Source organism: Natrialba aegyptia DSM 13077 (genome assembly GCF_000337535.1).
GTDB lineage: Archaea > Halobacteriota > Halobacteria > Halobacteriales > Natrialbaceae > Natrialba > Natrialba aegyptia.
The window spans coordinates 391676-592335 of record NZ_AOIP01000031.1; the positions used below are offsets into that span (position 1 = coordinate 391676).

A 200660-nucleotide genomic window follows, 5' to 3' on the forward strand; every position below is an offset into this window, starting at 1 on the left:
ATCCACGACAACGTCGAGTACACGCTGGCGATGGCGTACATCGGCTACGTGACGAGCCCCGAGGCGCAGTCGATCATCGAGGAGTATACGGCAAACGGCGAGCAGTTGTTCTACCCCGATGCGTTAAGCGAGGACCCGAACTTCCAGCAATACGTCCCCGAGGGGTGGCAAAGCGACGACGAGACGTAATCGACGTGGTGATAACGCGTGACCGAACAATGAGACGACAACCGAGGACGAATTCGGTGATCCGACCGTGAGTATTACCCGGACGAGCGCCGCATCGATGGCCGGCTGTAGCGACTGCCTCGTTCGACTGTCTCACTTCCACTTGGGGACGATCGCCCCGCTCCAGTCCGAGTTCCCCTTCGAGTGGATCTACATCAGGAGCATCATCGAGGTCTCGCTCTACGTCAGTCTCGTCGCCGTCGCCCTGAGTACCCTCCTGAGCATCCCCGTCGCGCTCGTGCTCGGCTTTACCGAGTTCCGCGGCAAGGGCTTTCTGCGGTCGGTCATCACGACCGGAATGGGCTTTCCGAGCGTCGTCGTGGGGCTTTCCGTCCTGTTTCTCGTCTCCAATCAGGGGCCGCTCGGCCCGCTCGATCTGATCTTCACGACCGAGGCGATGATCCTGTCCCAGCTGGTCCTCGCGACGCCGGTCATCATGGGCGTGAGCCTCGCCGCCGTCTCGAGCGTCGACCAGCAGGTCCGTGATGCGGCCTTCGCGATGGGCGGGACGCGCCTCGATGTCGCGCTCGTCACGATCAAAGAGGCCCGGTACGGTCTCGTCACCGCCGTCCTCGCCGGATTCGGCCGGGCGATCAGCGAGATCGGCAGCGTCCTCATCGTGGGCGGCAACATCGTCGGATCGGACGGCGAGTCCTACACGCGGACGCTCACGACGGCGATCCGCGTCGAGGCCCGGAACGGCCAGTTCGATACGGCATTTCTCCTCGGCGCGATTCTCGTGGTCCTCGTCTTGCTCGTCAACGCGCTCGTGATCCGCCTCGGGGGCACCAACGGAGGGTACCGATGACGATGGACGACCCTGCAACGGCCACAAAAGACGCGAGTTCAACTCGGCCGACGGATGCGCCACCGTCCACAACGCCGACGCTCCGGGCCGTCGACATCCAGCACGGCTACGGCTCCGAAACCGTCCTCGAGAGTGTCTCGCTGTCGATCGACGCCGGCGAGGTCGTCGCGATCATCGGCCCGTCCGGCGTCGGCAAGACGACGCTCTTGCGTCTCCTTGCGCTGTTCGAGCAGCCCCGCGACGGGACACTGGAGTACGACGGGACCGACGTCTGGGAAATCACGACCCAACAGCGCCTCGCCTTCCGCCGGCGGATCGGCATGGTGTTCCAGGACGCCAGCCTCTTCGACGCGAGCGTGCGACGCAACGCCGAGTACGGCCTGCACGTCCGCCAGTCCTGGATCGACCGCCTTCGCCGCGAGTTCGCCGACCTCGTCGGGCTGCGCGACGGCACCGGCGAGGCGATCGAGGCGCTCGACGTGGTCGGCCTCTCGGACGAACTCGACCGGCACGCGAGTTCGCTCTCGGGTGGAGAGGCCCAGCGCGTCGCGTTTGCACGGGCGCTGGCGTTCGATCCCGACGTGCTCTTGCTCGACGAACCCACGTCGGATCTCGACCCGCGGAATACGGCGGTCATCGAGGATGCGGTCCGCGAGGCGAGCGAGCGCGGGATCGGCGTGGCGATCGCGACGCACGACATGAACCAGGCTCGGCGCGTCGCCGACCGGGTTGCGGTGTTGCTCGGCGACGGGATCATCGAGGTCGGCGAGACGAAGACGATGTTCGAAGACCCGGAGGACCCGCGGACGCGAAAGTTCATCGACGGGGAGTTGATTTACTGATGGCTCCGTATTGTCTTCGTATGCCACTTACTCCCGTGCGACGGGGGTCACCGTGACCGTCGAAAAGCGGTACCGAACCGAACTCGCCATCGACGGCGTGACGATCGACCGCCGGGACGTCGAGATGCTCGAAGCCATCGACCGTCACGGCTCGATGCACGCCGCCGCCGACGCGCTCGGGCGCTCGTACGCCCGCCTCCAGCGTCGCATCGTCGAACTCGAGGACGCGGTCGGCGCGGTCACAGAGCGCCGCCGCGGCGGTGCGGACGGCGGCGGAACCGAACTCACGCCCGCGGCGGTCGACCTCCTCCAGCAGTTCGAACGCCACCAGACCGAACTCGACGGCGTCGCCCGCGTCACCGAATCCGTGTTTCCGGGGGCCCTGGTCGACCGAACTGGTGAACTCGGGACGGTCGAGACGCCGATCGGTCGGATCGTCGCCCTCGTTCCCGACGACGCGACGACGGTCGAGGTCGGCGTCCGCTCGGACGCGGTCGTGCTGTCCGATCCATCGACAGTCGACGCGACAGCGACCGACGATCCGTTGGCGTCCGACGCGTCGACAGCCGATAGCGATGCCACAGACGGCAGCGACCCACGGCGGACGAGCCTTCGAAATCAGTTTACGGGAACCGTCACGGCGATCGACGCCGCCGACGCCATCGCCAGAGTCACGCTCGACCTCGGCGACGAGGGCGACAAGGGCAACGAGGGCAACGAAGATGACGAGGGCGACGACAGCGGTGATGGCGACAGCGGTGACGAGTTCACCCTCCAAACGGTCATCACGCGGACGAGCCTGCAGCGACTCGAACTCGAACCCGGCGTGGCGGTGCGTGCGTCGTTCAAGGCGACGGCGGCGCGGGCGATACCGGCGGCACAGAACCGGGAGTAACGGAACGCAGTTGCCCGTTGTCAGACGACGTCGCCGCGAACCGTTACGCCGTCCTGTTGCTCGCGCCAGGCGTGGAGGTCGTGGGCGGCCTCGGTCGCCTCCTCCTCGTCCAGTCCGAGCATCCCCAGGGCCGCCGAAAGCGTCGGCAACGCGAGTTCGCTCTCGCGGAGTTTTCGGAAGGCCTCGTCGCTTTTCGTGCCCTCGGCCCAGAGGCAGACGCCGCGGGGGTCGAGCAGTTGCGTGTAGTCGCCACGGCGTTTCGCGCCGCGGAGGCGCTGGGTGACGTTGTCCTCGAAGGAGGCGTTGCAGACTTCGAGGTGGATCGGTTCGTCCTCGTCGCCGAGCAGGTGGGCGGCGAGACACCGTTCGGGAGCGGCGTGGCCGTTCGCGTTCGCTCGCAGGAGGTCGGGATGGTCGTCGGCCCAGTCGGCGCGGACGGATTTGCCGACGCCGGCGATGCCGTGGGAGTCGCGAAATCGGGCGTCCGGGTCGGCTCCGGCGTCGCTGGCGGCCGCGCTGCCGTCGCGCAACAAGATGTCCTTCGTCAGGTAGACATCGAGGCGCTCGACCGGATCGAGGCCGAGCGCGACGTCGCCGAAGGCCCAGACTTCGCGGACGGGCACCGGCAACTGCTCGCGTTCGACGGTGTCGACGAGTTCTTCGAGCCGGGCGACCGCGTCGGCGCGGTCAAATCCACTCATTGTGGGTGAGTGGGGTCTCGAGTCGCAAAACGGTTTCTCGTTTTCAGTGTCGGTTTCGGTGTCGGTTTCGATTTCGGGTTCAGTTTCGATGTCGTTCCCATTCCCGCTCCCGCTCTTACCCCCAGCGGCGCTTCAAACCCGCTTCGACCGATCGGTCGTCACGTACACCGTCTTCCGAACCGTCGCGTGCACCGTCCCGTCCGCGTCGACGAGGTCGACGGTGTAGTGGCGATCGATCGAGTCCGTCTCCGAATCCGCGAGTTCGGCGCGGACCGCGGCCAGTTCCTCGTCGCTGATCGTAAACCGCGCGTACAGCGTCTCCTGTCCCGGCTTCTTGAATCGAATGTCGGCCTCCTTGTCCCAGACGGTGAACTCGTCGCCGAGATTCTTGAGGAGCATCATCATGTAGAACGGGTCGGTCGCGGCGTATATGCTGCCGCCGAAGGTCGTCCCGACGTAGTTTCGCGTCCGCCAGGTGTGCGGGAGTTTGATCCGAACCTCCTGCCAGTCAGGCGCGACGTACGTGACGCGGCCGCCGGTGCGGCGGTAGGCCGGAAAGAGATTGAATCCGATCCGGTAGAGTCGTGCGCGAAGCGAGTCGAACATACGCTCCCTCGGTCGAGTACCCTCAAAGCCGTTGGTAAACCCCGTGTTCGTGTCCGCGCGTTGTCGCTGCCTCCACCCGTCGACACCGTTGGACACCGGCGCGAATCGTGTCATGAGAGCAGGTTTTTATCCGATCATATCGAATGCCAAGATATGCGACACCGCGTCTTCAACGACGACGGCGACACTGAACTCGTGTTCGTCATGGGCTGGGGCAACCGCTGGACCCACGAGAACGTCAGTTGGCTCATCGGGAAGCTGACCGACGCCGGCTATCGAGTTCACGCGTTCGAACTCCCGACGAACATCGAGGACTTCAAAGCGGACTGGCTCGAGCCGATCGCGGAGTACGTCCTCGAGTTCGAGGAGTACCAGCTGTTGGCCCACAGTTCGGGTGCGCTCGTCGCCCAGGCGTTAGACGGCGCGGACGACCACGTCTACCTGAGTCCGTGGTGGGGCTACGGCGCGGACTATCCCGACGCCCTTCTCGATCTGGTCTCGAAAGTCCCGACGACGCTCCCCTGTCTGCCCGTCGGCGACATGGACCGCGATGCCCTCGGCGAGCGGGCAACCGACCACCAGCTCGCGACGACCCCGCAGTGGGTCTCGCCCGCGTTCGTCCGCGAGACGCGCCACGCCCAGCAGGACCTGCTCACGATCGACCACGACGCGGTCGTCTTCTGCTCGCTTCGAGACCCGGTTATCAGCCTCCGCCCGATCGGCGAGCGCGTCCCCGCGGAACACGTCGTCCTCTACGACGGCGGCCACGAACTCTTTTCCTCGGCGACGCGGGAGCGCTACATTGACCTCCTGCTCGACGCCCTCGAAGACGGGGCTGCAGCTATCGAAGCGCGGTCGATCGTGCCGGCCTGAGGGGGTTTCCGCACTGTTCGCTGCTCGAAGACGGTTTCCCGACGAGCGCGACCGAGGCGACGAAAGGCCGAAATTGTGGAGACGAAAGACCGGCCACAACCACGGAGACGAAACCGACATACGCGTTCGACCGCAACCTCTCCGCGATGGACTGCAATCGGTGTGACCAGGAGGCGGTCATGCACGCCGCCTACTCCGGCTCTCACCTCTGTGCCGATCACTTCCGCGAATCCGTCGCCAAACGAGTTCGCCGTCGCATCCGACGCGACGATCTCGTCCCCCAGGACGCAACCCCCGAAAACCCCCAAACCTGGGTTATCGGCCTCTCCGGCGGCAAAGACAGCGTCGTCCTCACACAGCTCCTCCACGACACGTTCGACGACGACCCGCGCATCGAACTCGTCGGCCTGACGATTCACGAAGGCATCGAGGGCTACCGCGACAAGAGCGTCGACGCCTGCGTCGAACTCACCGACGACCTCGGCATTCGCCACGAACTCGTCTCCTACGCGGAGGAGTTCGGCGTCCGGATGGACGATGTCGTCGAGGACGACCCCGAGAACATGGCCGCCTGCGCCTACTGCGGCGTCTTCCGCCGGGACCTCCTCTCGACGTACGCCGATGAACTCGAGGCCGACCTGCTGTTGACGGGGCACAACTTGGACGACGAGGCCCAGACGGCGTTAATGAATTTCCTCGAAGGCGACGTCGAACAGATCGCCAAACACTTCGATGCGAGTCTCGGCCCGCTCTCGAAACGCGAGGACCAGAGCGAGTTCGTTCCGCGAGCCAAACCGCTTCGCGACGTTCCCGAGAAGGAGGTCGCCCTCTACGCCCATCTCGAGGATCTCCCGGCACACATCACGGAGTGTCCGCACGCGAGCGAAGCCTACCGCGGCGAGATCCAGCAGTTACTATACGAGCTAGAGGAGAACCATCCCGGGACGCGACATTCGATCATCTCGGGCTACGAGGAGGTCGCGGAGATTGCGGCGGACGAGTTCAGCGGCGACGATGGTGCGGACCTTCAGGAGTGTGTCGAGTGTGGGTCGACGACGACGCGTGAGGTCTGTCGGAAGTGTTCGTTGCTCGACGCGCTCGTCTGAGACGGTCTACTGTACCGATTTCCCGGCGCACTCGGCGTACACGGAGGACGGTCGTAGGTGCGCCGGGGCTGACGGCAGTCCGTGTGAGCGAATCGGCGTACCGGTGTCGTCGCTGCGTGTACGTTTCACCCGCGTCGCTGTATGCAATGTGTACGACAGTTGCTGCTGTGTCATACATGGCCGACGCTCACTGATGTATTTAAAACCGAAACTGCACTCGATCGCCTGAAAAGCGACGAGTTTACCGGATAACGTCGACGCCGTTCTGTTTCTCGAGTTCGCTTCGGCCGCCGTCGCTCTGCGCGCCGAATCCCTGTTTGCGTCCGGATTCGACGTTGTTGCTCGCGTCGAAGTCGGCATCGTTGAGCCCTTCGATGCTGGCGCGGGACTTGTCGGCCTGCTTTTGCGTCGTCGGACCGAGGACCTGGGCGCTCTGGACGCCGGTCATGATCGCCATGACGCGGACCTTACCCTTGTAGTTCTCCTGAATGCGGGCACCCCAGATGACGTTCGCGGAGGCCTCGAGGCGCTCCGTGATGTTGTCTGCGATCCCTTCTGCCTCTTTGAGTGTGAGGTCCGGACCACCCGTGATGTGGACGAGTCCACCGGATGCACCGCGGTAGTCGACGTCCAGCAGCGGGTGGTTCATCGCGTCCTTGACGACCTCGTCGGTCTTGTTCTTGTCCTGGGTTTCGCCGACGAGCATGACGGCGACGCCGCCCTGGTTCATGATCGTGGACATGTCCGCGTAGTCCAGGTTGATCAGGGACGGCTGTGTGATCGTCTCCGAGATACCCTTGACGGTCTCGGCGATGATCTGGTCCATCACGGAGAACGCCTTGCCGATCGGCAGGTTCGGGACGTAATCGAGCAGCCGGTTGTTGTCCAGCACGATAATGGAGTCGGCCTGCTCGCGGAGTTTCTCGAGACCTTCCTCGGCTTTGACCGTGCGGGCGCGCTCGACGTTAAATGGCGTCGAGACCATCCCGACGACGATCGCACCCTGCTCTTTGGCGATCTTCGAGACGACGGGGGCGGCACCCGTGCCGGTGCCACCGCCCATCCCCGCGGTCACGAAGACGAGGTCTGCGTCACCGAGGACTTCCTTGATCGTACTCTGGGCCATCTCGGTCGCCCGTTCGCCCATCGACGGATCGCCACCGGCACCGAGCCCGTTCGTGAGCGACTTGCCGACGAGGATCTTCGTGTCGGCCTCGATCATCTTCAGGTGCTGTTTGTCCGTGTTGATCGCGACCGTGTCGGCACCGTCGACACCGATGTTATACAGCCGATTGATGGTGTTGTTCCCCGCACCACCGCAGCCGACGATGACGATCCGGGGCTCGCCGAACTCGTCTTCGTCCATCGATGCGTCCATCTCACGGGCTTCCTGTTCCGCGTTGTCGAGGGCGTCCTGAACAATATCCTGCATCGTTACACCTTGGCCCAGTTGTGTTTACCGGCCTGTTCGCCGTGGCCGTCGTACTGTTCGTTGATCATTTCCCGGACCGCCGACCGGATCGCCTCGCTCCGGTTTGGGAACTCGCCCGAGTCGACCAACTGCTCTACTTCGTCGATCTGCTGTTTCGGGATACGCAGTGTCACACGCTCCATTGTTGTATTCCCCGTTGGGTAAGACGGTGGCGCGCCCCTGTCAGACACGACGTGTCTTACACCGGAGACGCCCGACATCGGGCAGTTTCCGCCGTTTTGCATCCGGTGTAAGACGGCCGTCTTACGCGAATAAACGGAATACTGTCTTGCATAATAAAACTACCGACGAGCCGGACGATCACTGTCTTACGACAGTCACTGATCTGGCGTCTACGGCTACCTCGACTCCAGTACGTCCGCTGCTGGCGTCCGTCGTCCACAGCCCGGACAGAACGACCAATCGGATCTGAACTCATCGCCGCACTCACAGAACAATCGCCGTGAGGACTTCTCACCGCAGTTCGGGCAGTAAACGTGCTCGTCGTCAACGGGCTCGCCACACTGTCCACACGTCGTTTGCATCGATTCCGATCGCGCCTGTTCCTGGTCGGCCTGTTGTGGTGCGGGCTGCCCGCCGCCGTTTCGACTCGAGTTCGCTCGTGAACCCTGTACCGAATCGGCCGGTTGATTATTTGGTCGTCTGACATGGTCTTCAGATGACGCCCGTTCGGACTCGCGCGTCTCCGACTGCTCGTCAGCCGACTGGAACGCCTGCCCTGCAAGCGAGACGGTGACATTGATGTCCTGTGTCTCACGGTCGCGGACATGTCTATCGCGTCGTCCGTCGCCGGCGTATGACGGCTCCTGTGGACCCGTCTGGCCGACAGGGTGCTGTCCGACGAGCGACGCAACCTGCTTGGCTACGAGTTCATCGACGCGTTCGCGGACGAGTTCGTCGAGCGTCTGATCGAGTGCTGAACTCGCCGGTGCGGCATCAGTTGTCGCGTTCCGCTCCGCGCGGGTATCGGAGACTGGTCCCTCGTGACCGAGATACGAACGGAGTGCCTGGCGCATTGCCTCGCTCTTCGAAAGATCGAGGGCCTCGAGTTCGTCGACGAGGGCGTCATCGGCGCGGAACGTGATCTTACTCATAGCCCGATATACAGGACTATTGATGAGCTACCTATATCAATCATGCTGTTACGTGCTACCAAACTCATTCCAGCAGCTGAAATAATAACCCTTATGTTCCGTTCGGCGACTACGTGTGAGTGTACCCGCCCTTAGCTCAGACTGGTAGAGCAGTCGACTGTAGATCGACTTGTCCCCCGTTCAAATCGGGGAGGGCGGACTCGGATTCTCGCTGAACTGAATTCGAAACCGGTAGTGGTGTTTACGCCGGTTTTCGGGCATCTACTCCCGTTTCTTGTTCGTAGAAGCGACCGGCAAATCTGGAGTGGAGTTCGTTTCCAGTCGGGGCCACCGCCTGCTGTCGAATTTTGTAGTGGAGATTTGGAGTGATCTGTGTGACGATCGTCCGGCGGGCGGTAGACAACACACAGCGATCCCGTTTCAGAACTCGCAGCAGAACGGGGCTGTATCGCGTTTTCGGTATCGATGAGATCATGCGTCGATGGAGCGGTGGGAGAAGTTGGGAGATCGGCGTCCAGCCGATCCGGCTTGCGTTGGCCGAGCGTATCGGAGAGGGGCCAGCAACCGGCGAAGCCGTGCGGTAGTGGTAGGTGTGGTGTTGGGGCTACCGCAGGCAGTTAGACAACACGCAGTGCGAGGATAAATGGCCGTGTCGATGGCAACCTACGTCGATCGTCCTTCGAGATCGAAGGGGGGCCACGCCCGCCGTCCAGTGACGGCAAGCACGCAAACGCCGGCCGTCGGCTTTTGCGTCGTGTGGTGATACCGCGCGTATGAGCGAGGATCGTTCAGAGCCGGATCGTGATCGCGCCCAGGATCGTGCCGAACAGCGAAAGTCCCAGCGAGCGGACACCACCGAGTCGATTCTCGAAGATGTCAACCGCCATCTCGGCGAGATGGAGTACCCGATTACGGGCGAAGAAATCGCGTCGGAGTACGGCAGCGAACCGATCGATATGCCGAACGAGACGGAGTCGCTCGGGAGCGTCTTCGACCGACTGGCCAACGAAGAGTTCGACAGCCAGGAGGAAGCGCGGGAGGCGATTTACGGAGAGATTACAGGCGAGGCGGGGAGCCCGAACGAAGCGAATCCGGAGCGTGATCTCTCGCGCCTAGACGAGGAAAAACAGGGGTCGCTCGGCGAAAGCGGGAGCGATTCGCTTTAAGGGCTGACCAGCCCGATTCGGGTCCCGGAGCGTGATAGCAGAACCGATTTACGTCAGCGTCGTCTGGTTTCGCGTATGGATTACGAGTCGAGTCTCGACCGAGCAATGGACGATGTCCCCGACATCGGGGGCGACGAGCAGCGGTTACAGATTCCGGATGCGAAAACGCAGAAAGACGGCGCGTTTACGCGGTTTACGAACCTGGGCGAGATCGCCGATGTGCTCTCGCGCGAGGACGAACACCTGCACCGATTCATCCAGCGCGAGATGGGGACAAGCGGCAAACTCGAGGACGGCCGTGGTCGGTACAACGGGACGTTCTCGGAGCAGGACTTTAACGCCGCCGTCGAGGCCTACGTCGACGAATACGTTCTCTGTTCGGAGTGTGGCCTGCCGGACACTCGTCTCGTGCGCGAGGATCGGACGCCGATGTTGCGCTGTGACGCCTGCGGGGCGTTCCGCCCCGTCACCAAGCGCTCGGCGAGCACCCAACAGCAACAACAGCAGGAAGCTGTCGAAGAGGGCAAGACCTACACCGTCGAGATCACTGGCACCGGGCGCAAGGGCGACGGCGTCGCAGAAAAAGGCGAGTACACGATTTTCGTCCCCGGCGCACAGGAAGGCGACGTGGTCGACATCTACATCAAGAACATTTCGGGTAACCTCGCGTTCGCTCGACTCGACTGACGCCCGTCCCTGCTTCCGTTCGATTACCGCCTCGTTCCGTTCAGTTCGTTTTCACCAGTGCTGACTGCCACCAGGACGGCCTCGCCGAAACCGCGACCATAAAGTCAACTTGGGCTAGTCACACGAGCGTGGGAGTCTCGTTCGATCTCTTCGACACGCTCGTCACCGCCGACTATCCGACCGATCCAGCCGCCGCCATCGCAACCGAACTCGAGAGCCGCGGCGTCTCGGTTCCCGACGATTGGGCCGACGCCTATACCGAAGCGCACGTCGATGCACCTGCGGGCGCAGAGATTCCCCTCCCGGCGCACGTTTCTCGCGCGCTCGCGAGCCGCGGCGTCGAGTTCAGCGGCAACGTTCCCAGACGGGCGGTCGTTTCGGCGTTCGATCCCGCTGTCGAGACCAGACCGGGCGCGCGAGAGGCGATCGAGGCCGCTCGCTCCCGGGGCCGGGGTCAGGGCCACGCCGTCGCCCTCTGTTCGAACTGTAGCGTCCCCGAACTCGTCGGGCGGACGCTCGTTCGATCGGAGTTCACACGCGAGGACTTCGACGCGATCGTCACGAGCGTCGGCTGTGGCTGGCGCAAGCCGGCACCCGAAATATTCGAGGTGACGGCGGACGAACTCGGCGTCGAGCCGTCCGAGCTCGTCCACGTCGGCGACGACCCGCGAACGGACGGCGGCGTCGAAGCCGTCGGCGGAACGGCGCTGCTTCTCGACGCCGATGCGGAACCGACCGCCCGAACGCGTCTCCCGAACCTCGGCGCGCTCGCGGATCGGCTCGACGCGCTGGAGGTGAGCTGAACTCGTGTCACGGGTGTCGGCGTGGTCAGCGTGGTGTCCCGTCACGAACACGGAGGACGGCCCATGGAACTGCTGACGGTCGTCGTCCTCGTCGTCGCAGTCGGACTCGACTGGCTCATCGGCGAGCCACCGAACTCGATGCATCCCGTCGCCTGGCTCGGCCGTCTCGTCGGTGCACTCGATCGCGAGTGGAGCGAGAACGAGCGGCGACAGCGTCTCGTCGGGGTCGCAATCGCACTCCTTGTTCCGCTCGTCCCCGCGGGCGTCGCCGGTGGTTTTGTCTTCGGTTCCGCGACGATCTCCCCGTTACTCGGGGTCGCAATCGCCGCACTCGTCCTCTTTATGACGATGAGCCTGCGATCGCTGCTCGCGCTGACCGACGAGGTCGTGGACGCGACCGCAGGGGACGCGACGGATCTCGAGACGGCTCGTAATCGAGTTCGGGGACTCGTCGGACGGGACGTGTCGTCGTTATCGCCGGCCGAGATTCGTAGTGCGGCGGTCGAGAGCGCAGCCGAAAACCTCGCCGACGGCGTCGTGGCGACGGTACTCCCGTTCGCGGTGCTCGCTCCCGTCTCGCTCCCGGGAGCCGCGGCGGTTGCCGCCTGGGTCAAGGGCGTCAACACGCTGGATTCGATGCTCGGGTATCCGTCGAAACCGATCGGCACCGCGAGTGCGCGCCTCGACGACATCGTGATGTGGGTTCCCGCCCGCGTGACGGCGGCGGCGCTCGCACTCGCTACCGCGGACCCGCTCGCGCTCCGCCGCGCCACCGCGTGGGCTCGCGCTCCGCCGTCGCCGAACTCGGGCTGGCCGATGGCGACGCTCGCCTGCGCGCTCTCCGTACGGCTCACGAAACCGGGCGTGTACGACCTCAATCCGCCGGCAGCGCTGCCGACTCCCGAGGACGGTGCGCGAGCGACGACAGTCGTCGGGGCGGCAGCAGCCGTCGCGATCCTGTTCGCGATCGTCGCGTCGGTCGGAGTCGCTTCGCTCGCTGCTGCGTCCGGCGTCGCGGATGGACCGATGGACGGCGCGTTGAACTCGTCACTCGAATTCCTTGCCGTGGGGGTGGGTCAATGGTCGTAAGCGTCAAACGCTGGGGCCGCGCGATTCGCGGCGCGCTCGGCTTCCTGACGCGGCTCCCGGTCGGCCACCACGACGGCGACTGGGACGCGTTCCGCTCGACGCCGGCCGCCTTTCCGCTCGTCGGACTCGCCGCGGGAGCGGTCGCTGCGCTCCCGTTACTCGCGGCCGATGTATTGGCTCCGCCGACCGTCGCGTTCGGCTATCTCCTCGCCGTATACGCGGTGATGGGGATCAACCACCTCGATGGTGTTGCCGATCTCGGCGACGCGCTCGTAGTCCACGGTGATTCCGACCGCCGCCGCGAGGTCCTGAAGGATACGACGACGGGTGTTGGTGCGATTCTCGCGGTGGCGATCACCGTCGCCGGGCTCGCACTCGCGGGGCTCGGTCTCGCCTCACTGCCGGTCCTGACGGCGGTGACGGTCGCAATCGGAGCCGAAGTCGGCGCGAAGTTCGGCATGGCGTCGATGGCCTGCTTCGGCCGCGCACCCTACGAGGGAATGGGCCGGCAGTTCACCGAGGCCGCGAGTTCAGGATCGTGGCTCGTCCCGGCGGCGGTCGTCCTTTCGGCGGCGACGATCGGCTGGCCGCATCCGGCGACGGTCGCCGTCTGCGGCGGAATCGGGGGCGTCAGCCTCCCCTGGTACTGGGCGAACCGTCACCTCGGCGGGATCAACGGCGATATCTTCGGTGCGGCGAACGAGCTGGGGCGCGTCGCCGGCGTGCACGCGGGGGTGATCGCGTGGACGCTCTTGTGATGTGCGGCGGGAAGGGAACGCGCCTCGAGAGCGACCGCGAAAAGCCGCTGTACCCGATCGACGGCGTTGCGATGGTCGACCGCGTCGTGACCGCGCTCGCGCGGAGCCGCATCGACGCGATTTACGCGGCGGTGTCGCCGAACGCGCCGGAGACTCGCGACCATCTCCGTGCTTGCGACGGGCCCGTTACGACGATTAACACCGCCGGCGACGGCTACGTCGCCGACCTCCTGGCGATTCTCGACCGACCGGCCGTAACGACGCCGATACTCACCGTCGCCGCCGACCTCCCGCTTCTGGACGCTGCGGTCGTCGAGCAGGTACTTACGGTCTACGACGACCGCGGCCACGCGGGCTCGCTGACCGTCTGCGTCCCCGAGACCTGTAAACGACGACTCGGCACCAGCATCGATTCCCGGCTCGACACGGCCACCTCGCCCGACGAACTCGTGCCGACCGGTGTCAACGTCGTCGACGCCACAGCGAACGACTCCACCACCGAATCCATGACCTACGTAACCGACGATCCACGACTCGCGATCAACGTGAACCGCCGCGAAGACGCTCGCATTGCGACCGAACGCATCCGTCGTTCGACCGATCGATAACAACCAGTACCAATGACACGCATCATCCTCCCCGCCGGAACGACCGAAACGGCGCTCGTCGACGGCATCAGCGCCGCCGGGGCAGCGCCGGAGCTCATGGCGCACACGCCGTCCGCAGACGTTGAGATCCTCGAGTTCGGCGCGCCTGCGCGCTCGCCCGTAACACCAGTTAGCCCGAGCGGCTGTCCGACGCCCGCCGCCGTCACGCGGGCCGTCCGCGAGGTCGTCGGCTTCGACGTCACGGTTGTCGACGCCGGCCTCGCGAAGCCGACGAGTTCGCCGACGGTGGACCTCGGCGTCGCGCCGGGGACGGACATCCGCGAATCGGCGGCCGTCCCCGACGCGGCCGCGATTTTCGACCGCGCGCACGGCTACGGCGCGAGCCTGCCGGCCGGCGAGAGCGAACTCGTGATCGGCGAGACGATTCCCGGCGGGACGACGACGGCCCTCGGCGTACTCACCGCGCTGGGCGAGCCGACGACCGTCTCGTCGTCGCTACCCGAGAACCCGGTCGAGCGCAAGCGCCGCGTCGTCTCCGAGAGTCTCGCAGCGAGCGACATCGAACCCGGCGACTGCGCGTCGGACCCGTTCGCGGCGATTCGAGCCGTCGGCGACCCGGTCCAGCCGACCGTCGCGGGCGTCGCGGCCGGCGCGCTCGAGTCGGGAGCCGACGTGACGCTCGCGGGCGGCACCCAGATGGTCGCCGTCGCCGCCGTCCTCCGCCACGCCGGCGTCGACGCCGCGCTCGAAATCGCGACGACCTCGTTCGTCGCGGCCGAACAGGGTCCGCGCCTTCGGGAGGCGTGTGCTGAACTCGACTGCGACCTCACGGTCACCGATCCGGGCTTCGACGACCACGAGCGCGCACACGTCGCGATGGAGCGCTACTGCGCCGGCGAAGCGAAGGAAGGCGTCGCAATGGGTGGTGCGCTCTCGCTCGTTCCGCCCGGCGAGATGGCAACGGTCAGAGAGCAGTTTGAACTCGTCTGTGCACGGCTCGGAATCGACGCCGACGGCGACGGGGTCGGAGACCCGAGCCAGATGGAAACGGGGGACGAGGATGGATCCTGAGTCGATCCGCGGTGGGAGCCGTGTCCACCACGGCGGCGACCCCGATCCGGACATTCTCGATTTCTCGGCGAACACCAATCCGTCGACACCCGCAGGGGTCGACGACGTGTACGCCGACGCACTCGAGGCCTCCCGCCGATACCCCGACGACGACTACGCTGACTTCCGGGCTGCCGCAGCCGCGTTCGTCGGCTGCGATCCCGACCGAGTAATCCCGACGCCGGGCGGCCTGGCCGCGATTCGACTGGCGATGGAACTCGAACTCGAGCCCGGCGACGAGGCGCTGGTCCCCTACCCCAGTTTCGGCGAGTACGCCCGCGAGGTCCGATTACAGGGTGCGACGCCGCGGTTCGTCCGGTACGACGACTGCTGTGATCTGCGCCAGGTGGCGCTTGAAAATTGTTCGCTCGCGGTCGTCTGCACGCCGAACAACCCGACCGGCGACGTGGTCGATCCGGACGATCTGGCCGCCTTCGCCGCTCGCTGTGCGGAAGCCGGGACGACCCTCCTCGTCGACGAGGCGTTCCTCGGATTCACCGAGCGTCCGTCGGCGGCCACGCTCGATCGGGAACACGTCATCGTTGCGCGCTCGCTCACCAAACTGTTTGGGCTGCCCGGACTCCGCGCCGGCTTCGCCGTCGCCACCGGCGAGCGCCGTCGCGCACTCGAGACGGCCCGTCGCGCGTGGTCGCTCGGCACGCCGGCCGCACGCGTCGGCGCATACTGCCTGCGTCAGGACGAGTTCATCCGCGCGACTCGTGCGCGCGTCGCCAGCGAGCGCGAGCGGGTTCGCGAGACGCTCGACGCTGAACTCGGATTCGACGTGCGCGATTCCGATGCGCCGTACCTGCTGTGTGACGTCGGTGACCGCGACGTTGGGGACGTGCTCGCGTCGGCGCGAGAGCGCGGCGTCGCCGTCCGCGACGCGCGGACCTTTCGGACCCTCGAGTCGCACGTACGGGTTGCGATCAAGGACCGGGACTCGAACGATCGGTTGCTCGCTGTGCTCGGTGCCAGTGTCGGTGACGCCGACGACGGTGGTGACCCTAGCTGATGTCGGGGCGGGAGTGCGCGTACGAGGCCGTTCGGCGCGACGGGGTACTCAGGGTTCGCCGACCCGGGACGGAGTGGCTTTCGAGCGGCTGGAACGGCGGTCGCTGGACGAGCGACTGCGCGTACAACCTCTCGGTTCCCGACGGGTGGGGGCAACGGGATCTCGGGACGTACATCGTCGGCCGACTCGACCGGGCGGGAGTCGGCGTTCGTGAACGCGATTGCGGCGATGGCCGGTTCGGGGAGAGCGAGGAGAAAGCGAACAGCGACGGCGGGGATGCACGACGACGACGGCTACCCGGACCGGCCCTGCTCACCGGCGTCGACATCGACGACGCCCGCGGCGCGCGCTGTGGTTCCGTCACCGCGTACGCGACCGCCGGCATCTCGAACCCCGCAGCCCTCCCGATGGACCCGAGCGGCGGGTCGCTTCCCGCTCGCGAATCCGCGGCTGAACTCGACTCGACCGTCACCACCGAGGAGAATCCCGATGCTGACGCCAGCACCGACGCCGACAGTTCGGAACCGGGGACCGGTACCGTAAACGTCATCGTCGGGACGACTCGTGAACTCGCACCCGGCGCGTTGACGAACCTCCTCGCGGTTGCGGCGGAAGCCAAAACCGCGACGCTGCTCGCCGAAACCGGGTTTCCGGGGACGACAACCGATGCGGTCGTCGTCGGTCACGATCCGGCCGGCCGTCGCGCCGAGTTCAGCGGCAGCGCGACTGCGGTCGGTGCAGCGACGCGGGCCTGCGTTCGCGAGGCGGTTCGCGCCTCGTTGCGAGCGCACTACCGAGACGCCGAGTTCGGGCTCCCGTCATCGGTCGAGGCGGCGGCCTACGGGGTCTCGACGGAGGTCGAGGCGACGGTTTTTCGACCGGCGACTGGTGCCGGCGTCGATGCCGATCCAGAACGGCCCGCATCGCCGGACGACGGTGCTTAACCGATTGGAGGTCAAAGCACCCGATAATGGGTGCAGAGGACGACCCGACGGCGATCCGATCGATTGCCGTCTCGCCGGCGGACGTTGTCGACGCCTACGCCTATACCCGGGAGAATCCCGGCGAGGCCGTCCTGCGAATCACGCCGCCGTTTCACGGCCGCATGCGGGCCCGGATTCACGTCTACCGGCGCGATGACGCCGAACTGACCGGGGCGGTTCACGTCGATCCCGCTGCCGTTCTCGACAGCGAGGCGCGTGCGGCGTACCCGCAGTTCCGGCCGAAAGACGGCGAACAGCCCGCCGATTCGGGCGATTCGTCACTCACACCGGACCAGCGGCGCAAACGCCACGCTGCGGCCGTCGAGACGTGGCGAGAGCGCGCACGCGAGTCGCTGACCGAGACAGTTTCGATCGAAACCGAACACGGCCGTCGGCAGGTCGATCTCAAGTCGCTCGGCTGACGGCGTCGATACCGCTGTCCGCAGTCGGTTTTGGTTTCAACTGATATCCGGTCCCATCTCCGGCTGAATCTCCCGTAGTGAGGGGCTCCACCGACCACTTTCACTTTCACCCCGGACGGGTCGGATTGACGTACTGTCAGTCTAACTGAGTGGTATGACACTGATCGTCGACCGAAGTGGTGGCTCCATCGGAACCGGAAGCGAGAGCGAAACGGCGACGGCTCCACAGCGTGAACGGATCGAGGTTACTGAACTCGATGCAGCGAGCATCGGCGAGTTCGTCCAGGCCCGGGTGGATGTCGACACGGATCAGGTGTCGCTCGAGCACCGCGGCGCGCGGACGTACCTCGTGCTGGAGTAGCGCCTCGTGTGGTGGCAACTGCGGAATGGCGAACTGTTGTAATGGCGAACTGGCGCGGCGTGGTGACGTGGCGACACGGCGTCGGTAGCCGGTGCCAATCAGTCGCCCTCACCCTTCTCGATCGGCGCGCGGATGAGGTTCCCCCATTCAGTCCAGGACCCGTCGTAGTTGTGCACGTCCTCGTAATCGAGGAGTTCGTGGAGGGTAAACCACGCGATCGCGGAGCGCTCGCCGACGCGACAGTACGTGACGACGGATTCGTCCCCGTCGATTCCCGAGTCGGCGTACATCGCTTCGAGTTCATCCGGCTCCTTGAATCGGCCGTCGTCGCGCAGGTTCGTCTTCACGGGAACGTTCGAGGCCCCGGGGATGTGCCCGCCGCGTTGGGCGGTCTCCTGGAGTCCTTCGGGGGCGATGGTCTCGCCGGAGAACTCCGCGGGTGAGCGAACGTCGACCATCGGGATGCCGGCCTCGCGGGCCTTGTCGACGTCGTCTTTGTAGGCGCGGATACTTTCGAATGGGCCCTTCGCAGCGTACTCGACGGCATCGAAATCGGGTACCTCGTCGGTCAGCGGATAGTCTTCGTTCACCCAGTAGTCCTTCCCGCCGTCGAGGACGCGCGCGTCGTCGTGGCCGTAGTATTTGAACTCCCAGTAGGCGAAGAGGGCGAACCAGTTCGGAATGTGGCCGTCGCCGTAGAAGACGACCGTCGAGTCCTCGCCGATGCCGCGTTCGCCGACCGTCTCCTCGAAGTCCGCCTTTTTCAGAATGTCTCGCTGATCCGGATCGGAGAGGTCGTCGTCCCACTGGAGGCCGATCGCACCGGGAATGTGACCCTCGTCGTACCGCGAGGGAAAGTCACCCTCTTCCGGAGATTCGGGACTGTTGACTTCCACGAGGCGATAGTCCGGATCGTCAGCCTGGAACTCGTCTAAGTGGTCTTCGACCCAGTCCGCCGAAACCAGCACGTCGGTGTCGTATTCGGACATGCACCCGCGACTCCGACGAGCAACGGCAAAAGCGTAACACGGATCGGGCCGACACGTTCGAAATCGAACCGGTAAGGCTACCAAACTCGAGTCACGACCACCTTGTATGCGACTCGCACGGATCGACACTGCATCCGGGCCCGTGACAGGCCGATACGAGAACGGCGTCGTCCACGCCGACGACGACACCCACGAGGTCGGTGTCGACGGCGAACTGCTCCCTCCCTGTGAACCGACGGCGCTGTACTGCGTCGGCCGCAACTACGCCGAGACGCTCGACCAGATGGAATACGAGCGCCCCGAGGAACCCGACTTCTTTATCAAACCGCCGGCGTCGCTGCTGGCCCACGAGGCGCCGATTCCCTACCCCGAGTTCACCGGCGAGTTGACCTACGCCGGCGAACTCGCGGCCGTCATCGACGAGCACTGTCACGACATCGGCGAAGACGAGGTCGCCGACGTCGTCCGTGGCTACACGATCATGAACGACGTGGACGCCCTCGACCAGCAGGGTCGCACCGCGCGGAAGGCCTTCGACGGCTCCGGCCCGCTCGGCCCGTGGCTCGAAACTGAACTCGACGCGACGGCGACGGAGATCGAGATGTACACAGACGTTGCGGGCGAGCGCCGCCAGGAGGCGACGACTGATCTGATGCTGTTTGGAGTCGCCGAGATCGTCTCCTATCTCTCGAACCGGTTCACCCTTCGCCCCGGCGACGTGATCGCGTTCGGCAGTCCGGCCAATCCCGGCCTGGTCGAGCCCGGAGACACCGTTGAAATCACCTACGAGGGCGTCGGGACGCTGCGGAATACGGTCGTCGAACCGACGGAGTGAGTAGAGCGCGACCGACGAGAGATCAGCGAGAGATCGGCGAAAGAGCGGCGGGTGCGGGTGCGGATACGGGTACGATGCGGATACGGGTACCAGTACGAATACGAATGCGGGCGTGGCGCAGGTATGGGTACGGGTAGAAAGGCACTTCAGGCCGAACACCTTCCGCCGACACGTGAGCGCTGACTCCCGCCGCGTCGAGGTTCACCCCGGCCGCGAGGCCGTCGTCGAGTTCGATCCGGAACTCACGTTCGAGTGCGTCGACGACTGCACCTGGTGCTGTCACCACGGCGTCTTGCTGTACGACCGGGACTTACTCGAACTCGCTCAGCGGGCGAACCTCGCGGAGACGACCACCGATTTTCGGGGCGAGAAGTTCGTCACGCGCGAGGAGAAAGCGCGGGACGAACACGTCGCTGAAGACGGTCACGCCTGCGCGTTTCTTCGGGAAGACGGACTCTGCTCGCTGCACTTAGAGGAAGACTGGAAACCGACGCGGTGTTCGGTCTTTCCGCTCGGCGTCTGGCTCGAAGGGGGCGACCTTCACGTCGATATTCGGGAGTCGGCACACGACCACTGTGAAGGGCTGAACGTCAGCGAACGCCGCGTGATCGACAATCTTGAGGCGTTCCTGCCGGAGTTGTTGTGGGATCTCGACGATCCGGACTCGGATCGAGAACTCTAACGCACCTGACTAATAATCCGCGAATGGCCCACTTTTTGCCACCCGCCGAGTGACACGTGATACCACGTCTTTCCGATAGTTTAAACGGCTGCCCCACGTAGGGAAGGTGTGACAGAAGACTCCGGGCGACGGAATCTCCGTATGCCCAACAACGATGAAGTATTCGCCGTCGTCACCGAACACCTCGGCGGTAACCACGTCCAACTCCGCTGTGAAGACGGCGAGGAACGTCTCGGCCGTATTCCCGGTCGGATGAAATACCGGACCTGGATCGAACAGGACGACATCGTCGTCGCCGAACCCTGGGACTGGCAGGACGAGAAGGCCACGATCGAGTGGCGCTACACCAGCCAGGACGCCGACCAGCTCCGCCGCGAAGGCCACATCGACTGATTTTACTCTCGCTCGCGTGCTGACGCCCGCGTAACCGAGCCGCGCTTCTCACGCCGACCCGCCTGCGAACGCCTCGACGATTCCCTCACAGAATGCGTCGAGATCGTCCGGGTTTCGGCTCGTCACGAGCCCCTGGTCAGTGACGAGTTCGGCGTCGATCCACTCGCCGCCCGCGTTACGGATATCCGTCTGCAGACTCGGATAGGAGGTGAGCGTCCGGCCGTCGACGACACCCGCCTCGACGAGCAACCAGGGGCCGTGACAGATTACGCCGGCCCGTTTTCCGGCTTCGACGTGCTCGCGGAGAAGGGATACCGCATCCTCGTCGAGCCGGAGCGTATCCGCGCCGACGGTGCCGCCGGGGACGATGAGTGCATCGTAGTCGTCGGCGCTGACTTCGTCGAACCGTTTGTCGACCTCGTAGGTCTCGCTCTCCTCGAGATCGTTGTTGACGCTCTGGGCCTCGCCGGTCTCGCTCCCGAGCACGTCGACGGTCGCGCCGGCGTCGGCGACCGTCTGCTTCGGCTCGGTGAACTCGATTTCCTCGGTCCCTGCTGGCGCGATGAAGATTCCGACCGTCGTGCCGTCGAGTGACTGCTCGTCGGTACTCATACTCATGCGCTGAACTCGTGGGAGCACGTGGAAAACGATTGCACCTACGCTTGCAACCGGAGCGTTCACGACGGATACTGAGACACGGTTGTGGGACCGTTGCCGTTACTTCCAGCCGAAGAGTCGCTTGAGGAGTGAGCGGCCGCTCGGTCGTTCTGCGAGAACCACCGAGCAGTCGACTTCGTTGACGACATCGAAGTGGAGCGATCCCGTGAGCAGCCGCGAGAGGAGTCCACGCTCCGTTGCGCCGATGAGGAGCATCGAATGCTCTTTCGATTGGCGACAGATCGCGCGTTCGACGTCGCCCGAATCGTCAACCACGAGTTCGGCGTCCTGCAAGTTGTGGTCGACCGCCCAGTCCGAGAGGAACTGTTCCCCGGTCTGGCGCTCGTCGGGGGTATCGACGACGTGCAGGAGCGTCACCTCGGCGTCCGCCGTTTCGCGGAACGTTTGGGCGACTTCGGCACTCAGGTCCGAGTCCGGCCCGCCGGCGGTCGGCAGGAGGATTCTGGACGGGTCCAGTCCGCGGTCTTTCAGGACGAGGAAGTCGCAGGGGAGCTGTCTCGTCAGTTCGCTGAGCGGCCGTTCTGCGCGCGCCGCGCCCCAGAGTTCGTTGACGCCCCAGCCGATCACGACGAGGTCGCTGCGTTTGCTGTCGGCCAGGTTGAAGATTTCCTCGAACGAGCGGTGCGTGACGATCGTCGAGTACTCGAACTCGACGTCGTAGTCGTCGATCTCATCGCCGACATCTCGCAGTAACGCTTCGGATTCGGACACGATCTGATCGCGCTGTCGTCCGCCGCTGGACTGATCCGGGATTTGCACGATGTGGACCACGTGTACGATCGCGGATTCGCGTTGTGCTGCGAGCGTTGCGGCGAGGTCGATGAGCCGCGATTCGGTGCGCGGGTTCGCGATCGGAACGAGGACCCGGTAGCCCTCTTCGTCGTCTTCTGTTCGCTCGGCTGTGTCGATCAGGGGAACGTACGACCGACCGACGAAGCCACCGAACACCCACTCTTTGAACGAGAGCCGGCGTTTGATACCCTCGAAACGGGCCGATTTGAGGCGCTCCTCGCTCGTCTGGAAGTAATTGACGACGGTGACGAGGAGAATCCCGCCGATGGTGTTGCCGAGCAGGACTGGCAGGACGAAGTGGATCAGCCCGACGAAAAAGGAGAGCTCGCCGGCGAAGACCGCGTAGGACATCTCGGTGAACGAGGTGACGACGTGAAACAGGTTCCCGATCGGGATCGCCAGGAACGCCATGTAGACGACGACGAGCCGAGAGATCGTATCGCGGGAGGCGAACGTGACCCAGACGACGCCGGCGACGATCAGCCCCGCGAAGGCTGCCTTGAAGAACAGATCGAACCAGGGCGTTTCGACGCCGTGCGTGCCGAGGTACATCGCGGCGTCGGCCGCGTCGTCCTCGAAGACGCCGCCCCACGCGAGCGCCGCCGCGCCGATGGTGGCCCCGATGAAGTTCCCGATGAGGACGATCGTCCAGTGCCGAAAGAGCGCCGGAATGCTCGCGAGGCGCTCGAGCGTGAGCGCCACCGGCGGAAGCGTGTTTTCGGTGTAGAGCTGGTAGCCGCCGATGATGATGTAGATGAACCCGAGCGGGTACAACAGCGCGCTCAGTATCGGATGGCCGTCCGTCGAGCCGTACAGCGAGGCGTACAACAGGAACGTGATCGTGATCGCGAATCCCGCGGCGATCCCGCTGAAGAGCAGTTCGCGGTTTCCGGACGTGACCTCCTCGTCCGCGGCGGCGACGATTCGCTGGAAGACCTCGTCCGCAGAGAAGCGATCGCGAACGACCGACCCGACTGCAGGCGCGCCGCTTCGAGAGCGTTCGACGGCGTCCCGCACCGCATCCTGACGTTCCGCAGTGGTCACCTCGGGCACCGTGTGATCCGTTTCGCGGTCCGCGTCCGACTCAGTCGACTCGCGGTCGCGCCGGATGTCCTCGTCTCGCGTCCCGTCCTCGTTACCAGGGGGTGGCGTGTGTTCGTGTTCAGAGGTATCCATTACTAGACCGAGTCTCCCAGACGAACTAAGGCATTGGTATTTCGCTCAACGGAACCGGGATGCACATTCTTCACGCTACTTCCGGTACCCATCGTATGCGCTCCCCGGCCGGGTCCACAGCCATCGTCGTCGGAGCCGGTGTGGGCGGTCTCTCGACCGCCTGTTACCTCGCCGATGCCGGCGTGTCAGTTCACGTTGTCGAGCAAAACGACCAACTCGGCGGCCGTGCGAGTCGGCTCGAACGCGACGGGTTCCGATTCGATATGGGGCCGTCCTGGTACCTGATGCCCGACGTCTTCGAACGGTTCTTCGCCGCCTTCGACCGAACGCCCTCCGAGTACTACGACCTCACCCACCTCGATCCGCACTATCGGATCTTCTTCAAAGACGGGGACCAGGTAGACGTGACGCCCGACAGAGAGCGAACGAAACAACTCTTCGAGTCCTACGAAACGGGTGCCGGCGACGCGCTCGAACGCTATCTCGAGACCGCTCGCCACCACTACGAGATCGGCATGGAACACTTCGTCTACGAGGATCGGCCGCGACTTCGGGATTACATCGATCCCGATGTTGCCCAGCACGCGCGTGGTCTCTCACTTCTCGGATCGATGCAGGGCCACGTCGAGGACTATTTCGACCATCCAAAACTGCAGCAACTCATGCAGTACACGCTCGTCTTTCTCGGCGGGTCACCATCGAACACGCCCGCGATCTACAACCTGATGAGCCACGTCGATTTCAACCTCGGCGTCTGGTATCCCGACGGCGGCATCGGTACCGTCATCGACGCACTCGTCGACCTCGCTCGCGAACTCGGCGTCGAGTTCAGTACGGGCCGTCCGGTGACACGGATCAAGGGTCGGGAAGGTGCCTTCCTCGTCGAGACGCCCGACGGGCCGTTGCGGTCGGACCTGGTCGTCAGCAACGCCGATTACGCCCATACCGAGCAGGAGCTGCTCGCACCCGAACAGCGACAGTACGAGTCCGAGTACTGGGAGTCGCGAACCTACGCCCCGTCCGCGTTTCTCCTCTATCTGGGCGTCGAAGGGGACGTTCCCGAACTCGCACATCACTCGCTCGTTCTGCCGCTAGGGTGGGAAGAGCACTTCGAGCAGATTTTTGAGGAGCCGCAGTGGCCCGACGACCCCGCGTATTACGTCTGCGTCCCGTCGCAGACGGACGAGGCGGTCGCACCAGCGGGCCACAGCGCGCTGTTCGTCCTCGTCCCGATCGCACCCGGACTCGAGGACACGCCGGAACTCCGCGAGCAGTATCGCGAGGCGATTCTCGCCGATCTCGCCGCACACACCGGGCTGGACGTTCGCGAACGGATCGTCTTCGAGAAACGCTTTTGCGTTTCCGACTTTGCCGCCCGCTACAACAGCTACGATGGGACTGCCCTCGGACTGGCGCACACGCTCCGACAGACCGCCCTCCTGCGCCCGCCACACCGTTCGAAGGCCGTCGACGGACTCTACTTCACGGGCGCGGACACGACGCCCGGTATCGGCGTCCCGATGTGTCTCATCAGCGGCGAACTAACGGCAGACGCACTGCTCGCGGACTACGGTGACGGCCCTCATCCGCACTGTGACCGATGACCGACTCGAGTTCACCTGGGTGCGGTGATGGCGGGGAGCAAAGCGACGACGGCAGCGATAGCGACGCTGCCGGACCCGCCGTCCGCACCCCTCGGGACGAACGGCCACGCACCGGTGGCAAATCTGAACTCGTCGATTGCCTGTCTCACGTGCTCGTGCTGTCCCGGCCCCGGTTTTGGCTCTACCTCGCGGGGCCGGTTCTGGTGGGCGTCGCCTACGCCGCCGACGCCGTCGGCGAACTGTTCACGCCCGCCGCCGTCGTCCTCTTCGCGTACTTCCTCGTCCCGGCGAACGTCTTTCTCTACGGGATCAACGATATCTACGACCGCGAGATCGACGCTGAAAACCCGAAGAAAGACGCGGACGAGCGCGAGGCCCGCTATCGGGGTCAGCGGTACGTTCCCGTCGTCGTCGGACTCTGTGCAGCACTCCCGCTGCTTTTCGTTCCACTACTCCCGACCGCGGCGTGGCCCTGGCTCGTCGCATTTCTCGTCCTCGGGGCAGCCTACAGTGCCCCACCGATCCGATTCAAGACGACGCCGCCGCTCGATTCGGTTTCGAACGGCCTCTACGTCGCGCCGGGAGCCGCGGCCTACGCCGCCGTCGCCGGAACGCAACCGCCCTTGACCGCCGTCGCCGGCGGCTGGCTGTGGGCGATGGGAATGCACACCTTCTCGGCGATGCCCGATATCGCCCCCGACCGCGAGGCGGGCGTTCGGACGACCGCGACGGTCCTCGGCGAGACGTGGACAGCCGTCTACTGCGGCGCGTGCTGGCTGGCGAGCGCCGCCGCGTTCGGCTCGCTCGACGCTCGTCTCGGTCTCGTCCTGCTCGTCTATCCCGCCCTCATCTCGGTGCTCGCCGCGACCCGAATCGACGTTCGCCGGGCCTACTGGTGGTTCCCCCTGATCAACACGGCCGTCGGTACGGTACTGACGATGGGTGGCCTCTGGAGGCTCCTCCATGGATAGCTCGGAATCCGATCCGAGCGCCGGGAGCGATCGAGACCGGGACCAGGACCGGAATCGAGAGCAAAACCGGGATCGAGATCAGGACCGAAATCGAGGGCAAAACCGGGGTCAAGGGCAAAATCGGGACCGAGGGGATCAGGATGCGAATCGAACCGCACTCGGCCACCGGGGACGACACCGAACGACCGACGACGCCGACGGCACCCGGGCCGCCGTCCAGCGGTGGCTCGAAACCCGCGTCCGCGAGAACCGTTTCACCATCGCGGTCGTCTTCCCCGTCGTCGGCGCGATAACGCTCGTCGCGAGCGATCTCGGGCACCTCCCCGCACCGCTCGCGTACAACCCCCTGCTCTTGCTCGTCGGCACCGCCGTCATGCGCTCGCCGCTGCTCGTCGGCGTGCTCCCGACGCTCGGCCGGCGAGCGCTCGGCTGTCTCGGCGCGCTCACCGCCTTCACCTACGCGATCGAACTCGTCGGCCTGCGGACCGGCTGGCCCTACGGGACGTTCGAGTACGCAATTGAACTCGGGCCGACGCTCGCCGGCGAGGTGCCACTCGCACTGCCGCTGTTCTTCGTTCCGCTGGTGCTCGACGCCTACCTGCTAACGGTGCTGGTACTCGATTCCCGCTCCGAGAATCGGTTCGAGACGCCGCTCGCCAGGCTAGCGGGGGCGATTGCCACGGTACTCGCAATCGATCTCGTCCTCGATCCCGCGGCCGTTGCCATCGGCTTCTGGGAGTTCATCCCGGCGGGTGCGTACTACGGGGTCCCGGTCTCGAATTACGCCGGCTGGCTGCTTTCGGGAGCCGTCGCCGTCGCGCTCGTCGAGTTCGGATTCGATCGCGAGGCCCTCCGCGAGAGGATCCGGTCGTGCGAGTTCATCCTGGACGATCTGGTGAGCTTCGTGCTGTTGTGGGGGTCGATCAACGTGCTCTACGGGAACTGGATCGCCGCGGCCGTCGCCGGCCTCATCTGTCTCGGGTTGGTCGGGACGGATCGGTACGGCGGCGACCTGTTTCGAACGGCGATTCCGCCGACCGATAAGAACTAGCGGTTTCGGGGTTCGCAGCGGCGGGATTCGAAGCGATGGGACGATAGCTGGCACGGGAAGCGGACCTCTTCTACGGGTCGTCTGCTTCGTACCCACCCCAGGGTCCCGCGCGACCGAGCCGAAGCGCGAGCGGCCGCGTCAAACTCGGTGGCGGCAGTCGGCTCAGCGCATCGGCGTTCCTTCGCCGCGACTCGATCCGTGCGAGTCGGTCCCGATCGCAGGGACGGCCGAGACGCGCCGAAAGACCGCTTCCGGATCGCGGTTCCACTGCCAGTGCCACCGCGTCCGCACGAGACACCGGAGCTTACGGGCCGTCGAGAGCGACGGCTCCCTCGAGAGCACGTCGTACCCCTGCGCACGGATACGCGCGTGGTATTCGGCGTAGAGCACCGCCGCCAGCAACACGGGAAACTGGCAATCCGCCGGGAGGTATCGGATACCGGCGACACCCTCCCGATACAACGCCTCCGTTCGCTGGAGTTCGTCCGCAATCACCGCGGCGAACGACTCGTTGAACTCGAGGGCTTCGAGCTGGTCGTTCGAAACGCCGTGTTTCCGGAGGGTCTCCTGCGGGAGATAGATCCGATTGCGTTCGACGATGTCCTCGCGAACGTCTCGCAGAAAGTTGGTTATCTGGAAAGCCTCGCCGAGTTTGACGGCGTGTGGCCGCGCCATCGCTTCCAGTTCCGGTTCCATAATTGCAGTCATCATCACGCCAACCGCTGCCGCCGAACCGCGCATGTACGAGTGGAGTGCGGCGGCGGTCTCGTACCGGGCAGTCGCGACGTCGGTCGCCATCGCGTCGATGAACAGGTCGATTTCCGATTTGGGGATGTCGTACCGTTCCCGAATGTCCTGGAAGGCGGCGAGTACGGGGCCTTCCGGCTCGGTTTCCCCGAGCGCCTGCGCACGGAGCGATTCGAGTTCAGCGCGTTGGGTGGCCGGCGGCACGTCGTCAGCGTCGTCGACGATTTCGTCTCCGAGCCGAAAAAAGGCGTAGAGGACGTAGGTCGCGCGACGAACTCGTCGCGGAAGGAACTTAGTTGCGAGATAGAACGTTTTCCCGGTTCGTCGGTGGAGTTCCTTGCTGGCGGCGATGTGTTTTCGGTGCATTCTTACTCGTGTCGGGTCGGCTGCTCGCCGAAAGGTAGCTGTCGTACTACAGATTCGTATAAAATACCACGCCCTGACTGCGGTCGAGACGAGCGGTGCTTCGGCGGAGAGCTGCTCTGCTTCGAATATTTGGCCGTGCTGACGGTGTGATCGTCCCGGCTAGATGGTCATGCCGAGTGTTGCTGTGATGGGCCGCAGAGTTCGTCCGCGAGCATCGGGATGAACGCGCCGATGTCGGTGACCATGCCGATCGCCTGGGCGCTGCCGCGGTCGAGCAGTTGCGTGACGGTCGCGGGGTTGATGTCGACGCAGACGGTCTTCGTCGTCGAGGGTAGACAGTTGCCGACGGCGACGGAGTGGAGGAGGGTTGCGAGCATGAGCACGATGTCGGCGTCTTGGGCCTGTTCACGGATCGCGTTCTGAGCCTCGATCGAGTCCGTGATCGTATCCGGCAGCGGGCCGTCGTCGCGGATCGACCCGGCGAGCACGTAGGGAACGTCGTTGCTGACGCACTCGTACATCACGCCCTCGTCGACGACGCCGGCGTCGACGGCCTCCGGAATGCTGCCGTGGCGGACGATTTCGCTGATCGTGTAGATGTGGTGCTTGTGCCCCTTTCGCGGGTGTTCGAGGCTCTCGGTGTCGACGCCCAGCGAGGTGCCGTAGAGGTCCCGTTCTAGGTCGTGGACGGCGAACCCGTTGCCGGCGCTGATCGCGTCGACGTACCCCTCTCGAACGAGTTCGGCGAGGGCGTCCCGACCGCCGGAGTGGACGATTGCGGGGCCGCAGACGGCGAGGACAGTGCCGTCGTTCTCGCGGACGTCGCGCATCTCGTCGGCGATCTCCTCGATCAGCGACTCGGAGGGGCGCTCGCTGGAGACGCCGCCTTGCATGAAGCCGAACGAGCCGCCGCCGTTGCGGGGTCGTTCGGGGGGCTCGACCCTGATTCCGGTTTCGCCGGTGACGACGAGGTCGCCTTCTTCGACGGCGTTCAGTACTTTCGTGGTGACGCGAGGGTCGCTCTCGTCGCTCTCGTTCGCGCCGTTTGCGTCGTTTGCGTCGGCTACGCTATCGCCGTCCCGTTCGACGATCAACGCGCAGTCCATCTCGATATCCTCGACCGCCACCCAGTCGCCGTCGACGCGGACGTACGTCGGGTGGTTCGTCGTCGAGTAGAAATCGACCGGGACGACCTGATCGTCCGGCGCGGGTTCTATCGTCGCATCCCGCGGATCGGCGACGGTCGCTCCCTGTTGGTTGAGTTCGTGCAGGATCGCCCGGAGGTCCTCGTGGCTCCCGGCGGTAACCTCCATCCGGCAGTACGTCTCGTCGTGTTTGTGGCGGCCGACCTCGAACTCCTCGACTTCGAACTCGCCGCCCATCTCCATGACGGCACCGAAACAATGGCCCATCGACCCCGAGTCGATAATGTGACCCTCGAGTTCGACGGTCTGGGAAACTGTCATTGGTGTGGGTTGGCGACCGAAGACCGTCAAGGTGTGTGTCTTCGGTCGCCGCTCGCACACCGGGACGGTGCGTCGTCACCGCCTGAAAGCGGGGCGACGGGCGATGGGCGACGGGTCTCGGTTCGTCAGCGTATCCGGTCGGTGAGCCACTCCCGCGGCGGATCCTCGAACGGCCACCGTCCGCATTCCGCCTGCGTGAGCGAGCCGCCCGTCCGCTGTGCGTACTCTCGTTGTTTCTGTCCCAGCCGATAGTGGCAGCTCTCGGGCTGTCGCTTCTCCCAGTAGATCGTCTGCATCGACTCGATTTCGTCCGGCTTCTCCGGAAGCGTTTCGTAATTCGAAACCGACACCGCCTCGTGGGTTTCTTCGACTTCGGTCTTAATCGGCGTCACCGGGCCACCGACCCAGTAGAGGCTCGCGACCGCGAGCAACGCGACGGTGCCGGCGACGATCGATCGTCGTCTCGGGGTCCGTGCCGTTGCGATCACCAGACCAACGCCGATGGAGAGAAAGAGCAACGGGAAGACCAGTTCGATAGCGCCCTGCATCTCGAGGAAGATCTGCAGCGAGTACAGCGAGCCCCCCGCGCCGACCCACCAGTATCGTCGCCAATCGAGAGCGATCCCCCGAACCCACCCGTAAACGCCAATCGGGATCAACAGTGCTCCGTATCCGAGGGATAGTACGAGGTCGAGAAGCCGCCCCGAAACCGTGTACCGTTCGACGCCGTAAATCGGCGCGAGGACCGTTTCTAGGAAGAGCGGGACGGTCGCGTTCGCGGCGACGAACGGGGCGACGACGCCGACCGTCACGAGCGCTCCGCCGGCTATCGTTCGCGCCAGGCCGCGGCTTCTCCCGCGCTGGAACCCGATGGCGAGAACGAGCGCGGCAATCGGCCCGCCGAGCTGCCAGAATCCGGCGCTCGTCGCCGCGGCGGCACCGCTCAGCGCCGGTCGATCCGTCACTGCAAGCAAGAGGCCCGCACCCCCGAACAGCAAGGCGAGGTATTTCGGTCTGAGTCCCGCCGCCGGAAAGCCGTAGAGCGACGGGACGACGAACATCGTCGCACCGGCGACGAAGCTCGCGAACTCGTGCGCCGTTAGCCGGTAGGTGAGCAGGCCGACGAGCGTCACGCCGACGACGACCGAGGCGACGGCGACGCCGATGCTCAACAGGTGTAACACCATCATATTCCCGCCCGACAGGAACGCCAAGACGGTCGTGACGGCGTAGATGAGCGGCGGTTTCAGATCCCAGAAATCGACGTACGGGGTTGCCCCTTGCAGGATGTACCACCCGGCGTGCTGAAACAGCGCCGAGTCGTCGTGTATGCGAAACGGTTCGTGAACGACCTGGACTATCGTAGCAACCGTCACGAGGACGGCCGACCCCGCGAAAAGCAACCCAAGCCAGTGCTGCTCGAACCGATCGGTCCAGCGAGACGGTATACTCGCACGCGATCCGGATCCCATACTCGGTCGGGCTAGTACTATCCGCCTTATCGAATAAGATCGGTGCCGGCACTCTGAGAGCGCCGACGGACGTTTGCGGGCCCGGTGGGAACTCGCGCACTCAGGCGTCACCTCGACACGCGCCAGGAGAGCGCGCTTTCTGCGACGTAGTTACCGGTCATCCAGACGCAGATATCGATCCCGTTTGCGTCCGTTTGCCGGAGATCGATGCCTGCGATCGGGAATTTCACCGAGAGAAGCGGACCAAACCGGACGGAGCGAAAGCCGATCGAAATCCCCGCGACTCTGACGGGTTCGATTGCAGCCACCGGTTCAAGAGCGCGATTCCGCCGACGGTTCCGTTCTCGGCGAAGTCTAGCGGTCGTTGATGACGACCATCGCAGTGATCGAGACTTCCGCTTCGACCGCCTTTGCGGCGAGCGATCCGACGCCCGCGGCGGCTGTCGCTATCGCGACGATGATCGTCTCGCGTACCGCTCCAACGACCCCGACGGAAGCGAACCGGCCGCTTCGCGCTCGATGAGCGAGTTCACCGAACGCGGACGCACATACTCGACCACACTCGGTGCGAAACACAGAACTCGTCAGTGACTCGTCGTTCGGACGGCGCGGTTCGTTGCAATCGCGTCCGTCCGCCGTTTTACGGTGATCAGTGCAGCGAGTAGCTCGAACGATGTCGAGAGCGGGTCAACCGTCGAATCGGACCGATCCGCCCAGACGACGGGCACTTCGACGATGTCGTATCCGAGCACGTCGGCGACCGAAACGAACTCTAAATCCCACGCGAAGCCGCGTTCGTAGCAGTGCCGGCCGATCGATTCCCAGGCGTCCGCACGAACGGCTTTCGCCCCGCACTGGTAATCGCGACACCGCGTCGGGAGGATCCGTCTGGCGACGACCGCGAACAGCGATCCCAGAAACCGGCGACCGACGGCCTGGGGGGCGAGTATCTCCGACGAGGGGTGCCGGCGCGAGCCGATACAGACCTCGGAGTCTCCCGCTCGTATTTCTCGGACGATTTCGTCGAGCGACGAAACGGGGATGGAGCCGTCTGCGTCGGCGAAGACGTAAATGTCGGTGTCGAGAGCGTCGAACCCCGCCGCGATCGCAGCGCCCTTGCCGCGTCGATCCCGCGACGTATTGAGGTCGATCGACGACTCCGAGAGGAGTTCGACGTGCGATTCGGTCGGCTGATCGAGTTCGACCCGAACGGTTTCGGGATTGAGCGCGGTTCGAACGGCCGTGAGATACCGACTCAGCGCGAGCGGATCGGGATCGTATGCCGGGATGACGACGCCGAGAGAGTCAGTCATTTCCTCGAACCCCCTCGCGCCGCCGCTTGCGGGACGCTTCGATCGATCTCGACGCCGAGTTCGCGTGCAGCCACGTCGTACTCTCCTCTCTTTGTCTCTGTTCTCGCTTTCCCTTCGTCAGCCCGTTTCTCGGCGCTCTTACCGTCGAAAATGGATCTGACCTTCGCGGTTGTATCGTTCGCGTCTACTCGATCTCGATTTCGCCGCGCATCGTGTTCGGATGCACTCGGCAGACGTACTCGACGATTTCGTCGGTCGCGTCGAACTCGATGAACTGGTCCTCGCCTCCTTCGGTCGCCTCTTCGGTCTCGTAGTCGTCGACCACTTCGTCGTTCTCGTCGACGAGTTCGATATTGTGGGACGCGCCGTCGCCTTCTTCCCAGCCGATCTCGTACGTTTCGCCGTCCTGGAGGGTGAGCGTCGGATTGTCTTCGTCTGCGATCGCTTCGGGTTCGATTCCGACCCACCCTGAGGTCTGTGCATCGAACTCGATTCGCGTTTCGGGTTCGATGGCTTCGTCGTCTTGTGCGCTTGCAGACGCGGCTCCAAACCCGAGTAGAAGTGCCCCGCCGGTCAGTTGAAGGACTCGCCGCCGTGTCGTGTCTCGTACCATCACCCTCGTCTGGCTACGACGACGTACTTAAACCATTCATCACAATTACTGGACTGAGTCCGTCGTTAGTACTATCGATGAGACGAGACGAAACGCGGCCCGCTACAGCGTGACCGGCGTCCATCGCGAAAGAAAGCACCGACGATGAAACCAACGAAACGGATCGTAGCGTAGCCGCTGCGGGCCGTTCGATAGCCCTACGCGGACGGTAGTAGCCCAGCGCTCCAGTTCGGTCGCGTCTCCGGCACATATCAAATTCCGTTCTGGTACTAACTTATATGGTCGCTTTCATCATAGTCTCTCATATGGCCGGTACATCAACCACTCGCGGACAATCTCGGTGTCGCAACTGCGGCTTCGAAGCGCCCGGTGGTGACGAACAGTGGCTTCGAATCGAGGTTCCGAAGCTCGGTCGAATGACACAGTGCCCGGTCTGTGAGAGCACGGACGTGATCACGAGTCGATAGCGCAAGTCAACGCTTTCTTGCACTCGACGTGGCACGCAACCGGACTGGGGTACTAACCAACGCACTTTTCGGCACGATACAACAGCCGGCATCACAACAGACTCTTTGTCCTCTCTCCCCTTTCTAGATCCATGAGTAACGATTCCAGCCAGGAACAGACATCCGGCTCCGAAACCCGGGCTGACGTCCCCGAAACCGATGCGGAGTGGCGCGCCGAACTCGACGACGAAGAATACCGCGTTCTTCGCGAAGCCGGCACTGAAGCCCCCTTCAGCGGTGAGTACGTTGATCACAAGGCAGACGGCAGCTACGAATGTGCCGGCTGTGGCGCTGCACTCTTCGATGGAGACACGAAGTTTGACTCCGGCTGTGGCTGGCCCAGTTTCTACGATGTTGACGACGATCGAATCGAGACGCGACCGGACAACAGTCACGGAATGCGCCGTACAGAAGTCCTGTGTGCCAACTGCGGGGGCCATCTCGGTCACGTCTTCGAAGACGGACCGGAACCGACCGGCAAGCGATACTGTATCAACTCCGTCGCACTCGACTTCGAAGACGACGATACTGTCGATCACGACTGAGAACGGCGACCACGATCGAAACCGCAACTGAAGGCTGTTCGTAGAACTGATGGAGAGACGGACACAATTCGTCTGCAGACGGTCAGCGCGCACGACGCGAGTGCAGGCAGCATCCTTTTCGAAATTCCTGTCGCACTATCGCCCATGTCCAATGAGCGACCAACCGCGGAAGAACTGCGCCAAGGGCTCACCGTTGAGATCATTCAGGGTGACCAGGATGTCGAATCGGAAGATCGAGAACCGATCATCGGTGAAGTCGGAACCGTCTACGAGGACGATCCCGCCGGTCCGACCGTCGAATTGAAAAGCGGTGTCGTCGGTCACGTGCAGTCGATCGTCCACGACAGGTGAAACGGATAGACGAGAAGAGTAATCAGAACTGGTGACCTCGCTGTTTTAACCTTCCGCTCAGAATACTCCGTAATGACTCCAGACGGCGAGGAGGTCGGCGATCAGATTACCATTTTACTGATCGAACCGAATCCCGGTGATACGCGTCTCTTCACCGAATCCTTCAAAGACGCGAAACTCAAGAACAAACTGTACACCATCAGCGATGGTGACGCTGCCCTTGATTTCATTAATCAACGCGGCGAGTACGCGGCTGAACCACGCCCGGATCTGATCCTCCTCGAGCCGAAGTTACCCGGCAAAAGCGGTATGGACGTGTTGTCTGAACTGAATAACGAGCCTGCGCTCCGGGAGATTCCCGTTGTCGCGCTAATGAGTTCGGAGATCGGCGAAGACATTATCAAGTCACACGGTTTTGATGCGGATCAGTACGTCCAAAAGCCAGTTGAAGCGGAAGACTTCGTCAACTTCGTGCAGGAAATCGAGGACCTGTGGTTTGCAATCGTTCAAGAGCCATCAACGGAGGAGTGAGTCTGCTACTGAAACGCGTTATACGGGTCTCTGAGAGCGATCTGTGATGGTCGAGATCGTTTTACGTGCAGTTAGGGCGGTTCCTGCATCCGGTTCTGTATCCCCTAGGCGGTTTCTACCGATTCCGTTTGATGAGCGCTAGAATCCATCGATTCGTTTGCGAATGACCGCACAGACGACTCCGACAGGAACCGGAATCGAGCACAAGTACAACACGCATCGAACCGCCGAACCCAAACCAGCGTCACGACGTTTTTACGTGCACGGCGGGTATCCCGGTCCATGGTGCGGAACGTCGCCGAATTACTGCCGGAGCTCGAAGAGCAGGATTTCTATCTCCTTTCGGGGGTCGAACAGGGAATGCGCTTCTCCGAGTGGGTACAGCGGGAGAAACTCCCGAAATTCGCCAGCCTGACCGACGAGGAAGTAACGTACCGACTCGAACGGTGTCTCAAACGCGGCCTCGTCGAGAAAAAGACCATCCAGTACGAGGGATATACTCTCCAGTTCGAGGGGTACGACGCCCTCGCACTCCGAGCGCTCGTCGAGCGCGATACGATCTCGGAGTTCGGCTCACCGCTCGGCGTCGGCAAGGAAAGCGACGTGTACGAGGTTCGGTCGTACAAGCCGCTCGCGCTGAAATATCACCGCGAGGGGTATACGAACTTCCGAGAGGTCCACAAGGAACGCGATTACACATCGGACAACGAACACGTCTCCTGGATGTACACCGCTCGAAAGGCCGCCGAACGCGAGCACGACATCCTCGAAGAACTATATCCGGACGTTGCGGTCCCCCAACCAATCGACCAGAATCGCCACGCCATCGTCATGGAAAAGATGGACGGCGTCGAACTCTCGCGAACGAAACTCGAAGCCGACCAGGTTCTGGGCGTCCTCGATCTGCTCATCTCCGAAATCGCTCGCGCGTACGAAACCGGCTACGTCCACGCGGACATGAGCGAGTACAACGTCTTCCTCGACGAGGATGGCGTCACCATCTTCGACTGGCCACAGGCCGTCCCGACCGACCACGAAAACGCCGACGAGTTCCTCCGGCGAGATCTCCGGAACGCCGTGGGGTACTTCCGGCGAAAGTACCCACAGCAGGTTTCGGATGAACTCGACAGCGACGAGGTGGCGGCAGAGATCGCTGCGGGGTCGTTCGAGACGATTCGCGAGTAGTGTCGGCCCTCTCGGCGTTCGGTTCCGGTAGCTGAGACTCGCTTTACTCGATTTGGATAGTGACAGTAGTCACCTGAGTACGGCAATCGGGTCGAAGAGACTGTCGTACGAGTACCGTGTTCGGTCGTTGAAGGGTATGTAGCATCCCGCGCGACGGGATAGCGGGAAGCCGCGTTGAGTTGCATCGCTCGACAGAATACCTGTTGGTGGTCTAGAGGGATGAATGGGATACCGATATGCGAAATCCAGAAACGGGTGAAGGACGGGATGAACGCTGCAGGACAATGCATGTGACTTCCTGGAAACGAAATCGGTGCTACTCGCGACTACCGGGGGCGAGATCGACCTCGTCGAATCCTGCGAGTTCACCCGACTCGGCGCGCTGAACCGCTGTCAATGCGTCGACGTAGCCGGCACCGACGGATTCGGCGGTGTAGGTGTCGTGAACGGTTTCGACCGCCGTCGCTTCGAGCGTCGTAAGCACGTCGATGGGATCGGGCGCTTCCCCGTGAGCCTCGAGAGACGCGTCGACGACGAGCGTCGCACAGCCGGCAGTGACCGGACAGGACATGCTGGTCCCGGACATCGGCCCGTAGTAGCGTTTATCGTCGGGATCGGCGACGTTTAACGGATCCGCGGGGTTGAGCGTGCCCATCACGTCGCCACCCTTGGCGGCGACGCCGGTGCGGTAGATTCCGAGCGGTCCTTCGATCTCGTTTTCGGGGGTGCCATCGTGCAGCGCAGCGAGATTTTCGTAGGCCGCGTGCCGGTCGTAGTTGTCCTGCTCCCAGGAAGCGTCTTGCGGGCGGCCACGTGAGGAAAAGTCCGTCACCGTCTGGTCGGCGTGCGTTGCTCCGACGCCGAGGACGTGCGGGGCCGTGGCGTACTGGTTCAACGTCCCTCGTTCCGGGCCGCTGTTACCGGCTGAGAACACCGGGAGAATGCCGGCCTCGTGGGCGGCCCAGGTAGCGACGTTCGTCGGATCGTCGGGAACGAACGGACGGTCGTCGTCGGCCGGGCCGTACGAGTTCGAGACGACCTGTACGTCGTGTTCCCCCTCGCGCTGACGACGGAGCATGTCGTCGTAGGCGGCGACGATGTAGACGATCAACAGCCCGCCGACGCCACAGGAGTAGACGGTGAGGTCGGCGTCCGGAGCCATGCCGGTGAACTCGCCGTCGCTGGCCGATCCGTCGACGGCGATACTGCCGGCGCAGTGGGTGCCGTGACCGCTGGCTCGCTGTCGAGGAAGCCGACGTCCTACCACCACAGCGGGTCGTCGGTCACGGCGGGGATACCGACGTACTGCAGGTTCGCTCGCAGGGTGTCCTCGAGATCTGGATGCGCACCGTCGATGCCCGAGTCGATGACGACGGTGTGAGCGTTCGACCCGGTGTACGCCGTATCGAGCCCGGTTCCGGCCTGGACCGTTCCGGCCCGCGTATCCGCCCGTGCATCGTCGTTGTGGTACTCGAGTTCGTAGTTCGCGGAAACGTAGCGCACCTCGGACCAACCGGCGACCGTCTCGATTAGCGGTCCGGTGAGTTCGGCGTACGCCATCGGAAGCACGTCGAACTGGCCGACGAGGGCGTCGAGTGAAAGCAACCGGTCTGCGTCGGCGTTGGTTTCGAAGACGACGATCGTCTCCTGTTCGAGGCTACTCTCGAGGTCGAGAGTATCATCGACGAGCGTATCTCCGACGCTAACGAGTCCTCGACGATATTTCCGAGAAACGCGCTTGCGCTCCCGGTGAGTCCGATTTCGCCGACAAAACCGTTGCTCCTACGCCGGTGAGGAATCGCCGTCTCGTTGCGACACTGTCCGTCGATTCGTCCGCGGTCGAGCCTGTCGAGTCTTCTCGTTCCATAAGATACTTCCACTGGAAACAATGACAAATGATATCATGTCTTTTCGGCTAGCTGTTTGGGTTTCATCACGATCACGAGAGCCGACGCGTGCCGGATGGAAAACAGCCAGCAGCGACGACTCTGGCGGCCGATCCTCGACCCGTTTCGTGTATACAACTGTTCGTCTCACACAAACTGCGGTCACACAGTGCTAAAGACGGTCCCAAGAGTGGGAGCGTACGCGTAAGTAACCACAGGATGCAGGTCCTGGTTGATCAGTCGAGTGTGACGTATCTTCCGGCGTTCGTCCCGATTAGCTGGCCGTTATCCAGCGAGCAACGATCCTAGTGCAGTCTATAGCTATCAGGACAAATCTCATGGCAGTAATCAGGATGTCCGAGACAGCACTCGAGTATCAGAAAGATGTGCTCGAAACGATCATCGACGAGGCGGTGTACGTGGGAACGGCCTCCGAAGAAGAGGCCGAACAGCTCCACGATCGGCTGGACGAACTCGAATCGATGCAGTCGATCAACCAACTGTGGTACGATCTCTCTCAAGAGTACGACGTAATCGAGCAAACCTGACGAGGCAACGGGCCTGTTATACTCGAAACGCTTCGAAGCCCTTATACTCGGGAGTTGGATAGAGTATCGTAACTCGCTGGGCCGCGGGCACCAGCGGGCACCTGTCCGGCACGACGCCGCCACAGGACGGAATGTGATCCGCGAGGCAGCGCCCTCGCCGGGTTGAACCATCACCGCCCGCGGTGAATACAATGGCAAAGAGCTTCTATTCCCACATCAAGGACGCGTGGAAGGACCCCGACGACGGTAAACTCGGAGAACTGCAGTGGCAGCGAAAGCAAGAGTGGCGCGACCAGGGCGCAATCGAGCGCATCGAGCGACCGACGCGACTCGACAAGGCTCGTGAACTCGGCTACAAGGCAAAGCAGGGCATCATCATGACCCGCGTGTCGGTTCGCAAAGGGACCGCCCGCAAGCAGCGCTTTACGGCCGGTCGTCGCTCCAAGCGCCAGGGTGTCAACCGCATCGGACGGCGCAAGAACATCCAGCGCATCGGCGAAGAGCGCGTCTCCCGAAAGTATCCCAACATGCGCGTGCTCAACAGCTACTGGGTCGGTGAAGACGGGAGCCAGAAGTGGTTCGAAGTGATCCTCGTCGATCCGAACCACCCCGCGATCGAGAACGACGACGATCTCAACTGGATCTGTGACGACGCTCACACGAACCGTGCTTTCCGCGGCCTCACCAACGCGGGCAAGGACAACCGCGGTCTCAACAACCGCGGCAAGGGTGCCGAGAAGGTCCGTCCGTCGAACACCGGCGGGCAGGGCCGCGCAAAGTAACCGGCACGCACAGACCGCCGCATTCGGCGGCTTCGATTCAGTGCCTGTTGTACCGGTTCTCGATCAGCTCACGCTCTCTCGATCTATTCGGCTACCGGACACAGCCAGACGGAAAGATCGACGCGACGGCCCCAGTATGACGGGCTGAAACTTAACTCGATGCTCGTCGTAGCGGGAAGCATGCCACGCCACGTCCTCGTTCCGGTCGACGACTCGGACCGTTCGACTGACGCGCTCGAGTTCACCTGTCGGGAGTATCCGGATGCGACGATCACGGCGTTACACGTCATCGATCCCGGCGACTTCTACGCGGCGACGGGAATCGAGGGCGGCGCGGTGGCCAATTACGAGGAGATTCAGACCCAGCACGAACAGCGAGCCGATGCGCTCCTCGAGCAGACGCGCGAGGAGGCGGCCGAGTTCGGCTGCGAGATCGAGACGGACCGCGTTGTCGGCGGCATCTCGCGATCGATCGTCACCTACGCGGACGAACACGATGTCGATCACATCACGATCGGGAGCCACGGCCGCACGGGTGCGAGTCGAATCCTGCTGGGAAGCGTCGCGGAGAACGTCGCCCGGCGGTCTTCGGTTCCGGTGACGATCGTTCGATAGCGATCCGGATCACCGATGCACCATGCTGGCTGCACTATCGCCGCTGGTAGCGGCTTCGTCGGGAATACAGGATCGGTGACACGGACGAACGGAGAGACAGATCAACGACAGCACCGCGATCGGAGTCCCGGAGCACCTAGACCGAGGTTAGCGAGCCAACCGGTGCATCCGTCCGACTGCGAGCGCGGCGAATTCCATCCTCGCCGGCGGCAATGAGCGCGAAAACGCCGGCGACCTCCGCTTCGGATGTCTCGACGATATCGAGCAGGAGTTCCTGCGTCTCACCCGAGCGGATGAGGTCGTCGACGACCAGCACCGACTCGCCGGCGTCGATAGCCGCGGCGGGCAGGTAGTAGGTGAGTTCGATGCCCGACTGCAGGCGCTGGCGCGCCTCGATGAACTCCTCGACTGCGGTCTCTTTGCTCTTTTTCGCGTAGGCACACCGCGTGCCGTAGTAACTCGCGAGCGACGCCGCGAGCGTGATTCCGTCCGTCGCAGCGGTCAGGACGACATCCGGCCGATCGAACTCGAAGGCGTTCGCGACGACGGGCGCGACGAGGTCCAGAAACGACTGATCGAAGACGGTGCCGGAGTTGTCGACGTATCCCTCGTCATCGACGCGGATGCGCGCATCGAGTTCGGCGGCGAGGGCCTCGCGGCCGATATCTTCGACGACTTCGCGAGCGCGTTCGGTGCCGGGGAGGACGTGGCCGTTGACGTAGCGATTGAGGTCGCCGGCCGGAAGCCCGGTCGTCTCGGCGAGTTCGTCGTAGGTCCGCGTTTCCTTCAGCATCCGCAGTACGTCGACGGCCCGCAACTGGAGGGCAGCCTTTTCTGCTCTGTTCATACTGGTATGCACGATTCCGTAAGTATGACTATTTCGATAGCAGGCTTGATTCTGATAACCACAAACGTGAATGAGGGGTCACCAGTGACTAAATGGCTACAAGACTCGCTCAGTCGACGGCGATACAACTTCTTGAAGATGTCCGTGCTGGCCGAGTGGGATTGGCGATACCGGTAGGTGTCATAGTGGTCGCTGAATTGTACCTGCTAGAGTTGCTCAAGGGGGCCTGTGTTAAGACGCTATATTTATGTCCCGGTGATAAAACACTATGGAGGCCCAATAATTGTAGAGATTTTAGAGTAAAATAGACTATTGTCAGTAGATAACGCTTAAAAAATATTTTCTTAAGTATTATATTTACATATATTGGGTACCAGAACTATTATTATTGTTGAAACCACATGTTAGCATGGATGAGAAAGAATACGAGTAGACGAGCGATACTTCGGACAACTGGTGTAACACTTACTGCCCTCTCAGCCACGGGACAGGTAGTCGCGAGTGATGATGAGAACCCGCGGAAACAATTTGTGCGAAAAATGGACGAAGCAAGACGAATCGGGAAAGAGGAAGGATTAGATGCGCGGGACAAATATCTCGATAGCTTCGGATTTCCACATACTGAAGGCAAGGTAGAACTACCAAATGACGGCGAGATAGAGGGGATACAGAGTGAAACAACCCGAAGTGACTCGGAAGGAATAGCACAGAATATCGAGGCAAGCAATCAAGAAAAACAACCAGGTTACTGTGTTGATCCGCGTGACTGTGGCGAGGACGCCAATATCGACGTTGAATTCCAGTTGACGTATAATCCAATGGGGGAAGTATTTGATTTTACGTTTTATATGAAATATAGATATGGATGGGAGAGTTCAACTACTAACCACCCAGATGACCCAGATGATTATCCTTTATTGTGGGTGTCCTCGCCCGGATTCGATCAGTACATTGGACCCAGACGGCCGACAGATGTCCTCTCGTTAGCCTGGAACGATCCAGACCGACTGGAACCGTACATGCCACCATGGAAAGGATGCGAATCGATCCCATGTGCGATCGTCGAAGAGGAACCGTACACCAAGTTCGTTAGTGGTAGTTACTCAGGCGAAGGTGTAGGTATCGAGATCGATGGGTACCACATGGCCTACGATAATGGTCCAACTGGTAGTGAGGAAACAGATTGGACACCACCAGCGACGACTGGGATTATGCTTGAAAAAGGACCCGAGTTCGTTGACCATACCCGACTTTCCGCCATATTCACATACGCATGGAAAGGGACACACACAAGTCCAGATATCTCTATCGGATTCCCGCCATCGTTCAACATCTCAGATGATTCGGAGCGCTTCGAATCGTATAACCGCTTCCAGCATACTCGAGGTGAAGATGACACCGAACGGGATACGTTCGAGGTTCGTGTCGACGAAGTACTCTAATTGATCACCGCCACCAGAAGACATATATTTAACAGCCATTTCACCACGCTTATCTATTGTTGCAAAACAACACTAGCAATGAAACGTTCTGTATGCTGTGTAAGACAATCAACTGACCAGCCATGACTGACGATCAAACCTTCTGCCGACGGAAATTTCTCGGGACAGCAATGGCGGCTACGGTTACTGTGACCGCTGGTTGTCTAGACTGGCTCAGCGACGAGGAGTATAAATACGAGAATAAAGCGCGAATCACGATCATCAACTCCCACTACGATACCGAGACGACCACGTTCGAATTCGCGGCTAAAGCGGAGAACGGGACTACAATATACGAAGATACGTGGGAAGTGACGAAGAGCCATTCGTTCACCTCAGATCCCATTCCGGATGAGGTACGCACAATCAACTACTGGACCGATAACGGAGCAGACGGGAACGTGTCGATTCCGGCCGAACCGGAGTGTCCGCCACATCCGAGTGTGTCACGCAAGATCAATCTCTATTATGGAGATCGAAAAAAGATGACTTATCGAGAAGACGTCCCTAGCTGCGACTGATCACTTGAAAACGGACTGCGGACACTGAGACGGATCGGTGACTCTGTCTTTACGCCGTCAAACATCAACTGCAGATTCGGGCCAACAACCCACGGCTCAATCCGAATGATTGGGTTGCTACTCGTCTTGCAGGAAGTCCGGCTCCGTCCGCTTTTCGTCGCGTTCGGCGTCCAGGTGCTCGCGGAACGCGTCGATCTCGACGTTGTACTCCTGATCCTCGAAGCGGTCCCGAACCGAGATGGTCCCGTCTTCCTCCTCGTTGTCGCCGACGATGATCTGGTAGGGGACCCGGTCGTCGTGGGCCGCACGGATCTTCCGCTCGAGCGTCGAATCCCGGTCGTCGACCTCGACGCGGAACTCGTCGAACTCGTTTGCGACCCGGTGGGCGTAGCCGAGGTTGTCGTCCGAGATCGGCAGCACGCGAACCTGCTCGGGCGCGAGCCAGAGCGGGAACTTGCCCTCGTAGTGCTCGATGAGCACCATGAAGAACCGTTCGTAGCTGCCGTAGATACCGCGGTGGATCATCACCGGGCGATGCTCCTCGTTGTCCTCGCCGACGTAGGAGAGATCGAACCGCTCTGGCATGTTGAAGTCCAACTGGACCGTCGGGCCGTCCCAGACGCGCCCGATCGCGTCCTCGAACCCGAAGTCGATCTTCGGCCCGTAGAACGCGCCGTCGCCCGCCTCGATCTCGTAGTCCATCTTCGACTCCTCGAGAACGGACTCGAGCGTCGATTCGGCTCGCTCCCAGATCTCGTCGCTCCCGACGCTCTTCTCGGGCCGCGTCGCCAGCGATACCTCGTAGTCGAGATCGAACGTCTCGAGGACGGTAAATATCATCTCGATGATCCGCTCGACCTCCTCCTCGATCTGATCCGGTCGGACGAACAGGTGGCCGTCGTCGATCGTGAACGCCCAGACCCGCGAAAGCCCCGAGAGTTCACCGCGCTGTTCCTTGCGGTAGACCTTCCCGTTTTCGGCGTACCGGATCGGCAGGTCGCGGTAGCTCCAGGACTGGTCCTGGAAGATGGCGGCGTGGCCGGGACAGTTCATCGGCTTGAGGCCGAACTCGTCGTCGCCGACGTCGAAGACGAACATGTCGTCCTGGTAGTTCTCGTAGTGGCCCGAGCGGTGCCAGAGATCGGTCTTGAAGACGTGTGGCGTCTCGACGTAGTCGTAGCCGGCGTCCTGATTGAGGGTTTCGACGAAGTCCTCGAGTTCTTTCAGGATCGTCTTCCCCGGCGGGTGATACAGGGGGAGGCCGGGACCGGTCACGTCCTGGATCGAGAACAGGTTCATTTCGTTGCCGATCTTGCGGTGGTCCCGCTCTTCGGCTTCTTCCTTTCGCTCGAGGAACGCTTCGAGGTCGCTCTCGTCCTCGAAGGCCGTGCCGTAGATGCGCGTTTGCATCGTGTTTTCCTCGTCGCCGCGCCAGTAGGCACCCGCGATTTCGAGCAGTTTCACCGCACCGATCTCGCCCGTCGAGTCGACGTGCGGGCCGGCACAGAGGTCCTCCCACTCGCCCTGACTGTAGAACGTCACGGTGTCTGCCTCCTCGGCCAACTCCTCGAGCAGTTCGAGTTTGTACGGTTCGTCGGCGAGTCGCTCTTCGGCGTCTTCGATCGAAACCTCCTCGCGTTCGATCTCGTAGTCGTCGTCGATGATGGCCTCCATCTCCGCCTCGAGTTCGGGGAGGTCGTCCTCGTCGATATCGAGGTTGTCGAAGTCGTAGTAAAAGCCCTCGTCCGTCGGTGGGCCGATGGCGAGGTCCACGTCGTCGTAGTGGCGTTCGACCGCCTGGGCGAGACAGTGGGCCGCGGAGTGGCGCATGACGCGGATGAACTCGTCGGACTGGTCCGTGATGATCTCGAGTTCAGCGCCGTCGTAGGCGGGTTCTTCCTTGGCGACGAGGTCGCCGTCGAGTTTGCCGGCGACGGTGTCGCGGCCGAGGCCGGGGCCGATTTCGTAGGCGCAGTCTTCGACGGTTGCGTCGGCGTCGACTGCGAGTTCTGAGCCGTCGGGGAGGACGACTACGATACCTTCTGCGTCGGAGTCTGCTTCTGATTCTGGTTCTGATTCTGACATGGGTGTCGGTGTGGCTACTGTTGGTGCGAGCGCTGTGAAAACGCCGGTGGCGTGTCCGTCGCCGGGTGAACTATCGTCACCGTTTGCTGGCCGAACGACGCCGACACAGCGAACGGTAGGTGAGAGTTAGAAGCGGGCGCGAGCCCGGCGTGTAAAGCGGACACCTACCATCGTGGCTACGGATAGCCCGTACCTGAATAAAAGAATTGTGATGGGGCGTGCACCGATACCAAACGAACTCGTGGTGTGGATGCTCGCTTTCAGGTCAGCCCGGATAGCGGAAGATCAGGCGTCGTCGGGCTGATCCGCGAGTAGCTCGCTCGCGGTCACGAGCGACTCCATTTCGACGTTTGCATCTTCGACGGTCTCCCGACCGCCTTCCTCGCGGTCGACCACGACCAGCGCGCGGTCGACCGTCGCCCCGGCGTCCCGAAGCGCCTCGATAGCGTCGACCAGGCTGGTCCCCGTCGTCACGATATCCTCGAGCACGACGACCTCCTCGCCCTCGTCGAGTTCACCCTCGATCAGGTTCGCCGTACCGTACTCCTTGCGCTGCTTGCGGGCGATGACGTAGGGGACGGAGGCGGCGACGCTCGTCGCGGCCGCGAGCGGGACGGCCCCGAGCGCGACGCCGGCGAGTTTGTCGTCCGGCGTGATCCGGTCGGCGAAGGCGTCGGCGACGGCCGAGAGACAGTCGGGGTCGGTCTCGAAGCGATACTTGTCGACGTAATATTCGCTGGTACCGCCGTGGGCGAGCTCGAACTCGCCGAACTGGACGGCATCGGCCGCGCGGAGTGCATTGATAAGGTCCTGCGTCCCCTGTGCATCCTGCGTGTCCTCCCGCTCGGTAGTCATTGCTCGTAGTGGCGAGACGAACCGAAATAAGCGGTGTGGAACGCGACGGCTCTGTCCCGACCTGGCCGATCCTGCTCTTCCGACTAAATTCCGTTCTGTCCGGCTAAATCCCGTTCTACCCGCTATTTTTGCTCTTTGCATCTTCTCATCCCGTCTACCCGAGCCTCTCCTGTGCGCGCAAACACCGACGGTGCTACAGTAGCCACTGCGAGTCACTGCACAGCCGGTGCTACAGTAGCCGCTGCACGTTACTGCACAGCCGATCGCACGACGGCTATGGATCGGTATGGAACTCGGTGCAGTTGTCACTATACCTTTTTCGTGCCGCGGAGAATATGTCAATCGATGACAGCAGATAGGGCTGCCGAGCCCCACCCCGACGTACAGCGGTTCCTCGAACTGTACGACTCCCTCGAGACACCCTCGTTCGACGAGGTACCGGTCGAACGGGCCCGCGCGATGCTCGAAGAGCTCCAAGCGGGCGAGCCGGCTATCGAACTCGAATCGGTGACCGATCGAACGATCGACGGACCGAACGGAGAAATCCCGATCCGGATCTACGAGCCGGGGGCGGGTGAGGACAACCAGCGAGGGCGGGAACGGGACGAAGAACAAGAGCAAGAGCACGAGCACGAGCACCAACGACCCCTCATCCTCTACTTCCACGGCGGCGGCTGGGTCGTCGGCAGCATCGACAGCCACGACAACACCTGCCGCAAACTCGCGGCCGACTCCGGCTACCCCGTCGTCAGCGTCGACTACCGGCTCGCACCCGAACACCCGTTTCCCGCCGGGCTACAGGACTGCTACGCTGCACTCGAGTGGGCCGCCGAGAGCGCACCTGAACTCGGCGCGGACCCGGATCAGATCGTTCTCGCGGGCGACAGCGCCGGCGGCAACCTGGCGGCGGGGACGGCCCTACTCGCGCGCGACCAGGATGGACCGGCCGTCGCGTACCAACTCCTGATCTACCCGGCGACGGGCGATGCCACTGAGACCGATTCGTACGAGGAAAACGGCGAGGGATACTTCCTGACCGCCGACGAGATGGCCTGGTTCCGCGGTCACTACTTCGATCGACCCCTCGACCAGGGCAACGTCTACGCCATGCCGCGGCGAGCGACCGACCTCTCCGGGCTCCCGCCCGCGACGATTATCACCGCCGGGTTCGACCCCCTTCGTGACGACGGCGAAGCGTATGCAACCCGGCTCGAGGATGCTGGCGTCCCCGTCACCCGCTACAACTACGACGATCTGATCCACGGCTTCTTCGGCATGATCACCGAACCAGTGGCTATCGAACGCGCTCACGAAGCCTACGACGACGCCGTGGGCGATCTTCAATCAGCACTGGACACGGACGGCACCGTGTGAGAAGAGGTGTGAACAAGACGCATACCAAGTATATTGGTACGCAAATTTATCCGGCTACCGCACGTCACTTCCGCTGTCTACTACTGTGTCCCACCAAACCTCCCGTGAACCGATCGATATCCTGCTCGTCGAGGATAATCCCGGCGACGTGCGGCTCGCACAGGAGGCGTTCCGGACGGTCGATATCGAGACAACGTTCCACACAGTCACCGACGGTGAAGAAGCCTTGACCGTCCTCCAAGAGCGGTTCGCGTCGGAAGCGTCAGTCCACGTCGACCTCGTTCTCCTCGATTTGAACCTCCCGCGGGTGAGCGGCTTCGAAGTGCTCGAGACCATACAGAACGATCCTGAACTCGCGTCACTGCCGATCCTCGTCCTGACGAGTTCAAAGGCGAGCGAGGACGTGGCACGAAGCTACGATCTGTGTGCCAATGCGTACCTTACCAAGCCGAGCGGACCGGACGAGTTCGCCTCGTTGGGGGCGGCCGTCGAGGCGTTCTGGATGGACGAGGCGATGTTACCGCCTGCCCCATCGGGAGCATCATCGTAAACTGGCGAAAAGCGGAGCGAGCAACAACGGGCAGTGCGGCGGGTTTCGCGAGGAGTTCCGGCACGCGACGAGAGTTCAGGGTCGTTCGGAACTACCAGGGTTCGTTTTTCAGGCCGAGTTTGTACGCGATCATATTCGTCGTGACGTGGAGGACCGGGGTCAGAACGACGATGACGAGGATGACCGCCGGGGAGAACCACTCGCGGAACCAGTCGGGGGCGAGGAGTGCCGTCAGCGGGAGCGAGACGACGACGAAGTCGAGTTGGTCGAGTCCGGGGAACATCGCACCGCGCTGGCGGCCGGTTCGACGCTTGAGGAAGGAGGCGAGGATGTCACCGAGCATTGCTCCGGCAGCGAGTCCGACCGCAGCGAGAGGAGCGAATTCCGGGACCGCAAAGCCGAGGATATCGCTTACGTCTCCAGCCAGAACCGTCAGAACGCCGGCGAGAACGAGTCCGGCGGCGATTCCGGCGGCCGTTCCACGCCAGGTCTTTCCGTCGCCGAGCAGGCGGGAGTCACCCATCGTTCGCCCTCCATCGATCGGCCGACCGCCACCGCCGAGCACCGCTGCATTGTTCGGCACGTACGCCGGTATCATCGCCCAGAACGCGATTATGACTGTCTCGAGTACTGCCATATTCGCCGAGAAGTGTCCGGACGCCTTAACCGGCAGTGATTCGGGTCGCTACTCCCTGTGAAGCAATCTCACAGAAGTTGCTCTCTCGTCTGAGCACCTACGAATGGGCGTTAACTGGCGAGACTGGCCGTCTCTACCGTCTATGCGGTGACCGACCGAAACCACGATCGACGCGAAGTCATATCGGATTTCGAACAGTAACGTCTTATGACAGGCTATCGACTGCTACCGTATGATCCCGCCAATTGCACGCCGGTTCGTCGCGGGGGAGTCTCCTGCCGAGGCGCTCGATCACGTCCGCAAGGCCAATCGACGAAACGTCAAGGTCATCGTCAATCTTCTCGGCGAACACTACGACGACCGTGGCCCGGTACGCGACGACGCCGCAGCGTACCGCTCGCTCGTCACCGATATCGCCGACTCGGACCTCGAAGCCTGTATCTCGGTCAAACCCTCACAGCTCGGTCTCGACCTCGGCGAGGATGTCTTCCGCGAAGAACTCGAGACCATCGTCGGAACCGCAGCCGACCGCGGCGTCTTCGTCTGGATCGACATGGAAGACCACACGACGACCGACGCCACCCTGGATGCATACGAGGAGTTCGCACGGAAATACGGCGGCGAGCGATCCGCATCGGATCGCGACGCCGGCGGCACCGGTGGCGTCGGCGTCTGCGTCCAGGCCAATCTCAAGCGAACACGGGACGATATCGAGCGGCTTGCGGACGTACCCGGCAAAGTCCGCTTCGTCAAGGGAGCCTACGACGAACCCACCGATATCGCCTACACCGACAGCGACCGAGTCAACACGGAGTACGAGGCCCTCCTCGAGTTCGCCTTCGAGCACTTCGACGGCGGCATCGCGGTCGGGAGCCACGATCCGGCGATGATCGAGCGCGCGATCGACCTCCACGAGGAGTACGGCACCGACTTCGAGTTCCAGATGCTCATGGGCGTTCGCGAGGACGCGCAGTACGAACTCGCACGGGAGTACGACATGTGGCAGTACGCTCCCTACGGCAACCGCTGGAAGTCCTACTTCTATCGACGCGTGATGGAACGAAAGGAAAACCTCTGGTTCGCGCTCCGGGCGATCGCCGGCCGATAAAGGGAAGGGCTCATTAGCCCCTAGTGAGACTGTCACGATATGGCTTCGTGGAAGCGGGACTTTGCGAGCGGGCTGATCGTCCTCGGCCCCATCCTCATTACGCTCTACGTCATCTACTGGCTCTACGGCCTCGTCGCCGGGGTCACGCCGACGATCATCCTCGGAGAAGAGGCCCTCATACCGCTGATCCCGGGTGGCGGCAATCAGGCCGCTCGCGAACAGCTCGCACAGTTCCTTCGCGTCGTCGTCACGCTGACCGTCTTCATCGTTCTCACCTTCTCGGTCGGCTACCTCATGCGGACGACAATCGGCGGCCTCGTCGAACGCCTCGTCGACAACGTCGCCAATCGCGTCCCCGTCATGCGCGTCGTCTACAACGCCTCGAAGATGGCCGCCGAAACCGCCTTCGGCGAACAGGAATCGCTGCAAAAACCGGTCAAAATCGAGGTCTGGGAAGGGCTCCGCATGACCGCCTTCAAAACCGGCAAGGTAACCGAAGACGGCAGAGAGATCCTCTTTCTCCCGACATCACCGAACATCACGACCGGCTACGTCGTCGAAGTCCATCCCGAACGCATCACCGAACTCAACGAAGACGTCGAAGACGCACTCACCCGCGTGCTGAGCGCCGGATTTGGCGACGCAGACCGAACCCACGGGATGGACGCCGGCGTCCCGATCGATGTCGTCGACGAGAGCGACGCGAATCCGACGCGACCGAGTGACGACGACGATTGATCGACTGGTTCCCTCGTCCCCTGACCACCAGATCACCACTGACCTGCATACTCACTCTCCGGCACCGACTCGATTCGGTCCGAACTCGGTTTCTCGGCAGCGAAACCGTCCCCTGAACTCGTTCTAATGGCGAGAAGAAGACCTCGTTTCGAGACTGCAACGACGACCGGACGGCCTCAGACGTACTCGAACCAGTCGTCGTACTCGTCCGTCCGTCGTTCGACGACCTCGAAGAATCGGGACTGAATGTCTTCGGTGACGGGGCCGCGGGAGCCGTCGCCGATCGTGACGTTATCGACCTTCCGGATCGGCGTGACCTCGGCCGCAGAGCCGGTGAAGAAGAGTTCATCCGCCGTGTTGAGTTCACCGCGCGAGATCGAGACGTTGTCGTGGACCGTATAGCCCAGATCTTCGGCGAGCGTAATGACCGTATCGCGGGTGATGCCGTCGAGGATCGACTCCGAGAGGCCGGGCGTGTAGAGTTCGCCGTCGCGCACGAGGAAGACGTTCTCGCCGGGGCCTTCGGCGACGTTGCCCTCCTTGTTCAGGACGAGCGCCTCCGCGTAGCCGTTCCGCCGGGCTTCCTCGCCGGCGAGGAGGCTGTTGACGTACAGGCCTGTCGTCTTGGCGTTCGTCGGCACCTGACTCGAGGCGTGTTTGCGCCACGAGGAGATCATCACGTCGATGCCGTTCTGCAGGGCGTCCTCGCCGAGGTACGCGCCCCACGGCCAGGCGGCGATCGCCGTTCGCGTCGGGCAGTCCTCGGGACTCACGCCGAGGGAGTTGTAGCCGTAGAAGGCGACCGGCCGGATGTAACACGAGGAGAGATCCTGGCGCTGGATGAGTTCGAGCGTGGCCTCGGTGAGTTCAGCGGCCGAGTAGTCGATCTCCATCTCGTAGGGCTGTGCCGAGTTGTAAAACCGCTCCAGGTGTTCCTCCCAGCGAAAGAGCGCGGGGCCCTGTTCGGTCTCGTAACAGCGTGCGCCCTCGAAGATCCCGCTCCCGTAGTGGAGGCCGTGCGTGAGTACGTGGACCTGCGCGTCGTCCCAGTCGACGAACTCGCCGTCCATCCATATCGTGTCGACGTCCATCTCGTCGAATGCCATAGTGGTGTGTGTTGCAAGCCACCGTACTAAGTGTTCGCGATTTTCGGAGCGGGATCAGTGACGCGAGACGATGCCGGCGAGCCGAATCCGCGGTGCTCCGCGGAGCAGTTAGGTTCGCTCCCGGAACCGAGTCGCTTCGACGGCGACGGCAACGGAGCCGACGACCGCAATCGCCACAGCACCGAACTGGAGGAGCAACGACAACGGCGAACCGGCGGCTCCGCCGTCGTGGTCGGCGTGCGCGTCGCCCGTCTCGGCAGTCTCGACGCGCGCGTCGTACGTCTCGCTGACGAACTCGTCGTTCGGACTTCCCGTGATACGAACCTCCCAATCGCCCTCGACCGGAAGCGTCTGCACCGTCGCGTAGGTCCCGTCCGCGGTTTCCTCGAGTTCAACGTTGACCGTCCGGTCCCCCTCCGTCGCAGTCGCGAGCAGGCGCACCGGGCCGTCCGAGTCGATCCGTGTGTCGTCAGCCGCCGCTGAACTCGCGAAGGCAACGTCGAAGACGATGGGGTCGCCGGGCCGGACGAGCAGTTGCTGTGAACTGCCCGAATTACCGGTTTCGTTGGCGGTCGCAGTAGCGCCGTCAGCCGTCGGCCCTGCCTGCAGTTCGAGAGCGACACCGTCCGTCACCTCGCGTTCGATCGTCACCAGTTCCGAGCCGCCGGCCCCGTCACTGACGACCGCAGCAGTCGGGGCCGATGTCAACAGCCCGGAGATGAGGAGGACCGCCACGAGAACGGCAACCTCGAAGCGAACGGCGTGGACGAACGTGGCGACGGTAGCGGTATCAGTATCAGTATCAGTATCGGTATCGGCGTCAGTAGCTGCTGCACTGAACTCTCGGCCCGAGTTCTCCGCGAGCCGGGAGAGGAGGACGAATCGGGTGAGACCGCCGAGTCCGAGCGCGAGCAGGATCAGGAGGGACTTCGCGGAGAGCGAGAGTCCGTAGAGGGAATCCGTGAGTGCGGCGAGCGACGGGACGTGCCAACTCGCCAGGACGAGTCCGGTCGCGCCGGCGAGGGTCACGCCGGCGAGTGCGAGCAGGGAGTAACGCCGGATCGCCCCGGCGGCGAGGTCGTTTCTGTCGACCGGCTTCGCCTCGCGAAGCGCGGCCGGGACGACGAGTGCAAGGACGACGAGTCCGCCGACCCAGAGGCCGGCACCGCCGAGGTGGGCGATATCGATGGCGGCGCCCTGTAACCGGTCGATGGCGGTGGCCGAGTGGCTCGTCCAGCCGACGGTCGCACCGACGAAGGCGGCCCCGACTGCGGTGCCGGCGAGCCACCCTCGACGGGGGAGCCGTCCGGTTAGTCCACCGACAAGAACCAGCCCGAGAAGTGCGGTCAATCCGACCTGAACGAGCCACTCACGGCCGAGCGGTGTGGCCAGGAACTGGACCATCGTCTCGAAAGAGAGCGACCCGATCGAAGTCGCCCGTACCAGTCCAAGCGCGAGTACAGAACCGAACAGAACAGCGCCCGCTGTGGCGAGAATTCGGCCGAGTCTGCGGTCGACTGTTCGGAACGACCGAGACGACGACTGGACTCGTGAAACGGCTGGATAGACGGCGACGACGGCCGTAATCGGGGCACCGATGAGACCGACGAGTGCGATCAGCAACAGCCCTTTCGCGCCGGCAGCGATCGGCGAAACATCCTCATCCGGTCCCTCGTCCTCGTGGGCCTCGAGTACCGTATCCCGGTCGAGCGGTTCGTCGCCGACGCTGAAGACGAACGAGCCGCTGACCGTGTGGCCGTCGTCAGCGAGGATCTCCCACTCGACGCTGTACAGCCCCTCGGCGTCGTTCTCGTCGGCCGAACGCTCGATCGGAACGCGGACGAGTTGGGAGTCGTCGGCGTCGATTTCGGCCGCGCCGCTTACGTCCGCGCCGTCGGGGCCGGTGACGGTCGCGTCGGCGACTTGCACGCCGTCGCCCGAGAAGGAGAGGGTTATCTCGTCGGGAACGGCATCGATCCGTTCACCGTTGGCCGGATCGGAATCGCTCAAGTACGCGTGCGCCGCAACTGGCGTCGCAAGGCTCGTGAGTACGAGGGCTGCAACGGCGAGCGCGACGAGTCCCCGCGCCGGTCGCAAACGGGACCACCGGTTGTACTCGAACGATCCGTCGGCGCTCATTCTGACTCGGGAACGTACTGGACGGTGTCGACACCCTCCTCAACGGGGACGTGTTCGATCAGTTCGCGGTTCGCCATATCGATCACCGCAACGGTTCCGTCGGCATCCGCGGGCGTAAAGAAGTAGCCGTCGCCCGAGACGGCCGATCGGTGGAGATGGTGGGCGTCCTCGGGTCGTTCGATGCTCCCGGCGTCAATATGGTCGACGACTGAGAGGTCGTCAAGATCGATGACGGCCGCCTCGGGCGTCATCGTGTTCGCGGTAAAGCCGTACAGCGTGTCGTCGGCCTCGTAGTACTCCAGGGCGTCCGGGCCGCCCTCGACCGTGACGGATCCGATTTCGTCGGTAGTCTCGCTCGTCGCATCGAGAAGGCGAATCTCGTTTTCGCCGATGTTGCCCAGTCGCTCCTCGTCCGGCGTGAGATACAGGCCGCCGCTGAACTCGAGTTCGTCGACGACCTCGTTCGTCTCGGTGTCGACCACGGCGGTCGTCCCGACGCCGCCGGAGCGTTCGAAGTAGGCAAGCCCGGTTTGCGGACTGTACGCCTTGTAGTGGGTGCCGCCCTCGTCGCCGAGTTCGATGGAGTCGACGCGCTCGTAGGCGTCCATGTCGATGACGTGTGCCGCCGCGTCGTTGACGTTCGTCGCGTAGCCCGTCGAACCGAAGTCCTCGTGATAGAGGAGTTTCCCGTGGCCTTCACCGTCGAGGCCGGCCTCGACGGTTTCGACGACCTCGTGGGACGACGTATCGATGACGTAGAACGTTCCCTCGTCGTCGGAGTGGGCCCACATCTCCTCGTCGTTCGGGTGGTACATGTGGGTGCCGCCGGGACCCATCGCGACCTCGGCGACTATTTCGCGGGATGCGGTGTCGATAACCAGGACCTGCGAGAGGGAGTCTTCGATAACGTAGAGGTAGCTCCCGTCGTTCGTCAGCACGGCATCGCCGTAGGTGTAGCCGTCGACCCCGTCCGTAATCTCGTCGACGACCTCGCCCTCGGACGGGTCGATGAGTGCGATCGTTTCCGAGCCGAAGGCGTACGCGAGTCCGGCGCTGCCGTCCTCGGCCGAACCGTTCTCGTCAGTGTCGCCGTTTTCCGCCGGATCGTCCTCGTCCTCGTCACCGCCGAGACAGCCGGCGAGTCCGACGACGAAACTCCCACTTAGTCCCTGTACGAGTCGCCGTCGATCGATGGATGCGTCCATATACTCTCACCTGGGACACGCTATATTATTCGTAGTTATGGTACGTATATCGAAATTGTGGTACATTCCTCGAAAACGAGCGACAGTGCGACCCGGACTGCGCGACGACGCGAACGCAGTTAGCGCGATTCGGGAGACTCCTCGAGCAACCCGTCGACGAGCCGCGTGAACCGATCGACGAAGCGGTCCGGAACCGACGGTTCGACCGCCGACAGGAGTCTGCCCGTCGACTCCGGGTTCGCAAGCACGAGCGTCACGCGATTGCGTTCGTCGTAGGATTTCTCGACGATTGCGTGTTCGACGAGGCGGTCGAGATGGTACTCGAGCGTGCTTCTGGCGATACCGAGCGAGTCGGCAACGGCAACTGGGGAAGCCGGTTCGTGTTCGATCAGATAGACGACGATTTCGCGAGCCGTTTCCCGACGGAACAGCGCCAGCATCGCCCGCTCACGCTCGTCGTACTCCGGCGGATAGTAGTGGGTCCGACCGTAGAACTCGCACCGAACGAGTTCATCTTGGTCCAGGAGTCGCCGGACGTGGTACTGGATCTGTCCCGGCGCGAAGTCGGACGTTCTGACGAGTTCGTTGAAGTGGATACCGGCGTTGTCCTGCACGTGCGTTCTGATTCGGCGTCGCGTATCACTCATAGTGGCTAATGGCTGTGGCGGTCCTGCGTGTACGTCTCTGCTAGCGATCGTGATAACGGGTTGCGGTCGTTCCCGACGGACGGGAACGGGCCGAGTTGCGAGTTGCGAGTTGCAAGTTGCGAGCGGTGAACGGTGAGTTCCGAGTCGACGATCGCACCGAAGCACATACGTGACTCACCATCCGACATAGAGCCGCGCCGATGGACTACACGACCCCGTTCGATATCGGGTGGGTAGATCCCGAGTTCGCACCCGTGTTGCTCGCCATGATCTGCCTTGCGGTCGTCGGAACGACGGCGTTGCTCGGTGTCGGACTCGTCGCCTATCTGCAGCGCCGATCGAGTCGGTATCTGTTGATTACGGTCGTCCTCGGATTGCTCGTCGCGCGGTCGATCATCGGACTCGGGACGGTGTTCGGGCTGGTACCGATGACGATCCACCACCTCGTCGGACACGGGGTTGATTTCTCTATTGCAGCCCTCGTTCTGTATATCGTGTACCGAAGCAGAAGTGCGTCGAGAAATAGATACGCCGGGCCCGGAAGCAGTGATGACGGTATCGAGGGCGAGCACGTGAAGGAGTGAGCGCGTGGTCGACCACGAACGGTCACTCGGGGCCAACGCGGACGAGACGACCGCTACGCGAACCGATCGAGAACCGTCCGCCCCTCGATATACGTAACGTCGTGGTTATCAGCGTAGACGCGGGCGTCGGCCGGCGTGCGCGCCCGCCCGGTCTCGTCGTCTAACATCTCACAGACGACGACAGCGGGCGGCAGGTCGGCCGCCGCCGCGAGCGCGAGGCCGAGTTCAGTGTGGCCCTCGCGCTGTGCCAGCAGCTCCGGGGCACCCTTGAGCAGGTGGACGTGGCCCGGGACGCGGAACTCCGACGCAAAGTCGGTTGTCGCGGGGGTGCCAGCGGCCTCACCGAGTGCGCGGATGGTCCGCGAGCGGTCCGCATCGGTGATGCCGGTGTAGGTGTCGCGGTGGTTGACGGTCAGCGAAAACGACGACCGCTCGTCGTAGCCGAGGTCGTGGTCCCCGGTCGCGGGGTGGTCGACGGCCTCACCGTAGAACGGGAGATCGAACGCCTCGGCAACGTCGTGGCCGAGCGCGACGCAGACGAGGCCCCCGGCGTCGTTGCGCATCCGAGCGACGGCATCCGGTGTGACGGCGTCCGCGTGATAGATAAGATCCGTCTCGCCCTCGCGGTCGGCCGCGTCGTGGACGAGGATCGGCTCGCCCGCGCGGAGCGCCTGCAGCGCGTGGTCGATCGACCCTCGTTCTGAACTCGATCCGGGTGCCGCCTCCGTGCTGGTTTCCGTTCCCTCGTCCGTATTCGGGTCCGTGTTCGGGTGTGCGCCGGCTTGCCGACCCGTCATTGGCGATCACCCACGATGACCGTCACGCGGTCGGCGTCCTCCAGCTCGAGTTCTTCGCGGAGTTTGTCGGGAGCGATGACCTCGAGTTGGTCCTCGTCGTGGTGGGTTCGCTCGGGGGCGATGGTGTGGGCGGTCTCGTACCGTCGACCGTCCGCCGTTTCGATCGTCGCCGAGTAACAGACCGCGGGGCCGTAGGTGCGGTCGTCGTCCTCCCAGCCGTCGATGTGGACGGGCTCGAGCGAGGAGAGTGCGCTGCGGCGGCGGACGCTGTCGTCCCGGAGGTCGACGTTTAGCGTGCCCGGGAACGGCTCGTAGCCGAGGCGGTCCTCGAACTGACGGTTGTAGCCGGGTAGAGAGATGTAGTGCCGGCCCTCGCCCATGCCGCTCGTGACGGTCCCCTCGAGTTCGACTTCCGAGTCGGTCTCGAAGATCCGTCGGTAGTCCTCGTATTCGGCGTGGAGCGCGTGTTCACCGGCGTCGGTGATCCCGACCCATTGTCCGTCACTGACGGTGTCGCGTTGGAGGAGGGCGGCGCTCTCGAGGCGCTGGAGGCGGCGCGAGGCGGTCTGGTTCGACGCGTCGAGCCGGTCGGCGAGATGAGAACAGGAAATTTTGACGTCGCCTTCGAGCCCGCCCTCGAGGGCGAGCAATTTGAGGACGGCGAGTTCGTCGTGGCCGACGGCGGACTCCGCTGTCGTTGACATAGCCGACGCTTTGTCGTCACCAGTCAAAAGCGTATCGAATGTGGAATGCGTAACAGAACTGCTATGGCGTTGTCGAGCGTTTATCGAGCCGGTTAGTCGCCCGTTCCGGTCACCGGATCGCGCGCCCAGAACTCGCTTCCTTTCTTCAATTTCGGCACCCACGTATCGCTCGTCTTCGAGAGCAGCGCGACGCGCGAGGAGGGCACGCCCTTGCACTCGCTGAACTCGGGCAGGTGCGATTTGACGGCGTCGGCGAACTCGAGAACCTCCTCGTGGTCGGGCATCGACGAGCGGTCCAGTCGCCCCTGGGAGTGGCCGACGTGCATGTACGCCTTGAGTTCGATGAAATCGGGGTCGGCCTGCTGGTAGAAGCCGGCGTACCAGTCCGGGTGGTGCATGTTCTCGCCCTTGACGAGCGTCGTCCGGAGGACCGTACGGGTCTCGTCTTTTTCTCGAAGGACGGCCATCGTCTCGAGGAGGCGGTCCCAGGCGTCGTCGTCGACGGCTTTGACGACCTGATCAAACGTGTGGCGCTCGGGAGCGTCGACGCTGACGTACAGTTGCGTGGGATCGCACTCCCGGAGGACCTCGGGCCGGGTGCCGTTCGAGACGAGGAAGGTGGTGATGTCCCGGTCGTGGAAGGCTTCGAGCAGTTCCGGCAGGTACGGATAGAGGGTGGGCTCGCCGTCGAGCGAGATGGCGACGTGGCGGGGTTCCATCGCTTCGTCGAACACCTCGCGCGGCACCTCGTCGTTGCCGCCGAATCCGGACAGGAGCTTTTTTTGCAACTCGATCGAGGCGTCGACGACGGCCTCGGGATCGTCCCACTCGACCTCGTCCATCTCGTAGGCGTGACCCTGGTGGTCCCGCCAGCAGAAGACGCAGCGCTCGTTGCACTTGACCACCGGCGTCATCTGGATGCAGCGGTGGGACTCGATGCCGTAGTAGATGTTCTTGTAGCACCGACCGTCCCCGCGCAGGGCGTTCGCCGTCCAGCCGCAGGTCTGGGCGGCGGTGTGGTTCTCGCTGTGATAGTTCGGGCTCGAGACCTGTGCCGGCCCGCCGGCGGGGTCGCCGTCGTCCCGGTCTCGGTCCCGACCCTGGTCCGGATCGGCGTCGGCTCCCACCTCGACGCCGGCGTCGGCGGAATCGCTCATATTGCAATCGCTTGGACAGGGGCCACCAAAAGACGTGTGGTGTCGTCCGTTACTTCGTCTGCGAATCGACGGATTCCTCCGAACTCGTCGTGGGCGCGTGTGGAAGCTGCCCCGGCTCGGCCGGTTCGTCGTCCTCGTTCGCGATTCCGCGTTCGAAGGTGTACAACACGATGCCGGTGTTTGCCGTCATGATCACGCCGGGCATGGGAGCCGGCGCGAACAGGTACAGCCACACGCCGACGGCGAACGGTGCCGCCGCGATCACCCCCCAGAGCCGCGACCGCGGAACCTCGTTGCGAGCCGCATCCCGGGAGACGTACGCGAAGAGCGCGAGCGTCCCGACGACCCCACCGAGCGCGATCACCACCTCGGCTGCGTCCATACGTGAGTCTTCGACGGCGCACGCAAAAGCGTTCTGCGTAGCGCCCGCCGGCGATCGCCGCCGTTACCGAACTCGTTCGAGCACTGAAAGGGTCCCGTCGGCGTGGGCCGCATCGAGCACCTCGTCGGCCGCCGCCCGCGCCTCCTCGTCCGCGTTCGAAACCGCGAAGCTCCGTCCGACGACCTCGAACGTCGAGACGTCGTTGATCGAATCGCCGACCGCGACGCAGTCGGCGAGGTCGATGCCGACGTGCTCGGCGATCACCTCGACGCCGTCGCCCTTGTTCGGCGCGGCGTCCTTGACGTGGTAGGCGTACCCCGTATCGATCACCTCGAGTTCGGCGTCGGCGGCGAACGCTTCGAGCGGGTCGAGGGGTTGGTCGCGGCTGACGGCGATTTCGGTTTCGCGCCAGCGGTTGATCGTGTCGCCGTCGCCCCACCCGAGGTCGTAGCCGGCGGCGCGATACTGTTCGGCGACGGTCTGGGGGGCGTCGCGGTCGGCGGTAAAGAGCGCGTCCTCGCCGGTGTAGACGACGCCGCCGTTTTCGGCGACGACGAGTTCGGGAACGCCGATGAAGTGACAGAGCGCGATGGGGTAGGGAAAGGCCTTCCCGGTGGCGAGGATGACGGGGGCGTCCCACTCGCGGAGGGGATCGAAGATGCGGGGGTCGATGCCCCAGCCCTCGGGGCGCGTGAGGGTGCCGTCGATGTCTAAGACGAGCGGTGGTGGGGAGGGTGAAGACGGCGATGATGAGGGGGATGCGGATGGCGATGGAGGCATACACGCAGATGGCAGCGCGGGGCCTAAAAACGTCGGGGCAAGCGGGGATAGCCGCCGGATTTCGAGGGCCAGGACGACGAATCGAGTGTGGCGGAGAGCGGCAAACGAAACCTATAGCCCGGCCAGGAAACGAAGTCAACAGGCATGTCGTGGTATATCCTGTTCGTTGCCGGCATATTCGAGATCGCGTGGGCGATCGGACTCCAGTACTCCGACGGATTCTTGAAGCCGCTCCCCACGGCGGGTACCGTCGTCGCACTCGCCATCAGTATGATCCTCCTCGCACGGGCGGTAACGGAACTCCCGATCGGGACGGCCTACGCCGTCTGGACGGGGATCGGAGCCGTCGGGACCGCCACGCTCGGGATCGTTCTCTTCGACGAACCGATGACGCTCGCTCGGGTCGGGTTCATCAGCGTTATCGTCGTCGGAATCGTCGGCCTCCACCTCGTTTCCGGCGGTCACTGACCGGCGAAGAGACGCGCAGTGGCCGTCGATCGGCAATCGCCGTTACTGCTGGGGGACTGGTCGGGATCCCTCAACTGATCGGAACTCGTTGTTGCCAGCAAGAACGGACCGATTCGTTCGACTGAGTTCAATATATGCCGAAATATTGGATGTCCTTCACAATGTTGCCGGCAACCATATTCATCCAGACAGTTTACTCGTTATACTATTCAAAATTGACTTGTCTGGCAATAAGAACTAAGAACGCTGCTCGGCGTTAGCAGCTATGGTGTGGAAGGGACGGCAACTGGTACCGTCAATCATCAGACGAAAGTATGCGTTGAAGTTCGGCGTCGTCTTTCTCGTTCTCGGGCTCTCGATCGGCGGGCTCGGCTTCGCTGCGACGACGTTACTCACGGATAACGTGGAAGCATCTGCGCTCGAAGAGCGACAGAACGCGGCCTACCAGGAAGGGACGGCCATGGAATCCTGGCTCGAACAGAACCGAAACGTCGTTCAGGCCGCTTCCGACGCCCCGGTCGTCGACACGAACGATCCGGAGGCGATTCAATCCTATCTCGAAGAAACGTACTACGACATGCCCGAATCGCGGATGAACGGCCTCTACGTCAATACGACGACCGGCGAGGTCGTCACCGGCGTCGGCGGCGACGCCGATTCCGTAGAGACGCTCGCCTTCCCGGACGCCGACGAACTCGATTCGGGTCTCTCGACGGATACGGTCGCGCAGACGGACCCGTACTCGATGCCGGATCAACTCGGCCGCTCGGCCGATACGTATCCAGTGATTTCCTACTATATCGGCGTCAACGACGGCGAGCACGCGCTCGTGTTCACGTTCGGATTAGCGGACCGATCGACCGGGATGATCACCACTGCGGACTCGGATACCGTCATGACGATCCTCGACGAACAGGGCCGGATCGTCAACGACGACGCCTACATGGGCAATGACGACGGCGAGAACGCGACGTTCCTCACGACCTACGAGGACCAAAGTGGCGTTCTCGAAACGGTCCAGTCGGAAAACCGCGGGTCGCTCCTGGTCAACGAGCCCCCCGGGGAAACGCTTCGGAGCGCCCCCTACAACTTCAACCCTGACGGCTACGTCGTCGGCTACTACACGACCGCCAGCGACTGGACCGTCCTCGTCCACACGACCGAAGCTGAGGCGCTCGGCTTCGCCCACAGCGCGACCCAGTTCGGCCTGTTGATCACCTTCGTCGGCGTCGCACTGATCGGCGTCTTCGGCGTCGTGCTCGGACGCACCACCGCTCGATCGCTCAGCGACCTGTCCGACCGCGCGGCCGCGATCAGGGACGGCGAGTTCGATACGACCGTCGAATCGGATCGCATCGACGAGATCGGCACCCTCTACGAGTCGATCGACGACATGCGCCTCTCGCTCGTCGACCAGATCGAGGAGTCAGATCAGGCCCGCGCAGAGGCAGAGCAGGCCCGCGAAGACTCGGAGCAAGCCAGAGCGCAGGCAGACACGGCGCGAAAAGAAGCCGAGGAAGCAAAAGAGCGCGCCGAACGCGCCCGTCGGGACGCCCAGGCGATGACCGACCACCTGGAACGAACGGCGACCGAGTACTGCGACGTCATGCGCGCCTGTGCCGGCGGCGATCTGACGCGGCGACTCGACCCCGATACCGAGAGCGACCCGATGGCCGAAATCGCCACGACGTTCAACGAGATGTTAGACGACATCGAGCGCACCGTCGCCACCGTCTCCGCGTTCGCCACCGACGTCTCCGACGCGAGCGACGACGTGCAAGCCCGCGCGGCCGAACTCGAGGCGACAAGTGAGACCGTCAGCGACTCCGTCCAGCAGATCACCGGCTACGCGGATCGACAGAACGAGCGCATGGAAACCATCTCCGGCGAAGTCCAGGGCATCTCCGCGAACATCGAAGAGATCGCCGCCACCGCCGACAGCCTCGCAGAAACCTCCCAACACGCGGCCGAGCGCGCAAACGACGGCCGCGAGGCGGCGGCCGACGTGGTCGACGAAATGGAGGACATCGAGCAGCGAACCGAATCCACGCTCCGGGCGATTCGCGAACTCGACGACTCGATGGCTGAAATCGACGAGATTATCGACGTCATCACCGATATCGCCGACCAGACCAACATCCTCGCGCTCAACGCCTCGATCGAGGCGGCCCACGCCAACAACGGCGACGGCGGCCGAAACGCTAACGGCAACGGGTTCGCCGTCGTCGCAAACGAAGTCAAACAACTCGCGGAGGAAACCAAAGACTCCGCCGCCGAGATCAACCAGCTCATCGACACCGTTCAGTCCCAGACCACCGACACCGTCGCGGAGATGGAAGCCATGCGCGAACACGTCGCCGACGGCACCGAAACCGTCGAACAATCCGCCGCCGCTTTCAGCGAAATCGAAGCCGAAGTAACCGAGGCCGACCACGGCGTCCAGGAGATCAGCGACGCCACCGACGGCATCGCCAACTCGACGCAAGAACTCGTCACGATGGTCGACGACGTGACCGAGATCAGCACCGAAACGGCGAGCGAAGCCAGCGCCGTCGCCGGAGCCGTCGAAGAGCAAACCACAGCCATTACGACGGTAAGTCAGAACGCCGACGCCCTCTCGGAGCAATCCGTGAGCCTGCAGGAATCGGTTGCAGCGTTCACGACCGATCGAGAGGCGATCCGCGCGGCGAACGCGGACGACCACGAAACGATCGAGGCGACCGAACCGACGGAACTCCAATACCTTGACGACGAACGCGAGGCAGACGACGCGAGTTCAGCGCCGAAGGCGGATTCGGAGACCGGCGACGAAAGTGGCGAAACTGACGCGCCGAGCGCCACGCCGCGTGATGGCGTCGAAACGGCGGGTGAAACCCCGCCTGCGATAGCGGACCCCGACGATACGTCCGACGACTCCGCTGACGAGGACGGGGCTGCGGACGATGACGAAGAGACCGCAGACGAAACCGGGACGGACCGCTGAGGTGACCGCTCCGGGCCAGTTCTGAACTCGAATCGACTGTTCCGGGTCGAAGAGTCATTCGAAGCCCAGAACGGCAAAAGACAGCGGCGTAGCGGGGCTTGCAATCGAACAGCGTCGCGGAATCGAGCCCGCCGTTGGGTAGACGCGGTGGCGTGACGCGCCTCTGGGTCGCTCCCGACACGCCCGTTGTATTCTGTATCAAACTCTGATACGGTCGTTGTATTCTGTAGCAGAGTACGATCAGGACGGTCCGCAGACGACCGGCGTAGCAGACGTTCCTGAGGAGCGTGGCGCTGACAGCGGCAACTGGACGGGGCGCAGCTGTGGCGGCGGAGAAACGGACGCCATCGGTGTCGACGGCCGAAAATCGTCAGTTCGAGGGAAAAGAAAGGAGAGTTCCGGTCAGAGGTAGCCTGCGTTCGGCAGGAGGCCGGCCAGATAGAGCACACCGATCACGAGCATGAACGCGGCGATGGCCATCGCCGGCGGGTCGACGTGCGTGCCGGAGTGGGAGTAGAACACCCGCTGGGACAGTTCGCCGATGAGGGCGCTGATCACGCCGAACGCGCCGGCGACGAGCAGCACGATCGGGTCGCTTCCGACGGCCGACGCCGCGATTACCGCACCCGTCGATCCTAACAGCGTGATGTGGTGCGTGACGGGAATCTTCTCGACGCCGAGGTTGAGAAACAGCAGGCTCATCGCCGAGATCCCATAGCCCATGAAGATACTCCCCGTCTCGAGCCAGATGAATCCGCCGAGGATACCGCCGACGAGGCCGATGGTGGTGACGCCGGACCACTTGTACTGGTGGGCCAGCCAGGGTTCGGTCGCCAGCCGGCTGGTCGTGGTCCCGCCGTCGGCCGCCATCCGCTTCTCCTCGCGCTCGAACGGCGACATGTCGAGGATGTTCGAGCCGCCGACCTTACCGACTAGCGGATAGCCGAACGCGAGCCGTGCGAGGAAGGCCGTCGCCACGACCGAAAGTGCGATATTGTCGGTGGGGAAGCCGATTCCGTCCATCACCTGGGTGATGAGCATTCCGAGCGCACCGAAGATCGCGCCGACCGCGAGGATGTCGGGTTTGGTTCCGAACGCGTACAGGATGTCCTTGCCGAAGTGGTAGTCCCAGCCGGCGGGTTTCATCTCGGGGTACTTCCGGCCGGCGTAGGCCGTCGCGGCGACGCCGCCAGCGAAGGCGATATGAGGGCCGGTGACCGCGCCGAAGCCGATCACGTCGGTGATCCCGGTCGCGATATCACCCGCTGCGATTCCCTCGAGACCGCCGACTTCCCCTTCGAGGGTGGCGATCCCCTCGCCCAGGAAGACGACGAAGCCCGTGAAGACGAACGAGGGCAGCGCGCCGAGTGCCGCGCCGAACGCGCCGCCGGCGAGGGCGGCGATCAGCAGGACGGCGAACGCCTCGGCTTCCATGCCGATGACCGGAATCTGAAGCACCGTTTCGTACATGGATTACTCCTCACCGTCCCGCGCCCAGTCGCGCGAGCGTTCGACCGCGTCGAGCCAGCGATTGTATCGCGCGTCCGCCGTCTCGGCGTCCATCGTCGTCTCGAAGGTTCGATCGACCTGCCAGTTGTCGCGCAGGCTGTCGGTGTCGTCCCAGTAATCGACGGCGAGGCCGGCCGCGTAGGCCGATCCAAGGGCCGTCGTCTCGTCGACGACCGGGCGGACGATTTCCGAGCCGATGATGTCGGACTGGAGTTGGCAGAGGTAGTTGTTCTTGACCGCGCCGCCGTCGACTTTGAGGCTCGTCATCTCGATGCCCGAGTCGGCCTCCATCGCCTCCGCGACGTCGCGGGTCTGGTAGGCGATCGATTCGAGGGTCGCGCGGACGACGTGTTCCTTGCGGGTGCCGCGGGTCATCCCGACGATGGTCCCGCGTGCGCGTTGGTCCCAGTGAGGCGCACCGAGGCCCGTAAAGGCCGGGACGACGTAGACGCCGTCCGTCGAGTCGACGCTGCGGGCGAGTTCGGCCGTCTCGGAGGGATCGTCGATCAGCGACAGATCCTCGAGCCACTCGATGGCCGCGCCGGTGACGAAGATCGAGCCTTCCAGCGCGTACTGGACGGGTTCGCCGGAGCGCTGGAAGCCGATCGTCGTCAGGAGGCCCTGGTCGGAGGCGACGGCCTCGTTGCCGGTGTTCATCAGGAAGAACGAACCCGTCCCGTAGGTGTTCTTGGCGTCGCCGGCGTCGAAACAGGTCTGTCCGAACAGGGCTGCCTGCTGGTCGCCGAGTGCGCCCGCAATGGGAATCTCGGCTTCGAGGAAGCCGTCGGGATCGGTGGTCCCGTAGGTTTCGTCGTCGCTGGAGGGACGGACCTCGGGCAGCATCGCTTCGGGGATCGAGAACTCTTCTAAGAGGTCGTCGTCCCACTCGAGGTCGTGAATGTTGTACAGCATCGTCCGCGAGGCGTTCGTGACCTCGGTAATGTGATTGCCGGTGAGGTTGTAGATCAGCCAGCTATCGATGGTTCCGAAGAGCACGTCGCCCGCTTGCGCGCGGTCGCGGATGTCTGCAGGGCGGGCGCGCTCCATCTTGATCGGATCGGCCTCGTCGAGGAGCCACTCGGCTTTGGTCGCCGAGAAGTAGGCGTCCGGCTCGAGGCCGGTCTTCCCGCGGATGGTTTCGACCGCACCGTTCTCCTCGAGTTCTTCGACGCGTTCGGTGGTGCGGCGGTCCTGCCAGACGATGGCGTTGTGAACGGGCCGGCCGGAGTCGGCGTCCCAGAGCACGGTGGTTTCGCGCTGGTTGGTGACGCCGATGGCCTCTAACTGTTCGGGCGCGATGCCCGCCTGGCCGAGCGCCTGCGTAATGACGGTTTTCGTGTTTTCCCAGATCTCGATCGGGTCGTGTTCGACCCAGCCGGGTTCCGGATAGATCTGTTCGTGCGTTTCGTATGCATTTGCGACGACCTGGCCACCGTGATCGAAGACGATAAAGCGGGTCCCGGTCGTTCCCTGGTCGACTGCGCCGACGTACGTAGTATCTGTCACTGTAGTCACCCCGATGTTTCACGCGCCGAATTTACTGTCGGTCACGCGTTACTGGTAAACAGTCTCGACGATCATTATAAATGTTACCGAATTCGCGGTCGGACGACTATCAGAAAGGCAGAGCGAATAATCAGAATCTGAGATAATACCGATTGAGATTACGTTTCAACTGCTATAGGACCATATAAGCGACTGTGAGGTGTATTAGTTGTCAACAATCCACACGGACACTGTTTCTTATGGGTGGTCGGTGAGCGTCGATAAAATAAAGGTCGCGGCGACCGAGGTACTCGAACGAAGGGATGGCACACGATACGACGGTCCTCGTCCTCGGGGGTGGCTCGACCGGCTGTGGCATCGCCCGCGATCTGGCGATACGCGGCGTCGACGTGACTCTCGTCGAACGAGGCAATCTGACCGGCGGCACGACCGGCCGCATGCACGGCCTCTTACACAGCGGCGGGCGCTACGCCGTCTCCGATCAGGCGAGCGCGACGGAGTGTATCGAAGAGAACGAAATACTCCGGAATATCGCGAGCCACTGCGTCGAAGAGACCGGCGGCCTGTTCGTCCAGCGACCCGAGGATTCGGACGAGTACTTCCGGGAGAAACTCGCGGGCTGTCGCGACTGCGGAATCCCCGCGACGGTCCTCTCGGGGCGCGAAGCCCGCGAGATCGAACCGTACCTCGCCGAGGACGTGGCGCGCGCGATTCAAGTACCCGACGGCGCGGTCGATCCGTTCCGCCTCTGCGTCGCGAACGCCCTCGACGCCGAGCGCCACGGCGCGCGCGTCGAAACCCACGCCGAAGTCATCGACCTCCTGCGCGAGGGCGACGACATCTACGGCGTCGAGGTCCGCCACGACTCCGGACCGGGCAAGCGAACGCACGCGACGCCCGGCACGACCGAGGAAATCACCGCCGAGTACGTCGTCAACGCGACGGGCGCGTGGGCCGGCCGGATCGGCGCGATGGCTGACCTCGATATCGCGGTCCGGCCCTCCAAGGGCGTCATGACCATCATGAACGTCCGCCAGGTCGACACCGTCATCAACCGCTGCCGGCCGAAAGGCGACGCCGACATCATCGTCCCCCACGAGACGACCGCCATTCTCGGCACGACCGACGAGGAGGTCGACGACCCCGACGACTACCCCGAAGAACAGTGGGAAGTCGATCAGATGATAGACACCCTCGCCGAACTCGTTCCCATCATCGAGGACGCGCGGACGATCCGCTCGTTCTGGGGCGTCCGCCCGCTGTACGAACCGCCCGGAACCGGCACCCAGGACCCGACCGACATCACGCGGGACTTCTTCCTGCTCGATCACGACGAGCGCGACGGCGTGGGCGGCATGTCGAGCATCGTCGGCGGCAAGTTTACCACCTACCGCGCGATGGCCGAGGAAATCGCCGATCACGTCTGCGCGAAACTCGGCGTCGACGCCCGGTGTGTCACCGCCGAGGAACCGCTGCCCGGCAGCGAAGATATCGCGGTGCTCGAGGAAGGAATGGACTCGTTCGGCCTGCGCTCGCCGATCGCCCGCCGGAGCAAACAGCGCCTCGGCAGTCGCGCGCCGGACGTACTCGAGACGAACGAAAACGAGGCCAATCCCGTCATCTGCCAGTGCGAGGGCGTCACGCGCGCCGAGATTCAGGACGCGGTCGAGCAGTCCGGCTCCGACCTGAACGCGGTCCGCATCCGAACCCGCGCCTCCATGGGCAACTGCCAGGGCGGCTTTTGCTGTCAGAACATGGCGAACGAACTCCACCCCCGGTACGACGAGCAGACGGTCCGCGACGCGCTCGACGAACTCTTTCAGGAGCGCTGGAAGGGCCAACGCCACGCGCTGTGGGGCGAACAGCTCTCACAGGCAATGTTGAACTACGCGCTCCACGCGACGACGATGAACCGAGACAACGATCCCGCAAACGCACCGGCACAGGTCGACTACGCGCAGTTCGACGGGGGCGCGTAAATGGCGATCACCGACGACGTACTGGTGATCGGCGGCGGACTCGCGGGCGCAACTGCCGCGCTCGCAGCCGCCGAGACGGCACCCGACGCCCGCGTCCGACTCGTCACCGCCAAACAGAGCACGCTCCGTCACGCGAGCGGGTTGATCGACGTGCTCGGCTATGCTCCGGGTAGCGAGGGGCAAGAGCAGGGACAGGGACAAAAACAGAAACCCATCGTCGACCCCTTCGCCGAACTCGACACCCTCCCCACCGGCCATCCCTACGAACGCGTCGGCGGCGAGGCCGTCCGCGACGCGCTCGAGTTCTTCGACGACATCGCCGGCGATGCCTACGCCGGCGGGCACACCGACAAAAACGCGCTCGTCCCGACCCACGGCGGCACGGTCAAACCGACCGCGCGCTATCCGGCCGCGACGGCCGACGGACTGGCGAGCGACGACCGCGACGCGCTCCTCGTCGGCTTCGAGACGCTGCCCGATTTCGAGGCGCCCCTTGCGGCAGCGCACATCGAATCCGCGGGCGCCCCCTTCGACGCGCGCGGGGTGACGCTCTCGTTCCCCGGCATCGTTCGCGACGACGCCAAGGTGACGCGGTACGCACACCTGCTGGATCGGGACGAACGGGTGCAGTCGCCTGGTGGCAGCGTCAACGGTGAAATCGGCGCACGCGAAGCCCTCGCCGCAGCCGTCGAGTCGCATCTCGAGGGCGAACCGCGCGTCGGATTCCCCGCAATTTTAGGCGACGACCGGCCAGCCGCGGTTCGAGAATCGCTCGCCGACGCGCTCGGCGTCGATGTCTTCGAAATCCCGATGGGACCGCCGAGCCTCCCCGGCCTCCGACTGGAGGATCTACTCTACGCTGAACTCGAGGATGCGGGCGTCCGCGTGACCTCGGGCGTGCCGGTCGTCGATTACGAAGCGGCCGACGGTCGGATCGATCACGTCGTCGTCGACCGCAACGGGGCCGAAATCCCCCACGAGGCCGCCCAGTACGTTCTCGCGACGGGCGGCCTGGTCGGGAAGGGAATCGAATCCGGTCGCGAGCGAGTATCCGAACCGCTCTTCGACTGCCACGTTCCCCACGCAAGCGACCGCTACAACTGGTTCGTCGACGACGTCTTCGGCGAACAGCCCTACGCGCGCTTCGGCCTGGCTCCCGATCGCGAACTCCGGCCGCTCGATTCGACCGACGACCCCGAGTTCAGGAATCTGCGCGCGGCGGGTGCCGTGTTGGGCGGCTACGACTACGCGGCCGAGAAATCCGGTGCCGGCGTCTCGCTGGCGACAGGCTACGTCGCCGGGACGCGCGCGGGGGAGGAGAGCGTATGAGAATGAAAGTGATCGCAACAAGCGTTTCGACCGGCGTCGGGACAACCCGGCACACGAGTACGAGTTCAACGGGAGACCGCGGCGATTCTAATTCAGTGAGCTACCGATATGAGTGAAGCAGAGCAACCGATCGACGACGGGGTACCGAGCGACCAATCGAGCGACGATGCGGACGACGAGTTCGAGCCGGTCCAGGTCTTTCCCGAATCCGAGGAGATGGACCTCCGGCCGGGCGCGGACAACTGTTACAAGTGCTCGACCTGCGACACGAACTGTCCCGTCGCCGAGGTCGACGACGAGTTCCCCGGGCCGAAGTTCCAGGGGCCGGAGCAGTGGCGGCTCAAGCGCCAGGACGACCACGACATCGACGAGTCGGTGATGAAGTGCTCGAACTGCATGCGCTGTGACAGTTCCTGCCCCTCGGACGTGCCGCTGTCGCAGATGCACAACACCGCTCGGGGCGAGTACGTCGAGGAGAACATGAGCAAGTTCTCCCGCGAGTACATCCGCAACCGAATGCTCGCGAACTACAGGCGACTCGCCCCGCTGGCGTCGATGTTCCCCCGCACGGCGAACTTCGTGATGGGGCTCTCGGTCACGAAGTGGCTCGGCGAGAAGACACTCGGCGTCACGAGCGAACGCGACTTCCCCGAGTTCGCGACGGAGACGTTCCGAGAGTGGTGGACAAAGCGAGGTGGCGCGCACGTAGAAAGCGAGGACAAGCGCATCGCGTACTTCCACGGCTGCTACTCGAACTACAACACGCCGGAAGTCGCGAAGGCGCTCGTGCGCGTCTACGAACACTTCGGCTACGAGATCATGGTCCCCGACCAGTCCTGTTCGGGCACCCCGATGTTCGCAAACGGCATGCTCGACGACGCCCGCCGCGCCGCCGAAACCAACGTCCGCGAACTCGCGGCGGCCATCGAGGACGGCGCTGACATCATCGCCTCGTGTAGCTCCTGCTCGATGTCCATCCGCCAGGAGTACCCCGAACTGTTCGACTTCGAGGACACCGACACCGTCGCCGAACACACCTGGGACGCCGTCGAGTACCTGCGCGTCCACGAGGATCTAGAAGCCGAACTCGAAGGCACCTCGGTCGGCGACGAGTTCGACGACTTCGCGTATCACGCACCGTGTCATTCACGTAACCAGGGGCTCGATGGACAGACGATCGAAGTGATGGACGCGATTGATGGTATCGAAGCGCACGATGTTGGGGACTCCTGTTCCGGAATCTCCGGGACCTACGGCTGGAAGGAAGAGAACTACGAGACGTCGATGAAGATCGGCGAAGACATGTTCGAGCACATGGCGGCCGCCGAGGCCGAAACCGGGCTGACGGAGTGTCCGACCTGCTCGATGCAGATGGAACACGGGACCGGCTACGAGATCAGACACACGCTCGAAGTACTTGAGGCGGCGCTCGTCGGGAGCTCCGCGCAGTCAGCACCAGCAACGGAGCCGAACTGATGAACTTACAAGAGCGCATCGCTCGCCGACGATCAGCACGCCAGGATCGTTCGATCATCGTCGATCGCGACCACCTGAGCCCCGTCGTTCATCGGCAAGAGCCGGTCGGTCGGGGCCCCGTTCTCGAGCAGTTACTCGACACCCTCGAACCGGCTTTCGACGGCGAACTCCCCTCGCCGGTCGCAGTCGTCGGGCCGGCCGGCGCCGGCACGTCGGCGATCATCACCGCGCTCTTCGATGCGCTCAACGACCGCCTCGGCGAATCGAGCCGCTCGATCGCCACCACCACGCGCGCCGGGAGTACCGGTCCCGTCACCTGGTTCGTCTACGTCGACGGCCGCCGCGTCGAAAGCGCCTTCGCGTTCTACCAGGCCGTCCTCTCGGTCATCTCCGCCGAACCCGTCCCCGAGAGCGGTATCGGAACCGACGACCTCGGGGAGCGTCTGACCTCCCAACTCACACGCCACGACCGGCGCGCCGTCGTCGCCATCGACCACCACGACGAACCCGAAACCCTGTGCTACGACCGCGTCCGCGAACTGCTCGCCCCCGTCAACGATAGCGTCTCGACCATCGCCGTCGGCCAGACCGAACCCGACGGCTGGGACGCCGACGCCGGTTCCACCATCACCATCCCCGCCTATCGCCACCACGAACTCGTCGACGTCATCACCGACCGCGCCTCAACCGGCCTCGCCCCGGGCGTCCTCGATCACGAATCCGTTCGTGAACTCGCCGTTTGGGCCGACGGCAACGCCCACGACGCACTCGCCGCCCTATTCAGTGCTGCAGTCCTTGCCAGTAGCACGGACGCAGACCACATCGAATCCGGTCATCTCGAGCAGGCACAGACAGCCGTCCCCTCCCACGGCGTCCACGTCGACCGTACCCTCGCACTCTCCGAAACCCGCCAACAGGTCCTCGCCCACCTTGTTGATGTCGACCGCGACGGCCGCCCCATCCGCGAAATCGCGGGTGATATCGCCGATCGATCGACGCTCACCGACGGCACCGTCAAACGTTTCCTCTACGAACTCGCCGACCGCGGTGTCATCGAACGCGTCCCCCTCCCAACGACCGGCAGCGGTCGCCGCCCGAGTTCAGTCGAACCGCGATTTCCAACGCTCGTGTTTCGAACGCTCAGTTCGGCTTCGACCGACAGCGACTTAGATACGGACGGGATGAGTGGAGAGAACTCGTAGAACGGAAAAGAGAGCCAGCGACTCGTAGCGAGGTATTCGAATCGAGTTCCCCGTTCCGAGAGAGACAACTGATGGCAGATACCAGATATCCGACAGTGCCCTTTTTTGGCGATGGCCATGAATGTGATTTATACTCGAGGTAGATATGACGATCGAGTTCACGGAAGTAACTACCCCACCGGGGCTGGAAATTCACGATTCGATCGAACAGCGCCACCTCCAGATCGAAACACCAGAGCCAGTATCGATCGAATCGCCGGTTTCCCATACGATCGCAGCCACAGCCCCTGTCTCGCCATCGAATATTGATGCGAATTCGGCTTCTGCTCGTTACGAACCAGCATCCACAGATGATCCTCAGAATTTCTATTTCCCGGTCAACAAGACCTGTACGATCGAAACCGACGAACTCCGGTTCGACCAACCCCATTCAGTAACCATTCACGATGGGGCTGGAAGGACCGAGGAGAATTTCGCCGCCGGAGAGCGAGGGCAACTCGACGACCGAACGCAATACATCGGCCTCAGCGGCCCGATCAAACTCTACTGCCGCATCGAGTCCCCTGGCACAATCGACGTTGGTCTAACTGCCGTCCGCGTCAATCTCGAACGCACAACCGAAATCGAACTCGGAGCCAGATCGTTACACGACAGACCTGCCGGCACGATCACGACGCCGCCCGATATCGACTCGATGGCAACGTCGATTTCCGTGCTCTCGTCGGCGCTCAAAACCACCTCACCAGAACGAACGTGGCCGACGCTCCGCGGACATCCGCCGCTCATCGAACTCGGTGATACTCTTGAAATTCCGGACTCCATCCCGAAATCGACGATTCGCGACGACCTAAGTGGATCGTATTGGGAAACGCTCAGCGCGAGTGAGACGGCCCTTGGATCGATGGATGGGTGTGTGAACGAAAACGAGAGTAGAACGCGGAAGGGCAGTGGTACTACCGAGCCGTCCGGGACACTCACAAACCTCACTACGCCCGAAACGGCTATCACGATTACAACACCACCAACGTATCTCTCCCTCTTTCAGGCCGCACCACTCGCGTTCTTCCTTGGTGCAACGGTCCTGCCGACAACCCATACGAATTCGCCACCGACGCTCCACACGCCACAGTTCGAGTATTCGCTCCCGACGGGCGAGGAATTCGGCGACGAAATCGCTGCTCTTCTCAAGCGATTCTTCTTCCTCGACTGTCTTACCAGAACCGAAGGTATCTTTCAGTACGATCTCCTTGAACGATCATTTTTGGAAGGCGATCTTCCGTTTGATCTCGTATCGGCCTATGAGAAACCGCTCCCTGAGCGGCTCGAATTGTATCTCGAGCCACCAACCGAGCTTATCGAGGAGTACAGTCCACGGTGGCCGCTGACCGCTCACATCCCGCCAGAACCGGAAAGCGTCGAGCTGCTTCCATTTATCGTTAACGAACTCGGAATCGTTCGCCCATCTCGTGGCCGAACTCCCGAAACAGTCCCGTCCCAGCCGTCGGCGGACACCCGTCTCATCCGGTCGGCGAGCAAACCGGATGCGCGACGGCCGTCATCACCATCGTCACCAACATCATCGGTACGGGATGCCTCAGAGTTCGTCGTGCCGACTGTCACCGACGAATCGATCGAGCACGCCTGGTTCGGCAACAACGTTCCCCAAAATGCCTCTAAGGCGACCATTGAAGCGTATCGGAACCAACTGGATCGCGATGCTCGAAACGACTCCATCGAAATCTTGCTCGTCTGCAACGACGCTCGCATGCTCGACGAACACGATTTACTCGATGCGACCTACGGCACTCGCGAGGAACTCCCGTTCGAGATCCACTCCGAGTTCGGCGTCGACACGGAGAAACTCGCCGACCTCTTGACCGACGGTGGGTACGACTTCGTCCATTATATCGGGCATGCGACCGAGGACGGACTGCGGTGTCCCGACGGCGACCTCGACGTTCGAACGCTCGAGTCGGTCGACGTGGGTGTGTTCTTCTTGAACGCCTGCCAGTCCTATCACCAGGCGCTGGCGCTAACTCGCCGTGGTGCGTTCGGCGGTGTGAGCACGTACAGCGACGTTGCAAACGACGACGCGGTCACTGCGGGAGAAACGATGGCGCGCCTGCTCAACCGCGGCTTCCCGCTCCGTGGCGCACTCGAAATCGCTCGGCAGAATACGGGGTTAGGTGACCAGTATCTCATCGTCGGTGATGGCTCAGCCGATATCGCCCAGTCCGAGGGTGGTGCTCCGGCCGTCGTTCAACTCACTAATCGTGAAGATGGGACGGTTGACTTCGCTCTACAGTCGTACTCAACGAAGGAGTATAGATTAGGAACTGCAACGGAATCTAGTCTCCCGACAGTTGCAGACTGGCACCTAAGCCCGGGGTATACACCGTTCTTATCCGTCGATGAGGGCTCGCTCCAGGAATACCTCTCTTGGAATGAGCTCCCTGTGGTCCACGAAAAGGAACTGTTCTGGAACGACGGTGTTGGCGCATTCCATTTCCCGTGACGATATACGAGCCAATACAGCGGTATCTACTCTTCTATATTGGTGTAGTTCTGGCCCTTATCCCGCACTTGCCGAGAATACTTCCCGTTAAAAAGTGAACTCGTCCCGAGTATGTCCCGTTTGACCGGTTAGGGGCCAACCTGCGAGCAAGTCCCCGCAGCTACCGTTCCCGCCTGACTAAGCAACAGCAACAGCGTGAACATCGCGCCGATCATTCGCGGGTGCTGTGCCAGGTAGTCTTTCATTCCGTCTGTGTTCGACATTGCATTCCAATAGATGTAACCAATGGTAATAAAATTATCTTATGATTACATACTCATGATTACAAGAAAATATTACATGACGAAGATAGAGTCAGACAGTACCCATCAGAGGCGGTACGCTAATGAGATACTACTGCCTCTTCGAGGCTACTATGACAGTTATTTAATCATCTCCAGCATTTCTGTTCTCCTCCGTGCGTATTTCACTCCGTATGGTAGCGATCGGAAATTGGAGCTATCAGCCGATTACGCGGGCGTAACGATTTCTCGGTCACACTACAACATCACTGACAGTAAAACGAGTTCAGCAGGCAGCCGCTACGCCATCCGAAAATCGGCTGGTCTATACTACTATGGCGCCGTTTTAGCGCTCACTGCGGCAGTCGTCTCGGTATCGTTGTCCGATGAACCGTCGCCGGTACTTTCGTCATCGGTGGAATCGCCTTCCTCACCGGTCTCGTTTCCGGTCCCGGCGTCGCTTTCGTTACCCGCGTCCGTCTCGTTTCCGTCAGCACCGTCGTCGAACTCGACTTCTTCGAACTCGGTCGTGATCGTGTCGCCGTCGATGACCGCCGTCTCCGGAACGGCCGTGGTCGCTTCGTACGCGCTCGTCTCGTTGCCGTCGGACGTTACGAGCGAGAGCGTGTAATTCTCGTCAAGTGCCTCGACATCGCTGTTCGTGTACCCGTCGTCAACACCGAGTTCATCGTTCGTCGCGTACGGGACGGTCAGTTCGAACGAGCCGCTCTCGTCGACGGTCCCGCGTTGGGTGTAGTTGAACGTGGTGCCGGTGTTAGTCTCGAGTTCGAGCGTCGCGGTCACGACATCGCCCGCTTCGACGGCGTCTGCGCCGACGGTACCGGTGAGCGTTGCGCCTTCGACACGCTCGTAGGTTTTAACGGATGCCGTCTGGCGCTGCCCGATGAGTTCGTACTCCAGGTTCGGCCTCTGTTGGATAACGCTGAGTTCGACCTGCGTCTGCCGACTGTTCAACTGCTGGTTGATCCGGACCTGTGGCGTTCCGTCGTCGCTCATGAGCACCTGATCGGTGTTCGTGTTGATGATCGCGTAACTGATGAACGCGGATTGGTCGTCCGCGTCTTCGTGAACGAGCCGGTAGTGGTCCATTCCGACGGCGTTGTTGAAGTACAGCGACGAGGTCATCGTATCGTCGTAGGGCAGATCTCCGAACCGTTCGGAAACCTCATCTCGATCGATTTGTTCGTTCGCACCGAGATCATCCGGCGTGATGTAGTGGGAGTAGTCGGGCCCGGACCAGGCGGAAATCGCGGAGAACTTTCCAGCGGCCATCCCGTCGTCGATCATGATGTACCGGATTTCCTCGTTGGTCTCGTCTGCGTCGGCGACGATCTGTTCGAGTTCCTCGTTGGACTGGTTACTGACGGATGCACCGGCTGCAATCGCGTCCAGAACCAGCTCGCCGCGCGTTTCGGATTCTGCGGTCAGGAACGCGGCCGAGGACTCGGCGTTTTGCTGGAACGGGTTCGAGTGGGGGATCCGTTCGGCCTGTGTGGTGATCAGGTGGCCGTAGTCCCACCAGGACAGGACGCCATACGATCCGACGGGATAGTCGTAATCACCGTCTCCGGGCGAGTAGCTGCCGTAGTAATCGAGTTCACTGGCGTTGTCCGCGCCGCCCCAGTTGCCGGGGGCCGGCGTGTTTTCGGCGAGCCACTCGTTCGAACTCTCCCAGGTCTGGGCATCGCCGTGTGGCTGTACTCCCTCGGCCTGTTGCCACGCGGTCGACCCTTGTGCCATCGGCGGAAGCAACGGCGCAAACAGCAACAGGACGATCATGACGAGGACGATGACCTGGTAGGTCTCGACCTGACGCAGCGAGTCGATGCTGCCCCGAACATCGAAATTGAATAGACGGGCGATGTCGGCCACGAAGACAGCGTTCACAACGACGACAGCGAGCGTGAGGTAGTACGAGAAGCGAATCTGGGTCGCCGCCATACTGATCAGGAACAGCGACCAGACGACGATCAGCGTATACTCCGCGCGGAACTTGCGGCCGAGGAACGGCCGCGCGATCAGCAAGCCGAGACCGACGAGCATCGTGTAGAACGCCGCGCCGAACTCGTCTCCGACGAATTGGGTGAAGTTATCCGGCGGTTGGGCCTCTTGAATCGTCAGGTCGGTCGCCGTTCCACCGAACGGAATCGCACGACGGGCCGCGTTGGAGACGATATTGTCGAACAGGTTTGGCAGTGCCAGCCACATCACAGCGAAGGTAAGGGCGATGAGAGCCCCAATCGCGGCCGGGTAGTAACGGCGGTCGATGTCGGTGCTGTTCCACTGTCGAGCGAACCAGGCCATGAAGAGACAGCCCCCAGCGACGAGTGCTGCACTCAGGGGCTGCAAGAGCCCAAAGCTCGTCGCGCTCGTACTGAACTGCTCTATCAACAGCGCCGTGATGATTGCGGTGAGACCGAGACTCACGGCGCCGACGAACGCGACGTGATCCGGCGAGATATTCCGAACGTAGTCCAGACAGAGCTGGATCGTAAAGAAGATGGCGAGAATGCCGACGAGGACGACACCGGACGGCCAGACCCAGATATACAGCGAAAGAGCGATCCCGGCAAGGACGCTGTAGATCGTCGGTTGACGCAGCGTTTCCCAGTCACCATCGACGAGCAATTCGTAGATCGGCTGTTCGCGTTCAGCCGAGCGCAACGCTGCCATCAGCGCCAGGATTGCGATCGCCATGAACAGGACTTCCCCGATGTGGTGGTCGAGTTGTCCGACCGTCGACCGCGAGAGGAACTGGCCCGGGATGAGCGCGAGGAGGACAATCGACGTGATGCCGCCGAGTGTGCCACCGAGCCGGCGGCCGATGTAGAACACCGGAATCGCGATGAGCCCGGCCATCACCGGAACCGCGAGCAGAGAGACCGTGTATAGCGTCTCCGGCGACGGGTCGCCGAGGCCAACGATCATCGCCACGGTGACGATCAGTTGATCGAACAGCGTCCCGAACTGCCCGACGTAGCGACCGGTCGGAAACCCAGTCCAGACATCGAACGGCATCGTATTCGGGAAGTTCTCCGACGTCCACTGGATCGTTCGCCAGTGATACCACGAGTCAACTCCAGCGAGGGCGGGCGTCCCGTCCTCGGTGATGAATTCACCGTAGGCCTGGGTGCGTACCCAGATCATGAACAGTATCACGGCCCCGAGGACGGGCACGTGATACCATTCGGACCACGTCTCGAGAACGGATGAGTCCGTCTCGTCCTCGACGTGTTCAGTGTTGGTACTCATTAGGTTCCACCAGACCCAAACAAAGAATAAGTCTTGTTATATACTTGTCTCCGATTGACCAATCCGACCACCCGTCAGTTGGCTTTGATAGGGACTGCTGTCCGTCAGTTCCGGCGCAACCGCAGGACGATCCCGGTTGTCGGGAAATCGGTACAGCAGTCCGTCTGAATCCACAGGAGAAACTGCAACGCAGCAGCGTCCGCGATTCAACCACGATGACCACGTCCGGACTCTCCAGACCAAGAGAAGGAAAAGGCTTATTCGCTATTCAGGGCAATTCTGTGGACAATGAAGGTTTCCGTCGTCATCTGCACGTACGCGATGGAACGTTACGACGTCTTCTCCGAGTGCGTCGACAGCGTTCTCGAACAAACGTACGACCCCCTCGAAATCGTCATCGTCGTCGACGGAAACGACGCCGTCTTCGACCGCGTCGTCGACGAATACGGGGCCCACGACGACATCGTCCTCCACTGTAACGACGACAACCAGGGTATCTCCTACAGTCGCACCCGCGGCGCTGAACTCGCGACCGGCGAGGTCGTCGCGTTCATCGACGACGACGCCGTCGCCGAACCCGACTGGATCGAAGAACTCGCCCGCGTCTACGAGGAAACCGACGCCATCGCCGTCGGCGGCCACGCGAAACCCGACTGGGTGACCGAGAAACCCGAGTTCTTCCCCGAAGAGTTCTACTGGCTCGTCGGCTGTGACGAGCGCGGCATGGGCGAGCACATGGAGGAACTGCGAAACACCTACGGCTCGAACATCTCCTACCGGCGAGACGTCTTCCTGAACGTCGGCGGGTACGACGAAAACACCGGCCGGAAGGGTGACCGGCACATCCAGGCGCACGAAGCGCCGGTCTGCATCCGCATGGCCAACGCGTACGGGAAGGGCGTTATCTACAACACCGACGCCGTCGTCAACCACAAACTGTTCGACTACCGGGGAGACTTTCGCTGGCTGGTGTTCCGATCGTTCTGGCAGGGTTACTCCAAGCGAATCATGGACCTGCTGTTACCCGAAGCCGCGGGGGACAAAAACGACTATCTAAAACAACTTATGCTCGAGTTCGTCCCCTCGCGGCTCCGGGAATTGGGGCGCGAGCCGACGGCCCCGAAGGGCAAGCAACTCGCGACGATTTTCGTGTTCACGGCGGCGGTCGGCTTCGGCTACCTCTACGGCCTCTTGCACTCGGCGGATGAACTCGTGAGCGCAGACGGCACATAGATCCGGCCGACCGGAGGATTCTTTTGTACGCTTACGGGCGTGGTTCGAGTTCAGGCGGCCCGGCACTGTCGCCGGCACCGCCTTCATCTCGTGCGTCCCCGCCGCGGAGTGACGCCAGGTATTCGTGATAGTACCCGAGTCCGCGGACGCCAGTGAGGGTTTGTGAAAATGCACTAAACGCGAGCCGGTCTCGGAGGGGCAAGTCCGAGTCCGGCGATTTGATCCCCGACGGGCGCGGCGGCACGCCGGGCGTGCCGTACCGTTCCGGATAATAGCGCTGTAGTTGACACAGCCCGCGGCCGACGCGACGATCCTTCGAGATCAGCGCGCGAAGCGAGTTCCGGGTGGGATGGAACATCGTCACGTCCGCCGCGACGTGCATCTCGTAACCGGCCTCGTGAACGCGATTGCCGAACTCCTTGTCGCCGCCGGACACGAGTCGGTGGTCGAACAGTCCCACGTCCTCGAAGACCTCGCGCCGAACGAACAGGCAACACGTCGGAACGAACTGCTGGTGTTGGAGATACTGCTCGATGGGAAAACCGGTGTGGTGATCGTAACGAGCCGCGAGCGTCGGGTTCTCGGGCAGCGTGAGGTCGACGGAACAACCCATGTAGTCCGCACCGGTAGCTTTGAACTCCTCGAGCGCCGACTCGAGCCAATCTTCGGGGACCGTCATATCCGCGTCGACGAAGGCGAGGATGTCGCTGTCGGTAGCGCGAACGCCGGTATTCCGGGCGGCGTAGGAGGACTGGATCTCCGCCTCGGTCCCGTGACGGATCGACTCCCCGTCGGCGTAGGCGTCGATCGCCGCCGGCGTCCGATCCGTCGAACCGTTGTCGACGACGACCGCCGTCGCGTCGGTCGCCGCGAGCTGCGGGCGAAGCGATTCGAGCGTCGCCCGAACGCCCTCGGGATCGTTGTAGACGGGGACGATTATCGAAACCATCCTAGGAACGCCCCCGGGTGAGCGCGACGGTTTCACGGAGTGAACTCGTCGTTTGAATCAGCTTGAGTCCGTACTCGAGTATGTAGTAGCTAAGCATTTCGGGGGCGGACACGGCTGTCCCCGAATACCGTCGGTAGAGACGCAGCGGGCTCGGCGGCAGGAATCGAACCGGATGCAAGGGATGAACGTAGTCGCTGAACGCCGGATGATAGTGTCGCAGTTGCGCTCGGCCACGACCGATCCGGCGTGCCTTCGACCGAAGCGCCGCAAACGAGTCGCGGGCCGGATGAGAGACGGTTATCGAACCCGCGTACCCCTGTTTGAAACCAGCCCGGTGGACCCGCTGGCCGAACTCTTTGTCCCCGCCGGAAACGAGTTGCTCGTCGAAGGGACCGATTTCGTCGAAAACCGCGCGACGAACGGCGAGTGCACAGGTTGGCGCAAAGTGCTTTCGCTCGAGATACGTCTCGACGGGAAACGAGAGCGCCCGTTCGTATCGTTCCCAGAGCGATGCCGAGTCCGAATTGGGGACGATTTCGACGTTACACCCGAGATAGTCACAGTCGCGGGACTCCAGTGCGGAGACCATCTCGCTGATCCAGGTCTCTTCGACCCAGATATCCGCATCGATGAAGAGTAGAATCTCACCGGATGCGCGTTCAATTCCCGTGTTCCGGGCGGCATAGGAACTCTGAACGGCAGTTTCCTCGGCGGGAACCACGCGGTCCGGATACGCTGATTCCCATCTGCGAATTACGTCTGGTGTCCTGTCCGTTGAATTATTGTCTACGGGGATAATCTCGTAATTCTCGTACGTCTGCTCGGTAAGCGAATCGAGCGTCGTCTCGATCCCACCGGGGTCATTGTAGACGGGAACGACAGTAGAGACGCGTGGCGCAGGCATGGCTGAGATAGCCCTAGGTTACTACCAGAGGACAATAGTAATTCTGAAGCGTCGGTTCCGTACGGACAGTGCTGTTACTCGTGACTCGGTGGTGAGAGCAGTTAGAGGTATCCGAGATCCTGAAGGTGATCCTCGATATCGGTCGACTCCTCACTCCGATACGCACCGTCCGGAACGAACGTCTCTTCGTCGGTAGCCGTCGTCGACACCCACGGCACTTGCTTGACACAGGGGAGCAAGAATCCCTCCGGATGACCGTACACGGAATACTCGCCGAACGCATTGCCGTGGTCAGCCGTGATAATAACCCTCTCCGCATCGGCGTTCTCGAGCAACACCTCGACCTCGTCGAGGACGAGACGGAGGTTCTTCTCGTACTGCGCCCAGACCTCGTCGTGGTCGGCCTCGTCCGACTCGAGAGACTTCCATCCGTTTGCTTCGGTATCGGTCGGCATCCGTTCCTCCGAGAGCGCATCGGCGATATAGGGGATATGCGGTTGCATGTAGTGGGCGATCACCCGATCGTAGTCGTCCTGCCGAGCGAGTTCAACAGTTCGATCGGTAACGGCACGCGGTGGGACGCCGAGTTCATCCTGGTGGGCGGACTCCCAGAGCAAGTCGAGGTGGCCAAACGCCTCGCGATCGACGGTGTCCCAGTCCGGCCAGCAGAACGGGACGGTTTCGTCCGGCGGATAGTCAGCGGTGACGAAGGTTTCGTGGGTGTGTCCGTTCCCGCTGATGTACGCGGTCTCGGCGATTTCAGCCGCGCGGTCCGCGGTGAACGTCTTCGTAAGCCACTCGTGAGAATGACTTCCGATGGACCAGCGGGAATCGACGGTGTCGATGAACTCGTAGTCCTCGGCGACGGCCTCGAGTACGTCGACGCGACAGGCGTCGAGGATAACCAGCATATCCCAGTCTTCGTCGTACACGTGCGTTCCGAGTTGCCACCGCGACGTAATCGTATACCAGAGCCCCAGATAGAACGTAAAGGCCGCGTGCATACTTCCGCGCAGCGGGTCGGACAGGATCTGTGTTCGATGATCGCGCAACCACGTCGTAAACGAGCTGTCCATCTCTCGTTGAGGGGTTCTTACAGACGACCAAAACGATGCCGGTTCGGGAGAGTGGGACCGAGTGCGGGCCAGCACGGGCGATATCCGCCGACTACCGGTATCCCAGGTCCTTCAAGTGCTCCTCGATATCGACGCGCTCGCCGCGTTCGGTATCCGACTCCACCTGCGGCTCTCGCGTCCCACGGTCCTGTGCGGTGGTTTCTATCCACGGGACCTTCCTTACGATCGGGTGCGGGAACCCCTCCGGATGTCCGTACGCGCTCACTTCGCCGAACTCTTCGCCGTGATCTGCAGTGATCGCGACCCGATCGGCATCGATGTTGGCGATCAACTCCTCGACTTCGTCCAAGACGAGCCGCAGCGTCTCCTTGTACGCAGTATAAACCGCTGGGCGGTCCGCCTCGCCGGACTGTAGTTTTTCGTACCCCTGCCGTTCGAGTTCAGTCGGCTCTCGCCCCTCCGCAAGCGCGGGGCCGAGGTACGGGAGGTGTGGCTGCATGTAGTGAACGATGAGTCGGTCCGGATCGTGCGTTCGGCTGGCGTGGATCGCGTGATCGGTCATCGTCTCGGGAAGGGTCACCCGATACGTATCGTCGAGGTGGTCCTCCCAGACCATCTCGAGCGCTTCGAACGAGTCGGGATCGGCGATATCCCACCGGGTGAAATCGACCGGTGTGGTGTTGTTTACCGGCGGTTCCATGCGTTGCTCGAGTACTCGCCGAGCGTGCGGATTCGACGTGATATACCGCGTGCGTTCGATCTCCGACCGGTAGTCCGTCGAGAACGTCTGTGCAAGCCACTCGGCGGAGTGGCTCCCGACCGACCACTGTTCGTCGACGGCAGTGATGAACTCGTACTCGTCCGCGACTTCGCGGAGCGTATCGGTCCGACAGGCGTCGAGGACGACGAGGACGTCCCACTCGCGATCGTAGACGTTCGTTCCAACCTGTCGCCGGGACGTAATACCGAACCAGAGCAGCAGATACCACGAATAGAGGACATACAGCGGGGCGCGGGTCGGGCTTTCGCGGAAATGGGCTGCCATCTCTCGCGCCCACGCTCGGAGGTTCGTTCGCATTGAGGGACTGTACGGTGGACGCGAGTGATGAACCAACCGATCTATTCCGAGACGAGCGACGGGAGCGCGAACGGGAGGTTGTCCCGAACGGTGGTCCGGAACTCCTCGGAGAGGCCGAGCAGAACGAGGAAGTAAACCGTCGCGCCGAGGCCGACCAGACCGATGACGATCGGGAGCGAGTTTCCGATCACCAACCGGCCCAGGAGGACGACTGCAGCCATCACGACGGCGGCGAAACACTGTTTACTGATTTCTGCAACGGGGACAGTTACGTCGACGACCTGGGTGGCGTAGTAGTACCCGAGTACCAGCCCCAGTCCGGAAGAGAGCGTCGTCGCCGCTGCCGCACCGTACCAGCCGAACTGCCAGGTGAGGACGACGTTGAGGACGAGGTTCGTGACGACGAAGACGGCGTTAACGGCGAACGTGAGGTCGGGGCGATCGATCGCATCGATCGTGTTCAGGAACTGCCGCATGTAGCCGTACAGCAGTCGAGCGAACGTGAGAACGAGCAGGATGTAATAGCCCGTTTCAAAGCCGGGACCGTAGATCGTCAGAATAACGTCTCCGACCAGGGCGCTTCCGACGAGACCGGGGATAATGAACAATCCCGAATACGCGAGGCTGACGCGCAAGAGGCCGGCGATCTCCCCCCGAGAACCCTCTTCGGAGGAGATCTTACTTATCTCGGGAAAGAGCGTCTGCGAGATCGAGACCCCGAAGATGGCGAACAGCGATGCAAGATTCCACGCGACTTCGTAGACGGCGATCAGACTGTTCGAAACGAAAACGGCGAGGATGATCGTATCCATCGACATAAACGTTCGATTCTTGATCGAACTGAGCCAGGAGAACTGCGCGTAGGACTTGAGCCGAACGAACTCCCGCCGCGTCGGCCTCGTTCGCGGAATCGTCATAAAGTAGGTCCCGAGCGCCGCCGCAACGAGCGCCCCGATGACGTATCCGACAAACGCGCCGACGATCCGGAATCCGGAGAGAACCAGAAGCACCTGAATGAGACTCCGGCAGGTCCACTCGACGGGGGACAGCAGACTGGAAACGTGAACGAGATGTTGCCCATCTAGTACCTTCTGCACAAACGACAGCGCGAGTTGCGAACCGAGCATCGCGACGAGGAACCACGTCGCATCGATGCCGATGAACTCGTTCAGATACGGCCGACAGAGCAAGAGCGCGACGACGATGATCACGTAGAGTCCGAACTGGACGATCGCACCGGAGAGGACGAAGTTCCCCGTCGTGTTTTCGCTGACTCGTTTTTGAATCGCCCTGGGAAGCCCGAGCTTTCCGGCCATGGCGACCCACGCCAGTATTGAGAGCGCAACGACGTACGTCCCGTATTGCTCCTGGCCGAGCGTGCGCGTCAGGACGACCGTCGCAACGTACCCAGAAACGGACATGACGAACCGGGAGATGAAATTCACCATCGACGTCTGTCCGAATCTCATGGGTAGTCTCGTGGCCTCCTCTCTGCTGGCGAGTTTTCGCTATCGCGCTATTAATATCACGTGTTCTATCGAGACAGACCGGTGCCCGATATCAGCCCGGAACGTCTCACGGCAGAATATAACACAATAGCAGCCCGGCTATTCCACTGTCACGCTCTTTGCGAGATTCCGAGGTTTATCGATCGACCGCCCCTGCTGATTCGCGATAGCGTACGCGAACAACTGGAAGTAGACGTTTGCGACGAGCGGCGTTACCGGTCCGAGGGAGGGAACGGAAAACGCCGTATCGAGCGAGTTCGTCTCGACGGAGCCGTCGACGATCCCGATCGCGGGCGCGCCGCGGGTCTGGGCTTCGGCCACGTTGTTCAGCGTCTCCTCGGGGCGCGTTCCCTCGGTCAAGACGGCGAGGATGGGCGTGTCTTCGGTAACGAGTGCGAGCGGACCGTGTTTCAACTCGCCGGCGGCGAATCCCTCGGCGTGATCGTACGCGATTTCTTTCAGTTTCAGGGCCCCTTCCAGCGCGACGGGATAGCCGTGTGCGCGGCTGACAAAGAAGTACGCGCTGGCGTCGACGAACGCCGTGGCGGCTTCCCGAACGTCGCCTGCGTCGTCTAAGACCTGCTGAACTGCGCCCGGAAGCCCGCGGAGATCCGTCAGTACGTCCCGAGCGTCGGCGGCAGACAGCGCGTTTCGCTCCTGGGCGACGAAAACCGAGAGCAGGGCCATCGTCGTTACCTGCGAGGCGAACGTCTTCGTCGCGGCGACGCCGATCTCCGGGCCGGCCCGGATGAAGAGGCTGTCGTCGGCATCCCGCGTGACCGTACTCCCGAGCGTATTCGTGACGGCGAGCGTCCGGATTCCGGTGCCGTTCGCCCGGCGGAGTGCACCGAGGGTGTCGGCCGTCTCGCCGCTCTGGGTGACGGCGACTGTGAGCGTTCGCCGGGGGTCGCCGCCGCCGTCGACGGTGTACTCGCTCGCGAGTTCAGCCGTCGCCCGAACGTCGGCGAACGATTCGGTGAGGTGGGCGGCGTAGTGGGCGGCGTAGAACGACGTGCCGCAGGCGACGAACTGAATTTCGTCGAGCGAGTCGAGGAAGCCGGCCGGGAACGTCAGATCGAGGTCGGCCGTGCCGCGTTCGAGGTCGATTCTCCCCGAGAGCGCCTGTCGGAGAGCAGTTGGTTGTTCGTGAATCTCCTTTAGCATGTAGTGGTCGTAGCCGCCTTTTTCGGCGGCGGCGGCGTCCCACTCGACGGTATCGATCGGTCGGTCGACGACTTCGCCGTCCCGGTACACGGTCGCGTCGCCGTCCGCGAGCACCACGGTGTCCCCGTCCTCGAGATAGGTCACGTCCCGAGTGTGCTCGACGAACGCCGTCACGTCGCTGGCGAGAAACGCCGCGCCGTCGCCGTGGCCGACGACCAGCGGGCTCTCGTGGCGCGTCGCGACGATTCGATCCGAACCGGTACAGACGGCCGCAATCGCGTAGCTTCCCTCCAGTTTCGCGACCGCGGACTCGAGTGCAGCGCGGAGATCACGACCGTCGGCCAGTTCCCGCTCCAGCAGGTGAGGGACGACTTCGGTGTCGGTCTCGCTCGTGAACTCGTGGCCGTCCGCAACGAGCGTCGCCCGCAGCTCCGCGTAGTTCTCGATGATTCCGTTGTGAACGACGGCGATATCGTCGCTCATTCCGGTGTGTGGATGGGCGTTCGTATCGGTCGGCGGGCCGTGAGTCGACCAGCGGGTGTGACCGATGCCGCATGTCGCACCGGCGACGGCCGGCACGCCGAGGTTGCTCACCTCCCCCTCGCGTTTGGTGATGGTCAACCCGTCGTCCCCGAGAAGGGCCATGCCGGCGGAGTCGTAGCCGCGATAGTCGAGGTTTTCGAGCCCGCCGTGGACGATCGGTCCCGCCGGCTCGTCGCCGACGTATCCGACGATTCCACACATGTTATCCCCTCCTAACGACGGCGTCGGGTTCGATGCGACCGCCGACGTGCGCGCCGGCGTCGACGGTAGCGCCGTCGCCGATCACCGTTCCCGGATCCACGGTGACACCGCCCCCGAGGGTCGCATTATCGCCGATGACGCCGCCGAACTCGACGTTTTCGTGCGCCTCGCCGTCGACGACGATCGTACTGTCCCCGCCGGCGATGGTCGAGTTCGCGCCGACGCGTGCGTTCCCCGCGACGACCGCGTCGCGAACGACCGATCCCGCCTCGATGACCGCGTCCGGGAACACGACGGCGTTCGAGACGACCGCGTTCGCCTCGATCGTCACGTTGTCGCCGATCGCCGCGCTCCCCTCGATCGTCGCGTTCGGCCCCAGCGTCACGTCGTCTCCGATGACCGTATCCGGCGCGATCTCGCCGTCGCTTCCGCCCGCTTTCGTCGACGAGTCCGCGGCGCTGAACTCGGTGCCGCCGAGGACGGCGGCGTTGACATCGAGGAGGTCCCAGAGGTAGGACACGTCGAGCCAGGTGTCGTGTTCGCGGATCGCCCGCACGGGCCGGTTCGCGATGATCGTCTCGAGGGTCGTCGTGATCGCGAGTTCACCCTCCTCCGTCGGCGTCTCTCGAACGGCGTCGAAAATCGCGTTCGAAAAGCCGTAGACGCCGGCATTAATGAGCTGGGAGCGGGTCGGTGCGGCGGGCTTTTCGGTGATTTCGACCACCCGATCGCCCTCCAACGAGACGACGCCGTAGTCGCTCGCATGCGCGGATTGCGTTACCGAGAGGACCGGGCGGTCGGCGTCGCGTTCGAGTTCGTCTCGAACGTGTGCGACGAGCGAGGGGTCGACGATCCGGTCGCCGTTGAGAACGAGGAACGGGCCGTCGATCGCCGCATCGGCCTGGAGTACGGCGTGGGCGGTGCCGAGTTGGGTTTCCTGGGCGACGTATTCGATGTCGACATCCCACCGGTCGCCGTCGCCGAAGTAGTTCCTGATCCGTTCCTGGCGGTACCCGACGACCAGCACGATTCGGTCGATACCCGCATCCGCGAGGGCCGACACGACGTAGGCCAGTATCGGCCGGTTCGCCACCGGAACCATGGGCTTCGGTCGCCGGTTCGTCAGCGGATCGAGCCGGCGACCCTCGCCGGCCGCGAGGACGACGGCCGGCACCGTGGCATTGCTCATGCACTCCGTCGTGCGAGAATCCTTGAATAACTGCTGATGGCTCACCGTCATCGGTGAACGATTCGGCGTGCGAGGAGGAGCGCGCAGAGGACGAGTGCGACGGACGTGGTGCACGCGAGCAACGTCCACGCGGTATCGTAGCCGCGAGCGTCGACGAGATACCCGAACGTCGGCGGGGCGACGAGCGCGCCCGAATTGAGCGCGAGTTGGCCGCCCGCCGTGGCGCTTCCGATCCCGTCTCTCGGAACGATCGATCCGATACACGAGTAGTATATGCCGGTAAACCCGAGGATAAACGCGCCGAGAAGGGCGAACAGTAGCAGGGCAGCGAGCGGCGTTTCGGCGAGCGGGATCGCCGCGAAGAGGATCGCCGAGAGGCCCGCCTGTATCGCGAGCAGAGACAGCGTTGCGGTCGTCACCGTGCCGAAGACGTTGTCGGCGATCCACCCGAAGCCGATGCGGCCGACGCTACCGGTCGCCTGCGCGGCGGCGAGGGTGACGCCGGCGAAGACTGAACTCGCCCCGATCCCGTCGGCCACGTAGAGGATCGTGTAGCCGACCGTGGTGAACAGCCCCGCGCCGAGGAAAAATCCCGCGGCGACGAGCACGACGTACTCGGAGTCCCCGAGGTGTGTCCGAAGGGACGTGTCCGAGTCGTCGGTGTTCGATCCGGCGGTATCGTAGCAAACCCGGAAGCCGACGGTGACCGCCGCCGCGACGACACCTGCCCCCAGAAATGCAATCTCCCATCCGACGCGACTCGCACTCAGGGGGACCAACAGCGAGCTGAGACCGCTTCCGGCGGTCACCCCCATCTGTTTGACTCCCATCGAAACGTTGAGCCGCTCCTCCGGAATCGTGTTGAAGACTGCTTTGTTCGTGCCGGGAATGGCCGTCGCGTAGAACGCTCCGAGAACGGCCACGACAGCGAGCAGAACGGGATAAGTGGGGGCGACGATGACGAGGACGGTCGTCGTCCCGAGGCCGATCAAGCCGACGACCAGCACTCGACCCTCTCCGTACCGGTCGATAAGACGCCCGACGGGGACGACGCACGCCGTGTATCCGAGCATCAGTGCGGTCAACACGAATCCGACGGCGGTCGTCGAAAGGCCGAACTGCGTTCGAATAAACGGCGTAACCGCGTAAATAGCGTAGAAACAGACGCTCGCGGCGACCTGCCACGCGAGGATGAGAGCGGTATAGCCTTTCCAATCGCGCGGACGCAACTCGCGGGCGAAGTCCGACCCGAGTTCAGTCGGGACGGTCATCATTCGCCTCGTCGCGGCGAATACGTCGCCGGTCCGTGCGTCCATCGTGGTGTCTCCCATGCCGACCAGAGCCGTTCGGCTACCGGCGAGTGATCGATCTCGGTGCTGGCACAGCGCCGTTTCGTCCGGCTTCGATCGCGAAGACGACGGCGGAGACCGATACCGTGCGTGATCCGCCGGAAGACGGCCGATCGATCGGGGTTCGTGTCAGGGACCAAGACCAAGATGAAGGCCAGGGCCAGGCTCGAGACCATCGAATCTATCACCACAACACGTGCGGCCAGACGAAGGTAAACAACAGCCAGATGATCGCCGTCAGGACCGCGGTCATAATGGCGTTCAAGATGAGTCCCGTCCGCAACATGTGGCGCTGTTTGAGATACCCGCTCCCGAACACGATGGCGTTCGGCGGCGTCGCAACCGGCAGCGCGAACGCGAAACTGGCGGCGATCGTGCCGGCCACCGCGAGAAACAGCGCCGTCGAAAAGTCCGTGAGGCCGAGCGTCGCCGAAAAGACGCTTCCGAGACTGATCAGGATGGGAACGATGATGCTCGTCGTCGCGGCGTTCGACGTCATCTCGGTCAGGAAGACGACGAGCAGGATGACCGCGCCGATAACGAGGACGATCGGTGCCCCGACGAGCGCGCCGAAGAACGTCTCCGCGATCCACCCGGTCGCGCCCGTGTCAGCAAGGCCGTTGGCCAGCGAAATACCGCCGCCGAACAACAGCAGCGTTCCCCAGTCGATATCGACCAGTTCGTCCCACTCCATCGTGTCCGCCAGCACGAGTGCTGGAACCGCGGCGACGCCGACCATCACGTAGTACAACAACCCCTGGTGGCCTTCGACGCCGAAGACGGTCATTCCGTCCCCGCCGAAGAGCGTCGTCAGCCAGGCGGCCGAAAGATACGGCTCGAAGAAATCCCCGAGCCCGCCGAGCACCCACAGCCCGGCCGTCGCGGCGAAGATCGCCGCAACCCGCTTCCCGCGCGGACTGAGCGCTCCTTCCGCGTCGAGTTGCTCCCGAGCGGCCACTCGCGCCTCCGCCACGTCCGATATCTCGGGCGGATAGAGGACGTACGTGAGAAGAGCCCACACGAGCGGCAACGTAACGACGACGACCGGAAGCCCGATGAGGAGCCACTCCGCGAATCCGACTTCGTAGTCGAGGACGGCGTTTAGCTGCCCGACGAGGATCGCGTTCGGCGGCGTCCCGATGATCGTCCCGACGCCGCCGATGCTCGCGGCGTAGGCGGTCCCCAGGAGCATCCCGATCTGAATGTTCGTGAACTCGTCGACCGCCTCCGCCGTCCCGCCGTCCGAGGCCGTTGTGGTCGCGGTGTCGTCCGCGGCCGCCTGCTGAGCTGACGCGAGTTCATCGCGATCGAGGACCTGCGCGAGGACGCCGACTGCGATCGGGGTCATCATCGCGGTCGTTGCGGTGTTCGATACCCACATCGACAGGCCGGCGGTGACGAGCATGACGGCGAGGATGAGCCGGCGGGGCGAACTGCCCATGGTGGCCATCGCGTAGAGCGCGATTCGCCGATCGATGTTGTATTTCTGAATCGCGTTCGCGAGCATGAAGCCCGCCAGGAACAGGAAAATCAGGTGGTCGGCGAATCCCGAGAGTGCGACGTCCATATCGTCGTAGACGCCGGTTCCGGTTAGCAGAACCGGGATCGTCAGTGCGGTAACGGCGAGCGGAAGCGCGCCGGGGACCCAGAGAAAGCCCGCAAAGAACATGGTTGCGATCGCGTACTGGCCCGTCGCCGACAATCCTGCCGGGGATGGCCCAGCGGCGATCAGTACCGTTCCGAGAATCGCGACGAGGAACTGCGCGATCCGGCGTTGAGATCGACTCATGTGGCTGTGTATCATTGATACACACGATGATTAACATTATTGTTCTTAGTTCTTGTTATCCCGCCACATTCTGTGAGGGAATGTTAAAAGTGGGTGACAATAACACGGACCTGCTCGTCGGTAAGGTCCGCGCTGTAGAGTTCGAACAGCGTCCGTCGGCGCGATTGGGAGAGCGAACGATTTCCGCTCTCGAGCATCGAGATGTGGGCTTGCATGAGACCGTCGACCTCCCGTTCGACCGCCCGTTGTTCGTATCCGGCCGCGACTCGAAGCAATCGCCAGGCGAGCGGAGATATTTGATCCGGGTTCAGGCCGTCGGAACCGTTCATACGTGGTGGGATACAAGAAACCCAAAAGGTTCTGTTGGAATACGCCGCCATCAACCGCTGTCTTCCGCTTAAATCCGACCGGTACATTCGAAATGAGAACCGGAGTCGGTGACAGGAGGTTTCCGTCTGGGCACCAGCCGGTCGTGAGATGTTCGAAGCGCTGGCCGGAGAGGTCTCTCAGACAATCACGCTCCGATGCGTCGCTGTTTCTCGAAGACAGGTCGAAGCGATTTGTGGTCTGGCCGTCCCAACGGGCGACCGCGGTCGCTGGGACGACTAACTGCTCCTAGTTTGGTATCTTCAAGAGAGCGTCATAGAACGATTTGCATGGAATTCTTTTCACCCAATCTGGAGCGAACTATCCGTTCACTACACTTGCGAATAGCCCGCTTGAGTTACAATCAGATATAGATGATGTTCGTTGAGTCGTGCTGAATAGAGCGCACAAATTCAGCAGAGCCGGCTGATGCGAGTGATCGGTCGGCTACGTATTCGATGAACCCCCGTCACTCGGGAGCCGTCGGGCCATCGACATTCACTACGAGCGGGCCCGAGCCGACAAAGTTGATGATACTCACCTGCTCTGTCTCGGCGGGATTGAAATCACGGTGGACGATTCCAGGCGGAATCTGCGCGAATAGAGGAGCGGTTCCTTCAAGTCGCTGGTCACCGTCGGGACCGTACTCAAGGACCACGCTCCCTTCGACCAAATAGATGTAGACGTGACGGTCTCCATGGTGGTGCCAGTCGGTTGCTGTGTTTCCGGCGACGCGCGATTGTACCATCACGTTATTCCTGGTCTCGAAGGCCAGTCTTCTGTCAACACCCGGCGTCTCGGCAGCAGATTGGAGATCGTCCGGCGTGACGAACTCGGGACTCGCCGACCCCCCATCAGGGACAAGGCTCCCATCTCTGATCACTGGCGAATTATCGACTATATGTGCCATATGTTAACAAATCAAGTGGCAGCCTGAAAAATCTACCTCTCGGGTAGCTACTGACGCGACATACGGCAGCGAGTTTCCACCTTGTACACTGCTGATGGCTCGTCCTGATGAATACACATTCTCTATTTTGCATGCCGTTCTTGACAGAGATTGAGTAGATGGATGCTCGGTGTGTTACTTGAGTCCCCTGGACTTACCGTTTGTCGGGGAGTCATAGGATGAGTATGCGAACCGTTCTATGACACCCTCATCTTCACATCAATCGTGGCAGTTTCTCACTCGTCATAGATAAGGGAAAAATACATCAAGAAGGTAACGCATATATAGTGTGCTGATGGCGCCCTCCAGAACTGCTTCGAACGACCGTGTTCGCGCCGCATACGAACAGCTCAGAGATTTACTCGCGCAGGGTGACGGCACATTCATCGAAGAGGGGCCGGCTATTCTTCGAGACGCGATTGAAACCGACGGGTTCTTCGACGGCGTTGAGACCGAGCATGCGGAGGACTCCTACACTCGACGGCTGGTCCACCGCGAATCGGACGGACCCGTCATTCGATTCATGGAATGGCCACCGGAATACGCACTTCTGCCTCACGAACACCACGGCCGCCCTTGCTTCGAGGTGCTCGTCGACGGACAGCTCTTCGTCGCCGACATGGAAGCAGAGAAAATTGCCGGTAACGAGTACGACCTGAACGTCGTCGAGAGCACCGTTTGCAATCCGGGCGACGCGGGCATCGTCGACCCGCGGACCGGTTCGGACATTCACGCGGTCTACAGTCCGGTCCGGACGCGGTCGCTGCACGTGTACCCGGACGACAACCACTACGGAATCGGGTACGTGCCGTCGGACGAAGCGAACGACCTGTACAGAAAAGAGCGATTCCAGCTGCGTGAATAGCCGTTTCCGGCCCAGATCCGCGGCTTCCAGTTTTCCCTACGGAGGGGAGGTCACAACAACACCACTACGGGCCTACGACGGGCTGCCCGACTCTCGAATGTCCTCGATTCGACAGCGCTCGCGGCGAAGGTGCATCCCGAAGACATATAGTACTAGGTTCGGACCATTACCCATATGCAAGCAGTCGTACTGGCCGCGGGCAAGGGGACTCGCCTTCGGCCGTTGACCGAGGACAAACCAAAAGTCCTCGTCGAAGTCGACGGGACGCCGCTCATCGAGGACGTCTTCGACAATCTCCTCGACATCGGCGCGACCGAGTTCATCGTCGTCGTCGGCTACCAGAAAGAGCAGATCATCGAACGCTACGGCGACGAGTACGAGGGCGTACCGATCACGTACGCCCACCAGCGCGAGCAGCTCGGACTCGCACACGCCATCCTCCAGGCGGAACCGCACGTCGAGAACGAGTTCATGTTGATGCTCGGCGACAACGTCTTCCGCGGGAACCTCGGCGATGTCGTCAATCGCCAGCAGGAGGATCGTGCTGACGCGGCGTTTCTCGTCGAAGAGGTGCCCTACGAGGAGGCCTCGCGCTACGGCGTGCTCGATACGAACGAGTACGGCGAAATCGTCGAAGTCGTCGAAAAGCCCGACGAGCCGCCGTCGAACCTCGTGATGACCGGCTTCTATACGTTCACACCGGCGATCTTCCACGCCTGCCATCTCGTCCAACCCAGCGACCGCGGCGAGTACGAACTCCCGGACGCCATCGATCTGCTGATCCAGTCCGGGCGGACGATCGACGCGATCCGGATGGACGGCTGGCGGATCGATGTCGGCTATCCCGAGGACCGTGAAATGGCGGAGGAGCGGATACAGGGCAAAGCGCCGTCGGTCACGGATTCTGAGTCGACCTGAATCCGTATCTCGAGTGCAGTATCTCAAGCGCAAAACGACCACGCAGATGTAGCGCCGACTTTCCGCGCTCCTGATCGGTTCGAAACGCACTAACGACACCGCGTAATGAAAGCCGATATGAACGTCCTCGTCACCGGCGGTGCGGGCTTTATCGGCTCTCACATCGGCGAACGACTGTTAGAAACGGGCCACACTGTCACCGCTCTCGACGTGCTCGATCCGTACTACGATCTCGGACTCAAAGAACGGAACATCGAACGATGCCGCGACGCGGGCGGCGACCGCTACGAGTTCATCGAGGGTTCGATCACGAACGACGAACTCGTCCGCGATGTCGTCTCGAGCCAGGACATCGAGTTCATCTACCACCAGGCCGCCCAGGCCGGCGTGCGGACCAGCGTCGAGAATCCGAAAAAACCCCACGAGATCAACACGACGGGGTTGCTCAACCTGTTGCTCGCAGCCGACGAGTACGGCGTCGAACGGGTCGTCAACGCCTCGTCCTCGTCGGTGTACGGCGAGGTCGAGTATCTGCCGTACGACGAGGACCACCAGAACGTGCCCCAGAGCCCCTACGGCGTGACCAAACTCACGGCCGAGCACTACTGTCGCGTCTGGAACGAGGTCTACGACGTCCCGACCGTGAGCCTCCGCTATTTCACCGTGTACGGCCCGCGGATGCGACCGAACATGGCGATCACGAACTTCACCTCCCGCTGTCTCAACGGCGAGCCGCCGGTGATCTACGGAGATGGGAAACAGACCCGCGATTTCACCTACATCGACGATATCGTCGACGCAAATCTCTCCCTTCTCGAGACGAACGCTGCCGACGGCGAGGTCATAAACGTCGGCTCGACCGGGACCATCACGATCGAGGCGCTGGCAACTCACATCGTCGACGAGACCGGCGCGCCCGTCGATCTCGAATACGACGACGCCAAGGAAGCCGACGCGCGCCACACCCACGCGGATGTCTCGAAGGCAACCGATCTGCTCGGTTACGAGCCCACGGTCGACATTAGAGAGGGCGTCTCGCAGTTCGTCGAGTGGTACCGGGCGAACCGCGATTGGTACGAACCGCTCGTCCTGAACTCGTAGCGCAGACTCGATTCCCTTCCCGCCTGCCGAGAACTCGACCTGAGCGCGAATATCCGTTCCCGCGGCCAGTTCTCGCTCCCCCACACCGGATTTCAAATGAATCCGGCGGCCAACGGCCGGGGTGGGGCGTTCAGCCGACCGAGAGGGTGGGCGTCGATACCGACAAGAAACAGCGGTAGCGAGACTGCAGAGCCGCATTCTTGCGGTGGGTCCGCGGAGACCCATCGAATATAACATAACTATTTCTATAGAGGTAATCTAGTAGTAGTACGAACGGTAGAGAAATAGGATAGGTAGCTTACAACGGCAATTTTCGTGAACGTCGATCGGTACCAGCAGTGCGGTTATAATGGATAGATTCACACGAGACTCCCGATCGCGTTCCGGAACCGACCACACGCGAGTTCAAGATTTTGCGAAGCGGATACCGCACACCGGATTTCAGATGATTCGGTCTCAAAATCCGTCCAACGCGGTCAGTCAGTTCGGGACGGATCGATCGCCGCTGTCGTGCACCGTTTCGGTGAACTCTCGGGACGCGGTTGTTCGAGGGGGCAGTTCCGCTTGATCGACCGGGAAACCGAACCGGTCGCGTGACTTCAATACGAAGACGAAGCTATCGCTGCGCGGACAGGTATACTATCACTGCGCAGGGTAACATACCGAGAGTCAAACGACCGGATCCTGATTTTGCGAGCGAACCCATCCCGACTCTCGACCGTTCAATTCATTTGAAATCCGGTGTGGGTGTGTCGTCGAACGGATCACGACAACTGTCATCCGTGATTTCATTTGAAATCCGGTGTCGGTTCGTACTGCACAACTGGCGAAATCACGTTCCGGAGTCAATCATCGAAACGGAATTCATTTGATACGTGGTGTATCACACCCTACGGAGAGCCAAAACGAGGGACGAGTAGCTGAATACGGAAACCGTGGCCGAGATAGGGGGAGCAGGCCGATCTCCGTACAGTGGAAACGAGAAGAAAGAACTAAACGGAAATCATCTGAAAGACGGTGTATGACGCTGTTCGTGGAGGAGGGTGAAACGCTCGGCGAGTTCGCCGCCGAGCACGGTGCCGTAGCTCACTCTCGCTCCGAATCTCGCGACGATCCGCTGTCGGTCCTCGACGAGGAGGACCGGATTTTTGCGAACGAGGATCTCCTTCGCATCGATCACGTGCCCGACCAGAACAAGATCGTCGGGCGAAACAACCAGATCGAGACCGTCGCTCGGCGACTTAAGCCGACGATTTCCGGGGGGACGGGAAAGGGAACGCTCCTGCTCGGCAAATCCGGCTCGGGAAAGACACTGGTCACCCGGTACGTCAGCCGCGAGGTCGTCGGACGGGGCGAGGAAAACGGCGTTCGAATCGGACGGGCCGTCATCGATTGCGCGCAGCGCCGCTCGGAGGTCCAGACCGTGATCCACCTCGCAAAGCGGCTCAACGAGCCCGACGAAACGGGAGTGACGATTCCGCACTCCGGGATCGCGACGGGCGCGTACTACGATCGGCTGTGGCAGGTTATCGACGCGCTGTACGACGCGATAATCGTCGTGTTAGACGAGATCGATCGTCTCGCACCGCCCGACGACGTCCAGAACGTGCCGCCCGAAGAGGCCGACGACAGCAAACTCCTCATGCAACTCTCGCGGGCGGGCGAGGAGAACGACGTCGACGCGAGCATCACGGTCATCGGAATCAGCAACGACCTCAAGTACGGCGACCGCCTCGATACCCGTGTCGAGAGTTCGTTTTCGCCGGACGAAATCGTCTTTCCGGCCTACGATGCGAACCAGCTCGGGGATATTTTGACCAGGCGGCGAGACGCGTACCGCGAGGACGTGTTGACCGACGACGTGATTCCCCTCTGTTCTGCGTTTTCGGCACAGGAACACGGCGACGCGCGGCGGGCGATCGACCTCTTTCGGCTCGCGGGCGAGGTCGCCCGAGACAACGACGCAGCGCGCGTTCGCGAGGAGCACGTTCGGGTGGCGAACGACGACGCCGAGGTGACGCGGATTCAGGACCTCATTCGCGGCTGCCCGACGCAGGCGAAGATCGCGATCGGGGCGCTCGCGACGATGGACGAGTTCAGCGAGCGATCGGCGTTCAAGGCGACGGAGATGTACCGCGTCTACCGGGCGTTCGCGGAGGCGATCGATACGAACGTCCTCGGGAAAAAGCGGATCACGGATCAGCTTCGGGAGTACGAGACCCTGAAGATCATCGATATGACGCGGACGAGCGACGGCTATCGCGAGGGGACTTATCTGCAGCTCTCCTTGCTCGACGATTCGAGTCTCATTTTGCAGACGATCGGGCTCGACGAGCGCTGTGCGCGGATTCCCATCGATTCGCGGATGCGCCGGCGGATCGGCAAAATCATCGAGAGCTAACCGCCGATTGCGCGACGAACTCGGCCGGCGTTCCCCGCCGACCGGCTGAACCGCGCCCGGATCAAAAACGACTAACGCCAGCCCGACATCGCCTAGCGTAGGACTATGCACGTCTCCATCGTCGGCAGCGGGTACGTCGGGACGACGGTCGCCGCTTGCCTCGCGGACCTCGGTCACGAGGTCGTCAACGTCGAAATCGACGAGGGTATCGTCGAGACCATCAACGCCGGCGAAGCCCCGATCCACGAGTCGGGGCTCGCAGAGCGCATCGCGGAGCACGCCGGAACGAACCTGCGCGCGACGACGGACTACGCCGAGGTTCGCGAGACCGACGTGACCTTCCTCTGCCTGCCGACGCCGCAGGCCGACGACGGCAGTCTCGACCTCGCACCGATGCGCGCCGGCGCGGAGTCGCTCGGGCGCGCACTCGCGGGGAAGCCGACCGCCGGCGACGACGAGGACGACCACCTCGTCGTCGTCAAGAGCACCGTCCTCCCCGGCACCACCGAAGACGTCGTCGGACCCGTTCTCGAACGCGAATCCGGTACCGCGATCGGCGACGGAATCGACCTCGCGATGAACCCCGAGTTCTTGCGGATGGGAACGGCCGTTCGAGACTTCCTCGAACCGGACAAAGTCGTCGTCGGCGCGACGAGCGACGCTGCCGCCGCCGCGCTGCGTGAACTCTACGCCCCGATCCTCGAACGCGAGGACACCGACCTCGTCGAAACCGACGTGCGCGAAGCCGAGCTCATCAAGTACGCCAACAACGCCTTCCTCGCGTCGAAAGTCTCGCTGGTCAACGAACTCGGGAACATCGCGAAGGAGTACGGGGCGGACGCCTACGACGTACTGGCCGCCGTCGGTCTCGACGACCGCATCTCGGAACGGTTCATGCGCTCCGGACTCGGCTGGGGCGGCTCGTGCTTCCCGAAGGACGTCGCCGCGCTCCGCGCCGGCGCTCGCGAGCAGGGGTACGATCCGGACCTGCTCGACGCCGTCGTCTCGATCAACGACGAGCAACCGCGGCGACTCGTCTCCCTCCTCGAAGACCACGTCTCGCTCGCGGACGCCCGCGTCGCCGTCCTCGGCCTCTCGTTCAAACCCGGCACCGACGACATCCGAAAATCCCGCGCACTGGACGTGATCGAGACGCTCCGAAACCGCGGCGCAACCGTCGTCGCGTACGATCCGGTCGCGATCGAAAACGTCCGTACGCACCATCCTGAACTCGATACCGATCCCGCCGTCGAGTTCGCCGACTCGCCTCAGGACGCGCTCGCGGACGCCGACGGAGCCGTCGTCGCCACCGACTGGCCCGCGTTCGACGACCTCGAGTTCGACGGGATGGCCCGGAAAATCGTCGTCGACGGCCGGCGGATCGAGGTCGATCCGGATGAACTCGCGGTCTACGAGGGGCTGACCTGGTAGGGCATCGCAGGTGTGAGTACGGGACGGCGACGGTCACTCCGCGGGATGTCCGCTCCGCGAAGTGTGCATATCAGTATCCTTTTGCATACCGGCCAACGAGTGGGTATCGATGGCGGATGACGGATAACGACTCTCGCGTGCACGCAGCCGAGCCCAAGACCATCGACGGGGAGACCCACGGCGAACGCGCCAGCACGACTGTCTCTACCGACGCCGAAGCGCGAGAAATTTCGACGCACGAGGTCTGTGTCCTCGTTCCAACGCTCAATGAAGGAGCGACAATCGGGGACGTAATCGACGACTTCCGTACCCGCGGGTATCCGAACGTCCTCGTCGTCGACGGCGGCTCGACCGACGACACGAAAGCGGTCGCCCGCGACCACGGCGCACGAGTGCTCGTTCAATCCGGCGAGGGGAAGGGGCAGGCCGTCCGCGAGGCCGTCCCCCACATCGACGCACCGTACGTCCTGATGCTCGACGGAGACGGAACCTACGACCCGGCGGACGCCGAGACCATGCTCGAACCCCTCGCTCGAGGGTACGACCACGTCATCGGCAACCGGTTTGCGGACATGGACGACGACGCGATGCGGGCGCTCAACGGCGTCGGCAACCGACTGATCAACCGCTCCTTCCGCGTCATCCACGGCGCGGACTACGACGACATCCTCTCGGGCTACCGGGCGTTTACGACCGACTCGTTCGAACGCCTCTCGCTCGACTCGGACGGCTTTACCATCGAAACTGAACTCGCCGTCGAGTGCGTGAAACACGGCGTCGACACGGCGGTCGTCCCGGTGAGTTACAGTGCCCGCCCGGCCGAATCCGAGACGAATCTGCACCCGATCGCTGACGGCGGGACGATCATCTTGGCGCTGTACTCGCTCGCCAAGACTAACAACCCGCTGTTTTACTTCGGCAGCCTCGGAACTGCCGGCATCGCTGCCGGCGGCGCGATCGCGTCGTACGTCCTCTGGCGGTGGTTCCAGTACGGAGTCGGCCACGAAATCCTCGCGCTCGTCTCCGCGGCGGCGATCCTACTCGGCGTTCAGTTGCTCATGTTCGGCGTCCTCTCGGACATGCTCGTGACGCTTCATCGCGAGCAACGCCGGCGTCTCGAACAAATTACGCGAAACGCGGACGTTCAGGGAGTGGAGTCTGCCCACAGATCAGGACACAGCCACGAGTTCGGAACCGAGACCGAATCGGACGGTGTGACCGACTCGGAGACCGCGGCCGAAACCGGATCCGCAGCGGAGCCCGAGTCCGAGCCCAAACCGGATCCCTCAACCGATCCGACTGACGCCACTGACCACACCGTCACCTCCGAAACGGACCGCCGCGGCGAGTAGGGTGGTCGTCCGCTCGGTGGTTGTGTCCTGCCGCACCGTCGGAGAGAGTACGGGAGTAAGAGGGTGAGAAGGTGAGAACGTGAGAGCGGTGTCCACGGGACTGCCGTCAGAGACACGTCTTGTCGATCCGGATCGACCCAGTCGCTTACACCGCCGCTCTCGGGCGCTCAAAACGGCAACATCGACCGTACTTGCTGGAAGACACCGCCCGAGTGTTCCCGCCGGTACGCCTCGAACGGCTGATGGAGTTCGTTCAGCAACTCCTGTCGCGTGTCGAACGTTCGCGTCTGGACCTCGGCAAGCATCTCGCCCAGGCTCACGTCGTTCCCGTGGGCATCGTAGGGAATTCGTTCGTGACCGAGTGCGGCTTCGACATCGTCTTTCGTGGCCGGAAAGGTGAGATCGGCGGATCTGAGGGCGGCGTCGACGGCGGCGATCCCGAACTCGATGCTTTCCGGTTCGTCGTCGTCTCCGTTCGATGGTGGCCGGACTCCCATACCTCTCAGTAGACTGGCGAAATATAAAAACCGCTACGGACTCCGGATCCGCGCTGGCCGCTAGTATACAGTTCATATTTCCCGTGGCGACACGCATTTGGGTTCCGCGACGGAGTATTGACTGTGACCGAGTATACCACAGTTTCGATCCCGAAGGATCTCGCCGACCGCGTCGACGAGACGATCGAGGGGACGAGCTTTCAGAGTACGAGCGACCTGGTTCGGTTCCTGTTGCGCAGTATCGTTATTCAACACCAGAAACAGGGGAAGCTGACGGAAGCCGAGTTCGAGGAAATCACCGAACAACTTCGGGGGTTGGGGTATCTCGAGTAGCGAGCGATGAGTAAGGGCTGCGAGTGTCGAGTACCGAGTAGTGATAACGTGTAACGGGTTTGCGTTCAGTGCGGCCAATAGGTTTACTGACCTTTGCAGGCCCGAAACCACCAGTGGGACTTTCCGCATCGAGTCGCTAGTTCGAGATGGAGGGTAGATAGATGCCACACGTTCCGAACTTCCCAACGCCGACGGACGGCGACGATGATGAGAACGACAGTGGATCTTCGCCGAATCGACGGGGTATCATCGATCGAATTATCGATGATGGCAACTGGCCGTCACCGACTGGCGACTAAGACTGACGCCACCGATCAATTTTCTTTGATTCGCGTTCCGTGCCGTCTCGTGATACAGCTCGGCCACACGCGGAGACGAATCTTCCATCTTCCGTCAGTAGTGTGTCTCAATCAGTCAACGTCTGTTCCGGCGGACTGGCATCGAGGATCTCGAGGGGTTGGCGCGTGCCGCTTCGATCGAACACGCCGAAGGAGTCTTCGGCGTCCGTCCACGGTGGCACGGCGACGAAGACGACCTGTGCGAGATCATCCCGCCTCGTTACTTCGAGTTCACGAAGCGGATGGGAAACGAATTGGCCCTGGGCCTGTCCGGCCGGCGTGGATAGATCGACGCCGAAGACGGCGTTGATGGCGTTGCCCGGATCTGGAAGGTAGAAGTCCGTAAAGACCGGCGTATCGGGTGGGAGTGTGTCCGCATCGTCACCGGCGAGTTCGCTTGCGGGAGTGACCGAGACGCCGGTGGCCACGCGGTCGGGATCGGCGTCGCTGGCGAGGTCGAGCAACACGTCGACGAGTGCACGCGTGATGTAAACCACAGTCGAGATACGACGAGCGGATAGTTAGATGTATCCCTGGCACGGGCGCGAGGCCGAACCTGTCGGTGAACTCGGAGACGAACGCTGCGAGCGAAACGGGGCACCGCAGTCGATCGGCGGTGGCTGAACCGAGCGCGTCTACAGCGGAAGGAATCGTCGAGCCATCCCGGCGTACAGCCGCGGCGTGCCTCGCCGCGAGTTCAGGAGCGCATTTTCGAGGGCGACTGCTGCAGCGGTGGTCACGCCGGAGCCGTGGCCGACGAGGACGCGCTCGGGTGCGAACCCGCTGAGGGCATCCGTCGGCGGGGAGAGCCGCAACACTGGATGGACGCCGAGGCGTTCGTCGCCGGCGAGGAAGTAGCTGCTCGTCCCGACGGCTTCGGGGACCAGCAGGGTGCCGTTGTCCGGATTGTAGACCGCAACTTCCTGCCAGAATCGGTTGTCCACGACGGTGTGTGCTTCGAGCCCGGTATCGGAGATGTCGTCGGAAAAGCGAGCGACCGGTGCGTCGAGCTCGTCCGTGACGCCGTCGAAGAACTCCGGGAGATAGACCGGCACGTCGTGTCGGTTCGCGAGTTCGGCGGCGTCGCGCGTGTGACGGTCGAGGCAGACGACGACGCCGGCGACCTCGCCGAGGTCGGCGAGCAGCCGATCGACACCCTCGACGTCGACCGGATCGAACACCCAGACATCGTCACCCGAGGGCGTGCGGTCGCCGTCGACGACGAGGGCGTGGCTCGCGCGTTGCATCCGCTCGTCGGGATGGGCGATCCAGCCGACGCCACCGTCGAAGCGGTCGATTTCAACGAACTCGGTTGCGCGCTCGTCGACGCGAAAGGACATGCGAGTTGCTACGTGGGGTCCTCCCATAAACGTGACAGTGGCTGGTGCCGATATGCGACCATCGGCGCCGTCGCACAGCCTGCGTGCCGGCAACGCATCTATGTGCCACTCCTGCGTAGACGGGCGTAGAGACAGATGCTCACCGGACTCTCCTGGCTCGCCCTCGAGGTCAAGGATCTCGACGCAGCGCGCGAGTTCTACACCGACCTGCTCGAGTTGCCGGTGCGGACGGATCGCGAGACGGGCGCGGCGGCATCGGACCCGAAGCCGGACTCGGAATCGAACGCAGAACTCGCCGTTACCGCCGGCGACACGTCCCTCATCCTCCGTCGGCCCGAAAGCGTTCCGCGCGGCGGACTCCACACCCATTATGCGTTCTCGATTCCGGCCGCGGAGTACGACGACTGGTGGACCCGACTGACGGACGCCGGCTACGAACTCGAGGAAGCCCAGTTCGGCCCCGCAACGTCGCTCTACCTCTACGATCCCGACGGAAACTGCGTCGAACTCGGCCAACAGGACGTTGCCGGCCCGGGAATCGACGGCATCTTCGAAGTCGTCCTCGAAGTCGAATCCCTCGACCGCGCTCGGTCGTTCTACACTGCGCTTGGCTTCGAGACGGCCGACACCGGCGAGAACAGAACCCGCGTTCGCCTGGACGGTCCGGTGGCACTCGAGTTGTGGGAACCCCATCTCGGCATCGCAAACGCGAGAGGAGGCGTCCACGTCGATCTCGGATTCGAAACCGAGACACCGCTGGCCGAACTCGAGGCGGTCGCCGATCGGGTGCGGCAGGTCGACCGGAAGACGGACGACGAAGTCGTCGTTCGCGATCCGGACGGTCACGTCGTGACGTTCGTGTCGCCGTAGTTCGCAACCGCAACGCTACTCGGTAAGCGGAAGCACGATGCCGAAGACCCAGGGGGAGAAGAATCCGATCAAGAGGCCGAGTACCTCGGCGTAGAAAAAGAGGGTGTGTTCCCAGCCGGGCAGGCCACCGTAGAAGGCGTTTCCGGCGAGTTCACCGCCGGCACCGAGGGCGAACACGCCGAGGCCGAGCAGGAAGCCGGTTTTGGTCAGACGGGCGTAATCGAGTGAACCGTAACGTCCCATACGCAGTCGTCTCGCTCCAGTACCCTAATCGTTATGAGATGTTGCCGCCAGTGGCTACAATCTGTCAGTACTCACGTCGACGCCGGGCGGCGTGACAAGCAAGAATCCGCGGAAGTGGACCAGGTTGCCGCCGGATTCTCTGACGTCGCGGGCGAATCCGGACGCGAGGTCATTGACGTCGCCCTCGACGCAGAGGACGAGGACGTTTCCCTTCGAAATCGCCTCTAACCACTCGTTCGGCGGCGTCTCTCCGTCGAGGACGCCGAGTACGATGCTTCCTTCGATGTCGAGTTCCTCGTCGATGTGTTCCTCGACCGCCCGGAGATCGAGGTCGAAGTCGCTCATGTGGGCTTCCTGGGAGCGCGATGAGAAAAACGTTCCTCTGCTAGAGAGTGTTCGGATCTCGATCAGTCGCTCGGGAACTCCTTTTGAAACCCGCGGAACTCCGTCCGATGGGCCTCCTCGTCGGATAGAATCGTCACGGCGACGTCTTCTGTCACCGGGTCGTTCGCCTCGGTAGCGGCCTCGTGAAGCGACTGGTAGGTTTCGATCGCGTCCTCTTCGGCCTCGAGTACGCCCTCGATGACTGATTGGACGTCGGTCGTGTCTTCGGGCGGCTGCAGGCCCGACTGGCTCGCCTCGAAGGCCGCCGAGCCGGGCGGTGACTGCTCGAGTTGTTTCAGCCGATTCCCGAGCATTCGGGCGTGTTCGAGTTCTTCTTGGACGTCGGCTTCGAGACTCTCTTTGACCTCTTCGGCGTGGACGCCGTCGAGAACGATCGCGTTGGTCAGGTAGTTCATCACGGTCTCCAATTCGTCGACGTAGGCCTCGGTCAGCAGTTCGGTGATCTCGTCGGTCGTCATACGGATGACCGTTCACCGACGGAGAGTAAAGTAGTGATACCTGCATACGAGACACACGCGAGGCCGGCAGTGATTTATTCGGAAGGAGATATTGCTGTCACCGCTCGCGGTCGAACACCGTCAGGACCGATCGCTGAACTCGACAGCAACGTTCGACATCATTGCCCATTCGTCCTCGATACCGGGTCGAAATTGATGTATGTTACTGGAAAGTAACTCGTTCCTGGGACTAGTGACCAAACGTCCACTGTATGGCGCGCGCCAGCGTTCGGTGCTCCCGTTCGGCACCAGTTGCGGGTCTCCATGCGCCGGTTTGGCAAAACGAGCCGGTTTTGCAAAGTATGGTATTAGGGGCATTATATTGATTAGTGCCGTTGGTTGCTTGCGATTTCTCACTGGCAGATTCCATCATGATCGATCAGCACATCAGGAGACCGGTATCTAGGCACCAGATTTATATAGAACATCCACCCTCGGATTCGGATACAATGTCTCACCAAGACAGCCCATCCTCTGACACCAGTCAGGGGGGTCGAGTTCTTCCAGGGCACGTTAGATTCCACTGACGAAATCGAGTCAGCACGTGTCTTCGATACCACCCTCCGGGATGGTGAACAATCGCCCGGAACATCGTTCTCGTACGACGATAAACGGCAGATCGCCGCGATTCTGGACGACATGGGGACCCACGTCATCGAGGCGGGATTCCCTGTCAACTCCGACGCGGAGTTCGAGGCCGTTCGTGATATTGCTTCTTCGACGTCGACGACCACCTGCGGGTTAGCCCGCGTCGTCGACGACGACATCGACGCGGCGCTCGATTCCGGCGTCGAGATGGTACACACCTTCGTGAGTACCAGCGATGTCCAGATCGAGGATTCGATGCACGCGACGCGAGACGAAGTTGTACAGCGCGCAGTCGAGTCGGTCGAACGCATCACAGACGCAGGTGTCACCTGTATGTTCTCGCCGATGGACGCGACGCGAACCGACGAGACGTTCCTCATCGACGTCGTCGAAGCGGTCACCGAGGCCGGCGTCGACTGGATCAACGTCCCCGACACCTGCGGCGTCGCCACGCCGGGTCGCTTCCGGGACATGATCGCGAAGATCTGCGCCCACACCGACGCCCGGATCGACGTCCACACCCACGACGACTTCGGGCTGGCCACCGCGAACGCGCTGGCCGGCATCGAAGCGGGGGCCGACCAGGCCCAGGTCTCGGTGAACTCGATCGGCGAGCGAGCCGGCAACGCCGCCTACGAGGAGTTCGTCATGAGCGTCGAGTCGCTCTACCAGTCCGATACCGGTATCGACACGACGCGCATCGCCGAACTCTCGCGAGTCGTCGAGGAGAAAAGCGGCATGGCGACGCCCGGCAACAAGCCGGTCGTCGGCGATAACGCCTTCTCCCACGAAAGCGGCATCCACGCCGCCGGCGTGATCGAGAACTCCGATACCTTCGAGCCGGGCGTGATGACCCCCGAGATGGTCGGTGCCGAGCGCCGACTGGTCATGGGCAAGCACACCGGAACGCACTCGGTCCGCGAGCGACTGCAGGAGTGTGGCTACGACCCAACGACAGAGCAGGTACGGGCGGTCACCCGCCGCGTCAAGGACTACGGCGCGGAAAAGCGTCGGGTCACGGTCAGCGATCTGGAACGGTTCGCCGAGGACGCCGATGTCGACCGTCAGCAGGAATCGGACCGGACCGACCAGCAGGATCAGGACCAGGAGCACGAGGAGGTGCGCATCTGAATAATGCCCTCCTCGGTTGCCAGCAGTCGTGAGCACCTGCTGTCGCGTTCGTCCGTGAGAGAGTGCAACGATTACCCCACTCCCAACAGTTATGTCCCTCGGACAGCGTACGTTACCAGCAATGACGTTCCGCGCTGCGCCGTCGTCCCGTCGGTCGGGAGACAGCAGCGCGTTCGCCTCGATTCGTATTGTAGGGGCCTGCTAGCCCCTCACTCAGTACTTCACCACCGTCGACCCCGTTTCGCCGCATCGTTTTCAGAGCGACAAGCCACGCTACAGATGACACCACCGACACCACGGTATCGGTCACAGCGATTCACCCGGTCGAATCGCCGCACGACGGCGGGAGGCAATCGATGAGCGAACGCGCAACATCGGTTACACCACCGGAGGAACAGCACGACGACCAAAACCAAGACCAAAACCCGGACGCACAACAGCCACAGCGCGACACCGAACCCGACGAGTTCAGCGCGCCAGCAGGGGAGACACGAGCGGAACCCGTAACGACGGGTGCCGAATCCGTCGTCCGCGCGCTGGAGAACGCCGGCGTCGAGTACGCCTTCGGCGTCCAGGGCGGGGCGATCATGCCCATCTACGACGCCCTCTACGACTCCGAGATCCGCCACGTGACGATGGCCCACGAGCAGGGTGCGGCCCACGCGGCCGACGCCTACGGCATCGTCTCTGGCGAGCCGGGCGTCTGCCTGGCCACCTCGGGACCGGGCGCGACGAACCTCGTCACCGGCATCGCGGACGCCGACATGGACTCGGATCCGATGCTCGCGCTGACCGGGCAGGTGCCGACCGAACTCGTCGGCAACGATGCCTTCCAGGAGACGGACACGACGGGCGTCACGACGCCGGTCACGAAGGACAACACGTTCGCCGCCGATCCGGACGGCGTCGGCACCGACGTCAGCGAAGCCTTCGCACTCGCCCGCGAGGGACGACCCGGCCCGACGTTGGTCGACCTGCCGAAGGACGTGACGAACGCCGAGACGGACGCCGAGCCAGACGCTCCGGAAACGCCCGATACCTACGAGTTCACCGAGGAGGCCGATCCGGAGATCGTCGCGGCTGCGGCCGAGCAAATCGAGACCGCAAACCGACCCGTCATGCTGCTCGGCGGCGGCGTCATCAAGGGCGAGGCCAGCGAGACCTGCCGCGAGTTCGCGATCGAACACGAGATTCCGGTCGTCACGACGATGCCGGCCATCGGCGCGTTCCCCGAGGATCACGAACTCGCGATGGAGATGGCGGGCATGCACGGCACCGGCTACGCCAACATGGCGATCACCCACTGCGACACGATGATCGCCGTCGGGACGCGCTTCGACGACCGCCTCACGGGCGGTATCGAAACGTTCGCACCGGACGCGGAGATCATCCACGTCGACATCGATCCCGCGGAGATCTCGAAGAACATCCACGCGGACTACCCGCTGGTCGGCGACGCCGACACCGTCGTTTCCCAGCTGGCCCACGCCGTCGAGCGCTCGCCGCAGGCGACGAAGTGGCGCGCCCAGTGCCAGCAGTGGAAGTCCGATTACTCGATGGCCTACGACGCTCCCGAAGACGAGCCGGTTCGCCCCGAGTTCGTCGTCGAAGCCTTGGACGAGGCCACGAGCGATCGCGCGGTCGTCACGACCGGCGTCGGCCAACACCAGATGTGGGCCTGCCAGTACTGGACGTTCACCGAGCCCCGGACGTGGGTCTCGAGTCACGGCCTCGGCGCGATGGGCTACGGGTTGCCCGCCGCCATCGGCGCGCGCCTGGCGGCCGACGACGATCAGGAGGTCGTCTGCATCGACGGCGACGGCTCGTTCCTGATGACCCTACAGGGGCTGTCCGTGGCCGTCCGCGAGAACTTGGACATCACCGTCGCCGTGCTCAACAACGAGTACATCGGCATGGTCCGCCAGTGGCAGGACGCCTTCTTCGAGGGCCGCCACTCGGCCTCGGAATACGGCTGGACGCCCGAGTTCGACACGATCGCCGAGGCCTTCGGCGCGACGGGCTTCCGGATCGACGACTACGACGAGGTCGCGGACACGATCGCCGCGGCGCTATCCGAAGACGGGCCCTCCGTGATCGACGTGCACATCGATCCGCAGGCGAACGTCTATCCGATGGTGCCAAGCGGCGGGGACAACGGTCAGTTCGCGCTGGCGGAGGATCAGCTATGACTGACGGAGACCGACGCCGCGGGCTGGACGGTCCGGCCCCTGACGAACGTCCGACCCCGACGGGTCGGCGCAACGAGCAGGGTATCCGGATCGACCCCGCGGTCGAGGCCACACACGAGCCTCGTCGCACCGTTATCTCGACCCTGGTCGAACACGAACCCGGCGTGCTCTCGGACGTCTCGGGACTGTTCTCGAGACGGCAGTTCAACATCGAGAGCCTGACCGTCGGGCCGACGACCGACGAAGACCGCGCGCGGATCACGCTGGTCGTCGAGGAACCCGACCCCGGCATCGACCAGATCAAGAAGCAACTGCGCAAACTCGTGCCGGTCATCTCCGTGCGCGAACTCGAATCCGACGCGATGCGACGCGAACTCGCGCTCGTGAAGATCGACGCCGACGAGCCGGCCCAGGTGTCGGCCGTCGCGGACATGTACGACGGCAAGACCGTCGACTCCTGTCCCGAAACGGCGACGATCGAGATCACCGGCTCGCGCCAGAAGATCGATGCCGCGATCGAGACCTTCGAGCAGTTCGGTATCCGCGAGATCGACCGCACCGGCACCACGGCGCTCGCCCGCGGCATTCAGAGCACCGCCGCGCCCGCGAGCACGACCGAATCGACCGCCACCGAGGCGAGCCAACCGCAGAACCAATACGCACCAGCAGACGATGACTGACGAATTCACCACCGACATCTACTACGACGACGACGCAGACGTATCGACGCTCGACGACGACACCGTGGCCGTGCTCGGCTACGGCAGCCAGGGCCACGCCCACGCGCTGAACCTCCACGAAAGCGGCGTCGATGTCGTCGTCGGCCTCCGAGAGAACTCGTCTTCGCGCTCCGCCGCCGAAGCGGATGGGCTCACGGTCACGACGCCGGCAGATGCCGTCTCCCAGGCATCCTACGTCTCCGTCCTCGTGCCGGACACCGTCCAGCCGGCGGTCTACGAGAACGCCATCGAACCGAACCTGGAGGAAGGCGATACGCTCCAGTTCGCCCACGGGCTGAACATCCACTACAACCAGATCCAGCCGCCGGAAGGCGTCGACGTGACGATGGTCGCCCCGAAGAGCCCGGGCCACCTCGTCCGCCGGAATTACGAGAACGATGAAGGGACCCCCGGCCTGCTCGCGATTTACCAGAACGAAAGCGGCGACGCCCCAGACCGCGCGCTCGCGTACGCGAAGGGAATCGGCTGTACCCGCGCCGGCGTCATCGAGACGACCTTCCGGGAGGAAGTCGAATCCGACCTCTTCGGCGAACAGGCCGTCCTCTGTGGCGGCGTCACCTCGCTGGTCAAACACGGTTACGAGACGCTCGTCGACGCGGGCTACTCGCCCGAAATCGCCTACTTCGAGTGCCTGAACGAACTCAAGCTGATCGTCGATCTGATGTACGAAGGCGGCCACGCCGAGATGTGGGACTCGGTCTCCGACACCGCCGAGTACGGCGGCCTCTCCCGCGGCGACCGGATCGTCGACGAGACCGTCCGTGAAAACATGGAAGAGACGCTGGAAGAGATCCAGAACGGCGAGTTCACCCGCGAGTGGATTCTCGAGAACCAGTCCGGGCGCCCGAGCTACACGCAGCTTCGCCAGGCCGAGAAGAACCACGAGATCGAGGAGGTCGGCGAACGGCTGCGCGACCTGTTCGCCTGGGCCGAAGAGTCGAACGACAACGAGTCCGCCGAAGCGGCGGAAGCGCCAGCGGACGACTGAGACACGAACGTATTTGCAAACCGATGACCACGACAGAATCCGAGACGACTGCTAACCCGAACCGGAAACGGAACCGAGAGCGGAATCGAGCGGACACCAAAGCGATGGGCGAGGTCAGCCACACGAATCCCTACACCGGGGAGACGGCCGGCCGCCTGTTCAACCGCGGGCCGATCGTCGCGGCCGACGGGGGGCGACCAGCCGCGACCGATCCGGAATCGCGCAGCCGACGCAGCTCCACAGGCGATTCCACGGAGACGATGAGAGATATCTCCCACACGCCGCCGAACGACAGCGACGACGCGAACCGAGTCTTCGAACGCGGTCGAGCAGATGCGGATGCAGACGCGACAGACGCTGACGGGGTCGTAGACGATACATGAGCGATCGCACGCTGTACGACAAGGTCTGGGACCGCCACAAGGTAACGACGCTGCCGACCGGGCAGGACCAACTGTTCGTCGGCCTCCACCTCATCCACGAGGTCACCAGCCCGCAGGCCTTCGGCATGCTCCGCGAGCGCGACCTCGAAGTCGCCTACCCCGACCTCACCCACGCGACCGTCGACCACATCGTCCCCACGGCCGACCAGTCCCGACCCTACGAGGAGGACGCGGCCGAGGAGATGATGAGCGAACTCGAGGCGAACGTCCGCGAAGCCGGCATCGACTTTTCGGATCCGACGACGGGCGACCAGGGCATCGTCCACGTCATCGGACCGGAGCAGGGACTCACCCAGCCCGGCAAGACCATCGTTTGTGGTGACTCCCACACCTCCACCCACGGTGCATTCGGCGCGCTGGCGTTCGGTATCGGGACCTCCCAGATCCGCGACGTGCTCGCGACGGGCACCGTCGCCATGGAGAAACAGAAGGTCCGCAAGATCCAGGTCGACGGCGAACTCGGCGACGGCGTCGAGGCCAAGGACGTGATCCTGGAGATCATCAGCCGCCTCGGCACCGAGGGCGGCGTCGGCTACGTCTACGAGTACGCCGGCGAGGCCATCGAGGACCTCGGCATGGAAGGGCGGATGTCCATCTGTAACATGTCCATCGAGGGCGGCGCTCGCGCAGGCTACGTCAACCCCGACGAAACCACTTACGAGTGGCTCGAAGAGACGGACTACTTCCAGGAGAACCCCGACGAGTTCGAGGCACTCAAACCCTACTGGGAGTCGATCCGGTCCGACGAGGACGCCGAATACGATGACATCGTCCGTATCGACGCCGACGAACTCGAGCCGGTCGTCACCTGGGGGACGACGCCGGGCCAGGGAATCGGTATCACCGACCCGATTCCGGAGGCCGAGGCGCTCCCCGCGGACAAGCAGGATACGGCCCGGCGCGCACAGGAACACATGCGCGTCGAGCCCGGCGAGACGATGGACGGCTACGAGATCGACGTGGCCTTCCTCGGCTCCTGTACGAACGCCCGCTTGCCCGACCTCCGCCGCGCGGCACGGATCGTGGAGGGCCACGAGGTCGCAGACGACGTCCGCGCGATGGTCGTCCCCGGCAGCCAGCGCGTCCAGGAGGCCGCCGAGGAAGAAGGGCTGAAAGACACCTTCGAGGACGCCGGCTTCGAGTGGCGAAACGCCGGCTGTTCGATGTGTCTGGGCATGAACGAAGATCAACTCGAGGGCGACGAAGCCTGTGCCTCCTCCTCGAACCGGAACTTCGTCGGCCGCCAGGGTTCGAAGGACGGCCGCACGGTCCTGATGAACCCGCGGATGGTCGCCGCCGCGGCGATCACCGGCGAGGTAACTGACGTCCGCGATCTGAAGGAGGTGACGACGGTATGACCGGCGCTGATGAGGTCGAAATCCCTGAAGTCGATTCCGCATCCGGGTCCGGGCTGCCGATCCGCGGTAACGACATCGACACCGACCAGATCATTCCCGCACGATTCATGAAGGTCGTCACCTTCGACGGCCTCGGCGAGTTCGCGTTCTTCGACAAGCGATTTACCGAGGATGACGACCTCAAAGACCACCCGTTCAACGAGGACCGATTCCAGGACTCGTCCGTGATGGTCGTGAACTCGAACTTCGGGTGTGGTTCCTCGCGCGAGCACGCCCCCCAGGCGCTGATGCGCTGGGGGATCGACGCGATCATCGGCGAGAGCTTCGCCGAGATCTTCGCGGGCAACTGCCTGGCGCTCGGGATTCCAACCGTCACCGCCGACAGCGAGACGATCCAGGACCTGCAGGACTGGGTCGACGAAAACCCCGACGGAGAGATCAACATCGACATCGAGGACGAGAAAGTCACCTACGACGAGCAGACGATCGACGTGACCGTCGACGACGCCCAGCGCAAGGCCCTCGTCGACGGCGTCTGGGACACGACAGCGCTGATGAAGTCGAACGCCGGTGCCGTTGGCGAAACCGCACGGGACCTTCCCTACGTCGGTGACGCGGCCGGGTCCAGCGCCGACTGACGACCCGACGCACCCACTTTCGCTCATTGTCCCATTGTCCAGTCGACTGATTGACCCCTCACGTTTGCGCTCCTGAACTCGAAGCAGCATCGCGTGCGACCGAGTTCAGAACTCGCGGTTGCAGTGTCTCGTTGAAGACAAGACACTTATAGGATTGATTAAAAGTCGGAATCGCTTACTAATCGATCTCCATGCCCTCTCGATCTGACGCAGGTCCCCATTCCAGAAGGCGGTACCGTCCTCGTCGCCTGTTTCCTTGTCTCATCACTGCTTTGGCAGATTGCCGCCCTCGGCGTGGGAATCCCCCTTACCGACTCGCTCGATCAGAACGGTGAGACCGACGGGGAGATCGGGAGTTGGTCGTTCTTTGCGCCGAACCCGCCGGACGCGTACAGCTGGTATACCGTCGAAGCGACGCTCGAGTCGGGCGAGACTATCGGTGTATTCCCCCGGAGGCACGACGGCGTTCGCCTGGATCGACCGCCCGACGGTACGACGGCCTACCCCTCGACGCTCTGGATGCGATACGGCACGGACGTTCGATACGCCGACGACACGTACTACGAACCCGCGGCCGAGTTCAGCTGCGCGCACGTCGATCGGGCCGTCGACAGGGTGACGATTTCACACGTCGAGCAACCCGTCGGCCCGTCCGGGCCGACGGGCGAACCGGATCGACAGGAGCGGATCGAGTACGCGTGTTGACGCCGTGGTGACTCGCGATGTGTGACGGTATCGATACCCTCTTTTCGTCGCTCCAGAGAGATGTCGACATGACTCACGAGATCGCCGTCATCCCCGGCGACGGAATCGGACAGGAAGTCACCCCCGCCGCGGTCGAGGTGTTGGAGTCGCTCGACCTCGAGTTCAGTTTCACTGAAGCCGAGGCCGGCGACGCGGTCGCAGAAAAGACAGGCGAGGCGCTGCCCGAGGAAACGTACGAACTCGCGGCGTCGGCGGATGCGACGTTGTTCGGTGCGGCCGGCGAGACGGCGGCGGACGTGATCCTTCCGCTGCGCGAGGCGGTCGACTCGTTCGTTAACGTTCGTCCCGCGAAGGCCTATCCGGGAGTCGATGCGGTTCGTCCCGAGACGGATCTGGTCTTTCTGCGGGAGAACACGGAGGGCGTCTACGCGGGTCACGAGGATCGACTGACCGAGGACGTGGCGACGCTGACCCGCGTGACGACGCAGTCGGCCTCGCGGAAACTCGCGGAGTTCGCCTGCGAGTACGTCGACGCCGACGGCTTCACCATCGCGCACAAGGCGAACGTCATGCGCGAGACGGACGGTCTCTTTCGAGATACCGTCGCTACGGTCGCCAAGGAGCACGGCGTTGCAACCGACGAGGTATTGATGGACGCCTTCGCGACGCGGGTCTGTCTCGATCCGACGCAGTTCGATGTCGTCGCGTGTCCGAACCTCGCGGGCGACGTACTCTCGGATCTCGCCGCCGGACTCGTCGGCGGTCTCGGACTTCTTCCGAGCGCGAACATCGGCGAACAGCGCGCGCTGTTCGAACCGGTCCACGGAACCGCGCCCGACATCGCCGGCGAAGGGGTTGCGAACCCGGCTGCGACGATCATCTCAGCTGCGATGCTTCTCGAATACCTCGACTACGACGAGGAAGCCGACGCGGTCCACGCGGCAGTCGAGGCGACGCTCGCGGAGGGGCCGCGAACGCCCGACCTGGGCGGCGACGCCTCGACTGAGGACGTGACGAACGCGATTATCGAGCGATTGTAGGCCGGCAGACCGCATTGTGGTCGTCCGGTTCGATTTGCGGCCGCGGAAGACTATCGAGTGTCTACGTCGACCGTTGTCTGGATATCCCGCGACGATCGGCCGACGTGGACGGTGTTCGATCCATCAGGAACGGTCCACCCGCGATCCTCGTCGTAGTACGCGAAGTCCTCGCGAGCGAGCGAGACGGGTACCGTCGCCGAGTCGCCCGCCCCGAGTTCAACTGACTCGAATCCGGCCAGTTCGCGCTCGGGCGTCGGAACCGGCGCGGCCGATTTGCTGACGTATACCTGGACGACCGCTTTTCCGGCGCGGGTGCCGACGTTTCGGAGGTCGACGGTCACGTCACATCCGTCATCGGTTTCGCTGACGGTCACGTCATCGTATTCGAACGTCGCGTACGATTGGCCGTGGCCGAACGGGAACAGCGGCTCGATGTCGCGGTCGTCGAAGTACCGGTAGCCGACGAAGACGCCCTCCTCGTACTGAGCGACGTCGTCCGTTCCCGGGAACGCCGTCTGGTCGGCCGTCGGATAGTCCGCAGCCGAACGGCCGAACGTCACGGGGAGGCGGCCGCCAGGATCGGCGTCACCGAAGAGGACCGCTGCGAGCGCCTCGCCGTCCGCCTGGCCCGGATACCACGTCTCGAGGACGGCGTCGACCGCGTCGAGCCACGGGAGTTCAACGGGCCCGCTGGTCCGGAGGACGACGACCGTCCGCTCGGCGGCTGCGGCGACGGCGTCGATTAACTCGTTCTGTCGGCCGGGGAGTTCGATCGAGTCTCGATCCGTAAACTCCGTCGCGTCGTCCTGTGCGACGACGATCGCACAGTCGGCGTTCGCGGCGGCTGATACCGCCTTGTCGATGCTCGTCCCCGCTGTACTTGCACTTCCATTCGCGTCCGCCGACTCGGAATCGGCGAAGAACGACGACTCTGCAATCGGGTTGACGCCGCGTTCGAACGATGCGTCGGCGGCCCGCGACTCGATCCCCGCGAGCGGACCGGTTTCCGTGAACGGCGAGACCTCCGAGGAGCCCCCGCCGCCGAGTTTGGCAGCGTCGGCGTTCGGTCCGATCACGGCGACCGAGTCGGATTCCGAGAGGGGAAGCACGCCGTCGTTCGTCAGCAGTACGGTTCCCTCGATCGCGATATCCCGGGCTAGCTCGCGGTGTGCCGGCGTATCGAGTTCACCTGTGCTGTCATCGGAGGGGGAACCGGTCTCGAACTCGGCGACATTCTGGCGGCCGGTCGATTCCAGCACCGAGAGCAATCGCGAGACCTTCTCGTCGAGGATCGATTCGTCGATCTCACCGGACTCGATCGCCTCGCGAAGCGGCTCGCCGAAGTAGGCCGGAACGTCGGGAATCGGCGGGAAGTCACTACTGGTCCCGTTTGGAGGGCTGGGATCATCGTCGAAGCCGTCCGCATCCAGTTCCGGTAGATACTCCGTCAATTCGACGCCCGGCATCTCGAGGTCGAGTCCGGCCCGCGCTGCGTCGACCGTGCTTCGCGTTCCCCACCAGTCCGAGACGACCAGCCCGTCGAAGCCCCATTCGCCTTTCAGCACGTCGGAGAGCAGGCGTTCGTGGTCGCTCATATGAATACCGTTGACGCGGTTGTACGCCGTCATTACCGCATCAACGTCACCCTCCTCGACCGCCGCGCGGAACGCGGGCAGATACAGCTCTCGCAACGCGCGCTCGCTGACGTCGGCGCTGACCTCGTACCGATTCGTCTCCTGGTTGTTCGCCACGTAGTGTTTGACCGTGGCCGAAACGCCCGCAGACTGGATCCCCTCGATGGTTCCGACGCCCATCCGGGCGCTGAGGTGCGGATCTTCGCTGTAGTACTCGAAATTCCGCCCGCCGGCCGGCGTCCGAATAATGTTGACACCCGGACCGAGCAACACGTCCTGGTCGTGCGCTGCGGTCTCGCGTCCGACCGCCGTTCCGAACTCGCGGGCGAGTTCGGGATCCCACGACGCGGCGAGTGCGATCGAGGCCGGAAACGCGGTCGCGCGCTCACCCATCGCGCGCACTCCAAGCGGACCATCGACCAATGTTACCGGCGGTATCCCGAGTCGGTCGTTCCCGGGAACGTAGCCGGTTGCGGTCCCATCCGGGTCAGCCGTGCCGTGGACGAGCCGGATTTTCTCTGCAAGCGTCAGCTCCTCGAGCAGCGCCGTTACATCGGAGCCCATTTCGATCCGCTCTTGGAGCGGCTGACTGAATAGTCATTCGATCGCCTCTCGGTCGGAGACACAAGAGACACTGTACGCACCTGTTCGGGTCCGAACGGCTTCCCTCGGACGTTACACAACGTCGAGAGCGTTCCGCTCAGCACCTGCAAGCTCGACGAGCGCATCGGCTTCGAGTAAATGACACTCGCCGGGGATCACGAGCAGATGCAACGGCTCGCCGAACTCGCGGTCGGCCAACTCGGACATCGTCCCGGCCTCGACGAGCGGGTCCGGACTCCCCGCGCGGGCGATGACGACGCCGACGAGTTCGGGATACGCCGCCGCGAGCAGGTCAGCGCCGACGTCGGCAGTCATGAATTCCTCGTCTTCGTCGTCTCGATTTGCTTTGTCGTCAGAACCTACAGGATTCTGACTGCTGGGTGAACTGTTCCCAACCTTGATATCGAGATAGACGACCGTATGAAGCCCGTCCGCGCGATTCTCGTCGATCGTCTCCGTCACGCTCGCCGGCAAGCCGTCGGCTCCGTGGGCGTAGGGAAACGGCAGCGTCGTCGCCGGTCCGAACCGGTAGTTCTGGAGTCCCGTCAGTGAACTCGTGGCCGTCTGTGCCGTTACGCCGTGGATGACTCGGGTTTCGATTCCGCGGTCGTGTGCCCGCAAGCGGAGATCGACGTGCGTCGTCGAGATCATCGTATCGCCGGCCGTCAGAAAGGCTACGTCCTCGCTCTCAGCCGTCTCGAGGATGTCTTCGGGGTGTTGTTCGACGCCGGCGCGGTCGCGGACCTCGATGTCGATGTCGTGGGCCGCTTCGAGTGACGGGACAGTCGTCCCGAGTAACTTGCTCGTGTAGAACTCGGCGTAGACGCGGTCCGCATCCCGCAAGGCGCCCCGTCCCTCGACGGTGATCGACCGCTCGTCGTAGAGTCCGAGTCCGATGAAGGTGAGCATACCAGCTACTGGGCCGTCGCGGTACTTCAGGTGCCGGATTTGTCGCGCCTCTCGCGTCGCGTTGCCGGCGGCTCGCGTGCGCTCACAGCGACAGGTGTGAGGTGGACGAGGGACCACCATCCCCGTCGTCCCCCTCGTCGATCCCACCCTGATGGAGAAACGTCACCTCATCGTCAGTCAAGTACACGTCGCCGCCGTCGACGGCCACCTCGACCGACGGCAACGTCGTGTCGGCGGCCTCCCCGTTATCACAGTACCCGGAGCACGCATCGAACATCGAGCCGTGTTTCGGGCAGATGATCTGCCCGTCGCGCATCGCCGCCCCCATCCCCCGATCGAGTCGCTGGAACTCGTGGGTACACTGATTGACCCAGGCTTCGACGGCAGTGCCATTGCCAGCGCCAGCAGCAGTCCCGCCTCCGTCGCCCTCGGAACTCGTCGTCTCGCCAGCACTTCCAGTCCCAGTACTTCCAACATCCTCACTTCCTCCTCCATCACCCCCAGCATCATCACGGCTACCAGCTACAGCATCAGTACAAGGCACGAGAATTACCTCCTCTTTCTCTCCATGTTGGTCACGAACCGTAAACAACCACGACCGCTCTTCGTAGACCGTGTCGACAGTCGTCAACCGCATTCGAACGCCCATACGCGACTCTCGTGGACCGGAAACGTCAGCGTTACGGCGACCCGTCGGCGACTATACCCATGGAAGTGCCGTGCGTCCGCGTCCCGCTCGAAGACGGCGAAACCACGCGCCGTGAACTCGCGGATGCGGACCTGATCGCCGACGACTACGAGCTCACCGTCGATGACGGCTCACTCTACGTTCCCGTCACTGATCCTGCCGCCGTCTCCGACGAGTTCGAACTCGTCACCCGCGCAGTCGACGAACGCGAGACGCAGACGACACCCGCCGACTTGCTGGGATTCGATCCTACCTACGAACGACTCGGTGAGGCAGTCCTCCTTGACGAGGATGACGGCGACCGTGCACGGGAAATCTCCGATGCGCTTTTTCAGTCCGACCTTCCCGTCGAAACGGTGCTGAACAAGGCCTCGAAGGTCAAAGGCGAAACCCGCGTTCGCGACTGGGACCTCCTCGCCGGCGAGGACACCGAAGTGGTCCACCGCGAATACGGGTCGGAGTTCCGCCTGGATCTCGCCGAGGTCTACTTTTCGCCGCGGCTCGCGACGGAACGCCACCGCGTCGCCGAACAGGTCACAGCAGACGAGCGGACGTTCGACATGTTCGCCGGTGTCGGCCCGTTTGTCGTCCCGTTTGCGAAACGCGGTGCGGAGTGTGTCGGCGTCGACATCAATCCCGACGCAATCGAATACTTGCAGGAGAACGCACGCCGAAACGGGGTGGGGGATCGCGTGACAGCACTCTGTGACGATGTCCGCGCTACTGCAAGCGACTACGAAAACTGGGCCGACCGCATCGTGATGAACCTCCCGCACAGCGCCGACGAGTTCATCGACGCCGCAGTTACGATCGCTGGTGACGAGTGCGTGCTCCACTATTACGATATCCAGCACGAGGACGATCCGTTCGGACCCGGAGAACGCGTTATTCGGCGTGCTGCTGAGCCAGCATACGAAGTCACTGTCGAGACGCGCCACGTCGTCCGGTCCTATGCGCCACACGAACTCAACGTCTGTCTGGACGTGCGACTCGACCGATCGACTGCGCTACGTAACTGATTCGCACGACCGTAACGATTCGCAATCCTTATGGCTGCTTTCGTTCCTACGAATAAACAGACCTTGCGTCGTGACACGGGGCAAGGGATGAATATGCACGCGCCGGTGTAGCTCAGACTGGCAGAGCGAATCCTTCGTAAGGATTAGGTCGAGGGTTCAAATCCCTCCACCGGCTTCTACCGCAGTACTCACAAACCTATCGCAGGGGACGTTGATTCCGTCACCCGGGTGGGTGCTCTACTACACTCGATACTGCAACGAGTTGCAATACTCTGCTTCCCAGAGCCAATACTAATAAGCTGACTACACACCCCTCAACGCATCAGAAAACGAGTTCGGCGGGCAGACGAAGATGTTCGGCCAAGCCACTGTTCCAGGAGAACGGGCAGATATCCTGACCAACTCGCTGACTAACTTGAGGTCGAAGAACCACGCAACCGGTGGCAGGTAGCGGATCTCATTGAACTCGATAGAGACTCTCTACAGTGTCCCTTCTACACTCACAGATAGCCGAGCGCTTCGAGTTGCTCATCGGTATTAGAACCCTCATTTCGGTCCATTAGTGCATCTAAGTCACTCACAGAATATGACTGTCCCTGTCCCACGGCAGTCACCCACGGAACTCGTTTGACAGCGGGGACCGGAGAATAGCCGGGGTGCCCATAGACGCCGAGTTCGCCGAGTCCATTCGCGTGATCAGCGGTGATCGCGATCGTTCCGGATAGATGCGTGAGGAGTGTGTCTACTTCATCAAGGACGGTTAAGAGATTCTGTCCATAGTCGTTCCAGACTTCCGCTCTATCAAATTCGCCGGATTGGAGACCCAACCAAACCTGGTGCGAGTCACCTCTCCAAACGGGGTTCTCTAGTTCGTATTTCCCTTCGCAATGTAAGAACGGAGCGTGCGGGGGGATATAGTGGATGACTAACCGTTCTGCATCGCTTTCTCGGTTCGCTCGAAGGGCCTCAGCGGTCACTTCCGCCGGGTCGCAGTGTTTCTCGTCTTCCTCGACGAAACGCCAGAGTTCGGTCATCTCGTGAAAGCGATTCGGATCAACGCAATCGGAAAATAAGTTTGCAGAGAGATAGTGGATCTTGCTCAGTTCCTGATCGCTGGCGCTCCCGAAGGCCTTTCTAAACCATTCTGAACTCGTACTTGCACAGGAATAAATCGACGTTGTCGTTTCGAACTCGTCATAAACCGGATGCTGTGGGGCAAATTCCGCGAAGAGATCGGCCCGGCACGCATCAAGGATAATCAGTACATCCCACTCCTTCTCAATGGGGCGTTCACCGTAGTTTATCCGCTTTCCAAGTTGGACTAGCGCGCGTTCTACCGCTTTTTCCGCGGTCAATCGACTTCCCGAGAGAGCCCCATGTTTGTCCACGGCATGTTGGTATTGAGAAAGAAAATCCGATAGGGCCATGGTTAGTGACTAGTATTCAAAATACGATCTTTTCAATGTTCTGCCCCACACATAATATATTTGATGGGTGTGGCCAGGAGTACCGCGATTGCGACTCGGCGATCAGAGTCGCGTGAAGACGCAATATCGCAGATTCGATGCCAGGGCTCGCCGGTTGCTGGTTAGGTTGAACTCTGCTATTCGATTCGTCTGCTACAGCTGTCGCTGGGTCGTGTAGCGTTCGAAAGAAAAATCGAAGTGCGGCAAAGGCCGGACTGCGTCCGGTAGTTAGCTACTGCTTAGTTCTGCTTGCGCAGAGCCAGCATGGCAGCGCCGAGGAGTGCGGCGAGAGCGACAGCGACACCGAAGCCGGGCGTTCCGTCACCGTCGCCGTCGGAGCCGTCGTCGCCATCGTCCGAGCCGGAGTCACCGTCATCCGAGCCGGAGTCGCTACCGGAGTCAGATCCGTCGTCCGAGCCGGAGTCGCTACCGGAATCGGATTCGTTACCGTCGTCCGAGCCTTCCTCAGCGAAGGTTGTGGTGCCAGTTTCTTCGTTGTCACCGGCAGTAACACTCCACTCAACGTCACCGGCTTCTTCGGCGGTGAAGTCGAAGCTGTTGCTCCACTCTTCACCAGCGTCGAGCGTGATGTTATCGTTGAACGTGTTTTCGCCGCCGATCACAACGCCGACCTCGATCTCGTCAGAGGCCGAGCCGCCAGTGTTGCTGACGGTCACGTCGAGCGTCCCGTTTTCACCGACAGTAACCTCACTCGGAGCGTCGGTGTCCAGTTCGATGTTTGGTTCCTCAGCATCGACGAGTTCGGAGTCGATTTCGTGTTCAGCGTCGCTGGCAGGGTCCATGACGCGGAGCGTGAACTCAGTTCCTGGTTCGTAGTCACCGAAGTTGTAGGTTGCCGTGAAGGTGCCGTCCTCTTCGACAACAGCCTCTGGCGACTGCGTGAAGTTACCAACCGAGCGAGCCTGGGTGTTCAGTTCGGTACCAGGTGCGACGTTGGTCTCACCGCTCAGTTCAGCGCCGTCGATTGCGGGTGCACTCTCTGCGGAGTCGTCCCACTCGACCGAGCGCTCGCTGATCGAAATCGTGTGTTCGAGGTCGATTTCTTCGTCCTCTTCAAGGAAGAACGCGCTGTCGTCAGCCTCGACGGTCACGTCGAAGCCAGCATCGAGGTCGCTCTCATCGTAGAGGTCCGAGTTTGCGAGGTCGAGTGCGAAGTACAGTGTGCCGTCGTACTCAGCATCGTCTCCACTGTTGAGGAACTCACCGTACTCGGTGAGGTCTGTCGGGTTGGGTTCCTGGTTCGGAACGTCCTCTTCTTCGATCTGGATACTGATGCTGTCTGCCAGCTCGCCATCATCGAGCGCGCCAGAGAGACCGTAGTCCTCAATGGCGACGATGACGCCGTCCTGGTGTGCGAACTCGTTGGTCTCGGTGACCGTCGTTTCGTTGAGGTCGTCAAGATCGCTCAGGCTACCAAGGTCGTCTTCAGGCACGGTGTGGGTCGTGACATCAGACGGACCATCGTACTCTCCAACGTTGAGGAACGCAGTGTCCGTTTCACCCTGGATATCGTCTCCGTCGCTGTTGATGCCCGTACCGATCGAGAGTTCGTATTCGGTAGCTGCAAGCGGTTCGCTGAGTTCGCCCTCAACGTTTTCAGACGTGACCTCAACGTCATCTTCTTCAGCAGACCAGGCGGCGTCTTCGTCGCCCTGGCCGGCGGTGAAGGTGTTGTAGTTGAGGGTAATCTGATCGAGACCGTCGTCAGACGTGTCCTCGATGTGGACGAGCGACTCGAATCCGCTGCTGTCCACGTCGCCAACTTTCAGATACGCTTCGTTGGTGTTTTCGAGCTCAACAGGGATTTCAGCGAGATCGCCCTGTTCGACATTAATGTCAGACTCGACAAGGTCTGCAGCGATCTCTTCGTCAGTGATAGTGATGTTCGCCGTATCTTCGGCGGTCGTGTCACTGGTTTCGATCGAGAACTCGTAGTCGCCAGCCTCGATGTTGCTAAAGTTAGCCTCGAACGCCTCACGGCCGTCGAGAACAATCTCGTCATCGTCAGTGTCGATGTAGACGATGTTGTTGTCAGGATTCGCGTCCTCCAGTTCGGACGCGGAGTCGTAGTCAGAGAAGATGCTTGCGAGGTCGTCAGCATCGAGACCACTTGCACTCACGTTCGTCTGAACGTCACCACGGTCCGAGTCAATCTCGAGTTCCGTCATGGCACTCGAGGACCCTTCGACGTTAGTCACCGTCGAGTCAGCGAACTCGCCAGTGACACCGTGCGTACGAAGTTCGAACGTGACGATGTAGTCATCGCCAGCCGTTCCGGCGTTATTGACAGTGACGTTGTACGTGCCCGTTTCGAGGTTGTCCGTGTTGACCTCAACCTCTCCATCTTCAACGTCGAGGTCACGAAGCCAGTCACCATCATCGTCTTCAAGTTCGACAGTGGCATCGTCGAAAGAAACTGCGCCACTATCGTCCGATTCGGACGATTCCGTGATGATTGCAGTCTGTCCTTGCCAAACAGCGTCTCCGCTGTTAATTTCCGCTTCTCCGCTGTTAACGTCGGAGGAGTCTCCAACGTTGTACGCCGCTGCCGCACCCGCGAAGGATGCAGTCATGGCGACGACAGAGAGAACCATAAGCGCGGCCAGGAACACTGCGCGTCCCTTTTCGCGAACTGAAATTTCGTTTTGTGTCATGTGTTGTCTGTTTTTATTGTTTGTATGTCGATTCGGGGGCGGACCACCACAGCGGCCACACGCGGTCGATACGACCACGCGTTGGAGGCCTGAGATGGACTCCCGGTGTAGGGGTATCTGGTCGATTTTAGACACTGTGTAATAAGTCTTCTAGTGTAATAGGGGGTTCCAGAAAGCAATAGATTCATTTTGGAATAGAATCTCAATAGCTCTCACTACCACGCGGCGCAACATATTAGTAAATCTGTAGCTGAAGACACTCTGCGGGATTACCCACATCACAGGCTGCATATCTACGCAGAATGTGACCGTTGTCCTGTAGAAGCCGCGAGGTAGGGAGGACAGCACCCGGGTAGGGATTGAGTGCTGTTCCTCTTCTCGCCCGCGCTTTCATATCGATCAATAGTCACTCATCTTGACGGGTACCATCACTGGTACCGTCTTTGTGGAGTGCCATCTCACCATCAATCGTGGCAGGACGACACTCAAAGCTGCCAGAACCACGGAAATACTCAAGAATATAGCGTGTATCGCCCATGACCGCGCTATGGTTTGTGAACGCCGATTGAACAATCTCATCTTCAAACTCGTCGTACAATTCCGCGAGAGATAGAGTTATTTACGCGCGCTATGCTGTTCCCGTACTGTGTAGCACCGGTTCGAAAACTTGTCGTGCTTCTGGCGATAGATCACCCACCGTGTTCCTTCCGGCGTTCCTCCGGGACAACCGTCTCGTATTTCTCCAGCTCACGCTTCCCAAGTGCGTGGAGAATCCAATCATATACCGCTCGGGGCATGCTCGTCTGGAGAATGTTCTTTTTCGAGAAGTCAACATCTGCTAAGAGTTTGCGGTTTTCATCAACGAAAACCGCTGCTGCCTGATGTTCGTCACCGTCAAGATAGTAGATCGTAGAAAAGTCGCCGGACTCACCGATGTTTGTAACATCGCTTGTGCGAGTGACCGCGATACGGCAGAGCTCTTGGCGCTCCTCGAAATTGAGTCGGCTAACGTCGACCTATGTTTGAGGTCCAGTTGTGAGAAGATCGTAGACTTCGGTCATAGCAACACCTAGTGCTAGCGATGGTCTACTCCTCCGAACACAACACAGCCAAACACTACCTCTGAAATCCAGTGAAGGTCCATTGACGACATAGAGCTATCTAAAGAGCAGAATAGTAGGGAACTTCCCATAGGTGTCCATGGTTGACAATAACGGATATTCTTTCTCTGAGCCGCCACCATTTGTGAAATACTGCTTGAGTATTGCAGATTATTTAACAGGGATCGTACGTCACGGAACGAGGAAAAGTCTAACTCTCTTTTCAGTTCTGTTCGCGAGCGCGACAGCTGTCGCTGGGTGGTGTAGCGGTTGAAAGAAAAATCGAAGTGCGACAAGGGCCGGACTGAGTCCGGTAGTTAGCTACTGCTTAATTCTGCTTGCGCAGAGCCAGCATGGCAGCGCCGAGGAGTGCGGCGAGTGCGACAGCGACACCGAAGCCGGGCGTTCCGTCATCGTCGCCGTCGGAGTCGTCACCGCCACTATCGTCGGAGCCGGAGTCGCTACCGGAGTCGCTACCGGAGTCGGACTCGTCGTCCGAGCCGGTGTCGCTACCGGAATCGGATTCGTTGCCGCCATCTTCGACGAAGGAGGTGGTGCCAGTTTCTTCGTTGTCACCGGCCACAACGCTCCACTCAACGTCACCAGTCTCTTCGGAGGTGAAGTCGAAGCTGTTGCTCCACTCTTCACCAGCGTCGAGCGTGATGTTCTCGTTGAGCGTGTTTTCGCCGCCGATCACGACGCCGACCTCGATCTCGTCAGAGGCCGAGCCGCCAGTGTTGCTGACGGTCACATCGAGCGTTGCGTCTTCACCGACAGTAACCTCACTCGGTGCGTCGGTGTCGAGTTCGATGTTTGGCAGTTCAGCGTCGTAGAGTTCGGACGTGATCTCGTGTTCAGCGTCGCTGGCTGGGTCCATGACGCGGAGCGTGAACTCCGTCTCAGGTTCGTAGTCGCCGAAGTCGTAGGTTGCCGTGAAGGTACCGTCTTCTTCGACAACAGCGTCGGGCGAGTGCGTGAAGTTACCAACCGAGCGAGCCTGGGTCCGCAGTTCGGTACCAGGTGCAACGTTGGTTTCACCAGTCAGTTCAGCGCCGTCGACTGCGGGTGCACTCTCTGCGGAGTCGTCCCACTCAACCGAGCGCTCGTCGATCGAGATCGTGTGCTCGAGGTCGATTTCTTCGTCCTCTTCGAGGAAGAACGCACTGTCGTTTGCCTGTGCAGTGACATCGAAGCCAGTGCTGAGGTCGTCCTCATCGTAGAGGTCCGTACCTGCGAGGTCGAGCGCGAAGTAGAGCGTACCGTTGTACTCGTTATCCTCTCCGCTGTTGAGGAACTCACCGTACTCAGAGAGATCCCGTGGGTTGGGTTCCTGGTTCGGGATGTCTTCTTCTTCGATCTGGAGACTGATGCTGTCTGCCAGTTCGCCGTCATCGAGCGCGCCAGAGAGGCCGTAGCCTTCGATGGCGACGATGACGCCGTCCTGGTGTGCGAACTCGTTGGTCTCGGTGACAACCGTCTCGTTGAGGTCGTCAAGGTCGTTCAGGCTACCAAGGTCGTCTTCAGGCACGGTGTAGGTCGTGATATCGGATGGGCCCTCGTAGTCCTGGACGTTGAGGAAGGCCGTACCCGTTTCACTCTGGATATCGTCTTCGTCGCTGTTGACGTCCGTACCGAGCGAGAGTTCGTACTCAGTTCCTGCGAGCGGTTCACTGAGGTTGCCCTCGACGTTCAGTGGCGTGACCTCAACGTCCTCTTCTTCAGCGGACCAGGCTTCGCCTTCGTCGCCCTGGCCGGTGATGAAGGTGTTGTAGTTGAGAGTGATCTGGTCGTAGCCGTCGTCGGAGTTGTCTTCTATGTGGACGAGCGACTCGAAGCCGCTGTTGTCCACGTCACCAACCTTCAGGTACGCATCGTTGGTGTTCTCGAGTTCGATCGGGATCTCAGCGAGGTCGCCCTGGCCGACGTTAACGTCGGAGTTGACGAACTCTGCGGAGATTTCCTCGTCAGTGACAGTGATGTTCGCCGTATCTTCGGCGGTCGTGTCACTGGCATCGATCGAGAACTCGTAGTCGCCAGCATCGATACCGCCGAAGTCAGCGGTGAACTCGTCACGGCCATCGAGGACGATCTCGTCATCGTCAGTGTCGATGTAGACGATGCTGTTGTCAGGGTTCGCGTCCTCCAGTTCGGACGCGGAGTCGTACTGCGTGAAGATACTTACGAGGTCGTCAGCGTCGAGACCGCTCGCGCTCACGTTCGTCTGCAAGTCACCACGGTCTGAATCGATCTCGAGCGACGTGTTCGAACTCGAGGAGTTTGCAACGTTGGTCACCGTCGCGTCGTCGAACTCGCCGGTGACACCGTGCGTGCGGAGGTCGAACTCGACACGATAATCAACGCTGGAGGATCCATCGTTATTGACAGTGACGTTGTACGTGCCCGTTTCGAGGTTGTCCGTGTCGACCTCAACCTGGCCGTCTTCAACGTCGAGGTCACGGAGCCAGTCGCCATCGTCGTCTTCAAGTTCGACAGTTGAGTCGTTAAATACAACTGAGTCACTCTCGGCCGACTGAGACGATTCCGTGATGATTGCGGTCTGTCCTTGCCAAACAGCGTCTCCGCTGTTAATTTCCATTTCTCCGCTGTTAACGTCGGAGGAGTCTCCAACGTTGTACGCCGCCGCTGCACCCGCGAAGGATGCAGTCATGGCGACAACGGAGAGTACCATCATTGCGGTCAGGAACAGCGCACGTCCCTTCTCGCTGAAAGTGGTTTCCTTTGTCATGTTATTGTGTTCGTTGTGTGACCAGGCAGCCATCCCAGCGGCCCGATCGCCACGACCAACGTGATCGTGTCGATTGGAGATCTGGAATATGCTCCCGGATAGGGGTAACAGGTGGATTTTGGATAATACGTAATAAGTCTTCTAGTTCTTACTTTCACCAATCGAAATATATTTGAGTTGCCAGTTAGAAATATAGATGCGGGCGATCGACGCCCATGCGCACATCCATCTCGGAATGTGTTGTCTTGGCGCGCGGAGGCCGGGGCACCCGGGTAGGGACTGAGTGTTTTCAGCCTCCCGCGCTTTTCAATTACTTATCGAGCAGCGGCTCATCAATTTCAAGCTGGCCAAGGAGTTATCCACAAGTTGAGATAGAGATCGAAAACCGAACGGGCGACCGTCACGAGCGACACACCAGACAGCGTCGAAGAGATAAACTTCCCCGGAATGATTGAACTCCGGGATTGGTTCATCAACGAGGTAGGAGACCATGACTGAAAGCACACTCAAAATCACGTTCCGACAGGCCGACGAGCACCGGACTGCCGCTCGCGAGCGCCTAGAGGAAGCCGAAGCCGGCGGCAGTAGTGACGAAATCGAGCAGGATGTTTGCCACATCGTCAACTTCGAAGAGTTCGACGACATCGACTGGCTCATGCGCCGGTCGAACCTCGAGCTGATTGAGGCGACCGTCACGCAGCACCTAGAGAGTATCCGCCAAGCAGTTGCGGTCGTCGATCGAGATGATCGGGAAGTGCATCGGAATCTGAAAGAACTTGAGGCACTGGGCGTCGTCGAGTTCGACGAAGGCGGCCAGAGCAAGACGCCGAAGCTACGAGGAGGAGTCGACAACATCGACTTCTCGATCCGGTTCCCGATGGACGGCGACTCGAATGGGACGACTGCTGCAGTGTGAAAAAAGGTTACACTTTGGAGATTTCTAAATTTAGCCGAATTAGATGACGTCGCGATGACGAAGCACGTCAGTCACAACACGGCGAGTCCAGGTGACTCGACGATCGAGCGGTACTTCGTAGCGTGTTGATTCAACGGTGAAGCCAGGTTTCTCAAGATCGACCGCAACCTTACCGGTGAATGTCGGGATATCTCCTGCGGAGAAGGGCCCCCGTTGGAAGTTATATTCGTCCCGATAATTATCTGGAATGAAGTTACGATTGATATACGTCGCGGCGGCGGAGGCTAACCGCGGTGCGTAATCGTGCGGCGTCGGATGGACAGCTTGTCCAACGCCATCAGGGCCCCAATCAGAGCCATAGATGCCGAACGAACTGTGGAGATCAAAGAAAACGTCGGGATCGTGCTCTTCGACGACATCCCAAATTTCTCGGGCAAGCAGTCTGGTCGGATCGGATCCGATTGTCCACGCACGGTTGAGATTTCCGTTATCGCCGGTGTATGTCCGATCCCGGATTGCAGTCTGGTCGGCCTCAGGGATAACAACGAGTTTTCCGGTATCAGGTTGCCACTGAGCGATTTCGTTAGCTGCCATCCAGCCGCTCGGTTCGTCGCCGTGTTGGCCACCAATGACGAACACCGTCGGACCAGATCTGTTCTCTTCAGTTACATATACCGTCGTTTGTTCTGGCGTTCCGTCTCTGATTGTATACTGTTCAATCTCATGAGCCGCAGCACTTTCCGACCCAATAACACTAGTTGAGAAAGCGACAGCACTGGTCTTTATGAGAAACCCTCGCCGAGTCGAGTGATGGGGATTTGCTCCCGATTGCTGTTGTTCCGTATCTTCCATATTTATAGTTCCCTCAAGATACGTTTTAGCACCCCACAGTACGCATTATAACAGTTTCTATCTATGGATCATTATTTAGTAGCTATACTAATATTATAAAAAATAATAACATTTATAGGATACTATTGGATCTAAGGAACTGTTCCTAGAAACGTCCGTGGTCGGTAACGGGGACGTGAACTCCCACATATCTCCTGATCATCCAATATTATGTAAAAATATTAATTAAATATACCATTCTCATATTGAAGATATTATTTAGGAGATACACTAAATACCTATTTAATTTTCTGCATATAAACCAAATCGCTCTTCTGTAGGAGATCGTTGATACTGCTCAACTGTCGCTGTAGAATCGAAGAGAGCAAGGACACCGCGTCAGCGGTGTCCGTTAGGCATGATTCCACTAGATGTGTTTGGGTCGGAATCGGTCGTAGCGGACCTGTTGGCGCAGGTTCGCTGGCGTAACGGTGTTACTTGCCCTCTCTGCCGTTCTGACCTGACGGTCAAGAACGGCAGCTATGGGCACTTTCAGCGCTATCTCTGTAAGAATTGCGACCGCACGTTCAAGGATAAGACCGGCACGATCTTTGCCCATTCAAAGGTTGCGCTCAGGAAGTGGCTGTTCTCGATTTACGCGTTTCTCCGGTTTAGCACGAGTCTTCGCCAACTTCAGCTAGAGATCGATGTTCAGTACAAAACGATCTCCCAGCGCGTCGAGCGCTTCACAAAGGCGCTCGACGCACCGTCACTTGACCTCGTCGGGCCGGTCGAAATCGACGAGGTCTACGTTTCTGCAGGGTTGAAAGGCCGCGAACGCGACCAAGAGTCGCGCTCGCGTGGCCTGTCCACGCGTGGGCGAGGATCAGTATGACCAAGACAAACCGCCAGTGTTCACGATCGTCGATCGTGGTACCGACGATCGGTACGTGATCCCAGCGAAATCCGTCGATGAATCGACGATTCGGCTCCTTCTCGCAAACCGCGAGAAGGAGCCACTAACCATCTACACGGACGGATTTCGTGCCTACGATCCGCTGGCTGAGGACGACGTATTCGCGGTCGAATGCGTCGTCCACGGCGACGGCAAATACGCCGACGAAGACGTTCACGTCAACACCTGCGAGAGCCACGGATCGCTGCTGCGACTGTGGCTCTCGCCTCATCGAGGCATCTCAAAAGACAAGCTCACACAGTATCTCCGAGCGTTCCAACTTCGACGAAAGTTACTCCGGAAACCAAGGTGAGAACCTCTCAAACACGCTGTCAAAGCTACGCTGTGAAATCAACAAAGTGCTACACAAGAGCGTCTCCAAGTAAATCCGCAGGCAATGCAGCGAAACAACGGCGTAGTCGGCGAATCCGCCGCCACCCTGCGGGGCGGCGGATTCGCCTCGACCACCAATAGCACTTTTAGCCAACGTCACTACCTACCCAGTGAAGCGGGAAATTTTGGACATAGAGTATCCGCCGTTTCCCGCTTCAACTCCCTAGTTGTAACGGATCAGCTCGATACTGTCTGGCGATTCACCAGAGCCCACTGAAGGGAGATTTCGGTCGTTCTGGATCTGACAGGAGTTCTGTAGAGATGATTGGTATACTGAAATTGTCTACGGAGAGTATAATTAACCTTGATTGCTCTTTCTGGGAGGGTATGGATGAACACGACAGTAATCCACTCGAAGAGCAATCGTTCCAATCAACTCGTCGTCGCGGGTTCCTGCGCGGTGCTGCGGGTGCGTGCCTCCTTTCGGGGATCGGTACCGGGATAGCCGCTAGTGGGGAAAGTGACGAGGGCGCGGAATCGAGTGCAGGCGAAGAACTGTGGCGAGTCGATTTCGCTAATTCGGAACACCTTCGTGGTCCTTCCTTGTCATCCGTAACGGATGGATCCCTCTTCGTGAGTAACCCCGATGCCGTTCATGCACTGTCCGCATCGACGGGCGACGAAGAGTGGCAATTCGGCGTCGACGACACGAGGTTTCACGATCCGCCGATCGTGGTCGATGGCACCGTCTTTGCTACGACTAACGATCCCTCCGGTCAGGAAGGAGGGGACGGAAAGGGTACCTCGGTGTACGCGCTGGACGCGGACACGGGCGAACAGAAGTGGCAGTTCGACGAGTACGAGGATACAGTTGCACCGATACACGTTGCGGAGAACACCGTCTTCATTCCATCACAATTTTGCGTCTACGCGGTGGACGCGACCACCGGAGAACAACGATGGCAGTTCGAGGTGGGCTACGGCGTAGAAACCAATCCCAGAACGGACTTCTTCGCCGAGACCGCCACCGGCACACTCTACGTCGCTGATGGTGACGGGAACGTGTTCGCCGTGGACGTGGCTACCGGCGAGGAAGAGTGGCGCGCCGACGCAGGCACTCGGGTAACGACCGAGTTGTCGGTGGTCGATGGCACGCTGTTCCTCGGTGCATTCGGCAGCGACATGGAACAGCCGACTAACTCCGAACTCCAGTACTACGTTTCTGCGCTGGACGCAGCCACCGGCGACGAACGTTGGCGATTCACGCTGAATCCGGAGCCCGGTCTCGAAAGCCCGACGCTCGAGTTCGTAACCGTGATCGATGACACGCTCTTTGCCGGGTCGGACGCGTGTGCTGACTATCCCACGTGCGCCAGTCTGTACGCCGTTGACGCGGCTTCAGGCGAAGAAAAGTGGCAATTCGAGGCCGATAATTCGGTCGATACGGTGACCGAGGCGGATGGCACGCTCTTCGTCGGAACTGCGGTTGGGAATGGCGACGACGGCGTCGTTCACGCGGTGGATCCGGAGACGGGTACGGAACTGTGGTGTTTCCTCGCCGGCAATCTGTTGCTCTCACCGATAACCGTCATCGAGGATACCCTCTTCGTCGTCAGCAGAACTGATACGGACTTCGAGGACGCTTATCGGTTGAACGCGCTGGATACGGCCACCGGCGACGAAAAGTGGAACTTCATCGCCGATACCGACGTTGGCGGGCCGAGGTTCGCGGACGGTACCGTCTTCGTTTCAGCCGACCGCGCAACGGTGCACGCGCTGGATGCAGGCGTAGAGCGCTCGAACGAAGACGGTGGAACGGACGACGACTCGAGCGAGGATAGCAGAACGGACGAGAACTCGGGCGGGGACACCGAAGACGAAACGAACTGCTAGGACGGACGTCCGTATCGGAGATCCCGGTTCCCAGTGTACACTCGGCGTCCTCCGGGCCGATATCCGAGCGCGATAGCCAGTCGACTTCGAAATCGCTGTCGCGGCTGTTTTTGGCGTGAGAGGAACTCTCAGCCGGGGAACACAATCGACTGAGGTATCACTACAACCACGATCGGCCGACTCGAGCGCCCAATGGCCGAATACCAGCCAAGGAGGGGCTGAACTAGACGGTGCCCGGCTAGCATAATACTACAAACCAAACACGATCCCAAACACGATCCGAGTGAACTGACGAAACGGCGGTGACGGGATTCGTTACCTGACCGTTCCGTCCCGGATATAAATGAGTTCGTTCGTGAAGAATTGAATCTTTGCTCGCGTACGCCGATCGTTTGCTTGCGATATGGCAGGAAACAACAGCCACACTGCGAGCGGAGACGCATCGACACCGGCGACCCGCGATCGGCGGGCGACGGCGGAAACGGACTCGACGGCGACGACACGGCGATCGCTCCTCGCGGCGACCGGCGCGACGGTCGCGGGGGCGGCGGGACTGTCCGCAACGACGACGACAGCAACGGCAGCGCCCTGGGATATCGACGTCATCGAAATCGACGAGGGACTGTTCGGGTGGAGCGCCGACGGCAGCCTCCCCGTCGCGGACGAACTGTTCGTCTTCATCCACGGCTGGTTCGGTGATTCGACCGCCCGCAGCCAGGCCGACGACGTGCTCCAGTCGATCCAGTCCGGTGGCTTCTCGCCCGACGAAAGCGTCGTCCTCGAGTGGCCCGCGAGCACGGCCAACTACTTCGGCGCGGAGGCGGATACCGAAGACGTGGGCGAAGTCGCCGCCGAACTCGCCGAAGAGTTCTACGACGACGGCGGTGGGAACATCCGTCTCGTCGGCCACTCCCTCGGCGGCCGGTGCGTACTCTGGACGGCGGACAAGCTCAGCGCCGGCTACGAACTCGAAACGGTCGCTCCGCTGGGTGCCGCCGCCGACGGCTCCGAGGTTTGCGGTTCGCCGTGGAACGACGGCCTCGACAACGCCTGCGAGGTCCGCAACTACCACTCCGAAAACGACTCGACGGTCGGCGGTGCCTACGGCGGCATCGGCGATACGGCGCTCGGAACCGAAGGCGCGGGCTGCTCGCCGGCCGCGAACTACACGGATATCGACGTCACCGCAAGCGTCGGCAGCCACCTCGCGTACCTCGGCGACTCGACCGTCGGGTCCGATCTCGCCGATGCAATCTTGAGCGGGAGCTGCGACGGTGCCGACGACGATGACGATAGCGACGATGACGACGGCGGTTGGTGGTGATCGCTATAGACTAGCCACTGTCGTCGGTCGCGGTCGATACTGACCGCGACCAGCGACACACAAGCAGTTACGGGTGCCGCTACGGATCGATTGGGCCGCGCCTACGGTGACAGACGCTGCCGATCTCGCGGGAAGAGGACCGCTTCCCGGATGTTATCGAGTCCGAGAACCGTCATGATCAGGCGCTCGCCACCCAGGCCGAATCCGGCGTGGGGCGGCATGCCGTATTTGAACATCTTCGTGTAGTACTCGAACTGGTCGGGGTCGAGGCCCTGCTGTTCGAACCCTTCGATCAGGTGTTCGTGACGGTGCTCGCGCTGCCCGCCCGAGACGAGTTCCATGCGCGGGTGCATCAGGTCGAAGCCGGTCGAGAGTTCTTCGTCGTCGCCGTGGTCCATGATGTAGAACGGCTTGATCTCGCTCGGCCAGTCGGTGATGAAGTAGTGGCCGCCGACGTCGTCGCCGAGGGCCTTCTCGCCCTCGGTTGGCAGGTCGTCGCCCCAGACGAGCTGTTCGTCGAGTTCGCCCGTGGCGTTGATGCGCTCGATGGCCTCCTCGTAGCTGAGTCGGGGGAAGTCGGCCTCGGGGACCTCGAAGTCGTCGGCGAGACCGAGCGCCTCGAGTTCGTCGCCGCAGTTCTCGGCGACGGCCTCGTAGGCGGCCGTGACGACGCCCTCGGCGACGTCCATGGCGTCGTTCTGGTCGCAGAACGCGCCCTCGAAGTCGATCGACGTAGCCTCGTTTAAGTGCCGCGGCGTGTTGTGCTCTTCGGCGCGGAAGATGGGGCCGATTTCGAAGACGCGCTCGATGTTCGAGCCGGCGATCAGCTGCTTGAACAGCTGTGGCGACTGGTTCATGAACGCCTCCTCGCCGAAGTAGGTGATCGGGAAGAGTTCGGTGCCGCCCTCGGTCCCGGTGGCGACGATCTTCGGCGTGTTGATCTCGGTGCAGTGGAACTCGCGGAACCGCTCGCGGGCGGCGCGCAGGATCTCGGCGCGGATCTCGAAGACGGCCTGAACCTCGTCCTTGCGCAGGTCGAGCGTGCGGTTGTCGAGTCGCGTCGAGAGGTCGGCGTCGACCTTGCCCGAGGGGTCGAGCGGCAGTTCGGGGTCGGCGGCGGAGATGACGTCGACCGATTCGGGAACGACTTCGACGCCCGTCGGGGCGCGCGGTTCCTCCTCGACGGCTCCGGAGACGCTCACGACGCTCTCGCGGGAGACGCCCAGCCCGGTTTCGACGAGGTCGTCGTCCATCTCGTCTTTCTCGAATTTGATCTGGATCTTTCCGGTGGCGTCTCGGAGGATCAGGAAGGCGATTCCGCCGAGGTCACGGATTTCGTGCACCCAGCCGGCGACCGTCGCGTCGTCGCCCGGCTCGGCGTCGGCAGTGTAGGTTCTGTCCTGCATACCACCCGATTCCCGTCGCCGCAACTTAAGCGCAATCGTTCCGACCCGCCGTTCGGCGTGTGGCGGTCGGTGGCGAGAGGTCGCGTCCCCGGTCTCGCCGACGGTTCACGCTCCCGCAGTTACCGTTCGCGGACCGTCATCGGAATTTCGTCCTTCGGGCGCGCGGTGATCGTCGCCATCAGATCGAGTTCGGTGCCCGGAACGAGTTCGAGGTGGTAGTCCTGGTAGATCGTCGCGAGCAGTAGTCGGGCTTCGAGCATCGCGAAGCGATCGCCGATACACCGGCGGGGACCGGCCGCGAACGGGAAGTACGCGAGTTTGGGAAGTGACTGCTTCAGATCGTCGGTCCAGCGCGCCGGCCGGAAGGCGAGCGGATCGTCGTACCACCGCGGATCGCGATGGACGACCCACTGGTGCATGCGGACCGTCGCGCCGGGCTCGATCTCGTAGCCGCCGATGATGTCCGGCTTGGCCGGTTCGCGGACGATGCCCGGCACCGGCGGGTACAGCCGCATCGATTCCTCGACGACCTGTTCCGTGTACGTGAGGTCGTCCAGATCCGCCATCGTCGGCGTGTCGCCGCCGAGCACGTCGTCGAGTTCGTCGACGAGACGCGCCTCGGCCGCCGGGTTCGTCGCGAGGAGGTACGCCGTAAACGTCAGCGAGAGCGCCGTCGTCTCGTGGCCGGCGAGCAGCAGCGTCACGACCTCGTCGCGGATCTGCTCGTCCGAGAGTTTGGTCCCGTCCTCGTCGGTCACCTCGAGTAACTTCGAGATCACGTCCCGGTCGGTCGGGTTCGCCCGCCGCTCCTCGATCATCCGATAGACGACGGCGTCGAGAGACTCCCGTGCGCGCTGAATGCGCCGGCGCGATGGCGTCGGCACCTGCGACGGGAGCATCATGTGCGAAAGACTCTCGGTCGCCAGCATGAACTCGTCGAGCGCCGAGCCGACGGTCTCGACATCGTCGTCGATATCGACGCCGAACAGGGCCCGGGCGACGATCTTCAGCGTGACCTCCATCATGTCCTCGTGGAACGGGCGGGTCTCGCCCTCGTCCCACGTCTCGAGTTTCTCCTCGGTGAACTCGGTCATCATCGAGGCGTACTCCTCGATGCGATCGGGCCTGAACGCGGGCTGGATGAGGTGGCGATTGCGACGCCAGACCGCCCCCTCGCTGTTCAAAATCCCGTTGCCCGTCGCCGGCCCCAGCACGTTCTGGAACCGGTCGCCCTTGACGTAGTGCTGGTTGTTCTGCACGAGCACCTGCTCGATGTAGTCGGGGTGGTTGAGTTGGTAGACGGGGCCGGTCGGGTCCTCCCAGTAGGCGATATCTCCGTACTCGCGAGCCGTCTCCGTCATGAACTCGTAGGGATGGCGGAGAAAGGCGAGTTGATTGCCGACGAGCGGGAGGCCGTCGGGGCCTGGAGGGTGTTCGTCCGTGGCCGCGGATGGTTCGCTGCTCATCTGTATCGTATACAACGGGCTCAACGCGCCTATGCCTGTGGCCGAGCATGCTCGGTGTACTTATGCGTGGGCTGCGATGAGTCACGTATGCGTGGCCACCGACGGACGAGCACGATTCGACGCGATATCCGAGCGGCGGGGACTGACCGCATCCGATACGATCCCGTCTCAGAACCCGTCTTGGAAGCCGGCATCCGATCATATCGGAGGAACTGTCCATGAGATACGCGACAGTGACGCTCTTCTGGAACGACGGTCACCCCAGCCCCAGTGATCGCCCCTTCGGTCGCACCGAGGCGATCTCGATCGAGGCCATTCGGTACCTCAATCCCGTCTCCGAAGACGACGACCGATACGTCGAACTGCTCGAACTCCGGGGCGACCTCGAGCGCGCCCGAACGCTGCTCGAGGCGTCACCGGACGCCATCGAGTTCGACATCGCCGGCGACGGCACGCGCGGCGTCGCCTACGTCCAACGTCGGACCGTCGGCCCCGTCGGCGACCTCCTATCGATCCTGCAGACTCACGAACTCGTCGTCGACTGGCCGCTGTCCGCCGTCGATTCGGGGGATGGGCGCGCCCTCGAACTCACGATCATCGGCACGGATCGGGCGATCCAGCGCGCGGCCGCGGATCTCCCCGACGGCGTCGTCCTCGATGTCCGGCGGCTCGGTGACTACGACCCGAACCCGAATCACGACACCCGATCACGCGGGGCACCCGGTGGATCACCCGTACTCACCGACCGCCAGCGAGAACTCTTCGAACTGGCGTGGAGCGAGGGCTACTACGAGGTCCCCCGACGGACGACACAGCGCGACCTCGCCGACGAACTCGACCTTGCCACGGGAACCGTCGGCGAACACATTCAGCGGATCGAATCGAAGTTAGCTGCTGCGTATGCCCGGCCGAGACGACAGTAAGCCCCATCCCGTCACGTTCAATCAGCCCACTCCGATCCCGTTTTTGCCGTTCGAACCCAACCGTCCCAGTATGTCTGGGATGGCTGAACTCGAGCGACTCGCAGCCGACCTTCGAACCGCGGAAACCGCGGTCGCGTTCACTGGTGCGGGGATCTCAGCGCCTTCGGGCGTGCCGACCTTCCGCGGCGACGACGGCGTCTGGGAGGCGTTCGACGAGGGGCAGTTCACCTACGATCGGTTCCAGCGCGACCCTGCCGGATTTTGGGCGGACCGAGTTGAACTCCACCGTACGATGTTCGACGCGGAGTACGAGCCGAACACGGCCCACGACGCCCTCGCCGAACTGAACCGCGACGGGCATCTCGAGGCGATCGTCACGCAGAATACCGACGGGTTACACGCGAAAGCGGCGACTACCGCTAGGGGAGACGGCAGTGACAGCGACAATAACAGTGACGGCGACGAGCGCACCACCGCCGCCGAGTTCAGCGCGCGCGAGACGATCCTCGAACTCCACGGCAACGCACGACGGGTTCGGTGTTCCGATTGCGGGCGTCGGGAGCCAATGGAGCCGATCGTCGAGCGGGCCGAAGACGGTGAACTCCCGCCGACGTGCGACTGTGGCGGCACCTACAAGCCGGACGTGGTGCTTTTCGGCGAACGACTGCCGGAGACGGTCCTCCAGCGGGCGCGCTCGCTCGCCCGCGAGAGCGACGTGTTTCTGGCCATCGGCTCATCGCTGGTCGTCGAACCGGCGGCGTCGCTGCCGCGGATCGCGGCTTCGAACGAGGCGACGGTGGGGATCATCAATCTCGAGTCGACGCCGGTCGACAGCGTGGCGGACGGCTGTTTGCAGGAGGGCGTGACGACGGCGTTGCCACGGTTGCAGGAGCTGGTCGAGTCGTCGGGGTCTGCACAGGAGTCAGCGTAAGCGACGAAACCGAGGACCGAGTAGCAGTAGTCGGTAATACGGCTTCGTCCTAGACCAGTGAGATCACGATAACGACACTACCGCCACTACCAGCAAGAATACCGACCCCACGTGCTAGTCGCTCACCCCACGAAACGGTCCGTTCGAGCGAGAGCACAACCGCGATGAGCGCCATCCAAACGATATTCATCGAGCCCACGATCACCATGAATGCGAACAGCGCCCAGCAACACCCAACACAGAAGACGCTGAACTGCCAGCTCATCCGGACGGCACCACGGACCCCAGGCCGGTGATGGCCCAGGAGGAACCCGATCGGTGACCGACAATACCGCAGACACCGGTATTTGTATGGTGAAAGCTGGTACCCAGATAAGAGTAGCAACGATCCACCCATCAGGAGCCCGCCGTAGGCGTTCGCGAGGCTGGCAATCGGTACCAGCGCATTGACCACAAGCGGGACGATACCTGTCAACGTCCAAGCGAGTGCGTACGTCCCGATAAACGCCCCGACTCGTGTTGCTTTCCCCGCGGCCGTCGTCCCCTCGAGCGTCTCGGCGTATAGCCGGAAGAGCGGGACCGACGACGGGTACATCATGGCGACCATCATCACCCCCCACATGAGCAGGTACAGGCTGATACCAGTCGCGCCGTTCGAGAGCGCCATCGCCTCCGGTGCTCCCGGGTCGGACATGTGCATTTGCATATCCATCTGTCCGCCAGGCATCGGGAGCCAACGACCGATAACCGCTGCCCACGCGAGCAGCGCGATTAGGTAGGTAACGAGCGCGACAATCGGGATGCGCCGGTAGGTAATTCGATCCCGGAGTGAGTCGCGTGTCCCCATGATTGATCGACTATATCGCTGTCCTACCGCCCTCAGGAGTTCGCCAATTCGAAGTCGCCGAGGTAGGCGTTGTTTCCGGAGACGTCCCACGTGAACTGGTCATCGTAGGAGACGGTGGCCGTGGTTGACTTCCCGGTCTGTACCTCCGTGCTCTTCGTCAGTGGGTGGGGCGAGATCGTACCGACCTCCTCGTTGAATCCGACCGCACCGCTCGCGTCCATTTCGATGGCATCCCCGATCTCGACGGAGAAGTCCGCCCCGTTCCGCGAGAAGCTGATCGGAACGGTTGTAACGTCGGCGGATCGGACGTGCGTGTCAGCGACGGGTGCCCAGATGCCACCGGCGCGGCCGGAGTAGATGTCCTCGAGGGCCTCGCGCTGGTCGTCGGTAGCTGTCTCGTCGACGAATAACACGATGTCCCACTCCGTCTCGGGGGCGAACATGACCCCCTCATCGGTCGAAATGAGCATGCCGACATCTACTCCACTCAGGTCAACATCGCCGTAGTTTCCCTCCTCGATATGCCACGCCAGTGAGACGGTACAGACGTCATCGTCCGGCGGTTCCATCCATACACACTGGCATGCAACATCGCAGTTGCAGGCTTCGACGTAGTCTCCCTTGAGGATCCATTCTCGTGCCATTGACGAACACCGTGTGGTACGCCAGCAAGCACCATGATATAACTATCTAGTGAAACTATACCACCCGGTGAAACCGTTGGATTGACCACCTGTTCGCCTGCAGATGTACCTCGTCAGTAACCATGCGCGTACGGTATCTCGTTATCCCATGCTGACTACGGATTTCGTGACTATCTCTAGATACAGCAATCGTACTACTATCTACATCTACTGTTCGAATTAGGCGTCTGACGCCGCTTCCACCGTCTCGCGAACCGCCTCGACGCCCTCGTCGTGAGCGAGGTCGCCGACGACGATCACGTCCGCGTACTGGGCCATCGAGTGGGCCGACTCGTAGTCGTGGATGCCGCCGCCGTAGAACAGTGTCGCGTCATCGACTGCATCCCCTGCGGCTTCAACGACAGCCTCGTCGCCGAGCATCCCGGAATACTCGACGTAGACGATCTCCTGGCCAAACATCCGTTCCGCGACCTCGGCGTACGCGCCGACATCCTCGGCCGAGAGGTTGCAGTCGGCCTCGGTGTAAGTGGCCACGTCAGCCTCGGGGTTCATCACGATGTACGCCTCGGTTGTCGTCCGGTCCCAGTCGAGGCCGTTGTCGAGGCGAACCCACTCCTTGTGCGCGCCGGTGATCCAGAACGGCGACCCGGCGTTGAAGACGGTCGGGATGAGATACCCCTCGAGCGCCCGATTATCGATGACCACGTCGGGACTCGACGGCTCCTGATAGAGCGGTACGTCGTGTTCGGCACAGGCCTCGACGACGGCTTCCATGTTCTCCTCGGTGATACCCATCGTGCCGCCGACTTCGATCGCGTCGGTGCCGGTCGCACAGAGATCGCCGTAGGTGACACCCTCGGGGAGGTCCTTGTCGGGATCGATCTTGAGAATGTGGTTCCACTCGTCCCAGGGTGGAGCAGTAGTCATACCGCCCCGTTTCCCGAGAGTCGAGAAAAACGCTACGAAACGGTCAAGGCGCGGCGAATGCTGGTACGCGAGACCGTACCGCAGCCGTCCGATACCCGCTATAGTAGTCGCTGCACCCCGACCGACGACTACGGGATCGGCGCGCAACTCGTTGCAGTTGGCCCTATACTCAGATCCCTTGGCTCATCAGGTGACTGCGCAACACGTCCGCCTCCTTGTTCCCCGTCCCCGTATTGAGGATGACGACCGTCTCGTCGCCGCTGAACTCGCCGCGCTCTGCGAGTTCCCACGCGCCACTGGCCGCCGCCGCGGCGGTCGGAATCATCTCGAGCCCTTCGTGCTGGGCGACCTGCGTCGCCGCGTCCAGGATCTCTGTGTCGTCCGTCGCCACTGCGCCGCCGTCGCTCTCGCGGATCGCCTCGAGGACCCACGAACTCGCGCCGGGATCGGGAATTTCGATCCCGCCACAGATCGTATCCGGCGTCTCGACCGGTTCGTGTTCATCCCAATCTTCGTCGTAGGCCTCGACGATCGGCGCACAACCCGCCGACTGAGCCGCGTAGAAGCCGGGGAGTTCATCGGTGAGTCCGAGTTCAGTGAACTCTTGGGCGGCCTTGTACATGGCGACGAGGCCGACGCCCCCGCCGGTGGGGTAACAGATCGCGTCGGGAACCTCCCAGTCCAGCTGTTCGACGAGTTCGTAGTACATCGTCTTCGTGCCCTCGTGGCGGTAGGGGGTGACGAACGTCTGAAGGGGGTACCACTCGTCGTGTTCGGCGAGGCCTTCCTCGAAGGCGGCACCGGCGGCGTCGATCCGGCCGCCCACGACGTTCATGTCGCCGCCGTGGACGTTGACCATCGCCTTGTTCGTAAAGCCGGAGCGCGAGGGCAGATAGATGTGAGAGTCGAGTCCGGCGCGGCCGGCGTAGGCCGAGGCCGACTGGCCGGCGTTGCCCGCGGAGGCCAGAGCCACGTCGGTCGCGCCGTGTCGCAGTGCGGCGGTGACGGCGAGGGTCTGGCCGCGGTCCTTGAACGTCCCCGTCGGATTCCGTCCCTCGTCTTTGATGAGCACGCGTTCGACGCCCATTTCGTCCGCCAGTTTCGGGCAGTCGACGAGCGGCGTCGCGCCCTCGTCCATCGAAACGGCGCCATCGCGGGTGAACGGCAGCAGTTCCTCGTAGCGCCACAGCGACTCGAAGGGACGCGAGGAGAGCGTCTCGCGATCGAGCGCAGCGCCGAGAGCGTCGTAGTCGTAGGTCGGATCGAGGATGCCGTCGCAGTCGGCGTTAGGACACCGGTGGGTCGCCTCGTCGGAGTCGAAACGAGTGCCACAGTCGCGACACTCGAGGCCGGTAAAGGCGGCTGTCGTTTCGATACCGGCGTCCGTCCCCGCGCCGCCGTCCGTGACTGGCTTCCCGTCCGTCCCTGCGTCCGAATCGCGATCGGGGTCCGTCTCAGTCGTCATACCCAAGCGTTCGGCGCGTGAGACTAATGGCTTTCCTGTCCGTCGATGGAAGTGCACAGTGAACTCGCAACCGCTGGATCGGTGTGTAAACGGTGGTGCCGTGTGGTCTACTCGGCAGCCACAAGTACGAAGTACAATGAGAGTAGCGTCAGCGATCGAGTGTCGCGGCGGCGCAACTCAGTTGTCGCCGGTCTTCGACTGCCACTCGTAGTCACGTCGCTTTGCCGACTTGCCGAAGCCACACGAGGAACAAACCTTCTTTTTCGTGTGGTAGGACTTCTCTCCGCAGCGACGACACTTGGTGTGGGTCGTCTTGTTCTTCTTTCCTTGGCTCGGGGTTCCTGCACCAGTCATGGAGTGATCGAAACGACGTTATCGCCGCGTATAATGGTTGTGTCTTCGACCGACTCCGCAGTTGCCGGCTCGGTTTCGTCACTGTCGGCTGCGTTCGTCGCATCCTCGAGGACGAGGTTCATATGCTGATCGTAGCCGCCGAGTTCACCGACGTACTCGTCGCCACTCTTGAGTCGCACCGTAACTCGTTCGCCGAGTGACGCCTCGAGAACGTCAAGCGGTCGTCCACTCATACGAAAGAGCGCAGGTGATGGACACTTAATCGTACCGGTCCGAATCCGTCTCTTTCGCGCTCGAAACACCATTCAGGTAGCGCTGTCGCGGACGATTCTATTTCTGCACCGGTTCGGTCGGAAATATAATGTCGTAGCAACTGAAACGATTTACACACTGATCGTACAGCCGTCGTGCGATCAGGTATTCACTGGCTTTCAGTGGCGACTATAGCAACCGTGTTGTATCTAACTCAAACTGCTATTTCGTATATCGGCGACGAGACTCACCATGAGACGGAGAACGATTTTGCCCGGCGCTGCACCGGAGCATCCATCACGCTCTCCGGTTGCGGGTTGCTGGCGGACTCGTCTCGAGAAGTCGATCGCGGACGACGCCGTCGGCGCGCCCTATCTACCCGATCCAAACCGCTAAGTGGACACTCGTTGAGAGGCCGACTATGGGTGACAAGAAGTTCACGATCCTCGAGTTACACATCGACGGCGATCAGTTCGCACCGGGTGCGGTCAGCAACGCGCTCCCCTTTGGCGAGTCCGAACCAGAGCACGAACCCGGACCCGCGGAGGCAGACGAGGCGAGGGAACGCGAAGAGGCTGCAGCCATCGGAGACGAACCGGACGAGGGCGACGGCGGCTCGAGTTCAGGTGCCGTCGGTGCGCTCGTTGCGCTCGCGTTGCTCGTCGCTGCCGGTGTTGCGGTCAAGAAGTACCGAGGCGACGACGAGGCGGACTCGGAGTACGAGACGGAGACGGAACCCGACATCGTCGTCAACTGAACGCCAACTGAGCGGACCGAGCCGAACGCTTTTGCGCCTGCCACTCGTACCGACTCCCGTGAATCTTTATCGTAGCGCCCGGACCGTCGCCGGCGCATCCGGGACCGGGGACGACGCGATCGACTGGCAGTCCGCGGCCGACGCTGCGAAGGCGGCGACTGACCCCGGTTCGCTTTCGCTGAGTAGCGGCGAGCGCGAGGGCTACGCCCGCGACGTTCGGGAGGCCCGAAGCGCCGTGCAGACGGCCGCCGACGTCGAGTTCGACGTGCCGGAGACCATCGAGATCCAGAACCGCCACCACTGGATCGACGCCAACGTCGCCACCTTCGAGCGCGTGATGGGAACGCTCGAGACCCACACCGAGACGTTCCCCGGCGTCGCCCGCACGATCAACACGGGGACGATGACCGTTCTTCTCGCCTTTCTCGGCCGCAACGTTCTGGGTCAGTACGACCCGCTCTTGCTCGCGGAGACGCCCGCCGACGACCACGCGCTGTACTTCGTTCGGCCGAACATCCTCAACGCCGCCGACGTGCTCGATGTCGATCCGGACCGGTTCCGGCGCTGGATCGCCTTCCACGAGGTGACCCACGCCGCCGAGTTCGGTGCCGCGCCGTGGCTCTCCGACCACCTCGAGGCGCGCATGGAGTCGGGCATCGCCGCCCTCTCGGACGGCTCGTTCGACCGCGACGCGTTCCGCGACCTCGACGCCGCGATGACCGTCGTCGAGGGCTACGCCGAACTCTTGATGGACCACGCCTTCGACGACGAGTACGCGGATCTCCGGCGAAAGCTCGACGCTCGCCGGCAGGGTCGCGGACCGCTGCAGAAACTCTTCCGACGACTCCTCGGTCTCGGCCTCAAACAGCGCCAGTACGAACGCGGCAAGCAGTTCTTCGAGCACGTCATCGCCGTTCGCGACCTCGAGACGGCCAGCCTGGTCTGGGATCGGCCCGAGAACCTGCCGACCCACGATGAACTCGATTCGCCGGGGCTGTGGATCCAGCGGGTCGAACGCTGAGTCGGGCTGTACTCGACTGTCGGGACGCCGGCCGCCGGCTATTGCACGATCCAGTGAAGATACCACAACAGGACGCTTCCGGCTACCAGGCACCCGAGAATCACCGCTCCAGCGGTTAGCAGCGATGCGCCGCCCTGTAACGCCATCGTGCCGCCAGACAGTCCCACTAGCAGGACGAACGCGGCTCCGAGCTGTCTGAGGCGGCGCTGATTCCCCTCGTTCGAATCGGAGCGCGGCCCGCGTCGCCGGCTCATACCTCGTCCGCGGTACTCACGTGCATCGACACGAATTCCCACCCGCGGTCGGTCGTTTCCGTTTCCGTTTCCGTTTCCGTCTCCGCCTCCGCGTCCGTCTCACGCTCGGACGCAGCCTCGCGTTCGGTCCCCGTAGGCGCTCCGTCCGCCTCGGTATCGCCCGTCGCCGAGTTCACGATCAGCGTGCCGCTCCAGCGCGTCTCGAACTGTCGGCGCTTGCCGGTTTCAGTGTCCGTCCACGCCATCGCGACCTCGTCGGCGAACGTCGCACAGGAATCGCGTTCGGTGACGACGAGGTGTGAACTCTCGATCGTCCACTCCGCGGTCGTTTCGGTCTGCTCGCGGAGGGCAGCCCCGATGTCGTCGTGACCGAACAGCGCCTCGCTGATGGCGAACTTGACCGTGGAATCGCTCCGCCGAAAGTACGGCACGAGCGGATCGCCGTCACGAAGCGCGTCGTAGTAGTCTCGGATCGTGGCCTCGGCGCTCGCGGTCATGGTTCGTTTCTCGTTCGTCCTGTCGAAGGCCGGTCTCAAAGGCGCATCGGATGACCGCAGGGTGCCCGCCGCTGGCGCTACCGTCCCGTCGAACTACATAAACCCGCGATCGACCGCGTCCGTTTCGATCAACTCGTCGAGTTCGGCGTGGAGCAACTCGTCGGCTTCTTCGAAGCGGTCTGCGAGGTCGTCGAGTTCGTCCGGGCGGTCGTACTGGTCGTACTCCATCGGACCGAACGCGGGACTCTCCAGGGCGTCCATGACGTCGTCGAAGAGATCCTGGGGTCGCGTCGGCGCGTCCGAGTGCGTCTCGAGAACGGTCTGGAGGCGTTTCGAGACGGTTTCGGCCTGGTCCTCGTCCTCGGGTGGCGACTGGACGGCGAAGCGACCCCCCGACTCTTCTCGGGGCATGAACGAGCCGATTTCGTCGTCGAGATTGCGGGCGACCTGCGTCCCGACGCCGCGGACCTCGTAGGGGTTTTTCGCGTACGTCTTGAGAAAGAAGACGCCGGCGCGGGGATGCGCGAGGTACATGTCTTCGCCGACGCCGCCGGCCCGGTCGCCGGCAACTGCACGCCAGTCTTCGGGGTCGACGTTCCGTTCGGTGACATCCTCGAGTACGTCCTGCCACTCGCGAATCCGCATATCTCACCGTTGGAACGCGAGGCGAATGAACGTATCGGTCCCGGTGAGCGTCGGGGATCAAAAGGAATACAGTGGTTCCGCAGTCAGGGCAGGTAAGATTCGGCATGGACAAGATATCCGCTCGCGGTCGTACGGTCATCGAACTATTTCGCGCGCGGCCGGTCTCGAGTTCACTTCTCTCGGTCGTTCCGCTCGTCCTCGCGGTCGGGCAACTCTGGAATAGTTACGTCAACGACGTGTCTCCGCTCATCGCGGTCGGATTCACGCTCGCGATGCTCGGATTCACCGTCGTCGCACTGGGCCATCACGCAGCCGCGTATCGGCTCTGGCGACTCGAGTCGGGCGTCGAGCGACAGGGGACCGGCTCTCGAGGCCCGTTCTGACGCTGGGTGTTGTGGTTCTGATGGATATCTGGCGACTGAATTGTGACGTGGTGAGTGTGCGGTGAGTGCGGACCCGTCACCGTTCCCGTCCCCGTCCTGAACTCGTACCGTGCCCTCGTTTTCGTCCCCGATCGCGACCGATAGCGTTTTTGATCGTTCGGCCCCTGATAGATAGCCGTGCACGTACGCGGAACTGTCGCGGGTGACGTCGAGGTGCGGACAGTGTCGACGAGCTACGGCGAGAGCGAACTCGCCGAGGTCCCGGTTCGACTCGCCGTCGAAAGCGACCACCTCGACGACGTAACGGCGACCACCTCGCCGTTCGATGCGGCTGAGACGGAGACCGATGGTGGGACGCTCAGCGACGGTGCCGCTCGCGCAGCTGACCCGACCACGATCACCCTCTGGAACAAGTGGACCGAATCCGCCGAACTGCTCGAACCCGGGATGGAACTGCTCGTCACCGACGCCGAGGAAGACGAGTTCAGGGGCGAGCAGCGGTACGCGACGACCGGCGATTCATACGTCGTCGTCGCGCCGAGTTTCCACGTCAACGTGACGGCGATCCGCAGCTGGGTGGAGTGTCCGCGCCTCTACTATCTGAACAAGCTCTCCGGCGTTCCGCTCAACTACCCGGTCGTGAAGGGGACGCTCGTCCACGAGGTCTTCGGTGACCTGCTGCGCGGGCGCGATCTGGAGGAATCCATCGACGCCCGCGTGGAAGAGCGCGGGCTCGAACTCGGGTTGCTCGGCGAGACGGCCGACGCGGTCGCCGAGGACGTTCGAGAGAACGCGACGGCGATCGAGGGCTGGCTCGAGCAGGGTCGCCTGACGGCGGAGAACGAAGAGACGGCTGTGACAGCCGACGACGACTCGGAGGCGGCGTTTACGCCCGCGGAGAGTAGCTGGCGGTCCGAGCAACTGCTCATCAGCGAGACCTTCGGCATCCGCGGGCGCGCCGACGCCGTCCGCCGCGGCGCGCCGGTCGAACTCAAGACCGGCAAGAACCTGAAAAAGGAGCCGCGGTTCAAGGACAAGGTGCAGGCCGCCTGCTACGCGCTCTTGCTCGAGGAACACGGCGGCGACGTCGACACCGGTACCCTCCTCTACACCAAGAATTCGGCACTCGACCGCAACGAGGAGACCGGCGATCTCACCCCCGCAAAGGAGTTCTCGATGGGCGACGGCCTCCTCAAGTTCGTCGTCCGCCTGCGCAACGAACTCGCCGCGATGGAGGTTTCGGGAGACGTACCGACCGGCTACGAGGGCTCGGCCAAGTGCGAGTACTGCTTCGAGCAGGACACCTGCATGGTCGTCTCGGGCCGCCTCGACCAGGAGTCGAAGGCCGGCCAGATCGGCCAGGCGCTCCCCGCCGCGGAACGCGAGTACTTCGAGCGCTTCTACCGCGCCATCGAGGCAGAACGGCGGGCGGTCCACCGCGAGTTCGCCAAACTCTGGGAGCAGGACGCCCAGGAGCGGGCCGACGACGACCGCGCGCTGATCGACCTCGCGTTCCTCGAGAGCACCGAACTCGCGGAAGGCCGCTGGGAACTCCGCGCGCGTCGAACCGGCGGTGCGACATCGAAACTCCGAGAAGGGGACCTGGTGCTCGCGAGCGACGGCCACCCCGTTCGCGGCAGCGCTGAACTCGCCCGCATCGAACGGTTGGACGAGGACGAGATCCTGCTCACGGCGGACGAGCCGGTCGAAGTCACCAGGCTGGACGTCTATCCCTCCGAACTCACGACCGATCGGCTCCTCGCCGCGTTACACGATGCGCTCCTGAAAGGGGACGAGCGCCAGAAGGACGTGCTGTTCGATCGCGCCGAGCCCGAGTTCGAGCCGCTCGAAGAGACGTTCATCCCGAACAACGACGCCCAGGACGAGGCCGTGCGGAAGGCCGTCGGTGCGGACGACTGCGCGCTGATCCACGGGCCGCCCGGCACGGGCAAGACGTACACCATCGCTCGCGCGATCCGCGCGATGGTCGAGCGCGGGGAGCGCGTCCTTCTCTCGGCGTTTACGAACCGCGCGGTCGATAACGCCTTAGAGGCGCTGCTCGACCAGCTTGACGGAGTGATCGAAGAAGAACGGATCGTCCGCGTCGGCTCCGAGAGCGGCGTCCGCGAGGACATGCAACCCTACCGGCTCGATCGAGCGGGTGAACCCGGCGAGCGCGCCGCCACGCTGCAGAACGCACAGGTCGTCGCGGCGACGACTGCGACCTGCGGCTCGCGGGTCATGAAAGAACAGCGTTTCGACGCGGCGCTGGTCGACGAGGCCGCACAGCTCACCGAGCCCGGCACGCACGCGGCGATCAACCTCGCGGATCGGTTCGTTCTGGTCGGCGACCACGAGCAGTTGCCGCCGGTCGTCCAGTCCGAGGGAGGGACACGACGCGTCTCGAGCGGTGCGAACGGCGACGAGCCCCGCGCGGCGGACCTCACCGAATCGCTGTTCGAACGGCTCGTCGATCGCTACCCTGAGGCGGGCGTCATGCTCACCAAGCAGTACCGAATGAACCAGCGCATCCAGGCGTTCGCCTCGCAAGAGTTCTACGACGGCAAGCTCCGCCCTGCGACCGGCGACGTTGCGGGACGGACGCTCGACGATCTCTCGGGCGTCGCCCGCGAAGATCTGCCACCTGAACTCCGGGATGCCGTCACGTTCGTCGATGTCGACGGCGACGGCAGCCGGTACACGGACGGCGAGGAAGCGGCTCGCATCGCGGAGATGGTCGAAGAGTACCGGGCCGCCGGCCTCGACGCTGCGGATATCGGCGTCATTGCGCCGTTTCGCGCGCAGGTCTCGGAGCTGTCGAAGCACGTGCCGGAGGAGGTCGCGGTCGATACGGTCGACCGGTTCCAGGGCTCGAGTCAGGAGGTCATCATCGTCTCCTTCACCGCGACGGATTCGCTCGAGGGACCGATCTTCGAGGACTACCGGCGGATCAACGTCGCGCTGACGCGTCCGAAGCGCGCGCTCGTCCTCGTCGGCGACGCGAACGCGCTCGCGACCGACCCGGTCTACTCGCGGATGCTCGAGTGGGCGCGACGCTGACTGACGTTCCGGCGAAGACGGCCGGTGAACTCAGTCGCAGTCGCAGTGGTCCCGCCCTCGGTTCCCCTCTATCTTTACCGCGGTCGGCAGTGTGGATCTCCTATGCCCGATCGGAGCATCCGGAACCCGGTACCGCGCCAGCGTCGCCCCAGCGCCCGCGCCGTCGTCCAACTCGTCACCGCCATCGCGCTCGTGTCCATCGCGACCGGCGTCCTCGCCATCCTCACGCAGCCAGCGCTTCAGACCGGCGGCCCGCTCGGTGCGCTCCGGTCGGTCGCCGAGTTCAGCGGCACGCTGCTCGGGTTCGCCCTGCTGGTCACCGCCTGGGGGATGCGCCGGGGCTATCGGCTCGCGTACCTGGCCGCGTCGGTCCTCGTCGTCCTCGTGGCCGCCCACGGTATCGTCCAGTCGCGGTTGCTCTCGGTTCCGCTGGTCGTCCTTTCGATCGGCGGGCTCGTCGTCCTGGCCGTCACGAGCGCCCGGTTTACTCGCTCGAGTTCACTGACGCCGACGCAACTCGGCAGCCTCGTCGCGATCGTCGGCGTGTGCTGTTACGGCATCGCCGGCGCGTACACGCTTCGACACGATTTCAGCGAGTTACACACCGTGGTCGATGCGACCTACTTCACCATCGTGACGGTGAGCACGGTCGGCTACGGCGACGTGCACGCGACGAGCGAGGCCGGTCGGCTGTTCGCTATCTCGCTGGTCCTCCTCGGACCGGCGACCGTCGCCGTCGCCGCCGGGAGTCTGTTCGGCCCGATTCTCGAGGCGCACCTTCGGCGGACCGGCCGGCGAGCGGCGGCCCGGGGTCGCTCGACCGCCTCGCGCGAGCGCATCGTCGTTCTCGGGGCCGCCGAACCGGTCGCCGGTGTCGTCGACGAACTCGCGACGCGGGAGTCGTCGGTCCTCGTCGTCACGGCGGATGAGAACGCTGCGCTTCTGGCACGAGAGCGCACGGATGTACAAATCGTCGTCATTACCGACGAGGCGGCGGGCGGGACGCTCGAACGGGCCGGCGCGGATGTCGTTATTTCACCCGAACAGTTGGTGACGAACGCGGCGGTCGACGCGGCGCTCGGAACGGAATCGGACGACGATTACGCCTCGTCGCTCGCGTCGGCGGCTTCCCACAGCGGATAGAGGTCGTCCTGAACCGGTTCCGTGATCGTCTCGTCGCCGAGCTCGAGCGCCGGGCCGGCGTCGGCTGCGGGCTCGCGAACGGTGCCGATCGATTCGGCCTCGATACCCGCCGCCGCGAGTTCGGCGAGGCAGTCCGCGGCCGAGTCCGACGAGACGGTCGCGAGAAGCGCCCCGGAGCCGAAGATGCGGAGCGGGTCGACGCCCGCGGCCGCACACAATTCGGCGGTCTCCTCGCGGACCGGAATCGCGTCCGGATCCACGTCGAGACGGACGCCGGACGCGCGAGCGAGTTCGACGAGCCCGGCGGCGACACCCCCTTCCGTCGGGTCGTGCATCGCCGTCGCGAACTCGCGGACGATACGGGCGTCGGGAACGACGCTGATCTCGTCGAGGAACGACGCGGCGCGGTCGCAAACCGCACCTTCGACGCCGAGTTCAGCGCCGAAGTCCGCCGCGAGAACGGCAGTTCCTTCGACGCCGGCGGCTTTCGTGACGATGACGCGGTCGCCGGGGGACGCGCCGCCGGTCGGGATGAACTCGGCGGCGGCACCCATGGCGGTCAGCGAGACGAGCGGGCGGGTTAACTGATCGACGTACTCGGAGTGGCCGCCGACGATCGATGCGCCGACTTCGCTGGCGGCGGCATCGAGACCGGTCGTGATCGTTTCGATCGGGACGCTCTCGTCGGGAAGCAGGATGACGACGGTGAGCCAGCGCGGGTCCGCGCCCGAGGCGGCGATATCGTTGCAGGCGACGTAGACGCCGAGCGAGCCGACCTGCGACGCCGCGAGGGAGATCGGATCGGAACTGACGACGAGGTCGCCGCCGGGCCAGTCGATGGCGGCGGCGTCCTCGCCGTTTGCGGGGCCCTGCAGGATCGTTTCGTCCGCGTCGGCCCCCGTCCGATCGAAGACGTGTGCGAGCAGCTCGTCCGGAGACACCTTGCCGGGCATGTCACGAACTGGGAGGATCGGGGGTTTGTACCTGTCGCTGTTGACAGTCGAGGGCTGTTGAACGGACGGGGTTCCGACATCCCGGTGAGTGACCGGTGAGTGACCGGTGAGTGACCGGCGACACGGAGCAGGTGCTAGGACGCGTCGTCGGGTGCCAGCACGTCCATCGTCCGCTCGATATCCTCCCGGTCGGCCCCGCGCGGGAAACTGACGGCGACCGAATCGACGCCCTCGACCGCCTCGTACCGGGAAACCTGCTCTCGCACCGTCTCGGGGTTGCCAGCGGCACAGAGGTCGTCCAGAATCGCCTCGTCGACGAGTTCGAGTGCGCGCTCGCGCTCGCCGTTCTGCCAGGCGTCGTGGATGTCGGCGGCTTCGTCGTACCCCTGGCGCTCGAGCGCGTCGCGGTAGAAGGTGCCCATGCCGCCGACGTAGAACGCCGTGTGCTGGCGCGCGAGTTCGCGAGCGCGCTCGGCGTCCTCGAGCGCACAGCACGTGACGCCGGTCGTGACCTGCACGTCGTCGGGGTCGCGGTCACCGAGTTCAGCGCCGCGTTCGATGTCGTCGATACGGTCCGAGATGCCCTCGGGCGTGAGCATGATGCCGTGCCACCCGTCGGCGAACCGACCGGCGAGCTCGACAGCTTTGGGTCCCATACCCGTCACTTCGACGGGCGGAGTGGGGTCCGGCGGCGCAGAGCGCAGTCGAAAGCCCGACAGACTGAACTCGTCGCCGTCGTATTCGACCGGTTCGCCCGCGAGCACTTGCTTGACGATGTCGACGGTTTCTCGCGTTCGCTTGAGCGGGTTGCCGTACGCGACGCCGTGCCAGTTTTCGATCACGACGGGGCCGCTCGGTCCGAGACCGAGACGAAAGCGGCCGTCGGAGACTTCCTGGAGCGTCGCCGCCGTCTGACCGAGTAGTGCGGGTGAGCGCGAGTAGGTGTTGACGATGCTCGTCCCGATGTCGATCGTCTCGGTTCGTTCGGCGATTGCGGTCAGAACCGTCACTGCATCTCGCCCCCAGGTTTCGGGGAGCCAGGCGCAGTCGTACCCACCGGCTTCGGCTGTCTGAGCGTACTCGACGAGCGAATCGACGCTCGGCTGGGCGGCGACCGGCAGGTGAACGTCTCTGTCAGTCATCATTGATCATAGACGAAGGACGGCTTTTTGAGTGTATGGGAACTGCTGACGATAGCGAGCGGGGTTTAGCCAACGCTCGCTCGCAGAACCACGAGCGAAGACACCGCCAGTAGCACCGTCAACCCCTCAGATCTCGCGGTCCTCGCTGATCTGCGGCACGCCTTGGACGGTAATCGTCTCGCCGACGACGTACGACGATGCCGGACTGGCGAGGAACTGGGCGACGTCCGCGATCTCTTCGACGGTACCGATGCGGCGCGCGACCGCCTCGCGGTCGATGTTCTCCGCGGAGACACCCATCTGGCTCTCGACGCCCGGCGTCGCGACAAACCCCGGCGCGATGCAGTTGACGCGCACGTCGTCGTGGGCCCACTCGTAGGAGAGCGTCGTCGTGAGGTTGACGACCGCGGCCTTGGCCGCCCCGTAGGGGCTCATCAGCGGCGAACCGCGCTGGCCGGCCACGCTCGCGAGGTTGATGACCGAGCCACCGCCGTCCTTGAGGTGCTCGGCCGCCGCGTGCGTACAGTTGTACGTGCCGTGGAGGTTGATATCCACGATGGTCTTCCAGCCGTTCGGTGACACGTCGTCGAAGTCGGCCATGAACGACGCGCCGGCGTTGTTCACCAGCACGTCGAGTTCACCGAACTCGTCGACGGTCGCCTCCACGAGTGCCTCGACGGCCTCGCGGTCGGTCACGTCGCATTCGACGGCCAGCGCCTCGCCGGGGCGCTCGCTTTCGGTGATCGCCGCCGCGACCGGGTCGACGTTGCCCTGCTCGCGCGAGCAGAGGACCACGTCGACGCCGTCCGCGGCGAACCGCTCGGCGATCGCCTTCCCGATGCCGGAAGAAGAGCCGGTCACGAGCGCGACGTCGCCGTCGACGCCGAACTGCGTTGTGCTCATACGCGACCACCCGACTGCCGTTGTTTTCCTACCATTGTTAGCAACGATATGTGGTAGGCAGACATTGTTAATAAAAGTAGGCAAACAACCCGCACTGTTAAGTGTTGCCGCCGGGAGTCACGATCACACGGCGGCCCGAGTTCACCGCCGACGGAGCACCTGTGGATGACAGCACCGATTCGCGACACGAGTGCGGACGAGTGGAGAGAGCGACATGAGACGAACCGAGCGACGGGGACGGCACGGGTACGGTCACGGGAGCGGGGAGCACGCCGGGAGATGGGACGATGAGTGACGAAGCCGCCAGTACCGACTCCGGCGTCAACGGACGGCGGGAGAGAACGAACAGGGACTGGCAGGCCGTCTTCTGGGATATCGGCGGCGTCATCCTCGAACTCGAGTCCGTTCGGGCCGCTCACGCGACCGTCATCGAGGAGTTCGTCGAGCGGAATGAACTCGACATGTCGACCGCGGAGGCAGTCGAGACCTGGCGGTCAGCCGTCGGCGAGTTCTTCCGCGAACGCGACGGGACCGAGTTCAGAGCGGCCCGGGACGGCTACGCGAAGGGGTTCGAGGCGGTCGCGGGCGAGTCGCTTGCGACGGGGGAGTGGCGACCGGCATTCGAGGAAACGGTCCGGTCCGCCATCGAACCGGTTCCGGGTGCCGTCGAGGCGATCGAACGACTCGCCGCGCGAGACCTTCACGTCGGCGTCATCAGCGATGTCGACGACGACGCCGGCCGGGAGATGCTCGCCCAGTTCGGCGTCCGCGAGCGGTTCGATTCGATTACGACCTCCGAGGAAGTCGGACGCACCAAACCCGATCCCGAAATCTTCGGGACGGCGCTCGAGAAGGCCGGCGTCGACCCGGATCGGGCGCTGATGATCGGCGACCGGTACGACCACGACGTGAAGGGTGCCGACGAGGCGGGGATGCACGGGGTCGCGTTCGGGGCTGCCGACGGGCCGGCGGTCGCCTACCGGATCGCGTCGCCGCTCGAAGTGCTCGAAATCGTCGCTGAGGAGGCCCCTGGGAAGTGAACATTGTAAGTCTCTTTTCGCGGCGTAACTATTTTCGTTAAGAAGAACGACGGTGGTCGTACCGACAATGTCGAGCGCAACCAGCGATTCGATATCCGCACGCGTACCGGTCGCCGAGAACGACGCTTCGCTTCCCGAAACGACCGCGCGAGCGCCATGAGCGACACCTACTACGAGCGCCTCGTCGACGAGGACGCACTGGTTGCCTACCTCTCCGACCACCTCGAACCCGTCGAGGACTACGAGATCAGCCGCCACCAGGAGGGCCACTCGAACGAAACCCTGTTCGTCACCTGGGGCGATCGCGAACTCGTCATCCGTCGCCCGCCGCCGGGCGAGACCGCGGACACCGCACACGACGTATTGCGCGAGTTCCGCGTGACGGACGCCGTCGCCGACACCGACGTTCCCGTTCCCGAACCCGTGCTCGCCTGCGACGACCACGACGTCATCGGCAGCGACTTCTACGTCATGGAGCACCTCGAGGGGGACGTGCTCCGGGAGGGCGAGCCGACACGATTCGCCGACCCCGAGCACCGCGAGCGGATCGGCGAAGAACTCGTCGACACGCTGGCGTCGATCCACGGCGTCGACTACGAGGCCGTCGGACTCGACGAGTTCGGTCGGCCGGCGGGCTACACCGACCGGCAGGTCGAACGCTGGGGTCAGCAACTCATGTGGGCTTTCGAGGTGACGGCCGACGAGCGCGAGGTGCCCGCCCTCTACGAGGTCGGCTCCTGGCTGCAGGAACACGTACCCGAGTCACACCCCCACACGCTCGTCCACGGCGATTACAAGCTCGATAACGTGGTGTTCGGTCCCGACGAGCCGCCCGAGCTGATCGGCGTCTTCGACTGGGAGATGGCCACGCTCGGCGATCCGCGGGCCGACCTGGGCTGGATGCTCTCTTACTGGCGCGACGCGAAGGACCCCGAGCCGGCGATCCCGGAACTCACCAACCGGTTCATGGAGCGCAAGGGGTACTCGACTCGCCGCGAACTCGTCGCACGCTGGGAGTCACGGACTGGATTCGAGTTCGAACACGAGCGGTTCTACCGCGCGCTGGCGGTCTACAAACTGGCCGGACTCGGCGAGATGTTCTTCCGGCGGTATCTCGAGGGTAACAGCGACGATCCGATGTATCCGCAGATGGAAGACCGCGTTCCGGCGCTCGCCGCGCGCGCACAGCGGATTATCGAGGGCGACGAACCGCTCTAGGGGGTGGCATCGAGCGGTCGCAACGGGGACGACGGCGAATGGCGGCGATCATCCCTGCCACACCATCGTACAACTGTTATCTCGACCATTTTTAGCTTAACGATGGTAACCGCCGTCGGTGGAGTTAAGACGCTCCCAGCCGACGACACAGTCATGTCATTCGACAGCATCGACCGCGTCGCCGTCCTCGGCGCGGGGAACATGGGCCACGGTATCACCGAAGTGACCGCCATGGGCGGCTACGAGGTCACGATGCGCGACATCGAGCAAGAACTCGTCGACGACGGGTACGAGCAGATCGCCTGGAGCCTCGACAAACTCGAGGAGAAAGACCGGCTGGGCGAGTCCGCCGACGCCGTTCTCGACCGGATCGAGACGACCACCGATCTCGAAGCGGCAGTCGCCGACGCCGATCTCGTTATCGAAGCCGCTCCCGAAAACCTCGAGCTGAAACACGACATCTTCAGCGATCTGGAAGCGTTCACGACCGAGGACACGCTGTTGGCGACCAACACCTCGAGCCTGCCGATCACGGACATCGCCGAGGTCCTCGACTCCCCCGAACGGGTCCTCGGCCTGCACTTTTTCAACCCGCCGGTGAAGATGGACCTCGTCGAGGTCATCTACGGGCAGGAGACGACCGACGAGGTCGCGGACGCCGGCTACGAGTGGGTCGAGTCGATCGACAAGACGCCGATCTACGTCCGCAAGGACGTGCGCGGCTTCGTCGTCAACACCATCGTCGGCCCGTTCGGCGGCGAACCCGCGTTCATGGTCTCGGAAGGCGATGCGACCGTTCGCGAGGCCGACGCGACCATGGCCCACGAGCGAGGGTACCCGATGGGGCCGTTCGAACTCGCCGACCTGACCGGCATCGACGTGGGCTATCACGTCCGCAAGGAGGGCGGCAATCCGATCCCACCGATCACCGAAGCGAAGGTCGAGGCCGAAGAACTCGGTCAGAAGACCGGAAAGGGATTCTACGACTACGAAGACGGCGACGGCGCGGACTACCAGCCCGACGACGCGGGCGACTTCGACTGGCTCCGCGTCGAAGCGCGCATGGCAAACCGCGCCGCGTTCCTCGTCGGCGAGGGCATCGCCACGCCCGAGGAGGTCGACACCGGCGTCCAGCTCGGCCTCGGCTTCCCCGAGGGCATCTGCCGCCGCGCCGACAAGCTCGGACTGGACGCCGTCCTCGAGAAACTCGAAACGCTCCACGAAGAGACCGGAGCCGACCGATTCGAACCGCACTCGTATCTCGAAGAACTCGTCTCCGAGGGCAACACCGGCGAGGACGCCGGCGCGGGCTTCTACGAGTACGACGGAGACGACGGCGCGCTCGACTCCTACCACAACATCAACGTCGAACTGGAGGAGGGCGTGCTCGCAATCGAACTCGACCGCCCATCGCGGATGAACGCCATCTCGAACGACCTCCTCGCCGAACTCGACGACCTGCTCTCGACGGTCGACACCGACGACGTGCGCTGTGTCACCGTCGAGGGCGTCGGCGACCGCGCGTTCAGCGCCGGGGCCGACATCACCGGTTTCGGCGGCGCGGACCCGACCGACGTGATGGACGTAACGCCCGCCTTCGAGACGGTCAACGACTTCCCGCGACCCGTCGTGGCCAAGATCGACGGCTACTGTCTCGGTGCCGGCCTCGAACTCGCACTCGCCTGCGACCTGCGACTCGCCACCGAACGGTCCTCCTTCGGCGCTCCCGAGATCGGGCTCGGACTGATCCCCGGCGGCGGCGGCACGCAGCGACTCCTGCGGGTTCTCGGCGAGACTCGCGCGAAAGAACTCGTCTTCCGCGGCAACCACATCGACGCCGAGCGCGCCGAAGAATGGGGGCTGATTAATCGTGCGGTCGACCGCGACGAGTTCAGCGACGCGGTTGCGGACTTCGTCGACGACCTGCGAAACGGCCCGCCGATCGGTCTCAAGGTGGCAAAGAAGGTGATGAACGAGGGCGAGGATGCGAGTCTGGAGGCTGCGCTCGCGATGGAGAGTCAGGGCTTCGGGCTCCTGTTTACGACCGAGGATATGCGCGAGGGGACGGCCGCCTTCGCCGAGGATCGAGAGCCCGAGTTCAGCGGCGAGTAGTGCCCGTCGGCCGTTCGACACTCAGACGGGCTGCTGTACCGATACCGATTTCTCGGCACAACCCAGGACGGGGTCGCAACTTCGCCGGCACTGGCTGACAGCAGTCCGTCTCACTCGGCGCTGTCGTCCTCGCCCAGGTCCTCGTAGATCCGCGGATCGGTTTTGAACTTGAGGACGTTGTGGACCGCCGAGTTTCGGACGTTCGCGATAACGTCGCCGTACTCCGTGTAACAGTCGTGAATCCACCGCGAGACCTGCTCGCGATTGCGGAACATCATCACCGTCTTCCACTGGTACTCGCCGTCGGAAAGGAAGAAAAACAGCGTGTGCTTGTCCCGCTTGATGTGCTCCATCGCATCCCGCCAGCGCTCGGCGAAGTTTTCGGCGTTGAACTTGAACTCGAACAGCGCGAAGATGTAGTACTCCTCGTTGGGGATGATCGCCTCCCGGAAGACGCCTTCGTCGCGCATCCGCCGGATGGACTCGCTGACGGTGACGTGTGACACGTCGATGTCGTACTCCTCCTCGAGTACCGTCGTCAGTTCCCGCGAGGACAGTTGTGGATCGTTCGAGAGTTCACAGAGGATCGCGATGTCGCGGTCTTTGAACTCCCAGTTCGGTGCATCGTCGGGCGTGGATTCGGGTGTCATTTGTAGTCGTCGATCGGTGTCGCCGTAAGTTCGGTTTGCAGTCGTCGGTGAGTACCGGCGCTGAACTCGACTGACCGGCCTACTACCGAGTTCAGTTCGCTGCAACTCGATGCCATCTGCTGTCAGTCGCTGCTCTGCCCCGGTCGTTCGTTCGAGTACTGTGTTTAGTTTCCATTGTAAAGTCAGTTTGGGAATGCACAGCTGACAGTACTGTGGGGTATTAGAGAAGGAATCAGAAATAATATTGGAAATCGATCGATCCTGAATAGGCGGTACTCTGTTCTATAATCCATATAATAGGGATATTTCTGGATGTGTTTATATACACTACATTATTTTGTCCGAATAGCATCAATATAAATATCCTCCTGTCTAGGCCGGATGATAAAGATCAGATAAATTTGTATTACTAGTAAATTATGAACCTGTGAGGCCACCATCAGCGTTCATTATTCTTGTCGGTGCCAACTCGCCGAACCTTCGACGGCGTCGTGCCGGAACGCCCTGATCTATTCTCGTAGCCTCCGCTCCGGAGACCTGCGCGACCACCGCCGCTGAACTCGCCAGCAGTTGTTCGCCGGTGCGACCGTCCGCGGTTCGCAATCGAACGGTTCCCTCGGGCGGAGTTTCGTCGCGTGCGGTCCTCGCTTCGCTGTCGCCACCGGCGCTGAAAGCGTTCTCCTCGTCGGTCGCGACGACGGCGTTCTCGTCGCGGACGCCTCCCGTCCGATTATTCCGCTGTCTCGGTTTTGATGAGGAACTTCATGTCGCCCTCGAAGACGACGGTGTCGTCCTGGTTCGTCATCACCGTATCGAGGACGACGAGACCCGCGTCGTCGCGGCTGCTCACGCCCTTCGTCTCCGTAACCTCGATGTCGAGCGAGAGGGTGTCACCGATGTAGACCGGGTTCGGCAGATCCATGTAATTCATCCCGAGGAAGGCAAATGCCGTGCGCTCGACGATGCCGGTGCGATAGACGAACCCCGTCGCCTGGACGAACGTCATCGGTCCGTGAGCGATACGTCCCTCGAAGGGGCCGTCCTCGGCATAGTCCTTGTTCGTATGCAGTTCCGTCCAGTCACCCGACAGCGCCGAATGCATGACGAAATCGGCTTCCGTGACGGTTCGGCCGACGCTCTCGAACTCCTGGCCCACTTCGAAGTCCTCGAAGTGGTGTGGCTCGTAACTGTATGCCATACGTAGACCTTCTAACCAACCCACAAATAGTTTACCACGTACCTGATTCGGGTGCGACGCGGCGCTAGATTGATCCCGGACCCCTCTGCTGTCGCCGCTCCCGTCTCCGCGCTATCATCGCCACGCAGTGACGCTCGCTCGATTACCGGTGGTCGTAGACCCGTTTGACCTTGCCGACCTCCGTCCGTTCGATGCTCCCGGGGTCGACGAGTTCGAGTTCGTCCGGCGTGAACGAGAGCACGTTTTCGAGCCGCGTGAGTATCCGATCGCGCAACTCGTTTCGGTCGGCCACCGGATCGGTTTCGTGCTCGATCGTGAGCTCCAGTCGATCGAGGTTGTCCTCTCGATAGAGGTCGATCCGGTAGTAGGGGGCGACGGAATCGAACTCGAGGACCACGTCCTCGATCTCGCTCGGATAGAGGTTGACGCCGCGGACGATGAGGAGGTCGTCCGCACGACCGGTGACGTTATCCATGCGAACCATCGTTCGCCCGCAGTCACACTCCTCGGTGGTGAGCGTCGTCAGATCGCCGGTCCGATATCGCAGTACCGGGAGCGCCTCCTTCGAGAGGGTGGTCAGCACGAGTTCACCTTCCTCGCCCTCGGGCAGTGGCTCGCCGGTGGTGGGGTCGACGACTTCGGGGTAGAAGTGGTCTTCCCAGATGTGGAGGCCGTCCTGGGCGTCGTGGCACTCGACCGAGACGCCGGGGCCGATGATCTCCGAGAGGCCGTAGATGTCGATGCCGGTGACGCCGAGCCGGTCTTCGATTTCCTCGCGCATGGGGTCGGTACAGGGTTCGGCACCGAAGATAACGGTCGAGACCGGCAGGTCGGCGACGTCGATTCCCATTTCGGCGGCCGTCTCCGCGAGATACAGCGAGTACGACGGCGTGCAACTGAGCGCGTCGCTCTCTAAGTCTCGCAGGAGTTCGACCTGTCGCTGGGTCTGGCCCCCGCCGATCGGAATGACTGTCGCCTCGAGTTCTTCGATGCCGTAGTGGAGTCCGAGGCCGCCCGTAAAGAGTCCGTAGCCGTAGCCGTTCTGGACGGTATCCCCCGGTTCGACCCCCGCTGCGGCGAGCGATCGGGCGACGACCTCGCTCCAGACGGCCACGTCCTCGTCGGTGTAGGAGACGATTTTCGGCTTCCCGGTCGTCCCGGAGGAAGCGTGAATCCGGCACACGTCCGCGTCGTCGACGGCGAACAGGCCGTCCGGGTACTCCGCCCGAAAGTCTTCTTTCGTCGTGAACGGTAGCTGCTGGATATCATCGACCGTCTGGATATCGTCGGGGGAAACGCCGGCGGCGTCGAGTTCGTCGCGGTAGAACGCCACGTTGTCGTAGGCGTGGCGGACCGTCTCTCGAAGCCGTTCGTTCTGCAGCGCTCGAATCTCCGAACGGGGGGCCGTCTCTGTCTGCGTGTGACTCATCCTCACTCCCCACTCTAGAGTCCCTCGATAAAAATCATGGGGTATGCACACACGGATTGTGGATTGTGGTAACGATCATAGTGCGGGGAGCAAAGTGGGCGAGGGAAGCTGACAGCGGCTCTCTCGCGGGACTAACGAGGACGACCCGGGTCAGCGAGCACGAATCGGGCGCGTATCACCGTCAGGACCTTATAAAACCGCCACAAGCGGGGGTCGATTTTTATAGGGTGGTGAAATCAATTGGTGGTATGTCTCAGGGTGACATATCACAGGGGAGCAGGCGTGACGTTCTTCGAGCACTCACGGCCGGGAGCGTCGTCGGCGTTACCGGACTCGCCGGCTGTATCGGCAGTCCCGACGAGGTCGGCAACGGCGACGACGAAAACTTCGATACCGTCCAGTTCGGCGTCCTCGAGCCGTTCACCGGCGCGTTCACTGATCTCGCCGAAGAACGACACCAGGGAACCGAACTCGCGATCCAGCAGATAAACGAGAGCGACGAGTACGACTTTACGATCGAGTACGACGACTACGACACGCAACTCGACCCGGCGACGGCGACCCAGCGGGCCGATCAGGCGGTCCAATCCGACGGGGCGCAGTTTCTCACCGGCTGCATCTCGAGTTCGTCGGCGCTCGCTATCAACGACTTTGCGCGCGAGAACGAGGTCGTCTACACGCCGGGCGCGGCGGACGTGTCGATCACGGGCGAGGAGTGCAATCAGTACGTGTTCCGGTTCGAGACGAGTACGGCACAGATCGCCGAAGTGATGTCTCAGTGGACCGCCGACGAACTCGGCGATCGGATCGTCTACCACATCGCGGACTACGCGTACGGCGACTCCGTGCTGGAGGAGGTCGAAGCGCGGATGGAGTCGATCAGCGACTCCTACGAGCGCGTCGGCGTGACCCGGTCGGATCAGGGCTCGAACGACTTCGAGGCGTTCATCAGCCAGATTTCGAACGAAAGCGACGAGGCGGACGCGCTCATCGTCGGAATGACAGGATCCGACCTGGCAACCTTCCTCTCGCAGGCGCGCTCGCGCGGCCTCCAGAACGAGATTCCGATCGTCACGACGACCGGCTCGTTCCGGTCGATCCGATCGGGGGCCGGCGACGGGACCTACGACATCTACAGCGGCGTGCGATACGTGCCCGAACTCGAGACGGGAGATAACCAAGAATTCGTCGAGGCCTACGAGAGCGAGTACGACGGCGACGTACCGGATAATTTCTCGCGCGTGGGCTACGAGTCGGTTCGGATGGTCGCAAACGGCATCCGCGAAGCCGGTTCCCGCAATCCGACGACGGTCGCGGAGACGCTGTCCGGCATGGAACACGAAACCATCTTCGGGCCGAACGAGTTCCGCGAGTGCGATCAGCAGGCGTCGAATCCGGTCTGGATGGGCGAGTGCGTCGAACCGGAGTCGGGCGACCTCGCCACGGTCGACCTCCTCGAGGAACTCTCCGGAGCGGACGCAGCGCCCGACTGTGCGGAGACGGGGTGTGACCTGTAGTATGGACCGGCACGATCCATCGACTGTGAGGCCAGATCCAACGCCGCTGTCACGGGTGAACTCGATAACCAATGGCTAGTGAACTCCTGCAACTGCTGGTCGACGGGTTGACGATCGGCGTCGTGTACGTGCTGTTGGCCGCGGGGTTGTCGGTCATCTTCGGCGTGATGAACGTCATCAACTTCGCCCACGGGGAATTGTTCGCGCTGGGTGCGTACTTCGCGTTGGCGCTCATCGCGCCGTTTGGCGGCTCGGCGTTTTTCGTCGCACTGTTCGTCGCACCGCTTCTCGTCGGGATCATCGGGGTCGGAATCGAACGCTTTACTGTGCGGCCGTTGTACGGCCGGAACCCGTTGTATCACATTCTGTTGACGTTCGGCCTCGTGCTGGTCATCAACGATCTGATTTACCTGATCTGGGAACCCGGAAGCGTCACCCTTCCGCTTCCGGAGATGCTCTCGGGGTCGATCGCCGTGCTCGATGTCACCGCCAGCGTGTACAACCTGTTCATCATCGTCCTCGGCGCGCTGATGGCGATCGCCGTCTGGGCGATGTTCGAGTTCACGAAGTACGGGTTGATCGTCCGCGCCGGTGCCCAGGACCGGCAGATGGTCCGGAATCTCGGGATCGATATCGACCGGTACTACTCGCTCGTGTTCGGGATGGGGGCAGCCCTGGCCGCGTTCGCCGGCATCATCCTCGGCGGGTATCAGACGGTCAATCCGACGATGGGGATGTCCGTCATCATCCCGGCGTTCGTCATCGTCGTTCTCGGCGGGCTCGGAAGTTTCAGGGGAGCCGTCGTCGGGGGACTCTTCGTCGGTCTCGTACAGACCGCACTCCGGATGTACGCGCCGATCTTCGAGGGGACGGGTATCTTCCTGCTCATGATCGGCGTGCTCCTCGTTCGGCCACACGGCCTCTTCGGTACCGACGCCGCCGAGGAACACACCGGCGATCTTCTCTCGGGACCGCGCGGCGGCTTTCTCGACTCACAGACCCGCACGCGGCTCGGACTCGCCATGGTCGGCCTGCTGGCACTGGTCCCCCTCGGCGCGGGAACCCTCTACTCCACCTACGCCGTCACGCTCGTGATCGAGATCATCATCTGGGGCCTGTTCGCCCTCAGCCTCGACTTCGTGATGGGGTACACCGGCCTGGTGTCGCTCGGCCACGCCTTATTCTACGGACTCGGTGCCTACACGGTCGCGCTCGGACTGTCCCACGTCAGTCAGTCCGCGTTCGTCGTGATCGGACTCGCGATCGTCCTCTCGGCGGTGATCGCCTGGGGTATCGGCTTCCTCTCGATCCGCGTCTCGGGCGTCTACTTCGCGATGATCACGCTCGGATTCGCCGAATTATTCTACAACATGCTCGGTCAGCTCGATATCACCGGCGGCTCCGACGGCCTGTTCGGCCTCTCCACCTACTACGGTCTCGCCGGCATCGGCGTCGAACTCGACGAGATCGCCGTCTTCCTCGGCCCGGTCGCGATCACCGGCCAGTCACTGTTTTACTACATCGCGCTTTCGGCGCTCGTCGCCTCGTTCCTCCTCACCCGACGGATGCTGAACTCGCCCTTCGGCGCGGTTCTCAAGTCCATCCGCGAGAACGAACAGCGGGCGACGTTCATCGGCTACGAGACGACCGTCTACAAACGGCGGGCGTTCGTCGTCAGCGGCGCGCTGGCCGGGCTCGCCGGCGGACTCTTCACGCTTAACGCGGGCTATGCGACGCCGTCGCTCGTGGATTGGCTCAACTCCGGCGAAGTCATCGTCATGGTCATTCTCGGGGGGATGGGGACACTCTACGGGCCGATCATCGGCTCGGGCATCTTCTTCGGCCTCGAAGAGTTGCTCACCGGCTTTACGGACCGGTGGCGACTGGTCCTCGGGACGATCTTCGTCCTGTTCGTTATCCTCCTCCCGGGCGGGCTGGTCTCGCTTCCGAGCCGGCTCGCGCCGGCCCTGCCCGGGACGCCGGGTCGAGGACCGAACTCGGAGCCGGAGCCAAAGCCGGAATCTAACCCGGATCCGGAACCAGCGACGGACGTCGACGACGCACACACCAGGGGTGACGATTGATGGCACTCGAGTCGAGCGAACCGAGCGAACCGAACGAATCGAACGAATCGACCGATCCAACCGAACCGAGCGACCCGATCGAAACGACCCAGCAACGCACGGACAACCCGCTGCTTCAGACCGAGAATCTGGTCAAGCGATTCGGCCAGTTCACCGCGACGGACCGCATCGACCTGACGATCGAACGCGGCGAGTTCAGGAGCGTCATCGGGCCGAACGGGGCGGGCAAAACGACCCTGTTTAACCTCATCACCGGCGCATTGCCCGTCACCGAAGGCGCGATCTACTTCGACGGCGCGGACATCACGACGCTGTCGCCGTCGGCGCGGGTCCGTCGCGGCATCGGCCGCTCGTTCCAGATCTCGAACGTCTTCGGCGGGCTCACCGTCCGCGAGAACGTCAGGCTGGCAATCCAGTCGGTCGCTCGCGACGAGTATACCGCCGTCGAATCGCTGTTCAAACCGACCGACCGCTACGACGAATTGAACGACCGAACCGAGGCGATCCTCGACCGCATCGGCCTCGCTCACGTCGCCGCCGAACAGGCGAACGCACTCGCCTACGGCGACAAGCGACGGCTCGAAATCGGCGTCGTCCTCGCGACCGATCCCGAACTCGTGCTGTTCGACGAACCGACCGCCGGCATGAGCGTCGAAGAGACCCGGGAGACGATCGACCTGCTCGAAGCGGTCCTCGTCGACCAGACGCTGTTGCTCATCGAACACGATATCGAACTCGTCATGGAACTCTCAGACCGCATCACCGTGTTGAACGGCGGGCAGATACTCGCGGAGGGAACGCCCGCGGAGATCGCCGCGAACCAGGACGTGCAAAACGCCTACCTCGGGGGGATGACCGAATGAGCGCCGACCCGCTCCTGTCGGTCGACTCGGTAGACGCCGGCTACGGCGACACGCAGGTGCTGTGCGACCTCTCGCTCTCGGTCGAGGCGGGCGAAATCGTCTCGCTCGTCGGCCGCAACGGTGCCGGGAAGACGACGACGCTCCGAACGATTATGGGGATTCTCCAGCCGACGAGCGGGCACGTCACGTACGACGGAACCGACATTTCCGCACTCGACGCAACGGAAACCGCTCAGCAGGGTCTCGCACTCGTCCCGGAGGAACGCCGAATCTTCCCCGACCTGACCGTCACGGAAAACCTCGAACTGGCGGCCCACGGCGGCACGGCGGACGGTGACTCACTCTCCGTCGCCGAAGTTCTCGAGATGTTCGAGAACCTGCGAGAGCGTGCCGGAAACGCCGGGTCATCGCTTTCCGGCGGAGAACAACAGATGCTCGCAATCGCCCGTGCGCTCGTCAGCGGCGCGGATGTCGTCCTGCTCGACGAACCGACCGAAGGGCTCGCCCCCTACATCGTTCGGGACGTGATGGACATCGTCGCGGCTCTCAACGACCGCGGAATCACCGTCCTGCTCGTCGAGCAGAACGTCCAGGTTTGTCTCGAACTCGCCGACCGCAACTACCTCGTCGACCAGGGGCAAATCGTCTACGAGGGCACGGCCGCTGAACTCGGGGCCAACGAGGACGTTCTCGACAGATATCTCGGTGTGACCGTCTGAGCCGTCTCTATTTTCCGCCGGGTGGCTGACTGCTGACAGCGACCGACATCACGGTTTGTACACCCGCCCCCGGAACGTTGCAACGCGGTCGTCAGTTTCCTCGGTCGCGTCGGCGACGACGACCTCGTACTCGGCGGTGCGGCCACCGTCGTGAGTCTCCCGAGCCGTTGCGGTGAGAACGGTTCCGACCTCGACGGCCTCCAGGTACGAGACGTTCGTCTCGAGCGCGACCGCGGTCTCGCCGTCGGCGTTCGACGCCGCGGCGAACGCCGCATCGGCGAGCGAGTAGATCGCGCCGCCGTGTGGCGTGCCGTGGAAGTTCGTCAGGTTGTCGGTGATCTCGAGACGCGTTCGTGCGGTGCCCGCCCCGAGTTCGGCGAGTTCGATACCGAGGGTCGCACAGTAGGGGTCGCTCTCGATCTGTCGTCTGATCGCGTTCGCGTTCGCGTCCGCATCCGTCTCTGCGTCTCGCGGTGCCATACGCTGGCACAGCGATGCGGAAACGGAAGTATCTACCGGCGGAGCGCTGATCACCCGAAGAGTTGGCCGAAAAGCGCCGCCTCGCCGCGGCGGAGTCGTTCGAGGAACGCCGACTTGCTAATGTCGAGTTCGTCGGCGACGGCCTCCGAGGACGTTTCGCGCGGAATCGCGAAGTAGCCCATCGCGACCGCGGTGCGGATGCACTCTTCCTGGGCCGGCGTGAGATCCCACCGGTGGCCGGGCGATTCTCTGGCCTCCGCTTCGAGCGGGTAGACCCGTTCGAGGCGGACGCCGACGGTTTCGCCGGCCGCCGCCATGACGCCCTTGAGAACGTCGCGGCCGACGACCGCACCGGTGATCGTCGCCGCGCCGTCGCGGTATCGGAGCGTTTCGATGATGAGGCCGCCGTCGATCAGTTCGTGGACGACGCACGGATGCTTCGACAGGCAGCGGTACCGGTATCGGCCGTCCGTTCGAGAGACGTGCAGGTACAGGAGTCGGTCGTCGGCGTCCAGCGTCTCGACCAGTTCCTCCGACTGTACCGCCGTGAACTGTAGCAGATCGTACCCGTCGCTGCGACGCTGTGGCGGTTTGGCGTCGACCTCGATTCCGGTCGCTCGCGTCGCCGCCGCGAGCGGACAGTCGTCGTTTTGCACGCGGAACTCGACCGCGAGGCACTCGTCAATCATCCCCAGTAGCATGATCTATTATCTGGAATATATTTAAAACCCCCGTATGTGGTGGTCAATTGCTAAGGATATAACCCGCGTCTAGTGTGATACGATGAACATCGACACGGTCAAAGAACGCGCGGGGCCGCGGGAGTTCAGCCCGGCGGACGAACTCCCGAGGGAGTACCGGGAGGCGGCGACCCGGATGATCGAGTTCCACGCCAACAGCGAGATCATGGGGGCGTATCTGGAACGGCCGTTCATCCGGCAAGCGCCGAGTATCGACCGGAAACTGGCCTTTTCCGCGAAGGTGCAAGACGAGATCGGTCACGGACAGTTGCTCTACCGCGCCGCGGAGTCCCTCGGCGTGAAGACGCGCGAGGAGATGCTCGATGACCTCGCCAACGGCGACGGGAAATTCTTGAACTGTTTCCACTATCCGATGGAGAGCTGGGTCGAGACGCCGATGATCGCCTTTTTCGTCGACGGCGCGGCGATGCGCCGGCAGGCGACACTCCGGCGAACGAGCTGGGAGCCGTACGCTCACGCGATGGACAAGGTGTGTTTCGAGGAGGGCTTTCACGTCAAACACGGCGAGGACATCCTCAAGGAACTCATGTCCGGATCGAAGAAAGAACAGCAAATGACCCAGGAGGCCTTCGAGGAGTGGTGGCCCCGCATCATCCAGTTCTTCGGGCCGACCGACGACAAGAGTACCCACCACGATTTCGCCGCCTCGGTGGGGCTAAAACAGCAGTCCAACGACGACCTGCGCAACGCCTTCCTCGATCAGTACATCCCGAAGGCGCGCAAGTACGGGCTCGAGATCCCCGACGAACCCCGGATTCGCGAGCGCGACGACGGCACCTACGCGGTCGAGGAGGACGACCTGAATTGGGACGAGTTCTTCACGATCGCGAAGAACGAGTTCGAGCCCGGACTGGGCCAGATCAACGGGCGAAAGACCGCACAGGAAGCGGTCGACTGGGTCCGCGAAACGATCGAAAACGACGCCTCCGCCGCCGGCGGCCACGCGCCGCAGGCGGCCGACTGAGCATGATCTGGGAAGTCTTTCGCCAGGAGAAGGCGGGCGAGTATCACACCCACTGTGGCAACGTCCACGCGCCGGATCGGGAGATGGCAAAGCAGTTCGCCGCCGTCCAGCACGGCCGGCGCAAACCGACGAACAGCCTCTGGGTCGTGCCCCAGGAGGAAGTCGGCGAGATCGACGGCGAGGACGTGGCCTTCGGCGGCACCACCGACAAGAGCTACCGCTGGGCGACGGCCTACAACACCACCGGAGCCGACGCTCGGGAGGTCGTCGAGTCCGAGGACGAACAGGCGACCGCCGAGAAACAGCGGGGTGACGACTGATGGCGGCCGCACCCGACGAGTTCAGCGGACCGGACGACCTCGAAGAGCGCGAGCGGACGGCGCTCGAAACGCTCTGCAAGCGTCTCGCGGACGACGAGTTCGTCCTGGCAGAGCGCTACACGGAGTGGCAGGTCCGGGCACCGACGCTCGAATCGGATCTCGCGCTCGCGAACAACGCGCAGGACGAACTGGGTCACGCTCGCCTGTGGTACGACGTGCTCGGCGATCTCGGCTTCGGGGAGCGGGAGCTGGTCTACGAGCGCGACCCCGACGACTTCCGGCACAGTACGCTCGTCGAACGCCCCTTCGAGGACGGCAACTGGGCCGATCCCGTTCTCCGGTCGTACCTCTACGACGTCGCCGAGGAACTGCGACTCGAGGCGCTTGCGGACTCCTCGTACCCGAAAATCGCCGACCGCGTCGAGAAGATTCGGAGCGAAGAAAGCTACCACCGCGAACACGCCCAGAACTGGCTCGAGCGCCTCGCCGACGACGAGGAGAGCCGCGAACGCCTGCAGGCGACGCTCGACGAGTTGTTTCCGCATGCACTCACGCTCTTCGAGCCGTGCGCGCCGCCACGCGACGCGAACGAGGCGAGCGGCGACAAGCCGCGAGCAGTCGACCCCGGGATCGAAGCCGATATCGTCGACCTCGGTCTCCGCACCGCGACGCTCGAGGAACTCGGCGAGGAGTGGCTCTCGATCGTCGTTCCGTACCTGGAGTCGCTCGATCTCGCAGTTCCGATCGACGGTGACGACGGCTTCGAAGTGACAGCAGCTGCACTGCCCGACGAGCGCGGCCGCGACGGCACCCACACCGACGCGTGGGCCGAACTCTACGACGAGTTCACCCGCACCTATCGCGAACTCGGTCGCGACGAACCGACCACGATCATGGACGCTCCCGAATGAGAACGAGAACGAGGACGAGAATTCAATGAGTAGCGATATTCAAGACCACGATCCAGCCCCAGACTCGGACTCGGACTCGGACCCAGACCCGGACTTCGACCCCGACGCCGAAACTGGCGCGACGCCCTGTGCGTACACCGACTACCGATCCGGTGAGGCCGACGATAACCTGCCGGCAACCGGCGCGGACGCGGCCGGCCTGGAGGCCGCCGTGTGGGACGCCCTCTACGAAATCGAGGACCCGGAGATGCCGGTTAGTATCGTCGATCTCGGGCTGATCTACGGGGTGTCAGTCGACGACGAGGACGGCGTCGCAACCGTCGACATGACGCTGACGTACTCCGGCTGTCCGGCCCGAGACATGTTGACAGAGGAGGTCGAAGAGGTGGTGGCGGCCGTCGACGGCGTGGAGGAGGCGACGTTGCGTCTCGTCTGGAGCCCGGAGTGGACCGTCGAGTTCGTCACGGAACGGGGCAAAGACGACCTGCGGGAGTTCGGGTTGAGCGTATGAGACGGCTGGATCCGAGCGTCACGACGAGCGGGGACGCGGCGGGTGCGGAGTGTCCCTACTGTGAGTCGACGAACACCGTCCGCGAACATCCCAAGGGCCCGTCGCTGTGCCGGTCGATGCACTACTGCAACGAGTGCGAGCAGCCGTTCGAGAAGTTCGAGTAAGTGGATACAGATAGCGATCCGCCAACCCGTCACGAGTTCCGTCGGCTCAACTATTTTGGTACTTGTTATCGTACCTCTGTCTAAGCCATGGCGACCACCGAAACGCTCGCTCGGGAGGACCTGCGCGCAAAACAACGGCAACGACTCCGCGAAACCGTCGCGTACGCCGCCGAGAACGTCCCGTTCTACCGAAGAAAATTCGACGACGCCGGCGTCTCGCCGTCCGAGATCGACTCGCTCGAGGCTATCGAGAACCTGCCGTTTACGACGAAGGAGGACTTCCGCGCCGAGTATCCCGACGGCCTGTTCGCCGTCGATACTGCCGAGATCCGGCGAATTCACGCCTCTTCCGGAACAACCGGGAAACCCAAGATCGTCGGCTACACCGAGCGGGATCTCGATCGCTGGCACGAGGTCATGGCCCGGTCGCTGGCGGCGGCTGGACTCGACGACACAGATACCGTCCAGAACGCCTACGGCTACGGACTCTTTACGGGCGGTCTCGGCTTTCACGGCGGGGCCGAGGAACTCGGTGCGGCGGTGATTCCGACGAGCAGCGGCAACACCCGACGACAGGTCGAACTCGCGCGCGATTTAGGCAGCGACGCGCTCTGCTGTACGCCCTCCTACGCCCTCTACGTCGCCGAAACGGCCGAAGCGATGGGGATCGATCCGACGAGTCTACCGCTCTCGACGGTGCTCTACGGAGCCGAGCCGTGTACGGAGCCGATGCGCGAGAAAATCGAGGACCGGCTCGGCGTCACCGGCATCGAGAACTACGGCCTCTCGGAGATCATCGGCCCCGGCGTCGCCGCCGAGTGCCGCGCGGCCCAGGACGGCATGCACATCTGGGAGGACCACTTCTACCCCGAAATTATCGATCCCGCGACCGGCGAAGTGCTGCCCGACGGCGAGGACGGTGAACTCGTGTTGACCACCCTCTCGAAGGAGGCGCTCCCGGTACTGCGATATCGAACCGGCGACCTGACCAGTCTCACATACGAGGAGTGTGTCTGCGGCCGGACGATGGCGCGCATGGACGGCGTCACCGGCCGCGCGGACGACCTCCTCATCGTCCGCGGCGTCAATCTCTACCCGAGTCAGATCGAAGCCGTGATCCTCGAGTTCGATGCCGTCGCCCCCTACTACCGGATCGACCTCGATCGGGACGACGGCCTCGACACGCTCGCTCTGACCGTCGAACTCGAGGCGGAGTACGACGGCGACCGCGAGGCGCTCCGCGAGAAGATCCGCGAACGGTTGCACAACGCGCTGTCGTCCACGCCGGACGAACTCGAACTCGTCAAGTACGGCTCGATCGAACGCACAGAGGTCGGCAAGGTCAAACGGGTCTACGACCACCGCTGAGAGCGGCGTGGAACCCGTCGCCGACTGGCACCTTTATTACGGTTCACGTGACAGTGTGGTGCATGGACACCGAAGCCTTCTTCGAGGGGATGCCCTTCGCCTCCCTGCTCGGCATCGACGTCACCGACTGCGCCGACGGCCACGCCGAAGGCGAACTCGAGATGAGCGACGAACTCTCCTGGAACGAGGATCGCTTGATGGCCCACGGCGGCGTCACGTTCACGCTCGCGGACACCGTCGGCGGCGCGGCGCTGGTCTCGCTCGTCGACCAGCCGGTGCCGACGATCGACATTCGGATCGACTACCTCTCGGCCGGCACGGGCGACCTCTACGCCGAAGCGGACGTCGTTCGCTGCGGCAGCGACGTCGGCGTCGTCGACGTCGACGTCTACGCGGCGGACGACGACACGCACATCGCGGACGCACGCGGCGTGTACAAGACGGGATAGCGGAGCGGAGTTTCTCACTCACGAAGCGCCGGCGCGACCTCGTCGCCGAGGCGGCGGACGCAGTCGATCATCGCCTCAGTATCGACGCCCGGGTAGTACGTTCGGAGGATGAAGTGGCTATCGTCGCCGAGCGCGTCCCGGTAGCTCTCGAGTTCAGCGGCGACCTGCTCGGGCGTGCCGAATATCGCCTGTTCTTTCAGCTCCCGCTTGCGCTCCTCGTCGAGTTCGTCGACGGATTCGCCGGAGAAAATCTCCGCGTAGCGCCGCTGCAGGTAGAAGTATCCCTCTCGCATCGCCTCCCAGGCCTCCTCGCGAGAGTCGCCCACCCAGCCGTGCTGGAGCGCGTAGATCGTGAACTCGCCGTCGATGTCTTCCTCGTCGCGAACGCGGCGGATGTCCCGGACGCGCTTGCGGACGCCCTCGATCGAGAGCGACGAGGGGGCACACCAACCGTCGGCGGTGCGGGCGGCCCGGCGAACGGCGGGTTTGGCCGCCCCGCCGAGCATAATCGGGACTGTATCGTCGGCGGGTTTCGGCGTGATCGAGACATCGGCCGGCACGTCGTGAAAGTCCGACTCGTAGTCGAGTTCGCCCGCGCTCCAGGCACCGCGGAGGAAGGGGACGAGGTCGGCGAGTCGCTCGCCGCGCTCCTCGCGCGGGACGCCGAAGATATCGAACTCGTGCGGGTTCGAGCCGATCGCGAGGCCGAGGGTGAGCCGGTCGTCGGCGAGCAGGTCGACCGTGGCCGCGTCTTCGGCTAGCCGGATCGGGTCGTACAGCGGGCCGAGCGCGACGCAGCTGCCGATCTCGAGCCGGTCGGTTTCGGCGGCCATCGCGCCGAGGGTCGGCATCGTTCCGGAGAGGTAGTCGTCCGCGGCGAAGTGGTGTTCGGAGACCCACGCGCTGTCGAGTCCGGCGGCCTCGATCTCGCGGGTCAACGCGAGGATCTCGTCGTAGCGTTCGCTCGCCGTTCGCTCGTCGTCCGGTCGCTGCTGGCCGGTAAACAGTCCGGTTCCGAGTTCCATGCTATCGGTATACAGGTCAGCCGTCTTAATAGTAGTTGAGGCGGTGATTCGTCGGCCTGACGACTGGGGCCCTGGCTCGAAAATCAGACCGGTTCGAGGCCGTGCTCCTCGCGCAGGACGTTGATATACTTCCGGAAGCCGGATTCGAGGTCGTACTCGGGGTCGTAACCGAGGTCCGCCTGGGCCTTGCTCATGTCCAGATTCTGGGTCCAGGGGAGCTCGCCGTCGTCCGAGACGTCGATGTCGGCGTCGGGCATCACCGACTCGACCGCTTCGGCGGCCTCTCGGACGGTGGCGAGGACGCCGCGGACGTTGTAGACGCGCTGGGAGAGTTCGTCCGCGGGCGTGAACGCGGCCTTGCGAAACGCCTGTGCGATGTCTTCGACGTGTTGCCAGTCGACGTACTGATCGCCGTACTCGACGCTGTATGATTCGCCGAGCGCGGGCTTTTCGACGATGTTTGCCAGGAATGCGGAGCCGCCGGTTTCGCGGTAGGGGCCGTAGGCGACGGTCGGCCGGAGCGCGACGTGGTCGAGGCCGTAGTCCTCGTGGTAGACCCGCGCCTGGTGTTCGTTGTACTCCTTGGTCGCGCCGTAGAGCGTGTCGGGATAGACGAGTTCGGTTTCGTCGATCCACTCGGCGTCGTAGTTGTCCGGGGGCGCGTAGGCGGCCGCCGAGGAGGCCCACGCGACGCGTTCGACCTGGTCGTCGAGCGTGCGAGCGGCCTCGAAGACGTTGTTCGTCCCCAAAATGTTGACCTCGCCGGCCGCGCGCGGATTTTCGCGCGCGGTGGTCGTCAGCAGCGCCGCGAGGTGGACGATGTGCGTCGCGCCGGTTTCTTTGACCGCCCGGACGACATCTGTGGGGTCGGCAACGTCGCCGCGCCGCACGGTCACGTCGTCCGCGACGCCGAGTTGTTCGAGGATCGTCGTGTCCGTCGAGAGGTCGTAAGCCACGACATCGTGGCCGTGTTCGAGCAGGTCCCGTGCGACGTAGGACCCGATGAAGCCGGTTCCGCCGGTTACCAGTACGGTCGTTTCGTCTGTCATGTATCGTGGTATGTTGAATGGGTACGTATAGCTTGGTGATTCGTCGGGTAGTGGCCCGTGAGTTGCTATTCGTGGAGTCCCCCGACCGAGTCGTAGAACGAGGAGGACAGGGTCGCGGCCATCTCCGCCTCGCGGTCGATGCGCACGTCGATGACGTGGGGTACGTCGGCCGTCTTCGCTTCCTCGAGGACGCTCTCGAGGGCGGTCGGATCGGTCACGCGCCGACCGACCGCGCCGAAGGCCTCGGCGATTTTCGGAAAGTCCGTGTCGTTGAACTCGACGCCGGCGATGTCACCGTCCTCGCCTTGCATCTGGCGGACCATCCCGAGGCTGGTGTCGTTCAGGATGACGACCGTCGGCGCGACGCCGTACTCGACGGCCGTCTCGACGCTGTTCATCGTCATCGAGAAGCCGCCGTCGCCCGCGACGGCGATAACGTCCGTGTCCTCGCCCGTCGTCAGCGCCGCCGAGACTGCGGCGGGGGTCGCCCAGCCCATGCCGCCGACGCCGCCGCTGCCGAAGTAGGTGCGGACGGCCGGCGTCTGCAGGTAGTTCAGCAGCCAGAATCGGTTGTTTCCGGAGTCGGCGGTGACGATCGTCTCCTCGTCGACGACCGACTGAATCGCCGCGACGGCGCGCTGGGGCGCGATCGGCACCGAGTCGTCGGTGCACGCGGGAGACTCGAACCACTCGCGGGCCGCCGTGGCGCGTTCGATCGCCCACCCTGTGGACGCTTCGCCGGCCTCGGCGACCGCCGCCAGACTCTCGCTCGCGTCGCCGATGAGCCCGACGTCCGCGGGGTAGACCCACCCCGCGTTTCGCGTGTCGATATCGGCGTGAACGATCGTCTGCTCGTCGGGCCGGATGAAAGAGGGTGCCTGCCAGTTGGTGTCCATCGGGTTCAGTCGACAGCCCACGACGAACAGGGTGTCCGCCTCGCTGACGACGCGATTCGCGCCCTCGTGGCCGAACGAGCCGATGACGCCGGCGGCGCGGTCGTTCGTCTCCGGGAACGTCGACTTCCCGAGATAGGACGTCACGACGGCACAGTCGTAGGCGTCGGCGACCGCCGCGAGTTCGTCGTAGGCCTGCGCGGCGTGGACGCCGTTGCCCGCGATGACGACCGGCCGCTCGGCCGCTTCCAGGGCCTCGACGGCCGCGGCCACGTCCGTCGCGGTCGGCGCGGCGTTCCAGGTTCGCGTCTGCGTTCGCGCGTCCCACGTCGCCGGCGTCGGATCGGTCGGAACCTCGTCCGTGATCGCATCGCCGTCGAAGATCACCGCCGTCGGGCCGGGGCGGCCGGCGACGGCGTGTTTGAACGCGAGTTGCGTCGAGCGAACGGTCTCGGTCGGCGTCCGCGGGAACCACCACTCCTTGCTCACGCCGTCGAGGATGTCCGGGAGACTAAACCCGCCGTAATCGCCTCGTGCCTGCTGGTACGGCGCGAGCGTCGAGTACTCGCCGCGCTCGGAGGCCTCGGTGAGGACGACCATCGGCGAGGAAGCCAGCCGCGCCTCCATCTGGCCGATCATCCCGAGGCTCCCGATCCACGGCCCCTGCCCCGTCAGGACGCCGGGACGGCCCGTGAGACGCCCGTACATCTCGGCCATCACGCTCGCCTCCCGCTCGTCGCGCGGCCGCACGAGTTCAACGTCACCGTCGGCGTCCGGGATGTGATCGAGCAGTTCGATGACGCGCCCGCCCGGATAGCCGAAGACGTACTCGACGCCGAGCGAATCGAGCGTGTCGATGAGTTCGGCTGCTGTCGTCGTCATGTGTTTGCGGTGGTTGGAAATGCCGTCTCCGCTGTCTCTGCCGTCTCTGCGGCTCGGCCAGGAGTCCCACGAACGGACGCACTGTCGTCTCGAAGGCGGCTCACGGACCGACCCTGCTCCCGTGCGATCGGATTCTCCAGCGTGTTGCCAGGCGGGATGAACTCGTCCGCGCGGACGAGAAACTCGGCGAGTGTTGGCATGCATGCGCTCTGTCGAGCGCCGGTAACTTTGTTCTACCGGTGCGGTATGTTCACGCAGCTATCGGAGTGTGGTACCATTCCAAATCGTTATGTGATCGGCCGCGCGTGTCCTGCGTATGACGAGTCCGACAATGCCAGCGATACGCGTCGATCACGTCGGAATCGCCGTCGACTCCGTTCCCGACGCCGAAGGGTTGCTCTTCGCGTTCGGCTGCGAGAAAATCCACGAGGAACGAAGCGAGTACGGCGAGTTCACCTGGGCGACGTACGTCCTCGGCGACGCGTCCCGACTCGAACTGATCGCGCCCGACGACGGGACGAACTCGTTTCTGACGGATTTCCTCGAACGGAACGGGCCGGGGCTGCACCACGTCACGCTCGAGGTCGCCGATCTCGAGGCGGCGGTGGAGGCGCTCGATGCGGCCGGCGTGTCGGTCGTCGACCGGCAGACGTTCGAGCACTGGCACGAGGCGTTCGTGACGCCGCAGAATCCGACGGGCGTCCTGTTTCAGTTGATGGAGTACCGGGAGGGGTACGCCGACGATCGCGCGGCCGGAGATCGATTGTTCGTGCACGGTGTGCCGGTACCGGACCGGCGGGACTCGACGCGGTAACGCCGCTACGGGTCGTCGCGGACCGACCGCGGTCCGCCGTGAGCGCACCGCGGGGTGCATTTCACGGGAACAGGTACCATGATTTATTGTACTGTACGAAAAAGGGGCTCGTGATGTACAAGCACGTCGCCCTGCTGGTTCGACAGGAGGGACTGTCTCACGAGGAGTTCGTCGACCACTGGCAGACCACCCACACGCCGATCGCCCGCGAGATCGAGGGCGTCGTCCGGTACCAGCAGGTCCTCCCGACCGACCCCGAGAACGCCGAGTTCGACGGCCTGGCTGAACTCTACTTCGAGGACCTCGAAGACCTCTATGCCGCCCTCGGCAGCGAGGGTTCACGCGACTACGACCCGGACCAGGGCAAAGCCAAGGAGGCCCGCGAGGACGTGAACAACTTCCTCGCCGTCGAAGAGCGACCGCGGTTCATCGGCGAAGAGATCGTCCAGAAAGACGAAGTCGGCGGCGACAGCGTGGAGCGTAGCTCCACGAGCAACCGGACGAAGTCCGGTGACACCGACGGCCTGTACAAACACTCGGCGTTCCTGGTTCGCAAGGAGGGCATGACCCACGACGAGTTCGTCGACTACTGGCAGACCACTCACACGCCGATCGCCCGCGAAATCGAGGGCGTCGTGAAGTACAACACCGTGATCCCGACCGATCCCGAGCACGCCGAGTTCGACGGCGTCGCCGAACTCTACTTCGAGGACCTCGAGAAGCTCTACGACGCGCTCGGCAGCGAGGGATCGCGCGATTACGACCCCGCCCGCGGGAAGGCAAAGGAGGCCCGCGAGGACGTGAACAACTTCCTCGCCGTCGAAGAGCGACCGCGGTTCATCGGCCGGGAACGACTCGTCAAAGCCGACGGGGAACGCGTCGGAACCGGCGGCGGCCGGAGGTGAGCGATGCCCGACTTCGACACCCAGGTCCGCGACGCCCTCCCCGAACTCGAGCACGTCGAGAGCGACGACCTCCGCGAGCGCATCGTCGAGGCGTGGGTCCTGGGCCTCGACCGCGGCGGCTGGCGGGACGTGACGGACATCCCCTACGCCTGGAACATCCACGAGGTCACCAACGTCGAGCACGTCCGCGGCGTCACGCGCATCGCGGTCGATGCCGCCACTCAGCAACGCGAGTTCCACGACGCCGATCCCGATCTCGACACCATCGTCGCGGCCGCCCTCCTGCACGACGTGGGCAAGTGCTACGAGTATCCAGATTTCGTCGACGACGAGTTGCTCGACGACCCGTCCCCCCGCTACGTCAGCGACGAAATCCCGCACTCGATTTCGGGGTACGCCCTCGCCCACGAGGTCGGCTGTCCCCTGTCGGTCCAGCGCGCCATCCCGCACTTCCTGGGCGAAGTACCGACCCGGACGCTCGAAGCTGAACTCGTCAAGAGCGCTAACTCGGCGTCCTCGAACGCGATCACCCAGGCCGCGATGGGGCTCACGCTGCAGGAGTGGGTCGAGGAGTACTCGCAGACGGCCTGAACGCCGACCGGTGACGGATTCGATCGGACAATCGACGGTCGACTAATCGAGTGTTACTGTTCGGTATCCGAACCCCCATCCGCGATGGTTTCCGTCGGCTGTTCCGGGCTCCCGGTGATCCGTCCGAGATCCAGTATCATCCGGATGTCGTCGTCGAGTTCAGCGTACTCGCTCGTCGTCGTCACGAGCGAGACGCCGACGAACACCGCGACGGCGACGATCGTCGCGACCTGTCCGCCGAGGAAGCCGTAGGGGAGCGACAGTCCCAGATACTCAACCCCGTAAGCCAGCAAGATCGTGAGGACGAGTCCCGATCCGCCACCGGCGAGCGCCCCCTCGGCCGTCGCACCGCGCCAGTTGTACGCGATCGCGACGCAGGGGAAGATGACGGCGGCGAAGATCGCCCAGCCGGCGGCCCCGAGCACGAAGATGAGCCCCGGGAACGTGCCGGCGATGACGCCCGCGGCGACGAGCAAGACGCCGGTCGTGACGCGACCCCAGCGCACCTCTTCGGCCTGCGTGAGCTCGGTCCCTCGGTACTCGATGATGTAGTCGTGGACGACGGCGGACGCACCCATGTTGAGGAAGGCGTTGCTCGTCGACATGATCGCGGCCACGACTGCGGTGAGGACGAACGCGACGACGACGTCGGGTGCCCACTCGATCAGCGCGAGCGGTAACGTCGCGTCGGGATTGCCCGGATCGGCGACCGTTCCTTCAAGGACGGCCGCCTGCACGAACGGCGCTGCGACCCAGTAGAGGGTCGTCGCCAGGTACGCCGCGCCGGTGATGAGCGCGCCCCACTTCAGCACCGACACGTTTCGCACCATGTAGAATTTCGTGATCGCGTGGGGCTGGCCCGCGACGGTTGCCTGAATGACGATCACCGAAATGATCAGTCCGATCGCCATTAGCCCGTCACCGCCGAGCAGCGTGAACTCGAAGTACTGCGGGTTGCCGCTTTGAATCGCGTTCGTCATCCCGCTCCAGCCGAGCGTCGAGTTCGTGATCACGTAGTAGGCCGTCAGGATGCCGCCGACGATCATGATCGACCCCTGGACCGCGTCCGACCAGATCGCCGCGAGCATGCCGCCGATGATCGTGTAAAAGCCGACGATCAGCAGGCCAATGACCAGCGCCTGGAAGAAACTGATCGGCAGGATGAGCGCGCCGACGATGCCGAGCGCCGCGTACTGGGCGGCGAGATAGCCCATGCAGCCGAGCAGGACCGCCGCCGCGCCCAAGAGCCGCACCCGCTCGTCCTGAAAGCGGTAGTACATCGCGTCCGGCGCGGTGATCGCGTTACGAACGTCGCCGAGCACGCGCATCTTTCGGCCGAGCAGCCAGTACGAGCCCGTAAAGCCGAAGATGATGAGCCCCCCGACGAGGATGAAGTACTCGAGCCCGACGAGGTAGCCGGTGCCGGTCACGCCGATCATCCCCCACCCGCTCTGAATGGAGGCGAACACGGCCAGGGCGACGACGAGGATGCCCGACCGACGACCGGCGACGAAGTACTCCTCTTCGTTCGTCTGGTATCGCCCGGCCAGGATTCCGATCCCGATCATCAGGGCCGCGAACAGGACGAAAAAGACGACCGCCGTTCGGGAGTAGTAGTCGACACCGAGGTCGCCACCCCACGTCTGGAGCGGCCACCCAAAGACAGTTGCTCCCATCAATCGCTCACCTCTCGAACGTCGCTCTGGGTGAACTCGTCGGCGTCTCGAACGGCCGTCGTCCCCTCCATCCGCATCCCCAGGTACACGGAGACGATGAGGAAGAGCACGATGAGCGTGAGAAACACCTCGACGATCGGCGTCGGAAAGCCGAGCAGGTAACTCATCGCGTCACCCCGTCTTGGTTCTCGCTGTCGCTCCTGCCCTCACTCGCACTCTCACCCGCACTCGCGTGCTCAAACGACCGCCCCTCGAGTTCAATCGGCCGGTCGCTGGTCGTCAACTGACGGACTGGCGGCTGGACGCACTGTCGATCGTGTGCCATACAACACCACACATGGTTTTTCATAATAAACATACCTCAATGTTCCACGGTCGACGACGCGTGACAGAACGCGGATGGTGACTTGATAGTGTACTTATATTTCGCCCGGAGCACGGCTAAACGGTGAAACGCCGACGAACGGGAGTCACCTTGGAGACCCGATCGTTCAAACGGCGACTATCGAAAGCACAGAACGGTTGTCATAAGAGTACTGTTAAGTAATACCACGATAGTCACTACCGTATGTCGACGACCTATAGTCGGCTCTTCGAGCCGATCGAACTCGGTCCGGTGACCGTTCCGAACCGCATCTTCCAGCCGCCACACGGCAACGCGTACGGCCTCGGCCAACAACAGACCGACTTTCGCGCCGAGAAGGCGAGGGGCGGATTCGGCTTGATCGTTCAGGAGTACAGCCAGATCGACGAGACGACCGACGTCACGCCGGTCGATTCGGGATACCTCCACGACGACGAGACGATCCCGCCGCAAAAACGGATGGTCGACGCCGTCCACGCCCACGGCAGCAAACTCTTCGTCGAGTTGTGGCACGGCGGCGCGACCGCCGGCAACTACGGCAGCCGCCAGCCGCCGCTTACGTCGTCACAGCGGCCGACCGGACGAAACTACACGCCGAAAGCGATGGAACGCGAGGACATTCGAACCGTTCTCGACGCGTTCGGCGACGCCGCGGATCGAGCGCGGCGAGCGGGTTACGACGGCATCGAACTCCACGCGGCACACGGCTACCTGATCTCGCAGTTCCTCTCTCCGTTCTACAACGACCGAGACGACGAGTTCGGCGGCTCCCTCGAGAGCCGAATGCGGTTTTTCGAGGACGCCATCGAACGAGTTCGCGACAACGTCAGCGCCGACATGGCCGTCGGCGCTCGCTACACGATCGACGAGCGCGTCGACGGCGGGCTCACCGCCGACGGCGACGGAATCGAGGTGATGCGCCGACTGTCCGACGATCTGGACTTCTGGGACGTGGATATCGGCATCAAGCAGTCGATCGACGACATGATCGGCCCGAGCCGTCGCCACGAGAAAAATTACCAGATGGACTATCTGAAAGCGGCGACTCGAGAACTCGACGTGCCGGTCGGCGGTGCCGGCCGAATCACCGACCCGGACGACGCCGCGGCGCTCCTCGAGGAGAACTACGTCGACATGATCGGAATGGCCCGCCAGTCGATTTCCGATCCCCACTGGCCGCGAAAGGTCAAAGACGGCGATGTCGACCGAATTCGGGAGTGTATCGGCTGCAATATCTGCGTCTCCCAATCGCGACAGGGCATTCCGTTAGTGTGCACGCAGAACCCGACCGTCGGCCGCGAGGGTGACTGGCCGCCCGAAACGTACGAAGACGCCGCCGACCCGAAGGGCGTCCTCGTCGTCGGCGGCGGGCCGGCCGGCATGGAGTTCGCACGCGTCATGGGCGAACGCGGGCACCTGGTCCACCTCAAGGAACGCGACGACCGACTCGGCGGCCGCGTCACCTTCGAAGCCGGACTTCCGGAGCTGGGAGAGTGGAACCGCGTTCGCGACTGGCGGGCGGCGGAACTCGACCGCCTCGAGACCGTCTCGGTCCACACCGGCCCCAGAGCCGAGATGAGCTACGACGACGTGCGGACCTACGGCGCTGAACTCGTCGTCATCGCCACCGGCGCAGAGTGGGACGAAACCGGAACTACGTCGAGTTCACATCAGCCGGTCCCGGGGTGGGAACGCGATCACGTTCTCACCCCCACCGACGCGATCGCGACCGACCTCTCGGGGCAAACGATCGTCATCTTCGACGAAGAGGGGTACAACGTCAGCGCCGGCGTCGCCCAATCGCTCGCCGCCGACAATCGCGTGATATTCGTCACGCCGCGGGCGAGCGCGTTTCAGGAAACGCTTCACACGTTCGAACGGCGGACGATTTTCACCGCGCTGTACGACCTCGGCGTCGAGTTCGTCGCTAACCACACACTCGAGGAAGTGAGGGACGACGAGGTCGTCGCGTCGAACGTCTATTCCGGGGACCGGCGCAGCTACGAGGCCGATGCCGTCGTGTTCACGACGATGCGCGAATCGAACGACGACCTCTATCGATCGCTTAAAGCCGACGCCGAGTCGCTCCGCTCGTCGACCGAAATCGAATCGATTCACGCGGTCGGCGACTGCGTCGCGCCCAGACGGATCGCCGACGCCGTCTACGCCGGCCACGAACTCGCTCGCGAACTCTGATACGGTCTCCTGTAACGATTCACCGGCGCAACCGCGCCCGTCCTGCGGTTGCGGTGGAACTGACTTACAGCAGTCGTATGAACGCTCCCCTCTGTCCAGCCGGCCGACGACGACGGCGCGCGTTCGAATAGCGGGAACAAACCTTTTGACGCTCCCATCTGAGTAGCTACTATGGCACGCCACCCGGATCATCGACCGGTCGAAACCGTCGAGACGGCGTTCGACATTCTCGACGTTCTCAGACACACCACCAGCGCCGGCATCACCGAAATCGCCGACGAACTCGACCTCGCAAAGAGCACCGTCTACCGCCACACGAAAACGCTCGAATCCCGCGGCCTCGTCGTCCGAAACGGCGACACCTACCGCATCAGCACGTGGTTTCTCGACTACGGCATCCACGTCCGAAACCAACACCCGCTGTTCGACGTCGCCACGCCGAAAGTCGATGAACTCGCGGCGGAAACCGACGAGAAGGTCTGGTGCGTCATCGAGGAGAACGGTGTCGGCGTCCACATCTACGGAGCGGAAGGCCGCCACTCAGTCAGAACACACGCGCGGATCGGAAAGCGAACGGCGCTACACCAGTTTGCGGCCGGAAAGGCGATCCTCGCCCACCTTCCTGCGGACCGAGCCGAACGGATCCTCGACGAGTACGACCTCGCCGCACAGACCGCACAGACCATCACCGACCGAGACGAACTTCGCAGCCAGCTCGAAACGATCCGCGAGCGGGGATACGCGCTCAATTACGAGGAATCGGTCTCCGGTGTCCACGCCGTCGGCGCACCGGTGAAAGACGAATCCGGCGACGCCATCGGTGCGATCAGCATCGCCGGGCCGGCGAACCGACTCAGCGGGGAGTTGCTCACCGACGACCTCCCCACGCTCTTGCTCGGCGCGACGAACGAAATCGAGATCAATCTGGCACACTCGTAGTCTAGCCCTCCCGTTCGAGTAGTTCGAACAGCTCTGCGAGGAGGATTACAGTAGTACACTTGTAATTATACGGTGGGAGAACGACCGGTTGCAGAGCGACCGATCAGTCGCGTTTCGATAATCCGGCCGCTGACGAGTTCAGTTTCCGTTATTCGAACACCGAGCCGACGGGGGGTCGAGTGGTAAATCGTTACAGCAGACCGTATCAGAGACCGAGGAACGACTCGGCGTTCTTCCAGAGGAGCTTTCGCTGTAGCTCCTCGTCGAAGTCCAGTTCCGCGAACTGCTCGAGCCACGGTTTCGGTTCGAGCATCGGATAGTCGGTGCCGAACATGACCTTGTCCGAGAGGAGCGTCTTCGCGTAGTGCAGCACCTGGTCGTCGATGTAGCGGGGCATCCACCCCGAGAGATCCATGTAGACGTTGCCCTTCTGCTGGCAGATGGCGAGCTGTTCTTTCTCCCAAGGGTAGGCCGGGTGGGCGATGAGAATCTGCAAGTCGGGGTGGTCGGCCGCCACGTCGTCGATCAGCATCGGGTTCCCGTATTTGATCTTCAGCCCGCGACCGCCCGGCGAACACGCGCCGAGCGTCGAGTTCCCGCCGTGGAAGACGACCGGCGCGCCGAGATCCTCGATCGTCGACCAGAGGTCGTCGTGCTCGGGGGCGGAGGGATCGAACCCCTGGGCGATCTGCTGGAACTTGAACCCCGACAGATCGAGATCCTCGACGCAGCGGATCGCCTCCTCGACGCAGTCGTCCTTGAGCGGATCGACGGAGCCGAAGCCGACGAAGAAATCGCTGAACTCGTCGCGAACGTCGGCGACGTAATCGTTTGGCACGGGCGGGTTGCCGGTATTCGTCTCAGCGTCCCAGCCGAGCAGGATCGCCCTGTCGACGCCGGCTTCGCGGTACTCGGCGCGCATGTTCTCGTAGGTGTCCGTCTCGAGATCCGCACCGAACCGGTCGGCGGCGTCTCGCATCATCTGGCCGCCGGCGTCGTGGAGGAACTCGCTGGTCGGCTGGTGAGCGTGCATATCGATCGCGCGCGGTTCGTCGAGTACCGTCGGTCCGTCCATACGGGTGTCGATGGCACGCTCGTATATGTACGTTCCCACGGGTGACCGCCGAGCGATAGCGACGCGATTGCGCGCCGATTTCGATCGTGAGTATAGTAAGTTTCCAGAGGGGTTTGTGAAATAGTAGCCGATAAAACAGCTATGGGAGAGATTCGTCGGATCGAGTTCACCGAAAACGAACGGAAGTGAAAGAGTGGGATAGATACGCGTTTTCGCGCCTTGAAGGCCGTGTAGCGGCTATCTCGTCTCCCGTCTCAGTGGGGAGAAGTGAGATACCTCACCTTCGATATCCGGTCCGGTTTGTTCACCTTCGCCGGCCGGTATCCGGCGCGAGAAGTACGTCGAGAGCGATATTACAATCAGCGTTCGAAATAGTTTCGTCCCTGATCCGATCAGAACGTGACGGATTCGATTTATACTACTCAACTTGGTATTTTCCCTAACTCCCCGACGAGAGTTCGCGAAGCGACTCGTCGCCGATCTCGTCGATAACGTGTTCGTGAAACGCCTGGAGCGCGGCGCTCTCGTCTTCCGCGAGGACGACGTCGCTCGCCGAGAGCGTCGCCAGTCCGAACGCCCGCGGCGTCGGCGAGTCGAGCAGCGTGCGTTCGACCGCGATATCGCCCGCCTCGAGTTCGGCGACGAACGCCTCGAGTTCGGCGACGTTGAGTTTGTCTTCGAGAATCTCGCGGTAGGTCTCTTCGATGACGGCGAACTCCTCGAGATCCGCGGCGAACCCGAGGAGCATCTCGCTTGAAACCTGCTGTTCGCTGGCGGATTTCTCGTAGCCTTTGTACCGTTTGAGGATCATCAGGGCCCGAGTCGCGTTGATTCGGAAGTACCGCTGGAGGAGGTCGGTGCCGTCGATCGCCGCGCGCAGATTCTCCCGAACCCGGTCGGATTCGAGGTCGTCGATGATCCCCGCCACGTCGACCTTCCGGTTGAGCGGCATCGAGAGCACGAAGCCGTTGTCCGCGACCGCGACGCGGACGTTCGCCGTCGCCTCCTGGGCGCAGTGGTACGCGAGAAGCCGCGAAAAGCCGTCGTTGAACCGGCGGCCGTAGTTCGAGTGCACGTAGTAATGGCGCTCGTACTCCTCGCGGTCGCGTTCGACCTCGACGGCGAGCCGGTCGGGCGTACTCACCGTGTCTGACCCCGCGTACCGGAGCTGGTGATCGAACAGCCGCGCGACGGCCCGCACGCTGTCGTCGTCAAGCGGGAACTCGCGGAGCCACGCCCGGACGCGGGGCGGACCACCCTCCTCGTAGTGGGCGAGCAGTTCGGCCTGGAACGCGAGGATCTCACAGCCGAGATCGTACGAGAGCGGCAATCGTTCCGAGTACCACGAGGGGACCGTCGGCCGGGCGCTGGTCCGATCGACGTAGACTTTCGAGCCGCGCCGGTAGCTGAACTCGAAGTGGTCGCCGCCGAGGACGAACACGTCGCCCTTCTCCAGGGTGTCGAGGTAGTTCTCGTCGAGTTGGCCGACCCACTCGTCGCCGGCGCGGGTGAAGACATCGCAGGTGAACGAATCCGGAATCGTCCCGATGTTGGTCATGTAGATCACCCGTGCCAGGCGACCCCGCTTGCCGATCAGCGGCGTTCCGACGGGGAACTCCTCGTAGTGGTGTTCGCCGTCGGGCGGGTCGTTTTCGTCGCGCCAGACCTTCGCGTAAACGTTTCTGTCCTCCATGCCCGCGTACTCGGCGGTCAGGTAGCGCATGAGCGATTCGAACTCGGCGTCGGAGTAGTTCCGATAGGGGTAGGCTCGCCGGAGGATCTCGGTGATTTCGGCTTCCGGTCGGATCTCGGCGATCGCCATCCCGTAGACGTGCTGGGCCGCCACGTCCTGGGCGTTCTCGGGGATCGACACGGAGTCGACGAACCCCTCCTCGGCCTTCTTCAGCATGACCGCACACTCGAGGAGTTCGTCGCGGTCGAGCGCGATAACGCGGCCCGTAACGGTCTGGCCGACGCGGTGGCCCGCGCGCCCGACGCGCTGGAGGAGCGAGGCGACCGATTTGGGCGAACCGACCTGCACGACGAGGTCGACGTGGGGCATGTCGATCCCCAGTTCGAGGCTCGTCGAGGAAGTCACGACATCGAGTTCACCGCTCTTGAGTCGCCCCTCGATGTCCTGGCGAACGTCCTTCGAGAGGCTGCCGTGGTGACAGCCAGAGTTCGTCTCGTCGTAGGCGTCGAAGGTCTCGCGCAGGTTGTGTAACACGCGCTCCGCGCCGGATCTGGTGTTCGTGAAGACGAGCGTGTTCGTGTGCGCCTGAACGTGTTCGTGGAGCATTCGGTAGAACCGCTCTTGAACGACCTCGCGGGAGGTGTTGATCAGGTCGTCGGTCGGACACTCGAGTTCGATGTCGAACTCGCGGGCGAAGCGGGCGTCGACGATGTCGTAGTTGCGGGGGTCGCTGTCCGGTACCTCGCCCCCCTGGGGGGCGTCCGGCACGTGCGGTTCCTCGCGACCGACCAGAAACTCCGCAACGTCCGAAAGCGGTTCGATGGTCGCGGAGCAGCCGATTCTGGTTAGTTCGCGATCGGTCATCGCCGCGAGTCGTTCGAGGCTGACCGACAGGTGCGTCCCCCGCTTGCCGGCGGCGAGCGAGTGGATCTCGTCGACGATGACGTACTCCACCGTCCGAAGCTTCTCGCGGAACTTCGGCGAGTTCAGCAGGATGGCAAGCGTTTCGGGCGTCGTGTTGAGGATGTGGGGCGTCTCCTCGAGCATCCGCTGGCGCTCGGCCGAGTCGGTGTCGCCGTGGCGGATGGCGTGGCGGATCTCGCCCATCGACTCGCCGTCCCGGTCGGCGACGATCGATTCGATGCCGTCGAGGGGGACCTCGAGATTGCGGTGGATGTCGTTCGCGAGGGACTTGAGCGGCGAGACGTAGAGGCAGTAGACCGAGTTCTCGAGGCCGTCCGCCGTCTCCCGGTCTCGCTTGTACAGCGAGTTCAGTATCGAGAGGAACGACGACATGGTCTTGCCCGACCCCGTCGGCGCGCAGATCAGCGTGTTCGTTCCTTCGTGGACGTTCGGGATCGCGCCCCGCTGTGGCGGCGTGAAGAAGCCACCGTTCTCCGGGACGAACTCGCCGAACTCCTCGAGCCACCACTCCTGGACGGCGGGTTCGAGGAGGTCGAACACCTCGCGGTCTTCGATCGCGGTGGTGTCGGGATCGAACGGAAGAGCGTCGTCGGCGATCGGCAACTCGCGGCGCGCGGTCCCATCCATCACCGTCGTCTGGGGGAGCGGCGTGTAAGAGGGTTTGGTCACCGGGGCGAAAGTGAAGCAGAACGACGATGGACACAACACGTGCGGGATCGGCAGATTGATTGGACTCAGTCGAGAGGGGACAGGCATGCTCGACTCCCTGCTACACACCGGCTCTACGCATCCGAATCTCGTGTGGATTCTGGTCCCGAGTCTGCTCTCGTTCGCGGCCGGACTCGGCCTGGGAGCGCGATCGAACCGGCTGCTCGATCGCGTTCGGTCCGACGATGCGTCTGCATCCGCCGAGTAGTAGCGTCGTCACCGTGTTATAGCGTCGCCACCACGTTATAGCGTCGTCACCACGGTAATTCGCCGCTGCAATCGGTTCCCCGTTTCAGCAGCGCCGTCGTCGCATCGTCCCGCGAACCATCGGCGTCGCCGGAAAGATACCGGTGTCAAGCCGCTCGATCGTCTCGACCGCGAACGCGTCGTGGGAGACGAACCGCTCGACGGTGTCTCGGTTGAGTTGACACCCGCCCGCGAGCCGCTCCCACAGCGGGTTCAACACGTTTTGCCCCGTCGCTCGCCAGCCGTCGGCGCGAACGTGCTCGACGAACCTGAACTCGCCGCCGGGAGCGAGCACGCGTGCGACTTCCTCCAGCGCAACGTCGGGGTCGTGAATCGTACAGAAGACGAGACTGGCGAGGACCGCGTCGAACGCGTCGTCGGAGTAGGGCATCGACTCCGCTCGGGCGTCCCGCAGGTCGACGGCGCAGTCGCTTTCGGCCGCCTGCGCCTCGGCCTGGCGGCGCATGTGCGGGTCCGGTTCGATCGCGTGGAACTCGACCGACTCGTCGGTAGCTGCGACGTACGGGAAGTTCGTCCCCGTCCCAGCGCCGACGTCGAGAACACGACCGTCGAGACCGGCGGTCAGATACCGACGGTGCGGTGCGAAGAGGAGCCGGTCCGGGACGACGTAGTCGTACACTGCGGCGAACAGCGGGCTCGAGATGTCGTTCGACGCGTCAGTAGTCGAAGCGCTCGTGCTGGAAGCCATGGCGTGCGTGAACGACCACGGGACGCCTCATACCAATTGTCCCCGTCAGCGAATCGTGCTCGGAATCCGATCGATAACGTCGGTCGCCACGAGTCCCGGGCCGAACTCGGCCGTCGCGAGTTCGCCGCTCTTGCCGAGGATCCAGGCACCGAGTTCGGCGGCGGTCCGGCGATCCATGCCCTGGCCGAGGAGGGAGGCGGTGATNCCGGCGAGCGTGTCGCCGGTACCGGCGACGGTCAGCGCCGACGTGCCGGTGTCGTTCTCGAGACGTTCGCCGTCGACGACGATCTCGTCGACATCGCCGGTCAGCGTGAGGACGGCACCGGTTTCCTCGGTGAACTGCTCGAGGGACTCGTGACCGTCGTGGATCGGGTCGTCCTCGGCGTCGCTCGGCGTGAGGACGACGTTCGAGAGGTCCGAGTCGAGCGCCGGTTCGATCGCGAGGGCGTCGGCGACGATGGGAACGTCGGTCCGGTCGATAACGTCCCGAATCGCGGCCGTGTCGGCGTCGACGAGCCCGGGACCGATCACCAACGCGTCCGCCCACTCGCAGACGGCGACGGTGTCGTCGACGGCGGTCGAATCGAACCGCTCGCCGTCGTAGGGACTGACGAGCAGGTTCGGGGAGTAGCCGGCGACGATGTCGTAGATCGGCTCGGCGACCAGCGTGCGGACGTGATCGGTACCGGTGCGAAGCGCTGCTTCCCCGACGAGTGCGGGTTGATTCGGATACTCGATGCTCCCGCCGACGACGGCGACGCGACCGTTGTCGGTGTCGTCCGCCTCGGAAACGGTCGAGAGCGTTCGCTGAAGCCGTCCCATACGATCGGTTCAGCGGGCGCGACAGTAGGCATTCGGCAAGCGAGTTCCGGTTGCGACCCGGCGCTATCGGGACCCGCCAGCATCGCGTGGCGCTTATTCGATCGGTGTCTGTCGATTTCGCATATCGGCACCGCAGTCCGGACACGAGCCCGCCGCCGTGGCGGTAACGATGGTTCCGCAGTTGAAACACTCGTACACCGATTCCTCGTCGGGGTTGCGTTCGATATCTTTCATCGTACTGAGTAGTGCTGTGGGCAACGACTGTCCACTAAGGAATATTAGTTATATTAGGATGAGCGTGTCCGTTCACTATCTAGCCCGCCGTGGTGACAAGGGTTCACTATTCAACGGGTGGTGCAGTACTTGCCGGGATTCCGAGTTCGTCGAACAGAACGGTGAGTAGTTTTCGCTGGACGGTTCGGGTGTGTCGATAGAACGCGGATGGAGAGATCGAGAGCATCGTCGCGATCTCCTCGCCGGAGCGTTCGCGCGGCGACTCGAAGTACCCGCTGTAGTAGGCGAACTGGACGACTTCGAGCTGTCTGTCGGACAGCCGATCGAGCAGTTCGGAACGGAGGTCCTGCGGCGTCGTCCGATCGAGCTGGCGTTTCGACCGGAGTTCGACCGACGAGAACGCCGTCGTCACGATATCGACGCTCCCGCCGCCGTCGACGCTGTAGGGAGCGTCGACGACGACGCGGGTGAACTCGGGCGTCGCGGTGACGCTCCTGAGGACGAGGCCGTGATCCGCGAGCTGGACGGCGGCGAACGGTCGCGAGAGTTCGAGCCGGACGGTCCCCTCTCGCTCGTCGCCGTCCGCCCCGGTATCGCCGCCGTCGTCATCGTCGTCATCGGAATCAGCGCCCGCAGGGCGCTCGCTGACGACCTGCGCATCCGCCACCGCGACGAGTTCACTTGCGGCCGTCACGACGGCCGCCGCCGACGCTCCCTCGACGGTGGCAAACACCGTCGCCCCGTTCTCGTGCTGGCGGACGCCGCCGTCGAACGAGATCGTACAATCCGCCCGGCGTGCGAGGCGCGTAAAGACGAAGTTCTCGTCCGCGACCGCGAACTCGAGGCGCGTCGTCGTGTTCGACAGCAGCGCGTGCTTTCGCTCCACGGCCGCGATCGCCGAGGCGATCGTCTCCCCGAGTTCGGCGAGCACCGTCCGCGTCACGTCGTCGAACGCGTCCGGCTGATTCGCGTAGACGGTGACGACGCCGTAGGTGAACTCGTCGTAGGAGAGCGGCACGGCGAGCACCGACTGGTACTCGCGGTCGAGCGCGTCGGTTCGCCACGCCTGGTCGCGCAGGTCGTCGACGACGTTCGAAACGACCGTTTCCTCGCGCGTGACGGCGGTTCTGACGGCCGGTTCGCGGTGGCGGAGGTTCCGTCGGTCGTCCGTGCCGGCCGTCCCGGACGGCTCGTTCGCGTCGGTTGCGTTGGTCACATCGGCCGCGTCGGTCGTGTCGACCGCGTCGGCTACGTCGGCCGCATCGGTCCCATCGGATTCGAGAGCGGGCAACGAAAACGACACGCTATCGAGGTAGTCCCGCCCGCGGTCCGTCCCGCCGTGGGCGCGCGACTCGAGTCGGTCGCCGGCCGAACTCGTCGCGCCGATCCAGGCGAACGAGAACCGATCGGCGGCGGTCAGCCGGTCGCAGACGCCGCGTTCGATCTCCTCGCGGGTCTCGGCCCGGACGAGTTCGTGATCGATCTCCCGGATGAGTTCGTTGAGTCGGTTGAGCCGCGAGAGCTGTTGGTTTCGCCGTTTGAGCTCGCGGTCGCGTTCGCGGAGCGTGCGCTCCCGGTCGACGCGGTCGAACGCGGCTTCGGCCGTCGCCGCCAGCAGGTCGGTCAGTTCGCGACGGATATCGTCGAAGACGCCGACTTCGTCCGAGCCCGCGACGAAGACGCCGTGGTCGCCGAGCGGAACGAACGCGGCGCTTCGGATCTCCGTCGTCGGGTCGGCGAGCAGCGGCGACTCGTGAACGTCCGCCAGGAACCGACTCTCGCCGTCGACGAAGACCTCGCCTGCGATGCTGTCGCCAACCTGCTGGGACGACAGCGGGCCGTGTAACGTTCGCATCGACGCCGACCGGGCGGCGGGGCGGAAGACGTTCGCGTCGGTATCGAACAGGTACACCGCGCTCGCCTCCAGATCGAGGACGTCCGTCGCGTCGTCGACCGCGATATCCGCGATCTCCCGATCCGTCTCGGCGTATAACAGCTCTCGGGCGGTTCGATGGAGCGCCGTCAACGCCTCCTCGCGGCGCTTTCGCATCGTCACGTCGCGACAGCTATAGAGGATCGTCCCGCCCTGAATCGACACCTCGCGGACGTTAACCAGCAGCGTGTGCTCGCGTCCCGCCTTGTCCGTCGCCGTACACTCGATGTTGGTCAGGACGCCCTCCGCGGCGAGTTCGGCGCGGTCGAACAGGTCGGGACCGAGCAGGTCGTCGATCGATCCGAACTCGGAGATCTCCTCGTCCGTGTAGCCGAAGATGAAGTGGACGTTCGGACAGACGTAGGTGAACTCGCCCTCGTCGTCGGTGATGAGGACGGTGTCGGTCATGTTGTTCAACGTGACTCGGTGGAGTTCCTCCGACTCGCGTCGCTCGCGCTCGAGCGCAGCGCGTTCGGTGACGTCCGTCGCCCGGACGAACAGGGACGCGACGGTCCCCGCCTCGTCGGTGACGGGGCGGACCGTCAGCTCGAGCGTCCGCGTCTCGCGGTCCGTCGCCCGCTCGCGCTCGATCGTCACCTCCCGCCGGACGAGCCGTCCGGTCGCCGCCGTCTCGATCGCGCGTCGAATCGCCTCCCGGTCCCCCTCGACGGACTCCCAGAGCGGGAGCGACCAGAACGAACGGCCGCGACTTGCGTCCGCCGTCGCGTTCGGATCCACGCCCGCGGACGCGCCACGGTCGGCGATCGACGTACTGTTCGCCCGGCGAACGGTGCCATCGGGAGCGAGCACCCAGGCGTAGGTCTCCTGGTCGTCGAAAACCGCCTCGAACTGTCGCGCCTTTGCCCGCCGTCGCTCTCGGGTTCGACCGTGTGCGATCGCCCGCTCGATAGCCGTCGTCAGTTTCTCGCGGGTCGTCTCCGCGTCGGTCAGCCGCGGATCGGCGGACTCGGAGCCGGCACCGGTATTAGTATCCGTTTCGGTCCCAGTTCCGGTTTCGGCCTCGGTTTCAGTCCCGGCTTCAGTTCCGGTTTCGGCCCCGGACTCGGAACCCGAGCGCGGAACGTACTCCGTCACACCTGCGGCGATAGCCTCGCTCGCGAGCGCTTCGCTGCCATCCGCCGGCGCGAGAACGACCGGCAGTTCGATATCCGCGTCCGTCTGCCGTTCGCGATGGCGGATCGACGTGAGGAGTTCGAGACCGGTCCCATCCGGTAACTCCCCCGCCGTCACCAGACAGTCGACAGCGACGCTGTCCGATTCGAGTTCGGAACGCGCACCAGCCATCGTCGAGACGCTCCGGCAGTCGTCCACCTCGTCCGGCACGAGAGCGGCCTCGTCGGTACCATCGTCCTCGCTCTCATCGCTGAACTCGGCTTCGCCGTCGAACCCGGCGACGAGGAGTCGCGTCGGTTCGCTATCGTCCATCCGTGCGGAACCCATTCACTGGGAATACGTAACAGGGTCTAGAGAAGGTACCGGTTCCGCCAGTCGCGCCCTCGCAAGACCACGCGCACCCGGACGCATCGCCGTCTCCGAACGAACTCGATACGGGAACCGATACTCGTTCACGGCTCGAGACCGAACGGGGCGTATGTCCACTGCCGTTACCGTCGCGGTCGACGACAGGGAACCGCCCGCGCTCGTCTCGACCGTTCGCGACCACCCCGACGTAACGGGCGTCACGGTCGATCGGCTGTCGGCCGGTGACATCACGATCGGGCCGGTCGGCATCGAGCGCAAGACGCCGCGCGACTACGTCTCAAGCGTCGTGGGACGGTCCGGACCGGATCTGTACGACCAGGTCGAACGGCTCGACGCTGCCGTCACACACGCGTACGTGCTGCTCGAGGGTGACTTCTCGGATTTCGAGTCGCTGCGAACGACCGTCTCTCCGACTGCGATCCGCGGGTCGATGGCGTCTATCACGGCCCGTCACTCGGTCCCGATAATCCCCTGTACCGACCGGCCGCAACTGGTCGACTTTGCCGTTCGACTCGCCCACAAACACACCGACACGGCCTCGACACGGCCGCTCTCTCCGGGCGCCGTTCCAAGCCGACGCGAACCGACGACCAAACGAATGTACGGCTGCATCGACGGCATCGGTCCCGAACTCGCGACCGTGCTCTACGAACGGTATCCGACGGTCGAATCCCTGCTCGAAGCGAGCGTCGAGGATCTGACTCGGATCGACGGTATCGGCGAAACACGAGCGCGAACGGTCGCCGCGGCAGTTCGTGAGTAATCACGTCTCGCGGGACGGCGTGTCCGGTCACGAAATCTCGGTCGGGGCGATGTCGCGCATCGGCTCCCAGCCGTCATCCGGATCGACGCGGCCGTTGAGGGCGGCACCGAGAAGCAGACAGAGTCCGCCGAAGTAGACCCAGGTGAGAACCAGCAGGACGGTCCCGGCGATACCGAACAGTGCGACGCTCTCGGCGGTCGAGACGTAGATGCGAAAGCCGAGCGACAGTACGGTCCAGGAGAGGGCCGCACATAGCGCGCCGGGGAGGATCGCGCGCGGAGACCCCGGCCGGCGGGAAGAGGTAGTACATCGGGAAGAACACGACGAGCAGGAGGAACGCGAGTAGAACGCTGCTTGCGGCCGTTGCTACCGTGCCACCGACGAAAACGGAGAGACTCACATCGACGACGCTATCCAGCGTGACGCCGAGAGCAACCGTCGCCGTGAGCAGCGCGGCGTTGACGGCTGTCACGAGGGGTACCGTCGCCGCGTTGGCGACGGACGACTGGGTTTTTCGTGCGCCGTAGATCTCGGCAAACGCACTGTTTACCGCCCGGAACAGCCGGGCACCGCTCCACAGCAGAATCACGAACGCAAGCGTTCCAGCACGCACGATATTGGTATCAGTGGTCCCCGTAACGAGGAGTGCATCCTGGGTGAGAACGCCCTCGAGTTCAGTTGCCGCCTCGACGGCGCGAAGCAGTGGTTCGAACGTGTCGACGAGACTCATCCCGACGAGCAGCAGGATGAGGAGCGGGATGAGTGCGTTGAACGCGTGATATGCGAGGCGGCGGAGATGACGCTGAGATGGTACTTTCGGGCGACAGCAGCGACGTTTCTGACGAGTGCGAGTGAACTCGCCGTCCGTGTCCGTGTCCGTGAGTCGGCCATACGCTGTCGACAACGAACGATCGGAAGTGAGTACGGTTGTCGGCAGGCGTCCGGTGGACGTTCGTTGACGCGTGAGATCACCGGGAGTCGTCTCGGCCCCGTCGATAAGTGAGATAACAATATTTAACATTTTGTGGCGACTGTGTTATTATATGAGCGTCGTTAGCGTCTCGATGCCCGAAGCGTTACTCGAACGGATCGACCAGTTTTCCGAGGATCACGGCTACTCCGGCCGGAGCGAAGTGCTCCGAGAGGCGAGTCGTAATCTCCTCGGCGAGTTCGAGGACAAGAAACTGGAAGGTCGCGACCTGATGGGCGTCGTGACGGTGGTGTTCGACTACGAGACGACGAGCGTCGAAGAGAAGATGATGCACCTCCGCCACGAACACGAGGATCTCGTCGCTTCGAACTTCCACAGCCACGTCGGTGGCCACCACTGTATGGAACTGTTCGTGCTCGAGGGATCGCTCGATGAGATTTCGACGTTCGTCGGCAAGATTCGAGCGACGAAAGACACGCTCACGATCGATTATTCGGTGCTTCCCGTCGACGATTTCGGGCCGCTGGCCGAGATGAGCTAAGGACGAAACCGCCGTACCGTCTCAGTCACCATTCAGTGGCCGTCTCGGCGGGATCCAGTCTCGTTTTCGAAACCGACCGGCTGAGCCGTCACCGCCGGCGACCGGGCGTTGAACCCCCGTTCCCGAGGCGGGCGAGATCGATCATCGAGACGGATACCTGAACTCGGGTCCACCGATCGAACCCGACGGCACGCCCTCGTTTTTGCGCTGTTTCGTCTTCCCGATGCGATTCTCGACGACGACGGACAGCTGCTTCGCTGACAGTTCGCAGGAGGTGTCGATCGCCCAACTCGACCGCGAACCTCATTGGTGGCATCTATTATTACTCAAACAGCTCTCAGTATTAATAGTTAGTATTTTAGTAGTAGGTATTCATAATCGGAGTATGCAATCGAGCACGATCCGGTTGCCGATCCCAGCGCCTGTTTCGAGTGAGAGCCTTGGTACCGGACACTCACAGCGCGGCGAGAACCTCCTTGAACTCCCGAACGGGTACGACTGCCGTCGATTCCACGGCGACATGCTCGCGGAAATCGGCCGACTGGCCGACGAACGGGACTTGGAGTATCCGGTCGCGAACGAATGATGTGCCACGACCGACCGGTCTCACCTCAGCCGACGACCGTCAATGAGTACGCCGCGACGAAACCCGAAGTTTTACAACCACACTTTCACTACTACAATTCATATTGCATGGGAGGGCGCTCGACGGTGATCGACGGAGAATCGACGACCGCCATCGCGGACTGTACTCTCGGGCGGGGACGAACGACGATCCAGCACTAGCATGCTGCGATCCCTCCTCGCTCGACTCGGCTCGCTGTCGGTGGTGATGGCCGGCGTCTCGCTAATCACGTACGGATTCGTGTTTCTCACGCCGGGTGATCCGGCGCATACGATCCTCAGAGAACAACGCCAGAGTTCACCCTCGGCCGCGGAAGTTGCGGCCTTTCGCGCGGAGCACGGACTCGACGATCCCTTCCTCGTCCAGTACGGTTCGTGGCTCACCGACGCCGTACAGGGCGATTTAGGCACCTCGTATCTGCAGTCCGAACCCGTCACCTCGCTGGTGCTCGCACAGCTTCCGAACACGCTCGAACTCGCGCTGGCGGCGACGGCCGTTTCGGTGCTACTCGCCGTTCCGATGGGCGTGGTAAGCGCCGTCCACCGCGGTACCTGGATCGATCGAACGAGCCAGATCGCCGCGCTGGTCGGTGTCTCGATGCCGAACTTCTGGCTCGGGTACCTGCTCATCCTTGTTTGCTCGCTGTGGCTCGGCCTGACGCCGGTCAGCGGCGCGGGAACGCTCGGCCAGCTCGTCCTCCCGGCGCTCACGCTCGGCACCGGGATGGCGGCGATCGTCACGCGCCTCGTCCGCGCATCGATGCTCGAGGTACTCGACGCCGACTACGTCGATACCGCGCGATCGAAAGGCGTCCGCGAACGGCTCGTGGTGTACAAACACGCGCTCCGGAACGCTCTCGTGCCAGTCGTGACGATCGTGGGACTCCAGTTCGGGACCGTCATCAACGGTGCCGTGGTCGTCGAAGCCGTCTTTCAACGACCGGGTCTCGGCACGCTGCTCGTCGACGCCGTCTTCGCCCGAGATTATCCGATCGTGCAAGGCGTCGTCCTGCTCACGACGTTCGCGTTCGTCGTGACCAATCAACTCGTCGATCTCGCGTACATCGCCCTCGACCCGCGCATCGAACGCAGAGGTGAGCGACCGTGAGTAAATCGACGACTGAACTCGTCCCGTCGAACGTTGGTCTCGGCGGGCTGTACCGGCGGTACCGGCGGTTCGCCTTCCACACGAATACCGCAATCCGCCTCGGAGGCGGGGTCATCGGACTGCTCGTCCTCGTCGCCCTCGTCGGTCCGGTGGTGTCGCCGTACGATCCGACGACGCAGGTGCTCGAGATGCGACTGCGGGGCCCGTCGCTCGCCCATCCGCTCGGTACCGACGCGCTCGGCCGAGACGTGGCGACCCGACTCGCGTACGGGGCCCGCGTCTCGCTCGCACTCGCGCTCGCGGCGACGCTCGTCAGACTCGTCCTCGGGACGACGGTCGGCCTGCTCGCCGCCACGGGTGGCCGACTCGTCGACGTACTGTTGATGCGACTCGTCGACATCCAGCTCGCGTTCCCTGGCCTCGTGCTCGCGCTCGTGATCGCGGGCGTCCTCGGGCCGAGCCTTCGAAACGTCGTCATCGCGCTGTCGATCGTCGGCTGGGCGTCGTACGCACGGGTCGTGAGAGGAACGGTCCTCTCCGTCAAAGAGCGCCCGTTCGTCCAGTCCGCGACGCTCTACGGGACGCCGTGGCACCGACTGGTCAAGCGCCATTTCCTCCCCCACGTCGTGAATCCCGTGATCGTCCTCGCGACGCTCAACCTCGGAACGATCGTCCTCGCGGCTGCCGGGCTTTCCTACCTCGGACTGGGTGCACAGCCCCCGACGGCCGAATGGGGGTCGATGATCGCCGACGGGAGAAACTACATGCGATCGGCCCCGTGGCTCATCACCGCACCCGGCGTCGCGATCATGGCGACCGTCATCGGTTTCAATCTCCTTGGGGACGGATTGCGAGACCGGTTGGACCCCGACCACCTGGACGACCGACAACGGAGGCGAACCTGACGATGGGTGGTCCGCTCGAAATCGACGATCTCCACGTTCGCTTTCGCACCCAGTCCGACACCGTGCACGCCGTCAACGGCGCGTCGTTCGAGATCGGCCCCGGCGAAATCGTCGGTCTGGTCGGCGAAAGCGGCTGCGGCAAGTCGGTCACCGCCCGCTCGATCGTCCGCCTCGAATCTCCCGGTGAGATCGTCGACGGGCGCATTCGCTACGACGGGCAGGACCTGACGACGGCCGACGACCGGACGCTCCGACGGCTCCGCGGCCAAGAACTCGCGATGGTCTTTCAGGACCCGTCGACGACGTTGAACCCGGTTTACCCGATCGGCGAGCAGATCGCCGAGGCCCTTCGAGTTCACCGCGAGCCGGACGCGCAGCCGTTTTTCAAAGAACTCGCGCTCGGGGCGAGTGCCCGACTCCGATCGACGAGCGTGCGCTCGACCGTCCTCGAACTCATGGAGACCGTCGGGATTCCACAGCCCGATCGGCGAGTCGACGACTATCCCCACCAGTTCAGCGGCGGGATGCGTCAACGGGCGATGCTCGCGATCGCGCTCGCTCGGCAGCCGTCCGTCCTGATCGCCGACGAACCGACGACGGCCCTGGATACGACGACGCAGGCGGCGATCCTCGACCGTTTGGCCGAACTCAACGACGAACGCGGGATGGGAATGCTGGTGATCAGCCACGACTTCGATGTCGTCTCGGCGCTGTGTGACCGGATCGTCGTCATGTACGACGGGGTCGTCGTCGAACGGGGGCCGGCCGACGAACTCCGGTCGGATCCTGCACACCCCTACACGAAGGCGTTGCTCGGGTGTCTGCCGCGCCGCACCGAGCCCCGGTCGCGGCTCCCGACGGTCGCGGGGACGCCGCCGGACGGAGCCGCGTCATCGGGGTGTGCGTTCGCCGATCGGTGCCCGTTCGCGACCACCGATTGTCGGACATCGTCACCGTCGACGGTCGCGGTCGGATCGGACCGAACGGTTCGGTGTGACGTGCCGGCTGCCCGCGACGCGCCGATCGAGGCGGTGCGGACCCCCCAGCCGGACACCCGGAGCGACGCGCAACGCGACGCGCCGTCGCTGGCCGTCGACGGCGGCGCGGATACAGCCGCGGCTGCGGCGGCTGCTCCGGACGGCGATTCTGGACGGGACCCGGGCGGCAACTCGGGATCGGGATCGGAGCCGGGACCGGGACCGAGACCGGAACACGCGGCCGAGCCGATCGTCGAACTCGAGGGCGTCACGAAATCCTTCCGACAGTCGGACGCGCTCCTCGATCGACTCCTCGGAACCGACGACCGAGTGCCGGCCGTTACCGGCGTGTCCCTCGACCTTCGACCGGGAGAAACCGTCGGCCTCGTCGGCGAAAGCGGCTGTGGAAAGTCGACGCTCGCCCACCTGGTCGCCGGCCTCGAAACGCCGGACGACGGAACGGTCTGCCTCCGCGGCCAGCGGGTCGGCGGCGTCGACGCGCGGACGAGTTCACAACTGGCCGAGATCGACGTCGTGTTCCAGCACCCGGGCGCGAGTCTCAATCCGAAACGGACGGTGGCACAGTCGATCGGCGAACCGCTCCTCGAAGCGGGGTGGGCGGAGCCGCGGCGGGATGATCGCATCGCGACGGTGCTCTCGCTGGTCGGACTCTCGCCCGCCGTCGCCGATCGGTACCCGCGACAGCTCTCGGGCGGCCAGCGCCAACGCGTCGCGATCGCTCGCGCGCTCGCGCTGGAGCCGTCCGTGCTCGTCCTGGACGAGCCGACGGCCGCACTCGACGTGTCGACGCAGGCGACGATCCTGAATCTGCTCGCCGACCTGCAGGACGACCTCGAACTCGCGTATCTGTTCGTCTCGCACGACCTCGACGTCGTTCGCCACATCGCGGATCGGGTCGCGGTGATGTACTGCGGTGAACTCGTCGAGGTCGGGCCGGCGCGCTCGACGCTCTCGAATCCGGCACATCCATACACGCAAACGCTGCTGGATGCGATCCCGGACGGTCGAACGGGAGCCGACGGCGGGTCGCGATCGGCGACGGGGTCGGGCAGCGATGCGCTCGCAGGAGAACCGCCGAATCTCGCCGCGCCGCCCACGGGCTGTGCCTTCCACCC

The 200660-nt window shown here is 63.0% G+C and carries 192 protein-coding genes, 2 tRNA genes and 3 pseudogenes (1 of these 197 cut by a window edge); 105 read left to right on the top strand and 92 right to left on the bottom strand.

The features are described 5' to 3' along the window. From C480_RS13085 to C480_RS13100, 4 genes are all read left to right on the top strand, one after another. Positions 1–189, top strand: partial view of a substrate-binding domain-containing protein gene (locus tag C480_RS13085; RefSeq protein ID WP_006666089.1) — the 3' end only. 744 nt of this gene lie to the left of the window's left edge; 189 of the gene's 933 nt are visible here — the last part of the coding sequence; its start codon lies off the left edge, out of view; the stop codon is at positions 187–189. A 97-nt stretch (positions 190–286) separates the two neighbouring features. Next, positions 287–1036, top strand: coding sequence for an ABC transporter permease (locus tag C480_RS13090; protein ID WP_006666090.1), 750 nt, complete (start codon positions 287–289; stop codon positions 1034–1036). Then, positions 1033–1878 (top strand): amino acid ABC transporter ATP-binding protein, encoded by an 846-nt coding sequence (locus C480_RS13095; RefSeq protein WP_394296351.1) that lies wholly within the window; start codon positions 1033–1035, stop codon positions 1876–1878. Before C480_RS13090 ends, C480_RS13095 begins: the two co-directional genes overlap by 4 nt. A 52-nt stretch (positions 1879–1930) precedes the next feature. Further along, entirely contained in the window at positions 1931–2773 is an 843-nt protein-coding gene (locus tag C480_RS13100; RefSeq protein ID WP_006666092.1) for a TOBE domain-containing protein, read from the top strand. A 20-nt stretch (positions 2774–2793) separates the two neighbouring features. Here the strand turns inward: C480_RS13100 and C480_RS13105 are convergent, their stop codons facing one another. Then, complete coding sequence (locus C480_RS13105; protein ID WP_006666093.1) at positions 2794–3474, bottom strand: DUF7095 family protein; 681 nt, start codon at positions 3472–3474, stop codon at positions 2794–2796. Positions 3475–3606: 132 nt separating this feature from the next. Continuing rightward, positions 3607–4080 (bottom strand): DUF4442 domain-containing protein, encoded by a 474-nt coding sequence (locus tag C480_RS13110; protein WP_006666094.1) that lies wholly within the window; start codon positions 4078–4080, stop codon positions 3607–3609. Between the two features lie 153 nt (positions 4081–4233). Between C480_RS13110 and C480_RS13115 the strand changes: the two genes are divergently transcribed. Beyond that, the gene (locus C480_RS13115) at positions 4234–4953 is read left to right on the top strand and encodes an alpha/beta fold hydrolase (protein WP_006666095.1); all 720 of its coding nucleotides are present in this window, start codon (positions 4234–4236) and stop codon (positions 4951–4953) included. Positions 4954–5099: 146 nt separating this feature from the next. Further along, positions 5100–6059 (top strand): tRNA 2-thiolation protein NcsA, encoded by a 960-nt coding sequence (gene ncsA / locus C480_RS13120; RefSeq protein WP_006666096.1) that lies wholly within the window; start codon positions 5100–5102, stop codon positions 6057–6059. A gap of 241 nt (positions 6060–6300) precedes the next feature. On the opposite strand, the gene ftsZ is transcribed toward ncsA, so the two are convergent. The 3 genes from ftsZ to C480_RS13135 form a co-directional block, all read right to left on the bottom strand. Next, positions 6301–7491: a cell division protein FtsZ gene (ftsZ, locus tag C480_RS13125; protein WP_006666097.1), complete on the bottom strand. Its 1191-nt coding sequence runs from the start codon at positions 7489–7491 to the stop codon at positions 6301–6303. 2 nt (positions 7492–7493) lie between these two features. Continuing rightward, entirely contained in the window at positions 7494–7673 is a 180-nt protein-coding gene (locus tag C480_RS13130) for a ribbon-helix-helix domain-containing protein (protein WP_006108317.1), read from the bottom strand. A gap of 216 nt (positions 7674–7889) precedes the next feature. After that, positions 7890–8645 carry a double zinc ribbon domain-containing protein gene (locus C480_RS13135; protein WP_006666098.1) on the bottom strand — a complete coding sequence of 252 codons (756 nt, stop codon included), beginning with the start codon at positions 8643–8645 and terminating at the stop codon, positions 7890–7892. A 125-nt stretch (positions 8646–8770) separates the two neighbouring features. On the opposite strand from C480_RS13135, the gene C480_RS13140 reads away from it, so the two are divergent. The 12 genes from C480_RS13140 to C480_RS13195 all read left to right on the top strand — a co-directional run bounded on the left by C480_RS13140 (position 8771) and on the right by C480_RS13195 (position 17647). Next, positions 8771–8844, top strand: a tRNA-Tyr gene (locus C480_RS13140). A gap of 574 nt (positions 8845–9418) precedes the next feature. After that, on the top strand, positions 9419–9811 hold the full coding sequence (locus C480_RS13145; protein WP_006666099.1) for a DUF5789 family protein: 393 nt from the start codon (positions 9419–9421) through the stop codon (positions 9809–9811). 75 nt (positions 9812–9886) lie between these two features. Continuing rightward, positions 9887–10498: a translation initiation factor IF-2 subunit beta gene (locus tag C480_RS13150; protein ID WP_006666100.1), complete on the top strand. Its 612-nt coding sequence runs from the start codon at positions 9887–9889 to the stop codon at positions 10496–10498. 128 nt (positions 10499–10626) lie between these two features. Next, complete coding sequence (locus C480_RS13155) at positions 10627–11301, top strand: HAD family hydrolase (protein WP_006666101.1); 675 nt, start codon at positions 10627–10629, stop codon at positions 11299–11301. A gap of 63 nt (positions 11302–11364) precedes the next feature. Further along, complete coding sequence (gene cbiB / locus C480_RS13160; RefSeq protein WP_006666102.1) at positions 11365–12390, top strand: adenosylcobinamide-phosphate synthase CbiB; 1026 nt, start codon at positions 11365–11367, stop codon at positions 12388–12390. After that, the gene (cobS, locus tag C480_RS13165) at positions 12381–13148 is read left to right on the top strand and encodes an adenosylcobinamide-GDP ribazoletransferase (RefSeq protein WP_006666103.1); all 768 of its coding nucleotides are present in this window, start codon (positions 12381–12383) and stop codon (positions 13146–13148) included. The genes cbiB and cobS overlap by 10 nt, the downstream gene beginning before the upstream one ends. Further along, positions 13148–13756 carry an NTP transferase domain-containing protein gene (locus C480_RS13170; RefSeq protein ID WP_006666104.1) on the top strand — a complete coding sequence of 203 codons (609 nt, stop codon included), beginning with the start codon at positions 13148–13150 and terminating at the stop codon, positions 13754–13756. Before cobS ends, C480_RS13170 begins: the two co-directional genes overlap by 1 nt. A 12-nt stretch (positions 13757–13768) precedes the next feature. Then, positions 13769–14827, top strand: a complete 1059-nt coding sequence (cobT, locus tag C480_RS13175) for a nicotinate mononucleotide-dependent phosphoribosyltransferase CobT (protein WP_006666105.1) — start codon at positions 13769–13771, stop codon at positions 14825–14827. Beyond that, entirely contained in the window at positions 14817–15881 is a 1065-nt protein-coding gene (cobD, locus tag C480_RS13180) for a threonine-phosphate decarboxylase CobD (protein ID WP_006666106.1), read from the top strand. Before cobT ends, cobD begins: the two co-directional genes overlap by 11 nt. Then, a complete protein-coding gene (locus tag C480_RS13185) occupies positions 15881–16825 on the top strand; it encodes an adenosylcobinamide amidohydrolase (RefSeq protein ID WP_006666107.1) in 945 nt (314 codons plus the stop codon). Before cobD ends, C480_RS13185 begins: the two co-directional genes overlap by 1 nt. A 26-nt stretch (positions 16826–16851) precedes the next feature. After that, the gene (locus C480_RS13190) at positions 16852–17286 is read left to right on the top strand and encodes a hypothetical protein (protein ID WP_006666108.1); all 435 of its coding nucleotides are present in this window, start codon (positions 16852–16854) and stop codon (positions 17284–17286) included. 154 nt (positions 17287–17440) lie between these two features. After that, positions 17441–17647: a hypothetical protein gene (locus tag C480_RS13195; protein WP_006666109.1), complete on the top strand. Its 207-nt coding sequence runs from the start codon at positions 17441–17443 to the stop codon at positions 17645–17647. Positions 17648–17745: 98 nt separating this feature from the next. On the opposite strand, the gene C480_RS13200 is transcribed toward C480_RS13195, so the two are convergent. Then, the gene (locus tag C480_RS13200) at positions 17746–18636 is read right to left on the bottom strand and encodes a sulfurtransferase (RefSeq protein WP_006666110.1); all 891 of its coding nucleotides are present in this window, start codon (positions 18634–18636) and stop codon (positions 17746–17748) included. Between the two features lie 106 nt (positions 18637–18742). Here C480_RS13200 and C480_RS13205 point away from each other — a divergent pair, with 106 nt between their 5' ends. The 3 genes from C480_RS13205 to C480_RS13215 all read left to right on the top strand — a co-directional run bounded on the left by C480_RS13205 (position 18743) and on the right by C480_RS13215 (position 20546). After that, a complete protein-coding gene (locus C480_RS13205) occupies positions 18743–19471 on the top strand; it encodes a fumarylacetoacetate hydrolase family protein (RefSeq protein WP_006666111.1) in 729 nt (242 codons plus the stop codon). Between the two features lie 172 nt (positions 19472–19643). Further along, positions 19644–20153, top strand: coding sequence for a YkgJ family cysteine cluster protein (locus tag C480_RS13210; protein ID WP_006666112.1), 510 nt, complete (start codon positions 19644–19646; stop codon positions 20151–20153). Between the two features lie 108 nt (positions 20154–20261). Then, positions 20262–20546: a translation initiation factor eIF-1A gene (locus C480_RS13215; protein ID WP_083867281.1), complete on the top strand. Its 285-nt coding sequence runs from the start codon at positions 20262–20264 to the stop codon at positions 20544–20546. Between the two features lie 48 nt (positions 20547–20594). On the opposite strand, the gene C480_RS13220 is transcribed toward C480_RS13215, so the two are convergent. Together C480_RS13220 and C480_RS13225 are read right to left on the bottom strand one after the other, a co-directional pair. Beyond that, positions 20595–21158, bottom strand: coding sequence for a type 1 glutamine amidotransferase domain-containing protein (locus tag C480_RS13220; RefSeq protein WP_006666114.1), 564 nt, complete (start codon positions 21156–21158; stop codon positions 20595–20597). 105 nt (positions 21159–21263) lie between these two features. Continuing rightward, a complete protein-coding gene (locus tag C480_RS13225; protein ID WP_006666115.1) occupies positions 21264–23192 on the bottom strand; it encodes a formate/nitrite transporter family protein in 1929 nt (642 codons plus the stop codon). A 95-nt stretch (positions 23193–23287) separates the two neighbouring features. On the opposite strand from C480_RS13225, the gene C480_RS13230 reads away from it, so the two are divergent. Genes C480_RS13230 through cruF form a run of 3 tightly spaced genes read left to right on the top strand, consistent with a single transcriptional unit; the run spans position 23288 to position 26818 of the window. After that, complete coding sequence (locus C480_RS13230) at positions 23288–24796, top strand: phytoene desaturase family protein (RefSeq protein WP_006666116.1); 1509 nt, start codon at positions 23288–23290, stop codon at positions 24794–24796. Further along, positions 24793–25767, top strand: coding sequence for a prenyltransferase (locus C480_RS13235; protein ID WP_006666117.1), 975 nt, complete (start codon positions 24793–24795; stop codon positions 25765–25767). The genes C480_RS13230 and C480_RS13235 overlap by 4 nt, the downstream gene beginning before the upstream one ends. After that, a complete protein-coding gene (gene cruF, locus C480_RS13240; RefSeq protein ID WP_006666118.1) occupies positions 25760–26818 on the top strand; it encodes a bisanhydrobacterioruberin hydratase in 1059 nt (352 codons plus the stop codon). Before C480_RS13235 ends, cruF begins: the two co-directional genes overlap by 8 nt. A gap of 162 nt (positions 26819–26980) precedes the next feature. On the opposite strand, the gene C480_RS13245 is transcribed toward cruF, so the two are convergent. From C480_RS13245 to C480_RS13260, 4 genes are all read right to left on the bottom strand, one after another. Next, positions 26981–27931, bottom strand: coding sequence for a phytoene/squalene synthase family protein (locus C480_RS13245; RefSeq protein WP_006666119.1), 951 nt, complete (start codon positions 27929–27931; stop codon positions 26981–26983). A gap of 167 nt (positions 27932–28098) precedes the next feature. After that, positions 28099–29397, bottom strand: a complete 1299-nt coding sequence (locus tag C480_RS13250) for an ornithine cyclodeaminase, nickel-pincer nucleotide-dependent (protein ID WP_006666120.1) — start codon at positions 29395–29397, stop codon at positions 28099–28101. 125 nt (positions 29398–29522) lie between these two features. Beyond that, complete coding sequence (locus C480_RS13255; RefSeq protein ID WP_006666121.1) at positions 29523–30869, bottom strand: DolP-mannose mannosyltransferase; 1347 nt, start codon at positions 30867–30869, stop codon at positions 29523–29525. Positions 30870–30976: 107 nt separating this feature from the next. Beyond that, positions 30977–31177, bottom strand: a complete 201-nt coding sequence (locus C480_RS13260; RefSeq protein ID WP_006666122.1) for a hypothetical protein — start codon at positions 31175–31177, stop codon at positions 30977–30979. Between the two features lie 59 nt (positions 31178–31236). Between C480_RS13260 and C480_RS23490 the strand changes: the two genes are divergently transcribed. Continuing rightward, positions 31237–31392 carry a hypothetical protein gene (locus tag C480_RS23490; protein ID WP_161607007.1) on the top strand — a complete coding sequence of 52 codons (156 nt, stop codon included), beginning with the start codon at positions 31237–31239 and terminating at the stop codon, positions 31390–31392. Positions 31393–31453: 61 nt separating this feature from the next. On the opposite strand, the gene C480_RS13270 is transcribed toward C480_RS23490, so the two are convergent. Beyond that, positions 31454–32182, bottom strand: coding sequence for a glycosyltransferase (locus C480_RS13270; RefSeq protein WP_006666124.1), 729 nt, complete (start codon positions 32180–32182; stop codon positions 31454–31456). A gap of 184 nt (positions 32183–32366) precedes the next feature. After that, positions 32367–32795, bottom strand: a complete 429-nt coding sequence (locus C480_RS13275) for a cupredoxin domain-containing protein (protein ID WP_006666125.1) — start codon at positions 32793–32795, stop codon at positions 32367–32369. Between the two features lie 598 nt (positions 32796–33393). On the opposite strand from C480_RS13275, the gene msrB reads away from it, so the two are divergent. The 4 genes from msrB (at position 33394) to C480_RS13295 (ending at position 35913) form a co-directional block, all read left to right on the top strand. Further along, positions 33394–33846: a peptide-methionine (R)-S-oxide reductase MsrB gene (gene msrB / locus C480_RS13280; protein WP_006666126.1), complete on the top strand. Its 453-nt coding sequence runs from the start codon at positions 33394–33396 to the stop codon at positions 33844–33846. Between the two features lie 144 nt (positions 33847–33990). Beyond that, on the top strand, positions 33991–34197 hold the full coding sequence (locus C480_RS13285; RefSeq protein WP_006666127.1) for a DUF2196 domain-containing protein: 207 nt from the start codon (positions 33991–33993) through the stop codon (positions 34195–34197). 72 nt (positions 34198–34269) lie between these two features. After that, positions 34270–34728: a response regulator gene (locus tag C480_RS13290; protein ID WP_006666128.1), complete on the top strand. Its 459-nt coding sequence runs from the start codon at positions 34270–34272 to the stop codon at positions 34726–34728. Positions 34729–35010: 282 nt separating this feature from the next. Next, on the top strand, positions 35011–35913 hold the full coding sequence (locus tag C480_RS13295) for a serine/threonine-protein kinase RIO2 (RefSeq protein WP_006666129.1): 903 nt from the start codon (positions 35011–35013) through the stop codon (positions 35911–35913). A gap of 316 nt (positions 35914–36229) precedes the next feature. Here the strand turns inward: C480_RS13295 and C480_RS24245 are convergent, their stop codons facing one another. Together C480_RS24245 and C480_RS24250 are read right to left on the bottom strand one after the other, a co-directional pair. Next, positions 36230–37183, bottom strand: coding sequence for a S8 family serine peptidase (locus tag C480_RS24245; protein ID WP_241433824.1), 954 nt, complete (start codon positions 37181–37183; stop codon positions 36230–36232). Then, positions 37174–37518, bottom strand: coding sequence for a S8/S53 family peptidase (locus C480_RS24250; RefSeq protein WP_006666131.1), 345 nt, complete (start codon positions 37516–37518; stop codon positions 37174–37176). Before C480_RS24250 ends, C480_RS24245 begins: the two co-directional genes overlap by 10 nt. Before the next feature lie 634 nt (positions 37519–38152). Between C480_RS24250 and C480_RS13305 the strand changes: the two genes are divergently transcribed. The 3 genes from C480_RS13305 to C480_RS13315 all read left to right on the top strand — a co-directional run bounded on the left by C480_RS13305 (position 38153) and on the right by C480_RS13315 (position 39744). After that, the gene (locus C480_RS13305) at positions 38153–38347 is read left to right on the top strand and encodes a hypothetical protein (RefSeq protein ID WP_006108275.1); all 195 of its coding nucleotides are present in this window, start codon (positions 38153–38155) and stop codon (positions 38345–38347) included. 191 nt (positions 38348–38538) lie between these two features. After that, a complete protein-coding gene (locus tag C480_RS13310) occupies positions 38539–39129 on the top strand; it encodes a 50S ribosomal protein L15e (RefSeq protein WP_006666132.1) in 591 nt (196 codons plus the stop codon). 180 nt (positions 39130–39309) lie between these two features. Continuing rightward, on the top strand, positions 39310–39744 hold the full coding sequence (locus C480_RS13315; protein ID WP_006824808.1) for a universal stress protein: 435 nt from the start codon (positions 39310–39312) through the stop codon (positions 39742–39744). Positions 39745–39880: 136 nt separating this feature from the next. On the opposite strand, the gene C480_RS13320 is transcribed toward C480_RS13315, so the two are convergent. Continuing rightward, a complete protein-coding gene (locus C480_RS13320) occupies positions 39881–40591 on the bottom strand; it encodes a phosphoribosyltransferase family protein (RefSeq protein ID WP_006666134.1) in 711 nt (236 codons plus the stop codon). 413 nt (positions 40592–41004) lie between these two features. Between C480_RS13320 and C480_RS23050 the strand changes: the two genes are divergently transcribed. Then, positions 41005–42033 carry a hypothetical protein gene (locus tag C480_RS23050; RefSeq protein ID WP_152424053.1) on the top strand — a complete coding sequence of 343 codons (1029 nt, stop codon included), beginning with the start codon at positions 41005–41007 and terminating at the stop codon, positions 42031–42033. 122 nt (positions 42034–42155) lie between these two features. Next, complete coding sequence (locus C480_RS13325) at positions 42156–42593, top strand: hypothetical protein (RefSeq protein ID WP_152424054.1); 438 nt, start codon at positions 42156–42158, stop codon at positions 42591–42593. A gap of 117 nt (positions 42594–42710) precedes the next feature. Here C480_RS13325 and thrS read toward each other — a convergent pair whose 3' ends face one another. Both thrS and pyrE read right to left on the bottom strand, forming a co-directional pair. Then, positions 42711–44678: a threonine--tRNA ligase gene (thrS, locus tag C480_RS13330; protein ID WP_006666137.1), complete on the bottom strand. Its 1968-nt coding sequence runs from the start codon at positions 44676–44678 to the stop codon at positions 42711–42713. Positions 44679–44963: 285 nt separating this feature from the next. Further along, positions 44964–45533: an orotate phosphoribosyltransferase gene (gene pyrE / locus C480_RS13335; protein ID WP_006666138.1), complete on the bottom strand. Its 570-nt coding sequence runs from the start codon at positions 45531–45533 to the stop codon at positions 44964–44966. A gap of 345 nt (positions 45534–45878) precedes the next feature. Here pyrE and C480_RS13340 point away from each other — a divergent pair, with 345 nt between their 5' ends. Both C480_RS13340 and C480_RS13345 read left to right on the top strand, forming a co-directional pair. Continuing rightward, positions 45879–46907 (top strand): alpha/beta hydrolase, encoded by a 1029-nt coding sequence (locus C480_RS13340; RefSeq protein ID WP_006666139.1) that lies wholly within the window; start codon positions 45879–45881, stop codon positions 46905–46907. An 85-nt stretch (positions 46908–46992) separates the two neighbouring features. Beyond that, on the top strand, positions 46993–47457 hold the full coding sequence (locus tag C480_RS13345; protein ID WP_006666140.1) for a response regulator: 465 nt from the start codon (positions 46993–46995) through the stop codon (positions 47455–47457). 91 nt (positions 47458–47548) lie between these two features. Here the strand turns inward: C480_RS13345 and C480_RS13350 are convergent, their stop codons facing one another. Beyond that, positions 47549–48094: a CDP-2,3-bis-(O-geranylgeranyl)-sn-glycerol synthase gene (locus C480_RS13350; RefSeq protein WP_006666141.1), complete on the bottom strand. Its 546-nt coding sequence runs from the start codon at positions 48092–48094 to the stop codon at positions 47549–47551. Positions 48095–48326: 232 nt separating this feature from the next. Here C480_RS13350 and C480_RS13355 point away from each other — a divergent pair, with 232 nt between their 5' ends. Further along, positions 48327–49202, top strand: a complete 876-nt coding sequence (locus tag C480_RS13355; RefSeq protein WP_006666142.1) for a proline dehydrogenase family protein — start codon at positions 48327–48329, stop codon at positions 49200–49202. Between the two features lie 39 nt (positions 49203–49241). After that, a complete protein-coding gene (locus C480_RS13360; RefSeq protein ID WP_006666143.1) occupies positions 49242–49940 on the top strand; it encodes a DUF502 domain-containing protein in 699 nt (232 codons plus the stop codon). A gap of 176 nt (positions 49941–50116) precedes the next feature. Here the strand turns inward: C480_RS13360 and C480_RS13365 are convergent, their stop codons facing one another. The 5 genes from C480_RS13365 to C480_RS23495 form a co-directional block, all read right to left on the bottom strand. Then, positions 50117–51046: a branched-chain amino acid transaminase gene (locus tag C480_RS13365; RefSeq protein ID WP_006666144.1), complete on the bottom strand. Its 930-nt coding sequence runs from the start codon at positions 51044–51046 to the stop codon at positions 50117–50119. A 108-nt stretch (positions 51047–51154) separates the two neighbouring features. Then, a complete protein-coding gene (locus C480_RS13370; protein ID WP_006666145.1) occupies positions 51155–53185 on the bottom strand; it encodes a copper resistance CopC/CopD family protein in 2031 nt (676 codons plus the stop codon). Further along, positions 53182–54390 (bottom strand): beta-propeller fold lactonase family protein, encoded by a 1209-nt coding sequence (locus C480_RS13375; protein WP_006666146.1) that lies wholly within the window; start codon positions 54388–54390, stop codon positions 53182–53184. Before C480_RS13375 ends, C480_RS13370 begins: the two co-directional genes overlap by 4 nt. A gap of 119 nt (positions 54391–54509) precedes the next feature. Then, positions 54510–55037: a winged helix-turn-helix transcriptional regulator gene (locus C480_RS13380; RefSeq protein ID WP_006666147.1), complete on the bottom strand. Its 528-nt coding sequence runs from the start codon at positions 55035–55037 to the stop codon at positions 54510–54512. Between the two features lie 5 nt (positions 55038–55042). Continuing rightward, the gene (locus tag C480_RS23495; protein WP_161607008.1) at positions 55043–55204 is read right to left on the bottom strand and encodes a hypothetical protein; all 162 of its coding nucleotides are present in this window, start codon (positions 55202–55204) and stop codon (positions 55043–55045) included. Positions 55205–55237: 33 nt separating this feature from the next. On the opposite strand from C480_RS23495, the gene C480_RS13385 reads away from it, so the two are divergent. Continuing rightward, positions 55238–55621 (top strand): DUF7471 family protein, encoded by a 384-nt coding sequence (locus tag C480_RS13385; RefSeq protein WP_006666148.1) that lies wholly within the window; start codon positions 55238–55240, stop codon positions 55619–55621. Between the two features lie 53 nt (positions 55622–55674). On the opposite strand, the gene ribB is transcribed toward C480_RS13385, so the two are convergent. The 5 genes from ribB to C480_RS13410 form a co-directional block, all read right to left on the bottom strand. Then, the gene (ribB, locus tag C480_RS13390) at positions 55675–56418 is read right to left on the bottom strand and encodes a 3,4-dihydroxy-2-butanone-4-phosphate synthase (protein ID WP_006666149.1); all 744 of its coding nucleotides are present in this window, start codon (positions 56416–56418) and stop codon (positions 55675–55677) included. Beyond that, complete coding sequence (locus tag C480_RS13395; RefSeq protein ID WP_006666150.1) at positions 56415–57122, bottom strand: DUF120 domain-containing protein; 708 nt, start codon at positions 57120–57122, stop codon at positions 56415–56417. Before C480_RS13395 ends, ribB begins: the two co-directional genes overlap by 4 nt. 92 nt (positions 57123–57214) lie before the next feature. Continuing rightward, positions 57215–58279 carry a 4-demethylwyosine synthase TYW1 gene (gene twy1 / locus C480_RS13400; protein ID WP_006666151.1) on the bottom strand — a complete coding sequence of 355 codons (1065 nt, stop codon included), beginning with the start codon at positions 58277–58279 and terminating at the stop codon, positions 57215–57217. 49 nt (positions 58280–58328) lie between these two features. After that, positions 58329–58661 carry a hypothetical protein gene (locus tag C480_RS13405; RefSeq protein WP_006666152.1) on the bottom strand — a complete coding sequence of 111 codons (333 nt, stop codon included), beginning with the start codon at positions 58659–58661 and terminating at the stop codon, positions 58329–58331. Positions 58662–58724: 63 nt separating this feature from the next. Then, positions 58725–59441, bottom strand: a complete 717-nt coding sequence (locus C480_RS13410) for an HAD-IIB family hydrolase (RefSeq protein ID WP_006666153.1) — start codon at positions 59439–59441, stop codon at positions 58725–58727. 144 nt (positions 59442–59585) lie between these two features. Here C480_RS13410 and C480_RS13415 point away from each other — a divergent pair, with 144 nt between their 5' ends. Together C480_RS13415 and C480_RS13420 are read left to right on the top strand one after the other, a co-directional pair. Continuing rightward, positions 59586–59909 carry a DMT family transporter gene (locus C480_RS13415; RefSeq protein WP_006666154.1) on the top strand — a complete coding sequence of 108 codons (324 nt, stop codon included), beginning with the start codon at positions 59586–59588 and terminating at the stop codon, positions 59907–59909. Between the two features lie 319 nt (positions 59910–60228). Further along, positions 60229–62892: a methyl-accepting chemotaxis protein gene (locus C480_RS13420; RefSeq protein WP_006666155.1), complete on the top strand. Its 2664-nt coding sequence runs from the start codon at positions 60229–60231 to the stop codon at positions 62890–62892. A gap of 402 nt (positions 62893–63294) precedes the next feature. Here the strand turns inward: C480_RS13420 and C480_RS13425 are convergent, their stop codons facing one another. Together C480_RS13425 and glpK are read right to left on the bottom strand one after the other, a co-directional pair. Further along, entirely contained in the window at positions 63295–64362 is a 1068-nt protein-coding gene (locus C480_RS13425) for a hypothetical protein (RefSeq protein ID WP_006666156.1), read from the bottom strand. Positions 64363–64365: 3 nt separating this feature from the next. Continuing rightward, entirely contained in the window at positions 64366–65907 is a 1542-nt protein-coding gene (gene glpK / locus C480_RS13430; protein WP_006666157.1) for a glycerol kinase GlpK, read from the bottom strand. Between the two features lie 302 nt (positions 65908–66209). Here glpK and glpA point away from each other — a divergent pair, with 302 nt between their 5' ends. From glpA to C480_RS13455, 5 genes are all read left to right on the top strand, one after another. Further along, positions 66210–67886 carry an anaerobic glycerol-3-phosphate dehydrogenase subunit GlpA gene (gene glpA, locus C480_RS13435; protein ID WP_006666158.1) on the top strand — a complete coding sequence of 559 codons (1677 nt, stop codon included), beginning with the start codon at positions 66210–66212 and terminating at the stop codon, positions 67884–67886. Then, complete coding sequence (glpB, locus tag C480_RS13440) at positions 67887–69215, top strand: glycerol-3-phosphate dehydrogenase subunit GlpB (protein WP_006666159.1); 1329 nt, start codon at positions 67887–67889, stop codon at positions 69213–69215. 108 nt (positions 69216–69323) lie between these two features. Beyond that, positions 69324–70691, top strand: a complete 1368-nt coding sequence (locus C480_RS13445; protein WP_006666160.1) for an anaerobic glycerol-3-phosphate dehydrogenase subunit C — start codon at positions 69324–69326, stop codon at positions 70689–70691. Continuing rightward, positions 70691–71893 carry a Cdc6/Cdc18 family protein gene (locus tag C480_RS13450; protein WP_006666161.1) on the top strand — a complete coding sequence of 401 codons (1203 nt, stop codon included), beginning with the start codon at positions 70691–70693 and terminating at the stop codon, positions 71891–71893. The genes C480_RS13445 and C480_RS13450 overlap by 1 nt, the downstream gene beginning before the upstream one ends. Before the next feature lie 145 nt (positions 71894–72038). Next, the gene (locus C480_RS13455; protein WP_006666162.1) at positions 72039–74408 is read left to right on the top strand and encodes a hypothetical protein; all 2370 of its coding nucleotides are present in this window, start codon (positions 72039–72041) and stop codon (positions 74406–74408) included. Positions 74409–74536: 128 nt separating this feature from the next. Here C480_RS13455 and C480_RS24555 read toward each other — a convergent pair whose 3' ends face one another. Together C480_RS24555 and C480_RS13460 are read right to left on the bottom strand one after the other, a co-directional pair. After that, positions 74537–74671, bottom strand: a complete 135-nt coding sequence (locus C480_RS24555; protein ID WP_275040279.1) for a DUF7503 family protein — start codon at positions 74669–74671, stop codon at positions 74537–74539. Between the two features lie 351 nt (positions 74672–75022). After that, the gene (locus tag C480_RS13460) at positions 75023–77962 is read right to left on the bottom strand and encodes an oligosaccharyl transferase, archaeosortase A system-associated (RefSeq protein WP_006666164.1); all 2940 of its coding nucleotides are present in this window, start codon (positions 77960–77962) and stop codon (positions 75023–75025) included. Between the two features lie 288 nt (positions 77963–78250). Between C480_RS13460 and aglG the strand changes: the two genes are divergently transcribed. Then, positions 78251–79195 (top strand): glucosyl-dolichyl phosphate glucuronosyltransferase, encoded by a 945-nt coding sequence (gene aglG, locus C480_RS13465; protein ID WP_006666165.1) that lies wholly within the window; start codon positions 78251–78253, stop codon positions 79193–79195. 31 nt (positions 79196–79226) lie between these two features. Here aglG and C480_RS13470 read toward each other — a convergent pair whose 3' ends face one another. The 11 genes from C480_RS13470 to C480_RS13520 all read right to left on the bottom strand — a co-directional run bounded on the left by C480_RS13470 (position 79227) and on the right by C480_RS13520 (position 92221). Next, positions 79227–80144: a glycosyltransferase gene (locus C480_RS13470; protein ID WP_006666166.1), complete on the bottom strand. Its 918-nt coding sequence runs from the start codon at positions 80142–80144 to the stop codon at positions 79227–79229. A 1-nt stretch (position 80145) separates the two neighbouring features. Continuing rightward, a complete protein-coding gene (locus tag C480_RS13475; protein WP_006666167.1) occupies positions 80146–81048 on the bottom strand; it encodes a glycosyltransferase in 903 nt (300 codons plus the stop codon). Positions 81049–81149: 101 nt separating this feature from the next. Further along, on the bottom strand, positions 81150–82124 hold the full coding sequence (locus C480_RS13480) for a hypothetical protein (protein ID WP_006666168.1): 975 nt from the start codon (positions 82122–82124) through the stop codon (positions 81150–81152). A gap of 91 nt (positions 82125–82215) precedes the next feature. Beyond that, positions 82216–83169, bottom strand: a complete 954-nt coding sequence (locus C480_RS13485; protein WP_241433827.1) for an alkaline phosphatase family protein — start codon at positions 83167–83169, stop codon at positions 82216–82218. Positions 83170–83243: 74 nt separating this feature from the next. After that, positions 83244–84650 carry an oligosaccharide flippase family protein gene (locus C480_RS13490; RefSeq protein ID WP_006666170.1) on the bottom strand — a complete coding sequence of 469 codons (1407 nt, stop codon included), beginning with the start codon at positions 84648–84650 and terminating at the stop codon, positions 83244–83246. Between the two features lie 159 nt (positions 84651–84809). Further along, positions 84810–86618 (bottom strand): glutamine--fructose-6-phosphate transaminase (isomerizing), encoded by a 1809-nt coding sequence (gene glmS, locus C480_RS13495; protein WP_006666171.1) that lies wholly within the window; start codon positions 86616–86618, stop codon positions 84810–84812. 1 nt (position 86619) lies between these two features. Then, positions 86620–87807 carry a sugar phosphate nucleotidyltransferase gene (locus C480_RS13500; RefSeq protein WP_006666172.1) on the bottom strand — a complete coding sequence of 396 codons (1188 nt, stop codon included), beginning with the start codon at positions 87805–87807 and terminating at the stop codon, positions 86620–86622. Positions 87808–87854: 47 nt separating this feature from the next. Further along, a complete protein-coding gene (locus C480_RS13505) occupies positions 87855–89078 on the bottom strand; it encodes an MFS transporter (RefSeq protein WP_049903713.1) in 1224 nt (407 codons plus the stop codon). 262 nt (positions 89079–89340) lie between these two features. Then, the gene (locus C480_RS13510; protein ID WP_049903663.1) at positions 89341–90960 is read right to left on the bottom strand and encodes an SLC13 family permease; all 1620 of its coding nucleotides are present in this window, start codon (positions 90958–90960) and stop codon (positions 89341–89343) included. Between the two features lie 68 nt (positions 90961–91028). Continuing rightward, positions 91029–91274: a hypothetical protein gene (locus tag C480_RS13515; protein WP_006666175.1), complete on the bottom strand. Its 246-nt coding sequence runs from the start codon at positions 91272–91274 to the stop codon at positions 91029–91031. Positions 91275–91780: 506 nt separating this feature from the next. Beyond that, the gene (locus tag C480_RS13520; protein WP_206537312.1) at positions 91781–92221 is read right to left on the bottom strand and encodes a cupin domain-containing protein; all 441 of its coding nucleotides are present in this window, start codon (positions 92219–92221) and stop codon (positions 91781–91783) included. 334 nt (positions 92222–92555) lie between these two features. Between C480_RS13520 and C480_RS13525 the strand changes: the two genes are divergently transcribed. From C480_RS13525 to aglJ, 6 genes are all read left to right on the top strand, one after another. Next, a complete protein-coding gene (locus C480_RS13525; RefSeq protein ID WP_006666177.1) occupies positions 92556–93125 on the top strand; it encodes a cupin domain-containing protein in 570 nt (189 codons plus the stop codon). A gap of 174 nt (positions 93126–93299) precedes the next feature. Beyond that, positions 93300–94043: a UTP--glucose-1-phosphate uridylyltransferase AglF gene (gene aglF / locus C480_RS13530; protein ID WP_006666178.1), complete on the top strand. Its 744-nt coding sequence runs from the start codon at positions 93300–93302 to the stop codon at positions 94041–94043. 117 nt (positions 94044–94160) lie between these two features. Further along, on the top strand, positions 94161–95144 hold the full coding sequence (locus C480_RS13535) for a GDP-mannose 4,6-dehydratase (protein ID WP_006666179.1): 984 nt from the start codon (positions 94161–94163) through the stop codon (positions 95142–95144). Between the two features lie 1021 nt (positions 95145–96165). Beyond that, positions 96166–97545: a Cdc6/Cdc18 family protein gene (locus C480_RS13540; RefSeq protein ID WP_006666180.1), complete on the top strand. Its 1380-nt coding sequence runs from the start codon at positions 96166–96168 to the stop codon at positions 97543–97545. Positions 97546–97650: 105 nt separating this feature from the next. Beyond that, positions 97651–98976, top strand: a complete 1326-nt coding sequence (gene aglM / locus C480_RS13545; RefSeq protein WP_006666181.1) for a UDP-glucose 6-dehydrogenase AglM — start codon at positions 97651–97653, stop codon at positions 98974–98976. 116 nt (positions 98977–99092) lie between these two features. Further along, a complete protein-coding gene (gene aglJ / locus C480_RS13550) occupies positions 99093–100328 on the top strand; it encodes an S-layer glycoprotein N-glycosyltransferase AglJ (protein WP_006666182.1) in 1236 nt (411 codons plus the stop codon). 167 nt (positions 100329–100495) lie between these two features. On the opposite strand, the gene C480_RS13555 is transcribed toward aglJ, so the two are convergent. After that, positions 100496–100825, bottom strand: a complete 330-nt coding sequence (locus tag C480_RS13555) for a DUF5789 family protein (RefSeq protein ID WP_006666183.1) — start codon at positions 100823–100825, stop codon at positions 100496–100498. 123 nt (positions 100826–100948) lie between these two features. Here C480_RS13555 and C480_RS13560 point away from each other — a divergent pair, with 123 nt between their 5' ends. Both C480_RS13560 and C480_RS23850 read left to right on the top strand, forming a co-directional pair. Continuing rightward, positions 100949–101158, top strand: coding sequence for a ribbon-helix-helix domain-containing protein (locus C480_RS13560; protein ID WP_006666184.1), 210 nt, complete (start codon positions 100949–100951; stop codon positions 101156–101158). A 161-nt stretch (positions 101159–101319) separates the two neighbouring features. Next, a complete protein-coding gene (locus C480_RS23850; RefSeq protein ID WP_162832067.1) occupies positions 101320–101457 on the top strand; it encodes a hypothetical protein in 138 nt (45 codons plus the stop codon). A 107-nt stretch (positions 101458–101564) separates the two neighbouring features. Here C480_RS23850 and C480_RS13565 read toward each other — a convergent pair whose 3' ends face one another. Beyond that, positions 101565–101993 carry a hypothetical protein gene (locus tag C480_RS13565; RefSeq protein WP_006108208.1) on the bottom strand — a complete coding sequence of 143 codons (429 nt, stop codon included), beginning with the start codon at positions 101991–101993 and terminating at the stop codon, positions 101565–101567. A gap of 138 nt (positions 101994–102131) precedes the next feature. Then, positions 102132–102836 (bottom strand): hypothetical protein, encoded by a 705-nt coding sequence (locus tag C480_RS13570; protein ID WP_006666185.1) that lies wholly within the window; start codon positions 102834–102836, stop codon positions 102132–102134. Between the two features lie 135 nt (positions 102837–102971). Here C480_RS13570 and C480_RS13575 point away from each other — a divergent pair, with 135 nt between their 5' ends. Continuing rightward, positions 102972–103706, top strand: coding sequence for a VOC family protein (locus tag C480_RS13575; protein WP_006666186.1), 735 nt, complete (start codon positions 102972–102974; stop codon positions 103704–103706). A 15-nt stretch (positions 103707–103721) separates the two neighbouring features. Here the strand turns inward: C480_RS13575 and C480_RS13580 are convergent, their stop codons facing one another. The 3 genes from C480_RS13580 to C480_RS13590 all read right to left on the bottom strand — a co-directional run bounded on the left by C480_RS13580 (position 103722) and on the right by C480_RS13590 (position 104812). After that, positions 103722–103949, bottom strand: coding sequence for a DUF7860 family protein (locus tag C480_RS13580; RefSeq protein WP_006666187.1), 228 nt, complete (start codon positions 103947–103949; stop codon positions 103722–103724). A gap of 54 nt (positions 103950–104003) precedes the next feature. Beyond that, the gene (locus tag C480_RS13585; protein ID WP_006666188.1) at positions 104004–104294 is read right to left on the bottom strand and encodes a DUF5779 family protein; all 291 of its coding nucleotides are present in this window, start codon (positions 104292–104294) and stop codon (positions 104004–104006) included. 62 nt (positions 104295–104356) lie between these two features. Further along, positions 104357–104812, bottom strand: coding sequence for a ferritin-like domain-containing protein (locus tag C480_RS13590; RefSeq protein WP_006666189.1), 456 nt, complete (start codon positions 104810–104812; stop codon positions 104357–104359). A 513-nt stretch (positions 104813–105325) separates the two neighbouring features. On the opposite strand from C480_RS13590, the gene C480_RS13595 reads away from it, so the two are divergent. From C480_RS13595 to C480_RS13635, 9 genes are all read left to right on the top strand, one after another. Further along, positions 105326–106570: a LeuA family protein gene (locus C480_RS13595; protein WP_241433833.1), complete on the top strand. Its 1245-nt coding sequence runs from the start codon at positions 105326–105328 to the stop codon at positions 106568–106570. 356 nt (positions 106571–106926) lie between these two features. After that, complete coding sequence (gene ilvB, locus C480_RS13600) at positions 106927–108759, top strand: biosynthetic-type acetolactate synthase large subunit (RefSeq protein ID WP_006666191.1); 1833 nt, start codon at positions 106927–106929, stop codon at positions 108757–108759. Continuing rightward, a complete protein-coding gene (gene ilvN / locus C480_RS13605; protein WP_006666192.1) occupies positions 108756–109439 on the top strand; it encodes an acetolactate synthase small subunit in 684 nt (227 codons plus the stop codon). Before ilvB ends, ilvN begins: the two co-directional genes overlap by 4 nt. Next, a complete protein-coding gene (ilvC, locus tag C480_RS13610; RefSeq protein WP_006666193.1) occupies positions 109432–110487 on the top strand; it encodes a ketol-acid reductoisomerase in 1056 nt (351 codons plus the stop codon). The genes ilvN and ilvC overlap by 8 nt, the downstream gene beginning before the upstream one ends. Positions 110488–110510: 23 nt before the next feature. Continuing rightward, positions 110511–110870 (top strand): hypothetical protein, encoded by a 360-nt coding sequence (locus C480_RS13615; RefSeq protein WP_049903666.1) that lies wholly within the window; start codon positions 110511–110513, stop codon positions 110868–110870. After that, positions 110867–112288 carry a 3-isopropylmalate dehydratase large subunit gene (gene leuC, locus C480_RS13620; RefSeq protein WP_006666194.1) on the top strand — a complete coding sequence of 474 codons (1422 nt, stop codon included), beginning with the start codon at positions 110867–110869 and terminating at the stop codon, positions 112286–112288. The genes C480_RS13615 and leuC overlap by 4 nt, the downstream gene beginning before the upstream one ends. Beyond that, positions 112285–112926: a 3-isopropylmalate dehydratase small subunit gene (gene leuD, locus C480_RS13625; RefSeq protein ID WP_006666195.1), complete on the top strand. Its 642-nt coding sequence runs from the start codon at positions 112285–112287 to the stop codon at positions 112924–112926. The genes leuC and leuD overlap by 4 nt, the downstream gene beginning before the upstream one ends. A 294-nt stretch (positions 112927–113220) precedes the next feature. Then, positions 113221–113631, top strand: a complete 411-nt coding sequence (locus C480_RS13630) for a hypothetical protein (RefSeq protein ID WP_006666196.1) — start codon at positions 113221–113223, stop codon at positions 113629–113631. Between the two features lie 68 nt (positions 113632–113699). After that, entirely contained in the window at positions 113700–114671 is a 972-nt protein-coding gene (locus C480_RS13635; RefSeq protein WP_006666197.1) for an isocitrate/isopropylmalate dehydrogenase family protein, read from the top strand. Between the two features lie 50 nt (positions 114672–114721). Here C480_RS13635 and C480_RS13640 read toward each other — a convergent pair whose 3' ends face one another. The 3 genes from C480_RS13640 to C480_RS13650 form a co-directional block, all read right to left on the bottom strand. Beyond that, positions 114722–116869, bottom strand: coding sequence for a beta-glucosidase (locus tag C480_RS13640; RefSeq protein WP_006666198.1), 2148 nt, complete (start codon positions 116867–116869; stop codon positions 114722–114724). A gap of 111 nt (positions 116870–116980) precedes the next feature. Next, positions 116981–117817 (bottom strand): diphthine synthase, encoded by an 837-nt coding sequence (dph5, locus tag C480_RS13645; RefSeq protein ID WP_006666199.1) that lies wholly within the window; start codon positions 117815–117817, stop codon positions 116981–116983. An 82-nt stretch (positions 117818–117899) separates the two neighbouring features. Then, the gene (locus tag C480_RS13650; RefSeq protein ID WP_049903668.1) at positions 117900–118466 is read right to left on the bottom strand and encodes a Rieske (2Fe-2S) protein; all 567 of its coding nucleotides are present in this window, start codon (positions 118464–118466) and stop codon (positions 117900–117902) included. A 59-nt stretch (positions 118467–118525) separates the two neighbouring features. Between C480_RS13650 and C480_RS13655 the strand changes: the two genes are divergently transcribed. Further along, on the top strand, positions 118526–119524 hold the full coding sequence (locus C480_RS13655) for a class I SAM-dependent methyltransferase (protein WP_006666201.1): 999 nt from the start codon (positions 118526–118528) through the stop codon (positions 119522–119524). A gap of 101 nt (positions 119525–119625) precedes the next feature. Next, positions 119626–119699 (top strand) — tRNA-Thr (locus C480_RS13660). A gap of 325 nt (positions 119700–120024) precedes the next feature. Here C480_RS13660 and C480_RS13665 read toward each other — a convergent pair. From C480_RS13665 to C480_RS13680, 3 genes are all read right to left on the bottom strand, one after another. After that, the gene (locus tag C480_RS13665) at positions 120025–120951 is read right to left on the bottom strand and encodes a hypothetical protein (protein ID WP_006666202.1); all 927 of its coding nucleotides are present in this window, start codon (positions 120949–120951) and stop codon (positions 120025–120027) included. A gap of 278 nt (positions 120952–121229) precedes the next feature. Further along, positions 121230–123665: a BGTF surface domain-containing protein gene (locus C480_RS13670; RefSeq protein ID WP_006666203.1), complete on the bottom strand. Its 2436-nt coding sequence runs from the start codon at positions 123663–123665 to the stop codon at positions 121230–121232. 1428 nt (positions 123666–125093) lie between these two features. Then, positions 125094–127511, bottom strand: coding sequence for a BGTF surface domain-containing protein (locus C480_RS13680; protein ID WP_049903669.1), 2418 nt, complete (start codon positions 127509–127511; stop codon positions 125094–125096). 490 nt (positions 127512–128001) lie between these two features. Between C480_RS13680 and C480_RS13685 the strand changes: the two genes are divergently transcribed. Further along, positions 128002–128427, top strand: coding sequence for an HVO_A0114 family putative DNA-binding protein (locus C480_RS13685; protein WP_006666206.1), 426 nt, complete (start codon positions 128002–128004; stop codon positions 128425–128427). 39 nt (positions 128428–128466) lie between these two features. Here C480_RS13685 and C480_RS13690 read toward each other — a convergent pair whose 3' ends face one another. Further along, complete coding sequence (locus C480_RS13690; RefSeq protein WP_241433828.1) at positions 128467–129279, bottom strand: succinylglutamate desuccinylase/aspartoacylase family protein; 813 nt, start codon at positions 129277–129279, stop codon at positions 128467–128469. A gap of 397 nt (positions 129280–129676) precedes the next feature. Here C480_RS13690 and C480_RS13695 point away from each other — a divergent pair. Further along, positions 129677–130526: pseudogene (locus C480_RS13695) on the top strand (IS1595 family transposase). Positions 130527–130589: 63 nt separating this feature from the next. Here C480_RS13695 and C480_RS22255 read toward each other — a convergent pair. Continuing rightward, positions 130590–130706: pseudogene (locus C480_RS22255) on the bottom strand (IS5/IS1182 family transposase); the annotation flags it as partial. A gap of 227 nt (positions 130707–130933) precedes the next feature. Here C480_RS22255 and C480_RS13700 point away from each other — a divergent pair. Both C480_RS13700 and C480_RS13705 read left to right on the top strand, forming a co-directional pair. Continuing rightward, on the top strand, positions 130934–132439 hold the full coding sequence (locus tag C480_RS13700; protein ID WP_241433829.1) for an outer membrane protein assembly factor BamB family protein: 1506 nt from the start codon (positions 130934–130936) through the stop codon (positions 132437–132439). Between the two features lie 403 nt (positions 132440–132842). After that, a complete protein-coding gene (locus C480_RS13705) occupies positions 132843–133763 on the top strand; it encodes an alpha/beta hydrolase family protein (protein ID WP_006666209.1) in 921 nt (306 codons plus the stop codon). Positions 133764–133864: 101 nt separating this feature from the next. On the opposite strand, the gene aspS is transcribed toward C480_RS13705, so the two are convergent. Both aspS and C480_RS13715 read right to left on the bottom strand, forming a co-directional pair. Beyond that, positions 133865–135169, bottom strand: a complete 1305-nt coding sequence (gene aspS / locus C480_RS13710) for an aspartate--tRNA(Asn) ligase (protein ID WP_006666210.1) — start codon at positions 135167–135169, stop codon at positions 133865–133867. Positions 135170–135288: 119 nt separating this feature from the next. Next, positions 135289–136635, bottom strand: coding sequence for a cytochrome P450 (locus tag C480_RS13715; RefSeq protein ID WP_006666211.1), 1347 nt, complete (start codon positions 136633–136635; stop codon positions 135289–135291). A gap of 218 nt (positions 136636–136853) precedes the next feature. On the opposite strand from C480_RS13715, the gene C480_RS13720 reads away from it, so the two are divergent. Both C480_RS13720 and C480_RS13725 read left to right on the top strand, forming a co-directional pair. Then, on the top strand, positions 136854–137558 hold the full coding sequence (locus C480_RS13720) for a helix-turn-helix domain-containing protein (RefSeq protein WP_006666212.1): 705 nt from the start codon (positions 136854–136856) through the stop codon (positions 137556–137558). A 79-nt stretch (positions 137559–137637) separates the two neighbouring features. Then, positions 137638–138489: an SIR2 family NAD-dependent protein deacylase gene (locus C480_RS13725; RefSeq protein WP_006666213.1), complete on the top strand. Its 852-nt coding sequence runs from the start codon at positions 137638–137640 to the stop codon at positions 138487–138489. 49 nt (positions 138490–138538) lie between these two features. On the opposite strand, the gene C480_RS13730 is transcribed toward C480_RS13725, so the two are convergent. From C480_RS13730 to C480_RS13750, 6 genes are all read right to left on the bottom strand, one after another. Further along, positions 138539–139336, bottom strand: a complete 798-nt coding sequence (locus tag C480_RS13730; RefSeq protein ID WP_006666214.1) for a DUF2182 domain-containing protein — start codon at positions 139334–139336, stop codon at positions 138539–138541. A gap of 32 nt (positions 139337–139368) precedes the next feature. Then, positions 139369–139980, bottom strand: a complete 612-nt coding sequence (locus C480_RS13735; protein ID WP_083873381.1) for a DUF1326 domain-containing protein — start codon at positions 139978–139980, stop codon at positions 139369–139371. 219 nt (positions 139981–140199) lie between these two features. Then, on the bottom strand, positions 140200–140907 hold the full coding sequence (locus C480_RS13740) for a phosphoglycerol geranylgeranyltransferase (RefSeq protein WP_006666216.1): 708 nt from the start codon (positions 140905–140907) through the stop codon (positions 140200–140202). A gap of 169 nt (positions 140908–141076) precedes the next feature. Next, positions 141077–142282, bottom strand: coding sequence for a threonine synthase (locus C480_RS13745; protein WP_049903715.1), 1206 nt, complete (start codon positions 142280–142282; stop codon positions 141077–141079). Positions 142283–142549: 267 nt separating this feature from the next. After that, positions 142550–142726: a 50S ribosomal protein L37e gene (locus tag C480_RS22260; RefSeq protein WP_006108486.1), complete on the bottom strand. Its 177-nt coding sequence runs from the start codon at positions 142724–142726 to the stop codon at positions 142550–142552. After that, the gene (locus C480_RS13750) at positions 142723–142959 is read right to left on the bottom strand and encodes an LSM domain-containing protein (protein WP_006666218.1); all 237 of its coding nucleotides are present in this window, start codon (positions 142957–142959) and stop codon (positions 142723–142725) included. The genes C480_RS22260 and C480_RS13750 overlap by 4 nt, the downstream gene beginning before the upstream one ends. A gap of 271 nt (positions 142960–143230) precedes the next feature. Here C480_RS13750 and C480_RS23500 point away from each other — a divergent pair, with 271 nt between their 5' ends. Genes C480_RS23500 through C480_RS13760 form a run of 3 tightly spaced genes read left to right on the top strand, consistent with a single transcriptional unit; the run spans position 143231 to position 144756 of the window. After that, a complete protein-coding gene (locus C480_RS23500) occupies positions 143231–143374 on the top strand; it encodes a hypothetical protein (protein WP_161607009.1) in 144 nt (47 codons plus the stop codon). Positions 143375–143399: 25 nt separating this feature from the next. Beyond that, the gene (locus C480_RS13755) at positions 143400–143735 is read left to right on the top strand and encodes a hypothetical protein (protein WP_006666219.1); all 336 of its coding nucleotides are present in this window, start codon (positions 143400–143402) and stop codon (positions 143733–143735) included. A 58-nt stretch (positions 143736–143793) separates the two neighbouring features. After that, the gene (locus C480_RS13760) at positions 143794–144756 is read left to right on the top strand and encodes a zinc-dependent metalloprotease (RefSeq protein ID WP_006666220.1); all 963 of its coding nucleotides are present in this window, start codon (positions 143794–143796) and stop codon (positions 144754–144756) included. Between the two features lie 38 nt (positions 144757–144794). Here C480_RS13760 and C480_RS13765 read toward each other — a convergent pair whose 3' ends face one another. From C480_RS13765 to C480_RS13775, 3 genes are all read right to left on the bottom strand, one after another. Next, entirely contained in the window at positions 144795–145010 is a 216-nt protein-coding gene (locus tag C480_RS13765; protein ID WP_006666221.1) for a hypothetical protein, read from the bottom strand. After that, positions 145007–145507, bottom strand: coding sequence for a hypothetical protein (locus C480_RS13770; RefSeq protein ID WP_006666222.1), 501 nt, complete (start codon positions 145505–145507; stop codon positions 145007–145009). The genes C480_RS13765 and C480_RS13770 overlap by 4 nt, the downstream gene beginning before the upstream one ends. 93 nt (positions 145508–145600) lie before the next feature. After that, entirely contained in the window at positions 145601–146152 is a 552-nt protein-coding gene (locus C480_RS13775; protein ID WP_006666223.1) for a hypothetical protein, read from the bottom strand. A gap of 104 nt (positions 146153–146256) precedes the next feature. On the opposite strand from C480_RS13775, the gene C480_RS13780 reads away from it, so the two are divergent. From C480_RS13780 to C480_RS13790, 3 genes are all read left to right on the top strand, one after another. Further along, the gene (locus C480_RS13780) at positions 146257–146535 is read left to right on the top strand and encodes a hypothetical protein (RefSeq protein WP_006666224.1); all 279 of its coding nucleotides are present in this window, start codon (positions 146257–146259) and stop codon (positions 146533–146535) included. A 177-nt stretch (positions 146536–146712) separates the two neighbouring features. Continuing rightward, positions 146713–149595: an AAA domain-containing protein gene (locus C480_RS13785; protein ID WP_006666225.1), complete on the top strand. Its 2883-nt coding sequence runs from the start codon at positions 146713–146715 to the stop codon at positions 149593–149595. 102 nt (positions 149596–149697) lie between these two features. Beyond that, positions 149698–150738, top strand: coding sequence for an ion channel (locus tag C480_RS13790; protein WP_006666226.1), 1041 nt, complete (start codon positions 149698–149700; stop codon positions 150736–150738). Here C480_RS13790 and C480_RS13795 read toward each other — a convergent pair. The 3 genes from C480_RS13795 to C480_RS13805 all read right to left on the bottom strand — a co-directional run bounded on the left by C480_RS13795 (position 150696) and on the right by C480_RS13805 (position 153736). Then, positions 150696–151691 (bottom strand): AIR synthase family protein, encoded by a 996-nt coding sequence (locus C480_RS13795; RefSeq protein ID WP_006666227.1) that lies wholly within the window; start codon positions 151689–151691, stop codon positions 150696–150698. The genes C480_RS13790 and C480_RS13795 overlap by 43 nt on opposite strands. A gap of 134 nt (positions 151692–151825) precedes the next feature. Beyond that, positions 151826–152833 carry a TIGR04024 family LLM class F420-dependent oxidoreductase gene (locus C480_RS13800; protein ID WP_049903672.1) on the bottom strand — a complete coding sequence of 336 codons (1008 nt, stop codon included), beginning with the start codon at positions 152831–152833 and terminating at the stop codon, positions 151826–151828. A 126-nt stretch (positions 152834–152959) separates the two neighbouring features. Next, the gene (locus tag C480_RS13805) at positions 152960–153736 is read right to left on the bottom strand and encodes an SDR family NAD(P)-dependent oxidoreductase (protein WP_006666229.1); all 777 of its coding nucleotides are present in this window, start codon (positions 153734–153736) and stop codon (positions 152960–152962) included. Between the two features lie 287 nt (positions 153737–154023). Between C480_RS13805 and C480_RS13810 the strand changes: the two genes are divergently transcribed. The 3 genes from C480_RS13810 (at position 154024) to C480_RS13820 (ending at position 158106) form a co-directional block, all read left to right on the top strand. Then, positions 154024–154776 carry an HAD family hydrolase gene (locus C480_RS13810; RefSeq protein WP_006666230.1) on the top strand — a complete coding sequence of 251 codons (753 nt, stop codon included), beginning with the start codon at positions 154024–154026 and terminating at the stop codon, positions 154774–154776. Between the two features lie 156 nt (positions 154777–154932). Continuing rightward, a complete protein-coding gene (locus C480_RS13815) occupies positions 154933–155994 on the top strand; it encodes a phosphotransferase family protein (RefSeq protein ID WP_006666231.1) in 1062 nt (353 codons plus the stop codon). A 153-nt stretch (positions 155995–156147) separates the two neighbouring features. Next, a complete protein-coding gene (locus tag C480_RS13820) occupies positions 156148–158106 on the top strand; it encodes a 3-hydroxyacyl-CoA dehydrogenase/enoyl-CoA hydratase family protein (RefSeq protein ID WP_049903717.1) in 1959 nt (652 codons plus the stop codon). Positions 158107–158216: 110 nt separating this feature from the next. Here the strand turns inward: C480_RS13820 and C480_RS13825 are convergent, their stop codons facing one another. The 3 genes from C480_RS13825 to paaK (C480_RS13840) form a co-directional block, all read right to left on the bottom strand. Next, positions 158217–158756: an Lrp/AsnC family transcriptional regulator gene (locus C480_RS13825; RefSeq protein ID WP_006666233.1), complete on the bottom strand. Its 540-nt coding sequence runs from the start codon at positions 158754–158756 to the stop codon at positions 158217–158219. A gap of 730 nt (positions 158757–159486) precedes the next feature. Beyond that, positions 159487–159954, bottom strand: a complete 468-nt coding sequence (locus tag C480_RS13835; protein ID WP_006666234.1) for a MaoC/PaaZ C-terminal domain-containing protein — start codon at positions 159952–159954, stop codon at positions 159487–159489. 142 nt (positions 159955–160096) lie between these two features. Continuing rightward, positions 160097–161383, bottom strand: coding sequence for a phenylacetate--CoA ligase PaaK (gene paaK / locus C480_RS13840; RefSeq protein ID WP_006666235.1), 1287 nt, complete (start codon positions 161381–161383; stop codon positions 160097–160099). A 248-nt stretch (positions 161384–161631) separates the two neighbouring features. On the opposite strand from paaK (C480_RS13840), the gene C480_RS13845 reads away from it, so the two are divergent. The 4 genes from C480_RS13845 (at position 161632) to C480_RS13860 (ending at position 166566) form a co-directional block, all read left to right on the top strand. Further along, complete coding sequence (locus C480_RS13845) at positions 161632–162900, top strand: ABC transporter substrate-binding protein (RefSeq protein ID WP_006666236.1); 1269 nt, start codon at positions 161632–161634, stop codon at positions 162898–162900. A gap of 71 nt (positions 162901–162971) precedes the next feature. After that, positions 162972–164984: an ABC transporter permease gene (locus C480_RS13850; protein WP_006666237.1), complete on the top strand. Its 2013-nt coding sequence runs from the start codon at positions 162972–162974 to the stop codon at positions 164982–164984. Beyond that, on the top strand, positions 164984–165847 hold the full coding sequence (locus C480_RS13855) for an ABC transporter ATP-binding protein (protein ID WP_006666238.1): 864 nt from the start codon (positions 164984–164986) through the stop codon (positions 165845–165847). The genes C480_RS13850 and C480_RS13855 overlap by 1 nt, the downstream gene beginning before the upstream one ends. Further along, positions 165844–166566, top strand: coding sequence for an ABC transporter ATP-binding protein (locus tag C480_RS13860; protein ID WP_006666239.1), 723 nt, complete (start codon positions 165844–165846; stop codon positions 166564–166566). The genes C480_RS13855 and C480_RS13860 overlap by 4 nt, the downstream gene beginning before the upstream one ends. Before the next feature lie 48 nt (positions 166567–166614). Here C480_RS13860 and C480_RS13865 read toward each other — a convergent pair whose 3' ends face one another. Continuing rightward, positions 166615–167046: a PaaI family thioesterase gene (locus C480_RS13865; RefSeq protein WP_006666240.1), complete on the bottom strand. Its 432-nt coding sequence runs from the start codon at positions 167044–167046 to the stop codon at positions 166615–166617. Between the two features lie 50 nt (positions 167047–167096). Next, positions 167097–167735 carry a helix-turn-helix domain-containing protein gene (locus C480_RS13870; protein ID WP_006666241.1) on the bottom strand — a complete coding sequence of 213 codons (639 nt, stop codon included), beginning with the start codon at positions 167733–167735 and terminating at the stop codon, positions 167097–167099. A 94-nt stretch (positions 167736–167829) separates the two neighbouring features. On the opposite strand from C480_RS13870, the gene paaA reads away from it, so the two are divergent. The 7 genes from paaA to C480_RS13900 all read left to right on the top strand — a co-directional run bounded on the left by paaA (position 167830) and on the right by C480_RS13900 (position 172494). Then, complete coding sequence (paaA, locus tag C480_RS13875; RefSeq protein ID WP_006666242.1) at positions 167830–168771, top strand: 1,2-phenylacetyl-CoA epoxidase subunit PaaA; 942 nt, start codon at positions 167830–167832, stop codon at positions 168769–168771. Between the two features lie 2 nt (positions 168772–168773). Beyond that, complete coding sequence (gene paaB / locus C480_RS13880) at positions 168774–169091, top strand: 1,2-phenylacetyl-CoA epoxidase subunit PaaB (RefSeq protein WP_006666243.1); 318 nt, start codon at positions 168774–168776, stop codon at positions 169089–169091. Then, complete coding sequence (paaC, locus tag C480_RS13885; RefSeq protein WP_006666244.1) at positions 169091–170002, top strand: 1,2-phenylacetyl-CoA epoxidase subunit PaaC; 912 nt, start codon at positions 169091–169093, stop codon at positions 170000–170002. The genes paaB and paaC overlap by 1 nt, the downstream gene beginning before the upstream one ends. 25 nt (positions 170003–170027) lie before the next feature. Further along, positions 170028–170513 (top strand): 1,2-phenylacetyl-CoA epoxidase subunit PaaD, encoded by a 486-nt coding sequence (gene paaD / locus C480_RS13890; protein WP_006666245.1) that lies wholly within the window; start codon positions 170028–170030, stop codon positions 170511–170513. Continuing rightward, positions 170510–170677 (top strand): 1,2-phenylacetyl-CoA epoxidase subunit PaaE, encoded by a 168-nt coding sequence (gene paaE / locus C480_RS23860; protein ID WP_006666246.1) that lies wholly within the window; start codon positions 170510–170512, stop codon positions 170675–170677. Before paaD ends, paaE begins: the two co-directional genes overlap by 4 nt. A gap of 87 nt (positions 170678–170764) precedes the next feature. Continuing rightward, positions 170765–172045, top strand: coding sequence for a phenylacetate--CoA ligase PaaK (paaK, locus tag C480_RS13895; RefSeq protein ID WP_006666247.1), 1281 nt, complete (start codon positions 170765–170767; stop codon positions 172043–172045). Between the two features lie 62 nt (positions 172046–172107). Then, positions 172108–172494, top strand: coding sequence for a PaaI family thioesterase (locus tag C480_RS13900; protein ID WP_006666248.1), 387 nt, complete (start codon positions 172108–172110; stop codon positions 172492–172494). Positions 172495–172508: 14 nt separating this feature from the next. Here C480_RS13900 and C480_RS13905 read toward each other — a convergent pair whose 3' ends face one another. From C480_RS13905 to C480_RS13920, 4 genes are all read right to left on the bottom strand, one after another. Beyond that, positions 172509–173519 carry an LLM class flavin-dependent oxidoreductase gene (locus tag C480_RS13905; RefSeq protein WP_006666249.1) on the bottom strand — a complete coding sequence of 337 codons (1011 nt, stop codon included), beginning with the start codon at positions 173517–173519 and terminating at the stop codon, positions 172509–172511. An 83-nt stretch (positions 173520–173602) separates the two neighbouring features. Continuing rightward, a complete protein-coding gene (locus C480_RS13910; protein WP_006666250.1) occupies positions 173603–174568 on the bottom strand; it encodes an NAD-dependent epimerase/dehydratase family protein in 966 nt (321 codons plus the stop codon). Positions 174569–174633: 65 nt separating this feature from the next. Then, entirely contained in the window at positions 174634–176343 is a 1710-nt protein-coding gene (locus C480_RS13915) for a thiamine pyrophosphate-binding protein (RefSeq protein WP_006666251.1), read from the bottom strand. After that, complete coding sequence (locus C480_RS13920; RefSeq protein WP_006666252.1) at positions 176340–176543, bottom strand: hypothetical protein; 204 nt, start codon at positions 176541–176543, stop codon at positions 176340–176342. The genes C480_RS13915 and C480_RS13920 overlap by 4 nt, the downstream gene beginning before the upstream one ends. Before the next feature lie 116 nt (positions 176544–176659). Here C480_RS13920 and C480_RS13925 point away from each other — a divergent pair, with 116 nt between their 5' ends. The 3 genes from C480_RS13925 (at position 176660) to C480_RS13935 (ending at position 178653) form a co-directional block, all read left to right on the top strand. Continuing rightward, entirely contained in the window at positions 176660–177157 is a 498-nt protein-coding gene (locus C480_RS13925; protein WP_006666253.1) for a VOC family protein, read from the top strand. A 113-nt stretch (positions 177158–177270) separates the two neighbouring features. Then, entirely contained in the window at positions 177271–178062 is a 792-nt protein-coding gene (locus tag C480_RS13930; RefSeq protein ID WP_006666254.1) for an EthD domain-containing protein, read from the top strand. A gap of 3 nt (positions 178063–178065) precedes the next feature. Beyond that, positions 178066–178653 (top strand): HD domain-containing protein, encoded by a 588-nt coding sequence (locus tag C480_RS13935; protein ID WP_006666255.1) that lies wholly within the window; start codon positions 178066–178068, stop codon positions 178651–178653. Between the two features lie 53 nt (positions 178654–178706). Here C480_RS13935 and C480_RS13940 read toward each other — a convergent pair whose 3' ends face one another. From C480_RS13940 to C480_RS23510, 3 genes are read right to left on the bottom strand one after another with little or no spacing between them, the layout of a single operon-like run. Then, the gene (locus C480_RS13940) at positions 178707–180329 is read right to left on the bottom strand and encodes a sodium:solute symporter family transporter (RefSeq protein ID WP_006666256.1); all 1623 of its coding nucleotides are present in this window, start codon (positions 180327–180329) and stop codon (positions 178707–178709) included. Next, complete coding sequence (locus C480_RS23505) at positions 180329–180496, bottom strand: hypothetical protein (protein ID WP_161605626.1); 168 nt, start codon at positions 180494–180496, stop codon at positions 180329–180331. Before C480_RS23505 ends, C480_RS13940 begins: the two co-directional genes overlap by 1 nt. After that, positions 180493–180654 (bottom strand): hypothetical protein, encoded by a 162-nt coding sequence (locus C480_RS23510; RefSeq protein ID WP_161607010.1) that lies wholly within the window; start codon positions 180652–180654, stop codon positions 180493–180495. Before C480_RS23510 ends, C480_RS23505 begins: the two co-directional genes overlap by 4 nt. A gap of 243 nt (positions 180655–180897) precedes the next feature. Between C480_RS23510 and C480_RS13950 the strand changes: the two genes are divergently transcribed. Together C480_RS13950 and C480_RS13955 are read left to right on the top strand one after the other, a co-directional pair. Further along, a complete protein-coding gene (locus C480_RS13950) occupies positions 180898–182889 on the top strand; it encodes an oxidoreductase (RefSeq protein ID WP_006666257.1) in 1992 nt (663 codons plus the stop codon). 171 nt (positions 182890–183060) lie between these two features. Then, entirely contained in the window at positions 183061–183828 is a 768-nt protein-coding gene (locus C480_RS13955; protein WP_006666258.1) for an IclR family transcriptional regulator, read from the top strand. Between the two features lie 205 nt (positions 183829–184033). On the opposite strand, the gene C480_RS13960 is transcribed toward C480_RS13955, so the two are convergent. Both C480_RS13960 and C480_RS13965 read right to left on the bottom strand, forming a co-directional pair. Continuing rightward, on the bottom strand, positions 184034–184903 hold the full coding sequence (locus tag C480_RS13960; protein ID WP_006666259.1) for an amidohydrolase family protein: 870 nt from the start codon (positions 184901–184903) through the stop codon (positions 184034–184036). 439 nt (positions 184904–185342) lie between these two features. Further along, entirely contained in the window at positions 185343–188147 is a 2805-nt protein-coding gene (locus tag C480_RS13965) for an ATP-dependent helicase (protein ID WP_006666260.1), read from the bottom strand. Between the two features lie 127 nt (positions 188148–188274). Here C480_RS13965 and C480_RS23865 point away from each other — a divergent pair, with 127 nt between their 5' ends. After that, entirely contained in the window at positions 188275–188436 is a 162-nt protein-coding gene (locus tag C480_RS23865) for a hypothetical protein (RefSeq protein WP_006666261.1), read from the top strand. Between the two features lie 84 nt (positions 188437–188520). On the opposite strand, the gene C480_RS13970 is transcribed toward C480_RS23865, so the two are convergent. The 4 genes from C480_RS13970 to C480_RS13980 form a co-directional block, all read right to left on the bottom strand. Further along, entirely contained in the window at positions 188521–189183 is a 663-nt protein-coding gene (locus C480_RS13970) for a class I SAM-dependent methyltransferase (RefSeq protein WP_006666262.1), read from the bottom strand. A 45-nt stretch (positions 189184–189228) separates the two neighbouring features. Then, complete coding sequence (locus tag C480_RS13975) at positions 189229–190005, bottom strand: NAD(P)H-hydrate dehydratase (protein WP_006666263.1); 777 nt, start codon at positions 190003–190005, stop codon at positions 189229–189231. 93 nt (positions 190006–190098) lie between these two features. Then, on the bottom strand, positions 190099–190239 hold the full coding sequence (locus tag C480_RS23060; protein ID WP_006666264.1) for a rubrerythrin-like domain-containing protein: 141 nt from the start codon (positions 190237–190239) through the stop codon (positions 190099–190101). Positions 190240–190345: 106 nt separating this feature from the next. Continuing rightward, positions 190346–193633, bottom strand: a complete 3288-nt coding sequence (locus C480_RS13980) for a bacterio-opsin activator domain-containing protein (protein WP_006666265.1) — start codon at positions 193631–193633, stop codon at positions 190346–190348. Between the two features lie 151 nt (positions 193634–193784). On the opposite strand from C480_RS13980, the gene C480_RS13985 reads away from it, so the two are divergent. Beyond that, positions 193785–194438: an ERCC4 domain-containing protein gene (locus C480_RS13985; protein ID WP_006666266.1), complete on the top strand. Its 654-nt coding sequence runs from the start codon at positions 193785–193787 to the stop codon at positions 194436–194438. Between the two features lie 27 nt (positions 194439–194465). On the opposite strand, the pseudogene C480_RS13990 reads toward C480_RS13985, so the two are convergent. Beyond that, positions 194466–195329, bottom strand: a pseudogene (locus tag C480_RS13990) (YihY/virulence factor BrkB family protein). A 152-nt stretch (positions 195330–195481) separates the two neighbouring features. Here C480_RS13990 and C480_RS13995 point away from each other — a divergent pair. The 5 genes from C480_RS13995 to C480_RS14020 all read left to right on the top strand — a co-directional run. Next, positions 195482–195910, top strand: a complete 429-nt coding sequence (locus tag C480_RS13995; protein ID WP_006108539.1) for a nickel-responsive transcriptional regulator NikR — start codon at positions 195482–195484, stop codon at positions 195908–195910. 385 nt (positions 195911–196295) lie between these two features. After that, the gene (locus C480_RS14000; RefSeq protein ID WP_006666269.1) at positions 196296–196496 is read left to right on the top strand and encodes a hypothetical protein; all 201 of its coding nucleotides are present in this window, start codon (positions 196296–196298) and stop codon (positions 196494–196496) included. Positions 196497–196697: 201 nt separating this feature from the next. Continuing rightward, the gene (gene nikB / locus C480_RS14010; RefSeq protein ID WP_006666271.1) at positions 196698–197642 is read left to right on the top strand and encodes a nickel ABC transporter permease; all 945 of its coding nucleotides are present in this window, start codon (positions 196698–196700) and stop codon (positions 197640–197642) included. Next, a complete protein-coding gene (nikC, locus tag C480_RS14015) occupies positions 197639–198547 on the top strand; it encodes a nickel transporter permease (protein WP_006666272.1) in 909 nt (302 codons plus the stop codon). Before nikB ends, nikC begins: the two co-directional genes overlap by 4 nt. A 2-nt stretch (positions 198548–198549) precedes the next feature. After that, positions 198550–200660: dipeptide ABC transporter ATP-binding protein (locus C480_RS14020; protein ID WP_006666273.1), on the top strand; the 2111-nt coding region annotated here is incomplete at its 3' end.

Coding starts and splice junctions, on each gene's coding strand:
- C480_RS13090 (WP_006666090.1), top strand. CDS start 287: ATGGCCGGCTGTAGCGACTGCCTCGTTCGACTGTCTCACTTCCACTTG.
- C480_RS13095 (WP_394296351.1), top strand. CDS start 1,033: ATGACGATGGACGACCCTGCAACGGCCACAAAAGACGCGAGTTCAACT.
- C480_RS13105 (WP_006666093.1), bottom strand. CDS start 3,474: ATGAGTGGATTTGACCGCGCCGACGCGGTCGCCCGGCTCGAAGAACTC.
- C480_RS13110 (WP_006666094.1), bottom strand. CDS start 4,080: ATGTTCGACTCGCTTCGCGCACGACTCTACCGGATCGGATTCAATCTC.
- C480_RS13115 (WP_006666095.1), top strand. CDS start 4,234: ATGCGACACCGCGTCTTCAACGACGACGGCGACACTGAACTCGTGTTC.
- ncsA (WP_006666096.1), top strand. CDS start 5,100: ATGGACTGCAATCGGTGTGACCAGGAGGCGGTCATGCACGCCGCCTAC.
- ftsZ (WP_006666097.1), bottom strand. CDS start 7,491: ATGCAGGATATTGTTCAGGACGCCCTCGACAACGCGGAACAGGAAGCC.
- C480_RS13130 (WP_006108317.1), bottom strand. CDS start 7,673: ATGGAGCGTGTGACACTGCGTATCCCGAAACAGCAGATCGACGAAGTA.
- C480_RS13135 (WP_006666098.1), bottom strand. CDS start 8,645: ATGAGTAAGATCACGTTCCGCGCCGATGACGCCCTCGTCGACGAACTC.
- C480_RS13145 (WP_006666099.1), top strand. CDS start 9,419: ATGAGCGAGGATCGTTCAGAGCCGGATCGTGATCGCGCCCAGGATCGT.
- C480_RS13150 (WP_006666100.1), top strand. CDS start 9,887: ATGGATTACGAGTCGAGTCTCGACCGAGCAATGGACGATGTCCCCGAC.
- cbiB (WP_006666102.1), top strand. CDS start 11,365: ATGGAACTGCTGACGGTCGTCGTCCTCGTCGTCGCAGTCGGACTCGAC.
- cobS (WP_006666103.1), top strand. CDS start 12,381: ATGGTCGTAAGCGTCAAACGCTGGGGCCGCGCGATTCGCGGCGCGCTC.
- C480_RS13170 (WP_006666104.1), top strand. CDS start 13,148: ATGTGCGGCGGGAAGGGAACGCGCCTCGAGAGCGACCGCGAAAAGCCG.
- cobT (WP_006666105.1), top strand. CDS start 13,769: ATGACACGCATCATCCTCCCCGCCGGAACGACCGAAACGGCGCTCGTC.
- cobD (WP_006666106.1), top strand. CDS start 14,817: ATGGATCCTGAGTCGATCCGCGGTGGGAGCCGTGTCCACCACGGCGGC.
- C480_RS13185 (WP_006666107.1), top strand. CDS start 15,881: ATGTCGGGGCGGGAGTGCGCGTACGAGGCCGTTCGGCGCGACGGGGTA.
- C480_RS13190 (WP_006666108.1), top strand. CDS start 16,852: ATGGGTGCAGAGGACGACCCGACGGCGATCCGATCGATTGCCGTCTCG.
- C480_RS13195 (WP_006666109.1), top strand. CDS start 17,441: ATGACACTGATCGTCGACCGAAGTGGTGGCTCCATCGGAACCGGAAGC.
- C480_RS13200 (WP_006666110.1), bottom strand. CDS start 18,636: ATGTCCGAATACGACACCGACGTGCTGGTTTCGGCGGACTGGGTCGAA.
- C480_RS13205 (WP_006666111.1), top strand. CDS start 18,743: ATGCGACTCGCACGGATCGACACTGCATCCGGGCCCGTGACAGGCCGA.
- C480_RS13220 (WP_006666114.1), bottom strand. CDS start 21,158: ATGAGTACCGACGAGCAGTCACTCGACGGCACGACGGTCGGAATCTTC.
- C480_RS13225 (WP_006666115.1), bottom strand. CDS start 23,192: ATGGATACCTCTGAACACGAACACACGCCACCCCCTGGTAACGAGGAC.
- C480_RS13230 (WP_006666116.1), top strand. CDS start 23,288: ATGCGCTCCCCGGCCGGGTCCACAGCCATCGTCGTCGGAGCCGGTGTG.
- C480_RS13235 (WP_006666117.1), top strand. CDS start 24,793: ATGACCGACTCGAGTTCACCTGGGTGCGGTGATGGCGGGGAGCAAAGC.
- cruF (WP_006666118.1), top strand. CDS start 25,760: ATGGATAGCTCGGAATCCGATCCGAGCGCCGGGAGCGATCGAGACCGG.
- C480_RS13245 (WP_006666119.1), bottom strand. CDS start 27,931: ATGCACCGAAAACACATCGCCGCCAGCAAGGAACTCCACCGACGAACC.
- C480_RS13250 (WP_006666120.1), bottom strand. CDS start 29,397: ATGACAGTTTCCCAGACCGTCGAACTCGAGGGTCACATTATCGACTCG.
- C480_RS13255 (WP_006666121.1), bottom strand. CDS start 30,869: ATGGGATCCGGATCGCGTGCGAGTATACCGTCTCGCTGGACCGATCGG.
- C480_RS23490 (WP_161607007.1), top strand. CDS start 31,237: ATGACGACCATCGCAGTGATCGAGACTTCCGCTTCGACCGCCTTTGCG.
- C480_RS13270 (WP_006666124.1), bottom strand. CDS start 32,182: ATGACTGACTCTCTCGGCGTCGTCATCCCGGCATACGATCCCGATCCG.
- C480_RS13275 (WP_006666125.1), bottom strand. CDS start 32,795: ATGGTACGAGACACGACACGGCGGCGAGTCCTTCAACTGACCGGCGGG.
- msrB (WP_006666126.1), top strand. CDS start 33,394: ATGAGTAACGATTCCAGCCAGGAACAGACATCCGGCTCCGAAACCCGG.
- C480_RS13285 (WP_006666127.1), top strand. CDS start 33,991: ATGTCCAATGAGCGACCAACCGCGGAAGAACTGCGCCAAGGGCTCACC.
- C480_RS13290 (WP_006666128.1), top strand. CDS start 34,270: ATGACTCCAGACGGCGAGGAGGTCGGCGATCAGATTACCATTTTACTG.
- C480_RS13295 (WP_006666129.1), top strand. CDS start 35,011: ATGGTGCGGAACGTCGCCGAATTACTGCCGGAGCTCGAAGAGCAGGAT.
- C480_RS13305 (WP_006108275.1), top strand. CDS start 38,153: ATGTCCGAGACAGCACTCGAGTATCAGAAAGATGTGCTCGAAACGATC.
- C480_RS13310 (WP_006666132.1), top strand. CDS start 38,539: ATGGCAAAGAGCTTCTATTCCCACATCAAGGACGCGTGGAAGGACCCC.
- C480_RS13315 (WP_006824808.1), top strand. CDS start 39,310: ATGCCACGCCACGTCCTCGTTCCGGTCGACGACTCGGACCGTTCGACT.
- C480_RS13320 (WP_006666134.1), bottom strand. CDS start 40,591: ATGAACAGAGCAGAAAAGGCTGCCCTCCAGTTGCGGGCCGTCGACGTA.
- C480_RS23050 (WP_152424053.1), top strand. CDS start 41,005: ATGAGAAAGAATACGAGTAGACGAGCGATACTTCGGACAACTGGTGTA.
- C480_RS13325 (WP_152424054.1), top strand. CDS start 42,156: ATGACTGACGATCAAACCTTCTGCCGACGGAAATTTCTCGGGACAGCA.
- thrS (WP_006666137.1), bottom strand. CDS start 44,678: ATGTCAGAATCAGAACCAGAATCAGAAGCAGACTCCGACGCAGAAGGT.
- pyrE (WP_006666138.1), bottom strand. CDS start 45,533: ATGACTACCGAGCGGGAGGACACGCAGGATGCACAGGGGACGCAGGAC.
- C480_RS13340 (WP_006666139.1), top strand. CDS start 45,879: ATGACAGCAGATAGGGCTGCCGAGCCCCACCCCGACGTACAGCGGTTC.
- C480_RS13350 (WP_006666141.1), bottom strand. CDS start 48,094: ATGGCAGTACTCGAGACAGTCATAATCGCGTTCTGGGCGATGATACCG.
- C480_RS13355 (WP_006666142.1), top strand. CDS start 48,327: ATGATCCCGCCAATTGCACGCCGGTTCGTCGCGGGGGAGTCTCCTGCC.
- C480_RS13360 (WP_006666143.1), top strand. CDS start 49,242: ATGGCTTCGTGGAAGCGGGACTTTGCGAGCGGGCTGATCGTCCTCGGC.
- C480_RS13365 (WP_006666144.1), bottom strand. CDS start 51,046: ATGGCATTCGACGAGATGGACGTCGACACGATATGGATGGACGGCGAG.
- C480_RS13370 (WP_006666145.1), bottom strand. CDS start 53,185: ATGAGCGCCGACGGATCGTTCGAGTACAACCGGTGGTCCCGTTTGCGA.
- C480_RS13375 (WP_006666146.1), bottom strand. CDS start 54,390: ATGGACGCATCCATCGATCGACGGCGACTCGTACAGGGACTAAGTGGG.
- C480_RS13380 (WP_006666147.1), bottom strand. CDS start 55,037: ATGAGTGATACGCGACGCCGAATCAGAACGCACGTGCAGGACAACGCC.
- C480_RS23495 (WP_161607008.1), bottom strand. CDS start 55,204: ATGTGCTTCGGTGCGATCGTCGACTCGGAACTCACCGTTCACCGCTCG.
- C480_RS13385 (WP_006666148.1), top strand. CDS start 55,238: ATGGACTACACGACCCCGTTCGATATCGGGTGGGTAGATCCCGAGTTC.
- ribB (WP_006666149.1), bottom strand. CDS start 56,418: ATGACGGGTCGGCAAGCCGGCGCACACCCGAACACGGACCCGAATACG.
- C480_RS13395 (WP_006666150.1), bottom strand. CDS start 57,122: ATGTCAACGACAGCGGAGTCCGCCGTCGGCCACGACGAACTCGCCGTC.
- twy1 (WP_006666151.1), bottom strand. CDS start 58,279: ATGAGCGATTCCGCCGACGCCGGCGTCGAGGTGGGAGCCGACGCCGAT.
- C480_RS13405 (WP_006666152.1), bottom strand. CDS start 58,661: ATGGACGCAGCCGAGGTGGTGATCGCGCTCGGTGGGGTCGTCGGGACG.
- C480_RS13410 (WP_006666153.1), bottom strand. CDS start 59,441: ATGCCTCCATCGCCATCCGCATCCCCCTCATCATCGCCGTCTTCACCC.
- C480_RS13415 (WP_006666154.1), top strand. CDS start 59,586: ATGTCGTGGTATATCCTGTTCGTTGCCGGCATATTCGAGATCGCGTGG.
- C480_RS13425 (WP_006666156.1), bottom strand. CDS start 64,362: ATGTACGAAACGGTGCTTCAGATTCCGGTCATCGGCATGGAAGCCGAG.
- glpA (WP_006666158.1), top strand. CDS start 66,210: ATGGCACACGATACGACGGTCCTCGTCCTCGGGGGTGGCTCGACCGGC.
- glpB (WP_006666159.1), top strand. CDS start 67,887: ATGGCGATCACCGACGACGTACTGGTGATCGGCGGCGGACTCGCGGGC.
- C480_RS13445 (WP_006666160.1), top strand. CDS start 69,324: ATGAGTGAAGCAGAGCAACCGATCGACGACGGGGTACCGAGCGACCAA.
- C480_RS13450 (WP_006666161.1), top strand. CDS start 70,691: ATGAACTTACAAGAGCGCATCGCTCGCCGACGATCAGCACGCCAGGAT.
- C480_RS13455 (WP_006666162.1), top strand. CDS start 72,039: ATGACGATCGAGTTCACGGAAGTAACTACCCCACCGGGGCTGGAAATT.
- C480_RS24555 (WP_275040279.1), bottom strand. CDS start 74,671: ATGTCGAACACAGACGGAATGAAAGACTACCTGGCACAGCACCCGCGA.
- C480_RS13460 (WP_006666164.1), bottom strand. CDS start 77,962: ATGAGTACCAACACTGAACACGTCGAGGACGAGACGGACTCATCCGTT.
- aglG (WP_006666165.1), top strand. CDS start 78,251: ATGAAGGTTTCCGTCGTCATCTGCACGTACGCGATGGAACGTTACGAC.
- C480_RS13470 (WP_006666166.1), bottom strand. CDS start 80,144: ATGGTTTCGATAATCGTCCCCGTCTACAACGATCCCGAGGGCGTTCGG.
- C480_RS13475 (WP_006666167.1), bottom strand. CDS start 81,048: ATGCCTGCGCCACGCGTCTCTACTGTCGTTCCCGTCTACAATGACCCC.
- C480_RS13480 (WP_006666168.1), bottom strand. CDS start 82,124: ATGGACAGCTCGTTTACGACGTGGTTGCGCGATCATCGAACACAGATC.
- C480_RS13485 (WP_241433827.1), bottom strand. CDS start 83,169: ATGGCAGCCCATTTCCGCGAAAGCCCGACCCGCGCCCCGCTGTATGTC.
- C480_RS13490 (WP_006666170.1), bottom strand. CDS start 84,650: ATGGTGAATTTCATCTCCCGGTTCGTCATGTCCGTTTCTGGGTACGTT.
- glmS (WP_006666171.1), bottom strand. CDS start 86,618: ATGTGTGGAATCGTCGGATACGTCGGCGACGAGCCGGCGGGACCGATC.
- C480_RS13500 (WP_006666172.1), bottom strand. CDS start 87,807: ATGAGCAATGCCACGGTGCCGGCCGTCGTCCTCGCGGCCGGCGAGGGT.
- C480_RS13505 (WP_049903713.1), bottom strand. CDS start 89,078: ATGACCGTCCCGACTGAACTCGGGTCGGACTTCGCCCGCGAGTTGCGT.
- C480_RS13510 (WP_049903663.1), bottom strand. CDS start 90,960: ATGATACACAGCCACATGAGTCGATCTCAACGCCGGATCGCGCAGTTC.
- C480_RS13515 (WP_006666175.1), bottom strand. CDS start 91,274: ATGAACGGTTCCGACGGCCTGAACCCGGATCAAATATCTCCGCTCGCC.
- C480_RS13520 (WP_206537312.1), bottom strand. CDS start 92,221: ATGGCACATATAGTCGATAATTCGCCAGTGATCAGAGATGGGAGCCTT.
- C480_RS13525 (WP_006666177.1), top strand. CDS start 92,556: ATGGCGCCCTCCAGAACTGCTTCGAACGACCGTGTTCGCGCCGCATAC.
- aglF (WP_006666178.1), top strand. CDS start 93,300: ATGCAAGCAGTCGTACTGGCCGCGGGCAAGGGGACTCGCCTTCGGCCG.
- C480_RS13535 (WP_006666179.1), top strand. CDS start 94,161: ATGAACGTCCTCGTCACCGGCGGTGCGGGCTTTATCGGCTCTCACATC.
- C480_RS13540 (WP_006666180.1), top strand. CDS start 96,166: ATGACGCTGTTCGTGGAGGAGGGTGAAACGCTCGGCGAGTTCGCCGCC.
- aglM (WP_006666181.1), top strand. CDS start 97,651: ATGCACGTCTCCATCGTCGGCAGCGGGTACGTCGGGACGACGGTCGCC.
- aglJ (WP_006666182.1), top strand. CDS start 99,093: ATGACGGATAACGACTCTCGCGTGCACGCAGCCGAGCCCAAGACCATC.
- C480_RS13555 (WP_006666183.1), bottom strand. CDS start 100,825: ATGGGAGTCCGGCCACCATCGAACGGAGACGACGACGAACCGGAAAGC.
- C480_RS23850 (WP_162832067.1), top strand. CDS start 101,320: ATGCCACACGTTCCGAACTTCCCAACGCCGACGGACGGCGACGATGAT.
- C480_RS13570 (WP_006666185.1), bottom strand. CDS start 102,836: ATGTCCTTTCGCGTCGACGAGCGCGCAACCGAGTTCGTTGAAATCGAC.
- C480_RS13575 (WP_006666186.1), top strand. CDS start 102,972: ATGCTCACCGGACTCTCCTGGCTCGCCCTCGAGGTCAAGGATCTCGAC.
- C480_RS13580 (WP_006666187.1), bottom strand. CDS start 103,949: ATGGGACGTTACGGTTCACTCGATTACGCCCGTCTGACCAAAACCGGC.
- C480_RS13585 (WP_006666188.1), bottom strand. CDS start 104,294: ATGAGCGACTTCGACCTCGATCTCCGGGCGGTCGAGGAACACATCGAC.
- C480_RS13590 (WP_006666189.1), bottom strand. CDS start 104,812: ATGACGACCGACGAGATCACCGAACTGCTGACCGAGGCCTACGTCGAC.
- ilvB (WP_006666191.1), top strand. CDS start 106,927: ATGAGCGAACGCGCAACATCGGTTACACCACCGGAGGAACAGCACGAC.
- ilvN (WP_006666192.1), top strand. CDS start 108,756: ATGACTGACGGAGACCGACGCCGCGGGCTGGACGGTCCGGCCCCTGAC.
- ilvC (WP_006666193.1), top strand. CDS start 109,432: ATGACTGACGAATTCACCACCGACATCTACTACGACGACGACGCAGAC.
- C480_RS13615 (WP_049903666.1), top strand. CDS start 110,511: ATGACCACGACAGAATCCGAGACGACTGCTAACCCGAACCGGAAACGG.
- leuC (WP_006666194.1), top strand. CDS start 110,867: ATGAGCGATCGCACGCTGTACGACAAGGTCTGGGACCGCCACAAGGTA.
- leuD (WP_006666195.1), top strand. CDS start 112,285: ATGACCGGCGCTGATGAGGTCGAAATCCCTGAAGTCGATTCCGCATCC.
- C480_RS13635 (WP_006666197.1), top strand. CDS start 113,700: ATGACTCACGAGATCGCCGTCATCCCCGGCGACGGAATCGGACAGGAA.
- C480_RS13640 (WP_006666198.1), bottom strand. CDS start 116,869: ATGGGCTCCGATGTAACGGCGCTGCTCGAGGAGCTGACGCTTGCAGAG.
- dph5 (WP_006666199.1), bottom strand. CDS start 117,817: ATGCTCACCTTCATCGGACTCGGACTCTACGACGAGCGGTCGATCACC.
- C480_RS13650 (WP_049903668.1), bottom strand. CDS start 118,466: ATGGGCGTTCGAATGCGGTTGACGACTGTCGACACGGTCTACGAAGAG.
- C480_RS13655 (WP_006666201.1), top strand. CDS start 118,526: ATGGAAGTGCCGTGCGTCCGCGTCCCGCTCGAAGACGGCGAAACCACG.
- C480_RS13665 (WP_006666202.1), bottom strand. CDS start 120,951: ATGGCCCTATCGGATTTTCTTTCTCAATACCAACATGCCGTGGACAAA.
- C480_RS13670 (WP_006666203.1), bottom strand. CDS start 123,665: ATGACACAAAACGAAATTTCAGTTCGCGAAAAGGGACGCGCAGTGTTC.
- C480_RS13680 (WP_049903669.1), bottom strand. CDS start 127,511: ATGACAAAGGAAACCACTTTCAGCGAGAAGGGACGTGCGCTGTTCCTG.
- C480_RS13685 (WP_006666206.1), top strand. CDS start 128,002: ATGACTGAAAGCACACTCAAAATCACGTTCCGACAGGCCGACGAGCAC.
- C480_RS13690 (WP_241433828.1), bottom strand. CDS start 129,279: ATGGAAGATACGGAACAACAGCAATCGGGAGCAAATCCCCATCACTCG.
- C480_RS13700 (WP_241433829.1), top strand. CDS start 130,934: ATGGATGAACACGACAGTAATCCACTCGAAGAGCAATCGTTCCAATCA.
- C480_RS13705 (WP_006666209.1), top strand. CDS start 132,843: ATGGCAGGAAACAACAGCCACACTGCGAGCGGAGACGCATCGACACCG.
- aspS (WP_006666210.1), bottom strand. CDS start 135,169: ATGCAGGACAGAACCTACACTGCCGACGCCGAGCCGGGCGACGACGCG.
- C480_RS13715 (WP_006666211.1), bottom strand. CDS start 136,635: ATGAGCAGCGAACCATCCGCGGCCACGGACGAACACCCTCCAGGCCCC.
- C480_RS13720 (WP_006666212.1), top strand. CDS start 136,854: ATGAGATACGCGACAGTGACGCTCTTCTGGAACGACGGTCACCCCAGC.
- C480_RS13725 (WP_006666213.1), top strand. CDS start 137,638: ATGGCTGAACTCGAGCGACTCGCAGCCGACCTTCGAACCGCGGAAACC.
- C480_RS13730 (WP_006666214.1), bottom strand. CDS start 139,336: ATGGGGACACGCGACTCACTCCGGGATCGAATTACCTACCGGCGCATC.
- C480_RS13735 (WP_083873381.1), bottom strand. CDS start 139,980: ATGGCACGAGAATGGATCCTCAAGGGAGACTACGTCGAAGCCTGCAAC.
- C480_RS13740 (WP_006666216.1), bottom strand. CDS start 140,907: ATGACTACTGCTCCACCCTGGGACGAGTGGAACCACATTCTCAAGATC.
- C480_RS22260 (WP_006108486.1), bottom strand. CDS start 142,726: ATGACTGGTGCAGGAACCCCGAGCCAAGGAAAGAAGAACAAGACGACC.
- C480_RS13750 (WP_006666218.1), bottom strand. CDS start 142,959: ATGAGTGGACGACCGCTTGACGTTCTCGAGGCGTCACTCGGCGAACGA.
- C480_RS23500 (WP_161607009.1), top strand. CDS start 143,231: ATGAGACGGAGAACGATTTTGCCCGGCGCTGCACCGGAGCATCCATCA.
- C480_RS13755 (WP_006666219.1), top strand. CDS start 143,400: ATGGGTGACAAGAAGTTCACGATCCTCGAGTTACACATCGACGGCGAT.
- C480_RS13765 (WP_006666221.1), bottom strand. CDS start 145,010: ATGAGCCGGCGACGCGGGCCGCGCTCCGATTCGAACGAGGGGAATCAG.
- C480_RS13770 (WP_006666222.1), bottom strand. CDS start 145,507: ATGACCGCGAGCGCCGAGGCCACGATCCGAGACTACTACGACGCGCTT.
- C480_RS13775 (WP_006666223.1), bottom strand. CDS start 146,152: ATGCGGATTCGCGAGTGGCAGGACGTACTCGAGGATGTCACCGAACGG.
- C480_RS13780 (WP_006666224.1), top strand. CDS start 146,257: ATGGACAAGATATCCGCTCGCGGTCGTACGGTCATCGAACTATTTCGC.
- C480_RS13790 (WP_006666226.1), top strand. CDS start 149,698: ATGCCCGATCGGAGCATCCGGAACCCGGTACCGCGCCAGCGTCGCCCC.
- C480_RS13795 (WP_006666227.1), bottom strand. CDS start 151,691: ATGCCCGGCAAGGTGTCTCCGGACGAGCTGCTCGCACACGTCTTCGAT.
- C480_RS13800 (WP_049903672.1), bottom strand. CDS start 152,833: ATGACTGACAGAGACGTTCACCTGCCGGTCGCCGCCCAGCCGAGCGTC.
- C480_RS13805 (WP_006666229.1), bottom strand. CDS start 153,736: ATGAGCACAACGCAGTTCGGCGTCGACGGCGACGTCGCGCTCGTGACC.
- C480_RS13810 (WP_006666230.1), top strand. CDS start 154,024: ATGAGTGACGAAGCCGCCAGTACCGACTCCGGCGTCAACGGACGGCGG.
- C480_RS13815 (WP_006666231.1), top strand. CDS start 154,933: ATGAGCGACACCTACTACGAGCGCCTCGTCGACGAGGACGCACTGGTT.
- C480_RS13820 (WP_049903717.1), top strand. CDS start 156,148: ATGTCATTCGACAGCATCGACCGCGTCGCCGTCCTCGGCGCGGGGAAC.
- C480_RS13825 (WP_006666233.1), bottom strand. CDS start 158,756: ATGACACCCGAATCCACGCCCGACGATGCACCGAACTGGGAGTTCAAA.
- C480_RS13835 (WP_006666234.1), bottom strand. CDS start 159,954: ATGGCATACAGTTACGAGCCACACCACTTCGAGGACTTCGAAGTGGGC.
- paaK (WP_006666235.1), bottom strand. CDS start 161,383: ATGAGTCACACGCAGACAGAGACGGCCCCCCGTTCGGAGATTCGAGCG.
- C480_RS13845 (WP_006666236.1), top strand. CDS start 161,632: ATGTCTCAGGGTGACATATCACAGGGGAGCAGGCGTGACGTTCTTCGA.
- C480_RS13850 (WP_006666237.1), top strand. CDS start 162,972: ATGGCTAGTGAACTCCTGCAACTGCTGGTCGACGGGTTGACGATCGGC.
- C480_RS13855 (WP_006666238.1), top strand. CDS start 164,984: ATGGCACTCGAGTCGAGCGAACCGAGCGAACCGAACGAATCGAACGAA.
- C480_RS13860 (WP_006666239.1), top strand. CDS start 165,844: ATGAGCGCCGACCCGCTCCTGTCGGTCGACTCGGTAGACGCCGGCTAC.
- C480_RS13865 (WP_006666240.1), bottom strand. CDS start 167,046: ATGGCACCGCGAGACGCAGAGACGGATGCGGACGCGAACGCGAACGCG.
- C480_RS13870 (WP_006666241.1), bottom strand. CDS start 167,735: ATGATTGACGAGTGCCTCGCGGTCGAGTTCCGCGTGCAAAACGACGAC.
- paaA (WP_006666242.1), top strand. CDS start 167,830: ATGAACATCGACACGGTCAAAGAACGCGCGGGGCCGCGGGAGTTCAGC.
- paaB (WP_006666243.1), top strand. CDS start 168,774: ATGATCTGGGAAGTCTTTCGCCAGGAGAAGGCGGGCGAGTATCACACC.
- paaC (WP_006666244.1), top strand. CDS start 169,091: ATGGCGGCCGCACCCGACGAGTTCAGCGGACCGGACGACCTCGAAGAG.
- paaD (WP_006666245.1), top strand. CDS start 170,028: ATGAGTAGCGATATTCAAGACCACGATCCAGCCCCAGACTCGGACTCG.
- paaE (WP_006666246.1), top strand. CDS start 170,510: ATGAGACGGCTGGATCCGAGCGTCACGACGAGCGGGGACGCGGCGGGT.
- paaK (WP_006666247.1), top strand. CDS start 170,765: ATGGCGACCACCGAAACGCTCGCTCGGGAGGACCTGCGCGCAAAACAA.
- C480_RS13900 (WP_006666248.1), top strand. CDS start 172,108: ATGGACACCGAAGCCTTCTTCGAGGGGATGCCCTTCGCCTCCCTGCTC.
- C480_RS13905 (WP_006666249.1), bottom strand. CDS start 173,519: ATGGAACTCGGAACCGGACTGTTTACCGGCCAGCAGCGACCGGACGAC.
- C480_RS13910 (WP_006666250.1), bottom strand. CDS start 174,568: ATGACAGACGAAACGACCGTACTGGTAACCGGCGGAACCGGCTTCATC.
- C480_RS13915 (WP_006666251.1), bottom strand. CDS start 176,343: ATGACGACGACAGCAGCCGAACTCATCGACACGCTCGATTCGCTCGGC.
- C480_RS13920 (WP_006666252.1), bottom strand. CDS start 176,543: ATGCCAACACTCGCCGAGTTTCTCGTCCGCGCGGACGAGTTCATCCCG.
- C480_RS13925 (WP_006666253.1), top strand. CDS start 176,660: ATGACGAGTCCGACAATGCCAGCGATACGCGTCGATCACGTCGGAATC.
- C480_RS13930 (WP_006666254.1), top strand. CDS start 177,271: ATGTACAAGCACGTCGCCCTGCTGGTTCGACAGGAGGGACTGTCTCAC.
- C480_RS13935 (WP_006666255.1), top strand. CDS start 178,066: ATGCCCGACTTCGACACCCAGGTCCGCGACGCCCTCCCCGAACTCGAG.
- C480_RS13940 (WP_006666256.1), bottom strand. CDS start 180,329: ATGGGAGCAACTGTCTTTGGGTGGCCGCTCCAGACGTGGGGTGGCGAC.
- C480_RS23505 (WP_161605626.1), bottom strand. CDS start 180,496: ATGAGTTACCTGCTCGGCTTTCCGACGCCGATCGTCGAGGTGTTTCTC.
- C480_RS23510 (WP_161607010.1), bottom strand. CDS start 180,654: ATGGCACACGATCGACAGTGCGTCCAGCCGCCAGTCCGTCAGTTGACG.
- C480_RS13950 (WP_006666257.1), top strand. CDS start 180,898: ATGTCGACGACCTATAGTCGGCTCTTCGAGCCGATCGAACTCGGTCCG.
- C480_RS13955 (WP_006666258.1), top strand. CDS start 183,061: ATGGCACGCCACCCGGATCATCGACCGGTCGAAACCGTCGAGACGGCG.
- C480_RS13960 (WP_006666259.1), bottom strand. CDS start 184,903: ATGGACGGACCGACGGTACTCGACGAACCGCGCGCGATCGATATGCAC.
- C480_RS13965 (WP_006666260.1), bottom strand. CDS start 188,147: ATGGATGGGACCGCGCGCCGCGAGTTGCCGATCGCCGACGACGCTCTT.
- C480_RS23865 (WP_006666261.1), top strand. CDS start 188,275: ATGCTCGACTCCCTGCTACACACCGGCTCTACGCATCCGAATCTCGTG.
- C480_RS13970 (WP_006666262.1), bottom strand. CDS start 189,183: ATGGCTTCCAGCACGAGCGCTTCGACTACTGACGCGTCGAACGACATC.
- C480_RS23060 (WP_006666264.1), bottom strand. CDS start 190,239: ATGAAAGATATCGAACGCAACCCCGACGAGGAATCGGTGTACGAGTGT.
- C480_RS13980 (WP_006666265.1), bottom strand. CDS start 193,633: ATGGGTTCCGCACGGATGGACGATAGCGAACCGACGCGACTCCTCGTC.
- C480_RS13985 (WP_006666266.1), top strand. CDS start 193,785: ATGTCCACTGCCGTTACCGTCGCGGTCGACGACAGGGAACCGCCCGCG.
- C480_RS13995 (WP_006108539.1), top strand. CDS start 195,482: ATGAGCGTCGTTAGCGTCTCGATGCCCGAAGCGTTACTCGAACGGATC.
- C480_RS14000 (WP_006666269.1), top strand. CDS start 196,296: ATGCAATCGAGCACGATCCGGTTGCCGATCCCAGCGCCTGTTTCGAGT.
- nikB (WP_006666271.1), top strand. CDS start 196,698: ATGCTGCGATCCCTCCTCGCTCGACTCGGCTCGCTGTCGGTGGTGATG.